Source organism: Paenibacillus dauci, from assembly GCF_000971985.1.
Lineage (GTDB): Bacteria > Bacillota > Bacilli > Paenibacillales > Paenibacillaceae > Saccharibacillus > Saccharibacillus dauci.
This window is the reverse complement of the sequence record NZ_LAQQ01000008.1, coordinates 57,672-248,530: the sequence shown is the minus strand read 5'-3', so window position 1 is coordinate 248,530 and position 190,859 is coordinate 57,672. Positions and strand designations below refer to the sequence as shown.

165 protein-coding genes (1 of these 165 only partly in view) are annotated in these 190,859 nt (G+C 47.0%); 118 read left to right on the top strand and 47 right to left on the bottom strand.

What is annotated here, in order from left to right; translation table 11 throughout:
• Positions 1 to 198: 198 nt before the first annotated feature.
• Positions 199 to 852 carry an RDD family protein gene (locus WH46_RS21490; protein WP_052714331.1) on the bottom strand — a complete coding sequence of 218 codons (654 nt, stop codon included), beginning with the start codon at positions 850 to 852 and terminating at the stop codon, positions 199 to 201.
• A gap of 533 nt (positions 853 to 1,385) precedes the next feature.
• Here WH46_RS21490 and WH46_RS21485 point away from each other — a divergent pair.
• Both WH46_RS21485 and WH46_RS21480 read left to right on the top strand, forming a co-directional pair.
• Complete coding sequence (locus tag WH46_RS21485; protein WP_046228293.1) at positions 1,386 to 1,607, top strand: hypothetical protein; 222 nt, start codon at positions 1,386 to 1,388, stop codon at positions 1,605 to 1,607.
• Between the two features lie 514 nt (positions 1,608 to 2,121).
• Positions 2,122 to 3,315 carry an amidase domain-containing protein gene (locus WH46_RS21480; protein WP_052714330.1) on the top strand — a complete coding sequence of 398 codons (1,194 nt, stop codon included), beginning with the start codon at positions 2,122 to 2,124 and terminating at the stop codon, positions 3,313 to 3,315.
• A 180-nt stretch (positions 3,316 to 3,495) separates the two neighbouring features.
• Here the strand turns inward: WH46_RS21480 and WH46_RS21475 are convergent, their stop codons facing one another.
• The 4 genes from WH46_RS21475 to WH46_RS21460 form a co-directional block, all read right to left on the bottom strand.
• Positions 3,496 to 4,695: an MFS transporter gene (locus tag WH46_RS21475; protein ID WP_156172329.1), complete on the bottom strand. Its 1,200-nt coding sequence runs from the start codon at positions 4,693 to 4,695 to the stop codon at positions 3,496 to 3,498.
• Between the two features lie 74 nt (positions 4,696 to 4,769).
• On the bottom strand, positions 4,770 to 5,801 hold the full coding sequence (locus WH46_RS21470; protein ID WP_082208485.1) for an ROK family protein: 1,032 nt from the start codon (positions 5,799 to 5,801) through the stop codon (positions 4,770 to 4,772).
• Positions 5,802 to 6,162: 361 nt separating this feature from the next.
• The gene (locus WH46_RS21465; protein ID WP_046228291.1) at positions 6,163 to 7,104 is read right to left on the bottom strand and encodes an aldo/keto reductase; all 942 of its coding nucleotides are present in this window, start codon (positions 7,102 to 7,104) and stop codon (positions 6,163 to 6,165) included.
• 226 nt (positions 7,105 to 7,330) lie between these two features.
• Entirely contained in the window at positions 7,331 to 7,711 is a 381-nt protein-coding gene (locus WH46_RS21460) for a MerR family transcriptional regulator (RefSeq protein WP_046228290.1), read from the bottom strand.
• Positions 7,712 to 7,924: 213 nt separating this feature from the next.
• Here WH46_RS21460 and WH46_RS21455 point away from each other — a divergent pair, with 213 nt between their 5' ends.
• The 9 genes from WH46_RS21455 to WH46_RS21415 all read left to right on the top strand — a co-directional run bounded on the left by WH46_RS21455 (position 7,925) and on the right by WH46_RS21415 (position 15,840).
• Positions 7,925 to 8,626 (top strand): hypothetical protein, encoded by a 702-nt coding sequence (locus WH46_RS21455; protein WP_046228289.1) that lies wholly within the window; start codon positions 7,925 to 7,927, stop codon positions 8,624 to 8,626.
• A gap of 195 nt (positions 8,627 to 8,821) precedes the next feature.
• Complete coding sequence (locus WH46_RS21450) at positions 8,822 to 9,241, top strand: hypothetical protein (protein WP_017815668.1); 420 nt, start codon at positions 8,822 to 8,824, stop codon at positions 9,239 to 9,241.
• 14 nt (positions 9,242 to 9,255) lie between these two features.
• The gene (locus WH46_RS21445; RefSeq protein WP_017815667.1) at positions 9,256 to 9,606 is read left to right on the top strand and encodes a hypothetical protein; all 351 of its coding nucleotides are present in this window, start codon (positions 9,256 to 9,258) and stop codon (positions 9,604 to 9,606) included.
• 581 nt (positions 9,607 to 10,187) lie between these two features.
• Positions 10,188 to 10,382, top strand: coding sequence for a PspC domain-containing protein (locus WH46_RS21440; protein ID WP_017815666.1), 195 nt, complete (start codon positions 10,188 to 10,190; stop codon positions 10,380 to 10,382).
• Positions 10,383 to 10,969: 587 nt separating this feature from the next.
• On the top strand, positions 10,970 to 12,481 hold the full coding sequence (gene nikA, locus WH46_RS21435) for a nickel ABC transporter substrate-binding protein (protein WP_046228288.1): 1,512 nt from the start codon (positions 10,970 to 10,972) through the stop codon (positions 12,479 to 12,481).
• Positions 12,481 to 13,425, top strand: a complete 945-nt coding sequence (gene nikB, locus WH46_RS21430; RefSeq protein ID WP_017815663.1) for a nickel ABC transporter permease — start codon at positions 12,481 to 12,483, stop codon at positions 13,423 to 13,425. Before nikA ends, nikB begins: the two co-directional genes overlap by 1 nt.
• Positions 13,425 to 14,276, top strand: coding sequence for a nickel transporter permease (gene nikC, locus WH46_RS21425; protein WP_046228287.1), 852 nt, complete (start codon positions 13,425 to 13,427; stop codon positions 14,274 to 14,276). The genes nikB and nikC overlap by 1 nt, the downstream gene beginning before the upstream one ends.
• Positions 14,273 to 15,082 carry an ABC transporter ATP-binding protein gene (locus WH46_RS21420; RefSeq protein WP_046228286.1) on the top strand — a complete coding sequence of 270 codons (810 nt, stop codon included), beginning with the start codon at positions 14,273 to 14,275 and terminating at the stop codon, positions 15,080 to 15,082. The genes nikC and WH46_RS21420 overlap by 4 nt, the downstream gene beginning before the upstream one ends.
• Positions 15,079 to 15,840 (top strand): ABC transporter ATP-binding protein, encoded by a 762-nt coding sequence (locus tag WH46_RS21415; RefSeq protein WP_017815660.1) that lies wholly within the window; start codon positions 15,079 to 15,081, stop codon positions 15,838 to 15,840. The genes WH46_RS21420 and WH46_RS21415 overlap by 4 nt, the downstream gene beginning before the upstream one ends.
• A gap of 106 nt (positions 15,841 to 15,946) precedes the next feature.
• Here the strand turns inward: WH46_RS21415 and WH46_RS21410 are convergent, their stop codons facing one another.
• Positions 15,947 to 16,783 (bottom strand): ATP-grasp domain-containing protein, encoded by an 837-nt coding sequence (locus WH46_RS21410; RefSeq protein WP_046228285.1) that lies wholly within the window; start codon positions 16,781 to 16,783, stop codon positions 15,947 to 15,949.
• A 32-nt stretch (positions 16,784 to 16,815) separates the two neighbouring features.
• Positions 16,816 to 17,376, bottom strand: a complete 561-nt coding sequence (locus WH46_RS21405; protein ID WP_046228284.1) for a helix-turn-helix domain-containing protein — start codon at positions 17,374 to 17,376, stop codon at positions 16,816 to 16,818.
• Between the two features lie 297 nt (positions 17,377 to 17,673).
• On the opposite strand from WH46_RS21405, the gene WH46_RS21400 reads away from it, so the two are divergent.
• The 9 genes from WH46_RS21400 to WH46_RS21360 all read left to right on the top strand — a co-directional run bounded on the left by WH46_RS21400 (position 17,674) and on the right by WH46_RS21360 (position 30,661).
• A complete protein-coding gene (locus WH46_RS21400) occupies positions 17,674 to 18,327 on the top strand; it encodes an AzlC family ABC transporter permease (protein WP_082208487.1) in 654 nt (217 codons plus the stop codon).
• A complete protein-coding gene (locus tag WH46_RS21395; protein ID WP_046228283.1) occupies positions 18,324 to 18,662 on the top strand; it encodes an AzlD domain-containing protein in 339 nt (112 codons plus the stop codon). The genes WH46_RS21400 and WH46_RS21395 overlap by 4 nt, the downstream gene beginning before the upstream one ends.
• Before the next feature lie 233 nt (positions 18,663 to 18,895).
• The gene (locus WH46_RS21390) at positions 18,896 to 20,440 is read left to right on the top strand and encodes a response regulator (RefSeq protein ID WP_046228282.1); all 1,545 of its coding nucleotides are present in this window, start codon (positions 18,896 to 18,898) and stop codon (positions 20,438 to 20,440) included.
• The gene (locus tag WH46_RS21385) at positions 20,437 to 22,191 is read left to right on the top strand and encodes a sensor histidine kinase (protein WP_046228281.1); all 1,755 of its coding nucleotides are present in this window, start codon (positions 20,437 to 20,439) and stop codon (positions 22,189 to 22,191) included. The genes WH46_RS21390 and WH46_RS21385 overlap by 4 nt, the downstream gene beginning before the upstream one ends.
• A gap of 132 nt (positions 22,192 to 22,323) precedes the next feature.
• Positions 22,324 to 23,637: an ABC transporter substrate-binding protein gene (locus WH46_RS21380; RefSeq protein WP_046228280.1), complete on the top strand. Its 1,314-nt coding sequence runs from the start codon at positions 22,324 to 22,326 to the stop codon at positions 23,635 to 23,637.
• 104 nt (positions 23,638 to 23,741) lie between these two features.
• On the top strand, positions 23,742 to 24,566 hold the full coding sequence (locus tag WH46_RS21375; RefSeq protein WP_046228316.1) for a carbohydrate ABC transporter permease: 825 nt from the start codon (positions 23,742 to 23,744) through the stop codon (positions 24,564 to 24,566).
• 68 nt (positions 24,567 to 24,634) lie between these two features.
• A complete protein-coding gene (locus tag WH46_RS21370) occupies positions 24,635 to 25,453 on the top strand; it encodes a carbohydrate ABC transporter permease (RefSeq protein ID WP_046228315.1) in 819 nt (272 codons plus the stop codon).
• Between the two features lie 120 nt (positions 25,454 to 25,573).
• Positions 25,574 to 28,474, top strand: coding sequence for an alpha-L-rhamnosidase (locus tag WH46_RS21365; RefSeq protein WP_046228279.1), 2,901 nt, complete (start codon positions 25,574 to 25,576; stop codon positions 28,472 to 28,474).
• Between the two features lie 363 nt (positions 28,475 to 28,837).
• Complete coding sequence (locus tag WH46_RS21360) at positions 28,838 to 30,661, top strand: sensor domain-containing diguanylate cyclase (RefSeq protein ID WP_046228278.1); 1,824 nt, start codon at positions 28,838 to 28,840, stop codon at positions 30,659 to 30,661.
• 94 nt (positions 30,662 to 30,755) lie between these two features.
• On the opposite strand, the gene WH46_RS21355 is transcribed toward WH46_RS21360, so the two are convergent.
• From WH46_RS21355 to WH46_RS21335, 5 genes are all read right to left on the bottom strand, one after another.
• Positions 30,756 to 31,436, bottom strand: a complete 681-nt coding sequence (locus WH46_RS21355) for a Na-translocating system protein MpsC family protein (protein WP_046228277.1) — start codon at positions 31,434 to 31,436, stop codon at positions 30,756 to 30,758.
• Positions 31,437 to 31,700: 264 nt separating this feature from the next.
• Positions 31,701 to 33,194, bottom strand: a complete 1,494-nt coding sequence (locus WH46_RS21350; RefSeq protein ID WP_046228276.1) for a pectate lyase family protein — start codon at positions 33,192 to 33,194, stop codon at positions 31,701 to 31,703.
• 413 nt (positions 33,195 to 33,607) lie between these two features.
• On the bottom strand, positions 33,608 to 34,048 hold the full coding sequence (locus WH46_RS21345) for a YtxH domain-containing protein (protein WP_046228275.1): 441 nt from the start codon (positions 34,046 to 34,048) through the stop codon (positions 33,608 to 33,610).
• A 151-nt stretch (positions 34,049 to 34,199) separates the two neighbouring features.
• On the bottom strand, positions 34,200 to 34,544 hold the full coding sequence (locus WH46_RS21340; RefSeq protein WP_046228274.1) for a hypothetical protein: 345 nt from the start codon (positions 34,542 to 34,544) through the stop codon (positions 34,200 to 34,202).
• A gap of 133 nt (positions 34,545 to 34,677) precedes the next feature.
• On the bottom strand, positions 34,678 to 35,877 hold the full coding sequence (locus tag WH46_RS21335) for a M20 metallopeptidase family protein (protein WP_017815644.1): 1,200 nt from the start codon (positions 35,875 to 35,877) through the stop codon (positions 34,678 to 34,680).
• Between the two features lie 164 nt (positions 35,878 to 36,041).
• Between WH46_RS21335 and WH46_RS21330 the strand changes: the two genes are divergently transcribed.
• The 4 genes from WH46_RS21330 to WH46_RS21315 all read left to right on the top strand — a co-directional run bounded on the left by WH46_RS21330 (position 36,042) and on the right by WH46_RS21315 (position 41,643).
• The gene (locus WH46_RS21330; RefSeq protein WP_046228273.1) at positions 36,042 to 36,434 is read left to right on the top strand and encodes a hypothetical protein; all 393 of its coding nucleotides are present in this window, start codon (positions 36,042 to 36,044) and stop codon (positions 36,432 to 36,434) included.
• Positions 36,435 to 36,583: 149 nt separating this feature from the next.
• The gene (locus tag WH46_RS21325; RefSeq protein ID WP_046228272.1) at positions 36,584 to 37,456 is read left to right on the top strand and encodes a class I SAM-dependent methyltransferase; all 873 of its coding nucleotides are present in this window, start codon (positions 36,584 to 36,586) and stop codon (positions 37,454 to 37,456) included.
• Between the two features lie 192 nt (positions 37,457 to 37,648).
• On the top strand, positions 37,649 to 39,595 hold the full coding sequence (locus WH46_RS21320) for a fibronectin type III domain-containing protein (RefSeq protein ID WP_046228271.1): 1,947 nt from the start codon (positions 37,649 to 37,651) through the stop codon (positions 39,593 to 39,595).
• A gap of 68 nt (positions 39,596 to 39,663) precedes the next feature.
• Positions 39,664 to 41,643 carry a fibronectin type III domain-containing protein gene (locus WH46_RS21315; RefSeq protein ID WP_046228270.1) on the top strand — a complete coding sequence of 660 codons (1,980 nt, stop codon included), beginning with the start codon at positions 39,664 to 39,666 and terminating at the stop codon, positions 41,641 to 41,643.
• Positions 41,644 to 41,849: 206 nt separating this feature from the next.
• Here WH46_RS21315 and WH46_RS21310 read toward each other — a convergent pair whose 3' ends face one another.
• Together WH46_RS21310 and WH46_RS21305 are read right to left on the bottom strand one after the other, a co-directional pair.
• Positions 41,850 to 42,383 (bottom strand): DoxX family protein, encoded by a 534-nt coding sequence (locus tag WH46_RS21310; protein WP_046228269.1) that lies wholly within the window; start codon positions 42,381 to 42,383, stop codon positions 41,850 to 41,852.
• Between the two features lie 713 nt (positions 42,384 to 43,096).
• Complete coding sequence (locus WH46_RS21305) at positions 43,097 to 43,327, bottom strand: hypothetical protein (protein ID WP_046228268.1); 231 nt, start codon at positions 43,325 to 43,327, stop codon at positions 43,097 to 43,099.
• 290 nt (positions 43,328 to 43,617) lie between these two features.
• On the opposite strand from WH46_RS21305, the gene WH46_RS21300 reads away from it, so the two are divergent.
• From WH46_RS21300 to WH46_RS21265, 8 genes are all read left to right on the top strand, one after another.
• On the top strand, positions 43,618 to 44,598 hold the full coding sequence (locus WH46_RS21300) for a LacI family DNA-binding transcriptional regulator (protein WP_046228267.1): 981 nt from the start codon (positions 43,618 to 43,620) through the stop codon (positions 44,596 to 44,598).
• Between the two features lie 106 nt (positions 44,599 to 44,704).
• Positions 44,705 to 45,628: a ribokinase gene (gene rbsK, locus WH46_RS21295; protein ID WP_046228266.1), complete on the top strand. Its 924-nt coding sequence runs from the start codon at positions 44,705 to 44,707 to the stop codon at positions 45,626 to 45,628.
• Positions 45,628 to 46,041, top strand: coding sequence for a D-ribose pyranase (gene rbsD / locus WH46_RS21290; protein WP_017811761.1), 414 nt, complete (start codon positions 45,628 to 45,630; stop codon positions 46,039 to 46,041). Before rbsK ends, rbsD begins: the two co-directional genes overlap by 1 nt.
• A 59-nt stretch (positions 46,042 to 46,100) precedes the next feature.
• On the top strand, positions 46,101 to 47,582 hold the full coding sequence (locus WH46_RS21285) for a sugar ABC transporter ATP-binding protein (RefSeq protein ID WP_017811760.1): 1,482 nt from the start codon (positions 46,101 to 46,103) through the stop codon (positions 47,580 to 47,582).
• A gap of 1 nt (position 47,583) precedes the next feature.
• Positions 47,584 to 48,552, top strand: a complete 969-nt coding sequence (rbsC, locus tag WH46_RS21280) for a ribose ABC transporter permease RbsC (protein ID WP_017811759.1) — start codon at positions 47,584 to 47,586, stop codon at positions 48,550 to 48,552.
• A gap of 36 nt (positions 48,553 to 48,588) precedes the next feature.
• Positions 48,589 to 49,515, top strand: a complete 927-nt coding sequence (gene rbsB / locus WH46_RS21275) for a ribose ABC transporter substrate-binding protein RbsB (protein ID WP_017811758.1) — start codon at positions 48,589 to 48,591, stop codon at positions 49,513 to 49,515.
• Positions 49,516 to 49,799: 284 nt separating this feature from the next.
• Positions 49,800 to 50,678: an aminoglycoside 6-adenylyltransferase gene (locus WH46_RS21270; RefSeq protein WP_046228265.1), complete on the top strand. Its 879-nt coding sequence runs from the start codon at positions 49,800 to 49,802 to the stop codon at positions 50,676 to 50,678.
• An 84-nt stretch (positions 50,679 to 50,762) separates the two neighbouring features.
• Positions 50,763 to 51,638: an arginase family protein gene (locus WH46_RS21265; protein ID WP_082208482.1), complete on the top strand. Its 876-nt coding sequence runs from the start codon at positions 50,763 to 50,765 to the stop codon at positions 51,636 to 51,638.
• A gap of 52 nt (positions 51,639 to 51,690) precedes the next feature.
• Here the strand turns inward: WH46_RS21265 and WH46_RS21260 are convergent, their stop codons facing one another.
• Positions 51,691 to 52,743: a cysteine peptidase family C39 domain-containing protein gene (locus WH46_RS21260; RefSeq protein WP_046228264.1), complete on the bottom strand. Its 1,053-nt coding sequence runs from the start codon at positions 52,741 to 52,743 to the stop codon at positions 51,691 to 51,693.
• 216 nt (positions 52,744 to 52,959) lie between these two features.
• On the opposite strand from WH46_RS21260, the gene htpG reads away from it, so the two are divergent.
• Positions 52,960 to 54,861, top strand: coding sequence for a molecular chaperone HtpG (gene htpG, locus WH46_RS21255; RefSeq protein WP_017811752.1), 1,902 nt, complete (start codon positions 52,960 to 52,962; stop codon positions 54,859 to 54,861).
• 107 nt (positions 54,862 to 54,968) lie between these two features.
• On the opposite strand, the gene WH46_RS21250 is transcribed toward htpG, so the two are convergent.
• Positions 54,969 to 56,024, bottom strand: a complete 1,056-nt coding sequence (locus tag WH46_RS21250; protein WP_046228263.1) for a sugar ABC transporter substrate-binding protein — start codon at positions 56,022 to 56,024, stop codon at positions 54,969 to 54,971.
• A gap of 27 nt (positions 56,025 to 56,051) precedes the next feature.
• Positions 56,052 to 57,758 (bottom strand): methyl-accepting chemotaxis protein, encoded by a 1,707-nt coding sequence (locus tag WH46_RS21245; RefSeq protein WP_231584397.1) that lies wholly within the window; start codon positions 57,756 to 57,758, stop codon positions 56,052 to 56,054.
• Positions 57,759 to 58,031: 273 nt separating this feature from the next.
• Between WH46_RS21245 and WH46_RS21240 the strand changes: the two genes are divergently transcribed.
• The 7 genes from WH46_RS21240 (at position 58,032) to WH46_RS21210 (ending at position 65,947) form a co-directional block, all read left to right on the top strand.
• Positions 58,032 to 58,613 (top strand): bifunctional transcriptional activator/DNA repair enzyme AdaA, encoded by a 582-nt coding sequence (locus tag WH46_RS21240; protein ID WP_046228313.1) that lies wholly within the window; start codon positions 58,032 to 58,034, stop codon positions 58,611 to 58,613.
• A 392-nt stretch (positions 58,614 to 59,005) separates the two neighbouring features.
• Positions 59,006 to 60,187 carry an ABC transporter substrate-binding protein gene (locus WH46_RS21235; protein ID WP_046228261.1) on the top strand — a complete coding sequence of 394 codons (1,182 nt, stop codon included), beginning with the start codon at positions 59,006 to 59,008 and terminating at the stop codon, positions 60,185 to 60,187.
• Between the two features lie 108 nt (positions 60,188 to 60,295).
• A complete protein-coding gene (locus tag WH46_RS21230; RefSeq protein ID WP_046228260.1) occupies positions 60,296 to 62,134 on the top strand; it encodes an ABC transporter permease in 1,839 nt (612 codons plus the stop codon).
• Between the two features lies 1 nt (position 62,135).
• On the top strand, positions 62,136 to 63,278 hold the full coding sequence (locus WH46_RS21225; RefSeq protein WP_046228259.1) for an ABC transporter ATP-binding protein: 1,143 nt from the start codon (positions 62,136 to 62,138) through the stop codon (positions 63,276 to 63,278).
• A 112-nt stretch (positions 63,279 to 63,390) separates the two neighbouring features.
• Positions 63,391 to 64,161, top strand: coding sequence for a PHP-associated domain-containing protein (locus WH46_RS21220; protein ID WP_046228258.1), 771 nt, complete (start codon positions 63,391 to 63,393; stop codon positions 64,159 to 64,161).
• Positions 64,162 to 64,352: 191 nt separating this feature from the next.
• Positions 64,353 to 65,189: a MurR/RpiR family transcriptional regulator gene (locus WH46_RS21215; RefSeq protein ID WP_046228257.1), complete on the top strand. Its 837-nt coding sequence runs from the start codon at positions 64,353 to 64,355 to the stop codon at positions 65,187 to 65,189.
• Positions 65,190 to 65,332: 143 nt separating this feature from the next.
• The gene (locus WH46_RS21210) at positions 65,333 to 65,947 is read left to right on the top strand and encodes a DUF6707 family protein (RefSeq protein ID WP_046228256.1); all 615 of its coding nucleotides are present in this window, start codon (positions 65,333 to 65,335) and stop codon (positions 65,945 to 65,947) included.
• Here WH46_RS21210 and WH46_RS21205 read toward each other — a convergent pair.
• The gene (locus tag WH46_RS21205; RefSeq protein ID WP_046228255.1) at positions 65,940 to 66,473 is read right to left on the bottom strand and encodes a hypothetical protein; all 534 of its coding nucleotides are present in this window, start codon (positions 66,471 to 66,473) and stop codon (positions 65,940 to 65,942) included. The genes WH46_RS21210 and WH46_RS21205 overlap by 8 nt on opposite strands.
• A gap of 49 nt (positions 66,474 to 66,522) precedes the next feature.
• Positions 66,523 to 68,826 carry an Mpv17/PMP22 family protein gene (locus tag WH46_RS21200; RefSeq protein WP_046228254.1) on the bottom strand — a complete coding sequence of 768 codons (2,304 nt, stop codon included), beginning with the start codon at positions 68,824 to 68,826 and terminating at the stop codon, positions 66,523 to 66,525.
• Positions 68,827 to 69,079: 253 nt separating this feature from the next.
• Between WH46_RS21200 and WH46_RS21195 the strand changes: the two genes are divergently transcribed.
• The 7 genes from WH46_RS21195 (at position 69,080) to WH46_RS21165 (ending at position 75,914) form a co-directional block, all read left to right on the top strand.
• Positions 69,080 to 69,577, top strand: a complete 498-nt coding sequence (locus WH46_RS21195) for a HEAT repeat domain-containing protein (protein ID WP_017811739.1) — start codon at positions 69,080 to 69,082, stop codon at positions 69,575 to 69,577.
• A gap of 80 nt (positions 69,578 to 69,657) precedes the next feature.
• Positions 69,658 to 69,921, top strand: coding sequence for a NifU N-terminal domain-containing protein (locus tag WH46_RS21190; RefSeq protein ID WP_046228253.1), 264 nt, complete (start codon positions 69,658 to 69,660; stop codon positions 69,919 to 69,921).
• 271 nt (positions 69,922 to 70,192) lie between these two features.
• Positions 70,193 to 71,152: an MraY family glycosyltransferase gene (locus tag WH46_RS21185; protein ID WP_046228252.1), complete on the top strand. Its 960-nt coding sequence runs from the start codon at positions 70,193 to 70,195 to the stop codon at positions 71,150 to 71,152.
• A 303-nt stretch (positions 71,153 to 71,455) separates the two neighbouring features.
• Positions 71,456 to 71,980 (top strand): hypothetical protein, encoded by a 525-nt coding sequence (locus WH46_RS21180; protein WP_046228251.1) that lies wholly within the window; start codon positions 71,456 to 71,458, stop codon positions 71,978 to 71,980.
• Positions 71,981 to 72,248: 268 nt separating this feature from the next.
• Complete coding sequence (locus WH46_RS21175) at positions 72,249 to 73,112, top strand: DUF4261 domain-containing protein (protein WP_052714329.1); 864 nt, start codon at positions 72,249 to 72,251, stop codon at positions 73,110 to 73,112.
• Positions 73,113 to 73,282: 170 nt separating this feature from the next.
• Complete coding sequence (locus tag WH46_RS21170; RefSeq protein ID WP_231584396.1) at positions 73,283 to 74,554, top strand: PQQ-binding-like beta-propeller repeat protein; 1,272 nt, start codon at positions 73,283 to 73,285, stop codon at positions 74,552 to 74,554.
• A 148-nt stretch (positions 74,555 to 74,702) separates the two neighbouring features.
• Entirely contained in the window at positions 74,703 to 75,914 is a 1,212-nt protein-coding gene (locus tag WH46_RS21165; RefSeq protein ID WP_046228249.1) for a hypothetical protein, read from the top strand.
• Between the two features lie 173 nt (positions 75,915 to 76,087).
• On the opposite strand, the gene WH46_RS21160 is transcribed toward WH46_RS21165, so the two are convergent.
• A complete protein-coding gene (locus WH46_RS21160) occupies positions 76,088 to 77,590 on the bottom strand; it encodes an MFS transporter (protein WP_046228248.1) in 1,503 nt (500 codons plus the stop codon).
• 358 nt (positions 77,591 to 77,948) lie between these two features.
• Here WH46_RS21160 and WH46_RS21155 point away from each other — a divergent pair, with 358 nt between their 5' ends.
• From WH46_RS21155 to WH46_RS21090, 14 genes are all read left to right on the top strand, one after another.
• Positions 77,949 to 78,371: a MarR family winged helix-turn-helix transcriptional regulator gene (locus WH46_RS21155; RefSeq protein ID WP_046228247.1), complete on the top strand. Its 423-nt coding sequence runs from the start codon at positions 77,949 to 77,951 to the stop codon at positions 78,369 to 78,371.
• Positions 78,372 to 78,979: 608 nt separating this feature from the next.
• Positions 78,980 to 80,989, top strand: a complete 2,010-nt coding sequence (gene treP, locus WH46_RS21150) for a PTS system trehalose-specific EIIBC component (protein ID WP_046228246.1) — start codon at positions 78,980 to 78,982, stop codon at positions 80,987 to 80,989.
• 288 nt (positions 80,990 to 81,277) lie between these two features.
• On the top strand, positions 81,278 to 81,484 hold the full coding sequence (locus tag WH46_RS21145) for a helix-turn-helix transcriptional regulator (RefSeq protein ID WP_017811728.1): 207 nt from the start codon (positions 81,278 to 81,280) through the stop codon (positions 81,482 to 81,484).
• 55 nt (positions 81,485 to 81,539) lie between these two features.
• The gene (locus WH46_RS21140) at positions 81,540 to 82,649 is read left to right on the top strand and encodes an SAF domain-containing protein (RefSeq protein ID WP_052714328.1); all 1,110 of its coding nucleotides are present in this window, start codon (positions 81,540 to 81,542) and stop codon (positions 82,647 to 82,649) included.
• Between the two features lie 12 nt (positions 82,650 to 82,661).
• Positions 82,662 to 83,381 carry a hypothetical protein gene (locus WH46_RS21135; protein ID WP_046228245.1) on the top strand — a complete coding sequence of 240 codons (720 nt, stop codon included), beginning with the start codon at positions 82,662 to 82,664 and terminating at the stop codon, positions 83,379 to 83,381.
• Positions 83,369 to 84,196 carry a CpaE/TadZ family protein gene (locus WH46_RS21130; protein WP_046228244.1) on the top strand — a complete coding sequence of 276 codons (828 nt, stop codon included), beginning with the start codon at positions 83,369 to 83,371 and terminating at the stop codon, positions 84,194 to 84,196. The genes WH46_RS21135 and WH46_RS21130 overlap by 13 nt, the downstream gene beginning before the upstream one ends.
• Before the next feature lie 6 nt (positions 84,197 to 84,202).
• Entirely contained in the window at positions 84,203 to 86,110 is a 1,908-nt protein-coding gene (locus WH46_RS21125; protein WP_046228243.1) for an ATPase, T2SS/T4P/T4SS family, read from the top strand.
• The gene (locus tag WH46_RS21120) at positions 86,097 to 88,184 is read left to right on the top strand and encodes a hypothetical protein (RefSeq protein WP_046228242.1); all 2,088 of its coding nucleotides are present in this window, start codon (positions 86,097 to 86,099) and stop codon (positions 88,182 to 88,184) included. The genes WH46_RS21125 and WH46_RS21120 overlap by 14 nt, the downstream gene beginning before the upstream one ends.
• A 74-nt stretch (positions 88,185 to 88,258) precedes the next feature.
• On the top strand, positions 88,259 to 88,741 hold the full coding sequence (locus WH46_RS21115) for a hypothetical protein (RefSeq protein WP_017811722.1): 483 nt from the start codon (positions 88,259 to 88,261) through the stop codon (positions 88,739 to 88,741).
• A gap of 89 nt (positions 88,742 to 88,830) precedes the next feature.
• Complete coding sequence (locus WH46_RS21110) at positions 88,831 to 89,217, top strand: hypothetical protein (protein WP_046228241.1); 387 nt, start codon at positions 88,831 to 88,833, stop codon at positions 89,215 to 89,217.
• Between the two features lie 12 nt (positions 89,218 to 89,229).
• Positions 89,230 to 89,775 (top strand): hypothetical protein, encoded by a 546-nt coding sequence (locus tag WH46_RS21105; protein ID WP_046228240.1) that lies wholly within the window; start codon positions 89,230 to 89,232, stop codon positions 89,773 to 89,775.
• On the top strand, positions 89,762 to 90,745 hold the full coding sequence (locus tag WH46_RS21100; protein WP_046228239.1) for a hypothetical protein: 984 nt from the start codon (positions 89,762 to 89,764) through the stop codon (positions 90,743 to 90,745). Before WH46_RS21105 ends, WH46_RS21100 begins: the two co-directional genes overlap by 14 nt.
• 122 nt (positions 90,746 to 90,867) lie before the next feature.
• On the top strand, positions 90,868 to 91,833 hold the full coding sequence (locus WH46_RS21095) for a copper amine oxidase N-terminal domain-containing protein (RefSeq protein WP_046228238.1): 966 nt from the start codon (positions 90,868 to 90,870) through the stop codon (positions 91,831 to 91,833).
• Position 91,834: 1 nt separating this feature from the next.
• Entirely contained in the window at positions 91,835 to 95,251 is a 3,417-nt protein-coding gene (locus WH46_RS21090; protein WP_046228237.1) for a DUF5704 domain-containing protein, read from the top strand.
• An 87-nt stretch (positions 95,252 to 95,338) separates the two neighbouring features.
• Here WH46_RS21090 and WH46_RS23595 read toward each other — a convergent pair whose 3' ends face one another.
• From WH46_RS23595 to WH46_RS21075, 3 genes are all read right to left on the bottom strand, one after another.
• Complete coding sequence (locus WH46_RS23595; protein ID WP_052714326.1) at positions 95,339 to 96,775, bottom strand: anti-sigma factor; 1,437 nt, start codon at positions 96,773 to 96,775, stop codon at positions 95,339 to 95,341.
• Positions 96,768 to 97,274, bottom strand: coding sequence for a sigma-70 family RNA polymerase sigma factor (locus WH46_RS21080; RefSeq protein WP_046228236.1), 507 nt, complete (start codon positions 97,272 to 97,274; stop codon positions 96,768 to 96,770). The genes WH46_RS23595 and WH46_RS21080 overlap by 8 nt, the downstream gene beginning before the upstream one ends.
• A gap of 338 nt (positions 97,275 to 97,612) precedes the next feature.
• Positions 97,613 to 98,860 carry a stalk domain-containing protein gene (locus WH46_RS21075; protein ID WP_046228235.1) on the bottom strand — a complete coding sequence of 416 codons (1,248 nt, stop codon included), beginning with the start codon at positions 98,858 to 98,860 and terminating at the stop codon, positions 97,613 to 97,615.
• Positions 98,861 to 99,149: 289 nt separating this feature from the next.
• Between WH46_RS21075 and WH46_RS21070 the strand changes: the two genes are divergently transcribed.
• Positions 99,150 to 99,518 (top strand): DUF4181 domain-containing protein, encoded by a 369-nt coding sequence (locus WH46_RS21070; RefSeq protein ID WP_046228234.1) that lies wholly within the window; start codon positions 99,150 to 99,152, stop codon positions 99,516 to 99,518.
• Positions 99,519 to 99,627: 109 nt separating this feature from the next.
• On the opposite strand, the gene WH46_RS21065 is transcribed toward WH46_RS21070, so the two are convergent.
• On the bottom strand, positions 99,628 to 100,695 hold the full coding sequence (locus tag WH46_RS21065) for a permease (RefSeq protein WP_046228233.1): 1,068 nt from the start codon (positions 100,693 to 100,695) through the stop codon (positions 99,628 to 99,630).
• A 239-nt stretch (positions 100,696 to 100,934) separates the two neighbouring features.
• Here WH46_RS21065 and selD point away from each other — a divergent pair, with 239 nt between their 5' ends.
• Together selD and mnmH are read left to right on the top strand one after the other, a co-directional pair.
• Entirely contained in the window at positions 100,935 to 101,987 is a 1,053-nt protein-coding gene (gene selD / locus WH46_RS21060) for a selenide, water dikinase SelD (RefSeq protein WP_046228232.1), read from the top strand.
• 92 nt (positions 101,988 to 102,079) lie between these two features.
• Entirely contained in the window at positions 102,080 to 103,129 is a 1,050-nt protein-coding gene (gene mnmH, locus WH46_RS21055; RefSeq protein WP_046228231.1) for a tRNA 2-selenouridine(34) synthase MnmH, read from the top strand.
• A gap of 127 nt (positions 103,130 to 103,256) precedes the next feature.
• Here the strand turns inward: mnmH and WH46_RS21050 are convergent, their stop codons facing one another.
• Positions 103,257 to 103,604, bottom strand: a complete 348-nt coding sequence (locus WH46_RS21050; RefSeq protein ID WP_046228230.1) for a DUF805 domain-containing protein — start codon at positions 103,602 to 103,604, stop codon at positions 103,257 to 103,259.
• Positions 103,605 to 104,307: 703 nt separating this feature from the next.
• Between WH46_RS21050 and WH46_RS21045 the strand changes: the two genes are divergently transcribed.
• The 9 genes from WH46_RS21045 to WH46_RS21005 all read left to right on the top strand — a co-directional run bounded on the left by WH46_RS21045 (position 104,308) and on the right by WH46_RS21005 (position 111,777).
• Positions 104,308 to 104,676 carry a response regulator gene (locus WH46_RS21045; protein ID WP_156172327.1) on the top strand — a complete coding sequence of 123 codons (369 nt, stop codon included), beginning with the start codon at positions 104,308 to 104,310 and terminating at the stop codon, positions 104,674 to 104,676.
• A 70-nt stretch (positions 104,677 to 104,746) separates the two neighbouring features.
• Positions 104,747 to 105,397: a Na-translocating system protein MpsC family protein gene (locus WH46_RS21040; RefSeq protein WP_046228228.1), complete on the top strand. Its 651-nt coding sequence runs from the start codon at positions 104,747 to 104,749 to the stop codon at positions 105,395 to 105,397.
• Positions 105,398 to 105,542: 145 nt separating this feature from the next.
• Positions 105,543 to 106,226, top strand: coding sequence for a Na-translocating system protein MpsC family protein (locus tag WH46_RS21035; RefSeq protein ID WP_231584395.1), 684 nt, complete (start codon positions 105,543 to 105,545; stop codon positions 106,224 to 106,226).
• A gap of 151 nt (positions 106,227 to 106,377) precedes the next feature.
• Positions 106,378 to 106,770, top strand: a complete 393-nt coding sequence (locus tag WH46_RS21030) for a response regulator (protein WP_052714324.1) — start codon at positions 106,378 to 106,380, stop codon at positions 106,768 to 106,770.
• Positions 106,771 to 107,023: 253 nt separating this feature from the next.
• Positions 107,024 to 107,665: a deoxynucleoside kinase gene (locus tag WH46_RS21025; protein ID WP_046228226.1), complete on the top strand. Its 642-nt coding sequence runs from the start codon at positions 107,024 to 107,026 to the stop codon at positions 107,663 to 107,665.
• A complete protein-coding gene (locus WH46_RS21020) occupies positions 107,643 to 108,314 on the top strand; it encodes a deoxynucleoside kinase (protein WP_046228225.1) in 672 nt (223 codons plus the stop codon). Before WH46_RS21025 ends, WH46_RS21020 begins: the two co-directional genes overlap by 23 nt.
• 330 nt (positions 108,315 to 108,644) lie before the next feature.
• Positions 108,645 to 109,157 carry a type IV pilus modification PilV family protein gene (locus WH46_RS23590; RefSeq protein WP_052714323.1) on the top strand — a complete coding sequence of 171 codons (513 nt, stop codon included), beginning with the start codon at positions 108,645 to 108,647 and terminating at the stop codon, positions 109,155 to 109,157.
• Positions 109,141 to 109,830: a prepilin-type N-terminal cleavage/methylation domain-containing protein gene (locus WH46_RS23585; protein ID WP_052714322.1), complete on the top strand. Its 690-nt coding sequence runs from the start codon at positions 109,141 to 109,143 to the stop codon at positions 109,828 to 109,830. Before WH46_RS23590 ends, WH46_RS23585 begins: the two co-directional genes overlap by 17 nt.
• Positions 109,831 to 109,845: 15 nt before the next feature.
• The gene (locus WH46_RS21005) at positions 109,846 to 111,777 is read left to right on the top strand and encodes a hypothetical protein (RefSeq protein ID WP_046228224.1); all 1,932 of its coding nucleotides are present in this window, start codon (positions 109,846 to 109,848) and stop codon (positions 111,775 to 111,777) included.
• A gap of 231 nt (positions 111,778 to 112,008) precedes the next feature.
• Here the strand turns inward: WH46_RS21005 and WH46_RS23580 are convergent, their stop codons facing one another.
• The gene (locus WH46_RS23580; RefSeq protein WP_052714321.1) at positions 112,009 to 116,526 is read right to left on the bottom strand and encodes a DUF5057 domain-containing protein; all 4,518 of its coding nucleotides are present in this window, start codon (positions 116,524 to 116,526) and stop codon (positions 112,009 to 112,011) included.
• Between the two features lie 250 nt (positions 116,527 to 116,776).
• Here WH46_RS23580 and WH46_RS20995 point away from each other — a divergent pair, with 250 nt between their 5' ends.
• From WH46_RS20995 to WH46_RS20955, 9 genes are all read left to right on the top strand, one after another.
• Entirely contained in the window at positions 116,777 to 118,441 is a 1,665-nt protein-coding gene (locus WH46_RS20995; RefSeq protein WP_046228223.1) for a GspE/PulE family protein, read from the top strand.
• Positions 118,442 to 118,479: 38 nt separating this feature from the next.
• A complete protein-coding gene (locus WH46_RS20990; RefSeq protein ID WP_017811696.1) occupies positions 118,480 to 119,529 on the top strand; it encodes a type IV pilus twitching motility protein PilT in 1,050 nt (349 codons plus the stop codon).
• Positions 119,529 to 120,737 carry a type II secretion system F family protein gene (locus WH46_RS20985; protein WP_046228222.1) on the top strand — a complete coding sequence of 403 codons (1,209 nt, stop codon included), beginning with the start codon at positions 119,529 to 119,531 and terminating at the stop codon, positions 120,735 to 120,737. The genes WH46_RS20990 and WH46_RS20985 overlap by 1 nt, the downstream gene beginning before the upstream one ends.
• 71 nt (positions 120,738 to 120,808) lie before the next feature.
• Positions 120,809 to 121,255 (top strand): prepilin-type N-terminal cleavage/methylation domain-containing protein, encoded by a 447-nt coding sequence (locus tag WH46_RS20980; RefSeq protein WP_046228221.1) that lies wholly within the window; start codon positions 120,809 to 120,811, stop codon positions 121,253 to 121,255.
• A gap of 306 nt (positions 121,256 to 121,561) precedes the next feature.
• Positions 121,562 to 122,317 carry a prepilin peptidase gene (locus WH46_RS20975; protein ID WP_046228220.1) on the top strand — a complete coding sequence of 252 codons (756 nt, stop codon included), beginning with the start codon at positions 121,562 to 121,564 and terminating at the stop codon, positions 122,315 to 122,317.
• A gap of 10 nt (positions 122,318 to 122,327) precedes the next feature.
• Positions 122,328 to 123,890 carry a pilus assembly protein PilM gene (pilM, locus tag WH46_RS20970; RefSeq protein WP_046228219.1) on the top strand — a complete coding sequence of 521 codons (1,563 nt, stop codon included), beginning with the start codon at positions 122,328 to 122,330 and terminating at the stop codon, positions 123,888 to 123,890.
• The gene (pilO, locus tag WH46_RS20965; RefSeq protein WP_017811691.1) at positions 123,874 to 124,422 is read left to right on the top strand and encodes a type 4a pilus biogenesis protein PilO; all 549 of its coding nucleotides are present in this window, start codon (positions 123,874 to 123,876) and stop codon (positions 124,420 to 124,422) included. Before pilM ends, pilO begins: the two co-directional genes overlap by 17 nt.
• A 274-nt stretch (positions 124,423 to 124,696) precedes the next feature.
• Complete coding sequence (locus tag WH46_RS20960; RefSeq protein WP_017811690.1) at positions 124,697 to 125,578, top strand: aminoglycoside phosphotransferase family protein; 882 nt, start codon at positions 124,697 to 124,699, stop codon at positions 125,576 to 125,578.
• A 23-nt stretch (positions 125,579 to 125,601) separates the two neighbouring features.
• On the top strand, positions 125,602 to 127,215 hold the full coding sequence (locus tag WH46_RS20955) for a gamma-glutamyltransferase family protein (RefSeq protein WP_017811689.1): 1,614 nt from the start codon (positions 125,602 to 125,604) through the stop codon (positions 127,213 to 127,215).
• 174 nt (positions 127,216 to 127,389) lie between these two features.
• Here the strand turns inward: WH46_RS20955 and WH46_RS20950 are convergent, their stop codons facing one another.
• Positions 127,390 to 127,797, bottom strand: a complete 408-nt coding sequence (locus tag WH46_RS20950; protein ID WP_046228218.1) for an Lrp/AsnC family transcriptional regulator — start codon at positions 127,795 to 127,797, stop codon at positions 127,390 to 127,392.
• A 138-nt stretch (positions 127,798 to 127,935) separates the two neighbouring features.
• On the opposite strand from WH46_RS20950, the gene WH46_RS20945 reads away from it, so the two are divergent.
• Positions 127,936 to 128,694: an MBL fold metallo-hydrolase gene (locus WH46_RS20945; RefSeq protein ID WP_046228217.1), complete on the top strand. Its 759-nt coding sequence runs from the start codon at positions 127,936 to 127,938 to the stop codon at positions 128,692 to 128,694.
• 212 nt (positions 128,695 to 128,906) lie between these two features.
• Here the strand turns inward: WH46_RS20945 and WH46_RS20940 are convergent, their stop codons facing one another.
• Both WH46_RS20940 and WH46_RS20935 read right to left on the bottom strand, forming a co-directional pair.
• Positions 128,907 to 129,572 (bottom strand): TVP38/TMEM64 family protein, encoded by a 666-nt coding sequence (locus tag WH46_RS20940; RefSeq protein ID WP_046228216.1) that lies wholly within the window; start codon positions 129,570 to 129,572, stop codon positions 128,907 to 128,909.
• A gap of 96 nt (positions 129,573 to 129,668) precedes the next feature.
• Positions 129,669 to 130,277 (bottom strand): TVP38/TMEM64 family protein, encoded by a 609-nt coding sequence (locus WH46_RS20935; protein ID WP_046228215.1) that lies wholly within the window; start codon positions 130,275 to 130,277, stop codon positions 129,669 to 129,671.
• Between the two features lie 109 nt (positions 130,278 to 130,386).
• Between WH46_RS20935 and WH46_RS20930 the strand changes: the two genes are divergently transcribed.
• From WH46_RS20930 to nirD, 16 genes are all read left to right on the top strand, one after another.
• The gene (locus WH46_RS20930) at positions 130,387 to 131,397 is read left to right on the top strand and encodes a potassium channel family protein (RefSeq protein WP_046228214.1); all 1,011 of its coding nucleotides are present in this window, start codon (positions 130,387 to 130,389) and stop codon (positions 131,395 to 131,397) included.
• A gap of 270 nt (positions 131,398 to 131,667) precedes the next feature.
• The gene (gene aroD / locus WH46_RS20925; protein WP_046228213.1) at positions 131,668 to 132,438 is read left to right on the top strand and encodes a type I 3-dehydroquinate dehydratase; all 771 of its coding nucleotides are present in this window, start codon (positions 131,668 to 131,670) and stop codon (positions 132,436 to 132,438) included.
• Positions 132,439 to 132,653: 215 nt separating this feature from the next.
• On the top strand, positions 132,654 to 133,439 hold the full coding sequence (locus WH46_RS20920; protein ID WP_046228212.1) for an SMI1/KNR4 family protein: 786 nt from the start codon (positions 132,654 to 132,656) through the stop codon (positions 133,437 to 133,439).
• 123 nt (positions 133,440 to 133,562) lie between these two features.
• Complete coding sequence (locus WH46_RS20915; protein WP_046228211.1) at positions 133,563 to 135,017, top strand: SWIM zinc finger family protein; 1,455 nt, start codon at positions 133,563 to 133,565, stop codon at positions 135,015 to 135,017.
• 19 nt (positions 135,018 to 135,036) lie between these two features.
• A complete protein-coding gene (locus WH46_RS20910; protein ID WP_082208477.1) occupies positions 135,037 to 136,905 on the top strand; it encodes a HEAT repeat domain-containing protein in 1,869 nt (622 codons plus the stop codon).
• Positions 136,902 to 138,002, top strand: a complete 1,101-nt coding sequence (locus WH46_RS20905) for an AAA family ATPase (RefSeq protein WP_046228210.1) — start codon at positions 136,902 to 136,904, stop codon at positions 138,000 to 138,002. Before WH46_RS20910 ends, WH46_RS20905 begins: the two co-directional genes overlap by 4 nt.
• Before the next feature lie 62 nt (positions 138,003 to 138,064).
• Positions 138,065 to 140,380, top strand: coding sequence for a DUF5682 family protein (locus WH46_RS20900; protein ID WP_046228304.1), 2,316 nt, complete (start codon positions 138,065 to 138,067; stop codon positions 140,378 to 140,380).
• A gap of 107 nt (positions 140,381 to 140,487) precedes the next feature.
• A complete protein-coding gene (locus WH46_RS20895) occupies positions 140,488 to 141,714 on the top strand; it encodes a VWA domain-containing protein (RefSeq protein WP_046228209.1) in 1,227 nt (408 codons plus the stop codon).
• Positions 141,715 to 141,950: 236 nt separating this feature from the next.
• Positions 141,951 to 142,736, top strand: a complete 786-nt coding sequence (locus WH46_RS20890) for a glucose 1-dehydrogenase (protein ID WP_046228208.1) — start codon at positions 141,951 to 141,953, stop codon at positions 142,734 to 142,736.
• Between the two features lie 37 nt (positions 142,737 to 142,773).
• Positions 142,774 to 143,529, top strand: coding sequence for a hypothetical protein (locus WH46_RS20885; protein WP_046228207.1), 756 nt, complete (start codon positions 142,774 to 142,776; stop codon positions 143,527 to 143,529).
• Positions 143,530 to 143,698: 169 nt separating this feature from the next.
• Positions 143,699 to 143,911: a hypothetical protein gene (locus WH46_RS20880; protein ID WP_017811674.1), complete on the top strand. Its 213-nt coding sequence runs from the start codon at positions 143,699 to 143,701 to the stop codon at positions 143,909 to 143,911.
• Positions 143,912 to 144,036: 125 nt separating this feature from the next.
• On the top strand, positions 144,037 to 144,639 hold the full coding sequence (locus WH46_RS20875) for an SLOG family protein (protein WP_046228206.1): 603 nt from the start codon (positions 144,037 to 144,039) through the stop codon (positions 144,637 to 144,639).
• 99 nt (positions 144,640 to 144,738) lie between these two features.
• Complete coding sequence (locus WH46_RS20870; protein WP_046228205.1) at positions 144,739 to 145,221, top strand: 2-thiouracil desulfurase family protein; 483 nt, start codon at positions 144,739 to 144,741, stop codon at positions 145,219 to 145,221.
• A gap of 524 nt (positions 145,222 to 145,745) precedes the next feature.
• Positions 145,746 to 147,428 carry an alpha-keto acid decarboxylase family protein gene (locus tag WH46_RS20860; protein ID WP_046228203.1) on the top strand — a complete coding sequence of 561 codons (1,683 nt, stop codon included), beginning with the start codon at positions 145,746 to 145,748 and terminating at the stop codon, positions 147,426 to 147,428.
• A gap of 494 nt (positions 147,429 to 147,922) precedes the next feature.
• Entirely contained in the window at positions 147,923 to 150,346 is a 2,424-nt protein-coding gene (gene nirB / locus WH46_RS20855; protein ID WP_046228202.1) for a nitrite reductase large subunit NirB, read from the top strand.
• A 92-nt stretch (positions 150,347 to 150,438) separates the two neighbouring features.
• On the top strand, positions 150,439 to 150,759 hold the full coding sequence (nirD, locus tag WH46_RS20850; RefSeq protein ID WP_046228201.1) for a nitrite reductase small subunit NirD: 321 nt from the start codon (positions 150,439 to 150,441) through the stop codon (positions 150,757 to 150,759).
• A 264-nt stretch (positions 150,760 to 151,023) separates the two neighbouring features.
• Here nirD and WH46_RS20845 read toward each other — a convergent pair whose 3' ends face one another.
• Complete coding sequence (locus WH46_RS20845) at positions 151,024 to 151,623, bottom strand: hypothetical protein (RefSeq protein ID WP_046228200.1); 600 nt, start codon at positions 151,621 to 151,623, stop codon at positions 151,024 to 151,026.
• Between the two features lie 215 nt (positions 151,624 to 151,838).
• Between WH46_RS20845 and WH46_RS20840 the strand changes: the two genes are divergently transcribed.
• The 3 genes from WH46_RS20840 (at position 151,839) to WH46_RS20830 (ending at position 154,317) form a co-directional block, all read left to right on the top strand.
• The gene (locus WH46_RS20840) at positions 151,839 to 152,648 is read left to right on the top strand and encodes a methionine ABC transporter ATP-binding protein (RefSeq protein ID WP_052714320.1); all 810 of its coding nucleotides are present in this window, start codon (positions 151,839 to 151,841) and stop codon (positions 152,646 to 152,648) included.
• Positions 152,641 to 153,321, top strand: coding sequence for a methionine ABC transporter permease (locus WH46_RS20835; protein ID WP_017811666.1), 681 nt, complete (start codon positions 152,641 to 152,643; stop codon positions 153,319 to 153,321). Before WH46_RS20840 ends, WH46_RS20835 begins: the two co-directional genes overlap by 8 nt.
• A gap of 135 nt (positions 153,322 to 153,456) precedes the next feature.
• Entirely contained in the window at positions 153,457 to 154,317 is an 861-nt protein-coding gene (locus WH46_RS20830) for a MetQ/NlpA family ABC transporter substrate-binding protein (RefSeq protein ID WP_046228199.1), read from the top strand.
• A 252-nt stretch (positions 154,318 to 154,569) separates the two neighbouring features.
• Here WH46_RS20830 and WH46_RS20825 read toward each other — a convergent pair whose 3' ends face one another.
• A complete protein-coding gene (locus WH46_RS20825) occupies positions 154,570 to 155,106 on the bottom strand; it encodes a hypothetical protein (RefSeq protein ID WP_017811664.1) in 537 nt (178 codons plus the stop codon).
• Positions 155,107 to 155,444: 338 nt separating this feature from the next.
• Here WH46_RS20825 and WH46_RS20820 point away from each other — a divergent pair, with 338 nt between their 5' ends.
• Entirely contained in the window at positions 155,445 to 156,851 is a 1,407-nt protein-coding gene (locus WH46_RS20820) for an NAD-dependent malic enzyme (protein WP_046228198.1), read from the top strand.
• Between the two features lie 325 nt (positions 156,852 to 157,176).
• On the opposite strand, the gene WH46_RS20815 is transcribed toward WH46_RS20820, so the two are convergent.
• Both WH46_RS20815 and WH46_RS20810 read right to left on the bottom strand, forming a co-directional pair.
• Positions 157,177 to 158,358 (bottom strand): stalk domain-containing protein, encoded by a 1,182-nt coding sequence (locus tag WH46_RS20815; RefSeq protein WP_046228197.1) that lies wholly within the window; start codon positions 158,356 to 158,358, stop codon positions 157,177 to 157,179.
• A gap of 129 nt (positions 158,359 to 158,487) precedes the next feature.
• Positions 158,488 to 159,657, bottom strand: a complete 1,170-nt coding sequence (locus tag WH46_RS20810) for a copper amine oxidase N-terminal domain-containing protein (protein WP_046228196.1) — start codon at positions 159,655 to 159,657, stop codon at positions 158,488 to 158,490.
• 236 nt (positions 159,658 to 159,893) lie between these two features.
• Between WH46_RS20810 and WH46_RS20800 the strand changes: the two genes are divergently transcribed.
• The 5 genes from WH46_RS20800 (at position 159,894) to WH46_RS20780 (ending at position 166,263) form a co-directional block, all read left to right on the top strand.
• The gene (locus WH46_RS20800; RefSeq protein WP_231584394.1) at positions 159,894 to 161,081 is read left to right on the top strand and encodes a helix-turn-helix transcriptional regulator; all 1,188 of its coding nucleotides are present in this window, start codon (positions 159,894 to 159,896) and stop codon (positions 161,079 to 161,081) included.
• A 172-nt stretch (positions 161,082 to 161,253) separates the two neighbouring features.
• Positions 161,254 to 162,759 (top strand): alpha-glucosidase/alpha-galactosidase, encoded by a 1,506-nt coding sequence (gene melA, locus WH46_RS20795; RefSeq protein WP_046228195.1) that lies wholly within the window; start codon positions 161,254 to 161,256, stop codon positions 162,757 to 162,759.
• Positions 162,760 to 162,948: 189 nt separating this feature from the next.
• On the top strand, positions 162,949 to 163,467 hold the full coding sequence (locus WH46_RS20790) for a hypothetical protein (RefSeq protein WP_046228194.1): 519 nt from the start codon (positions 162,949 to 162,951) through the stop codon (positions 163,465 to 163,467).
• Positions 163,468 to 164,179: 712 nt separating this feature from the next.
• Positions 164,180 to 165,178, top strand: coding sequence for a Gfo/Idh/MocA family protein (locus WH46_RS20785; protein WP_017811656.1), 999 nt, complete (start codon positions 164,180 to 164,182; stop codon positions 165,176 to 165,178).
• A 344-nt stretch (positions 165,179 to 165,522) separates the two neighbouring features.
• Positions 165,523 to 166,263: a hypothetical protein gene (locus tag WH46_RS20780; RefSeq protein WP_156172326.1), complete on the top strand. Its 741-nt coding sequence runs from the start codon at positions 165,523 to 165,525 to the stop codon at positions 166,261 to 166,263.
• A gap of 108 nt (positions 166,264 to 166,371) precedes the next feature.
• Here the strand turns inward: WH46_RS20780 and WH46_RS20775 are convergent, their stop codons facing one another.
• Positions 166,372 to 167,451, bottom strand: coding sequence for a hypothetical protein (locus WH46_RS20775; protein WP_046228192.1), 1,080 nt, complete (start codon positions 167,449 to 167,451; stop codon positions 166,372 to 166,374).
• Positions 167,448 to 168,041 carry a sigma-70 family RNA polymerase sigma factor gene (locus tag WH46_RS20770; protein ID WP_046228191.1) on the bottom strand — a complete coding sequence of 198 codons (594 nt, stop codon included), beginning with the start codon at positions 168,039 to 168,041 and terminating at the stop codon, positions 167,448 to 167,450. The genes WH46_RS20775 and WH46_RS20770 overlap by 4 nt, the downstream gene beginning before the upstream one ends.
• Positions 168,042 to 168,398: 357 nt before the next feature.
• Between WH46_RS20770 and WH46_RS20765 the strand changes: the two genes are divergently transcribed.
• Complete coding sequence (locus WH46_RS20765; protein ID WP_046228190.1) at positions 168,399 to 168,632, top strand: hypothetical protein; 234 nt, start codon at positions 168,399 to 168,401, stop codon at positions 168,630 to 168,632.
• A gap of 228 nt (positions 168,633 to 168,860) precedes the next feature.
• Here WH46_RS20765 and WH46_RS20760 read toward each other — a convergent pair whose 3' ends face one another.
• Positions 168,861 to 169,793 carry a dipeptidase gene (locus tag WH46_RS20760; RefSeq protein WP_046228189.1) on the bottom strand — a complete coding sequence of 311 codons (933 nt, stop codon included), beginning with the start codon at positions 169,791 to 169,793 and terminating at the stop codon, positions 168,861 to 168,863.
• Positions 169,794 to 170,021: 228 nt separating this feature from the next.
• Here WH46_RS20760 and WH46_RS20755 point away from each other — a divergent pair, with 228 nt between their 5' ends.
• Positions 170,022 to 170,684: a C40 family peptidase gene (locus tag WH46_RS20755; protein ID WP_046228188.1), complete on the top strand. Its 663-nt coding sequence runs from the start codon at positions 170,022 to 170,024 to the stop codon at positions 170,682 to 170,684.
• A 60-nt stretch (positions 170,685 to 170,744) separates the two neighbouring features.
• Here the strand turns inward: WH46_RS20755 and WH46_RS20750 are convergent, their stop codons facing one another.
• The 3 genes from WH46_RS20750 to WH46_RS20740 form a co-directional block, all read right to left on the bottom strand.
• Positions 170,745 to 171,749, bottom strand: a complete 1,005-nt coding sequence (locus tag WH46_RS20750) for a cation diffusion facilitator family transporter (protein ID WP_046228187.1) — start codon at positions 171,747 to 171,749, stop codon at positions 170,745 to 170,747.
• Positions 171,750 to 172,231: 482 nt separating this feature from the next.
• The gene (locus WH46_RS20745) at positions 172,232 to 174,775 is read right to left on the bottom strand and encodes a sensor domain-containing diguanylate cyclase (protein ID WP_046228186.1); all 2,544 of its coding nucleotides are present in this window, start codon (positions 174,773 to 174,775) and stop codon (positions 172,232 to 172,234) included.
• A 35-nt stretch (positions 174,776 to 174,810) separates the two neighbouring features.
• The gene (locus WH46_RS20740) at positions 174,811 to 175,398 is read right to left on the bottom strand and encodes a biliverdin-producing heme oxygenase (RefSeq protein WP_046228185.1); all 588 of its coding nucleotides are present in this window, start codon (positions 175,396 to 175,398) and stop codon (positions 174,811 to 174,813) included.
• A 747-nt stretch (positions 175,399 to 176,145) separates the two neighbouring features.
• On the opposite strand from WH46_RS20740, the gene WH46_RS20735 reads away from it, so the two are divergent.
• Positions 176,146 to 176,712 (top strand): hypothetical protein, encoded by a 567-nt coding sequence (locus tag WH46_RS20735; RefSeq protein ID WP_046228184.1) that lies wholly within the window; start codon positions 176,146 to 176,148, stop codon positions 176,710 to 176,712.
• A gap of 118 nt (positions 176,713 to 176,830) precedes the next feature.
• Here WH46_RS20735 and WH46_RS20730 read toward each other — a convergent pair whose 3' ends face one another.
• The 5 genes from WH46_RS20730 to WH46_RS20710 all read right to left on the bottom strand — a co-directional run bounded on the left by WH46_RS20730 (position 176,831) and on the right by WH46_RS20710 (position 180,709).
• Positions 176,831 to 177,220: a hypothetical protein gene (locus tag WH46_RS20730; RefSeq protein ID WP_017811645.1), complete on the bottom strand. Its 390-nt coding sequence runs from the start codon at positions 177,218 to 177,220 to the stop codon at positions 176,831 to 176,833.
• A 30-nt stretch (positions 177,221 to 177,250) separates the two neighbouring features.
• Positions 177,251 to 177,943, bottom strand: a complete 693-nt coding sequence (locus WH46_RS20725) for an ABC transporter permease (protein WP_046228183.1) — start codon at positions 177,941 to 177,943, stop codon at positions 177,251 to 177,253.
• Positions 177,936 to 178,856: an ABC transporter ATP-binding protein gene (locus WH46_RS20720; RefSeq protein ID WP_046228182.1), complete on the bottom strand. Its 921-nt coding sequence runs from the start codon at positions 178,854 to 178,856 to the stop codon at positions 177,936 to 177,938. The genes WH46_RS20725 and WH46_RS20720 overlap by 8 nt, the downstream gene beginning before the upstream one ends.
• A gap of 183 nt (positions 178,857 to 179,039) precedes the next feature.
• On the bottom strand, positions 179,040 to 179,972 hold the full coding sequence (locus tag WH46_RS20715; RefSeq protein ID WP_046228301.1) for a sensor histidine kinase: 933 nt from the start codon (positions 179,970 to 179,972) through the stop codon (positions 179,040 to 179,042).
• Positions 179,972 to 180,709 (bottom strand): response regulator transcription factor, encoded by a 738-nt coding sequence (locus WH46_RS20710; RefSeq protein WP_046228181.1) that lies wholly within the window; start codon positions 180,707 to 180,709, stop codon positions 179,972 to 179,974. The genes WH46_RS20715 and WH46_RS20710 overlap by 1 nt, the downstream gene beginning before the upstream one ends.
• Before the next feature lie 686 nt (positions 180,710 to 181,395).
• Here WH46_RS20710 and WH46_RS24315 point away from each other — a divergent pair.
• The 3 genes from WH46_RS24315 to WH46_RS20705 all read left to right on the top strand — a co-directional run bounded on the left by WH46_RS24315 (position 181,396) and on the right by WH46_RS20705 (position 183,440).
• Positions 181,396 to 181,572 carry a hypothetical protein gene (locus WH46_RS24315; RefSeq protein WP_197088303.1) on the top strand — a complete coding sequence of 59 codons (177 nt, stop codon included), beginning with the start codon at positions 181,396 to 181,398 and terminating at the stop codon, positions 181,570 to 181,572.
• 237 nt (positions 181,573 to 181,809) lie between these two features.
• Complete coding sequence (locus tag WH46_RS24310) at positions 181,810 to 181,956, top strand: hypothetical protein (protein WP_197088302.1); 147 nt, start codon at positions 181,810 to 181,812, stop codon at positions 181,954 to 181,956.
• A 176-nt stretch (positions 181,957 to 182,132) separates the two neighbouring features.
• Positions 182,133 to 183,440, top strand: coding sequence for a helix-turn-helix domain-containing protein (locus WH46_RS20705; RefSeq protein WP_052714319.1), 1,308 nt, complete (start codon positions 182,133 to 182,135; stop codon positions 183,438 to 183,440).
• Positions 183,441 to 183,662: 222 nt separating this feature from the next.
• Here WH46_RS20705 and WH46_RS20700 read toward each other — a convergent pair whose 3' ends face one another.
• Positions 183,663 to 185,033: an MFS transporter gene (locus WH46_RS20700; protein ID WP_231584393.1), complete on the bottom strand. Its 1,371-nt coding sequence runs from the start codon at positions 185,031 to 185,033 to the stop codon at positions 183,663 to 183,665.
• A 207-nt stretch (positions 185,034 to 185,240) separates the two neighbouring features.
• Here WH46_RS20700 and WH46_RS20695 point away from each other — a divergent pair, with 207 nt between their 5' ends.
• Positions 185,241 to 185,801, top strand: a complete 561-nt coding sequence (locus tag WH46_RS20695) for a stalk domain-containing protein (protein ID WP_046228179.1) — start codon at positions 185,241 to 185,243, stop codon at positions 185,799 to 185,801.
• Between the two features lie 167 nt (positions 185,802 to 185,968).
• On the opposite strand, the gene WH46_RS20690 is transcribed toward WH46_RS20695, so the two are convergent.
• Complete coding sequence (locus WH46_RS20690; protein WP_046228178.1) at positions 185,969 to 186,436, bottom strand: DUF6843 domain-containing protein; 468 nt, start codon at positions 186,434 to 186,436, stop codon at positions 185,969 to 185,971.
• A 271-nt stretch (positions 186,437 to 186,707) separates the two neighbouring features.
• Here WH46_RS20690 and WH46_RS20685 point away from each other — a divergent pair, with 271 nt between their 5' ends.
• On the top strand, positions 186,708 to 187,310 hold the full coding sequence (locus WH46_RS20685; protein ID WP_046228177.1) for a DUF3238 domain-containing protein: 603 nt from the start codon (positions 186,708 to 186,710) through the stop codon (positions 187,308 to 187,310).
• Between the two features lie 253 nt (positions 187,311 to 187,563).
• Here WH46_RS20685 and WH46_RS20680 read toward each other — a convergent pair whose 3' ends face one another.
• Positions 187,564 to 188,733 carry a hypothetical protein gene (locus WH46_RS20680; protein ID WP_046228176.1) on the bottom strand — a complete coding sequence of 390 codons (1,170 nt, stop codon included), beginning with the start codon at positions 188,731 to 188,733 and terminating at the stop codon, positions 187,564 to 187,566.
• Positions 188,734 to 188,945: 212 nt separating this feature from the next.
• Between WH46_RS20680 and dndB the strand changes: the two genes are divergently transcribed.
• Positions 188,946 to 190,040 carry a DNA sulfur modification protein DndB gene (gene dndB, locus WH46_RS20675; protein WP_331458241.1) on the top strand — a complete coding sequence of 365 codons (1,095 nt, stop codon included), beginning with the start codon at positions 188,946 to 188,948 and terminating at the stop codon, positions 190,038 to 190,040.
• A protein-coding gene (gene dndC / locus WH46_RS20670) for a DNA phosphorothioation system sulfurtransferase DndC (RefSeq protein ID WP_046228174.1) crosses the window boundary here: on the top strand, positions 190,030 to 190,859 show its 5' portion. Its footprint extends 658 nt past the window's final position; 830 of the gene's 1,488 nt are visible here — the first part of the coding sequence; its start codon is at positions 190,030 to 190,032; its stop codon lies off the right edge, out of view. The genes dndB and dndC overlap by 11 nt, the downstream gene beginning before the upstream one ends.

Genomic DNA, 190,859 nt, shown 5'->3' with positions numbered 1-190,859 from the left:
TTTTTCTTTATTGTACACAAAAAGACCCTACAAGATGACTTTTTTTCAAAGTGTCCATCTTGTAGGGTACAGTTTAGATAGGGCTACCTCTTTTTTTATATGCTGTCCGTTATGTATGGCGGAGAGCCTTTATGGATAATCTGGTTAGAATAAAGGATTCAGTTGTTGTGCTGATACAATATTTATACGATTGAATATTTAAAGCAAGGTATGTTTTACAGCCTGATGGGCATTGAATTCTTTGAGTTGCTGTTCATATTTCAGCTTCTGTTGTTGAAGCTGGGGAAGAGCACGTTTGTTCACCACATAGGTACTCGCGATTATATCGTGTAGTCCCTGTTTACGACCAGTCCAGCCTGCCATCATATAACCGATACAGAGAGTGAGTCCACTTAGCCATTTTGACCAATAGCGTCCGGTAGCTTTACCAAAACGCAGTGGACGATATTGCTGGTCTACTACTACAATACCAACAGCCATTTTGCCTATGGTTGCCTGATATTTGGATTTTTCAAACAAGCTGAAATACAACCATGGAAAGATCATTCGCATAAAAAAGGTAATAAGTGAAGAAGCAATAACAAATATAACTTGCCCAGTCGAAGGTGGGCTGTACGATTCGGCATACGAATAGCTAGTATCCATATAACCAGTCAAATTACCGATTAGACTGATCACACGTACAATAATAAAAAAGATGATAAAATAAATAATTCCATCAATGCATGTTGCGAGAAACCTTTTCCAGAAGCCTGCGTGAATTTCTTTTTGTTCTTGCGCATTGTTATTACCACGCACTGTCTGTTCATAAATCTGATTTGCTGCACTAGTAGCAGGGTGTTCATTCATCATAGCTGATGTTCCTCCACAATCTTTTCGTTATAGTTCATCTTCTTTAGCTGGTTTGCATAGATATGCAAAGCCGATTGTTCGAAACATCGTAGTGAAGCTTCCTAAATATTGGTCTGTATTCATCGTTAGCTATATGTATAAGACATTCATATTCTAAAACAACCGGCTGTACGAAAGACTAAAATAGATGCTTCGTTAGTTTAATGCCATCTGTGTCAAAATCGTACGGTATTTCCTCCTTTCTCCAAAATAGTATTGTATATCATTTGGAAAAAACTGAATATTCAACTATTGACTTATATTATTGTAAAGTAACTTATATAATGTGGGTCAAGAGTACTGAATTTATGATAATTAATTACATTTAGGAGCAAAATAAAGTGAAAACTGATTGTATAGTCGGAGATAGAAGGGAGTTTTTGACAAATACAGAGTTATCTTCATATCGAAAACATACCAATTGACTATTCCACCATATGGGAATAATGCATTATGCTAGTTAAGCAGTTAAATAATTATTCAAGGGTGATTGTATGTATGATGTGAAGATTGTATTTACGGGGAATACCGAGCTGTATATTCAGGGGGTTAATGACAAGCAGGTTGCCCAGTTAAAAGAAGCTGTAGAACGGGGCGATAATTTCTACTACCAGAATTACCATCTGAAGTGCGCAAATATCGCTTATTATCACTTGACTGAAGCTCCGCAGCGCAAGCCAAGCACCAATCCCAATGAATACTTTTATTTCAATTAATCGATAGAGTAATGTCACTTTCACTGCAAAAATATAGTTGGACGTACATAGACAGAGGATAACGGCATAAATAATCTAGAGTACAGACTAACGAGGAATAGGCCATCAACCTGATCAGGAATGGTCTATTTTTATATTCGTAATTTAAGAATACGTACAGTTCAAAACAATCGAAGGCAATGGAATCTATATAATAGGATTAGAATGATCCTAGATACTAAATATAGAGCTTTAATTTTAGAATGAATAATCTAGGATATAGTTTTAATAAAAGGCTCTAATCATTATTATAAAAATCTTCTTGTAAAATTAAATGTGAAAAATAGTCTGATCGAACGTTTTATGGATTAATAGTATACGTCTTATTAATCAATAATCTATTCAATACTATTTTCTAGAAGGATTTCGACTTAAAAATACAAAAAAAGCAATTCTGCTCTAGTAAATTTGTCTTGTTTACAATATTTGAGTATATGTTATCTTTTTTAGTATTAAATAAAAGGAGGAACATTATTTGGATATTAAAAAACAAGTTGTTCAATTTGTAGCTCTTGGAATGTCATTTTTTCTTTTTTCTAGTATTTCAAATGCTACAGCTGACCTGAATCCTGTTGAAATTGATGTACCTACAGCCCAGGCCAATTATCTTGATTATTTAAATGACATAAAGGATGGGAAAATTAAATTACCAATTAAAAAACTAGAAGAGATAGATATTAGTAGAGAAGAAGTTTTAAAAAAATACGACCACGCAATCAAAATGGTCAATAATTATATGAAAGATAATCAAATACTTATCAAAAATGATATTGATAATGCTGATTACCAAATGTTTGTTATTAGTCTAGGAGTTACTTTGGATCAGTTTCCTTCTTCAGATCAAGACTCTATACTAAAATATGTTAAATTTATGGATCGATATGAAAATGAAAGAAAAAATAAGATGATTGAAAGTTATGAGAAAAAATTATCATCAAATGAAATTTCTACAAATGAAATTGTTGATTTAATTGAATTGATGCCAGTAGCTGATCCTGAAAAAGCTACTATGCCATCTACGGCAAACGAGGTTATAGAAAATCAAAAAAATCTGCTTGATCATGAGAATTCAGTAGAACAGTCTGTTTACAAAGATTCCACAGCACAATTAATATCTCCATCAGCTTATTCTAATGGTTATAGTTCAATCAAAGCTCGCGATTATGCGTATAAGTGGTGGGATGGAAGAAACCCATCATATTCTTATTATGCAAAATCAAACAAATGTTCTATTGGCTCTAAAGAATGTTGGAAAAAGTGGAATGATTGCACTAACTTTGTTTCTCAAGCGCTATTAGCCGGAGGTATGGAAGAGTGGACTGGTTTAGTAAATCGAAGTACATCATGGTATTATGCTGATAGTCTGATTAATGCACCTTCTCATAGCTGGGGTGGAGCAAATAGTTTTTATAAATTTTGGTCGATAAGATCAAAAACTGCTCCAACTGCTTCAAAAGCTGCTATGGGCGATCCTATAAATGCCGATTTTGACGGTGATGGGGATATAAATCATACTGCTTTGATCACATTGCTTAAAGATGGTCATTTTTATGTAACACAACATACAGGAGATAAGAAAAATGCACCTCTTAGTAGTTGGTACTCTTCAGGATATAAAGTTTATATTTGGAAAATGGATCAAGCAATTCAAAGCCAAATACCGAGCTAAAAAGAAGGGAAAAGCCTTAATAGGTTTTTCCCTTCTTTTTTGACTTATTTACTTATTATAAAGTATGGATATATTCTTTATGCGTAAGATCATATTTAGAAATTATCACTTGTTGTCAAAAATGAAATTGAATTTCTTAATATAAACGAGAGAAGTGCCAGCATGATAATTATCTAAAGATTAAATCAGTTCCTGTCTTCTTTTCAAATATCCGAATAATATAATCCCGGATATTGCACAGATTGCAGCGCAAAGTCCGATGAATCCATAGCCTGCCTGCAGTCCGCGCAGTAGTCCAATCGAGGTGCCAGCGCCGTAGGCATTTTTGACTCCATCAATAACCCAGCCGATCACATAGTTCCCGATCACGCTGCCAACGCCCATCCAGGTTACGACAAACGTAATCGCTGTATCGCTGCCATTGGGATAACGGCGTGCGATAAATGCCATAACCGTCGGATAGATCATCGCAATACCGGCTCCCGACAGGGCAAACAGAAAAGCGACACGTTCTCCGCCGGCAATCGCGACAAATGTACACACCGCCGAGAAGGCAGAGAATACAATCAGGGACAGTACGAATCCGATACGGTCGGTCAGTGGACCCAGCAGCAGCCGTCCCAGAGAGAACATAAGGAAGAAACCGGACAACAGTCCGGAGGCTTTTACCGTGTCCCAGGCATATGCTTTTTCCAGAAAATTGACGAGCCAGCCGCCGACTGCCAGCTCCGATACTACGCCAAAGGACAGGATCAGAACCATTAGCCACAGCGCAGGATCACGGGTCAGTGTTTTCATGGAAATGCGGTCTTCATGCGGTAAATCATCACCGGGAAAATGACTGCGCAGCGCAAACACGATCGGCAGCAGACACAGGGACAGCATCACCAGATACATGCCGCGCCAGTCCAGCTCGTGACCGAATACCGACAGGGACATAACGCCGGTTGCCAGCAGCGGGGCCACCGTAGAGCTGAGCCCATAGAAGAAATGGGACAGATTCATCATGGTTCCGGTGTTTTTGACGAAGATTCGTGCGCCGAGAATCGCCAGTGCAATCTCCAGCATCCCGTTGCCAATATACATAAAGAAATACGATGAAGCGAACAGCGGATAGGTATGGGACAGATAGATAAATACGCCGGACAAGACCATGGAGCCAAAGGCGATAATACTGGCAGCCTTGATGCCCCATAGACGTACCAGAATAGCGGTAAACGAACAGGCAATCAGATAACCGAGCGCATTGAGTGACAGCAATGTACCCAGCTGCTGTTCATCCAGATTGAAATCGAACTGGATACGGGGAATCGCCGGGCCTTTGATATTTTCCGAGATACCGAACACGATAAAGCCGATAAAAATAGTCGCCAGCTGCATCGCATAGATTCGGTTAAATTTGCGTTCAGGTGCATTCACAATAATAGTCCTCCAGAATGGGTAAAATAGGGCAATTAATTTCGCTCAATCAGCTGAATGTGGTAGGTCAGGCTTTCCAGTGTCATGGTGATCAGTCCGGTCAGATATTCACGCCGGGTATCCTGCTGGACCAGCAGCTGCGGCATATGTTCGGGCGGAATCTGCTTCCGGCAGTCCTGTTCGATCTGCTCCAGCATAGAGGGTGCGATGGCGCTACCGGTAATGACAAGGGCAGCCGGGTTGATAATCGTAATAATCGAGACGATGGTATGAACGACCAGTGCATGAACGCCTTCGGACGTATGCAGCTGCCTCAGCTGTTCTTCCCGGCTGATGCCGAATGGCAGATAGGATACCTCGCCGCTGAAAAAGCTGTTACCGCTAAGCAAACGTCCACCAATAATAAAACCTGCCCCGGCATAGTGATTCTCTGGGAATGTCAACACGGCAAAATTACTGTCTTCTTGATAGTTTTGCTCATGATACAGTCCGTATACCGTCAGATTCATATCATTCTGGATAATGACCTGCAGACCCTCGTAACGCTGCTGCAAAATCTGTACCAGCGGCTGTCCCGCCAGTTCGGCAACATCACAAATACCGATCTGTCCATTATGGGCAACACCAGGGATCCCGATACCGACTGCCTGTACATTATGATACCGGGCGAGCAGATCATCCAGCAGCTGCTCAATAACAGGTATATTGATTACTTCATATTCTCTGGTATACTGCTCCAGAATCTCTCCGTTCAGATTGGCACGGGCATGGGTGATCGAGTGGATGCCGCTCTCTGTGCGGATAATAAGGCCAATCAGACTGGCATAGTCGGCATTGAACTGATATCGACTGGCAGGGCGTCCACCGCTCGACTCGTCAGGTCCAAGATCGAGAATTTCGCCGGTCTGCACCAGTTCATTAAGAATAGTGCCACAGGTAGCCACACTCAGCCGGGTCAGACTGGCGATAGACGCTTTGGTTCCTGTGCCGGTCGTACGAAGTGTATTTTTAACCAGCTCAATATTGATTTTCTTAACCTGCTGGGTACTATGGGATAACGGTCGCATGAGGGAACAGGCTCCTTTTCTATACTTTTTAAAATAGATTTAATAAGTTGGTCGATAGTAGTCTAACGGTATGTATCTGGAAAAGCAACCCCTACAAGAAATGAACCTTTCTGTTATACAAGTGCTGGATCATGAGTATGGAAGAAGATCGGAAAATAATAGAGAAAGAAGAGAAAAGAAAAGGAATAAACATTTGTTTGTTAAAATAGTGGGGGTGTGCCAGCGAAAGATCTTGTGAAAATGAAAAAGCGAGGGTACTGGAGGAACCAGCCTTCGCTTGGGCTATACGTATTATTGCATTCTCATTTGTAACATAAACTCAAAACACCCATCGCGATCGAATGAGCAGATATACTGCTACTTACCGACTCAGCATATCCAGCTGATCCATATCACTAACGGACAATACAACATCAAGCGTTCTCATATTACTAGCCAGTTGATCCGGACGGGTAGCACCCGGAATAATCAGATCTACACCAGGACGGTTAAGCAGCCAGGCGAGGGCCAGCTGTGGGAGAGATATTTGCTTGTCGGAAGCCAGCGATTTCAGCGCATCTACCCGCTCCAGATTAGCAAGATAGGCTTCTCTCTGGAACATCGGATTATTCATCCGGGACACATCATGAAAAGTCTGTTCTCTCGTATAATGTCCGGCGAGCAGCCCCGAAGCCAGCGGATAAATAGGAATAACCGAGATGGTATGCTCTAGACAGTAGGGAATCAGCTGCTGCTCGGCCTGTCGGTTCAGCAGGGAATATTCGGTCTGGAATACATCCATATATCCATCCGCATTAAAATCTTGTAACTCTGCCATATTTAGATTGGATGCGCCAATCGCACGAATTTTACCTTCCTGTCGGAGTCGGTCAAGCTCGCCTGCCGACTCATGCAGCGGTGTATCAGAATTGGGGAAATGGACAAAAAATAGATCCAGGTGATCGGTCTGCAGCCGTCTCAGACTGTCTTCTACCGATTGTCTTAGTGCTGTCGGACGATTATCTACCTGAATTCCAGTCGCGGTCATCTGGATATTGGCAGATGCCTTGGTAGAGAGTATCAGCTGCTCGCGCTTACCAAAAGCACGAATGGCCTCACCGATCAGCTCTTCCGAACGTCCCATACCATAGAGAAAAGCAGTGTCGATCAGCTGAATATCTTGCTGTAATACCGCGTCTATTAATGTACGTCCCATCTCTTCGGTGACATGCGGATACATCATAGTGTTACCGACTACACCTGCCCCGAATCCCATCCGGTTAATCTCAATTCCTGTCTTGCCAATCTCTGCTTTTGTATTCATCATATGGCTCCTCTGCTATTGAAAATGATAGCGGCGAACAGCTGCGTGTGTACCCTTGTAGATAGCTGTGTGCTGCCGATTATCATCCTACAACCTTGTCCACACACGAGGTCAACCCCTGGCCCAGTCCATATATAAAATGCTATAGTCGCTGCCAGTATAACATGATCAAACCTACAGACTCATACATACCAATTTGCTCATAGCGAACAGTAAGATCAATTGCTCAGTTCGAAGCAGGCTTAAAGGCGAGATTTTCGCCACTATTCAACTTGTGTTCGATCATATCCCATATCTGCTGCAGATGTTCCTGCTGCTGCTTGATTCGCTCCTGGTAGCTGCGCAGCAATTGTTCTGTCTTTGGCTGCATGGCTTCTTCACGACTCTGGTGAAGAGCGACAAAAGGACGCATTTCCTCCAGGGACATATTGGCTTTTTTTAGGCATTGGATCAGCAGTAATCTCTCTTTATCGGCGGGGCTGTAAATACGGTGACCATTAGCTTTGCGCTGAATGGCTGATAGTAGACCGATTTTCTCGTAGTAGCGCAATGCATCTTCCGTGGTTTCACATTGTTCCATTATTTCTTTCATCGTGTATAGACTCATGGCTGGACCCCTTATTTTCAACTGGATATGCAATCCGGCATAAGCATAGCAATAGACAACTAGAGGGAAAGGGTTCGTTCGTTAACGTCAAAGTAATCGGTTGCTCAGTATGTATGCTTATTAGCATTTCTTTATTTGGTAAAAGGTGGATAATGGAGCGGGCATATGTCATGATGGTTAGATACATAATTGAAAGCTAAGGAGAACAACGCAATGAAAATCTATACGATCACGATAGTCATAGTACTGCTGCTGTGTGTATGTGCAGCCGATGCGAATGCAGTTCGATTGAACCGGGATACGGCTTCAGATCCCCTTTCCGGTTCTACAGGTTATGGGGAGCGTCTGCCTGTACCCGGCGAAAAGTCACTGGAAGCCCTGATTGCAAAGAAAATCTGGAAATTATACAAAATAGACATACCAGACCGTGATATCCATGTGGTAGAGCGTCAGGATACTGGCCAAGCGACAGCAGCCAGTTACAGCCTAACGTATCAAAAGGTTCCTTATGCCGGCCTGATCATCGGTTATCGAAGCAATTATAAATGGTATGAACTTAGTATGGATATAATGAAAGTATACCGGGATATGAGGGTACAGATCGCTGACTCGGGAGGTGCTGCTTCACTGCCCAATCAGTATCAGGAAGGTCTTGCATTTCGCAGTGTGTATGGATATGTCCATGATCCCAATATCCGTCAGATTCGGATTGAATACCGGGGTGGCCTGGTGTCTACACTGCAATTGGCGCAGGGGCAGACCATCTACATGGACAGCAGAATCGAACCGGAACAACGGGATAAGCAAGACGAACAAGACCAGCAGCACCAGCAGGCTGAGCAATTGTCACGGATTACGATGTACAGTGCCAATGGAAGCGTACTGTACGAACGGGATTACTCGCCTGTTAGTTAAGCCGCAATACACGTAGAAAATAATTTTTTTTTTTAATATAAAACCTTTTTGAAGGTTTGCCGTAATATAGAAAGTCAGGAAAATCAAATTAGTCAAAAAGACGCTAGATTTTCCTTCTTTTTGATTGAATGGGTAATGTTTGTACTTTATAATCAAAGTGATTCAATACTATGTAAACCAATGGGGGATATGCCAATGCTTGTAGGTAAAGGCGCAGTACGCGAGATGTCCAATGACATCGATAAAGTAATTAGAGAAATCGACCAAATCACACAATCCAAAATTGACCGTGTAGCCGATAAAATCGACTCCGAGTTGAATTCTTGCGGACGTGAACTGACTAACGCCGCTGCTACACTGTCTCAAATCAAACCGCTGATGGATCGTCTGGTTGCGCAGGTTGGACAAAATGCACCTGACCATGTACAGATTCTGGTTACATCTATCGCACAGGAAGTAATGTCCAAAGTTATTGCTGCTGGAGGCAATGTCGATGAAGTACAGAAAAATATCAAAGACGTCGACAAACTGACTGACGAGATCGATAACCTGACGGATGAGATTGATAAGCTGACCAACAAGATTGATGAGATCACTGACAAATACCAGAAATAAGGAGGCTTATCTCCATGAATGACTATACACCACCGGTAGGTGGACAGCCCAACTACATATCCGGGTGGGGCAATCAGAAAGCCAAGGAAACGGCTCTCAAAATTGACCATATTGCGGATAAAGCCAAATTTGGTATCGAGATCTTGGGCTCCGGTTTGATCGGTATTGATGCGATTGAGAAAGAACTAATTGAACTCTCGCATGCTCCGAACCCGCCATCCCAGGAACAGATTCGTTCGATTGCCCACCGTCTGGATTCACACCAGAAGCAGATTCAGCAAGCATTGGATCGCATCCGTGACATGATGACAGATATTGACAAAGCAACAGACGCCATTCAGAATTCACCACGTACCAGCTGGTAAATCGCAGCAACCGGCTTTAGCCTGGCCAGCAACCTACACTGAAAAAGACGCATATCCCATATGCGTCTTTTTTGTGCTCTATTGGTGATTTACTAGTGTTCTACTTTGGCTGATAAATCCGGTTATTTTCGTTTGCGTGTGAAGACTCCCGCAGCCATCAGGAGCAGTACGAATACAACGATCCATAGTAGTGTCATATGATATTCACCTCTAGTGTCTATTACCCCGATCATTCTAGATTTTCACCAATCGACTGACCGACTTATCTCTACAAATCGCTTCTGCATCTGCTGATTATTTCTTTTGTTGCTACTGTCATATTGCAGCTATATGGACGAGCTCATCCCTATTATATTTGGAGAAATTCAGCGTTCATTTCGTACAAGATCACTACAGGTCCAGCTGCATCCCCGACCAAAGTCCAAGCTGCAAAACAGCCGCAGGACGGTTTGAAAGGCTCCTGTATTCCTATATCCTAAAAGTATCACATATATCAACGAGACAGCGTACAGGTATAACTACAGAAGAGTACGCTCTACTGTAGACATAATTATTATATTTTATAGAGGAGAGTATGGAAAATGAACAAATTATATCGTTCCAACAATGACAGGATGATGACAGGGCTGCTGGGTGGATTCGGGGAAATTCTGGGGATGAGCTCCACGTTTCTGAGATTGCTGTTTGTAATTAGCGTATTTCTGACCGGAGGTACATCCATAATATTTTACTTTATCGCAGCGCTGCTGATTCCGCGGGAAAGACATATGTACTAAGAAAAAACACATCGGGCACGAGGGCAATAGCATCATGGTGCCGCCCCTTTATCCATAGGATCGGACGGCGAGCAAGCAAGATGAGACGTATGTATAATAGTCATGCAGGCAACAATTGGATATAGGGTTATCAAACATAAAACGATGGATCATTCGTATTGTATATACAGAATGATCCATCGTTTTGCGTTTGTATCTGAATTAAAAGGGAAGGGTCATTTATTCAAAAGTAGGGACACGCTATCCATCTCATACAGATTTATATAAAAATAAATTCACAAATTATATAAAAAGATATGAATATAAATTCATTTTATTCGATAAATTCACTTTTTTTGGTTGATAAATAGTAATCATTACGATAAGATGAAAAGCAATGTGAAATCGTAATGATTACTAAATAGAGACATATAGCGGGGGGAACAATTGTGAATAAGACAGGTACAACCAACAGGGGGAACCAACCTATACAGACTTCAGGACAGCAAAATAATAAATATACTTCTACATATGCGACAGGTTGTTCCAAACCAGACCACTCATCATATGAATGGAGAAATGGTAAAGGGAAGAGAAGCAAATACCTAATGGGATTGGCGGTACTACTGCTTGCCGTTATGATGCTGGGAGCCTGCTCTTCTCCTTCTTCAAGCGCCAAGGAACAAGGCAAGCATGTGAGCTTCCTCTATAACTTCTCTACCAACTCGCTTGATCCGCATGTTGATTCCAGCTATGTACCAATTCGTGCAGGAATTACGGAGACACTGGTGCGTCTGGACGAAGATAATCTGACTGTGGCACCATGGCTCGCGGAGAGCTGGGAAGGTACGGATGGACAGAACTGGAAGATCCATTTGCGGGATGATGTAACTTTTCATAATGGCAAGCCTCTGACAGGAGACTCGGTTAAAGCTTCATTGGAGCGCGCTATGACAGAGAGTGTCGCTGTCAAAAATGCACTCAAAATTAAAAGCATTCAGGCAGATGGGAATACCCTTCAGATTGTCACGAACCAGCCTTTTCCGGAATTTATCTCGGAACTGGTCAATCCCAATACTTCGATTATCGATGTGACCGAGACGGATATAGTGAACAATCCTGTCGGTACAGGGCCTTTCCAGCTCGCTTCGTTCACACCCGGCAGCAAGCTGGAAGTCAAACGGTATGACAGTTATTGGGATGGAGCATCTCCTCTGGATGGAGTGACCTTTGCCTTTAACGAGGATGCCAATGCCCGTTCGCTGGCACTACGCTCCGGACAGGTCGATATCGTGTACCGTCCTGAAGTGGAGAGTCTGGATACACTGGATGCCGAGCCGGGTATCAAGGTTGAATCGACATCGACTTTCCGGGTGCATCAGTTGACGATGAATATGGAGCGTCCGGCTCTGCAGGATGTTAATGTACGCCGGGCAATGGATGCATTGATTGATCGGCAGAAGATTGTAGATACGATTCTGCTGGGACATGGAGAAGCAGCAACCGGACCTTTTCTGCCGTCACTGCCATTTGCACCTACCTATGAACCGTCTTCCATGGGAGCAGACGCAGCAGTAGACTATCTTCAACAGGCAGGCTATTCGCTGGTCAACGGTCAGATGCAAAAGGATGGCAAGCCGCTGCAGCTAACCCTGCTGACTTATCCGGCACGAGCCGATCTGCCGCTGATTGCCCAGGTATTCCAGTCGGATGCCAAGAAAATCGGCGTTGAAGTGGAGATTCGCCAGATCGATACACCGGAAGATTATATGGCTGCCAATCGGGATTGGGATCTGGCAACCTACAGTAATCTGACTGCACCGCGTGGGGATGCAGGCTACTATCTGAATGCAACCTATCATCCGGATGGCGCACTGAATTTTAGTGGAGCAGAAGACCCTAAGCTGACGGCTATTATCGACCAATTGAACCGGACGGTGCAGCCGGAGAAACGGGCTGTGCTGGCTGAAAAGGCTGCTGATTATGTACACGAGAATGTGATTAATTCCTTTGTTCTGCATCCGTCGACCATCGTAGCGTATAACGAAGAAAAAGTGAAAAACTGGGTCACGACGCGCAGTGAATACTATATGATTACCAACAAGCTGGATGTGATGTAATGGGCCGGATTCTGATCCGCAAATTTTTGGAGACTTTTGGATTTGTATTATTTATTACCTTTATCAGCTTTCTGTTTATCCGTATGGCACCGGGCGATCCGGTGCTGACGATTCTGAATGTGGATGAATTGTCCGTCAGTCAGGAGCAGGTGGAGGCATTAAGAGAAGAGATGGGATTCAATCAGCCATTGCTCGTTCAATACGGGCAGTGGCTGCTGGATTTCGTACGGCTGGATTTTGGACAGTCTTATGTGACCGGTCAGCCGGTAATGAAGATGATTATGGGCGGACTGCCAGCGACATTGGAACTGACAGGCGGCGCACTGGTCATCATGCTGCTGATTGCTCTGCCGCTCGGCTCGCTGTCCGCACTATATCGGAACAGCTGGATCGATCAGGTGAGCCGGCTGCTATCGATTATAGGAGCGGCGATACCGAGTTTCTGGCTCGGGTTGATCCTGATTGATCTGTTCGGCGTACGGTTGGGCTGGCTGCCGACCATGGGACGGGATGGATGGATCTCGCTGCTGTTGCCTTCGTTGACATTGGGACTGGCTATTTCCAGCGTGTATGTACGACTACTGCGTTCGAGTCTGCTGGATTCGCTGGGCCAGGAATTTGTACGGGCTGCACGCGCAAGAGGATACAGTGAAGCACGTATTTTCTGGGTACATGCTCTGCGTCATAGTCTGCCGCCTGTTATTACGGTATTTGGTGTCAGTCTGGGCAGTCTGATCGGTGGAGTCGTAGTCGTGGAAGTACTGTTTGCCTATCCGGGTATCGGCAAACTGGTCGTGGATTCAATCCGGCAGCGGGATTATCCGCTGATTCAGGGGTATATCCTGGTCATGGCCGCACTGGTATTTGTCGTGAACACACTGGTGGATCTGTCCTATCGCTACCTTAACCCCGAGATGAAGCTCAAAGAAAGGAAGGCCGGCTGATGAGAGAATTATCTACTCCTGCGATACCCAAGCGCAGCAAACACAGCTGGCAGGGAATTATCGCATTTCTGTTTGTTTTAATTACGGTTATGGCTTCGATCTATGCCTTTGGGTGGCTGAAATATGATCCCAATACGACCGATCTTGGAGATCGTCTGCAGGAGATCAGTATGCTGCATCCGCTGGGTACGGATCATTTGGGCCGCGATGTGCTGACACGACTGCTGCTCGGGGGACAGCAGACGCTCGGTTACAGTCTGCTCGCACTCGGAGCGGCGCTGTTGATCGGGATTCCATTTGGACTCATTTCGGGATATAGCCGCGGCTGGATCGACCGGATCTTTATGCGGATTGCGGATGGATTTTTGTCTTTTCCCGATACGATTGTAGCGATCGTACTGAGCGGATTACTCGGTGCAGGAATCGGCAATCTGGTACTGGCGATCGTCATCGTCAAATGGGTAAACTACGCCCGGCTGGTACGCAGTACTGTGCTGTCCGAAGCCCAAAAGGATTACGTACAGATTGCACGTACCAACGGATTATCTCCAGCACGAATTATGCGCAGGCATTTGCTGCCGCATGTGATCGGTCATGTGCTCGTACTGGCGAGTCTCGATCTGGGTAAAATTATTTTGCTGATTTCGGCATTCTCCTATATTGGACTGGGTGCACAGCCACCGACACCGGAATGGGGAGCGATGCTCAATGATTCTCGACCTTATTTCCAGTCGCGACCGGAGCTGATGATTTATCCGGGTCTGGCGATTGTATCGGTAGTGCTGTTGGCGAATATGCTGGGCGATTATTTACGGGATCGTTTTGACGTGAAAAGGGAGGTGCAGTCATGATTCTGTCGATGGAACAGGTGACTATCCGCAGCAGGGAGAAGACGATCGTCGATGGCGTCTCCCTGACCGTACATGAAGGAGAATGGTTCGCGCTGGTCGGTCAGAGTGGCAGCGGCAAAAGTCTGCTCTCCCAGGCAGCTGGACGGATGCTGCCTCCGAATCTGCAGATGGAAGGACGAATCAAGCTGCATGGACAGGATCTGCTGAGTCTGTCCGCCCGGCAGATGCGTGATATCCGGGGACGCAAACTGGCCTATGTGTTTCAGGATTATCAGGGTTCATTTACACCATTTCGTACGATTGGACAGCATCTGGATGAGTACCAGAAGGTACACGGTATTACTCCGGCTGCTATACGCAAACAGCAGGGCATGGAGGCACTGGAGTCGGTCGGATTGGACCCGGAGCTGTACCGAAGGTATCCTTTTCAATTAAGCGGTGGCCAGCTGCAGCGGGTATCGATTGCGATGGCGTTAATGCTCTCTCCGGATGTGCTGATTGCCGACGAAGTGACCACTGCACTGGACAGTGTCTCCGGGCACCGGATTCTGGAACTGCTGGCACAGAAGCAGCGTGAGACCGGATGTGCGATTCTGTTTATCACTCACGATTGGCGTCATGTTCGCCAGTATGCGAGTCGCCTGGCGGTTATGCAGGAAGGGCGGATCGTCGAGACCGGCGGCAAGCACCGGATTCTGGATCATCCTCAGCATCCATATACCCGTCAGCTGATTCAGGCGGCACCGACACTGCGGAAGCCGGGTAATCTGCTGCCATCGGGATTACAGGAGGTGACGGGACAATGAGTCTGCTGCAGGTTAATCGATTGAACAAATCCTATGCACCGGATAAGCGTGTGCTTCATGAAGTTTCTTTTGCTATTGAACCGGGAGAATGTGTGGGGCTGGTTGGAGAGAGCGGATGCGGCAAAAGCACGCTCGCCCGCTGTCTGCTGCGGATGGAATCGACAGATAGTGGCTCCATTATATTGGACGGACAATCTATCGAACAGATGAATGACCGTCAGTTGTATCCTCATCGGAAAAAGATCCAGATCGTTTTCCAGAATCCGTCGGCAGCGCTGAATCCCAAGCTCAGGATTCGTGACTCCCTGCTTGATCCTTACCGGCAGTATCGCAAGGAACTGAGCTTGCAGCATTTTCAGCCTTCATCCGAACAGCATCTGACCCGTCAGCTGCTGGAAGCGGTAGAGCTGACAGATACACTTGCTGATCGGTATCCGCATGAACTGAGCGGCGGACAGCGTCAACGAGTAACGATTGCCCGTGCGATCAGTATCGAGCCGCAGCTGGTCGTACTGGATGAGCCGACGGCCAGTCTGGATGTGATCTCCCAGGGAGCGGTGCTGCAGCTGCTGACCAGGCTGCGTACCGAGCTGAACCTGTCCTATCTGTTTATTTCCCATGATCTGGCGGCTGTTCATCAGATGAGCCAGCGAATCATGGTGATGAAGGATGGTCAGCTGGTGGATCAGTTCCCGCAGGCAGCCTTGTTTGCGGAAGAGCGGCATGCGTATACGAGAGAATTGATCTCCATTTTCTGAATAAAGCTATAGAAGAAGATACATGTAAATAGACTCAGCTGATCCTATATCGCAATGATCAGCTGAGTCTATTTATATAGGAGTATTGCCGATGGAGTTGGTTTGGTTATGCTCTGATCGCCTGCTCAAGAGATTGTACCATCCGGCTGATAAAGCGGCGGGAATAATTTACCGGGATATCCAGCAGGGACAGATACGGATTCAGATCTTCCAGTTCCACGAGCAGCAGCTCTCCGCTGGCTGTCCGGCAGGCGTCGACTCGCTGGATACCACACATGATATGATTCCACCGGATAAACTGCTCGGCAAAAGCAAAATCGGCCGGCTGTGGATCATATAGCTCCAGCTTCCAGCGCTGCTGCGGATCGGGAGCATGCAGGGCATACTGGAATTCATGATCAATATAATAAAAGGAAACCTCATATTCAAACGGAATATACGGCTGGATAAGCATCCGCTGGCTGCAAGCAGCGAGTGTCTGGTGCAGCCGATCGGCAGGTACCCGCTGCACCCCATGCGAATCGGCACCATTGAATGGCTTAATGATATATTCGGTACTATCCGGAAGCCGATGCAGCTGATCAATATGATCAATAGTAGGAATCACCGGGTAGTCTGCAGCAGTCAGTTCCAGCAGATAGGCTTTACCATTCATATCGGCACGACCATCCAGACTGTTATACGTTCTCAACTGCAGCTTTCGAATCCGATCTCGAAATGTCTCGTATTGATCCTGATAGGGTGCGACCGGTCCGGCATTACGAAATACGATCAGATCGACGGCACCTTCAAAAGGTTCGGTATCTTCGGGATGACAGAGGATAATCCGAAAATACTGCCGCAGATGCGAAGTTAGAAAAAGATCTTCCTCGTAATAATTGCGGCCCTTGGCTTCATAATACAAATCGGTAACCCATAACAGGGTATACGGACGCCATTCCATAACTACCACCTACTTTCGACAAAGTAAAACCGCTATTGCAGTGTATCATCCGGATAATGCATCATCATAAAAAAGCTGGCTTTTTCTGCCGTAGGATTGGAGTAGCCATGCAGATGCGTACCGGAGAATTGCAGTGCATCCCCTTCGGTCAGTTCATACTGCTCTCCCTTGAGATCGACGGTCATGGATCCCTGTTTGACGATCAGATACTCTTCACCGGGATGTGTTTTGGGTTCGTGTACACAGCCGGGCAGTAGCTCCACGATATACAGTTCAAACCTTTTTTCCGGATGATAAGGGAAAAAGGGATATACCCGATACTTGTCGTCACTGTCCATAATCATATTCACTTCATTCATATTGACGCGGCGTACAAGCACCTCCTCTTCCTTGAGAAAAGTAGTAAAAGATACCTGGAGACCGTTGGCGATTTTCCATAGGGTACTGATCGTTGGATTGGATTTCTCATTCTCGATCTGTGCCAGCATCGCCTTGCTCACACCGGTCAATTCCGATGTCTGATCCAGCGTCAGATTTTTGCTTTTGCGGATGCGTGCCAGATTTTTGGCAATTACACTTTGGATAGGTTCCATCATTTTCTCCTCAGCTATTGTTTAATATAACAGAATAATGTATGTTATATTAGAAAATTGTATACTATAATAAACTTTAGTTCATTTTAGCATACAAGAATAACAATGAGCCAGCGAGGAGTGGATAGCTTGTCCAATGTTCAGACGGTGCATCAACATTCAGGATGCAATAATGAAAATCACGGGAAAGTACAGATCGAACAGTCTGGATATTCCCTTCAGCCTCCGGAAGAACCCAGCTGTGATGAAGCAGAGGAGCACAAAGAGGCGACCTTTGCAGACGGAGTCAAAGACGGCATTCCTACACTGCTTGGATATATCAGTATTGGTCTGGCTGCAGGCATCGTAGGTGTGGCTTCGCATCTGAGTGTACTGGAGATGGGGATCATGTCGTTACTCGTGTATGCAGGAGCAGCGCAATTTATTATTTGCGGAATGCTGGCTGTACATGCACCTGCATCTGCTATTATCCTGACTACGTTCATTGTGAATTTGCGTAATTTTCTGCTCAGTGCAACGCTGGCTCCGCATTTTACCCGTTATTCGCTGCTTCGGAATATAGGGATTGGACTGCTGGTTACCGATGAATCATTCGGCGTAGCTGCGAGCCGGATCGCCCAGGGCAAGCCACTGAATGATCACTGGATGAACGGGCTGAATCTGATTGCTTATTTCAGCTGGGTCGTCTCCTGTGTAGTAGGCGCATTGTTTGGCAGCTGGATCGCCGATCCGGAGCAATTTGGCATGGATTATGCACTGACAGCAATGTTCGTCGCACTGCTCGTCCTGCAGCTGGGCCATTTGGTCCCTGCCAAGCTGAAACATTATTTACGATTGATGGTCTATATGGTGATCGCTATGCTGCTGCTGTCATTGATCGTATCGTCACAGCTGGCGGTGATTATTGCTACTGTCATCGTAGCGACAATTGGGGTGGTGACCGAGAAATGAGTATGCAATGGACGACATTAATGATCATTATTGGCTGTGCGCTGGTGACGATGACACCTCGGGTGATTCCTTTCCTGGTAGTACGGAATCTGAATCTGCCTGCACCGGTACTCAAGTGGCTATCCTATATTCCAGTCTGTATTTTGACAGCTCTGGTCGTAGATAATTTCCTGATCCAGGAGGGACATTCCCTGCACATCGACTGGAAGGTCATTATTGTACTTATTCCTACCTTTTTGATTGCGATCAAGACCCGTAGCCTGTCTATTACCGTAATCGCAGGAGTCGTGATGATGGCCGCTGTACGTTACTTTTTCTCGGTATTCTTCTCATAAGCAAACAAGAATAGATCGCTCTGTAACGATTAACCTTCAGCCTGATGGACATCCATCAGGTTTTTCTGTGCCAACTCTTCGGCTATTGCCAAATGAATCTGCCCGGCCCTACAATGGCTAACATATACTAGCTTGATGCATCCTCTACGAATACAACTACAAAATGTATAATCCGATCATCAGATATTCACTATTTTGTAAGCGTTAACAAATGAAGAGGAGGAGAAAAATTTATGCTGCGAGCCGCTATTTTTGACGATGAATATATTGTACTGCAAGGGTTAAAACGAATGATCGACTGGTCACGTTATGGTGTGGAGCTGGCTGGAACTGCGGATAATGGACATACTGCACTGGAAGTAGTTCGAAGCCATCAGCCGGATATCATCCTGACAGATATTCGTATGCCCGGGATGGATGGACTACAGCTGATCGAAGCGGTCATGCAAGAAAAGCCGGATACAGTATGCATTGTGTTCAGCGGCTTCAATGAATTCGAATATGTACGCCGGGCAATCGGACTGGGCGTAATCGATTATCTGGAAAAGCCGATTACCATCGATAAAATCGAAGCCACGATGAAAAAAACAATGGAACGAATCGAAAAGGAGCAGCAGTTCGGCGTCATGAAGCAGCGCTATGAAGCAAGCCGTAGAGATCTGCTGGAAAAGGCAGTACTCGACCTGTTGTTCGTCGGAGTTGCTGCGGAAAACAAGCTGTACCAACAGCTGGGATTGCAGGCACAAGAGATTGCTGGTGTAACCGTGATTGTCCTGTATGGCAAAAGTACTCCTGCTATAGACCATCCGTGCTGCCGAGTCGTGCAGGTATCCACTGCGGAGGAGCAGCTTCTGGTCTTGTTTCATCTTGGGATTCTTGGCGAAAATGCTGATGTGGACCTGCATCAAACCGAGCCCATATGGGAGTACCTGCTTACGCTGGAAGAGACAGAGCAATCGGTCTACGCCTCCGGCCGAACCTATTCATCGCTGGCGGATGCTGCGCGAAGCTGGCGAGAAGCGCGCAAAGCGCTCCGTTATGCCTGTTTTTTCGCGGAGACCGGGTGGGTGCGGTTTGAGGATGTAGGCGAGGAGAAGGAAGATCACCCGGAGCTGTCCGAGTGGGAGGAGGCGCTTGTCTTTTCCCTGCGCGCCTGTGATCAGGAGGGACTGCGGCATTCGCTGGATGCGTTCGAGCAGTGGACCGGTACAGCGCGTCTGACGCCTGAGCGGGTAGAGCAGGAGATGCTCAAGCTGCTCTTTCTCGGGGCAGATGTGCTGAGAGAGACCGGAGAAGATGCCAGCCAGGCGCTGCCGTCGATGCGGATACTCTATCAGGAACTGAATACCCTGGATACGCTGGAAAGTATGTTCGGCTGGTGCCGCAGCCGGATGGAAAAGCTGCTGCATGTGATGGAAGCTGTTCGCGGACCGAGCAAGCATAATGCAGTTCGGCAGGCGACGGTCTATATGGAGCAGCACTATGGACAAAGCCTTTCCCTGCCGGAAGTGGCAGAACATGTAGGGATGAATGCCAACTATTTCAGTCTGCTGTTCAAGGAAGAAATGGGGATTTCCTATATCAAATATTTGACCAGAATCCGCATGGAACACGCGAAGCGGCTGTTGATCGAAGGAATGCGTGTCCACGAAGCCAGCGAGAAGACCGGGTATTACAATCATCGTCATTTTGGTGAAGTGTTCAAGCGGACATTCGGCATGACTCCCGGACAATACCGTGAATCCCACGGGCGTGGTCAGACAAGAGGAGAACCATGAAGAATCTGCTTGAGCGACTGCTGCCGCTGTTTCGTTTTCGCCGTATCCGTACCCGTTTTCTGGTAGCAATGATTGTGCTGGCTGTACCTTCGCTTATGCTGCTCGGATTCATTTCCTCGAATATTACCAAGAATATGATCACTGATATTAATAGCCGCAATAATCTGGGTCATCTCCAGACCTCCAGTGAAGTGGCGGACCTGCTATTTCGCAACATACAGAATCTGCATCTATCGATTGTAACGAACGATGCGGTCAGTGCGAATCTGCGCCGCAGTAATGCTCGGCCCCTGATTCCGCCGACATCCTCGGGTGAGCTTGGAGATGAGGCAACCAGCAATCTGCAGCAGATTCTGGGGGACCGGATTGTGGATACGAGGTATATTCGCTCTATCTGCCTGTTCGATCTGAAGTTCCGTGTATCCTGTATCGGACGTTCGGATGATACCGGACAATATGAGACTACCGGACGCTCCACGATTGCCTACACGGCCTGGTACAAGCGGGCGTATGAAGCTCAGGGGAAAGTGCTGTATTTTCCGGCAGATGTGTTTGGGGAGACCAACCGTTCCTTTTCTACGGTCAAGCTGGTACGGGATGAATCGGTCGTGACCGGCAAGCCGATTGGTCTGCTCGTGATCAATATCGACAAGCAGCTGTTCGGTAATGTATTTCAGAGCAGCGGACCGTATGAGCGCTTCCTCGCGCTGGATGCCCAAAAGGATGGCGTTGCGACCGTCTACAACAGTAGCAATGATCCGGTGACTACGTCCTATACAAGCAATCTGTCCGATCGGATCGCCGGGTATGAACAAGATGGGTATCTGATCAGCCGTTACACAAATATGACAACCGGCTGGACTTTCCTGCATCTCGTACAGCGTCATGCTTTGCTGGAGCAGTCCAATCAGATTGCCTATGCGACGATTGGTATTGCAGCGATGATGGGATTGATCGCCATACTGCTATCGTATTTTATTTCCGGTAGTATTACCCGTCCACTGCTGCAGCTCAAAAAGCTGATGCTGGATTGGACACAGGGTACCCTGCAGCTGCCTGATCGGTTCGCCCGTGATGAGGTGGGCACCATCGGCGAGACATTCAAACGGATCGTTATCGAAAATGAAGAGCTGAACCGCCGGTTGATCCAGACCGAGATCAAGGAAAAAGAAGCCGAGCTGCGTGCGCTTCAAGCGCAGATCAAGCCGCACTTTCTGTACAATACGCTGGACTCGATCTACTGGATGGCGACACTGGAAAATAATCACGAAGTCGCCCGGATGGCGGTCAGTCTGTCGGAGACATTCAAGCTGAGCCTGAACAAAGGCAAGGAGTCGATCACTGTCTATCAGGAGCTCAAGCATATCGAGCATTATCTGAATATACAGAATATTCGCTTCAATAATCGATTTATCTATGTCGAACAGGTCGAAGAGACGGTCAAAGGTATGGAAGTGATGAAGCTGCTGCTCCAACCATTAGTGGAGAATGCGATCTATCACGGTCTGGAACCCAAGGTAGGACCAGGTACGATTACCCTGACCGGAACGTATCATGACCAGCAGCTGGTTTTTACTGTCGCAGATGATGGTGTAGGTATGGAAGATATCAGCTGTATCACCCATGGATATGGATTATGCAATGTACTGGAACGGATGAAACTGGCCTATGGACCAGAGAGTGTACTGGAGGTGCGGAGTGAAGTAAACCGGGGCACGATGATTACGCTGCGTTTTCGTCCAGGGTACTAAAACATGAAAAAAACAGACATGAATCCAATAAATGAAGCGCTTACATATTATCTTGTCCCCTTTTACAATAATCATATCAGGGAGTACATACTCCATGAGTACATCACATTACAGGAATCAGGGGGTTATGAGATGAGTAAGCGTGGAATCAGGTATATGGCCGGCTTGATCAGCCTATTGATGATGACCGGAATGCTGGCTGCCTGCGGCAATGGCGGGAGCGGGGACACCGGTGGCGCATCAGGCACCAATCTGACACTGTTAACCGATAATTCGCAGGATGCTGTCAATGTAGCCGATGCACTCAAAGCTGCCTATGAAAAGAAAAATCCGGGCGTTACCGTTGAAGTCGAGACGCGGCCAGGTGGCAGCGAAGGTGATAATCTGGTCAAAACAAGGCTCGCGACAGGCGATATGACCGACGTGTTCTTTTACAATTCGGGTTCCCTGATGACAGTACTATCGCCGGAAGCGAATATGGAAGATCTGACCGGAGAGGCTTTTCAAGCCAATATATCCGATGATTTCAAAAGTACGGTATCCATGAATGGCAAAGTATACGGTGCACCGGTAGGCGCTACGATGAGCGGCGGCTGGTTCTATAACAAGAAAATCTACAAAGACCTTGGATTATCGGTTCCCAAAACATGGGATGAGCTGATGGCCAACAATGAGAAAATCAAAGCTGCAGGCATTACACCAGTGATCGGAACGATGAAAGACAGCTGGACTGCACAGGTTATTTTGCTGGCGGATCAGTACAATGTAGCCCAGGCAGCGCCGAATTTTGCCAAGGACTTCACGGCACATCAAGCGACGTTTGCCGGCACGCCTGCAGCGCTGCGGAGTTTTGAGAAACTTCAGCAAGTATTCGACAAAGGTTACTGGAACAAAGACTTTCTCGCTGCCACTTATGATAATGGCATCAAGATGCTGGCAGAAGGTAAAGGTGCCCAGTACCCGATGCTGTCTTTTGCACTGCCGGTGATCCAGCAGAACTTCCCGGATCAGGTCGATAATATCGGATTCTTCGCCCAGCCTGGTGATAGTGCAGACAAAAACGGACTGACCGTATGGATGCCGGGTGCCGCCTATGTATACAAAAACGGCAGCAATGTGGAAGCAGCCAAGAAATTTGTCGCTTTTATCGCTTCCAAAGAGGGAGCCGCTGCTATCGCTACTGTCTCTACACCGACCGGACCGTATCCGGTCAAGGATGCACAGATGCCGGACAATATACCGTCGGCTGTTAAGGATATGCTGCCGTATTTTGATCAGAACAAGACTTCGCTTGCGCTGGAGTTTGTCTCTCCGATCAAAGGACCGGGTCTGCCGCAGATTGCTGTTGAAGTAGGTGCCGGGATCAAGAAAGCACCGGAAGGAGCAGCCTCCTACGATCAGGATGTCGAGAAGCAGGCCAAGCAGATGGGACTGGAAGGCTGGTAAGCTGCTGCCCATTTACTAAGCGCTAATCGTCATTACGACCAGCAGGAACAGGAGGGATTCTGGTGAACCGGGTATTCAGACGTACGTATTCATACTGGTTTCTTATGCCGGCAGCAGTGATTTACTTTGTTATCTTTTTGCTGCCGACAGTGATGTCGTTTTTCTTCAGCTTCACCCGCTGGACCCTGGCAGATTGGGAATTTATCGGACTGGATAACTTTGTGATGTTTTTCCAGGAGCAGTCACTGCGGATTGGATTTCAGAATACGCTGATCTACGCGGTTGTCACCTGTGGTCTCAAAGTCATCCTGGGGCTGCTGCTGGGGGTACTGCTCACGTCCCGGCTGCGTACACGCAATTATCTGCGTTCGGTTATATTCTTCCCGACCCTGATCAGTACGATTGCAGTCGGTATTGCGTTCAGCATGATGATGCATCCTACGCAGGGAATTATTAATACTGCGCTTGGCTGGGCAGGGCTGCCCGGACTGGACTGGCTCGGAGATACACGGGTTGCTCTGCTGTCGATCGCACTGGTGGATGTCTGGAAAGGGGTGGGGTTTGCTACAGTGATCTATATTTCTGGCATCCTGTCGATCCCGCCCGACTACTATGAAGCACTGCAAATTGACGGCGGCGGTGCATGGCACAAGTTCTGGAATATTATCGTTCCGCTGAGTCGTCCGGCGACCAACTCGGTTATTATTCTGTCCTTTATTGGCGGTCTGCGCTCTTTTGATCTGGTATGGGCGATGACCCAGGGTGGACCCGGATTCACAACGGATGTCATTGCCTCGATTATCTACAAACAGTATCAGGGTGGATTCTATGGACTTGCTACAGCGGGCAATGTCATTCTGTTCGTTATCGTGACGGTGCTAGCTTTTCCATTATACCGGTATCTGAACAAGAGAGAGGTGGATCTATGAGTACGATCAAGTCATCGGAGCATATCGCCGGTCACGCACAATCCGGTTCTACTCCGCTTGGGCGCAGGATGGGCCGATTGGGACTGGAGCTGCTGGGCATACTGTTCACGATTATCGTCTTCTGGATTCCCTTTTATTTCATTATCGTCAATGCTCTAAAGAGCACGCAGGAATCAGCTGATCTAAGCCTTGCGCTGCCATCGACCTATCATCTGTGGGAGAACATCATGACCGTTGTGCAGGCAAGGAATTATATGCTGCTGCGGGCATTCTGGAACAGCAGTGTACTGACGATTGTCTCGGTACTGGCTCTTGTAATATTGTGCGGCATGGCTGGTTATGTGATGCAGCGGCGTAGGGATCGACTCACTCCGACGCTGGATCTGTTGATTCTGGTCGGGCTGATTATTCCGCCTGCTATTGTACCGACGATCTGGGTGCTGGATGGCATGGGTTTGTTCAAGACAATGCCCGGTCTGATTCTCGTCGAAGTGGCGCTGAATTTCCCATTCTGTGTGCTGCTGTACAAGGGATTCATGGCAGCGATTCCGCGTGAGATTGATGAAGCAGCGGTGATTGATGGCTGCGGTGGCTTCCGGCTCTTTTTTAATATTATTCTGCCGCTGCTGCAGCCGGTATCCGCGACCGTGATCGTACTGTGTGCAGTGACCATTTTTAATGATTTTGCCAATCCGCTATATTTTCTGCCGGGATCGGCCAATGTCACCGTACAGACGACGCTCTACAATTTCAAAAGCCAGTACGTCACCCAGTGGAATCTGTTGTTCACCAATATTCTGCTGATTACGATCCCGCCGCTGCTGCTGTTTTTATTTTTTAATAAGCGAATTGTAGCAGGGATGACTGCCGGTTCTGTCAAAGGGTAAGGCAGGCAGAAATTCCGCCAGTATAGACACTATTATCATAAAATCATGACGCTACCGGAACACCAGGCTTGACCAGAATCAGCTTCAATCAACGAAGTCTGCCAAAGGAGAGATTGGGTTATGGAAACGATAAAAATCATCGAAGTACAGTGCGAATATCGGAATCATCTGCTCGGTACGGATCTGCTGCATCCCCGATTCAGCTGGAAAATGGAATCGACAGAGCGTAATACCCGGCAGTCAGCATATCAGCTGCAAGTAACAAAGCGCGAGGATCAGTCATTCGAGTCTCCTCTATGGGATACCGGTCGTATGGAGACAGACCAGTCAATTCAGCTGCCATATGCAGGATCAGAACTAACACCATGTACGTCTTATCTGTTCCGTGTCAGAGTCTGGGATCAAAGCGGCAATGAATCGGACTGGAGTGCTGCAGGACAGCTGGAGACAGGATTGCAGCGTCCGGATGCATGGCAGGCCCACTGGATAACACCAGACACACAGCAGATCGACAGGGAGTCAGATCCTATATTCCAGCTGCGCCGCAGCTTTGAAATAAAGGGTGAGATTGCTTCTGCACGCATCTATGCGACAGCGGCAGGTGTATATGAGCTGTATCTGAATGGACAGCCGGTATCCGAAGATGTACTGGCGCCAGGTTGGACAAGCTATCATCACCGGATGCAGTATCAGACCTATGATGTGACTTCGCTCATACAGCCCGGAGCCAATGCGGTTGGAGCATGGCTAGGAGATGGATGGTACCGGGGCAAGTTGGGCTTTGACGACAAGCAATATACGTATGGAGAACACCGTGCTCTGCTGATGCAGATGCTCATACGCTATACCGATGGTACCGAGGAATGGATATTGACCGATTCCAGCTGGAGAGCATCGATAGGTCCGATTCCATACAGCAATATTTATCATGGAGAGACCTATGATGCCCGATTGGAGCAAAGCGGCTGGAGCAGCCCGGACTTTGACGATCATAGCTGGCATGGCGTAGAGACCGTGCAGCTCTCTTGTGAGCCGCTCATCTCCCAAGAGAACTGGCCAACCCGGGTAACAGAGACTATTCAGCCTGTACAGTACATCGTAACTCCAGCTGGGGAACATGTGCTGGATATGGGGCAGAATATGGTCGGTCGTATCCGCATGACTCTAGGCGGAGCCGCTGCCGGGACGACGATTACGATCCGTCATGCTGAAGTGCTGGACAAGGACGGCAATATTTATTATGGCAATCTGCGCCCGGCTCGTCAGACCGTTACTTATATCGCCGGCGGCGCTGAGCAAGAGGAATATGCTCCCCATTTCAGCTTTATGGGCTTCCGGTATATTCAGGTGAGCGGTTATCCCGGGCAGGAGACAGAGGGACTGCCTCTGGATGCATTTGTCGGAGAAGTACTGCATTCGGATATGCCTTCTACTGGTGAATTTGAATGCTCGGATGAGCGGGTAAACCAGCTGCAGCGCAATATTAGCTGGGGACAGCGCGGTAACTTCCTCGATGTGCCAACAGACTGCCCACAGCGGGATGAACGACTGGGCTGGACAGGCGATGCACAGGTATTTATCTCGACTGCACTGTTCAATTACCAGGGAGCTCCATTTTTCACCAAGTGGCTGCATGATGTACAGGCAGAGCAACATGAAGATGGTGGTATTCCGTTTGTCGTCCCTGATATTGTCGGCGGCGCCAATTCGGCAGCATGGGGAGATGCGGCAGTAATCTGCCCATGGACGTTCTACCAGTACTATGGAGATCGTCAGCTGCTGGCAGAGCAGTATGACAGTATGAAAAAGTGGGTGGATTACATCCATTCCCAGGGAGAAGAGGAATTTCTCTGGAATACCGGTTTTCATTTTGGAGACTGGCTGGCACTGGATGCCAGCGAAGGAAGTTATATTGGAGCGACACCTACCGCACTGATCGCTACAGCGTATTATGCTTACTCTTCGCGGCTGGTTGCTGAAGCGGCTCAGATTCTGGGCAAACAGCAGGAAGCGGAGCAATATCGTCGTCTGCATGAGGATGTAGTCCAAATGTTCCGCGCCGAGTTTGTCACTACGCGTGGACGAATCGCTGCACCGACACAGACTGCGCATGTACTGGCATTGATGTTCGATCTGGTCGAGCCGGAGATGAAGCTACGCGTTGCCGCCGATCTGAATGATCTGATCGTCAGCAATGACTATCATCTGACTACCGGATTCGTCGGTACCCCGTATCTGTGTTTTGCCCTGTCGGATAACGGTTATCATCAGACAGCAGTCCGGTTGCTGCTGCAGGAATCATATCCCGGCTGGCTCTATTCGGTCTCGCAGGGAGCAACGACAATCTGGGAGCACTGGGACAGTCTCAAGCCGGACGGCTCCTTCTGGAGCGATGATATGAATTCCTTTAACCATTATTCTTACGGTGCAGTAGGAGACTGGATGTATCGCCGTATTGCCGGTCTGGACAAGCAGCCGGAGCAACCAGCCTACCAGCGCATACGAATCGAGCCGCTGTTTGGCACCCGTCAGCTGACGCATGCCCGTGCTGCTCATGAATCCATGTATGGTCGCATCGAATCCGGCTGGAAGATGGAAGAAGGGCGTATGATGGTGCAGGTTACGGTGCCGGTCAATACGACTGCCGATATTCTGCTGCATGGCGCACAGATGGAGCAGCTGTCGGAAAGTGGTCGTTCCGTGCATGAAATGGATGGTGTGATCACGGTAGATACGGAGGACGATGCAGTCCATATCACTGTCGGCTCGGGACAATATACGTTCAGCTATCCGGCTGATCAGCTGTTCCAGACGTCGTATACCCCGAATACCCGGCTCTCCGAGCTGCTGATGGACGAGCAGGCTGTGGATGTACTGAATCGTCATGCTCCCCAGCTGGTACAAGGTTCCCTGTCCAGTATGGTCAGTACATCCTCGCTTCAGCAGATTGCGGATAATCAGATGACCCGGATTCCACAGGAGAAAATGCAGCAGATTGTCGCCGAACTGCAGCTCCTCTAGCTCCCATTTCCATACCTTAATAGTTAGCCTTTATCCACTCTGCAAAAAAAGCCGAACCTGTACAGGTTTGGCTTTTTTTTGCTGGGTCTATTTTGCAGATTCCATCTGTCTTAAACTTCCTGATAGCATGGTATTTACGTCTTCCTCATGTCAGAATTTGGCGGATTAGTGCTCAAGTATGGTTTTTGTGAATATACCCGATCAATTTCGGATATTTCTATAAAGTAATGGCACTCTATAGCAGATAATAAAATAGAATATTTAACCAATTACACCAAAATCGGACTGCATAGAGTTCACCAATGAAACTGAGCGGAGCCTGCGAATGCGGCAAAGAGCTGCAATCAGGTGAGGAGACGACAAATGAGAAAATCCTTCATCAAAATTTTACGGGAAGAAAACTTTGTAGGCGCGGGCGTTGTCAAAACGAACCTCTGGTCTATCATGGTTTTTTTACTGGTTGTGGTGGTTGGATTATTTTATATGAATGAGTCTGTTCGTAGTGATTATGGGCAGGTCAAGCAAGCAGCCGATTTACAGATCAGGCTGCTCTCTCTGGAAAATTCACTAATTGATCAGGAGACCGGTCAGCGCGGCTATTTGCTTACCCGGGATACCTCCTTTTTGGAACCTTTTGATCGCGGTAATATGGAATATCAGGCGATTGCTAATGATTTAATGGAGCGTCTGGAGAGTTATCCGGAGTATCAGGGTAAGATGCAGCAATTAACGGATGCCGGTATCAAATGGAAGATTAATTACGGAGACAAACAGGTGCACGAAACAATGTCCGGCCACCAGGTTACCAGCGAAGAGTTAAGAGCCGGGAAACAGCAGTTTGATTCCTTTCGTGACCAGAAGGCAGTACTGAGCAAGGAGTTCGAACAGCTGCGTAATCAGCTGCGTGCTACAATGCTCCGGAATATTGTTATTACTCTAATCGGTATAGGTTCGGTATTCATGATATTTCAAGGGATTATGCTGTACTTTATCCAGCGGGGACTGCACCGGATCACTATTCCGATCGTGCAGCTGGACAAAGCGATGTCTTCTTATGCCAACGGCAGTATTTCTGCGGAAATGCCTGCTTATTCTTCGGCAAATGAAATTGGACGACTAATCCATACGTTCAAAGAAATGCGCCAGGAGATGCAAAAAGACCAGCGTCTGCTCGGTTATACGTATCAGATGATCAATACCCTGAATCAGGCCAAATCCGTGCAGCATGTCTATCAGGAGACGTTGATGGGCATCTGGAATGTAATCGAGTGTGAACGGATCTCGATCATTACCCAGAACGCCGATCGCAGCTTCACAATCAAGTCATCGATCTATAATGGCATTATTGATCATAAGGAAGTCGCTCTAGGTGGAGAGCAAAAAGATGTACATGAGCTGCTGGAAGGCGGCTTTTCCATGATTCATGAAGACTGGAATGTGTACCGGCCAACAGGTACTATAACGGATTATCTGCATGCACAGGGTATTCGATCCTCCATGCATATTATTCTGCGCAAAGAAGCGCGGGTAGTCGGCGTGCTCAATCTGATGTCATCGGAGCAGGATCACTTCTCCATCCAGCAGAAGAACCGCGTCGAAAAGCTGGCACCGATGATCGTAACCGCGATTGAAAATGCAAGAGAAACGGATAAAATCCAGCGTCTGGCTATGCGTGATGGATTGACCGGACTCTGGAATCGCAGACACTTTGACGAGTCGATGCAGCAGCTGATGGGTCGCGTTATTACTGCGGATGCAGAGCGTCATCTGCTGTCCCTAATCTTGCTTGATGTAGATCATTTCAAAAGCTTCAATGATAACTGGGGACATCAGGAGGGAGATCTGGTGCTCAAGCATCTGGGTCGTGTACTGAATGATTATTGTCGACCGGGTGATCTGACTGTACGTTACGGTGGCGAAGAATTTGCCGTATTGCTGCCCGATACTTCACTAAATGAAGCGCGTAGTGTAGCCGAACGCCTGCGGAAGCTAATCGAACTGGAATCGCCATCCCGTAAATATGCGGTTACAGCCAGCTTCGGCGTTGCCGAATGGGATGGTTATCAATCTGCGGAGCAGCTCATTCAAGCTGCAGATGAAGCATTATACCGGGCCAAGGATGAAGGACGCAACCGGGTATGCTGCTACAATGCAGAGTCTGCTGATCGGGCAACCGAAGCGGGCTGAGTGATCGCTACATGCATAAATAAAAATGTTCAAATAGCCAAATATCCCTGCCGACAATGGAGTCAGCAGGGATATTTGGCTATGGATTAGGATTCTATTTTTCGAGAATAAGCAGCAGCATACTAAAGTCCTGTTCAAAATCCCAATCCAGATAAGCAGTACGGAGAGGGCGGCCGAGCAGATCCAATATAGGTAGCTCTTCGAGAAAATGGCCCAGCTCCAATTCACGTTTGGATACACGAAGGGCGCTGTTGAATCCTTTTTGAATAATCTGCTTCTCCAGATTGATTAACAAGCCTTTGCGCAGTACAACCAGAATGTCGTTGGACAGCCAAAAGGAATTGACAGCCTCCGGAGCTTTTTGCACCGATTCGGTGATCTGGCTGACTTTGATATGCAGATCGGCTTTGCCTGTGTAGATATCTTCGTCAAATGTCTCGGTTAATGTCTCAAAAGTTACAGCGATTGCAGCAGTATTATATTCAAGCTTCCAATCGATGAATACATGAGATACATGATGACCAAACGTATATTCAATCTTTTTCTGCAGAGCGGGGAATACAAATTGACTGAGCAGAATATGGATATGGGTATAACGTTCATCTGGATCATCAGGCAGCCGTTCATCACCGGAATCGGTTAGTTCCTGAAGTAGAATCACTGCACTTTGCTGGTTGAAATGGATATGGATTCTCTCTGGCTGCTTGCCGAACTGACTCTGGCACAGCAGGTTAGCCTGTCTGAGAATCGGGTCCAGATGAAGTTGCTGTGACACAGTTAAATCCCCTTTGCATATATAGTTACAGTGTATTACCCATAAATAGCAAATTGTTAAGCAATTGGATATATCTCTATTTTCCAAACGCTGTTTTCAGGGGAATAACCGAAGCTAACCGTCACAACTACATGAAGATTCTGATTGCGAGGAGATACTGGAATTGTAATAAAGCCCCTGGCAGCGTATGCCGGGGCTTTATATGGATGGAAAGGTATGCGTTATTTATAGAATAAATTAATTTAATAGGGGAAGATTTCCGGATTAATATTTGGTTAACTGCCAGTTTTCTTTGGCCCAATGCAGCTTCCCGGAGCCTGCACCATCTGCGGCGAGCAGGCGGGTGATAAGTGTAGAGGGGTCATCCATTTGATACGTATAAGGCAGCGAACTGAATCCATTCCATGAGAAAGCTTTGGCTGGAGCAGGATAGGGAGCGAGCGGACTATCAGCACTATCGCTGTCTCCGCGGAATGTTTTGCCGCCATTTTCATAAATAGTATCTAGCGCACGAATTTTGCCGGTATAGCTCGCATCCGCCGGATCGGCCTGATTGTTGCGGATCGGAGAGGCGACGTCGATAATACGGGATTTTTCAAGCAGCAATGCGCCATCTTCCGTAGAAATCGCCCCATTACTAGTCACGGTAAAATGATAGCCTTTGGAAGTAATCGCTTTTTCCATCGCTGGCGTAATGCGTTTCTTGGCTGCGGCCAGACCGGCAGCATCCATCACAATGTTGTAGGCGTGAGCATTACCGCCGCGCAGACGAGGCATACGGTCCTGGATGTCCAGGTAATAATTATGATGAAGCGTTACTTCCAGATCGGCATTATCCGAGGCGAATTCGGTAGCTCCGACGAGATGGGTCTTTTTCTGGCCCGAAGAGATAGCGATAATATCAGCGGGTGACATACCAACCGCACTGCTGCGCAGATAATTGTACATCGGATAAGCGGATTTGTTCGCCTCCATGGCCTGAATCTGCTGAGTTACCCAGCTACCAGCACTGCCATCATCTCCGCGGAAATACGACCAGGAGATGGTCACACCGGAGCTGCCCTTTTTGACATCGACAATTCCGTCGTAAGCTTTGTTGAATGTACAGTGGTCGATCCACACTTTGGAGCTGGCTCCTTCGATCGTGAGATAGTCCCAGTCATTTTTGTCATAGTCTCCTTTGGAGGCTTCATCCCATTCCCATAGTTCATCGAACTCCAGATTACGGATAATCAGATTGGAGCTACGCTTGACACTAATGCCGGCATGTTTGATTTTGGAGCCGTTGGCAGAGAAAATAGTCAGTCCATCGAATCCATCTATGCTGAGTTTGCTAACCCCTGTTTTTTTCAGCACCGGATGTGTGAGTGGAGCATTATGAGCAGCAAAAGGAGAGGTCTGTGCCGCTGCTGGAAGCTCATTCCATCCAAGGTCCAGATCGTTCATGACCTCAATGGCTTTGACACCTGAATTTTTACGCAGCGCCTGTGCCAGATCGGTAGCGTTGTAGACTTTTTTGTAACGGCTGTCGGTCTCGGGAATGATGCCTCCGCCTACATTACCGGTAGAAAAGCCAGTCAGATTATAAGTGTTATAAGGTGCAGCTATTTCCATCGATGATAGGATAGCGCTTTCATAAGTGTTATTGGAAACGGATTCGGCAGCATAGGTCTGAGAAACAGATAATGGCAGAACGGTCAAAGCAAGCGCGCTGCTGAGAAGTACAGTCAATCCTTTATACAGTCTTCTTTTTGTCATTTCATCCTTCTCCTCTTTGGATACATATAGTGTTGGAGTACCAGACAGAATCGCTATGTAGAATGAGAAGCTCTATTTATTCCGGTACGCCATATGTACAAAATAACACTCGACAAAAGAAAGGAAAAAGAGGAAGTAAGAACTAATTCATAGACGTTAAATGACATATCATGCGTTTTGAAATCCTTTTTGGCATGAATGCTGTTGAATATCGTCAGATGGCATATATGTTTAACGAACGCATCGATATCAAATAATAGAAGGCGGAAAAAGACGCAGATCAATAGCTATAAATGATTATAAATCGCTTCAAGGAAATAGATATGGGCTTGACTGCCGGACAGCAAAAAAGGAAACACTCTCTGGTATGAGAATGTTCCCGATTGAGAATAACTTATTGAATATACCTACAATCAGAAGCCTACCGATGAAGGCGTTCTACCTTCTGGCAAAGCCTGTGAAGATGAAGACTGGGAAGATGTTGAAGATTGTGCAGAATGTGAAGAATCGTCAGAAGAACTTTCACTGGATTTGAATCCCTGTACTTCGGTCTTCAATTCGCCAGCGGATGTTTGCAGTACTTCTTTCCATTCCTTAACGACGCTGATCGCTTCCTGCACGACCGGTGTAATCTCGCGGATCATCTGGATAATTTCCTGACCACGGGTGGTAGCGAGCTGTGTTTTTTCTTTGGCTGTTACCGCAAAGTCGGAAGCGGAGGAAGCTGCACTCGCTGTGCCACTTTTGAGACTGTAACGCATATCTTCACCGGACTTCGGTGCCAGCAGCAACGCTGTTCCTGCACCTACCAATGCTCCTGTAATAATTCCAAATACCAGATTTTTCGTTTCCATATTAATCTCTCCGTTCGTTATAGTAATGTATGCTGAAAATAGTTCCTGTCTGGCTATCTACAGCATACTTACCCAATGAAACGGCATTCGCTTACATATCGGACTGTAGAATTCATAATTATTTATTGGTACAGCAGTTGAGTATGTATATCTATTCGTATTCGTAGAACGGTTTAATCTCCTGACCATTCAGCCAAAGCCAGGCTTGCTGACCAACTGAAGGGTAGATATCCTGGGGATGCCACCATGCTGTCAGAATCAATGTAGCGATTACCGTTAGCGACCAGAGGATAATCCCAGGGGTTTTGGGCATTAGACGCGTCAGTCCCAAACAGAAGAAAATAATAAAAAAGTTGGCTACAAGGGTCATCGGTATAGTGAATATTCTTTGCAGGCCTGTCATTGGAAAGAAATAAAGAAGAAGCATCAGCATAATGATTGTCGGTACAAAACCAGCGATAAACCAATACGCACTGCTTAAGGGAGTTTTATTCATTATAATCTCCTTTCTTTTCGAAATCAGTTGGAATAAAATCAAGCAGAAATAGAGTGACAGCCAAAATGTATCAAATTTTGGCTGTCACTCGTTTGAAATCAGGACATATCATACAGTCAGGCTTATTACCCGCTTAGCTGCTAACGGCCACACGCTTGGACAGCAGCTTCTCGGCGATAATACCGAGGAACACATAACCCGTGTTCAGCAATGCAGTCTCATCAATATCAAAACGTGGATGATGATGCGGGAATCCGGTATGTTCACTTTCATTTTGCGATCCTACATAGAAGAAGTTGCCCGGCTTGTGCTCCAGATAATAGGCAAAGTCCTCTGCGCCCATCGATGGCTCCGGAATATCGAACAGTGCTTCTTCACCAAGCGTGCGAATCACAATATCACGTACCTGATCCGCTTGTTCCGGTGGATTCACGACAGCAGGATAGCCGTGAATATAATCAATCGTATACGTAGCTCGTTCGGCGAGTGTGATACCGTGTACCATTGTGCGAATATCGTCTTCAATCTGCTTGCGCACTTCCGGATCAAAGGTACGTACGGTGCCTTCGATTTTGGCTTTGTCGGCAATAACATTAAATGCCGATCCTGCCTGGAATACTCCTACCGTAACAACCGCCGATTTGAGCGGATTTACATGGCGGGAGACAATATGCTGCAGCGAACTGACCACCTGGCTGCCGATAACGATAGAGTCGATGGTCTGATCGGGCTTGGCACCATGACCACCCTTACCCTGAATAACGATAGAGAATCCGTCAGCAGCTGCCATCGATGGTCCGGCAATAACGCCGATACGTCCCAGCGGCAGGTAGCTCGCGAGATGGGCTCCATATACCTCATCTACACCATCCAGCGCACCATCTTCAATCATTGCTTTGGCGCCGCCGGGAATCTGCTCCTCGGCATGCTGGAAAATAAACCGCACATTGCCTTCCAGCTGATCCTGATGCTGACTGATTACTTTGGCAACTCCAAGCAGGGCAGCGGTATGACCATCATGACCGCAGGCATGCATCACGCCGTCATTTTGCGAACGGTAGGGCACATCATTCTCTTCATGAATCGGCAGCGCATCAAAGTCCGCGCGAAACGCAATTGTCGGCCCCGGCTGTCCGCCCTGCAGATCGGCGAGAATACCCCCTTCACCGACACCAGTGCGCACCTGATAACCAAATCCTGTCAGTGTATCGGCGATAAACTGGGCGGTCTTTACTTCTTGAAAAGAAAGCTCTGGGTACTGGTGCATATGTCTGCGCCAGCTAACAATCTGTTCCTGCTCTGCCTGTAATTCCTGAATCCATTGTTTTTTCATGATGATTCCTCCTATTCTGTATATAGTCCATCCATTTAATGATAAAATAAATTCCATAATTTACAATAAAACATTCACTATAAATTATCACCCCTCATCTTATATGTCAAATTTGACAAAGGATAAGATAGAAGATCACTAACCTAGAAAAGGAGGGATGCTTTTTGGCAGAATGGATACCCTATGAGCGGAAGTTGGGACACCCGGCAGACTTTCGGGTGTGTTATCGATTTTATACTCAGGAGGAAGGGGGACGTCGTACGCTGCCCTATCAGGGATATCGTGCAGATTTTGCATATGCCGATGATGAGGGTGAACCGTTGACATTATATATGATTCATCCCGAATTCGAGGATGAACAAAGACAGGTTATTTGCAAAAACGGACCTGTCCCCGCCTGTGGCACGGCATTAATGTGGATTATTATTCCGGAACGGCGTCATGATATTCACAGGCACCGGATACATAAGGGCACCCGAGGATACATGATGGAAGGTCCTCATCGTACAGCCGAACTGGAAGTGATTGAGATTCTGGGATTGTTCACTAATCCGTAATATCAATTACATATCTGTATGAATCCAATGAGGTCACTTTACGGAATAAATATTGTATTCTCCTGACCTGTTAATAGGTTCCCCATGCTTTTGACTGGCTCGATCTTGTTGAATATTATCATAAAGCGATATAGGGAGAGGTGTATATAATGAACGCGCAAGAACAAGAACATATTTTGGACGAAATTATCAGCTGTATGGCTATTGCCCAGGAGAATCCGGAGTTGCAGCGTATCCAGACCCGACACCGGCTGCATCTGGTTGATTTCTGGGATATCCCTCCAGGCAGCAAAGTGCTGGAAATTGGCTGTGGACAGGGAGATACGACGGCGGTGCTCGCTCATCGTGTCGGGCGAGACGGGCTTGTCTACGGTATTGATATTGCGCCGCTTGATTATGGTAGTCCTGTCACCGTCGGCGACTCTGCCAAATTTCTGCTCCAATCCAAGCTTGGCTTTCAGACGCGGATGGAATACGGTGTGAACCTGCTGGCACCGGAGACTGATTTCCCTGCGGGCAGCTTCAGTCATGTGGTGCTCTCCCATGCTTCATGGTATCTGAATTCCAACGAAGAGCTGCTCCAGATTTTTACCAAAATACACAAATGGGGCGCCAAACTCTGTTTTGCCGAGTGGGATACACAGATCCGCAATATGCACCAGTTTCCCCATCTGCTCTCTGTATTGATCCAGGCCAAATACGAATGCTTTAAAGAAAGCAGTTCTGCCAATGTACGCACCCTGTTTACTCCCCAGGATATTCGCGATGCAGCAGCTGCCGCAGGCTGGATTATCCGCAGCGAGCAGACCATTGCCGCCAATGATCTGCAGGATGGACAGTGGGAGACCGAGACGGTGCTGCGGGATTATGGCAGAGAGCTCGATGAACTGGAACATCTGCCGGATAAGTTGAAGATGCTGATTCGTTCGGAAGTGCATCTGTTGGAGCAGTCTATACGTGGTCTCGATCATCTCGAATCCATGTCCGCTTACGCGATGACAGCTGAGGGTGTACAGGTCTGAATAACAATGAATGAACACAACAAAGCCTCTCTCCCGTTATGGAGAAAGGCTTTTTTTACTGCCATCTGGAAGGGGATTTTCGCCTATTTCCTATTTCTAATATTAATTATACATTTATGGAAAATAATTCTTTTCAATGCTGTGTTAACTGATTATGCTTAAGGCAGATTCACAATAGAAAGGAGGCTATTTATGAAGATCATGTCCAAAGGATTCAAATGGTACATTTGCTGTTGTATGTTGCTGGTGTTAATGCTCCCGGCAGCAGGTCGCTCACATGCGGATACGATGGAAGATATGCAGGGTACTACGCTGCCTGGAGGAACGGTGTATACAGCCAGCGGATTCAGCGGGCCTACGTTTGAACCGGAGAACATCGGTGATGGGGACTGGTACAGTCTCTGGAGATTGAATGCCCGGTATGCCTGGCTGGAGGCCAAATTTCCGGAAGCCGTTCAGATGAAGGCTGTGCAGCTATCGACCGGAAGTATCGGTAAGCGCTATGAGACGTATACCGTGGAGGGGTTGCAGAACGGGCAGTGGAGTCGTCTGGGCAAAAAAACATACAAGCTCGATCCTGAAGGTAATGTCGCGCTCGCTCCTATTCCTGTTCCGGAAGGTTGGTACGATGGGATTCGGGTCAAAATCCAGTCGACCAGAGATTGGCTGCTCGTCACCGAGCTGCAGTACATTTCGGATCTAGATTCCCCATCGGAATTGAAAACCACGTATGGAGATCAGCAGCTGGGTCTGACCTGGAAGCCTGTATCCGGTGCTTCCGGGTATCGGATTAGATATGGACCGGAGTCCGGGGGCTATACACAGACACTGGACGTAAGCGCTGACACCTACAGTGGCCTGACAATTCCCAACCTGAATAATGGCCAGGTGTACTATTTGACAGTAGCAGCCCTGACGGGCAATTCGCGCAGCAATTATTCCAATGAAATATTGAATGTGCCTGTTACCGGTTTTGATTTGCCGAAGGCGATGACTGGCGGGTCCAATGGCGAATGGTATCGTAATCCTGCGACCAACACGAGAGACCATAATATGTCTACAACGTGGAGGTATAATGGGAGCGATCCGCAGGGAGAGCTGTATTATGAATTTTTCTATCCACTGTATATCAGTGAACTTCAGCTTACCGTCTCGGCAGCAGAAGACAGCGACCTGACCTATACCGTCTATAAAGGAAGAGGATCGTCCGAGCAAGTACTGGCCCAGCGTCAGGTTCATCTGAATGGTTCGAGAAATCCGGTGGTACTGGACCCATTCCCGGTGACACCAGGTTGGTATAAAGATATTAATGTACGAATTCAATCTTCGACTGCGCCGATCTTGGTCAATGAAGTGCGCTACAATACCGATCACACTCCTGTCCAAAATGTAAAGGTGACGAGCGGCAATGCACAGCTTACCCTCACCTGGGATCCAATTGTCGAAGCCGATCAATATCGGATTAAATACGGAATGGATTATGGTAACAATGCCAATACCCAGACGCTGACTGTGGACAAGGATGCCTATACGGGCTATAAACTGACTGGGCTAGTTAATAATGGCAGTCCTTATTACATTGAGGTACAGGCGATTGTCAATGGGGAGGCATATGGCTATTCGGAGATAGCATCCGGCACGCCGCGAAGCTACAGCACAGGTGATTTCCTGCCGCTGGGTACAATGGTTACCGCTTCCGGTTCATTTAATGATAATTACCCGTCTCATGCGGCGGATCGTGATTTTAGCAGTTCATGGGTGCCGGAGACAGGACAAAGCAGAAGCGGAACCATTAATTTTGCTTTTGCCCGGCCGATTGATATTCATGCTATACAGCCGGTGATGACCATGTATCCGCCAGGTGCCCAGCATTATGTGATTTATGGTCTGAAGGGTCGGGAGTGGATTCTATTGTATGACGGACAGGTGCAGGTACCCTATAATGCGTCAGGCGGCGTGCTTGAACCGATTCCGGTAACGCCAGGCAAGTATGAGGGACTAATGCTCACAATCGATGCATCTCCCAATTGGCTGGTTCTGCAGGAACTGCTCGTATTTTATAATCAGCCGGTGGGAACAGTATCGTCAGATACTTATGGGCAGCAGCTTCCAACGGTAAGTGATGATACGTATCAGTAATACATGTGGATATACGGATGATATGTGTATGCAGGATGAACAGCTTATACAGCCCAAGGAGGACAATTATGAATATCAGGTTCAAAAGATTCAAGCTGTATATATGCTGTTGTGTACTATTGGTATCCTTTTTCCCGGCAGCAGGTCAAGTACAGGCTTATCATTATCCGGTCGAAGATATGCAGGGCAGCAGGCTGCCAGCCGGAACGACCTATACGGCGAGTGAGCCCTCCAGATGGGGATATGATCCGTACAAGGTAGCCGATGATGACCGAAGAACGTTTTGGGGATTGTTTGGCACCTTTGGATATTTGCAATTGAACTTTCCAAACAAGGTTCATATGAATGCCATACAGCTGGCGACCAATTCATTTACACATGGCTATCATACGTACAAAATCGAAGGGCTACAAAATGGCCAGTGGAGTGAAATCGGCAGAAAAACGCAGAAAGTGAAAGAGGAAGAATACGTTGTGCTGGCCCCAATCCCTGTCACAGAAGGCTGGTATGACAGTATTCGGATTACTATACAGTCCACCTCGTACTGGATGCGTATTAACGAGATTCATTACATCTCGGATCTGAATTCGCCGACAGGTCTGCAAGCCCGCTCGGAAAATCGGCAGATCCGTCTAAACTGGGTTCCTGTTCCTGGAGCAGATGGCTATCAGATCCGCTACGGAACCAAGTCTGGCAGTTATACGGAGGCAGTAAATGTAAGTGCTGATACGTATGGAGGTTTCACTCTGCCGGATTTGCAGGAGAATAAACCGTATTACTTTGTGGTCGCAGCGCAGACAGGAGAACAATTGAGCAATTATTCCAATGAAATGTTTGGGATGCCGCTGTCAGGCTTTGATTTTCCAGATGATGTGCAGGCCAGTGTGAATCCGGACAATGTACATTATTTTGATGGTGCAAGCAATATAATCGACCGGGATCTGTCTACAGGATGGAGATTCCAAGGCTCGGGGATCGATGCCGAGTTATATCTGAAGTCGGACTATCCAGTCTATATGGATGAACTGCAATTGGTTATGACCTCGGAAGCGACCGATAATTATTTTATAGGTTATGTCTATACGGGAGGTAATGAGGAGGAGCCAATCGTTGCGCACGAGGTCGAGATGGAGAAAGCGGGCGAACCCGGTATATGGACAATACCGATCAAGCCCGGCTGGTACAAAGATCTGAAATTACAGATTGTCGTAAGCCGTTCACCGCTGATTATTCACGAAATCCGGTACAACACGGAGCATACACCGGTACAGAATCTGCAGGCTACCAGCGATAATCAGGGAGTGGCTCTTACCTGGGAACCTGTTGCCGGAGCGGACGGCTATCGGATCGTCTATGGTCAGTCCTTATCGGATATCGATCAGGGTCAAGCGGTAACTGTAAGCAAAGACGCCTATGCAGGTTATACAGTTACAGGGCTGGCGAGCAGGGGGGCTCCTTACCAATTCCTTGTTCAAGCGCTCCATGGAGACGAATCGTACGGGTATTCCAATATGGTATCATCGACACTGCAGACGTATCGTACAGGAGATTTCCTGCCACCAGGTACCCGTGTAACCGCCACCGGTTCATATCAGAATGATCTGCCCCAGCATGCAGCAGACGGCAATTTGCGCAGTTACTGGCACTCGGATATAGGCAACTGGTATGAGCTGGATCAGGGGAATACCAATGGTACAATCAATTTTACGTTTCCCCAGCCTATTTCTATTCAAGCGGTGCAGCCGGTAACCGGCATGTATCCGTCCGGCAGCCAGTCTTATACAATCTATGGGCTGCAAAACAGGCAATGGATATTGCTGTACAAAGGAAAAGTCGAAGTTCCTTATCATCCAAATGGAGGCATATTAAAGCCTATTCCGATCAAATCTGGTGAGTATAGCGGATTGATGATTAATATAGATGCCGGTTCCCAGGCGGTTACGCTGCAGGAACTACTCGTATTCTATAATCATCCGGCAGGAACGGTGATGGGCGATACGTATGGAACCATACCCCTGCCCACTGTGAGCGCGGATACCTACCAATAATTAGAATGCTGATCGTTAGCAAAGTGATAGGTACTCATCGATTGTTTGTATAGCCGACGATAATACGTTATCAATAGCTAAAACCCAATACTCCCCTTGTACGCTTTGGAGGAAGCGCACAAGAGGAGTATTAAGCATTGCACAGTATGGTTATGGAAGGAGAGAGCCGATTCAATATCTATGTGTATAGCCGGCTCTTTTCCGGATTAAGCAGCTCGGTGATCAGGTGCAGGTGCTGTAGGTGTACCGCCATGTTTGGTATGTTTTTTGAAAAGGGTTGCTTTCAGATAAGGCAGTACCCAGCGATCCAGACCGACTTTACCGGCATTGGCACCAGCGACGACGATGAAGATCTCGGCCAGCAGCAGGTATGGGTTAGTGCTCACAGTACCCGAGAAGAGGAAGGCAAAGTTCATGACCATACCCATCAGGGCAGCGACGGTAGTGAAGGTACCGAGAATGAGTCCCAGACCGACGAGGAATTCACCGATCGGTACGAGGATGTTGAACAATTCTACATTCGGCAGTGCAAAGTGCTGCAGGAAGGCGCCCCAGCCAGCTTGTACGCTTGGATGCTCGCCGCCGGTGTTGGCGATAGCGCCGGTCAGGAATCCGGTAGCATCGAATCCGCCGGTCAATTTGCCCCAGCCGCCTTCAATCCACTGGAAGCCGATATATACGCGAAGTACAGTCAGTAACCACATTGCCACTTTGTTTTCTCTAAGCCATCTGTTCATGATGGATCACTCCTTGGTTTGTTTTGGGGTGCCGCTGTAACGGCCCGGTTGGTGAATGTATAATCTGGAAGTTGGTTGACTTCTTGATGGAAGATGATCATCTCTTTCATGTCTTTATATTAAATTAAAACTAAAATTTAATATGTGATTTAAATCACAATGTATTATAAAATTTAAAATAAATTTAGTGGGGATGATGATGACTGAGTATAGTGAGCGGCTTAGTAGAGTGTAAATGAAAGGGGAGGTGGAGCAGCTATCCTGCTCCAGAAAGCGGCCAGGATACTGCCTTCGTTTAAGACTGGAGATCCTGAATGAGATACAGAGAAAGGGGATTTCCAATCGTATAGAAGAGGTAGAGGTGAGGTACTTTACTGCGTGAAAATCACTGTTTATTGAACTTTGCATTACAGTGGATCTTTGAATAGATAGGTGATTGTATACTTTAGAAACTTTCTATTGTTCTCGTTTTTTGTAGGAGTATTCAAGCTAACGATTTGAATTTAACGCAGCTTTTTCATAATAAAGTGGAATAGCCAGACCAGAGCGAACAGGGCGATCAGGAGCAAGATAACACCCGAGGGATTTATGCCGCTAAACATAATCATGCCTCCTTTGCTGAATCATTATTTCTTTTATCATATCGAATCAGTAGTATCATGTAAAAATTTTACTTTGATGAGGTTAATGTTATTAAGCGCTATCCTAACACATACTTACCGGCTTTTGCTCTCTTCCCGCCATTTCTCAAGGCTCTCCAGTATCTGATAAACCCATACGGCTACAGCAATATAGCAGGCCAGACTGATCAGATATTTTAATCCATTCTCCAGTGTGAACCAGCCGGCAGCTATATCGTATTGTAAAAAGGAGATTCGGCGAAAACTGAAGTTCCCGATCACATTAGCCAGCAGAAAAGCCAGGATAAATTTGCGCAGTGTTTTCATAAAGGCCTCCTTAGGAGATGAGGATCGCAGGAAGACAAGGGTTTGATGTGGACAGCTGCTCGATCATGAGGGTTAAAAGATCCTACGTACTGCAAATGACGGATTATCTCTATTCCTGATTATACTGTTGCTTATTACCCTTCATGGGCAAGGCTGATTACTATACCGATATAGAGAAGCAGATAAAATTATCAATCTTGACGGAACAGGATTTCAAAATAACAATTGTCAAAAACAAAACAGTATGATATTTTATATCTGTAACCGGTTACAGAACGGGAGAGCAGAATATGACAACCATAAAAGATGTAGCACGTTACGCAGGCGTATCCGTAGCCACCGTCTCACGGGTGATCAACGATGCAGGCTATGTTCACGAAGATACGCGGCGCAAAGTTGAAAACGCTATCCAAGAACTGAATTATACGCCCAATGAAGTGGCACGTTCTCTATATAAACGCAAATCCAGATTGATCGGTCTGCTGCTGCCTGATATTACGAACCCCTATTTTCCACAGCTTGCTCGTGGGGTAGAGGACCGTATGCAGGAGAGTGGGTTCCGTTTGATCTTTGGTAATAGTGACGAGAGTCAGAGCAAGGAACAGGATTACATACAGACTTTTGTCCAGAATAATGTGGTAGGTGTTATTTCATCGACCAACGATCCAGGTTCCGCTTCATATCGTTCGCTCAAGATCCCGGTCGTTTTTCTGGATCGTATATCGAGCGATCGTCCGGCAGTCTACGCGGATGGCCGGGAAGGCGGACGGATCGCTGCACAGCAGATGGTTCAGCGTGGGAGTCAGCGGGTTACAGTAATGCAGGGACCGGCACATATCCGTCCTGCACAGGATCGATTCCAGGGAGCAATTGAAGCGCTGCAGGATATGGGTGTGAGCTACCGGATCACGCAGACAACGTCCTTTTCATTTACCGAAGCGGATCGTTGGGCGAGAGAGTTGTTTGAGCAGTATCCCGATACCGACGGTGTGATTGCGAGTAATGATATTACAGCTACCGCAGTAATTCAGGAAGCCCATCGTCTCGGCAAAAAGATTCCGGAAGATATTCAGATTGTCGGATTCGATGATACGCCGCTGAGCAGTCTGCTATCGCCGGCATTATCCACGATCCGCCAGCCCGCCTATGATATGGGTAGGGCAGCTGCCGACTTATTGATTCAGCTGATTGAAGGCACAGCCGGAGAGCAGCGTACAATTCAGATGCCGGTAGAATTTATAGAACGCGAGACAACCCGCCCGCTCTCTTAAAAAGGGCGGCATGTTATGCAGAGTCTTATTCTCAAAATAGATCGATTCGTATTGCCAATATTTTATAACTTTTAATATAACGATAAGCGAAAGGTGGAATTTCATTATGTCTCATACTCAACCTACTGCATCAACTTCTTCTGGCACAGCCAAAGCCAAAATCTGTGTGATCGGCAGCTGTTCAATGGATCTGGTCGTTACCTCTTCCCGGCGCCCGGGTGCAGGTGAGACCGTACTTGGAGATAGCTTCAAGACTGTACCTGGCGGTAAAGGAGCCAATCAGGCTGTAGCCGCAGCACGTCTCGGAGCCGATGTAACTATGATCGGCCGGGTCGGTGATGATCATCTGGGTACAGCCATTTTACAAAACTTCAAAGACAATCATGTAAATACTAACTATGTGGAACCGGTTACAGATATGGAGAGTGGTACCGCCCATATTATTCTTGCTGAAGGTGACAATAGCATCATCGTCGTCAAAGCAGCCAATGACCATGTCACTCCGGAGTATGTATCCAAAGCTATCGAGGTTATTCAGAACTCTAATATGGTGATGATCCAGCAGGAAATTCCGGAAGAGACGGTAGCCTATGTAAGCGAGATCTGTGCAAAAGCCAATGTTCCTCTGCTGCTAAACCCTGCACCGGCAAGACATGTCAGTGAAGCGGTTATCAAGAATATTTCCTATATTACGCCGAATGAACATGAAGCTTCGATCGTATTTGAAGGAATGACACTGGAACAGGCACTGCGCCAGTATCCGAATATTCTGTTCGTGACCGAAGGCAGTAATGGAGTTCGTTATTATGATGGACAACAGGAAGTCGTCGTTCCTACGTACAAAGTCGAAGCGATCGATACGACCGGAGCAGGCGATACGTTCAATGCTGCTTTTGGTGTAGCTCTGGCAGAAGGACAGTCGCTGCAGGATGCGCTGCGATTCGGTAATCGAGCGGCATCTCTCTCCGTTACCAAATTTGGTGCACAGGGCGGAATGCCTACACGCCAGGAAGTGGAGGAACAGCTGTAATGAAAAAACATGGAATCGTAAACAGCCATATTGCCAAAGTACTCGCTGATCTTGGGCATACCGATTATATCGTTATTGCGGATATCGGCTTGCCAGTGCCGGAAGGAGTGCCAAAGATTGATCTGGCACTCACCTATGGCGTTCCCAGCTTCCGTGAGGTAGTGCAGGTCATTGCCGACGATATGGAAATCGAGCAGATTACAATCGCCGAGGAAATGATGGGACAGAACAAGGAAACGTTCACGTATATGCAGCAGGAATTCGGACATATTCCGTTATCGACATGCAGCCATGAGGAGTTCAAGCGTCGCAGCCAGCATGCCAAAGTCATTATTCGCACCGGCGAATCCAAACCTTATGCCAACTGTATTTTACATGCAGGAGTTTATTTCGGAGCCAATACGCAGCAGTAACAGCAATAGGTAACCGGTTACACAATAAGAGTACAGCAGAGTTGAAGGAGGCATTGTATATGCAGATTCAAATGAATGGTATTTACAAATCCTTCGGTACAAACCAAGTTTTGAGCGGGGTTGATTTTGATCTCCGCCCGGGCGAAGTTCATGCACTGATGGGTGAAAATGGAGCAGGCAAATCTACACTGATGAACATTCTGATTGGTCTGCATGAGCGTGATCAGGGCACGATTGTGATCGATGGCCAGGAGACGTATTTTGACAATCCCAAAGTGGCAGAGCAAAAAGGGATCGCTTTTATCCACCAGGAGCTGAATATCTGGCGCGATATGACCGTGCTCGAGAATTTATTTATAGGTAAAGAGATGACATCCAAATGGGGTCTGCTTAATACCAGACAAATGAAAACGCTAGCAAAAGAGCAGTTCCGCAAGCTGTCGGTAGATCTGCCTTTACAGGGGGAAGCCGGAGAATGCTCGGTCGGACAACAGCAGATGATCGAGATCGCCAAAGCACTCATGACCGATGCCAAAGTAATCGTTATGGATGAACCGACTGCTGCCCTGACTGAACGCGAAATCCAGAAATTGTTCGAAGTGATCGCTTCACTCAAAAAAGAAGGCGTATCCATCGTGTACATCTCGCACCGGATGGAAGAGATCTTCGCGATCTGTGACCGGATCACTATTATGCGTGATGGCAAAACAGTCGATACCAAGGAAATTCCGCATACTGACTTTGATGAAGTGGTCAAAAAAATGGTCGGACGCGAATTGACCGAGCGTTATCCGGCAAGGACTCCACAGCCGGGTGAAGTGATTCTCGAAGTGAAGAATGCCAGCAAAAAAGGCCAGTTTCGGGATGTAAGCTTCACTGTACACGCAGGAGAAATCGTCGGCTTCTCCGGTCTGATGGGTTCGGGACGTACCGAGATTATGCGTACCCTGTTCGGTCTGGATACGCTGGATAGCGGAGAAGTCTGGATACGCGGCAAAAAGGTCACTATTCGCAGACCCGATGATGCGGTGAAGCATGGGATCGGCTTTATAACCGAAGACCGCAAAGACGAAGGGCTGGTGCTGGATTTCTCGATTCGCGAGAATATGGCGCTGCCGAATCTGTTCAGCTTCTCTTCCAAAGGATTCATTTCCAGCAAAAAAGAAGCGCAGTTCGTCGATACGCTGATCAAGCGGTTGCAGGTCAAAACCCAATCAGCCGAGACACCTGCACGCAGCCTGTCCGGCGGGAACCAGCAGAAGGTCGTTATTGCCAAATGGATCGGTATCGGGCCAAGCCTGCTGATCCTCGATGAACCGACGCGCGGAGTCGATGTCGGCGCCAAGCGGGAGATCTATCAGCTGATGAACGAACTCACCGATCGCGGGGTAGCCATTATTATGGTGTCATCGGAACTGCCGGAGGTACTCGGTATGAGCGACCGGATTGTGGTTGTACATGAAGGCCGGATCAGTGGAGAACTGTCCAGTCAGGAAGCGACACAGGAAAATATTATGACGTTAGCTACAGGAGGACAGTAATATGACAACGATAACCAAAGAAAAGCCGGAGAAAAACTTCAAACTATCCAATGTCACCCAGAAACTCGGTCCATTACTCGGATTTATTATTCTGGTGATTATCGTCTCGGTATTGAATCCGGGATTTCTGGAACCGCTTAACATTTTGAACCTGCTGCGTCAGGTAGCGATCAACGCATTGATTGCGTTTGGTATGACCTTTGTTATTTTGACTGGCGGTATTGATTTGTCGGTCGGCTCGATTCTGGCATTATCCAGTGCATTTGTAGCCAACCTGATGCTGGCTGGTGTAGATCCGATTCTGGCGATTATTATTGGTTGTGCTGCCGGCGGTGTGATGGGGATGGTCAATGGTCTGATGATCACCAAAGGCCGCATGGCTCCATTTATCGCGACACTCGCTACAATGACCATATTCCGTGGATTGACGCTGGTCTACACCAATGGTAATCCGATCACCGGACTGGGTGACAGCATGGCTTTCCAACTGTTCGGACGGGGTTATTTCCTCGGTATTCCGGTACCGGCGATTACGATGGCAATTGCCTTTATCATCCTGTGGGTGATCCTGCATAAAACACCATTTGGACGCAAAACGTATGCGATCGGCGGTAACGAAAAAGCAGCGATCGTATCTGGTATCAAAGTACCACGCGTTAAAATCATGATCTATTCCCTGGCAGGTGCACTCTCCGCACTCGCAGGCGCAATCCTGACTTCCCGTCTTAACTCGGCGCAGCCTACTGCAGGTACATCCTACGAGCTGGATGCAATCGCAGCGGTAGTACTCGGCGGCACCAGCCTGTCCGGTGGACGCGGCCGCATCGTCGGTACACTGATTGGTGCGCTGATTATCGGTACACTGAATAACGGTCTGAACCTGCTCGGTGTCTCTTCATTCTATCAAATGGTCGTCAAAGGGATCGTAATCGTAATCGCTGTATTGATCGACCGCAAAAAGTCTGCCTAATCCGTTGATTTTATACAAGGAAAAGAGGAATCAAGCATGAGAAAATTAATATCGTTACTGGCGATTGCCATGACTGTTGTGCTGCTGGCTGGCTGCTCCCTGCAGCCGCCGGAATGGGCCAAATCCAAAAAAGCGGCCAATGCCGGTGAGATCAAAATCGGTCTGTCGATCTCGACACTGAATAATCCCTTTTTCGTATCGCTCAAAGATGGCGTTGTGAACGAAGCGAAAAAGCTCAATATTGATGTAATTGTAGTCGATGCACAGAATGACTCGGCCAAACAAAGCAATGACGTAGATGATCTGATCCAGCAGGGTGTAGATGCACTGCTGATCAATCCTACCGATTCCGCGGCGATCTCGGCAGCGGTACAATCAGCCAATGGACTGGATATTCCGGTGGTTACGCTGGACCGCTCTGCCGACAAAGGCGATGTTAAAGCGCTGGTTGCTTCGGACAATGCCAAAGGCGGCAAAATGGCAGCCGAATATATCGTCAAACAGCTTGGCAAAGATGCTAAAGTGATTGAGCTGCAGGGTGTACCGGGTGCCTCGGCTACCCGTGAACGTGGCAAAGGATTCCATGATGTAGCCGATAAAGAGCTGGATGTTGTCGCCAGCCAGGCAGCAGACTTTGACCGTACCAAAGGGCTGACTGTTATGGAGAATCTGCTGCAGGGAAATCCGGATGTACAGGCCGTATTCGCTCATAATGATGAGATGGCGCTCGGCGCGATCGAAGCGATTCAGAGCTCCGGCAAGGATATTCCGGTCATCGGATTCGATGGTAACGAGGATGCATTGAATTCGATCAAGGAGGGCAAGCTGACTGCGACCGTAGCCCAGCAGCCTGAACTGATCGGTCAAATGGCTGTTGATGCCGCTCGTGATGTACTGCAGGGCAAAACGGTTGAGAAATCGATCCCTGCTCCATTGAAACTGGTAACCAAGGAAGATAAGTAAGCCATATCTGCCATTCAACTGTATTAAGGAGTATTAGAGAATAGAGAAGGCCGATAGAATATCGGCCTTCTTTTCTATATAAATAAAGAGATCGCCCAAGCACATAACATGTTTCTTGTTCACTATCCATTTTTGTCCATATGGATTATAATTTTACAATGGTTATTTGAAGGGTATGAATAGTGCTTTATCGCCATAAGGATAGAAATACTACATATTCATCGGTCTATAAACTATGAGCTGAGCAACAAACTATACAGATTAGCGGAAAGGAATTCTTAGCCATGCGCAATAACCAGCAAATGATGGATCTGATCCTGAACTATGCCCGTCAAGACGAGCGTGTCCGCGCGGTAGCCATGAATGGATCACGAGTGAATGCCAATGCACCGATCGATCCTTTTCAGGATTACGATATCGTCTATCTGGTACAAGATGTCGTTTCATTTACACAAGATCACAGCTGGGTAGACTATTTTGGCGAGCGGTTGATTATGCAGATGCCGGATGCCAATACTTACGAGCCGCCCAATGCGCTTGGGAGCTTTGCTTATCTAATGCTGTTCACCGACGGCAACCGGATTGATCTGACACTGATACCGCTAGAGCAGTACTCCGCTTACTTATTGGAAGACAAGCTGACTGTGATATGGATGGATAAGGACGGAAGTCTACCGACGTTACCCGAGCCGACAGACGAGGATTACCGGGTCACTCCGCCGACAGCTGAACAGTTTGCCCATTGCTGCAATGAATTCTGGTGGGTATCCACCTATATAGCCAAAGGGCTGTGGCGGCGCGAGATACTGTATGCGCTCGAATCGCTGAATCTATACGTGCGGCCGATGCTGATCCGCATGCTGTCCTGGCAGGCAGGGATCGAGCATGATTTCTGCATCAGTATCGGCAAAGGCGCCAAGTATCTGGAAAGGTATCTGTCCGCAGATGACTGGCAAGCGCTGCTGGCTACCTATCCACGAGCGGAATCGAGGGAGATCTGGCGGTCTATTTGGACAATGACCGAATTATTCAGCCAAATCGCGTTACAGGTGGCTTCCCGGCTGGGACTGGAATATAATAGGGAAGAAGAGCAAAATGTAACAGCCTATCTGCGTCACGTGGCAGAACTGCCTGATGATGCTGCAGATATTTACCCGGATTAGATACATACACGGGCGAGGCTCCTGAACGGACCGGATGTCACTTGTTACGTTAAAGAGTTGCCCTATAGAGAGAGGAATACCACAATGAGAATGCGAGCGATAGATATTTTTGAATTTCCCACCAATCTGGGATTAACACAGCAGGCGGAGAATCGTGAGCCTGGCGTCAGCCGGATGCCGGAATGGCTACATCAGCATGGACTGCATGAACGGCTGCAGGCCGAGCAGGTATTTCGGCTTGAACCTCCTGCCTATACGATGGAATCGGATGAAGGAACCGGTCTGCTGAACGTGGAGGCAGTCGGTGATTACGCAGTTCGACAGGCACAACTGATGAGTCGGCAATTGGAAAAAGACAGCTTCAAGCTGGTGCTTGGCGGTGATTGCAGTGTGCTGATCGGCAGCGCACTGGCTCTTAAGCAAAAGGGCAAATACGGGCTATTCTTCCTGGACGGACATACGGATTATATTACGCCTGAGCTGTCCCAGACTGGGGGCGCAGCCGGACTCGGCGATGAACGATTGACCGACTTGGAACAGTGCAGACCCTATATAGAGCCGCAGCATATATTCTGTGTCGGCAATCGTCAATATGATGAATCCTATGTAGAGCCGGTTCAGGAATCTGCGGTACACGTCTATGATCTGGCAGCAATCCGCAGCCAGGGCATTACGGCGATAATTGAGTCCTTTTGGGCAATGATTAATGAGCAGGAGCTGGATGGATTTTGGATTCATCTGGATGTGGATGTACTGAATGATACGCTGATGCCTGCTGTAGACAGTCGGCAGGAGGATGGACTGAGCTACGAGGAACTGGCAGAGATTCTGACGCCGCTCGTATCCCACCGTCTGGCTGCAGGTATGGAAGTCACGATTCTGGACCCTTCGCTGGACGGAAATGGACAGTATACCGTACCGCTTGTTAAGCATCTGGTAGAAGTACTGGATCATATGTAAAGCAAAAGACGACAGCAGCAGACTGTTGTCTTTTCTTTTGATTTCCGATAGATTAACTCATCTGCTGGATCATGGCCCAGCGCTGTTCATACTGCTCATGAATACGGCGAATCTGCTGATCATGCAAAATGGTCTGGGCGATATTACGCTCCAACATGGCGACAACACGAATCTGTTCGGCTATATTCTGCAGCCGTACCAGTCGTTCGTCGGCAGACCGCGAGAGCTGTAAATACGACTCACGGATCGCACTCCAGCTGCGTACACTCTGTTGAAAAGCATTCAAAATCAGCTTGAGTGGTTTTTCGGCCGAGTCGGCAAGATGCTCCAGCAGCAGCAGAAACTGAATCCGTGCCTGCATGAGCAGCAGCATCTCCAGCTGCACATTCTGTCCGGTCTCCAATAGAGCAGCATTATGCTGTTGTTCCAGTTGATCCAGTTCTACTAATCGGTCAGCGAGTACATCCATGGAATCGAAGACGGATATAGTTCCTTCGTCATGTCCCAGATTACGTCGGGCACACTCGACCAGCAGCGTGTAAGGATCGGCAGGAGGATGGTCAGAGATCTGTTGTGCCGACGGGGCAAATGTAATCAGATCACCGGTAAATCCGGCTTCGAAATCGGGGAATGACTGCGCATAGTTTTGCGTCAGATAAGCGACATCGGTACAAAGCAGTTGATTGGACAATACATCATAATGAGTCACAATATAGAAATGTGTATTATGTAAGGTCTGATAATCTTTCTTGAGCCAGGAGCAATAAAAAGTATCGCTTTTGACGAGTACGGGGCGCCGCTGCCGGCTTTCCTGCTGAATCAGCTCCAGCGCTTCGGCAGCCGACTGATTGCGGTGAATTCGGTGCTGCAGCTGACTGGCGCCAAGAATCTGTTCATATGTAGTATGATAAGCTCTTGCTTCCTGTCCGAGTGCCTGGTATTCCAGCGGTACATGCGCCTGATATTCGGGGAACGTCCAGGCATGGGCAAATGCCTGCAAATAACCGCGGTTAAAATAAGAGGCAATCGTCGCCATGTTCCCGATCAGATTTGCACGTTCAAAGCCGGGCAGAGGCTTCAGCAAAAAGCTGTAATCGTTCGACATCAGTAGAGTCCTCCTTTGTATCATTCCTTATCATTATATAATAGTTCAGTTAATTAATGAATGATGCCAGCGGCTCACTTAACGTTGACAGCCAAAATAAGGGTGTGATATATAAAAGATAGGGTTTAGCACTCTGATTAACCGAGTGCTAAACAGACTAATTTCAGACGTGTGCATCATCACTTACATATATTCGTGAAGGGAGCAATAATCATTATGACAAAAAAACAATTTCAGGCAGAATCCAAGCGTCTGCTGGAGATGATGATCAACTCCATTTATACGCACCGTGAGATTTTCCTGCGGGAGCTGATCTCCAATGCGAGTGACGCCATCGACAAAATTTATTACAAAACGCTGAGCGATGATCAGCTGACATTTAACAAAGAGGATTACTTTATTAAAATTACACCGGACAAAGCAGCACGAACCCTGACGATTTCCGATACAGGGATCGGGATGACCGAGGAAGAGCTGGAGAACAATCTGGGAATTATCGCCAAGAGCGGCTCGCTGGCTTTTAAAAAGGAAAACGAAGCGCAGGATGGACACAATATTATCGGTCAATTCGGAGTTGGTTTCTATGCAGCCTTTATGGTGGCAGATGAAGTGACTGTAATTACACGCGCGCTCGGCAGTGATCAGGCATACCGCTGGTATTCCGATGGAGCAGACGGCTACACGATCGAACCGGCCGACAAAGATACAGTCGGTACCGATATTATCCTGACGATCAAGGACAATACCGAAGATGATCAGTACGACGAATATCTGGAAGAATATCGTCTGCGCGCGATTATTAAGAAATATTCCGACTTTATCCGTTATCCGATCAAGATGGATATCACCAGCAGCCGCCCTGCCGACAAGCAGGAAGGCGATGCCGAAGACAAAGAACCGGAATACGTGGATTATACCGAAGAACAGACCATCAACAGCATGATCCCGATCTGGCGCAAAAACAAAAGCGAACTGACCGACGAAGACTACAACAACTTCTATCAGGAGAAACGCTATGGCTTCGACAAGCCGCTCAAGCATGTGCATATCAGTGCAGACGGAGCTGTCGTGTATAACGCGATCCTGTTTATCCCGGAAAATACACCGTTTGACTACTATACCAAAGAGTACGAAAAAGGCCTGGAGCTCTATTCCAACGGCGTGCTGATCATGGACAAGTGCGGCGATCTGCTGCCGGATTACTTCAGCTTTGTCAAAGGGATGGTGGATTCCGAAGATCTGTCGCTTAATATCTCCCGTGAGCTGCTGCAGCATGACCGCCAGCTGAAGCTGATCGCCAAAAATATCAAGAACAAGATCAAGTCACAGCTGCAAAGTCTGATTCGTGACGAGCGCGAGAATTACGAGAAGTTCTATGCTTCCTTTGGTCGTCAGCTCAAATTCGGTGTGTACAATGACTATGGCATGCACAAGGACGATCTGCAGGATCTGCTGATGTTCCATTCGTCCAAAGAGAAGAAGCTGGTGACACTGGATGAGTACGTATCCCGTATGCCGGAAGATCAGAAGTATATCTACTATGCAGCTGGCGATTCTATCGAGCGTATTGAGAAGCTGCCGCAGACCGAGATGGTATCGGACAAAGGCTACGAGATTCTCTACCTGACCGACGATATCGACGAGTTTGCACTTAAAGTGATTGCTGCATACAAAGAAAAAGAATTCAAATCCGTCTCCAGCGGCGACCTTGGTATCGAGCCGGACGAGAAAGACGAAGCGGCGCAAGCGGAAGAGAATGACAACAAAGAGTTGTTCGACGCAATGAAAGAGACACTGGGCGGCAAAGTCAAAAACGTCAAAGCATCCAAACGCCTCAAATCCCATCCGGTCTGCCTGTCTACCGATGGCGATCTGTCGATCGAGATGGAGAAGATCCTGCAAATGATGCCAAACGGCCAGGATGTCAAAGCCGAGAAAGTACTGGAAATCAACGTAAATCACGAAGTCTTCCAGTCCCTGAAAAAAGCCTATGAAGGTGACAAAGAGAAACTGGGCCTATATACCAACCTGCTGTACAACCAGGCTCTGCTGATCGAAGGCCTGCCGATTCAGGACCCAGTTGAGTTCACGAACGATATTTGTAAAGTGATGGTGTAAGGATAGTCCAATCATTCTTCTGCAGATTCAAAGTAAAAGCACTACGAGCTGGTTTGTCAGCTTGTAGTGCTTTTTTGTATTTCGTTTCAATCAGATAAATGAAGTTATTATTTCGTTCCGTAAATATCGGCTTCTTTGAGGTAGTCATCCTTAACAACCGTATCGCGGATATTGTCCTTGGTCACAGCAGTAGGCTCCAGCAGGGTGGAAGGCACATCAATCTTGCCGTTATTCACCTTGTTGTTGGTCTGGATTGCCGTACCGTTAGCGATCTGCAGTGCCATATCGGCGGCTTGCTTGGCGATAGCTGTGATGGGTTTGTAAATGGTCATAGCCTGCGTGCCTTTGGCAACGCGCTGCACACCGGCAAGTTCAGCATCCTGTCCGGATACAGGAACTCCGCTTACTCCGGCAGCCTGAAGAGCGTTGATGACACCACCTGCTGTTCCATCATTGGCAGCAACGACTGCATTAATCTTGTTGCCGTTTTGCTGAAGCGCAGAAGCCATATTTTTCTCGGCAGTTGCCGGGTCCCAGCCTTCGGTATATTTATCGTAGACGAGATGAATAGTCCCTTTGTCGATCAGTGGTTTCAGTACACTCATCGCTCCCTGACGGAACAGTACGGCATTATTATCAGTCTCGGCACCGCCAATATAGGCATAATTACCGGTTGGCTGACGTTTGACGATTTCCTGTGCTTGCATCATGCCGACTTTTTCATTATCAAAAGACACATAATAATCCACATCGGCGTTTTTGATCAGACGATCATAAGAAAGCACTTTGACACCGGCAGCATGTGCCTTCTCGACAATAGCAGCGGATTTCTCGGCATCATGAGGCACAACGACGAGTACATCGACGCCTTCCTGAATCAGCAGTTCCGCCTGCTTGACCTGTACATCGTCCAGTCCATTGGCTGCGAGCGTTTTGACACGGCCGCCCTGATCCTGGATTGCTTTCTCGAACAGGGCTTTGTCTTTGTACCAGCGTTCTTCTTTGAGTGTATCCAGTACGAAGCCTACATAAGGTTTGTCATCCGGTGTTAGTTTGACTTTGGTTGCATCCGCGGTAGTAGCAGCGGGTGCCGGGCCACAGGCTGTAGCGAGTACAGTGGTCGCCAGCAGCATGGTGCCGAGCAGTATTCTGGTGTTCTTCATTTGGTATCCTCCCGGTATCGGCTTCGTCTACAGATGGAAGCGTCCGATCATGGTATTCATTCGTTCGACCATTTCTTTGAGCTGATAGACGCTGCTGGAAATATGGTCGATAGAAGCTCTCTGCTCGTGTACGGAAGCCGAGATTTGCTGGGCACCGGCAGCGGATTCTTCGGAAATGGCTGCACTGTTGTTGACCGCTTCATTGATCTGATTGCTCGCGCCCTGTGCATGCTGTACCGTGTCGGAGATCGCCGTAACACGTCCAGTCATATCTTCAATATACTGCTTGATCTCTGCAAAATATTGTCCGGTGATTTCGATCTTCTCTGTACCGGCGGTCACTTCTGCATATCCTTGCTTCAGCTCTTCGGACATCACGGTAGACTGCTGCTGGATATCGCTGATCACGCCGGTAATATCTTCAACCGAGCGGGATACTTCTTCGGACAGTTTGCGGATTTCTCCGGCAACGACAGCAAATCCTTTGCCGGCTTCGCCTGCACGTGCTGCTTCAATCGAAGCATTCAGTGCCAGCAGATTGGTCTGCTTGGCGATCGATTTGATCACATCGGTAATCTCGGTGATCGAGTGTGTCTTGGCTTCCAGACTGGCGACCTTGTCCACCGAGCGGTTCATGACGTGGTTGATGACATTCATCTGTTCCAGGGAAGCTTTCATCTGATGATCGCCTTTGACAGACGCATTCAGTGCTTCACCGGAGAAGGTAACCAGTTCTTCGCTGTGTGCACGTGCACGATCCAGCCGTCCGCTAAACTGCTGGGTACTCTCGGCGATATCGGCTGTTTCGGTAGCCTGGCTGCTGGCACCGGAAGCGAGTTCCTCGATAGTAATCGCGATCTGCTCGCTGTTTTCTTTCACTCTGCCGGATACATTGGACAAGGACGTTCCATGCGTATCCATTTCGCCTGCCAGTATCTGTACTTCGCGGATCATGTTCTGCAGAGAAGCACCCATGCGATTGATGGAATCGGACAGCATCCCGATCTCGTCATTGCCTGTATAGACGAGGGGTTCATTGTTCAGCTGACCTTCTGCGATTCGGTCGCTGGCCTGAACGACTTTGTTCAAATCTTTGTTTACTTTGCGACTGATCAGGTACATAAGGATAAAGCCGATCAGAATAGAGGCAATGCCGGATACGATCAGCAGCGTCACGGTGCTGGTCATGCCAGCTTTGGTCTGTTCGATCGATAGACCGCTCTCACGGCTGGCGACTTCTTTTAGCTGATTACCAGCTTCCATCGTTTGTGACTTTAATTTTTCGGCATCAGCCTGCAGCTTGCCGAAGCTCTGGGTATTAATATTTTGTACATTGGGAACAATCGTGCTGAAGAAATACTGATCCAGCTTGTCGTTGTTCTCCAGAATCTGATTAAACGTCTGTATTTGCTCCAGACTCAGCAGCGTCTTGGTTTGTTTGGCAATCTCTGTGAATTTCATGCTGTCATCCAGATAATTCGTTAAAATACGATCATCGGATAACAAAATGTATTCCGGAATATGATTATATTTCTGGTTGTACAACGACAGCAGCTCAGAGATACTCATGGCGCCCCAGCTCTTCATGCTGGATGTCTCCATCGTATTCCTGGCTGTCTGCAGTACGGTATAGGTAGCTGCTACAGATGATAAAAAGATGACCGATACGAGAGCGAAAACAAGCATGTACTTCATGCCGATCTTCAAATTGCTCCATTTCCAATGTGTACTCAAACGGACTCCCCCTGCTCTGACGAGACTTGACATAGAATGTTACTACTTGCACTATATCGGTCAAAAGAATCAGAAACTAAATACCTAAGTAAACTATAAAAGAGTAAGTAGATTAAATAAAAGGTAACGTTTGCACAAAAAGAAGAAAAAAGTCGCTAGAAGCCTGCTTTTCCCTGTGGACACCTATTGTTCATAAATAGGTTGCGTGTATTTCTAAGTAGTATAAATCGCGTATTATAGAAGTATAAAAGGAGAAAGAGGAGGTGCTGTATGCTGAATGATCATGGTCTTGAATTGACGGAAGACTACTGGCAGGCAATTATCCAAAATAATGCTGCTTATGATGGTGTGTTCTTTTATGCTGTTCGGACTACCGGTATTTTCTGTCGACCATCTTGCAGATCGCGCAGACCCAATCGCGAGAATGTCAGAGTCTTCCGACAGGGTACGGAAGCAATATCAGCCGGCTTTCATGCCTGCAAGCGATGCCAGCCGGATCAACTGCAGCCGCCGCGTCAGGAATGGGTGCAAGGCATCGCTGCACTGATCGAACAGAGGTATGCAGAGAAACTGAATCTCGAAGAACTGTCGCAGGCGTCGAATCTGAGTCCGTTTCATTTGCAGCGTTCGTTCAAGGAAATCCGTGGCTGTTCACCAACCGGCTATCTTCAATCTATACGTCTGCGCAAAGCGGCAGAGTTGCTTCGGGAAACAGACAAAACAATCTCCCGTATCGGGATAGAAGTAGGAATGCCGAATCCAGCCTATCTGGCTACTTTGTTCAAAAAGAAATACGGACTTACTCCCAGGGCTTACCGACAGCAAATACATTCCTCCAAGAAGTCCGTCACATAAAGGGAAGCTGCTTTCAACGAAGTGATTGAATCAAATGGTTGGCATAGCCTTGAGGATATCAACCGCAATCTGATGGCATGATAATACTCACTAAAAACAAAATTGTATAGACGACCGTATACCATCCTACGAAGTTAGCGATAAGACGATCGAGAATGACTCGTTATAGATGCCTGCACGTTTCTCTTCAAAAGAAGCGTATAGGCATTTTTTTGTTTTTGATAGAAAAATATCATAAATACATAAAAAGATAATTTTTTACCAAAATAGTCATCTTCGTTAATCATCTTCTTACACTTCCTGCCTAATATGAATAAGGAAAGCGGCGCACGCGGCAGCTGCAGAACAGCGATGCCGGAGGATGCCATTTATCATTATTCCAGGAGGAATTTATGAACAACGGATCGATGAACCCCAAATGGATCAAACCTGCAGGCCTGCTGTCTCTGCTGCTCGTGCCTGCTCTGCTGTTATCGGCTTGCGGCAATGCAGGAACCGAAGCAGCAGCGAGTGGACAGAAAGTTCAGGCAGTAACGACGAATGAAACAGTAGATCAGCTCTACACCCAGGCCAAGCAGGAAGGCAAAGTAGTCGTATACTCCACCTCCGGCCGTGCCAATGATGCTGCCGAGACTTTTATGAAAAAATACCCGGGCGTCAAAGTAGAAGTGAGCAAGGTGAAATCCGACGAGATGATGGACAAGGTCACCAATGAACAGGATGCCGGACAATTCAATCCCGATGTGATCATTACCAAGGAAGTGAGCGGTGCTGTCGGCAAGGAAATGGTCGAGCAGGGACGCTATCTCAAATATCTGCCGGATGATATCGCACCCAAGGTAGACGAGCCTTATCGTACCAAGGCACCCGGTTATGCCAACTATGCCGAGTTCCGGACGATTTTCTACAATACGGATTATTACAAACAGACTCCAGTCACCAACTGGTGGGATCTGACGACACCGGAATTCAAAAACAAAGTCTATGTTGCGGATCCGCTCAGTTCTCCGGCATTTATGGATTTGTTCACCACGATGGTCATACATAGTGATGATATGGCAGCTGCGTACAAGCAGAAATTTGGCAAGGATATTCAATTGAATGGTACAGAAAATGCCGGCTACGAGTTTATCCGTCAGCTATTCGCTAACGGGCTGACTGTACTCAAAGGCAGTGATGATGTACTCGATGCGATCGGCAAAACAGCCAGTGGTGCTGTCGGGATTGCTGTCTCTGGGGATGTATCCAAAGTCGAAGAGAATGGCTGGGATGTGAAGCCGATCTATGATATTCAGCCGAAAACTTCGGTAGCTGATTCGGGCTATCTGTATATTGCGAACAAAGCACCCCATCAGGCAGCAGGCAAGCTGTTTATCCGCTGGATGATGGGCGAGCAGGATGGCAAGGGCGAAGGCCTGGCAGCCTTTAACGAAGTCGGATCATGGGTACCGCGTTCGGATGTGAAGACCAAGAATCCGGTTGGTTTTGAACAGCTGAATCTGTGGGATTATGACGCGGATACGCTGTACATGACTTCGCCCAAGGTGCGTGATTTCTGGATTCAGCAAAAATAATCGCAGCCTGTTGAAGCTGCACCACGGAGAAATGTAATTCTGACTCTGGGGCAGCTTCGATGCTTCAACTATATCTACATCAAATAACTCAAAAAGGAGGGGAGCCGGATGTCCAGCAAATCATTACAGCCCATCTCCCTAAAACGAAACCGTAGCCGTCTGTGGAATCAGGTGACGGGCTGGCTGCGCAATCCGGTGAACCTGATCGGAACGATCGGACTGCTGTTCCTTGCTTATACGATTATCTGGCCAGTCATCGAGATTCTGATCGCGACCTTTGTCTGGAAGCAGCAGGATATGCGGATTACTGCAGCAGCCAATCCGGGGCACTTTACGTTTTATCACTGGCAGCGGGTGCTGGCGAGCGAGATTAGTCCGTCCCTGTTTTACAAGCCGATTCTGCACGCTTCGGCGGTGGCTGTCACCGTATCGTTTATATCGATGGTGCTTGGCTGTGGACTCGCCTGGCTCGTTACCCGTACAGATCTTCCTTTCAAAAAAGGCATTACCTTTCTCGCGGTAATTCCGTATCTGCTGCCATCCTGGGTTATCGCGCAAGCCTGGCTGACTTTTTTCAAAAACGAAAAAATTGGCGGGACGCCGGGTATTCTGCAGTCGCTCACTCATATGAGTACGCCAGACTGGCTGGCTTATGGATTCGTACCGATTGTGGCTTCGCTGTCGATCCATGACAGTGTGTACTTTTTCCTGCTGGTTGGTGCTGCGCTTAGCTCGATGAACAGCCAGTTGGAGGAAGCTGCCAGTATGAGCGGAGCAGGCCGTGCGCGCATTTTGCGCCGGATCGTCTTTCCGCTAATGTTGCCGGCGATTCTGTCGGGATTCATTCTGACGTTTACCCGGGCGATCAGTTCGTACGGCGTACCGGCGATACTGGGTACACCGGTTGATTTCTATATGATCTCGACGATGCTCTATTCCAGTATGCGGGCCAGACTGACGACCGAAGCGCATGTGCTCAGTCTGATGCTGATGCTGATCTCGATGCTGATGATCTATATGAACCACCGGATTGTCGGCCGTCAGCGAAGCTTCGTCACGGTCACTGGCAAGGACAGCCACAAGACATTGATGCCACTGGGCCGGCTGCGTCGACCGATGGCAGTAGTCACTGTCGTGTTGATGACACTGGTATCGGTAGTGCCGCTGCTGATTCTGCTGGTGCAGACATTCATGCTGCGTGAGGGCGTCTACACAGTCGACAACTGGACCTTGCATTACTGGCTTGGCGGTTCGATAAGTGGCATTAATTCCGGTGAAAAGGGTGTGCTGCAGAATCCCATTTTCCTGCTGGCACTGCGCAACTCGCTCTGGATTGCTGCGATCTCTTCGGTTATTGCTGCCGTGGTCGGTCTGATCCTCGGCTATGTAGCTGCCAGAGGCAAACAGACATGGATCGGGCGTATGGTGGATCAAGTATCCTTTTTCCCGTATCTCATTCCGGGGATTTCACTGTCGGCCATTTATATTACGATGTTCGCCAAGCCGCATTTTATCGTGCCGGCGCTGTACGGTACCGTCTGGCTGATTATTCTGATTACGGTCGTCAAAGAGCTACCTTTTACCGTCAAGGCAGGCAGCGCATCGGTCATGCAGATTGGCGGTGAACTGGAAGAATCCGCCCAGATCAGTGGAGCTTCCTGGTGGACGCGGTTCCGCCGGATTCTGCTGCCGCTGAACCGTAAAAGTCTGCTATCCGCCTTTTTGCTTGTGTTTATCGGAGCCATGAAGGAGACCGAACTGATCATCATGCTGGTCACGCCGCGGACCGAGACACTGACAACATTAACATTTGAATATGTGGAAAAGGGTTATACCCAATTGACCAACGTAGTGCTAATGATCATGATCGCGATAGTAATTCTGGTATATTATCTGGCGACTAAATACGGCAAGGCGGATCTGACCACAGGGATAGGAGGGCAATAAGATGAATGCAATTGAACTGCAGGGAATCCAGGTGAATATGGGTCGCAAACGTATATTGAAAGGCATCGACCTGACGATCGAGCAGGGAGACTTTATGACTTTTCTCGGTCCATCTGGTTGTGGCAAGACGACACTGCTGCGTACGATTGCCGGTCTGCAAAAAGCAGATGGCGGCACGATTGTGCTGAACGGCAGGGAAGTAGCCAATGGAGAGACTGCTTATCATATGGACCCTGCCAAGCGAGGACTCAGTCTGGTGTTCCAGAGCTATGCCCTGTGGCCGCATATGTCGGTCTATGAGAATGTAGCATTCGGTCTGCAGGTAAGGCGCCAGTCCAAAACCGAGATTCGTGAGAAAGTCATGGCGGCCTTGACTAAGGTACGTATCGCCGATCTGTCAGAGCGTTATCCGGGCGAATTGTCCGGTGGACAGCAGCAGCGGGTAGCGATTGCCCGAGCGATTGTTACCGAGCCGCAGGTGCTGCTGTTGGATGAGCCGCTATCCAATCTGGATGCCCGGCTGCGTGTCGAGATGAGAGCCGAACTCAAGCGGCTACACCGTGAACTGGGAGCGACAATTATTTATGTAACCCATGATCAGCAGGAAGCATTGACCCTGTCGACCCGGATTGCCGTGTTTTTTGAAGGTGAGATTGTGCAGCTGGATCGTCCGCAGACACTATATCAGCGTCCGGCTACACTACAGGTTGCTGATTTCTTCGGCAATGGTGGAATGGATACGAATCATTTGTCTGCCGAGCTGATTGCAACAGATGGCGGACGGAGTTACCTGAGTTCGCCGGTATGCTCCTTTCCGCTGGAGGGAATAACGCTGACAGAGACAATGCCGGTTATCCTGACGATCAAGCCGGAGCATATTCAGCTGCATCGCAGCTATGTGCCGCAATCGGTTCCCAGCGTGGTCGAAGCCGTCTTCCCGGCAGGAGCCGAGACACTGGTCAAGCTGATGACAGAGGGCAGCGAGCTGAGTGCTCGCGTGCTTGGGGACGCAGAATATAGCTGTGGAGAGACCGTATATATCACACTGAATCCGGAACATATGAATCTATATAACCAAGGCAGCGGTGTACGGCTGCCAGGAGTTCGTCCAATTACACCCACCAGAGAGATGATTCGGGCCTGATGGATCATCGCAATACTATTCATCCGGCTACCGGGTAATAGTTATCCATCTATGTAAATTAACAAGCTGTAATAATCTACTTATTGCATGTAACGTTATGGAGGAATTTATAATGAAAATTGATTTTCATATTCATGCCAAACTGTCCAAAAAAACAGACTTCTCAATGGAGCATTTCTATACCATTCTGGATGAAGCCAAAATGCACGGCCTGGATGCGATTATTCTGACCGAGCATTTCAACACCCGTCGCTTTGACGAGGTATATGGCACATTGGATCAGCATCTACCGTGTAATGGACATTATTATGACCGTGATGGCTTCCGCATCTTCACGGGAATGGAAGTGGATGTCGCAGAAGGTGGGCATATTCTGGTGAGCGGACCCAAGGAGGCGCTGCTGAATGTGCGCCAGGCACTGGAAAGCTATACCTCGCCGGAGCACTTTATTCCGCTCGAAGGATTGTTCGATCTGTGTCATCCAGCCGGTCTGATGGTGATCGGAGGACATCCATTCCGTGAATCCAATCATCTATATCATGTAGCACCGGAGCTGCTGCGCCGGTTCGATGCTTTTGACCTGAACGGCAAGGATCTGCATGAGATCGGTATTCAGGAAAATATCGCCAAAGTACTCACACTCGGAGAGCAGCATCAAGTACCTGTGGTTGCGGGCAGTGATGCCCACCAGATGTTCCAGGTAGGCTGCGTATTCAACGAGCTGCCGGGTACGTACGAGACCGTGGCGGATATTCGCCAGGCGATTCAGGATGGGCTCTGCCGACGTACCATTTCCCCTTCGCTACATCTGCAGGTACGCGCTGCCAATGCAGTGAAAAAGCTGCTCAAGAAAAAAGTCGAAGTAACCGACTCACCGAACTAAGCAAAAGATGCTATACAGGCTGTGCCTTATTTCAGGCAGCAGCCTGTATAGCATTCTGCATCATCAACAGGTATTTCTGCGTATCACTAATCTCCTCGTATTGTACAGATGGTGGATATGGCAGCAATACAGGCAGATGATAGATAGCGAGATGACAGAATGATTATGGACAGAAAGCAGAGGGTCGCACCATGGAACTTACATTTGCCAGCAATAGGCTGTCCCGCAGTCATCAGCGGGTAGCCGATTATATTATCAAAAATATCGAAGGCATTCCTTTTATGGTGGAGGAGGATATTGCAGCTGCCTGCAAAGTCAGCGTCTCTACTGTCTCCCGTTTCTGGGCGGAGATTGAATGCCGCAATCTCAAGGAATTCAAGTATCGGGTCAAGGAAGAAGGGCTGGTATCTCCCTCCCGCAAGCTGCAATCCGCATTTGACCGTATGGAAGAGCAGGGCAGTGCTTCCGCGCAGATGATGGATACAACCGCCTATCTGCAGCAGACCGCAGATCGGCTGGAGCAGGATGTTTTCGACCGGGCGGTGCAATTTCTAGTCGAAGCGGGTACTGTGCATATCTATGGTCCGGGCTCAGCTCGTGCACTGGCGTCACTATTGGAATTCCGGTTAACCCGGTTTGGTAATCAGGTGCGTACGATAGACTATGGCGGTCATGAACTGCTGGAGTCTTTTATCCATATGCAGGCAGGAGATACGGTAGTGCTGTTCGGATTCGTCTCCGAATCGCCGGAACTGGCTTCCCTGCTGGATTATGCCAGGGAAGCTGGCTGCCGCACGATTCTGGTAACCGATCTGGCTGTCAGTGATATGAGGCGTAAGGCAGATGTAGCATTGTATACTGCCCGAGGTGAAGTGTGGGAATTTCATTCCATGGCAGCGCCGCTCGTGCTGTTGGAGACATTGATTGTGGCAGTAGGTAAATCTCAGGAACAGCAGGCGATGCAGCGCAGTGAAGAACTTCATCGGCTGCGTCAGCAGTATGGCAAATGGCTGCCCAAGCAGATCTGAACAAGTAGACAGTGCAGGAGCTGGGATCATGATCAGGCAGCAAAAGCATTCCCTTGATGTCTAGGACAAGAAACTGCCGAACAGGACAGGCTATTGTATAATGAACAGCAGTATCGTTATATAGCCAAGGAGGAATACTATTCATGAAGCTCAAAGATGCTCTAGCCATTATCTGTGACAATGCCGAGGCTGCTGATTATCTGGCCAAGATTCCTGCCCGTTCCAGACGAACAGCCAAAGGAGAACTGGAAGCGTATGTCCGATTGGGTTGGCTGCTATATGCACTCGATAAGACGGATATCGCTCGCCCGATTGTAGAGCCGCTAACCAGCGTTCCTTTTGAGAATAATTATGATTACTGGACCTGGATCGAATATGCCTTGATTCTGCAGGCGGAGTTGTCCACCGGACAGGAACAGGGAAAAGCGATCCGCGAGCAGGCTGTAGCTGCTGTAGAACAAGCTGTGCAGACAGGAGAAGCCGCAGTCGTACAGGTAAAACAAAAAGTGCAGAGCCGCTTCCTGAAAGGAGAGACTCTGCACACAGATTATATCGAAAAAGCGGTTCAGCATCAGGATGAAGTCGCTGAAGCGAACGCAAGATTGCTGCATCTAATGGATCTGAGCAAGTTGTCCCTACTGGGCGGTTCTGCCGAATATCCGGCAGAACAGGCGGCGCGTGAAGCAGCAGCGCAGCAATCGCGTATACGCGAAATTGCCGATCGGCACGGATGGATAGAGCTCGATCCGTTCAAATAGGGATACCATTCATCCACTTCAGCCAGTGCTTCAGATCAACAAATTGCTGCTCCTGCTGACTGGAATATCGCCATACCTGCGGTTCGGCAGTCTCTTCCGGCCAGACCAGCAGAGTATAATCCCCATTCTCTTCATTCATCACGGACAGGACAGATAGCTGCTCATCCGGGTAAAGGGCAGGGGCACTGCCTTCCCGGTGCTCCCGCATCATGGTAATCCATTCACGAAAATGAGGTTGGTGCAGCAGTTCGCTCATCTGTACAGGGTCCAGCAGATGCTCGCCCAGATCCTGCCAACTGCCGGCATAGCTGAATCGCTCCCGAAGCTGGGAGCTGACCGGCTGCTGCACTTCCCTGTTCAGTGTCGGAATATGATCCACTATGATGCCGGGCGCGATTTTCAGCCGAATATGGCTTCGTGCTTCCATTTCGATCATGCCTGTAGCTACCAGTTCCTGTACCTTCTCTTCCATGCGTGCAGGGAATCGGATTTTGTACTGATCCAGCAATTGCGATATGGACTGCATAAGGCGTTTCCTCCTGTCGTGTGCCGAGATGGTCATATTTCACTTTCTGCTATTCCACCGAGGCATATTTTACAATGACGGCTTCGCGTTTTTGCTCATTATAGGCAATCCACAGCTCGTCACCTTCCATTACCCCGTAGAGCGGCTCAATCGACTGCTCGATCCGGTATTCCACACCTTTGCGCTCTACAATGATTGTAGCAAGCGGCCGCTCGCCGGTCGTCCCACGGAACTGTACGGAGCGTACAATTGCACTGCCCTGACGACCGCGCAGCAGTTCCGCTTCCCGTTCGTATTCCGCGAGCTTGACGCTGACCGGAATCTGAATACCCGGTTGTAATCCTTCAATCATATGCTGGGGAACAAATTGACTGTTCAGGCGGGACACACTGCCATGCGCACTTTCCGTAACCAGCTCCAGCAGCATGAGCTGACGGCCATCGATATGAACCGGATACTTTTGCAAATGGATCAATCGCCCTTGCAGCGCGGTATGATCTTGTTTGCGATACACAGTCGATTCACCATAGCTGAACATACGGGTAGTCCCGCCAATATGGAGTAGGGTAGCGATATCGCCTATCCGGTAAAGGAACCCCGGAGATTGAACAACAGGTACATGGTAGGACTGTCCTGCAGCTTCGAAATGAAGCAGTAATGCTTCTCCACGGTTGACCGGTCCGTAGCTGTCGATTTTCCGCAACATGGCGGATGGAATCGTCTCCGGTTCATCGGAGGGCAGATTATTGTTTGGCCTGTCATTTTCGGTCACGAACAGAGCCTTGCCAGTCACCGGATTGTAGCTGATCATGACCGGATCGCCGCTTTTTGGCATATGCAGATAAGAGACAACCTGGCGAATCTCGATCTGTTCGCTGCGTCCTTCATGAGTAAACCCTACCAGGAACCGGATCAGCGGCTGATCATTGATACGGGTGCCGGTTTCTTCCATGGACAATATTTTGGCCTGCAACAGTATGCCCTGCTCTAGTTGTTTGCGTCTTCGCAGGGTCAGGATCTTGATCAGCACAGGCACGATCAGGAACATGATGACCGTAATGAACAGCCAGACCAGCCAGTTGATAATCAGGGCATTCCATTCCTTCACGTAACTGATAAAGCCCTGTACAGAAGGACGCTGATCAGCGGCTATCAGTGCAGTATTTTGCTGCCAGCTGGTTACTTCATCTGTAGTTAGCAGGTTGACGCTTCCTTTACTGGTATCGATCATGCCACCAGAGTGATCGATATAGGAATAATACAGGAGCGATTGACCAGACGGCTTGTAGAAATGCAGATCATGGCTGGTCAGATCATCGACCCCTAGCGAGCCGAGCAGTTTGGTGACATTGGTGAATTGACGGGACTGCTCATTATAGATGTAGCCGGTGCGGGTTCCTTTGACCGGGTCTTTGGTTGTTGATCCGGCGATCAGCACTTCCTCATCGTTCAATAGGAACATGCGGGCAGCATAGACCGGTTTGGGTGTGGATAGTAGCCGGATTTTGTCATCGTTGTTGTTGTATGCATATACTTGCTCCGGATAATCGGTCTCTACAGCCAGATGGGTAGATGTAGAACCTCCGAAGTGCTTGCGGAACTGTGCCTGGGCATGGTCTTCGGCATCAAACGGCTCATCCCGTTCAGGGTGGTAATATACATCCAATTGGTTGTTATCGTCCAGTATGCCGCTGATATAGGCTTTCGTCTTATCGGCGAGAGTAATTTCGAACATGGGAATCATGCCCGGTTCATCCCACACACTGGAGGTGTCCGTAATTGTAGTTGGACGCTGCCCCTGGAAATAAGAGCCGTCATTCAGATCAATATAATGCAGCTGTCCATTATGAATCTGCGCATAAAATGCCTTCGGAGTCGGGTCAGCCGAAGCATCAAAGAAGATCAGACGTCCACGCCATTCGCGGGTACTCCATTCTAGATAGTTGTCAATTTTGCTGGAACGATTGTAGATTTGTTGCGGTTGTTCCTTACTGTTGATACGATACGCCAGCAGATTCTCGTTGGCATCTTTGACGGCGAGGATCAGATCGTCCTGTTGGTAACTGGCCGCCGTTTGTTTGAACATATCGGAAGGCAACTGGAGGATGCCTTCGTAGCGATGACTATCTGCATCATATGTATAAGCGACGATATGATCATTTCCCGGCCTATCCGTAATTCCGATAACCGTATGACCCTGATCAGCGAAAAAAACATCCTTTACCTGATCAATCCTCGGACTAGCAGGGGCCTCATTGAGTTGTCCTGTGTAATCTCTCCATACCATCACACTGAGTAAAATGACTGGAAACAGAAAAATAAGACTGGTTGCAGCGGAAAATACTTTTTTCATTTACATTCTCCTCGGATAAAGTGAAATATCGGGTAATACGTTATGTACTTATTCGTTATAAACGTCCCTATAAATGTAACATACCTGCCAGTCATCTTGCTAAAGCGTCCTCAAGAAGTATGGATAACAAGGAATTTGACCGAATCGGGACATAGATTGTATATTCCGAGAGCGGTCCGGTTATATATATGTTAGTATAGAAGCTGGATAAGAACATGTCCGTACAAAGAAGTACAGAGGAGACCTGAATATTTTGACAACTGAAGACCATTCCAATACACAATATGAACTGCCCGAGAACTATAATGAACTGAAAAAAGCAGCCCACCGTACAGCAGATTGGCAGCAACGCCTGCATGCTGCACAGGAGCTTGGACAATATGATCTGCCGCCTGTTATTGATCTGCTGCAGCATCTGATGAACCATGATCCGGTAACGGCTGTACGTGTAGAAGCCCATAAGCAGCTGCGAGGTCTCGGCCAGGATGTACAATTGCCGGAGCGTCACAATACCGAGCTGTTCAACCATATGACCAAGACACTGATCCGTATCAAAAAAAGCCTCCCGCGTGAGCATACGTACGAGGATTTCAAAGACAAGCTGAACAAAATGCGTGCCGATATCTACAATGCCTATGAAGGCGAAAAAGGGGAAGAGTTCGATAGCTGGCTGCGCGGCAGATGGGAATCCCTGGATCTTACTCGCAATCCGAAAAAAACACCCAAGACTAATACACGTACGGAAAAGTAATAACCACTGAATACACATTGCCGAAAGCAGGCAGCACTGCTGCTTTGTATATACTATTCCCTTTGTAAAGGAGCTTAACTATGGCTATTCAAATTAATGTTCAGACAACGCCTAACCCGAATTCCGTCAAAATCAATGCAGATCGTGCCATTTTCGAAGGAACAGGCAGTACTTCCGTCAAAGCCGGTGACAGCATAGATCATGCTATTGCACAGGCACTCGTTAATATCGATGGTGTCGATAACATCTTTGGTATGCGCGACTTTGTAACAGTCAGCAAACTGCCTGATGCGAGCTGGGATAATATCATGCCGCAGGTAGAACAAATTTTCGAACAAGCGTAATTTGGATCGGGATCTTTGCCATTAATATGGTTGTGTTATGACCTATAGTCCAATCCGAAAACCGGCCTCCTGTGGGAGCGCTGGTTTTTTGTGCTTGAACCCGGAGCGGTGTAGGAAAATAGTGAAATCCAACAAACCCTGTGTTTGCATGCCATGGCAGCTACCAATTATGACAAAAATATCAGTTTTGTCGCTATTGTAATGATAGGCGTTTAGGCGTATATGTTATCTTAACTGGTATCCAATCTCATTTCGATCACAAGGAGGAACCATGCCATACATTGCTGCTTTTATTGTGTCGTTTGTGTTTGTGCTGATCACGATTCCCCTGCTGCGCAAATGGGCGATCCGGCTTGATTTTGTAGATAAACCAAGACCGGATAGCGAACGCAAGCTGCACCGGGAGCCTATACCGCTAATGGCGGGCATTGCTTTGTTTGGCGGCTTCGCAATCTCGTACATATTATTTATGGATGCGGGTCTGTGGAAAATGACAGCTGTTATGGTAGGGTCACTGCTCGTACTGGGTATCGGCTTGATAGATGACTGGTACAAAGTGAGCCGCCGCGAATTTCCGGCGCTTCCGAAAATGATCGTACAGCTGGGAGCTGCGCTAATTATTTATATGGCAGGGATTCGCTTCTCCGGGTTCTCAAACCCTTTTAATGATCAATATATTCTGCTGCCGGACTGGCTGCAACTCGTGCTGACACTGCTCTGGATTTTTGGTGTGACTACTGTCATCAACTTTAGTGACGGGATGGATGGACTGGCAGGCAGTCTGGCAACGATCTCGGCGGTAACACTGTTCATCGTCGCAATGACGCAGGGACAGGGTGGATCGGCAGTAATGGCGATCAGTCTGGTGGGAGTAGGACTGGCTTACTTACGTTACAATAAGCCACCTGCCAAAGTATATATGGGTGATTCGGGGGCGACCTTCCTCGGATTTGTTCTGGCGATTATTGCACTGGATGGCGCATTCAAGCAGGCGACACTGCTGTCGCTGTTTGTTCCGATCCTGGCGCTGGGCGTGCCTATTTTTGATAATATCTTCGTAGTCATCAAGCGCATGATGAATGGCAAACCAATCTATGAAGCCGATGCGACTCAGATTCATTATCGCCTGCTGTCGAGTGGGCTGAATCAGCAGCAGGTACTGCTCGTATTGTGCCTGATCAGCGTTTGTCTGAGTCTGTCTTCGATTATTCTCGTACTGCTGCCTGTGTAATAGAATAGACAGATTATGCAGGCTAAAAGCTTCTTCCTGAGGGAAGGAGCTTTTTTGTAGTTAACATTTTATTATTTATAATTATCCACAAATTACATTATATACATAATTTAGTAGATGAGGTATTGTGAAAGAAGGATATATCGAAAGGAGGACGATTATAGAGGAGTCTGTTATTTTGTTATCCAGCAAGCTGTGAGGGTATTGTGAGCGATGCAGCATCCTGCCTGAAGTCAGCATGATCATACCTATATATGCTGCGAGTATTATCGTTATCTGCATTACACATTCAGGAGGGAATTTATGAGAAAAGCAATGTTGTATTTGCTGTCCGTAATGATGCTGTTGCTGCTGATTACGCCTTCATCTACAAGAGCTGCTGCGGAAGATAATGTATCTTCTAATGTCTATTCGGCGGCTGATTTGCCAACCATTTCATCACAATCTGCTCCGACAGTAAATTCGGAAGGTGCATCCCCTTCGGAATGGCGGCGCTATTATTATTACACCATGCTGCTCAATGTGGAAGATGGATTCGGATTCGGAGATGATCCGAACCTGACTCATGGTCAGACGCTGGCTAATACGCTGCCTGCCATGATCAAGGCAGAGACTGGCCGTGATGTCGTATTTTACGATTTTGATGCCTTTTGGGACAAAGACGGACGACGTTTATTCCTCATCTATATGATGGTATACGATGAGAAAATTCCGGATGTGGTCAAATTGCGTACTCGTCTGAATACAATGAAATGGTATTCTGATATGTTTCCGGTATACGAAGGTAAGCCTCTGGTAGAGCGATTCTCGTATGCTCCACGTTGGTAGCAGCAAATATACCAGCAGAATGATTGTATTTAAAAGTAGGAATCGTTCTTTTGGATAAAGGACAGGGACTGATAAAGTACATGTCATTACGATCTATACTCAATAATACAGCCAGCAAAAGCCTTTCTTCGGAAAGGCTTTTTGGCATGGTAGGAAAATGCTTCCTTTACTGTTAAACTGGTAAAGAAGAACATGGCTGGAAGAAGTACAGCTGGACGTGAACAGCAGCAGGATACATATATTATTTCAAAATAAGGAGTGCTGAATAATGGGAATTTTCGATATGTTTCGTAAAAAAAAGAAAGATCCTGTGCAGCAGGAGAGTAACCATCGTGCCGATGTAGAAGTGCAGGCTGCCAATACTCCACGAGCTGCTGTCGATCCGGGAAGTGACACTCCCGAGCCGGCAAGTATGCTGCTTGGATTTGCGCTACTAAACAGCACCGAGTATGATGCCGAGCAATTGGTACGGACGATGCAGACCGATTGGGGCATTCAGGTGGATGGGCTGGAAGCCGGTGAGAATATGGTATTTGAACTGGGGGATATGAATATTGCGGTCGCCTATATGCCGGGACCCATTCCGAATCAGGAAGTCGAATCCAACTGCAAATACAATGTATTGTGGCCGGAGGCGGAGCAGGTTGTAGCTACTCACCAGACACACGTCATCATTACCGTTATGGGTATCACCGATCCGCTGATTGGTCATGCATTATTTACACAGATTACGAGCAGTGTGCTGAAGCTTGATAATGCGATTGCCTATTATGCTCCGCCTATGGTCATGTCGGCGGAATCCTATATAGAGAGTGCTCGGATGCTCCAGGATCAGGAGCTGCCTGTTCAGCTATGGGTATTCCTTGGTCTGTACCGGAGCGAGGATGGTGGCAGCTCTTCATATACGGTAGGGTTGAAGCATTTTGGCAAGGATGAGATCGAGATTGTAGATTCCAGTGAAGAGATGGCGGATGTATTTGAATTTACGCTGAATATTGTGAGCTATGTGGTAGGAAGCGACGTGACATTCCGCGATGGCGAGACGATTGGATTTACAGCCGATCACAAGCTGCAGCTGACCCGTTCTCCCGCAGTTGCGATGGATGGCTACAGTATGAAGATTGGGTATTGATGCAATTGTCGTAACGTAAAGTACAATCTCTGTCATTGTAGAGTCTGCTGTGTATAAAGGGCCGCTTTATCCCGCGAGGGATAGTGCGGTCTTTTTAACATAAAATGTCTGCTCTTATCGGTTTATGCAACCGATATACATACAAGTGTGTTTAATACAATTGAAGGAGCATGACAATGGTTAAATGGATAGGGCGGTTCATAGGTACAGCAATCATTTTGAGTCTGTTAGCGACAATGGATTCCACAATTATGTATGCGGATGATAATACAGCAGCTTCGGAGTCAGCATCACCGCAGTCCCTGCTTGAGCAATCGATCAAGTCAGTGAAGCTGGCAGATCCAACCGGAAAGCTGAATCCGGCGAGTTACCAGATGCAGTTTGTAAAAGATTCAAAAGAGTTTCCCGCTATCGATTCGATATTTCCCGACCGATCAGGGGAACATATTATCATTGTGTACGATCTTCATGATTATGTGTACAAAAATGGTGAGTTTACAAATAATACAATTAAAGTAGCATCCATTCAGGCGAAAGACGGCAAAAAAGTATGGGATACCGTTATCGGTAAAAAACAGTTTAGTCAGAGTATTTACAGTGTACAGTCCAATGGAGAAATCTTTTTGACTACAGAGGATAAAAGCCATTTTTACCTACATACCATTGATGAGAAAACAGGCAAGATTACAAGAACGATTTCACAGCCGCATCCATCCAAGCCCACGTTTCTGGCATGGGATTACTGGTTGGTCGATAATAACCAGCTACTTGTGTCCTACGAAGTAAACAATCAATCGACTCTTCGTTATTTTGACGCTGCTGGTAAATTACTCCGCACGCGTACCGTCCCCGGTATTGTTCGTAGTGCGCAGGCAGATCGTATTCTTGTGACGAACGGAGATGTTTTTCGCTATACACTAAGTGTGCAGGATGCCAAGGGAAATACAATATTCAAAAAATCAATTGCAGATCAAGGATTTTTCTGGAATGCGTATTTGCTGCCTGATCAATCGGTAGCTGTTGAAAGTCAGATTGATGGGAAAGCCAAACAGAAAGATCGGTTTCAATTAATTAAATATAATGCCAGAGGAGAAAAACAGTGGCAGCATACCATATGGGATGAATATTCCCCCTATTTGCCAAATGGAAATCAAATGATGGCTTTTCTTCGAGTGCAAAAAAAAGTGATTTTTCTGAATGATCAGGGAAAAGCAATTCATCCGATGTTCGGAAGTGAAGATGGATGGATGGATTTAAGGAATAAAGAGGTTTATTTTACTGGAAATATTACACGTATTGCTGATGCGAAAACGATGAAATGGCTAACAGAATTGGAGTATGAAGGGGATAAACCGCAAGTAGCCTGGCTGGGCAAGCAGCAATTAGCGATTTACGATGGCAAAAACGATGTGATTGCTGTTATCCGTATTAAAGGTAAGTAGGCAGATAGAGTCAACGAACTAATGGAATAATAATTGTGTTCATCTATTCCTTCAGCCGATATACTTGAAATTATACGACTGAAAATGAAGGAGCAAGATAATGGCTACATGGTTAAGGCGTTTGGTATACGCAGGATTGGTTTTGAGTATGTTAGGAACTATGGAATCAACGACTCTGCATGCAGATCAGAGCAGTGCGGTGGCTTCGGAGTCTTCACCTTCTCAAGCCACAATTGAGAAATCGATCCAATCGGTAAGGCTTGCCGACCAAAAGGGGAAACTGAACGCGGCGAGTTACCAAGTTCAATTTGCAAAAGATTCCAAAGATTTTTTCTCTATTCATACGATGTCGCCTGATCGCTCGGGAGAACATCTTATTATTATGTACCAAACCGAAGATGAATTTTTTGCGTCTGTTAAAGATAAGCGTCAGGGATTCAGAATAGCATCCATTCAGATCAAAGACGGCAAAAAAGTGTGGGAAACGATTATCGATAATGAGCGTCCCCATGATGGTGTATATGGTGTCGAATCCAATGGAGAGATGTTTGTAGCTGGAGAAGATAAGGATACATTTTATCTACATACCATTAATGAAAAAACAGGCAAGATCACCAGAACAGTCAAACAGCCTCATTCATCTGACTCCACCTTTGAGTTATGGAATTACTGGCTGATGGATAACAATCAGTTGGTCGTCTCCTATTCGACCAACAATAAATCTACGCTTCGGTATTTTGATCCAGCCGGGAAATTGCTCAAAACACGCACAATTTCCGGAACAGTCTGGGATGCAGAGAAGGATCGTATTGTAGTCACAGACGGTAATTTCTTGCGCTATACACTGAGTGTGCAGGATCATCAAGGGAAGTATACTTTTAAAAAATCGATTGTTAACAAAGATTATTCATTATTCGTCTATTTGCTGCCGGATTTATCGGTAGCGATTGAGAGTGGTATGCCGGTTAAAGGTGGATATGCATGCCGATTAACCAAGTACGATGCCAAAGGCAAGAAGCAGTGGCAGCATGCAATGACAAGTTCGAACTTCCCTTATAAGGAAAAGGGAAATCGGATCCTAACGATTCATGAAAGCTCCAACAAAGTATTTTTCCTGAATGATCAAGGAAAAGAAATCAATCCGTTGGTGGGAAGCGGAACGATCAATTTGTCTGCAAAGGAAATTTACTTTGAGGGTAAGACTACACGTATTGCCGATGCCCAAACGATGAAGTGGTTAGCTGAATTGCAGTACAAGGGCGAAGAAGAACCACGAGTAGCCTGGCTGGGCAAGCAGCAATTAGCGATTTACGATGGCAAAAACGATGTCATTGCGGTTATCCGTATTAAGAATAAATAATCAAGCTGTATAGATATACAGGATAAATTTGAGTATCAGCAAAATACTGAAAAAGAGCAATGCGCCAGATTAACTCACGGCGATTGCTCTTTTTGTTTGATGTGAATAAAATCAACTTTCGTCCCATGCCTCAAGCTGAGAAAGAACGTGGCAGGTATATCTATCGAAAAGAATTATTTCCCGTCAGCTCCGCTTGTAGTCATCCGCGGCTTGGACTCATCCGAATGATCCCCTGTAATCCGGCGCGAGTGCAGCATACGCCAGCCGGTTAATAGCGCGGCGATCAGGCAAATGCTCGCCGAGACTACAAACACAATATGCATACCTGTAAGGAAAATATCCGGACGACCCGGGATCAGCCCGGTGACCCGGTAGCCTGCCTCCTTGCTCATCACACCAAACAAGGTACTGGTAGCCACGGTAATACCGACGACCATCCCGATATTACGTATCAGGGAGTTTACACTGCCGGCAATGCCCAGCTGTGTTTTGGCAATGCGGGACATGATCAGCGAATTGTTCGGTGACTGGAACATGCCGGTTCCAATTCCCAACATGGCTACCCACGTACCGACAATCGGGATTGGGCTACCTTCATGCAGCCGTGCCAATCCGAACTGGGCAATAACCATCACAATCAGTCCGGCAAAAGTAAGTATTTCCGAGCCGATCCGGTCTGACAGCGCGCCGCTCATTGGAGCAATAATAACCATCATAATCGGAAACAGCATCAGCAAAAATCCGGCATGAAACGGCGACAGATTCAAAATACTCTGTGTATAAAATGGCGCGATAATATTAAAGCAAAAGTTCGATACAAATACGAGAAAGCCGCACAGAATACCCAGCGAAAATAGCGGATTACGAAACAATTCCAGCTTCAGTAGCGGCTCCGACTTGCGCGTCTCCACCCACAAAAATACACCAAGCAGTACGGCAGCGAAGACAAGTGAGCTTACAATACGCATATCTGCATAACCCAGCTGTTGTCCCAGCAGAAGTCCGGCGAACAGGAACAGGATAAAGCCAGTAAATAGCCCAGTGCCTGCTTTATCAATCCGTGCGCCGGTTTTTACAATATCCGCCGGGAGCATTTTCCATCCAAATGCAATAGCGATAATCCCTATTGGCACATTGACCCAGAAAATGGATTGCCAGCCAAGTGTAGATAATATCACTCCACCCAGACTGGGACCGGCAATACTGCCCAACGATACAAAGGTACCGACGAGTCCCAGCGCTTTGCCGCGTTCGGTGGGCGGGAAAATATCTGTCACAATCCCCTGGCTGTTCGCCATTGTCATCGATGCGCCAATTGCCTGAATGACGCGCGAGACCAAGAGAAAGGTCAAACTGGTGCTGAATCCGCATAGCAGTGATCCGATCAGGAAAATAAGCATTCCCAGTTTGAAAATTTTGATTTTACCGATACTATCCCCGAGTTTGCCAAAAAATAAAATAGCAGCACAGATCGCCATCAGGTAAATAGTTGTTACCCATTCAGTCTGCGCTACCGGAAGTCCCAGCGAATGGGATATGGTCGGCAGCGCGATATTTACAATACTCCCATCCAGAGTGGACATAAAGGTAAATAAATTCATCACAATCAGGATAACCCAGCGTCTGCGCTGAATCTCGGGGTCATCCTGATACGTTTTACGTGAAGGAGAATCCATCAATAGTGAACACCTCGTCTGTTATATAATAAGTACCAGAGGAATACCAATGTACGATCCGATATCTATATCATCACGATCGCTGCAACCAGTAGAACAAGTCGAGTATATAACCACATAGTTGCATCTGCAACTAATTTATTTTTTTCGGAATCTGTTCCTTATCGTTTGTATACACATCATCATGAAATTCCGTTAAAATTAATATATCCATCTTCCGGCGAACTAATCGATTTGATAGCGATTACAGTCGGATTAATAACATTGCAGATTGTATATAGACAGGTGCAGCTCATACAGGGCTGCAATCAGGAATATATTATCCGGATCTTTATCCGGTTGAAGTAGGTGCACAGGCATGAAAAGAGATTCGATTGGCAAGCTGATCTCCTATATTAACCGTCTTAACCAGAAAAATCTGGCTCGCAGCTTCAAAGAGTATGATATTGGCAGCGGAGGACACCACAGCTATCTCAAAGCCATTTTACAAAGACCGGGCGTTAATCAGGATCAGCTGACTACCGACCTCAAATTTGACAAAGCGACGACAGCCCGTTCGGTGCGGCAGCTGGAGGAAGCTGGTTATATTGAACGGCGCACCGATCCAAATGATCGGCGTGCCTATCTGCTGTATCCGACTGAAAGGGCCAAGGCATTTGAGCCAATGCTGCATGAGATTCTGCAGGATGCCAATGCACAGCTTACCCGCAGCCTGTCGACAGAGGAAAAGGAACAACTCTGGCAGTTGCTGAACAAAATATATCATAATAATAATGAGTGAACCTCAACCTATATGCATATTCAGGCAGCCTCTGATTTCTGGCTGCAATGGTATTATAGCTCTGTATATTATTCCTGTACGCATAATATGAATCCGTTAACGATTAGGCAGCCTTTTGAGGCTGTCTTTTTGCTATGTCGGTATGAGGGGGAGAAGCGAAAGAACAGTACGATTAATTAAGGTGTTAAGCAGAAAAGGATAAACAGATGTCAGATGAAGTCTCTGTTTATTGCACGAATTAATTTTGAAAATAAAGCAGAATACCATCATGAAATACGCCTATATCCACAGTGAATAAGAGCATACCACAGCAGCAAACGCACGGGTTTTATTCATAAGCACGGATATAAATTCAAAGGAATTGAGTCGGCAGCAGCAGGAATGTGGTAAGTATCTAATAATGGCCACTACATAAGAGGAGGGAAGTGACGCTCGGGCAAGACTGAACAGTACGGCTATAATCAGCAAGATCAGGATAAGAACAAGGATAAGGATTCACCGCTGCACATTGAATGGACAGCATACATGAGGAGCACAATGTCATAACTACACATAAGAGACACCACAGAATACACAGATGATATGCAGTTTACAGAGGAGTGAAATAAATGGCAGTCGACAGAAAACAGGTAGAAGATATTATCGCTGCGATTGGCGGCAAAGATAATATCGATACGGCATCACACTGTGTAACCCGTCTTCGTTTTGCCTTGCATGATGAAGATCTGGTCGATAAGGATGCACTCGATCAGAATGATCTGGTCAAAGGCCAGTTCTCGACCGGCGGACAATATCAGATTGTTATCGGCCCGGGTGTAGTCAATACTGTATACGATGAGTTGATAACGATTACAGGAGCAAGCCGCGCTTCCAAGGACGATGTGAAGCGTGCCGCCAGCAAAAAGCAAAACCCGCTTCAGCGCGCGATCAAGACGCTGTCGGATATCTTTATCCCTCTGCTGCCCGCGATCGTAACGGCAGGTTTGCTGCTCGGGATTAACAATATCCTGACCGGTCCGGGGATTTTCTTTACCGGTAAATCACTGGTAGAAGTGTATCCACAGTGGACCGACTTTGCTTCGATTATCAATACGATTGCCAGTACTGCATTTACTTTCCTGCCGGCATTGATCGGTTGGTCGGCGGTCACAAGGTTTGGCGGGAATCCGCTGCTGGGTGTTGTACTCGGGCTGATTCTCGTTCATCCGGACCTGCTAAATGCCAATAACTATGCCAAAGCAGTGACCGAAGGAACCGTACCAGTCTGGAATTTATTTGGCTGGGAAGTCAACAAGATCGGTTACCAGGGACAAGTACTGCCTGTACTCGTATCCGCTTATGTACTGGCCAAGATCGAGAAATTCCTGAATCAGAAAATACCGGATGCCTTCAAGTTGCTGCTGGTGGCGCCGATTACGCTGCTGGTGACAGGCTTCCTGGCCTTTACGGTAATCGGACCTGTGACCTTTGCAATCGGTAATGCGATCACAACAGGACTAATTTATGTCTTCAATCTGGCACCGGCTCTGGGCGGATTGATCTATGGTGGATTATATGCGCCGCTCGTCATTACCGGGATGCATCATACTTTCCTGGCAATCGATGTACAGCTGATCGGTGCACAGGGCGGAACTTTCCTCTGGCCGATGCTGGCACTGTCCAATATCGCCCAGGGTGCAGGTGCACTGGCAATGCTGCTGGTACTCAAGGACAAAAAAGTCAAAGGTCTGGCTGTCACCTCATCGGTGTCCGCTTTTCTCGGGGTTACCGAGCCTGCGATCTTTGGTGTTAATATTCGTTATAAATACCCGTTCGTATTCGGGATGATCAGTTCGGCAATTGCGGGTGTGCTCGTATCGATCAATGGTGTTATGGCATCTTCGGTCGGCGTCGGCGGGATTCCCGGCTTCCTCTCCATTTTCCCGGAAAATTGGGGTGTATTCTTTATCGGGATGGCTATTGTGCTGGTCGTGCCTTTCACATTGACCGTACTGTATGGACGCTTTATGAACAAGCGTCAGCAAAATGCAGCCAACGACAGTGATAATAACAGCACCATTCCGGCTGCGGGAACTACAGCCAAAAGTCCAACAGGTGGAGCGGCATCACAGTCTGCTGCATCAACCGGACAGGTTGCAACTTCGGATCTGACGGTGCTGGAAGTTATGGCGCCCGTTCAGGGAAAAGTTGTACCACTCGAATCCGTACCCGATCCTGCTTTTGCGGAGCGACAGATGGGACAGGGGATTGCAGTCGAACCGTCTGAAGGCAAGATCTATGCACCGTTCAGCGGCAAAGTAATTCATATTATGATGAACAGCAAGCATGCGCTGATTATGGAACATGCTTCCGGTGTACAGATTCTGATCCATGTCGGCGTAGACACCGTCTCGCTCAAAGGGGAAGGATTTACACTGCGGGTAGAACAGGGTCATGACGTGGAGCAGGGTCAGCTGCTGATGGAGTTTGACCGCGATCTGATCCGTAAAGCTGGTTATGCGGTGATTACGCCAGTGATCGTAATGGATGGTCAGGATATGGTGCAATCGGTAGAAGAGTTACCAGGCGAAGCATCGGATCTGAACTATACGGCAATGAAGATTCATTTGAACGGATAAGTAAGGATCGGCTGTGTAACCAAGCAAGAATGATCTGTTATAGTCTAAAAGGCGCGCTTTCAAAGGCGTCTTTTTCTTTTTAGAGAGTATTATTGAATCTTTAGACTTATCCTATATAATTCAAAAGTCACAAAAAGATATCGGAATTCATTGACAAGCTGTATAGCCTTCATATAAGATGGCTGTATAAATAAACAGTTCTTGTCAAAGCGAAGCACGCTTAATGTCCTTAGGGGCATTTTGCGTGCTTTTTTTGTTGTTCATTTACCGGGAAGGGAGCAAGCGCATTTGAGCATATCTCTAAATGATGCCGAGCAGCTGGCCGTAGCACGGAGACGGAAGAAGCTGTCTCAGGGGCAGCTGGCTGAGCTGATTGGATCATATCAGACACGAATTAGTCGCCTGGAGAATTCACGCAATAAGCCTACTGCCGAAGAACAGATATTAATCGAAAAAGTGCTGGAGACCAGCATCTGGTCGACTGCCGGATCATGAAGCTGTCCGTCCGCAGTCTACCGCCCAGAGCCAACTATTAAGGAGTGTTACAGACGTGTCCATCATTCGTTTTCGTATGAAAAGCAAGATCTATGCCGGACTGATCGGCGGATTAATCGTCGCTATTCTGGCTTCGGCAGGATACATATTTCTGATCAATTATCAGGCGAATCAGCTCAAAGAAGTCAAACAGCAGTACGAAGTCCAGTTGAGTCAATCCCAGCAGCAGTTAGCCCGGCAGCAGGCTGTATCCAGCAAAATTGTCGTGATGACCGCCGACCTGAAAGCAGGCGACAGGATACAGAAACAGAATATCGCTGTCGCCTTTGTATCCAAACAGGGAGCACCTGCCAATGCCGTCACCGATCCCAGTCAATTAATTGGCAAAATTGTAAAAATCAATATTGGCAAATCAACCCCGCTCACTTCATCAATGGTCTATGCCGAGGAAGCGACGCCGCGCGATTTGCGCAGCAAGGAATACAGTGTGGTGCAGCTGCCCACCAAATTGCAGCAGGGAGATTTTGTTGATGTACGTATCGGGTTCCCGAACGGTAACGATTATATAGTCTTATCCAAGAAAAAAGTTGAGGATCTGGCCGGTACCACCGTCTGGTATAACATCAATGAATCCGAGATTCTGGCGATGAGCAGCGCAATTGTGGATGCCTATTTGCAGGGTGCACGGCTGTATGCTATCTCTTACGCCGACCCTTATATGCAGGACAAAGCGATTCCGAATTATCCGGCGAATCGTGATGTTATCAACCTGATCCAGTCCGATCCGAATGTGCTGGAGAAAGCCACATTGCTGCTGAGCAGAGCAGCACGGGAGACGCTCGATAACAGCCTGAGTCGCATGAGTGAAGCGGACAAAGCCAAGCTGGGCAGCAGCCGTTCTGCTTCTGCACCTGCCAATGAACCACAATCAGCAGCACCAATGACCGAAACAGCTGATCAGCTGAATGCGCAGACTCCGGCGCAAAATGCACCTGCAGCAGCAGGCAACCCGGAGCCGGTCACTGATCCGGCAGCAGTACCTGCCGCTGATGTAACGCCGGATACACCGATTGTCTCACCGGTTGAACCTGCCGCCAGTCATTCATCACCTGCTACGACAGAGCAGAAGACAGCGGATGTTTTTGAACAGCCGCTTGTTAAATAAAGGAGGATCACCATGAACTACACGCTATTTCTGGGATCGACAGATATTAGTGATCTGCTGATCTACCTGAGCAAGTTTTTGCAGACCGCCAGTAAACGGGTGCTGTTGGCAGATGCCAGCGCCGAAGGATTTATCCGCTATAATACGCCGATTCTTCACACCGGTACGGGTGTGTCGGAATATGACCAGTTTGATATCGGCTATCAGTTTACCGATTTCCAGAGCATGAAGGAGCAGCTGGAAATCACGCAGGCATATGATCATACGATCGTATTTTGTTCTACGCCTGATTTTATTGGAGAGAAGGACTGGGAAGAATTTGATCAGCGCTTTATTGCCATTTCTTCCGAGAGACGCTCCCTCGAGAAGACTGCTGAATTGCTGGAAGATATGTTGGGGCAGCGAGAGGAACATTTGCCACGAATCGGGTTTACACGGCTATTTGTCCAGCAGGTAGATAACGGACTGGCAGAAGATTATCTGGAGCAGCTATTATGCAATCTGCCGCTCCGGTTCGAGGAACAGTCGTTCACTGTGCCTTTTGATGAGATGGATTATATGCAGAAGATTATGAATCAGAACAGCAGCAGTATTAGCATCAAGCGCATTTCCAGGGAGTTCCGTACCGTTATCCAGGAAATTGCAGGCAGTGTCTCCCAGCTGAACCACAGTGAACTCAAAGTCTATGCCAAAAAACTATCGCGGAGGAGCCAGCCGGTATGGGGAATGTAATTGCTTTTTGGAGTCCATGTCACGGACAGACGGGTAGCTCTTCGAATATGGTAGCCACCGCGGCTGTGATGGCGATGGATTATGTCAGTCATACACTGGCTGCGCACACACACTACGGGATATCCATGGTCGAAAATGCCTTTTTGCGCAGTTGGCGAGGAGGCAGTGGGTCTGCCAGCTATTCTGCTCAGGGAATCGATTCGCTGGAGACGCTGGCCCGCTCCAAGCAACTGAGTTCATCAATGATCAAGGATTATGCAGTACCTGTATTCAGCGGTTCGCTTGATGTACTGGCTGGTACGCAAAAGCCGGAGGAAGATTTGTTTCTGAAGATGCACGAGGTGACCGACTCGATCTGCCAGTCCGCCCGAAGTGCCTATGACCTGACCATGATCGATGTGACCAGCGGCACCCGCAATGTACTGACTAATGCCGTACTGGAATCGGCAGATATGGTTGTCGTTTCCCTGAACCAGAATATGGCACTGCTACGGGAGTTTTTTGATCATCCGCCTGCTGTTCTGGAGGGGAAGACATTCATTATAGTGCTGGGACAGTATGATGCGGGTTCCCGGCTGACACTTACCAATATCAGACGTCTGTTCAAAACTCGAATTCCCATGTTCGCGGTTCCGCATAACAGCGGCTATATGGATGCTTGCAATGAACAGAAGGTCGTTGAATTTTTCCTGAAACGCAAGCATATCCAGGCCGCCCAGCCGGACTATGCATTTATGCAGGAGATCCGCAGGCTGACCCGGGGAATCTATCAGAGTCTTGCGATTGATCCCAATATGTATGAAAAGGAGGCGTAGGGCGCGGTGGATATCAGTCTCATTATTAACAGGGCCTGCATCGGTCTGATTGCGCTTATCCTGATTGTACTGGCTTATTTCAAATTTACGTACAAAGGCGATAGCTCGGATAAAAAGAACAATCAAAACAACAAATATACACTCCCGGAGATTATCGAATACGTCAAAATAGCGCTGAATGAGATGACTTCTGCTTCGCTCGATGATCTGGGACTGTCCGAGGAAGAATATAATCGGCGTCTCAATCAGCGAGCGACATTGATCAAGTCGCTCAAAGACTGTACACATGGCGATCTGAATGCCAAAAAGTTTGTCAAAGGCGTTATTTTTGACCTGCTGCTCAAAACCTATGAGTTTACGGAAGAGAATATGAACAAGACAATTCCTTTCCATAACAGCATGGCTCTGAGCAGCCAGGAGAAATTCGATATTATGCTGTACCAGTACAAGGAAATGTATGGACTGAATGGGCTTGCCCGTCTGATCGATGATCATCAGCTGGCGGAGCTCAAGCTTCATCCGGACTCACAAGGCTCCGGTTCTTACCGGATTACAGCCGCTGAGATTGACGAAGTGTTCGAAGGATTCCGCAGCATTCTGTATTTTGAGGATAAACTCCATATTATTGTGCAGCGGGTCTATCAGACATTCAAGGGATTCAGCGTAGTGGATGAGGTACGCGATATGAAAATCGATGGAGTCAGCGGCGGTGTATCCGGTGTACCGGTCAGCCAGGTAGAGTACGATGATGATTTCTACGATTTCACTTCCCGGATCAATGAGCAGCATATACCTATGAGCCACGACAGTGTCTGGATTTTCTACCGCGGGAAATCGGTTCATCTGGAGTTTCTGTCGTTCGGTAGCGAGGCCGAGCTGAAGCGGGTCTGTCAGAATATCTACCGGTACAATAATCCAGGTCAACTATCGGAAGCGAACGGCTTCAAGGTCAATGAGATGAAAGATGGATCACGGGTCGTCGTTGTCCGGCCGAGTTTCTCGGAATCATGGGCGTTTTTTGTCCGCAAATTCGATCCGGCTTCGGCAACACTGGATCAGCTGATCACCGACCGGATCGGCAATCATGATATCGTCAAATCGCTACTGATCTATCTGATGAAAGGTGGACGAATCGTAGCGGTAACCGGCTCCCAGGGTTCGGGTAAAACGACGCTGCTGATGGCGCTGGTCGCTTATATTAACGAGACATTCACGCTGCGGATTCAGGAAATGTCATTCGAGCTGCATCTGCGCAAAATCTACAATAAGCGCAATATACTGACGTTCAAAGAGACCGAGACCGTTAGCGGCCAGTCGGGACTGGATGTACAGAAGAAAACAGACGGAACCGTCAATATCCTCGGGGAAGTAGCGACCGATGAAGTTGCCGCCTGGATGATCCAGATGGCGCAGGTGGCCAGTCTGTTCACCATTTTCACCCATCATGCCAAGACGTTCGGAGATCTGGTCTACTCCCTGCGTAATTCGCTGCTCAAACAGGGCATTTTCAGTAACGAGAAGACAGCCGAAGAGCAGGTGGTACGGGTTCTGAACTTTGATGTACATCTGCGGCGTGATCCTGATGGTTCCCGTTATGTGGAGCGAATCACCGAATGTATTCTGGTCGATCAGGAGCAGGATTATCCGGAGAGCTTCAAGACGGCTAGCCGGATGGATCAGCGATTCGTGGCGATGATGGAGAGCATGACCGAATACTTCCAGCGTTCCACCAATCGCAAAGTTGGAGAAGGACGCAATATTATCGAATACCGTAACGGGGAGTATGTAGCGGTTCATCCGATCTCGGACCGCAATCAGCAGGAGATGCTGGAAATGATGGAACCTGCCGACCAGCTGCGCTTCCGGCAATTCATGACAGAGAACTGGGGTGCAGCAGCCGTTGAATCTTACTAGTATTCTTATCTACATTCTGATTCTGTCCGGATTCCTTTTTGTAGTCCTGCTGGCAGTTCTCAAATATATCCAGCGACGCAACCAGCAGAATGGCAATGCGGAAGTATACAAAGCGTATGCCGACTATATTGGCTCCGGCAAGTCCAAGCGGATCAAGCAGTACAATCAGTTTCTCCAGGAATCGTATCATGCCTATATGCGTGTTCCGCTGCTCAAACAGTATATTTTGCGGATACGCAAACAGCTGCAATCGATCCACTCCTATGACGAATTCTCGATGCGCCGGGAGACGATGAAGATCGTATTTTCCACGATTGGCATTGTAGCAGCTTTTATACTGGCCCTGCTGCTGATGAACAAGGATATGACCTTTATGTTCATGATTGCTTTGACTGCGCTGGTGATGAACGGCATGCTGATCGATACCTTTGTGAACCGGGTAGAGAATCGGCTGCTGCATCAGCTCAAGTCAGTCATGGATGATGTGCGGCATAGCTATCAGCAGCATGGAATGATCGAGGAAGCCCTGCATGATGCATCAGAGGCTTCCGGTCATGAAGCTACCCTGCATGCCAGAAAAGTATACGATATTCTCGTCTCACCCGAACCGGAGAAGCTGCTGCAAAATTATTATCAGGCAGCTCCCAATCGATTTCTCAAAGCATTTGCGGGAATCTCGTATCTGGTCAAGGAATTTGGAGACAAAGTAGTTGAAGAGGGATCGCTGTATCTCGGTAATATGAACAAACTCACCAATGAAATCAATCTGGAACTGCTCAAGCGTACCCGGCTCGGTTATATGCTCAAAGGGCTCACCATTATCTCGATCGCACCGATTCTGTTCACCAAGCCGATTGAGCTATGGGCCAAAAACAACTTTCCGATCATGGAGCAGTTTTATGACAGCAAGTTCGGATTTTTCTTCAAAATACTGATCTTTGCCGTTATTCTGCTCTCCTATGTACTGCTCAAAAAGCTGCAGGATCAGCAGGAAGGCACATACCAGGCCAAGGTGCGCAAAATCCTGTGGGAACAGAAGCTGCTGGAGTTCCGGATTACCGAATGGATCGTGAATCGATTTATGCCGCCGCCGCGGACAACCGCACGTTTTTGTATTCATACACTGATCAAGGATGCCAATGCAGGTATACCGCTGGAATGGCACTATCTGCACCGGATTCTGCTGGCGGTCGCTTTATTTGGCACGATGATGTTTTCCTTTATCACCATGCATTCCATCACGATCCATAATATTCTTCAGGCACCGACCCAGAGCGCGACCATGTTCGGTGAACTATCTGCCGAAGATTTGCAAAAAGCCCGAGAGACCACTGCGCTGGATACACGTATTTTGCAGCAGCTGGAAGGTATTCGCCCCGAGATGATGCAGGACCGCATTATGGAACTGGTGAACGAGGATGAAGATATTGCAGCCAACAGCTCCTTGTTCCTGACGACTGTAGGACGGATCGAAGCCAAAATGAACACGCTGCAGTCCGAATATTTCAAATGGTATGAGTTAGTGATTGCGATAATAGCAGGCTATATCGGTTATCTGATTCCCTGGTGGATTCTGCTGTTCCAGAAAAGGGTCCGGTATATCGATATGCAAAATGAAGTCGATCAGTTCCATACGATTATCGCTATGCTGTCCGAGATCGATCGTATCTCCGTCGATATTATTCTGGAATGGATGGAGCGTTTCTCCACGATTTTCCGTGAGCCTCTACATAAGGCTGTACTTGATTTTGAGAGCGGCGCCGAACGTGCACTGGAGCAGCTCAAGCAGGACGCGCCGTTCATACCTTTGTCGAGGACGATTGACAAGCTGATTCTGTCGGTGGAACGTATCCCGATCCGCGAAGCATTCGACGATCTGGAGAATGAGCGTAATTACAATTTTGAGAAAAGAAAGCAGGACTACGAGCGCATGATCGAGACCAAATCGGAATGGGGCCGGATGATCGGCTTTGCTCCAATGACGGTGCTCACTTTTATTTATCTGGTACTGCCATTTATCTATATGAGCTTTGAGCAAATGAGCGCTTATTATGAGCAATTGAACAAGCTATGAGGATGTAGTAGATAAGCACATAACCAAACGTTAAGCCAACCATAAAATGTATATATAAACAAAGGAGATTAACCATGAATAACGCATCAGCCGCACTAAAAGTAGCCGCAGGACTGTTCCTGACTATCGCTCTAATTACGATTGTGGTCGTCCTGTTCATCAGTGCCCAGGAAGCGACCAAGACAGCACAAAATAACTTTTCCGGTATCCAAAAGGAACTGGATCAGACGCAGTATGCCGTCTATGACAACACCAATATTTCAGGCAGCCAGGTGGTATCTTCGCTGCGCAAATTCAAGGATCAGGGTTCATTTGGTATTCAGGTCGTTACAGGCAAGAACCCATCCGGCATCTGGTATTTCCATCAGGTGAATAATACCGCTTCGGTGGACAGTACAGATTACGGTTCGGTTAGCAAGGATGCAGCGTCAGGATCCTTCTCCGATGCACTGGAGCAGTCGTCCAACAACTATATCAACCCAACCGGAACATTCAAAAGCGAAGTGATCCGGGACAAGAGCAATGTCGTACGTGCGCTGGTATTCCGTCAGAATTAATAGATGTACTAGATTATAGCAAGGTGATTACAAGGGGAGGCAGGAAGACATCATTTATCCTGCCTTTACCACAAAGGATATGATCATGAATGAATATAGGGGAACATGCCCGTTCAGCCCTGTGGCTGGGGATAAGCTTTCTGATCTTTATCGCTTCGCTCAGCGGAGCCTATGCTCTTTTTCAGACATCCGCGAGAATCAATGAACAGACCTATCGTTTGACTGCATCAACAGATCCAAATATTCATTCCACCCTGAAAATCGACAATCCATACACCTGCACCGGAGCAGAGGTCCGCCAGACGATTCACCAGATAGACAGTCTGCAGGTGGACATCATGGTGAGTGGTACCCTGTACCCCAAAGACCTTGATCCAGATGAAGCAGATGTATCCTCTATAGATTTGGATCAAAAATATACCCCGGCATATATCCGTAATACGGAGGGCCAGCTGGTCATGCTGAGGTTTACCTAAGGGAGCATTACAATGAGCAATCCATTGATCAAAATATTCGCGGCCTTTATCGCAATTCTGTTAATGGGAATATGGCCGATCTATACAGCATTTAGCAGCCAGGACAGCAATTCGCAGATTATTGTGCTAAATACAGTAACCCGGTTCGTAGATAGCGTAAGGGACAAAGGCTATATCACACCGCGAATGTTTCAGGAATTTGAAGATCAGCTCTATCTGACAGGGAATACGTACGATATCCAGATGGAGCATCTGCACAAACGGTATGATCCGGTATACAATGACGATGGCAGCTTTCAGAACGATTTCAAAGTCAATTACGAAGGCTATTACAATACCCAGATCAATGCCTGTTTGTTCCCGCATGGTAATGATAATCCCGACGATCCCGGCCGGATATACAAACTGAATAGCGGAGATTTCTTCAATGTGCAGGTCAAAAATACCAATCGTACCATGGCTACGCTAATGAGTGATTTTCTGTTCAATGCAGTACAGGCTCCCAACGAGAAGATTATTATTCCGTACGGGGGGATGGTGCTGAATGAAGATTACTAGCTTTGCCGTTGTGCTAGTACTGATTCTGCTGTTTATTTTCGTACGGAACCATATCGATCTGGAAGATAACCGAACGAATATGCTGCTGCAGACAAGGTACAACCGGGCGATCGATACCGCCACGCAGGATGCTGCCCAGGCCCTGATCACCAATGTCAGCCAGCCGCTGGAATCCCAGTATCAGTCAGCCAAAAATGTAAGGATCAACAAGGAACAGGCAGCCGATACCTTTTTCCAAACCATGTATATGAATTTCAATGTAACCCATGACCCGACAGGTCAATATGTGCTGAATAGCTATATTCCAGCGCTCGTTTTAATTGGGTATGACGGCTATTATATGTATCAATTTGAAGAATATCGGAATGCGCGAGGAGAGACAGAATTCCGCCATGTATGGAGTCCAAAGAAGCCGTATGTCTACAAGGATCAGTACGATAATACCTACAGCTTCACACTGGACGATTATGTAACGATCCAGCGCAAGGCGGATGAACAGTGGGTGAAGGGATTCCGCGGAGAAATAGCGGAGCAATCAGGTGTTCCTTTATTGGAAGATGCCTCTGCTTTTGATGCAGCGCGTCGAACAACTATCGTCAATGCGATCCAGAATGATCTGGAGCGGAGTATTAATCAGTATAATGTCACTTCCAAAAGATACGGAACCTCTTATACGTTTACCGTGCCCTATATCTCGCAGGAAGACTGGAATAATACGATCAATGATGCAGGTGTACTAGCATTTGTTCAGGGGATTCCGCTTGGTAGTCAGTATTATAATAACTATGCATTGGGGGGAGCGCGGATTATAAAAAAAGAAACGTTCCAGGGAATCGATGTAGATGGTCAGAAATACTATTTTTCTACCAAAACGTGCAAGTCCGAATACAGTGCTGAAGAAGTTTTTACTACAGCAAAGGAAGCAGCTCAAAAAGGCTATATTCCTATTCGTTGTGGTATTGGTAATTAACTAACTGCTGCCGATAAAAAGAATATGGGAAAATTCGCGCAATTTTCCAATTGAACCTATGATATGTTCGTAGAATACATATCTGTTAGTACATGTAGAAACTAAATTTAGGAGGATTAACAATGCAAACCAATCTTATCAAGAAAACAGTTCTGGCAGTTCTGGCTTCATCTTTTATTTTGAGTACGATTCCACAGATTCCTGCAAAAGCTGCTACAAGCTCCAAACAGGTAGAGGTACTTTTAAATGCACGTAAAATGGCGTTTCCGGATGCAAAACCTTTCCAGGATGAGAATAGTGCAGTTATGGTACCTATTCGTTTTGTATCTGAAAAGTTAGGTGCAAAGGTAGGGTATGAGCGAGTCGGTGGCAAGCAAAATATCACACTGAAAACAGATAAACACAGCGTAACAATGACCGTAGGTTCTTCGACAGCCGTCATTGATGATCAAAGCAAAACCTATGATAGTAAAATTATTGTAAAACAGCAGCGTACATATGTGCCATTGCGCTTGGTTAGTGAAGGGCTTGGACAAGAGGTAAGTTGGGATCAGATTAGCAAGTGGGTGTGGATTGGAAGTAAGAAACCGCCGACAGTAGAAGAATTAGGTTTGCCTAAAACTTCTATTGATCCGTACAAATCATTTTTTTCTAAAAGACCAGAGTTAATGACAAATGAATTTAATGAACCGTATAAATATGCTTTTAAAATTAAACCATCAAATTTCCCCTTATTAATGTCAGGTTATATTTATGGTGTAGATCTTTATACATTCCATGATAGTAGTGCATATAATGGATTAAGTTATATTCGTGTGAGAACAACCGATATATCACCAAATCTCTATTTACTAACCGAGAAAGGAGATGTGCGATATAGATATAAACGAAATGAATTAACACAAAAGAATAGTGATGGTACTGTTTATTATTATTATGGTATCTATAATAATACTGATGAATTTGCTCATAATATTAAGGATTCAAAGCAGTTATCGGTTCAAGATATTAAGTACATCGGTTTTCATACATCTTCTACAAAAGATAATCTTTCACTTATATTGATGGACAATCCATGGAGAAAATAACATGAGATGTCGGAGCTGGAATAGAAAAAAAAAATATTGGTCGTATTGTATTCTTATAGTCTTTATATTTGATTTTTTATTTTCGACAGCCATAGATTCTTCAAGAGCTATGGCTGAAGGTGTAGCTACTCCACTACATTATTACAAAGATATATCTGAAAATACGACAGAGGCTAATTACCGCTATTTTGTTGGAATGATGTATTATGATATGTGGTATGGTTCAAGTTGGCCAGATAAAGCTCCAAATCGAGGTGACGAAGGATTAGCAAAACAGGATTATCAGTTTTCCTTTCCTAACCGTACAATAAAAAGTATAGAAGTCAGTCTATATAAACGAACTGCAAAGAATGCTGTTTTCTTTGAGGAATCTAGAACTGAAAAGCCACCTGAAGGTTCAAATCTATGGGGCAACTATGAATATGCAATGTCAATTGGAACAGATGACAGTGAACTTCATTATAGTAAAAGTGGGATTGGCACAGATACTGCTAAAATTCCTGTCACTGTAAACATTATGTTGACAGCAAAAGAACCAGAAGATATTACTGACACATGTACTACTAAATGTAGCCCAACAACAAAAGGACTTCGCATTTATATTCCAGTTCTATTCAAAATAGAACTGGATTCCAAACTAAGCGTCTACTACAAAACAAAAGATGGTAAATCCCTCAATTCCATTTTCCCTCCTCGTGAGGAAGAAATGAAACCGGGAACCGAATACGAGTTTACACCACCAACTAATGAAAAGTACAAATACATCGGCTACAAAAAAACAACAGATGGTACAGATCCATCAAAGCAGCCTGACATAAAAGAAGGAGAACCTCCAAAATTTAAATACACCGGCTCATTTGAAGAATACAGAGCCTACCAATACTACGATGTAGTAGAAGGTTGTAAGCCCGGTCAAACCAGCGCGGATAACCCTGACTGTGATGATCCTGATCTTCCTTCCGAAGGAAAGGGGGATTGCACGTTCACTATATTACCACCCACACAATCCCAGGAACTCTCCAAGGCAATGATGAACCCGGAAGCCTCAGGACATATTCTTGGCGACGATGCAGCGAATGGACGTCACTTCGATGCTACGAAAGGTATCCCTACCAGTGAAAATCTGTATGCCAATGCTTGGGGATATAATTACCTGTTCAGTCACAAGTTTGGAGAGATGAAGGGGAAAGTCGATTACCAATGTAAAGTGAAAGTGAAATACAGCCTCAAATGGAAACAAAAGAATAATAAAGGAGATTGGAAAACCAAAACGGCCAGTGCTACCAAAACATATAATTTTGGCTTTACTCGCGATTACTCCTATTGGCAGATTAATCAGTTAGCTGCCTATGGAATTCAGCAAGCCAAAATGAATAACTATGCACTCCCTAATGGAAGTGTAACGATCGCAGCAGCTGGCTATACACCACCTTCAATCGAAAAAGAAGATAGTACTGATGTAAATGATCATGTGCGTCCAGATGAAACTGGCGCTATCAATTATCACCCTGGCGTTATTGATGGTGGGAAATCAGGTAAACCATCTGTACCAAATGATGAAGGTAAACTCAAAGGCATGGCCGAAAGCAAAACCGATGATCCAGAAGTTCGCAATGATGAAGCCAAGTTTACTTTTAAAAGCAAAGAAACCGAAGTCATGAATGGAGATTGGACCAGAAAGACGACTGTTAAGCCCAAAGAGATCCCGGCGCCTACTAAGATTCGCTCGTATAAGGATTCTACCGAACGGATCTTGTTGAAAGGTTCTCAGTTGATTAGTCTCAAACTGACCAATAAAGCAAATACTCCAGCAACCGGTACTATTTTCTATACGATGATTGATGAAAATGTGAAGGGCGGGGGAGATCAGAGCTTTCCGATTACAGGCATTAACAATGTGACTGTCTATACACCTGTGGTAAACTATTCATCCATATCAGATGATAAGATACATAATCAAAAAACAGTTCCAGATGCCAAAAGAATGGCTTTGATTTTGGATCGTCCATTTACCGTCCGCATCCCTACAACTGGACAGCATCAAAATGAATCTTCTTATCCCGGATATGGAAAAAGGGATTTCGCCAAGTATTTCAAAATCAAGCAGGTTCTTTTCCCGTTCGATGTGTATGCTGCAGACGGTAAAACATTTTACCCCAAAAATACCTGGATTGATGTTCCAGTGAATCAGCTGGATACAGTATTTACGCTGCCCGTCTGGGTAGACGAAGGTAATTATACGGTATTGTTCAGGAATATTGCGGAGAACGCTCCTGCCAGCTTTACTGCAGAACAAGATGCCAACCTGGATCTGAGCAACCATGTTGCCAAAGATTCTGTTGATGTTGAAGTCATAGGACGTATCTATGATTTCCATGTTACCGATATAGCAGATTTCAATTGGGAAAACGTGTTCCGTACTGCCAAAGGAAGTAGTTCTCCCACAGGCAAATCGTTCTGGGTAGGACCAAATGGAATAGATGGAGAAGCGCGTGGAAACAGTTCGCCATATGTGTTGCCCATCATGCGGGGGAGCCATCCACTCACAGGTTTCAAAAACGTATCCGTGAAGACGGGATACCATTTCAAATTTGATTTGAAAACGAAAGGTAATATGTTTGGAAACAAGGATGCAATCCGGATTACTCCAACGTTCTATTATCAGGATAAAGATGCGGCGACTCAGCCGGAGCGAGTGCCGGTAGACTTGTACTATCACTCGGATAACCAAAGATTCGTCAAAATAGGTTCTGCTTCGGATACCGAAAAACGCAATGTAACCTTGAACCAGCGTCTTCGAAATGTATCAGCGGTCACGATCAAAAATACAGCCGCATCGATCTATGACTTGTCGACTGGCTGGATGATTAACAAGGAACAATACATTGCTAACTTTATAAAACGTTCCAATCAGCCAACGTACACGGGGGGCTACGATATTCAGATCCTGACTTCGCCATTACGTACCTTTATTAATACGTTTGAGCGACCAACCAATGCCTCGGCATCGGCTGCCAGAGTCAATGCCAGCATACAGCAGTGGTATGGTGAATACAGTCTTCCGGCAAATGTATATGCTGTACCCAAAGGAACAAATCTGGCCGAATATGGACGTTCACATACGCTGGATGAGAAAGCGCCCATTTTCCTGAAGAATGGTTTTATCGTAGTGAATTTCGATCTGGAATCGGTAGTTCATGGAGATACGGCTCATCCTCATTTGCAATATATTCATACCCAGTCAGGTTATAACAACCAATGGTGGGATATGGAGGGATACGATCATACGGATGATAGCCGCGATCATATTGTTAAAGATCCGTATAATGTCAGCTATAGGGTCAAAGATGGCGATGTTATCTTTTACGATACGGACCTGTCCTCTTATAATGACTTTGCTGCTTCCGGAACGCACTAAAGAAGCCGAATAAAATGAACTTGATAACCATAACAAAGAAGCACCGTCAAACATTGGTTTGCGGTGCTTCTTTATTTACGATCCATACTATTCTTCCCAGTTCCACAACCGAACTTCTCCGATCTGAATCCGGCTGGCAAACGGTTCTTTTTTTAGCTTTAGTACTTCTTTGGTCGGCCCGGTTACTGTAATGCCGTAGATCTGTACGCCATTTTGCTCAATATAATGGATAATCCCATCAAAATCATAAAAAGGAGCAGGCGCGCGGAGTATTCCTTTATAAGGCTGGATCAAACGCAGCGTATTGAGAAAATTCTTGTTACGTATATCACCACTTCCATAGGCCTGCACATTCGGATAGCTGTAGCTGGAACTGCTTGTGCTGCTGAACCAGCCGATCTTTTCTTCACTTTGATGAAGCAGGGTCCGATCCGAATCATGCCATATTGGATCATACGGGAATCCAATCATGTAACTCCATCTGGAACCAGGCTCATTCATATCAGCCTCGCTTCCGGGACGTACAGCCAGCCAGAGTGGCTTCATTTTTTTATCCTTGAATAACTGCAGTGCCTGGTCCGTACTGTAATACTGATCAAAGCTAATATAAGCTTCGACTACCGTACCCTCTGGCAGATGTTCGAGTCGTTTCCAGGCAGCTGCACTGTCATTGGATACATCTGCTCCTGGAGGTTGAAAAGGCAACGGCGGTGGCGTGACTTCTACGAGCCAGTCGGTATTATACGTACGTGCAAAATTAAACGAGATATCCACCGTATAATCCGCAATTTTGACCCGGCTGCTGCCGATCTGTTTTTCCATTGCTCCTTTGATATGTAGACCGGTTGTATCGACATTGGCACCCGCACTCTCCAGCGATACATTGGGCTGGGTCACCGCAATCGCGGAACGGATCACATCACGGTAAGTATCGATACGACCACCCTCTTGAATCCCATAGAAAAAAATATTGAAGATGGTACATACGAAAATAAAAGCAAAAAAAGCTCCAATGACAATCCCTGCTGTACCGGAGCGTGAACGCCACTTGCTGCGCCTCATAATCCGTCGTATCTTTTTCTGGTCGATCCGGTCATCCATATAGAGCTGCCCATATCGACGCATAAAGGCAGGTTTTATCGCTTTATTTTCGGGAGACGGCTGTGCTGAAGTATCTGTAGTAGGCGAGTGCTGCGTTTGCGGATTCGGTTGTGCCTCTATATTTCTGTACTTCTCTTCATTCAGCAGTTCCTCTGTATCCTCGTGCTGTTCGAAATGAGCTTGATTCAACGGTTCATCCGTATCCGTATGCTGCGAATGTTCATTTGGCTGCTGATCATTCGTATAGTGCTTCGTCTGATTCAAATGGTCATTGGTATGTGGTTGATCCCGATCCAATTGTTCGTCAATATACTGCTGATACTGCTCCAGTTTGTCCAGTTCCTGTTCTACTTCCGTACGCTGCTCTTCGGATAGTTTGCCGTCATAATAATCCTGAAGCTTTTGTCTAAATGAGTCATTCATCGTATGCACCGCCCTGATTGAAATCGCGTATTCGCTGCCTTCCGCGGAATAGTAGTACCTTGAAATAGGCTAAAGAGATATCCATAATCTCTGAAGATTCCTGATAAGAGAACTGGTGAAAGTCATACAGCAGCACGGCCTGCTTTTGCATTATAGGCAGCTGATCGAGTTGAGTTATGACCAGATGAATTTGCTCTTGCTCAATCAGTTGATTGTCAGGAGAAGTCTGCGAATCGGTGATCTGGTCGAAAAAGGCTGGCTCCTGCACCTGCTGCCGTTTACGCTTGCGCTGGTCATCGATAAAAGCATGATAGGCTGCCCGGAATAGCCATGGTTTTACCTTTTCGCCGTTATACACTTCCAGATACAGATAAGCCCGGTAAAAAGTCTCCTGCATCAGATCTTCCGCTGTATGATGATTGCGACTGAGCGAGTACAGATATCGATAGATGTCATGGGTATACTGTCTGTATAATTGATCCAGATATTTGGACACCATAACCTCCTTTCACTGTAACCACGTGTGAAATTGGAAAATGTTACATATTTAACAGGGAGATTTATATTTATTTTAGAATCGTAATCGCATACAGATATGTATAGAGAGATAGGAGCGAGCATACAGCTATGCAGGAACAGGACGGTGAATTCTCACCGCCCTGATCTACATCTATCTAGTAGTCATTATTGTTTTCCAACAAGAATTTATTTTTCGTGTTACGCGGACGTTATACCATATCATTCTTATTCAATCTATTGAACTTATACAGCCTGTTATTCTAGCTGCCCCATCCAATTCGTCCAACGTAATCTAGTCATACTTGTCTTATTTCTATCTTACTTATTAAATTCCACTGATTCGTGCATCGCATCCATCGCTTTTTGTCCGATAATGCCAAGACGCCAGATAGCGACACCTTTAAGGTCATAGCGTTTGGCGAGACCGATTTTGGTATTGACCGATTTCTCGTCTTCGCTGCTTAGGGAGATGCCGAGGATGAGCTTGCTGCGATCGACCTGCTTCAGAGCCAGTTGGATGGCATTATCGACTTTGTCGGTTGGCTCCGGGGTCTTTTTATCTGTATAATCATAAGCCATGATGATCAGATCATCGGCCAGTGTGCCGAGCGTCTTGTAATCATAACCGGTATAGGAGCTGTTCAGCGGGTGCAGGGCCAGCGTCAGTTTGAGTCCTTGCTGATGTGCTTTGGCAGCTATATTTTTGACAAAGGCGTTATAATCCGACTGCGCTTTGGCTTTGTCACCACTCCAGCCAAGTCCTTCAAAGTCCAGTACGATTCCTTTGAATCCTTTGCTGGTAGCTGTATCGATAATGGACTGGATTGTCTGGTTTTGCAGGGTTGGGTTTTCCAGATTCTTGGTCAGTTCCCCATGTCCGTCTACCGAATAGACCATCAGATATGGAGAAGTACCCTGTGCAGCCGTATTCTGGATCATGGATTCGGGAGTATCGCTGCCAGCTGACTGTGGCCATTTGAATTCCGTATTGGAAGTAGAGAATTTGCCTTCTGTCGTAATTCGGCTCCAGCCATAAGCTACGCTGTCAAAGTCAGGTATCATCGCGCGCTCATCATAGGAGGAAATTGCGTAAAATCCCAGTGTATACAAATCCTCTACTGGAGAGGTGATCGATACGGTATGGGTGGAGGCATCCCATTTCACATCTGCACCAAACTGCTGGCTGAAAAAGCTCAGCGGAATCATCGTATTGTTATTAATCGTCTGCGGAGCAACGAAGAGCGTAACCTTTTGACCATCTACTGTCGCGTTCGTGCTATTCATGGTAAGTATGACCTTTTTGTTGCCGGAACCGCTGGCGGTAATAGTCTTGCTGGCCTGATTCCAGGATACCGGAATACCCAGCGCTTCAGCGATTGCACGAAACGGCACCATTGTGGTTCCTTTGACCATCGTTGGAGCGACCGGAAAAGGCAGATTATATCCGTCCAGTGTAATGCTTACCTGAGGCGCAGCTGCATGAGTGACCTTACTTAGCGAAGAGCTGCTCGTAACGCCGGTACACAGCAGGCTGCTGCATAGTGCTAATTTAAGTATATTGTTCATGTGAAATTGCTCCTGTCTATTCTATATTGGTATACTGCTAGGGCCAGGCATGTACAAATGTGGGGAAGAGAACAATAAAAGTAATCGTACAAATTCAAAAGTCTTACTGTACATACCGGTAATATATATGGAATGTATCTGTAAAAGAAGCATCACTATACTATTGTACTAAAATATGGATGAATTGTTTCTCACAGCAGAATGATAATTTTGTCATAAAGTAAAAGAAAGCAGACACAAAAAGGTGGCATGAATACAGTTGTAAATACATAGAAAACAGGAGGATGTCATGATACCTGCGATCACTATTTTGATTATAGTTCTGATTAACTATGTAATCCCGCGTCTTGCCCAAAAATACCTGCATATCGAGAAACAGAATATTATGCAATCGGCTGGCCGAAAAGCCATGATAGTCGGCAATGTCATATATGCAGCTGTTATTATCGTTCTCTTGATGATTCCAGGAATGCCGCCGCTGTACGAGAATTTCAAATTTTATCTGATAATTGTTGTAGGATTGATTGTTTTGCTAAGTGCTTATCAGGTCGGATTGGAAAAGAAATATTTTCCGCATTCCAGACAATATATCGTTACATTAATCGTGTCGGTCATCGGAATTTTGTATGTATGCGGGCTTTTGGTTTTTATAGATTAGATAATTACATCAACATACGCCACTGCCTGGCGTTTCAATAAAAAACAGCCTGCTTCAGATTTATACTGAAGCAGGCTGTTGGCATAGCGGAATACAATTATAGAACGAGTTATAAAACGAACATACCGACCAGTCCGCAAACGATACCAAGTACAACGACGGAACCAGCGACGAACAGCATGACTTTGAGCGGGAAAGCACGCCCGATCATCAGCATGGACGGCAGGCTAATGGCCGGCAAGGTCAGCATCAGTGCAGCAGCTGGTCCTGCGCCAAGACCCAGACTCATAAAAGATTGCACAATCGGAATCTCTGCTGCTGTCGGAATAACGAACAGCATACCGGCCAGTGCGAATCCGGCGATAGCGAGCAGACTGTTGCCGCTAGCGATATCCATTGAAGGGAAGAGCCACACCCGAGCTGCACCGAGCAGCAATACGAAGATGATATAAGCAGGTACGATGCTGATCAGCATATTCAGAATACTCTTGCCCCAGCGTACCATAAGCGGTTGTTCCGGTGCTGCAGGAGGCGCTGCATTGGGATCGTCCATCTTCATCTCATCCGGCAGCTTCTCGGCAGGAACGAACCGGTTTGCCAGATAGCTAACGCCGAAAACAAGAATCAATCCAAACACGAGACGCAGCAGCGTGAATTTCCACGACAACACAAACGTCATAAAGACCAGTGTCGCCGGATTGAGAGTCGGGTTACCGATCCAGAACGCCAGGCTGGCGCCGACAGAAGCCTGCTTTTTGCGCATGCCGACAGCAATCGGGGCTGCGCAGCAGCTGCACATCATACCTGGCAGTGAAGCGACACCCGCCAGTGCGGTACTACGAAAGTCCGCTTTACCGAGTACACGCAGCAGCCATTGAGCCGGCAGCATAACCTGCAGCAACGAACCGAGCAGGATACCGAGAATCGCGGCTTTCCAGACGGCTTTGAAATAGACTACCGCATATCCCCATGCCGCTTCCCACGATGGAGCGCCTCCGGTAGAGTCTCCCAGAATCGAAGCTCCGATAGAATGATCGGCAGCAGCTTTGAACGCTTTATGGTAATAGGGCCACCATTTCACATACATCAGCCCTGCAATGACAATAACCAAAAAGCCGACGACCAGCCAGATCACTTTTTTGTTCGGCTGGCGTAAGCCTGAATCCGTTGTGTGCATATTGTTCCTCCTGATTAAAATATCAATAAATGAGCTGCACAAGCAGATCACAGGTGTAAATTATAGCATAAAAATATAAGCCGAAACGCAAGCTGCATCGAATTATTTGCCGGGCTAGTGGTATAATTAATAAAGTGCTGTTCTAAAGCAATATTCCAAGGACAACAGGAGATCACAGACGCTTCTGCTGTCTTCTATAGATACTGTACAAACCCTATACCCGAAAGGAACGATAATATATGTCATCTACCGATGCAATCAAATTAACTTCACTTTCTTCCAAAGGTGGTTGCGGCTGCAAAATCGGACCTGCCGATCTGGCTCAGGTACTGCGTAATCTGCCACAGGCCATTCCCAATCCGAATCTGCTCGTAGGCCTGGATACAAGTGATGATGCAGGTGTATACCGGCTTACCGATGATCTGGCTATTGTGCAGACATTGGACTTTTTCACCCCGATCGTTGATGATCCGTATTCCTTTGGACAGGTCGCTGCAGCGAATGCGATTAGTGATATTTATGCCATGGGCGGCAAGCCGCTGACAGCGCTGAATATTGTAGCTTTCCCTATTCATACGCTGGATAAGCAGATTCTGACCGATATTCTGCGCGGAGCTGGGGACAAGATGGCCGAAGCAGGCGTAACACTCGTTGGCGGTCATTCGATCGATGACAAGGAGCCTAAATTCGGCCTGGCCGTGACCGGTACAGTCCATCCGGATCGTGTGCGTACCAACGCAGGAGCCAAGCCGGGTGACCAGTTGATTCTAACCAAGCCGATTGGCGTCGGTATCCTGACAACTTCCGTCAAAAAAGATCAGCTTAGCGAAGAGGAAATTGCCCGCGTTACTCAGGTCATGAGTACGCTGAACAAAACCGCAGCCGAGACGATGGATGCGTATGAAGTGCATGCCTGTACCGATGTGACCGGATTCGGTCTACTCGGTCATGCTTCTGAAATGGCTAAAGGCAGCAGCAATGGTATTGTGATTCGTCAAAGTCAGGTGCCTGTGCTGCCGCGTGTACGCGAACTGGCAGAAAACGGCTTTGTACCAGGCGGTACCAAAAACAATTATGCACATCTCGAAGGCGATGTGACTTTCCCGGCAGATATGGATCAGATCGATCAATGGATTCTGTGTGATGCGGTTACATCCGGTGGTCTGCTGATTGCAGTTGCCGAACAGGATGCTGCCCAGCTGCTGAGCGATCTGCTCGCTGCAGGTGTAGAAGCGGCGCATATCGGCGAAGTGACCGACCAGCACCCTGGTCATATTCAGGTACAGATCTAATTTATTTTTGAAAAGTAAAAGCGGAATTAAAAATAAAAGTAATAAAGAAATGACTTTCCCCACGTAATTCGACAACTAAGGAGCGGATGGTTTTGTTTCAGGATATCACCATAGAAGAATTGCTGAAGAAACGGGCCAGAGGAGAAATCACTACGATTGATGTGCGCTCGCCATCGGAATACCGGAATGCGACCATTCCCGGCAGTATGAATATACCGTTATTCAACGATGAAGAACGTGCTGAAGTCGGTACCCTTTACAAGCAGGTCGGTACCGAACAGGCCAAAACGCGCGGTCTCGAGATTGCCTCAGCCAAATTGCCTGATTTTATCGCTAAATTCCAGCAGATTGAAGGACCAAAGGCGGTCTTCTGCTGGCGGGGAGGAATGCGCAGCAAGACAACAGCGACTGTACTGTCCTTGATGGGGGTACAGACGTACCGCTTGTCCGGTGGTGTACGTGCCTATCGGCAGTGGATCGTAGAAGAACTCGGTCAGCTGCAGCTGAATACACCGGCATTTGTATTGAACGGACATACCGGTAACGGCAAGACACTGATGCTGGAAAAGCTGCAGCGAGAAGGGTACCCGGTTATTGACCTGGAAGGAATGGCTGGTCACCGTGGATCTGTATTTGGCGGAATCGGTCTGCAGGTGAATAACCAGAAAGCTTTTGATTCCCTGCTGATTGAGCGGCTGAATGAAATCGGTCAGGCTCCGTATATTCTGTTTGAAGCCGAAAGCCGGCGTATCGGCAAGGTCGAAGTGCCTGCCTTTTTGCTGGATAAAAAAGAACAGGGTGTGCATCTGTGGGTAGAGCTGCCGATGGCTGAACGTGTACGGCATATTATGGAAGATTATCGTCCGGCTGAGCACAAGGAAGAATGTCTGTCTGCTTTTGAGCGGATCAAGGCACATATTCATCAGCCTATCGGTGTGCAGATCGAAGAAGCGCTGCATGGAGATCAGTATGAGCAGGCTATTGCTCTACTGCTGGAATATTATTATGATCCCAAATATCAGTATTCCGCGGACAAAATGAAAGATACCCAGCGTGTTATCATTCAGGCCGGTAATGTGAATGAAGCTGTCGGGAAGATCAAAGAATATCTGGCAAGCGTACCGAATACAGTACAAAGCTGAGCCCGATAGTAGTTATCTTTATGAAATAAACATGGTAAAAAGCCGCTTTTTGGCAGCATGACAGGATACTCTTTGGAGAATCGCTATTGTCTTTGCTGCCGTACAGGCGGCTTTTTGGATTGGATGGTTAGCTATATTTGGGATTGGTGCCATATACGTTCTCATCATATTGACCATCCTGGCTGCAAAATATGAGCAGTACAATGATACCGACAATAGGAATAAGTACAAGCAGATACCACCATGCACTGCGTCCGGTATCATGTAGTCGGCGGATCAAAACAGCAAGAGTAGGCAAGGTTACAGCCAGATGATAAAGGGAAGCAATAAATCGTTCAGTTCCCAGAATACCATCAATAATTAACAAGGCTATAGTAATTATCGTACTGATCAGACCAAAGATCCAGAATTCGGATCGGCTGGCCCTCCCCCGAAAGCCAACATAATTTTTCAAAACAGAAATGTACCAGCTCACTTAAGTATCCCCTTATGTATAATGAATTAAGCTACTAATTAGTAACATAAATAAAAGGAAATTGGAATAGCTGGAAGAAGCAGAATTTAATCATACGCGAATTGAATAATATGCTAATTTGTTTTACTCTTATAATAGAGTGTGTCAATTCATGTATGTATCGGAAGCATGCATAACGGGTCTTTACAGAACCGTGAGGAGAAATGAACTTATAAATTATACCTTACGAATCAAATAATTTTTGTAGTAACATTTAAATCTTGGCTTGAATGAGTTATATTATGAATAGGGAAGGTTAATGCAGAAGTGCGCTTCTTCTATCGACTCATCAGGGGTCCATACCGTCACCATGGTCATCTTTCGAAAGGGTATAACCGTACTGCTGGAAAAAGAACCGTAGCATCGGGGTAGAACAATAGCCACATTCAACCAGGCGTAAGGCTGAATGAAATTCTGCATAAGCAGTATTGTCAGGAGAGACGCTTCACAGAAGGCGTCAGATACTTGAGTCTACTGGAGCTCTAATTATCATATATTTATAGGTATTTACAATAAAACGATTAAGAAATAAAAAAATAGCTGTTCGGTAATAATTCAGACATGGTGCATGCGCTGAAATTAGGCCGGGGAATGGGTGGAATGCACAAACCCTTTCTTCGGCCTATTTTTTTTGAAAGGATGATTATAATTGGAGCAGGACAAGATGCACGTCCTCTACATCGGCAGCGAACGTATAAATCTGGCACTGATGCGATCATTATTTCGAAAAAAGCTGCCTGATTTGACGCTGCTGGAAGTGGAGGATACTGCCAGAGGTATGCAAATGGCTCGCGCTCACAAGCCTGTACTGATTATGATCGATATTGAATTTCCGGTAGAACATCAGTATGATATTCTTCCTGTTCTGCAATCTTGTCCCGATACCTGCAGTATCCCTGTTTGGGCAATCAGCGCGTGTGCTTTTAATGACGAGATTGCCAAGGGAATACAGGCTGGATTCAACCGTTATATTACCAAACCGATTGACCTCGAACAATTCATACAACGGATACGGATGGATATAGCAATCTAAGTGATGCAGATATATCCCAACTGAATAACGGTTGTATCCTACCAATTTAGCTGGGAGTGTGTAATAAGCATTGAACCACAAAAATATAATCACCCAAGCCACCAGTTACACCACTAAATTATTAAGGAACCGATTCGGCAAGGGGCCGGAATCGGTCTCTATTTATCTGTGCGACCGGTGTATCGTCCTGCATTTGAAGAACTTTCTGAGTCCGGTAGAGAAGTTTTTGCTGAGCCAGGAAGAAGAGCAGGCTTTTCGACATACCCGTGAGCTGATTATGAAGTCGCTGCTGCCCGAGCTGCGCACTTTTCTCCATGAGAAGCTGCAGCTGGAAGTCAAGGATATGCATTATGACTGGGGACTCTACAATGCTTCCGGGGTTGTGGTCGGCCTGCTGCGCACCGATCGGGAAATGACTTCGGACTATGAAGGCAAAGAACAGCTGCATCAGCAGATTATCCGGGTGACCAGCGAACTGCAAAAGCCTCCGGCCTGGATCGATTCCTGGTGGATCAATCCGAGAACGCTTTTTATTTTCCGCCAGGGTCTGACAATTCTGCTGGAAAAGGAATTTATCGGTCTGGGCTTTGAGAACATGCTGCGGATGACCAAAGGCAAGCTGGAGAAAACGCTGCTGGAGGAATATGTACAGGTTGAACAGATTTTTCATAAAAAGGTATCGGATCTGTATGTGGACTGGAGCTTTGATCATGACCACTAGGCTTTCTGGGTGCTTTTAGTGAAAAAAATCGCTTATTCGTATCAGGTAGAGTATACTGGAGATTGATTACTCGGATTCCGAAGTTAAGCAGCACTGTATCTAACCCCGACGGATCATGAGTCTTCCCTTTCTATATCCTATGGGGGTGTACGTATTGAAGTATAGGCAGTTTATCAGCCAAGCCACCAGCTTTACGACCAAGCTGTTACGTAATCGGTTTGGTAAAGGTCCACAATCGGTAAACATTGCCCTCAACGATCAGTGCATTATTTTTCATCTGCGCGAGTTTATCAGTCCGGTGGAGAATTTTCTGCTGAGTCAGGAAGAGGAAGAGGCATTCCGATATACACGAGAGCTGGTTATGAAATCCATGCTGCCCGAACTCAGAGCTTTTTTGCAGGAACATCTGGAGACGGAAGTTACCGATATGTATTATGATTGGGGAACCCATAATGCTTCCGGGATTATTGTTGGTCTGCTGGATGCCGGCTGGAAGGATACTCTTGAATATGAAGGCAGAGACGCTATACATGCCCAGATCAGCGAAGTGACCCGGCATGTGCAAAAAGCGCCGGAAATGATTACCTCGTGGTGGGTCAATCCCAAAACATTAGTCGTCTTTCGACAGGGTATACTCATACTGATTGAGAAAGAACTAATTCATCTGGGACAGGGCAATCTGCTGAAAACAGCCAAACGCAGGCTGGAAAAGCGAATGCTCATGCAGGCTGTCGAGCTCGAAAATACGCTGGGACAACGCGTTGCAGATATGTATGTCGATTGGAGCTTTGATCAGGATCATAGTGTTATCGTATATATTTTTGAATAGGTAGAGTGCACGATGAGTATGAAGTATTGAGAACTGAATACGTCGGTAATACCTTTCAGACATTATATGCGCTGAGATAGGCCGAAGAGAAAAAGAACCTTGCGTTCTTTCTCTTCGGTCTTTTTATTTTGCCGAAAGGAGGGGGAATAAAGTGAATTCAGCTTCAAAAGAAATCTTGTATATTGAGGATGATCAGCTGAGTACGTTAACGATGCGTCTCATTTTCAAAAAAAAGTTTCCGGAATTAACTTTGTTGGAGGCGGCTACAGCCAAGCAGGGAATTGAACTGGCACTCAAGCATCGTCCATTTCTGATTATGGTGGATATTTTGCTGCCGGATATGAATGGATACGAGAGCCTGCAATACCTTCAGAATCATGAATACACCTCCGGGATTCCGGTCTGGGCTGTTACTGCCTGTGCTCTTAGCAGCGATATTCGCAAAGGAAAAGAAGCTGGATTCGAACGCTATATTACCAAACCGATTGATATGAAAAATCTGATCAACTGGATGAATATGCATGTGACAGATGCCGAAGTATAAATGTTGGGATTGCAATCTGTGACAGCGCTGCGTCTGTACACAGAAATTGCAACATTTGGATAGATGAGATGGCAAATATCTGATCTACTTTACTTGTTGCGACATTTATCAAGTTACTTTGCAGGGGGCCTGAATGAATATCAGACTTCCTGTATTTATTTTTGGATAAATTCATATTGTCCCCAATTCATTTCGTGATACAATACATAAAGTCTATTAACGAACATGTAATACAGGAAGGACATTCATACCCATGACACAACCCCCGTTTATCGCCGTAGAAGGTCCAATCGGTGCTGGCAAAACAACCCTGTCTTCCATGCTGGCGGAAGAGCTGAATCTCCCTATTATCAAGGAAATCGTCGAAGAGAATCCTTTTCTCGGCAAATTTTATGACAATATCGATGAATGGAGTTTCCAGTTGGAAATGTTTTTCCTCTGTAATCGGTACAAGCAGCTGGAAGATACCGGCGTACAGTACATTTCCCAAAATCAGCCGGTGATCTCGGACTATCATATCTACAAAAATATGATCTTTGCCGAGCGTACGCTCAAAGGGGTCAAGCGGGACAAATACCGTCAGATCTATCATGTACTAACCGATGATCTGCCCAAGCCGGATATTATCATCTATATCCGCGCGAGCCTGGATACACTGCTGGCCCGAATCGAGAAACGTGGACGGGTCTTCGAAGAAGCTATGGATACAGCATATCTGGAACAGCTGATGGCTGATTACGATGAAGCGATGGCTTCGATTGCCCTGCGTGAGCCAGAGACGAGAATTATTACGATTGACGGCGATGCTGTTGATTTTGTGGAAAACCGGGAGCAGTTCCATACGATTGCCTCTCAATTAAAGGAGCTTATACATGAACGAATACAACATACCTGAAAATGCGCTGATCACGATTGCCGGAACGGTAGGAGTCGGCAAGTCTACACTGACTGCGAAACTGGCAGAGCGCCTGAACTTCAAGACATCCCTCGAAAAAGTCGATCATAATCCGTATCTGGAGAAGTTCTATCATGACTTTGAACGCTGGAGCTTCCATCTGCAGATTTACTTCCTCGCCGAACGGTTCAAGGAACAAAAGCATATTTTTGAAGCAGGCGGCGGTTATGTACAGGATCGCTCGATCTATGAAGATACCGGCATTTTTGCCAAAATGCATGCTGATAAAGGGACCATGTCTGCTACCGATTATGAGACATATACCAGCCTGTTCCAGGCAATGGTGATGACTCCCTATTTTCCTCATCCGGATGTACTGATCTATCTGGAAGGCAGCCTGCCATCGATCCTGAATCGTATTCAGCTGCGCGGACGCCAGATGGAGATCGAGACAGATGTGTCTTACTGGGAACAGATGCATGAACGGTATGTATCCTGGATCGGAGAATTCAATGCCTGTCCGGTTCTGCGCCTAAATATTGATGAGTATGACGTGAACGATCCATCTTCCATGGATAGCATATTGACTGAAGTTAGCCGCATTATTGCTGCATCCCGTCAGACCCGCTTGAACGGTACACTGGCATAACTGCAATGCACAGCCGCTATCTACAGACATGTACTGTTCGGGATGAGTGAACCTGTATTTTCAAATCTACCGTCTATTTATTTGATTACAATATTCGAAGCCTGTTCCGCTATGGAATAGGCTTTTTTGCTGTATTGATCCCATGGAGAGGATGGATATACGTCATTCTGTAACTTTTGCGACTATAGACCTAAATATTATGGTCATAAACGCCGAATAATTAAATAGCTAAGTCTCTTTTAAAAACGGTGAAATCGATTCGTTTTAATATATACAAACAGCAAAATTATATCATCTATGATCTTCAGGATCGAATCAAAGGAGCCTATCATGCGCAGAGCTTTCCGGGAAGAACAAGGATTTACGCTGATTGAAGTCATGGCAGCGATCGTGATTCTTGCGATTGTTTCGCTTGGACTCATGGCTTATTTTGGAGACTCGCTTTCTTTTTCCAAAAGTAATGAGAACAAAACCGTCATGGTCAATCTGGCCCGCAGCGCGCTGGTCTATGCGGAAAAGCAGGATTTTGAAAAGTGGAAAAAGTATCTGGAAGAGAACAAAACGGTACAAGCCGGGCTATGTAAAACGGCAGATAGCTGCGGTGCTTATACGCTGCTGGTCAATGATACCAGTACGCTCTCCTATATATTAAATCCGGTAATCAATGGGATTACCTATCAAGTATCTATTCAATCCCAGCTGCAGAGCGGCGGTAAAGGAATGTCGGAGGAAGAAGCGGTCTATTTGATGCCTGTTCAGGTCAAGGTTCAAGCACCTGAAATGAACAGTCGGCAGGAAGACACCGTCGTGGAGGGATATATTACGAATGAGAAAATTCGTTAACCGACTGCGCGATCAGCGCGGATTCACCCTGATTGAGATGCTGCCTACCCTACTGCTGCTGACTATGGTCATGACGGCTGTATATGCAGTCGCTACCTTTGGCATGCGCAGCTATCAGCAGATCAATACCGAGAACCTGCTGCGCGAGGAAGGGGATATTATGATGTCCTCGATTATTACGCAGCTGTATACATTTGCCCCGGATCGTGTTCGGCAGCTGACCGATGCCGATGGTCACCCTGCCGGTATCCGTCTGGAAAAAGAAGATGAAAAATTGGAAAGCAAGGATGTCTACATCTGCGGAGGTAAACTCTACCTGGGCGCAACTCATGAAGGAAGTTCGCTTCAGCTCAAAGTACCTTCTTGTACAGCTGCTGCAACCAGCAGTGGAGCATCGAATGGAGCGGAGCCAACAGCAGGACTCCCGACTGCATCGGATACAGCAGCACAGACGAATACTGCGCAGTCTGCCGTGACTACATCCGGATCGGGTGATGCACAGCTGGTCGCAGCACAGTCTGTACTGGAAGCAGGATCGATCATCGAGATAGATGGAAGAGAAGCACAAGCCTTTTATGAGAGCGGTATAATCCAGATCCATCTGAAGCTGTCCCATCCCATAATGGGCGGAGAGACCGCACAGACTTCGCTGGAAAGCAAATTCGGATTCTAGAAAGAAGGAAACAGAATGTCCCGCAAGCCACAGAAGCCGGATTCAGGCAAAACAGTCTTCTGGAAGCAGGAGCAGGGATCGGCACTCGTCATGGTTATGTTTGTTGTGCTGCTGCTGACGGTGCTGGGAGTAGCTGTGCTGAGCGCTACGCTCGGCGGTGCCCAGCGTACCGAACTGCGTGAGAACGATGTGCAGAGTCTGCATCTGGCCCAGAAAGCATTGGACGAAAGTATAGCCTATATCAGTCAGGAGCTCGACCGTCATCAGGATATTGATCCTCTACAGTTGGACAATATACTGACAGGGATCACAAGTACTCTTGAGACACAGAAAAGTCCTGTCTATACCGAGCTGAATCAAAACGGCTCGGCAGAAGCACGGTTAACGGGGATTCAATACAGTAATAATGCTGTAAACGGTCTTGCCGGATATCCAACGCTATATCATATTACTTTAACCGCTGAAGCACGGGTCAATGGAGTGACCCGCACTTTGCAGCAGGTTGTCACCATAGATACATTTCCGGAATTTCTCAGTTATGCGCTGGGTTCGGAGCGTAATCTGACGCTTAACGGAGCTCCATCCATTACGGGCAATATTTATTCCGGCCAGCTACTACGTCTAAGTCGGAATGCAGAGTACCGGTATAATAGCAGCAGCGATCTCAAGCAGGAGACTCTTTATCCAGCCTTATCCCGTGACGGACAAGCTTATGTGCAATCCATGGATTCCATTTCCAGAGAAGGCATACCGGTGAATGCAGATATGAAGAGTACAGCTGATAATCTGGAAGAATCACTCGGCATTCCGCTGGAGAACATTGTAATCAAAAACAATAAGAAGTTCGTACAGATCAATCTGGAAGAGACTATGATTGATAAAGTCACGGAAGCACTGAATCATACATCCCGCAATGAAGTGCAGCAATGGTATCAAGCACAGAATAAGAGTGTATCGAGTCTAATTGCACAGATTGCTGAACAGGCGAAAAAGGATGCGGCAGCAGATGATGGTGGACAATCGCCACTCATACATGTGGCTACCAAACCGGTACCACCTGCAAATCCTACCAGTAATGCGACAGAAGCGGAACTGCAGGAATTTGAAAATAGAAGTCAGCTGTACGAGAAGCAGATGAACGAGCTGGATAGCACATTCAAAAATATGCAGGATTCCATGCTGTTCGAGGGCGATCTGGAGCTGAATGGAATAACATTCTCACAAATTAACTATCCCGATAAGAATCCGAAAGATCAGTCCGGAGGAAGTGACTTCAAGAAGTGGCTAATTGTACACGGTAATCTTATTATTAATAATCCTTCAGATACACCTGTACAGATCAAAGCCAACATAATTGTCACTGGCAAAATGATTGTTCAAGGCAAAGCCGACATGGATGCCACGATTTATGTGATGAGTCCTGCGTCTACTACGCCAGCTTCGAATACTTCAACCGATCTCACTGGTCAGTCAGCTGCACCGGTAGTCTATACGACTATCCTGCAGGATGCTGTTATCCGGGATTTGGATAGCAGGGAACTGGTGCTGATGTCCAAAGGAGGCATTTTGCTGAACCGTTTTGATGCATTTAACAATAAAGCAGTTGGGAACAATGAAAAAATAATCAGGGGCTTCTTTTATACCGAATCATCCGCCTGGTTGTATGGGGTGGGATCGATCTTTTCACTGGAAGGTGGCTTCTTCGCACGTGGCGATTTGACGGTAAATGCAGTAGCAGGAACAGCTTCGGCAGGTGGATCATCGATTCAGTTTAATCTGTCGAGCGATCATCGGGATAGCCGTTTTCAGGTTAAATACGATGAGAAGATATTCACTGCACAGCAGCCTTCGGGATTGCCAAGGGTCAAGCAGGTCAATATCAAAGTAGGCAAGCTGGAACTGGTCAAAAACGTATCCTCCAATCAGGAAAAAGTCAGCGGCCCGTAACGGGATTGCATACTGCAACTTAGATGCAAACATAGTTGACACGAATCACGAATCACGAATCACGAATCACGAATCACGAATCACGAATCACGAATATAAAAAGCAGGAAGTCTTGACCGGATCATCGGATCAGACTTCCTGCTTTTTTCTGTTATTATACCTGCTGATCCTGTAATCATATCTGTACAGTAGCTTACGTTCATCAATCTAGGATGAACTCAAAAGAGCCGATTAGTACCGGTCTCCATTGATATTCGTATCATCTGTATTGTTGTTTCCCCCGCCGGGAGGTGTATCGTATAAAACGTTAACATCAATTGTAGCTGGTACTACGCTCGGTTTGCCTGTGTAGGATAGCGTAACTACCGTGTGGCCCGGACGAAGTGCGATGATTGTACTTCCACCATTCTGTACGTTTTTCGCTGGATCGATGTCACCAGGATTCTCGAATGCGATACTTCCTTTAGTAGCAGGCATGCTCCAGATGAGGTGATCCAACACTGTCAGTCTATCAACAGTAGATGGGATGTAACCAAATTTTGATACATCAGGCAATAGTAAATTCACCTTCTCGCCTACATGCATGGTGACAGGACCTTTAAGCGTGATTTGCTTCAAGACAGGATGAATGATTACATCCATACTAGCTGTAACTTTTTCGGTAGATACAGTCACTTTTACCGTTCCTTCTTGTTTGGCGGTCAGCGTGATAGTAGAACCTGTTTTTGAACTTAGATCAGCATAAGGATTTGGAGACTCTACGCTACCTGTATTGCCTGTACTCCCGGATGAGCCTGTATTCCCCGCACTTCCTGAGTTCGGTGTACCAAGAGACCAGGTAAATGTCGGAGCCGGTGTAACATCAACTGGGTCGGTGATAGCGGTCAGATTGATTTGTTCACCGATATTCAGCTCTGTCGGTCCATCGATACGAATATTAAAAATCCATAGAGTCTGCTCTGCCGTATAGATACGTCTATTGCCCGTGGTGACTGTGGCGATTACTGTATATTTGCCGGGCTGATTGCTGGTGATAGAGGTCTCCCATGAATCTCTCCGGCTAAACGTCAGAGCATTGGCAGGCGTTGCACTACCATTGCTGTTTTTGTAGGACCATTGGATAGTAGCTCTATCATCCGATGGATCGAGTACAGCTTTGAGAACCGCTGGTTGTTCAATACTGACAACTGTAGGCCCTTTTATCGTGAGTCCTGGCTGGATGACGGTTACTTTAGCTCTATACGAAATATTGCTGCCGTCTGTAGAGCGTATTTCGATAAACGTCTTGCCAGGAGCCAGGGCTTTGACAACTCCATTTTCACCACTGGCTTCCGCCGTGACGATACGCGGATCACCAGAAGTCCAGCTGAGTACTTTATTGTTGGCATCTGCAGGAGATACTTTTGGAATCACTGCTTTTTGATCGCCTACAAGCATCGAGATATCTTCCAGACCCAGTGTTCTTACTTTCACTACGGAATTGAAAATGATATCCGGGAAGACAATCGTCACCATTTCTTCTTTGGTTGGTGCAGGAGCAGGGGCCTCTACATCCACATCGTAAAATGGGATAGAAGAGGAACCGTATCCGCTGCCGGTCATGGAAGCACCGACCAGAGAGCCTTTGATACTTCCGCCAAAGTTCAGCGCCGCATTGGGTGCCAGCACCGAACCAATCACTCCGATATTACTGAGCTTCAGACTGGAAGCCTGATTGAAGTTATACAGAATATGCTGGGCCACAGGTCCGTTGACCGTTAGACCGCCGCTTACTTGAACCTGAGAGCCGCTAACATTGACCAGTACATGGGAGCTGGCCGGAGCATTGATTACGATCGAGTTGGTGCCATCCCCAAGCTGGGAATCAGCTACCTGGAATATATTCAAATCCGGGTCCTGACCGGTAAGCGTCAGGGTAGAATAGGATTTGGACACTGTGCCATTGGATTGCAGGGCGGCCAGATCACTGGACATGCTGCGCAGACGTGTACCCATGGCGACAAAGTCAATCGGTGTTCCCTGAACAGCGGTATAACTCGTATACTCCGGCTTGCTGAGTGTATCACCATAGACGGCTTTGCCTTTATAGACGGAACCGCCTGTCACCGTCAGATTTTGGCCGGCGATCAGTACAGGTGTACCTTTGGCGTTGTCTCCAAGTTCCGTACCGATACTGAATCCGCCCGGCAGATTCACATTGCCTGCTCCGGCTAATCGGCCGGCTGTGGAGAATCCTGAACTGTCCATCGTAATATCGCCGAGGATCATAACACTGTAATCTTTTAGATTGCCGAGTGCTGCAATATTGCGTGTAGCATTACGAATATCTGCATAGTTCAATTTTGCATCTACCAGATTGTAGGCGCCTTTGGCAAGTGGCGTCACTGTTAACTGGAATGTCACTGCGGTTTTGTCTGCCGGCATGACGGGAACATAAGACTGTATGCCATTTTGGGTAGTGAGTTTGTATTGAATATCAGGGATAGGCATAGTCAGCACATAGCCATCTGCAGCTGTTCCTTCCCGGATCATACCTTCTGGCAAAGGATCTGTAATCTGCAGCTGGGGAGGCAGCTGTTCCCTATATTGAATATTGGAAATGACCATCTTGCTGGATGGCTGTTCATCCGGGTTAGCCGACTTGTAGCTGACCGGCTTCGGTGTAATCGAATATTCGAGCGTCAGCGGATGATTTAGCTCAATTTCTCCATTGGTCACGCCGGAAATAACCTGTCGATTGGTCATTAGGTTGGCTTCGGCTTTTTCGATAGTGAAATTAACTGTTTTGGTTGCCATGGCGCCCTGTTTGTCCTTGACCGTAATCTCGATCTGCAGCGTACCGCCTTCTGGAAGTAGATTCTCGAATGTCTCATTGATCGCCTGACCGGACAATACGGTTTTTTCGGGAATCGTTAAATTGGTCAGGACTTTGCCGCCTTGCTTGAATTTGACGCTTGCGGTCAGATTACGGTCTTTGAGATCCCAGTCATTGGCGGTATAACTGAGTGCAAAGTTCTTCAGATAGGATGGTTTGGTGCTGCCATCCGCTGGTGCGGACACGGTAATCTCCGGTGCATGATTGGATCCGATAAACGCGCGATACATTGTATTCACGAACAACTTTTGTTCCCACTCGGGAAAACCGGTATTTGTGTGACCGGTACCGGAATAGGTGACATTGCCTTTGGAATACGTATAGTAATGATTCCAGCTATCCTGAATATCCCTGCTGCTGCCGGTGATATTGTACCAGGAGACCACTTCGGGATCTTCCAGATTCAAGGTGAAATACTGGTCATGCGTCCGGTTGATCTGTCCCACATAGCCTTTGGCATTGGAAGGGGACTGGCTAAGATCAAATGGATATTCTGTCAACAAACCGGTGTTCACTACAGCGGTTGAAGTGGATTTATTCACGGCATTGAGTCCAATATTGGTTTTCGGCGCGATCTGGCCAGAGTCACTCTGGAAATACTTCAGCCAGATTTGTGAAGCGGCATTTTTGTCAAACACCGTATCATGGGTAAACATGACACCTTGGCCGGAAGCGATAAATTTGCGAATCGCAGCAGCCGAGTTATCGGTCAAAGGAGCAAACTGATTATATTGATCCCGAAAACCGAGCACGATCATGTCGTAGGTTCCATTCAGGTTCTGGGAAGCAGTAGAGTTAAACTCTTCAAAGGTCTTGACTGTAATATCCAGTCGGTAATCAGTTCCCGTAAGATATTCAGGCTTCATATTGACGCTGTTTAGCAGGCTGCTGTTAGTAGTGGCAGTTCCATCCGATGGCAGTACCTGCAGTACACGAACGACAGTTTTCTCATCCTGATACCGAATTACACCGGTGGTGTAATTGGTGAGAGTTGTACCAGCCTGGAGGTTTACAATTTCCAGTTTCCAGTACAGCAACCCCGAATATGCCTTGGGCAGCTTGTAGCTCAGAGTTCCGTGTGTGCTGTCCAGCTTCTCGGTAGCAACCAGCTGATCACTTCCCATCTTGAGTACCTTGTCGATTCCGAGATATAGATTAGCTTCTACATTGCCATCATTTAATCCCGATACATTATCCACATTAAAGTCAAAGCGAAGTTCATTACCCTGTCTGTAAACAACCGACTGTCCCGCAGGTGTCTCGTAATCTGCAGGCTTGTTGCTGATACTGAGCTGTGGGCGCTGGGTCATCATTCGGTACATACGGTCATTGGTATCGTTCATCCGCAGAACCAGCGGCGCCAATTGCTCATCGGTAATAAAAAACACGTTAGCCGGTCGTGTAGAAGCACTCTGATAAGGCGAGAAGTAATCATAGAGCAGATGGGCATTACTGCTCGTAGTCGGCTGTTTCAGCAGCGCCTGATTCAGAATGACCGGTAGTCCTTTTTGAATATAGTTGGTGATAATATCTTTGGCTTTGAGGGCGGTGATGTCATTCATTACATTGGTTGTATTATGATCCTGTCCTTGTACACCCGTTGTATTATATGAACCACTACCGATATAGATGGCGTCATATTTGCCATCCAGTTCTTCACGCATGGCGACGAATTGCTTCATACGCATGGTAGTGACAGTGAAGTTGGAGCTGCCCTGAAGTTTCTCCTGCAGTGCAAATGTACCATTATCGTTGATCTCGAGAATACGAATCTGATAAGGAGTAGATGCGCCTGCAATCATCTGTACAAGCGGTATGGTAAGTAATCCTAGCAGGATGATAGAAAGGAATATTATTGCACTTTTAGGCTTCAAATACATAAACCTCCAATATTTTTAAATTCTTGCTAAACTATTGAGTCGAAAGTCCGATAAAAATGAGGTAGGTAATTTACTTAATATATCGGTTGCTAAATATTATTTATAATATTAGAATAAGTAGGACTTAAATAATAGGACTATTTTATCATTAAGATGCCGAAAAGTAGTTCTTAAGATATTCGAAAACAATAAACGATATATCAGATAAAGCCTCCTAATATGCCTGATGGAGTTGAACCCGTAGATGAAGATAATGAAGAAAAAGCTGGGCGACCTTCTTTTTGAAAATGGACTTATTACCGAAGAACAGCTTAATCAGGCGTTGGAGGAGCAGCGCAAATCCAAGCGCAAGCTTGGGGATGTGCTGCTGGCGCAGGGATATATTACGGAACAGCAGCTGATCGAAGTGCTGGAATTCCAGTTGGGCATTCCACATGTCAATCTGTTCAAATATCAGATCGATGCGGCCGTAACCCAGATTATTCCCGAGAGTATGGCCAAGCGCTATCAGGTGCTTCCTTTTATGAAGGATGGCAGCAAACTGATGGTGGCGATGGCTGATCCACTGGATTATTTTGCAATAGAAGATTTGCGTATGAGTACCGGATTCCGGATTGAGCCGGCGATCTCCAGCCGGGATGAACTGCAGCGAGCAATAGCCCATTACTATGGGTTGCGCGATTCCATGAGCCAGATGATGGGGGAATTGCCTACAGCCGAGGAGATTGAAGAGACCGAGATTACGGATGAATCCTCGCCGGTCGTGAGACTGGTCAATCAGATGATCCAGCAAGCGGTTCACTTAAGAGCTTCGGATATTCATATTGATCCCAGTGAAAATGATGTCGCAATCCGCTACCGGATCGATGGACTGCTGCAGACCGAGCGTCATGTACCCAAGCAGATGCAGGGCTTCATTACCGCCCGTCTCAAAATTATGTCCCGTCTGAATATTGCCGAGCGGCGTCTGCCGCAGGATGGCCGAATCAAAATGCAATTTGATCTGAAAATGGTCGATATTCGCGTATCCACTCTGCCTACCATGCACGGCGAAAAAATTGTTATGCGTCTGCTGGATATTAGTACGGGCGTCAAGCCGCTCGAACAGCTGGGCTTTAATGATTACAATGCCAAATTGTTCAAAGAAATGATCGACAATCCCTATGGCATTCTGCTGATTACCGGTCCAACGGGCAGTGGTAAAACGACCACGCTCTATTCAGCACTGAATGTACTGAATGTGGAAAGTACCAACACGATTACAGTTGAAGATCCGGTGGAGTATCAGTTGGAAGGGATTAATCAGGTACAAGTGAATCCTGCGATAGGCCTTACTTTTGCCTCCGGACTGCGTTCGATTCTGCGTCAGGATCCGAATATCATCATGGTCGGAGAGATCCGTGATAACGAAACAGCCGAGATAGCGGTGCGCGCATCCCTGACCGGTCACCTGGTATTGTCGACACTGCATACGAATGATGCAGTCAGTACCGTAATGCGTCTGCGTGATATGGGCGTAGAACCGTATCTAATCGCATCTTCTCTGATCGGCGTTGTCGCCCAGCGGCTCGTACGGCGTATCTGTCCTGATTGCAAAATCGTCTATACACCATCCGAGCAGGAGAACATCCTGCTGCAAAGTTACGGTATCCATACGGAACAACTGCATAAAGGCCGCGGTTGTGGTAACTGCAATCACAGCGGCTATCGCGGACGGGTAGCTCTTCATGAAGTGCTCAAAGTGGATAAGCGTATCCGCCAGAGTATTACGGATAATGCGTCTGTCGAAGAGATTCGGGAAGCGGCAGACGAGCAGCAGATGATCACACTTGTCAGAGATGGTCTGCAGAAAGTTCGAGAAGGAGTCACTACCATTCAAGAAGTCATGCGAGAGACCGTTTCTTATTAATAGACTTATATTCTTGGCACAGGAGGGAGGATGCACGAATGGCCTCAACCACTCACAATATCCACGAATTACTGAGCAGCATGCAGCAGCTGGGGGCATCTGACCTCCACCTTTCTATCGGCTCGGCGCCCATTATGCGAATTCACGGACATCTGACTGCACAACCTGGTGAGATATTGACCGCAGAAGATACGGAGAAGGCATCAGAAATGTTGTTAAATGCAGAACAGCGGCAGCATTTTCAGGACAAAGGAGAATTCGATTTCTCTTATTCCCTGGGAAATATGGCGCGCTTCCGGATCAATATCTACCGGCAAAAAGGAGCGGTCAGCATAGCCGTCCGGCTTATTACCAGTCAGATTCCTACAGTAGAACAGCTGGGGCTGCCACCTCTGCTCAAAACACTCACTGAAAAGCCACAAGGCCTGGTGCTGGTAACCGGCCCAACCGGAAGCGGTAAATCGTCCACACTGGCAGCGATGATCGGTCATATCAACCGTCACCAATCCCGGCATATTGTAACCCTGGAAGATCCTATCGAGTATGTACACACCCATGGTCAATCGCTGATCAATCAACGGGAAGTGGGCAGTGATACATCGAGCTTTGCCAGCGGGATTCGGGCAGCCCTTCGTCAGGACCCGGATGTACTCTTGGTTGGGGAGATGCGCGATCTGGAGACAATCTCTGCAGCAGTCACTGCGGCGGAGACCGGTCATCTGGTATTCGCGACACTGCATACGACCGATGCACCGCAGACGATTGACCGTATTATCGATGTATTTCCGGCGCATCAGCAGGGCCAAATCCGGATTCAACTGGCAGCTGTACTCAGTGCAGTCATTTCCCAGCGGCTCCTGCCCACGATGTCCGGACGCAGCCGGGTCTGTGCAACCGAGATCCTGATCAATACAACAGCTATTGCCAACCTGATCCGCACAGAGAAGACGCATCAGATTCGCAGCATGATGCAGACCGGACGATCATCCGGTATGCATACGCTGGAGATGAGCATCCGTGATCTGATGCAGCAGGGCCAGATTAATCCGGCTGTTGGCAAATTATATCTGCCCGAGGTGAGTGTCTGATGCCGCAATTTGAATATCAGGTACGCACCATTAACGGCAAGCAGCTCAAAGGAGTATTGACTGCATCGGATAAAACAACTGCCATGGACGAACTGCGTCGGCGTGGATTGACTGTATTCGCACTAAATGAGCAGCGTAAGACGCTCATGACGACGGAGATTTATATCGGTAATCCGGTCAAGACGATCGACTTTATCGTATACTGCCGTCAGTTCGCGACATTGATCCGCGCCGGGGTAACGATTCTGGATGCGACGCGCATACTCGCCGAGCAGACCGAGAGCAAAGTGCTGCGCAAAACGCTGCACGAAGTTCATTCCAAGCTGATGCGAGGGATTGCCCTGTCACAAGCTGTACAGGATTCGCCCAAAATTTTCCCGCGGCTGTTCATCAGCATGATTCGTGCCGGTGAGGAATCCGGGGATCTGGAGGGTACGCTGGAGCGGCTCGCGGTCTACTTCGAGAAACGTCATGTCACCCACGAGAAGATCAAGTCGGCGCTAACCTATCCGATTACCGTAGGTATTATGGCGATCGCTGTTACGATCTATCTGCTGGTAGCGATTATTCCGCAGTTTGTCGATATGTTCGAATCGATGAATGCCAAGCTGCCGACCATTACCGTCATTATTCTGGCATTGAGCAAAAGTATCCAGCATCAATGGTATTACTGGGTACTCGGACTGGTGCTCCTGATTACAGCTTTTATCATAATGAAGCGTTCCGAACGCGGTGCGTACTGGATCGATTATGCCAAGCTGAAGATTCCGGTATTCGGAAAACTTAATCAAAAAGGCTCGATTGCCCAGTTCGCACGTACCCTGTCATCCCTGTATGCCAGCTCGGTACCCGTGCTGCAGGCGCTGTCTATTGTAACCGAAGTAGCAGGAAATAAAGTCATTGAGCGGTATCTCAATCAGGCGAGCGAATCGCTCCGCCGGGGGAATGCCTTGTCCGATCCGCTCAAAAAATCCTGGGTATTCCCACCGATGGTCACCCAGATGATCGCTATCGGGGAAGAGACCGGATCACTTGATCAGATGCTCAGCAAGGTGGCGGATTTCTACGAGATGGATGTAGAGAACACCGTCGACCGCCTGAAGTCTCTGCTGGAGCCGCTGCTGATCGCTTTCCTGGCAGCTGTCGTCGGCGTTATCGTGGCAGCCATCATGCTGCCGATGTTCACACTGTATGATTCAGTAGGCTAGTCGTGGTGAAGTAAGCATCCGCGGATGGATCTACTTTGATATCAATAATTAAGCAAAAGGGGAAAAGAAAAATGTTAAGCAAAGCGATGAAAAAGATGGGCAAAGAAGAAAAAGGATTCACACTGATCGAGCTGTTGGCGGTTATCGTTATCCTGGCGATTATCGCAGTAATTGCAATTCCTTTGATCGGTAATGTTATTAACAAATCCAAAACGAATGGTGATTTGAATACTGCTTCACAAATTTATAATGCAGCACGTATGTATGTTATTGATAATTCCAATGGGGATTTCAAAACGGCAGCTACAATAGATCTCGCGAAATTGGTAGATGGTGGTTACTTGGATCAAGGTATTGCTTTGCCAAGTAGCAAGGAAAAGATCACAAAAGCGGACGTAGTTTTCACATCTGCTGGACAATTGGATAGTATAACCATAACACCTAGACCTGAAGGTTCTGATACTACAGGTAAATATACTGCTGCCCAAGTACTTGCAGTAAGTAAAGAAGCAAAATAATTCTGCTTCTAAACTATTATTCGTAGTATACAAATTGATATGCTTATTGAAATATAGTTTTGTTTGAGAAAGCAAGTTGAGCACAAAGCGAAGGAAAGAGAATTCTGCTAATGACCGACATTTAAGAAGGAAGATACACTGCTGCAAGCGAACATTCCGTATCTTCCTTCTTAACCGGAGGAAATAGCAGAATCTCTTTTCGTAGCGGACCACCTATAATGCACAACTAAACCAGGGAACCGGACAACGACTCCGGTTCCTCTTTACATCCAACACCAAATCCATCAGAAAGTGAACCCACCCACCATGACTGCAATCATTGGAATATACCTGCTGATCCTCGGACTGGCACTCGGCTCTTTTTATAATGTAGTTGCTCTGCGGGTTCCGGCAGGCGAATCTGTTGTGCACCCACCATCCCGCTGTTCACGCTGTGGTACCCGGTTGGGAGCCATGGATATGATCCCTGTTCTCAGCTACTTGTTCAGCCGCGGACGCTGTCGTCACTGCGGAGTATCGGTATCTGCGCTGTATCCGCTCGGTGAAGCGGCAACCGGGTTGCTGTTTGTCTGGGTCTATCTGCAGACTGGCATCACGGGTCAGCTGCCGATCGGATTGGTGCTGGTCAGTCTGTCAGTAATCATCACGATAGCCGATATACATTATATGAAGATCCCCAACAAAGTACTGCTGTTCTTTCTGCCGATTCTGGTCGTGCTGATTATCCTGACGCCTGCAGGTTCACTCTGGATTCATCTGGGTGGAGCGCTTGCTGGTGGTGGTATTCTGCTGCTGATCGTTATCCTCAGCAGAGGCGGTATGGGGATGGGAGATGTCAAATTATTTGCTTTGTTCGGCTGGGTGATCGGGTTCCCCAATGTACTACTGGCGCTGTTCGCCGCCTGTCTGTTGGGTCTGCTGTACGGCATGATCCTGCGGGTAGCGGGGCGCAACGGACGTGGTCAGCCGATTCCATTTGGTCCCTTTCTGGCAGCAGGTACATTGATTGCCTATGGTTATGGTTCACATATTATAAGCGGGTATCTCTCGCTCATCGGATAGGAGGATACAATTGAAGAAGCTTCAGCGTCATTCATCACATGCAGGTCTCTCGATTGAGCAAACCGGGGTCCGCTATGTCTCATTAAAAAAGAAAAAATCATGGGAATTGGATCAGAAGCGTTTTCTTGCACTGCCATCCGGCGTGATCGTGGAGAATCAGATTGAAGATGCAGAAGCGCTTCAGCGGCTTCTCCAGGAATGGGCGGTCCGTGAGAATCTCAAAGGCAAATCGGTGACTCTGTCGATCCCGCCTTCACGCATTCTGATTCGTACTATGAGTGTGTCCAATACCAGCATAAAGCAGCTGGCCCAGCTGGTTGAACTGGAAGTGGAGACAGGCATGCATTTGCCTTTTGAGAATCCGGTCTATGATTATATGATCACCTCGGCAGATGAGGAGCAGACGCAGCTGCTGGTGTTCGCAGCACCGAGCCAGTTGGTCAAAGATTATATGGCCCCGCTGCAGGAAGCCGGTATTCGCATCGCTGCCGTCGAGTTCTCAGCGACATCGCTGGCGAAAGCGGTTGTACAGGCGCAGGGTGCCGAATTTGGCAATGCGATGCTGCTGCAACTGAATGCCGGACTGCTGGACATTTATATGTTCCGCGGTGGTTATCCGGTATTTATGAGAACGATTAATTTTGCAATGAACAGTGAAATCTATGGTGGCGAGGGAAGCAGTGTACAGCTGTCTGCCCAGGAAGTTGCAGATATAACGCCGGAGATTTCGAGAATGCTGAACTTTTATCAGTATAGCCTTCATGATGGATCCGTACGGATTGAAGAGATTGTTGTTACCGGTTCACACCAGGAGAGAGCACTGCTGGTTGCGGAACTGCAGCAGTCCATGGGAGACCTGGAGATTCGGGAAGTGGATTTCCAGCAAGAGGATACGGTTGACTCTGAGCTGAATGATTACCGTATGGCTGTCGGCGCCGCATTGACCAGTGAGGATCGCAAATCGATCAATCTACTGCCGCGCCGGGAAGCCCAGCAGACCGAGAAATTCTCCTGGCTGGTGATTGGCATGACTGCGGTATGGGTGCTATTAATGGCACTTTCGATCTTTGGCTGGGTCAGTTATAAAGGAACCATCGCCGAGCAGGAAGTGCAGATTCAGCAGCTAAGTGACAACAATACGCTGGCTCAGCTGCAACTGAACAAGTTGAACGGAGGCGGAGGAGCCGTAGGCCCTCAAGCTGTTATGGACGCGGTAATGAATTATCGGCTCGATGCAGTCAGTGTGCTGGATCAACTGTCTCTTGCCAAGCCGAATCCTTCTGCGATCGCAAAAATCAACTATACCCGTAGTGATACCATTCAGCTGACGCTCGTGACACCTACGATGGCAGGAGCGTCTGCTTATCTGGTGAAGCTGCAGGAGATGCCATTTACCGATCGGGTTACAGTAGACAAGCTGGTTCGTAATACCGCGTTAACCGCCGGAGTCAAATCGGCCGGCAGTCTGCAATCGTATTCGGCTTCGTATACCATTACGCTCAAAGGAAGTGCAGCGGCAGCTGCCAGTGCTGCAGCCGAGCAGAAGGAGGATAGCAATGGAACAACTGAATAAATATCGCTCTTCGATTATATTGGGTCTGGCCTTGCTGTTCATTATCCTGCTCGCTGTCTATATGCTGGTTGTCCGTCCACTTGGTGAACAGACCGACACGTATACACAGAATATTACGGAACTGCAGCAGGAAGGACAGCTGCTACAGACACGGATCGCCGAGCTGCAAAGCCACCAGACTGACAATGCTGCCGTTACGACAGCTGTGCCGGATCAGGATGCGAGTGAACAGCTGCTAACTGCATTGGAACAGGTGAGCAACAAAAGTCGTACACGTCTGGCCAATATCGAGTTCCAGCAAATCCTGCCGGGAGATGCCGGTAATAGTGTCGGTGTTCCTGTTGGAATTCAGGCCGGACAAGTTCAGATGAATGCCGAGATCGAAGGCGGTTATGCACAGATTCATGAATGGATGAATCAGCTGCAAAAGATGCCGCGTCTCGTCACGATTGACTCTTTCAGCTTTGAACAGCCTTATCAGCCGATTCTAACGGCCAAAGTAACATTTACCGCTTATTATACGGTTCAATAAAATAAAAAACCGCTGCAGACAGGAGTGTCTGACAGCGGTTTTTGTTTTTTACCGGATCAACCTACATATTGATCACTATTTACCTTTTGCCCTGCTAATTCTGCTGCTCCCAGCTGAATCAGGGCAAAAGTGGGATAGTTTGGGTTTGAGTATAATGGGCAGATCTGGTAATCATCATGGGAATTAAAAAGGGTATTCTATGGGATATGCAGAACCGTTATGGATGAAGAAAATTACGTTGCTTGGCTCGTAATCGCTGAACGGAGGTGAAGCTATGCTTTATTTTGGGCAGATTGAATGGAAACGGTATAGCGAGACAATGGATCAGCTATTGCTGGAGCAGGAACAGGGCATACTTCGAACCAGCCCGCTGCATCCGGGATTTGAAGCGCAGGTCGTGTTATTGGGCACATCGACAGGACAGTATGTATTTAAGCATTGGAATCAATCTTCTCGTCCTAATGTGGAACTGCAGTATGATCTACTCGAACAGCTGCACCAGCAGCATACCGGCATTCCTGTACCGGTGCCTGTGGCTTATGGAACCGATCCAGAAGGACATGATATCCTGATCACCAGCTATAATGGGATGCCGGTTAACAAACTGAGTACCCGTGATACAGCACGATTGGCAGCAGCACTCGCCGATTTACATAAACTTGAACCTGCTCGGCTGCATCAGGTCGGCTTGCCTCTGTATGATCCAGTACAGTACTTTTTTCAACAACTTGATCAGCATTCGGATATTAGTGAATGTTTGTCCAGAATACCGATAGACTCTCTAATGCGTCAGGATCGGATTATCCATGCCGATTACCATCTCAATAATATCGTAATGCTGGATCAGCACTATACAATCATTGACTGGACCAATGTACAGCTGGGCGATGCACGAATCGATCTGGCCTGGTCGCTGCTTATTCTGGAGCTCTATGTCTCTGGCAGATATGCGGCTGTTTTCCGCAAAGCCTATCTGAATATCAACCCGTCAGCCGAGGAAGAACTGGAATCATTCACCGCCTTTTGCATCCTTCGCTGGGCACTGCAATATCGTATGAATAATGCTCCCAGACATCCTGGCGTATTAAAAAAAGCATCTACTCTGATAGCAGCCAATCCATGGCTACAACAAAATGAATTTCTCATAGATGTATAATCCCAATCAATTGGAGGTATTCGATGATATCCTATGATCCTTTGTCTCACCCGTACCCATCCCAGCGTCATTCGGTCTATGCACGTAACGGAATGGTTGCTACTTCCCAGCCGCTGGCAGCACAGGCGGGGCTCGATATTCTGCGCAAAGGTGGCAATGCTATCGACGCCGCAATAGCTACTGCTGCCTGTCTTACGGTCGTAGAACCGACTTCCAATGGAATCGGTGGAGATGCTTTTGCCATCGTATGGGCCAAAGACCAGCTGCATGGTCTGAATGCCAATGGTCCGGCGCCTGCATCCATTTCTATAGATGCGGTAAAAGCTGCCGGACATGAGCGGATGCCTACCTATGGCTGGACACCCGTCACAGTTCCAGGTGTTCCGGCAGCATGGAAAGCGCTCTCGGACCGCTTTGGCAAGCTGCCGCTGAGTGAAGTGCTGCAGCCTGCTATTGATTATGCCGAGCAGGGATTCCCTGTTTCCCCAACACTCGGCTATTACTGGCAGCTCGCCTACAAGCGGTTCTCGGATACCCTGACCGGTGAACAATATCGCAGCTGGTTTGATACCTTCGCACCGGATGGACGTGCACCGCGAATCGGAGAAATGTGGCGTTCCCCTGGGCATGCGGCCACACTCCGCAGTATTGCAGAGACCGGTGCGGAATCCTTTTACCGTGGAGAACTGGCTGAGCAGATCGATGTGCATTCGCGGCAATACGGCGGATTTCTGCGCAAAGAAGATTTGGCAGCTTTTGCTCCCGAATGGATCGATCCGATCTCGGTTAACTACCGGGGCTATGAGGTATGGGAGATCCCGCCAGCCGGTCAGGGACTGATTGCCCTGATGGCACTGAATATTCTCAAAGGCTACGAATTCACCGGTCGTGATACAGTCGATACCCATCACAAGCAGTTCGAAGCGATGAAGCTGGCATTCAGTGATGGACTTCAATACATTACACAGGAAGACAAAATGACAACGCGAGCCGAGCATCTGCTATCGGATACGTATGCTGCCGCGCGGCGTGTACTGATTGGAGATGAAGCCCTTGAGCCGAAGCCGGGCCAGCCGCAGGCAGGAGGGACAGTCTACCTTGCGACAGCTGATAGCGAAGGGAATATGGTGTCTTATATTCAGAGCAATTATATGGGCTTTGGCTCAGGAATTGTGATTCCGGGTACAGGTATCGCCATGCAAAACCGCGGTCATTCGTTTGCACTTGATCCTGCTCATGACAATCGTCTGGAACCGGGCAAAAAAACATACCATACGATTATTCCCGGCTTTCTGACCAAGGACGGCAAGCCGATCGGCCCATTTGGCGTGATGGGTGGATTTATGCAGCCCCAGGGACATGTTCAGGTTGTGATGAATATGATCGACTTTGGCCTGAACCCGCAGGCAGCTCTGGATGCACCAAGATGGCAATGGCTGGAAGGCAAAGTCATAGAAGTGGAACACGGCTTCCCAGATCATCTCGCCCAGAGTCTGATGCGTATGGGACACCAGATCCGCCGCGCCAACAGTGCCGGCAGCTTTGGACGCGGTCAGATCATTCTTCGCGATGAACAGACCGGCGTCCTGATCGGTGGCACAGAAATGCGTACAGATGGTGCTATTGCTTCCTGGTGATTCTAAATCTTTTTATCCAGCCCTAAAAATATCAGCAGCACTATATAAATATCAACAAGAATAAAAAGTAAGGATAGACGCCAGCAATCCATGCCTGAGATCTACCCTTGCTTTTTTGGAGACATATTCATTACTGGCAGTCACTATCTCAAATACCACTACTCCAGCAACCAATCATTTGTTGATCACAATCGACAGCTTGTAATTGACATGCCGATTAAGGCCCACTAGAAACTCGTCCAGCACTGCATTGGACGGAAACTGGCATTCCAGCAAATAACAGCTGTCTCCGCTGATTTTATAGTTGTGAATCACAAATGGTTCCTGCGTTTTCAAAAAGGAAAGATAAGGCTGATGATACGTGTTCTGCGTGAAAATACTGATAAAAGCATGTACCGTATAGCCTACCTTTTCCTGATTAACCCTGATCGTATAACCTTCGATAATGCCCTGATCCTCCAGCCGGGCTAACCGGGAAGAAGCTGCTTGTCCGGTGAGGTGTACCTTTTCACCCAACTGCTTCATCGTGATCCGGCTGTTACGGGACAGCTCCTCGATAATCTGTTTGTCGACTTGATCCATATCTATCCCAATCCTTTCAGAAATCAAGTCAAATGCTTCAAAGACTTGATCTTATCCATGTAAACCATAATTTCTCCCAGTATAAAATAGAGGTACAGCCAAATACAAATCTCATTTCCATACAAAGGAGTATTAATTATGAATATACAACTTATCCGCAATGCCACACTGGTGATCCAATATGCAGGCAGAAAATTTCTGGTCGATCCGTTTCTGGCCGAACAAGGTGTTTATCCACCATTTTCCCCTTCACTGCGCGATGATCAGATGAATCCGCTGGTCGGTCTGCCTGTTCCGGTAAAGGACATTATCGACGTGGATGCAGTAATCGTGACGCATCTCCATCTGGATCATTACGATGACGCTGCCAAACAACTGCTGCCCAAAGACATCAAAATGTTCGTACAAAACGAAGAAGACGCCGTGCAGGTGAAGCAGGATGGATTCGTTAATGTAGAAGTACTGCAGGAAAATACACTTTTCGAAGGAATCCAGCTGATCAAAACCAAAGGCGAGCATGGCCGCGGCGAGATCCTTCAAAGAACCGGTCAGGTATGCGGCGTCGTACTCAAGCATCCCGAGGAGAAGAATCTGTATATCGCCGGTGACACCGTCTGGTACAGCGCAGTACAGGAAGTTATCGATACCCACCAGCCGCAGGTTATCGTTGTTAATGGCGGAGATAATCAGTTCCTGGAGGGCGGTTCGCTCGTCATGGGTAAAGAAGATATATATGAAGTGTATCAGGCTGCACCGCAGGCACATATCCTCTCGGTGCATATGGAAGCCGTGAACCACTGGGCATTGTCGAGAGCGGAATTGAAAAGTTATGCTACGGAAAAAGGCATGTCCGATCGGCTGCTGGTACCGGAAGATGGCGAAGCATATACTTTTTGATAAGGATCAAACGATGCTGACGATAAAGATGTAGCAGCCTTTTCAAAAACAGATGACCAGATGAATGTACGTAAAATCTGCTGTTAATAAGGATGAAATGAAGATACAAATACCCAAACAAGCAATAAAAAAGAGATCCTCTACAGGTCTCTTTTTTTATAAATTCGGATTATAATTTCGTTAACGATGATTGGTTATCGCGATTATCTTGCTTACAATCCGGTCTTGCAGCTCTGAGGTTCCTGCTCTAATTCCAATTCGCCGATAACTATCGTCTTCGCATTGTGGCGTCCAAACCAGCTATCCATTTTACGTGCGATCAGGAAGCCGATGGCGATAAACGCAACTACCGGTACCAGTTGCCATGGATTATCGAGATAGCTGTTCAGATCGGAGCCGATATACGATACGGTGAAAATCATAATTCCCCGTCCGAGCGCAGTCGCTGCGAGGAAAGAGCGAAAGCGAATGCCACTTAGCCCTGCAGCAATATGCATCATCGTAAACGGACCAAACGGCAGCAGACTGAGCATGAAAAGGTAAATAAATCCGTTCTTCTCAATCCATTCGAGACTTTTACTGACACTTTTGCGGTGGGCAAATCGCTGAACATATTCATAATGGGACAGCTGACGTACCAGACCGAATACCGTCAGAATACCAGCCATGATGCCGATCCAGGAAAATACAAAGCCTGCCCATAATCCATTGGAAGCTCCATTGAGCCCGATCACTACAATTGTAGGGAGTGGAGGAATAAAGGAAATCAGAAAAGCCAGCAGCATGCTGCCTAGAGGCCCGAACGACTGGTACTGCTCCATAAGCTGTGTAATTCCCTGCTCATTCAGCGCGGAAAGCAGCTGTGTTGTTATTTCCATGCAGTCAAATCCTCTCTCCATCGTTCGCTGGGTAACATTGTTAATAGGTTATTACCCATCTGCACCCCCGGTGACATGGTGTGAAAGAGAATCTTTTTACATATTATCCTGGTCTTTGCGGCTGAAATAAGCTTCGATCCGGCGGCTGATGACCAGACAGATAAAGATAAACAATACTACCCACACCAGATACCAGGGCTGTTCCCAGTACAGTGCAAAGTCTGCTCCAATAAAAGACACTGCAAATACCATTACACCCCGTCCGAATAAAATAGCGATCAGGAACGAGCGGAAACGGATTCCGCTGAGACCGGCAGCAAGATTGAGCAGTGTAAATGGGCCAACCGGGAACAGACTCAGCAGAAATACATAATTGAACCCATTATCCCTGACCCAGCGCCTTGTCCGTTCGACGCGTGGACGCTGTACGATCCGGGTCAGATAACGGTGCTGCGACAGCTTGCGAATCAGTAGAAAAGCCGTGAGAGAGCCTCCGATAATACCGATATAGGAGTACAGGAATCCCAGCCATAGCCCATATACAGCAGCGTTAACCCCGAGTACGACAATAGTAGGCATCGGCGGAATAAAGGATTTGAGAAAAGGAATCAGAATACTGATCAGCGGACCGAGTGACCGATAATCGTTCATCCAGCGTCTCAGATTCTCCTCGTTAATAGCAGATAGTAGTTCCGATATATCCATGGTATGTATATCCTTTCAATTCGTAGGATCATTTCTATTTATTATAACAATATGTGTAGCCGCAGAATGGTCTATCGTGATATTTTATGAAAGTAGAGGAGGAGAAGCTATGCATATTATTATCAGGATATCCCGTAAGCTGCTGCGGATGCGCAAATCCGTGCTGGCCGCGACTACGATCCTGTTTGTACTGCTCAGTTCGACAATCGCTTATGCCCTGGAGCCAGATACCTTTACCCATTGGTTCAATGCGCTCTACTGGGTGCTGACGACGATGGCGACGGTAGGATATGGGGATTATTTCATGGAGTCGATTGTGGGCAAGATTTTTACTATTTTCCTATATATCTTTGGTATTGGCCTGCTCAGTCTGATTATCGGCAAAATTATCGACTCCCTTGGAGAATACAATCGCAGAAAGGAAGCGGGCAAATTGGCGTATACCGGCAAGAATCATGTGATCATTATCAACTGGAGCAAAAAAGCACAGTATGCGATTGACGAGCTATTTTCCAGCAATCCGGAGCTGGATATCATCATTATCGATGAACTGGAAAAGCATCCGCACGACCATCCACAAGTCCATTATGTTCATGGAGATCCGACGCGGGACGAGACGCTGAACCAAGCGAATATCCAGCAGGCGCAGTCGGCTATTATTTTCGCGGATTCCCGGATTGATGATGCTTCACTGGTCGATGGCAAGTCGCTGCTGGTAGCATCCAGTATTGAACGGCTGTCTCCTCAGGTACATACTACAGTAGAAATTATGCTGGAAAACCATATCAAGAATTTTCACCATATTCATATTAATGAATTTGTATTGTCCCATGATGCCATCTCCCGATTGGCGGTACGATCCGCGCTGAATGAAGGCAATAACGATATTATCAACCAGCTGCTCAACCGCCGTTATGGTGAAGATCTGTTCCCGATCGTCCCGCGGCCGGAATGGAAAACATACGGAGATGCTTTTCAGCAGTTGTTATCTCTGGGAGCAACGTTGATTAGTGACCGCAATGATATGACGATTAATCGCAAGCTATCCGAGACGATCCCTACGGAAGCCCGATTGTTCATACTGTGTGATGACGAAACCTATCGCAAAATTGCCGGTTGAACCTATGGGCCAGATGCTGGAAAGCAGGCACAGATGAATAGTAGTTTGCGTGATTGAATAAGAATATGGAGACGGACGAATCTGCAGTTATTTTGCCCTTTCAGGAGTGGTATAAAGGGGTATAGGATCAATAGCAGAACGAATGAAGCACAGGCGGTTATTCGGGCAGTGGCGCATATTCGGTTCGCCAAGGTAATACAATTGTGCTGATTTCAATTTCCGTATATACTTCATTCAACTGGTATAGACTAGACAAAGGAGTAGTTGAAAATGGCTCAGACAATCAAACCTGTAATTGCCAAGCATGTAAGCATCGGAGAAGGCATACCGAAGATCTGTGTATCCCTTATTGGCACAACGATAGAGGAAATTCGTCAGGAAGCGCTGGCGATGCAGGCAGCAGATGTAGATGTAGTCGAATGGCGCGTCGACTTCTATGAAGAGGTAGAAGACACTGGCAAAGTCAAAGAAGCGCTCAACAGCATCCGGGCGATTCTGCCATCCCGTCCGCTGATCTTCACATTCCGCACAAGCCGGGAAGGTGGAGAGCGTGATATTGATGAGGACGCCTATTTCCGTTTGAACGAGGAAGTAATTCTTGCGGGTCAGGCAGATCTGGTGGATATCGAACTGTTTATGAATGAAGATCGTATTCGTTCGATCATTGATATGGCTCATCAGCATGATATGCATGTTATTATCTCCAATCATGATTTCCAGCAGACACCGCCCAAAGAAGAACTGCTGTCCCGTATGCATAAGGCGCTGGAGCTTGGCGGGGATATTCCCAAAATATCCATGATGCCGCAAAAAAACAGCGATGTGCTGACTCTGCTGGATGCTACCTGCACCATGCATGAACAGACCAATCATCCTATCATCACAATCTCCATGTCCGGTAAAGGCATGGTTAGCCGGATAGCCGGCGAATTATTCGGCTCGGCGCTGACATTCGGTTCCCTGCGCAATGAGTCCGCACCGGGACAGGTGCCTGTACAGGATCTGCGCCAGACGCTCAAGCTGTTCCATGCCAATCTGTAGGGAGAGTTTCCTTTTACGATACGAATGTACGGCAGCAGCATGGCTTGTGAGGCGAGCAGTAGCTATATGGATAGTAGGCAAACAACAGGATACACCACAGCGTAGAATCAGCTGCAACTCATGGCATACATATGCGAATATGTATGCCATTTTTGCATTGATACGGGCTGACATGATTAGATAGGAACAGATATCCGAATCAGGAGGGATTACATATGTACTTGGTATCCAATCATTTGCAGACGGTAACCAGACAGCAGCTGCAACTGCTGGAACAGGAATGGAGTATCAGCCTGCCGCCATCTTATATACAGTTTCTGGAGCAGTATGGGCAGGGAACCTATTGCGGCTTATTGAACGTGGAATATCCCGATCATGAGCGTCTGCAGGAGTTTGCGGAATACGAGCTGTGGGAGCATGATGAGCAGAGTCCGATCACACGGGAGCAATTGACTGAATGTATTGTGATCGCCACGACGATCGATGGCGATTTTGTAGCAGTGCATCCGGGAGTGGAATCCCTGATCTGGCTGCCCCGGCATTCAGAGATCATCGAGCGGCGCAGCTGCGGAGAGCAGTCATGGGTAGAATGCATGGAGCAGTGGATAGAGGCTGCTTACGGTCCGCGGGATCTTGCGGAGACAGAGCGCTATTTTGAACCATGGAATAATCGACAGCAGCATCTGTTCCTGATGCTTGGTACACAAAAAGCTATATCTGATGGTCCATCTGGTGGCACGGAAGATGCTGAATCTGGGAGTGCAGTAAATAATCTGGCAGACATCGCCCGTCAATGTGCAGCGGTTATGAAGCCGGATTTGATCATCGATAATGCATATAGCGGACTGCACTTTTTCCGCCAGTTCAATGGATATGTTCGGTTTAATTACGCCTATGGCAGAGAAGTGGCTGTCTTTTATGAAAAAGAAGAACCTCAGGAAGGAAATGGAAGTTTCCTGGTTCGTCTGCTGCAATTTATGCGTGAACACGATATACAATAACAATAGGACAAAATACCCCTTCAAAAATACGAACACTTGTTCTAAAATAAAAATGAAGATTCGTGTAACACGCTCATATTTAGGGATGGGTACAGTTACACGATAGATCAGGGAGGTTTTTTTATGGGATTGGAACTTACGGAAGCCTACATAGACGGAATGGCACCGAATGCAGCCGCAATCAAGAATGCCAGAGGACTTATTCAAAAAAGAAAGCTGGTGCAGCTTAATCGTACAGCAGATGATACATTACTATTTGGCGAATGCGCAGGCAGTGGCAAAAGCAATTATGTCTGCTCGGCCGACTTTATTCAGCCTGACAAACCGGTCACGCGATGCAGCTGTCCAAGCCGTCAGTTTCCCTGCAAGCATGCACTGGCGATTATGTATGCCTATGCAGCAGGTGAATCATTTGCTGTCGCCGAAGTCCCAGAGGACATTGTATCCAAACGCGAAAAGATAGAGAAAAAGGAAGAGAAGCAGACCCAGACGGCTGCCCAGGAACAGGACCCTGTCAAAGCCGCCAAAAAGAAAGCAACCAGCAAAAATGCATTGAAGAAAAAAGTACAGGCCCAGCTGGATGGACTGGATGCTCTCGAAAAACTGCTGTTGACCCTGATTCGGGATGGTCTCGGTACGATCGATGCCAAAACCGTCAAAATGATCAATGAACAGGTCAAGCAGATGGGCAATTATTATCTGACTGGAGCACAGAACGAGCTGCGCAGGTTGGCTCTGTTGCTAGCGGAGAAGAATAATCGTGAACAGCATTATACATATATCATCGCCCAGATGACCCGCCTGCATGCACTTATTCAAAAAGGCCGTCGTCATCTGCAAGCCAAGCTGGATGATCCAGAATTGGCACTGGATGCGGAATCCACCATAGAAGAATGGCTGGGACATGCCTGGCAGCTGAGCGAACTTCAGGAATACGGCAAAATGACCGAACAGGCCGAACTGATCCAGCTATCCTTTATCAGCTATGACGATCCCGGCCGTCAGGAATATATTGATCTGGGATACTGGATGGAGATGGGCACTTCCCATATTTACCGTACCCTGCAGTATCGTCCTTACCGTGCAGCCAAGCATCTGCGGGAAGAGGATAGCTTTATGGAAATAGCTGCTGTACCTTCATTGTATCGATATCCGGGCGATCTCAATCCACGTGTACGCTGGGATGGAATGACGACCAGAGCGATTAAGCCGGAAGATATCCAGAAGGTACGTGAACAGGCTCAGCATTCGTACGCCGATATTGTCAAACAGGTCAAAAACCAGCTCAAAAACCCACTTGCCGATGAACATCCGGCTATGTTGATTCATGCTGCAGAGATTTGCGGCATATCTAGTGGAGGATATGCGATTACGGATGGCAATGGACAGCATCTGGTGCTGGGTAGCGTCGGAGGCATGTACCCGGATACAGTCCAGCTGCTTTCTTTCCTGCCTGCGGATCAGCTGCGTGATGTAGCTGTACTTGGCATTTTTGAACATCGCATGGATACGGGCGAGCTGGTACTACAGCCGCTATCGATTGTGACGAATGATACGATTGTCAGACTTTTATACTGAGAAGGACAGGAGGGAGAAAATGATGAGTACAGCATTATTACAGGAAGTCTATCAGGAAGTGCGTCGTTTATATATTGCAGGCAGTGAGCTGTCCGCAGGGGATTTCCGTCTGCAGAAGCTGCTGCCCCGCGTGGAGCAGCTCGGAGAACGGGCGGCCGTATTTCAAAAGATTGCCGAGGGAATCCGGGAACTGATCAGTCCACAGGGTGCCACCGGAGAAGAATCTGCTTCGGCAGTCAAGCTGCAGCGTCTGGCCCTGCTGCTATCTTCCGTACTGCGTACCCAGGGTAGCACAACAGCAGCAGGTGAATTGCAGCCTGTAGCATCCCGCCCAGCTTCGTTGACCACGACCTATACATATCGCAAAATCGCTCCACTGCAGCAGGCGCTCACTACAACAGGAGGCGGCCGTTATGAAGTGGTAAAAGAAGCATTTGCCGCAGGCATTTTCCAGGATCTGCGCACTCTGCCACTCGCACTTGGGGCATTGAACGATGCTTATGTCGAGATTGCCGAAATGGCTACCGAGCAGATTCTGCCGGCTTATGGTTCATCGATTATTCCGTATATGCTGGATCACTTTGACCCATCAGGTGGACGACTGGAAGCACGCAAGCTCAAAGTGATTTATCGTACGGGCGGCGCTGATTATATGCAGTTGTATGCCGATGCAGCAGAATCTGGTTCGGAGGAAGTGCGAACGACGGCAATAGCGATGCTCAAAGGTCATGAGGCATACACACCATCACTGATCCTCTGGACTCGTGACAAAAAGAAAAATATTCGTGAAGCGGCTTATTCTGCCCTTGCCGGCAGTCGTTCCCAGGATGCTATGGATTGCCTTTATCATGCATTTCACAGCAAGGATATCGAACTGGTTACCAACGGGCTTAGAGAAGGCATGGCTGAGGAATTGACTGAAAAGCTGCTGCTGGATTACTGGAAAGATGTAGAGCAGATACTGGCAGAAAAAGAGGAGAAGCAGCTGGACAAGCTGCAGGTACGGATTGAAGCGTATGTATCGTTATTCTCATCAATGGATCATGCTTTGCTCAACAAATTGTATTATCTGATTCTGAATCATTACAGCCAATTTGCCCAGGATAGATGGTATCTGCTGATGAATCAGGTAGTCTATTATGTTGAACAATATGGAGAGCGTGAGATGCTGCCGCTGATGTTCCAGCTGGAAGACTACCGGGAGGCCTACCTGCCTTATGCGTTTCGGATGGCACATCGCCTGCTGTCGCCTGCCGAACTCTATGAGCATTATGTAGGCAAGGAAGGATTACTTCAGGCAGGTGTAGTTTCCAAGAAACGCAGAGCAAGACTGCCCAAGCTGAGACAATCCATATACAGTCTGCTGATTCGGGACGAGGTCGAGCCGGCGCTTGGCACGGCGTATGGGTCCGAGGAAGAACGTATGGCTTATACACTCCGGCTCATCCCTATGGAAGAAGTAGAACAACAATGGGATGCACGCTGGCTGGACTGGGCTGTGAAAATAGATGATTCGGAGCTGGCAGCAGCACTGGTACGTCCGGGTATGCCTGATATACAAGTGTACTTGATCGACAAATTAAAAAAGAATCCGGAATTCCGCAATCGCTGGGCACCGATTATTTTGCAGGGGCTGGATCGGAGCGGCATTTCCCGAGAAGACAAGCGTGAGCTGCTGTGGTATACGCTGGATGACAAGCGCAATACCAGCATGTATACGCTGGACCCTTATATTGTACGTTCTCTGCTGGAGCTTCCGGTAGAAGATATCGAACGCCTGGAAGCATTGCTGGTTCATGAAGATAGCAAATCAGGCTCCAGGTTCCGCTACGAAGCCGCGACACAGCTGGAGTATGTTATTCACACACTGAAAGGGATGAGAGCATGAGTAACCAGGAATCGCTGCATGAAGTACTGAGACAATCTGCTGAACAGCTGTATGCCCATGAACTGGAGGCGCTGCGTCAGACAGACACCGGAAAAGTTCCGGCTGGATGGCAGATGTCACCGCAGGCTGTACTGACATTTATTACTGGTGGCAAAGCCGGTAAGGTAGATATCACACCCAAATATATTGGTAATCGCAGACTGGTAGAGATGGCAATTGCTACACTGGTAACGGACCGTGCCCTGCTGCTGATCGGTGAGCCGGGTACTGCCAAGTCCTGGCTGTCGGAGAATTTGACAGCTGCCATTTACGGACATTCCGGTCTGGTGGTTCAGGGAACAGCAGGCACAACCGAGGAGCATGTGCGTTACTCCTGGAACTATGCGATGCTGCTGGCGAATGGTCCAACACCGGAAGCACTGGTACAGAGCCCGATTATGCGAGCGATGGAAGCGGGCGGAATCGCTCGATTTGAAGAAATTTCACGCTGTGCTTCCGAAGTGCAGGATGCTCTTATCTCGATTTTGTCGGAGAAGACCATCTCTGTCCCCGAGCTGGGCAAAGAAATGAATGCCCGCAAAGGATTCTCGATTATCGCGACCGCCAATACAAGAGATCGCGGGGTAAACGAAATGTCGGCTGCGCTCAAGCGTCGTTTTAATATTATCGTACTGCCCGCACCGGACAGTATCGAGACCGAGATTGAAATTGTCAGAAAACGTGTCGGCGAGATTGCATCGGCATATGATCTGCAGGCAGCCGTTCCGGCAGAGGAAGCACTGCACAAAGTCGTAACGATTTTCCGGGAGCTGCGCAGCGGCATGACACTGGATAAGAAGAACAAGCTGAAATCACCGGCAGGCGTCATCTCGACAGCAGAAGCGATCTCCCTGTTGACCAATAGTATGGCTCTTGCTGCCAGCTTTGGCAGCGGTGAACTGACGGATGAAGATCTGGCAGCCGGACTTCAGGGGGCTATCGTCAAGGACGATGACAAAGACCGGATCGTCTGGAAGGAATATCTGGATAATGTAATGAAGAAACGCGGTGCAGACTGGCATGGACTGTATCATGCCTGCAAGGAGATCAACCAGTGAGTACCGGTAACGGTAACGGAGTGCATATTTTTGGCGTCCGCCACCTGTCCCCCGGCGGTGCAATGCATCTGCTGAGTGAGCTGGATCGTATCCAGCCGACAGCTGTATTGATTGAAGGTCCCGCAGATGCCACACCCGAAATCCGGCATCTGGTTCATCGCAAAACACGTCCACCGGTAGCCATACTTTCCTTTACGGCAGAACTACCGGTACGAACTGCCCTTTGGCCATTGGCAGAATATTCACCGGAATATCAGGCCATGAAGTGGGCAGCCGATCATAGAGCAGAGGCTTCTTTTATCGATCTGCCTTCTTCGGTCATGATTGCGCTGCAGGAAAAGCGGGATCTGGCGAGAAAGCAGCGCCCTGCACTAGGGGATGTTCCGACTGCCGAAGAGCCGGATGAACAGACAGAGCCGCTGTCACTGGAGGAAAGGGAGGAACTTTTCTCTGATCACCAGCATGGTTCCCTGTATGATCAAATTGCCAAGCTGGCAGGCGAAGATGACTATGAGATGTACTGGGAACGCAGCTATGAGCATAATCTGAATCCGGATGCTTACCGCGAAGCGATTCTGGCCTTTTCCGAACAGATGCGGGCGCTGACCGAAGAGCAGGAGAAGATCCATGCAACGGTAGAGTATGCTTATAATGCTGTTCGTGAAGCTTACATGTGCCGCAAAATACAGGATGCCATACAGCAGGGGCATCAGCCCGATCGTATTCTGGTTATTTGCGGAGCCTATCATGCAGCCGCTCTGCGTACATCGGTTCATATAATGACGGATGAGGAAATGAAGACATTGCCGCAGCGGCCTACCCGTCTGACATTGATGCCTTATTCGTATTACCGTTTGTCCTCGATGTCGGGTTATGGAGCCGGGAACCAGGCTCCTTATTATTACGAACTAATGTGGCAGCAGATGAAGAGTGGTGCGCTGGATGAACTGCCTCATCTTTATTTATCATCGGTTGCACGCCATCTGCGCCAGTCCGGAACCCACCGCTCAACAGCCGAAGTGATTGAAGCGGTACGGATGGCCCGTTCGCTGGCTGCCCTGCATCATGGCAGTGCGCCGGTGCTGCGTGATTTGCGCGATGCTGCCCAGACGTTGCTCGGGCATGGTGATCTGGCCGTTGTAGCCGAATCACTCGCTCATATCAATGTAGGTACCTCAATCGGTCATTTGGCCGAAGGAGTCAGCCAGACACCGATCCAGGATGATCTGAATCGCCTTTTCAAGGAGCTGAAGCTTGGCAAATACAAAACGACGGTAGCCACTGATCTCGTACTTGATCTGCGGGAGAATCGACGTGTTCGTACCGAAGCTTCGGCTTATCTGGATCTCAATCGGTCCTTTTTGCTGCATCGACTGCAATTGCTTGGAATTCGATTTGCCCAGCTGAAAAGCAGTGGACAGGAGCAGGCTTCCTGGGCCGAGCAGTGGGTATTGCAGTGGTCGCCCGAAGCGGAGATTCAGGTTGTCGAATCGACACTGCTGGGAGAGACGGTCGAAGTGGCAGCTGCCTATGTACTCCAGCAAAAATTGGAAGCCTGTACGACGATTGCGGAAGCATCCCGTCTGATTGTTACGGCCTGTGAATGCGGTATGGTTACCCAGCTGGAAAATGCCAGGCAGACCCTGCAGCGTCTCGCAGTAGATAATCAGGATGTGATCCAGATTGCTTCTGCGGCCAAAGGATTGTCGACCATCATACAATATGGCGATATTCGCCGTGTGCAGACAGAACCGCTGGTACCGCTGCTGGAGCAGCTGTTTATGCGTGCCTGCCTGTTCCTGACAGATAACAGCCAGTGCAAAGATGAAGTGGCAGCCGAGATGATGAGTGCGATTCACGAACTGAACACCATATCGCTGGATCATGGTGAAGCAGTGGATGAATCCTTATGGCTGCATGAACTGCAGCAACTGATGAGCAGAGATGATCTGAATGCCAAATTATCCGGGTTTGCCTGTTCCCTCTTGATGGAGCGGAATGTACTTGAGGCCTCACAGGCCTCTGCCGAAGTCTCGCGACGTCTATCACCGGGAGTCCCGGCAGAGCTTGGCGCCGGCTGGTTCGAAGGGTTATCCCAGCGCAATCGTTACATGCTGCTGTCGCGAATCAGTCTCTGGGAACAGCTCAGTGACTATATTGATGCACTGGAACAAGATGACTTTGTTCGTGCTCTTGTATTCCTTCGCCGCGCATTCAGTACATTTGCTCCGCATGAGAAAAATATGATTGCCGAACTGCTTGGAGAGATCTGGGGCGTTCATGCAGAACAGGTGGCCGAAGTGCTTACCGAAGAACTGAAGGCAGAAGAAACCAAAATGATCGATGATCTGAATGATTTTGATTTCGATGATTTTTAAATAGAAAACAGAAACGGCATTAACAGACTGGGAAGTAGAAGTAGAAGTAGAAGTAGAAGTGAAATCAGGATACGCGAATAAAATAAGAAGAGAAAGGAGTGACATGGATGACTGAGCAGTCCCCGGAGATGGGCAAGAATTTGTCGCGCTGGAGGTTAATTCTGGGTGCGGAAGCGGAGCAGCAGCTGGATTCTTTTGACCAGGCAGGTCATGGAGCGCTGACGGCAGAGGAACGAATTATGGATGAAGCACTCGCTGCTATCTATGATGATACTGGTGGTGGTAGTGGTAATAGCGGTCAGAGCGGCGGCGCAGGAGGCAGAGGAGCCGGTAATGGACAATCTGCTCCCCGCTTGTCCAAATGGTTGGGAGATGTACGCAGCTTTTTCCCGGAAGATATTGTCTCCATTATTCAGAATGACGCTATGGAACGTAAAGGCTGGAAACAGCTGTTATTCGAACCGGAAGTGTTATCCCAGGTCAAGCCGGATATCACGATGGTCGGCACATTGATGGCGCTGAAGGGCAAGATCTCCGAGAAGACCAAAGAGACCGCAAGACAGCTAATTCAGGCGGTAGTGGATGATCTGGTGCGGCGGCTGGAGCAGGATATCCGGCGTGCAGTAACAGGTGCGCTGAACCGTCGTCAGCATTCACCGCTGCCCTCGCTATCAGGGATAGACTGGAAAAGAACGATCCAGCGCAATCTCAAGCATTATGACAGTACACGCCGACAGATGATTCCGGAGAAATTTTATTACTTTGACCGGGCACGCCGCAGTCATGAATGGAAAGTTATCGTGGATATTGACCAGAGTGGCTCCATGGCAGAATCTATCATCTGGGCGTCTGTGACTGCCTCGATCTTCGCGAGTATGCCGGCTCTGGATACGCGAGTGGTTGCTTTTGATACTTCGGTTGTTGATCTGACAGAGCAATGCGCCAATGATCCGGTTGATATGCTATTTGGCATACAGCTGGGAGGCGGTACCAATATCGACAAATCGGTCGCCTACTGCGAAGAATTTATCGAAGAGCCCAAGAAGACCCTGTTTATTCTGATCTCCGATCTGTATGAAGGCGGCAGTCAGGCACGGCTGGTACGCAGAATGCGCGAAATGCGCGAATCCGGCGTCAAAACGCTGTGCCTGCTGGCTTTGTCCGATGAAGGCAAGCCATTTTACGACAAGCATCTGGCTCGTCAATTGACACGGGACGGCACGCCGAGCTTTGCCTGTACGCCTGCTCTTCTGCCTGCACTGGTTGAAGGCGCGCTAAAAGGACAGGACCTGAATGAACTGGTCACACGACTGGGTATACAGATGGATCAATAAGTGATTGTCTGCAATTTGCGGTTCTCTATATCAATACCATAATAATAGCTGAATGACAGCTAAATGCCGGCAGGATGTTTATTCGTCCTCATTTAAGTGTAACGATTCTTTGTATACTGCTAACCTGTTCCGCATGGTTATACACCGATATATCGCGAATAGCAGGTAAGGCAACAGACGATAATATGCCAAATAAAGGCTCACAAAGAACAATTACACATAGAGGAGGCAATATCATGTATCCGGATCTGGAAGGCAAAACAGTCATTGTTACCGGCGCAGCAACAGGAATTGGACAGGCGATCGCCCTGCGTTTTGGGCAGGAAAAAGCTAATGTGGTGATTAACTACCACAGCAACCACGATGGTGTGGAAGAGACGATCCAGAAGATCAAGGAAGCGGGCGGACAGGCAATTGATCTGCAGGGCGACATGTCCAAGGAAGAAGATGTAGAAAAGGTAATCCAGACAGCACATGACCATTTTGGCAGTATGGACATTATGATCAATAATGCCGGTATGGAGAACGAGGTACCGTCGCATGAGCTGACTCTGGATGATTGGAACAAAGTCATTAACGTCAATCTGACCGGTGCCTTCCTTGGCAGCCGCGAGGCGATTAAATATATGCTCAAGCACAATATCAAAGGCAGCGTCATCAACATGTCGAGTGTACACGAGATTATTCCTTGGCCACATTTTGTACACTATACGGCAAGTAAAGGTGGCGTGAAAATGATGACCCAGACCCTGGCGATGGAATATGCGCCTAACGGTATCCGGGTCAACTCGATCGGACCGGGAGCGATCAACACACCGATCAACGCTGAGAAATTCTCTGATCCCAAAGAAAAAGAGAAAGTCGAAAAGCTGATTCCTATGGGTTATATCGGCAAACCGGAAGAGATTGCTGCTGTTGCCGCATGGCTGGCTTCGTCGGAAGCGAGTTATGTAACGGGCATTACTCTCTTTGCTGACGGCGGTATGACCAAATATCCTTCATTCCAAGGCGGTAATGGCTGAGTCTACACACCTGTAGCGGATAAGGAGTGGAACAATTATGATTTCCCTGAATCCATCAAGTACCAGTCCTGCAGTGCAGCTGTATCCCGAGCCTGCCCAGGTGCTGGATAATCCGGCGTTATCTTGTTATTTTCTGCCGTTGATGTCATTTACCCATGAGTATCTGGAAGATCAGCAGGCGTATACCATCCATCTGTTCGGCACGGAGGGATTATCTTGCATATCGCCTCGTCCGTATGCAGAGGATGGGATTCACGGATTTGATTATAATGAAGGACGTTATCGGTATCTGGGCGATCCGGCAGCTTTTGGCGAGTATCACAACGTCTCCGAAGTGTATGGCTGGCTGCTGGAGGACTTTAACCGGAACAGCGAATATTATTTGCATGAGCATATCAGTGCTGCCGATTATGGAGCCAATGTGCAGGTTGCGCTGAATAGTATCGCTACGTTTGATTCCCGCCGTTATGCGGAGGGGATTTATAGCTATCTGTATACGCGGACCCATTATCAGCGGACCGGTGAACTACGGCGAATCTCCGAGTTGACCGGTAATCAGGCACCCACCAACGACCATTTGCTGATGGATCGTCTGACTGCACAGGAACTTGGACAGCCACTGATTAACGAACGTTCCCATCAGACCCAACACACTTATCATCTGCGACCAGAGATGATTGTTGGCGGTACGGAACGCAGCCGATTCATGTCACCCTCGGGTCAAGGGGCTATATTGGCAGCATTCGATGCAGATACCAAGCAGGTATATCTGCTGAATCCGTCCTCCTTATAAAGTCACTGAACAAGCAAACAGATAAGCAGCCGCAAAAGCAATCCGTTCCTGCTATCGCAGCTTTTTCCGGGTTGAAGATGGAATGCTTTATTCCCATAACAGCCACTAACCAAAAGTAGCTGTAGAGTTGCTGCGCACGGTGTGTTATCATCTAGCTGAGGTGAGTACAATGACTACAGAACAACCATCCCAGCCATCCGGAGAGCAATCCGTAGAGGCGAAGAAACTGAGCCAGGCAGAAGCAGCCAAAAAACTGCTGGCACAGAAGAAACAAAACAACCAGGGCAAAGGCCCGGGTGGTCAGACTGCAAGCGGCGGCCAGAAGATGAAAAGCCAGATGACCAAAAAGGTAAACAATCAGCGTAAAAAAATGGGAACCTAATTCTCTGCATTAGCAGAACTTCCCTGAGAACCAGTTCAGTATGACTGAGCTGGTTCTTTATTTTGTCTATATCTACCTGTGGTATGATAGTACGGAAGAATGACGGAAGCGGAGGAACACAGCATATGAAGAACTTAATGGTCACTGGCTATCGTGCGCATGAACTGAATATTTTCGGACAAAAGCATGAAGGCATTGTCTATATCCAGCAGGCGATTCGCAGCAAGCTGATTCCGCTGATCGAAGAAGGACTGGAGTGGGTGATTACCCCCGGACAGTACGGTGTCGATCTCTGGGCATGTGAAGTGGCGATCGAGTTGAAGCAGCAGTATCCGCAGCTGCGGGTGTCGATTCTGTCTGCTTTTGCGAATGCGGAAGAGCGGTGGAGTGATGACAAGAAAGAATACTATAATGAGGTACTTAAAGGTATTGATTTCCATGGTATTGTGAGCAACCAGCCATATCAGGGCATCTGGCAGTTCAAGGCGCGAGATGAACTGCTGTTTCGTAAAACAGATGGCATTTTGCTCGTTTACGATGAAGATGCCGGTGAAGGTAGTCCGCGTTTTTTCAAAGAAGAAGCACTGAAAAGACAGCAGGAAGAGGGTTACCTATATATCAGCATCAGCTCGGAAGATATTCAGACCATTGCGGATGAACAGCGTATGGAGGAGCAGTTTGAAGAAAGTTTCGAGGAGAAAGTGACAGATTCGTTTGAGGAGATATGATCGTATACTTAGCGTTATTAGATGAAGAAAATAGATGATAAAAGAGCCGCTTACGGTCTGTATTCATCTGATAATCGTCTTAAAGGGAGGGGAACACCAATGATTGGAATTAGTGCTTGTCTAACTGGAATCGCCTGTCGTTACGATGGTAGAAGCAATCGGATCATTCCACTGGACGAAATGGTAACTTCCGGTCGAGCGGTGGCTTTCTGTCCGGAAGTGCTGGGCGGCATGAGTACGCCAAGAGATCCAGCAGAGATTGTCGGCGGTACAGCAGAGGATGTATGGGCAGGACATGCCCGTGTCATGACAGTATCGGGTGAAGATGTGACAGACGCATTCAAGCAGGGAGCACAACAAGCTCTTGTACAAGCGAGGCAGGCGGGTATTACCGTCGCTGTGCTCAAAGCAAACAGCCCCTCCTGTGGCAGTCAGATGGTGTATGACGGAACATTTACAGGAAACAAAGTCGTGGGTTCCGGATTGACGGCTGCATTGTTCCGGCGCAACGGTATCGAGGTAGTCGACGAACATACTTGTGCCGCTTTGCTGGCAGCAGAACAGAAAGACGGCATGGACTAAATGCTGACTCTGTACAAAAGCAAGTTGAAATACAGATAGTGAGTGCTACCCTTTCAAAGCCAAAGCCAAAGCCAAAGCCAAAGCCAAAGCCAAAGCCAAAGCCAAAGCCAAAGCCAAAGCCAAAGCCAAAGCCCGACGTATAGTTTTAATGTAAAAAGCGGCTCTTCGAGAGTTGCTTTTTTACTTTGTTAATGTACTAATTTGCACTTTATATTTTATGTTTTTATAAAGGAATATACTGAATCCTGCATTATGGCAATGCATCGTTTTTCGATTGTTGACCGGATCAGTTTCCTGTCTACATAGCTTGACTCATCCATCATCCGGCCGTGTCCATCTACCATTATCCAGAGCCTCACCCATAATTCAGACTCCCAACTTTACTCCACTATCAATCTGCGATTTCACTCCAATCTGCCTTTCTTCAATAATTATTCCGCAAACGGGTAATACTATAAAGAATGCATCCGTCGCTACGATCTGTATGACGGACGAGGAATCTGAGAAGACGAGAGGAGATCATAATGAGTACACTGACACAAACGGGCACAACACTGGGTAATTATCTGCTGGACAGCTTGCAGCAGGAGGGGATTACGGAGATATTTGGCGTACCCGGAGATTATAATTTCACGCTGCTCGACACATTGGAGAAATACGAAGGTATCGGCTTTGTTCCGGCACGCAATGAACTGAATGCCGGTTATGCGGCAGACGGTTATGCACGGATCAAAGGAATCTCGGCGATGATTACTACTTTTGGAGTAGGTGAAATGAGTGCCTGTAATGCAATCGCAGGTGCCTACAGTGAGAATGTACCGATCATTCATATCGTTGGTACACCAAAAACACAGGCACAACAGGGCAAAAAGCTGATGCACCACACACTGCTTGATGGAGACTATGACGTGTTCCGGCGGGTATATGAGTCGATCACTGCCTATACCACGGTTCTTACCCCGGAGAATGCGATGTTCGAGATTCCACAGGCGATCCACATTGCCAAAACAACCGGCAAACCAGTCTACCTGATGGTCGCGATCGATCTGGTTACTCAGCAGGTGCTGCAGCATACTGCCGAGCAGCAACCGCTTCAGACCAGCGAATCTTCTCTGCAGGCAGCGATTAATCATGCCCGCCAGCTGCTGGAAGCTTCGGAAAATGCAGTACTGCTATCTGACAGCACCGTACTACGTCAGCGGTGGCAGGAGCCTGCCCGTAAGCTTGCCGAAGCACTCAATATTCCAGCTGCCTCCACGATGATGGGCAAAAGCGGATTCGACGAGAGTCATGCCCGTTATATCGGCATGTATAGCGGTGCCTTTGGTAATCAGGAAGTGACAGAGACGATAGAGAATGCCGATACCGTGATTGCGCTCGGACTGATCTGGTCAGATACGAATACCGCCAATTTTACAGCTCAACTCGATATGAATAAAGTCATTAATATTCAGCCGCAGTCAGTGATGATCGGGGAAGCGGCTTACCAGAATATCCGCGGTGAAGATATGATTAGTGCGCTGATTGAACTAGGCTGGATGAGCATGTCAGCTGTGCCGGAAACGTCATTCCCTTATACCGAGCAGCAGGGTCAGCTGGAGGAACCGCTGAATACAAGCTATTATTATCCACGTTTTCAGCAGTTGATTCAGGAGGATGATATTGTCATCACCGAGACAGGTACGCTATTCTATGGCATGTCCCAGGTGCGCCTGCCGCATAATGCGATGTATATCGGACAGGGCGGCTGGCAAAGTATCGGATACGCTACGCCATCTACATTTGGCGCAAGCATTGCAGCTCCGAATCGCCGGGTGCTGTTATTTACAGGAGAAGGATCAATGCAGCTAACTGTGCAGGAGCTAAGCTCCATGCTGGAATACGGCTGCAAGCCGATTATTTTCGTCCTCAACAATGGAGGATATACGATCGAGAAATACCTGAATGTCAAAGAAGAAGTAGCCAAGCAGACGTATAATGAAATTCCCGGCTGGAATTACACCCAACTGATCAGCACCTTTGGCAGAGATGCCTATACTGCCCGTGTCACAACAAATGGAGAGCTGGATGAAGCAATCCGTCAAGCCGAACAGGAACAGCAGCATCGTCTCTGCCTGATCGAGCTGATTGCAGGCGATCCCATGGATGCGCCGGATTATATGAAGAAAATCCGTGAGTTTATGCAGGAACAAGAAAAACAGCAGTAAACGGCAGATCTTTCAACCGCTGAGAAGCTGGCGGCGGCATAGTATAAAGTTATATCCAGCGAATTATATTATTAAGAAAGGGCGCTTCTCCAATCGGAGGGGTGCTTTTCTTTTGGCTACGGCGATTTGGGCGTAGGGGTGTCACAGTAATTTTGGATTATGTGTGATTGTAATCACTCGTTTATGAAAATGCGTAAGCTATATTGAAAAAGAATCAATATCCAATTATTGGATTTTCCAGAAAATAGTTTTGAGTACAGGTTGAGCTCACGATATATCAACAAATAAATACTAAAAAATTGCATTAAATTTGAATCATTGTGATCTATGTCACATCTGGAACCAGGCATCCTAGGTATACTGAGAACATAAGAAAACATCTAATTTTAAATAATAAAGATTGTGAAATTGGTAACATGATATGGTATAAATATCCATATTCGTCGGATATGCTGATAGATAAAGAGATAATAGAGAACACAGGAGGAATCCATATGAACACAACACGCGAACGCTTGGTATTGATTGGTAACGGGATGGCAGGGGTAGCAACACTGGAGCAGATTATCAAATTGGGCGGTGCCTACGACATTACGGTCATCGGTAGTGAGCCGCATCCCAACTATAACCGGATCATGCTCTCTTATGTACTGGAAGGCAGCCAGACGATTGATGATATCGTACTGAACAGCCATGAATGGTATGAAGAGAATCAGATTACACTGCATACCGGTGTAACAGTGACCGCTATCGATTCGGATACACAAATGGTCGTAACCGATAACGGCATGCAGATCCCTTATGACAAAGTCATTATCGCTACCGGTTCCAAGTCGCTGATCCTGCCTATTCCCGGTCATGAAAAGCAGGGTGTTGTCGGATTCCGTGATATTGCGGACTGTCATCAGATGCTGGAAGCAGCCAAAAACTATCGTACCGCAGCAGTTATCGGTGGTGGCCTGCTCGGTCTGGAAGCAGCGAAAGGTCTGGTCAGTCTGGGCATGGATGTAACGGTCGTCCATCTGATGGATGATCTGATGGAACGCCAGCTCGATTCCGTAGCCGCAGCTATGCTCAAAAAAGAACTCGAAAGCCAGGGAATCAAGTTCCGTATGGGTGCTCAGACAGCTGAACTGCAGGGCGGCGAACGTGTAGAACGTCTGCTGTTCAAGGATGGCTCGACGCTGCAAGCTGATTTTGTGGTCATGGCAGCAGGGATTCGTCCGAATATCGAAGTGGCAAAAAACAGCGGTATCGAAGCGGCGCGTGGTATCCTCGTGGATGACTATCTGCGTACATCGATGGACAATGTCTATGCCGTCGGCGAATGCGTACAGCACCGTGATACCTGTTATGGTCTCGTAGCACCGCTGTTTGAACAAGGGATGGTACTTGCCAAGCATATCTGTGGCAGCGAATGCCAGCCTTATGAAGGTTCGACCGTATCGACCAAGCTGAAAATCTCGGGCGTCGATGTATTCTCGGCAGGCGTCTTTATCGAAAATGAACATCAATCCGTGATCACTGCACGTGATGACTGGAAGAAAACCTATAAAAAGATTATTTTACAAGACAATATCATTGTCGGCGCTGTATTGTTCGGCGATATCAATGACTCGGCTCAACTGCAAAAGCTGATCCGTGAAAGTGCACCAATGACCGACGAACTGTACGCCGAACTGATGGGTACTGGCGGATGCAGCCACAGCAAGAAAAAAGCTTCGGTTGAAACCATGGCGAATGATGAAATCGTCTGCGGATGTAATGGTGTCACCAAGCTGGATATCGTCAGTGCCATTCAGGACAAAGGATTGACCAGCGTCGAAGAAATAAAAGCCTGCACCGGAGCAACCCGTTCGTGTGGTGGTTGTAAACCGGTAGTTGAGCAGATTCTGCAGTATGTACTCGGTGATGGTGCAGCAGTTGCTTCGAGTCAGGGCATGTGCGGATGTACTACCCACAGTCGTGATGAAGTTGTTGCAGCTATCCGTGAAAAAGGGCTAAGAACCGTCAAAGAAGTTATGAACGTGATGGAGTGGCATAATCCAGAAGGATGTTCGAAGTGCCGTCCTGCGATCAACTACTACCTCGGCATGATCTATCCGGTAGAATACCAGGATGAGAAATCGTCCCGCTTTGTAAATGAGCGTATGAACGCTAATATCCAAAAGGATGGAACTTATACCGTGGTACCACGGATGTACGGTGGTGTAACTACACCGGAAGATCTCAAAAAAATCGCTGATGTATCGGTTAAATATAATGTCAAAGCTGTCAAAATGACCGGCGGACAGCGGATTGACCTGATCGGTGTCGAGAAGGAAGATCTGCCAAAAGTATGGGAAGAGCTTGATATGCCATCGGGTTATGCTTACGCCAAATCGCTGCGTACCGTCAAAACCTGTGTCGGCTCGCAGTTCTGCCGCTTTGGTACCCAGGATTCGATGGGCATGGGCGCATCGCTGGAACAACGGTTCGAACGTCTAGACTTCCCTGCCAAATTCAAAATGGCAGTTAATGGCTGCCCGCGTAACTGTGCAGAATCGTGCACCAAAGATATCGGTATCGTCGGTAATGATGGCGGCTGGGAGATCTTCATCGGTGGTAACGGCGGGATCAAGGCTCGTCTGGCTGATTCGTTCTGCAAAGTCAAAACCGATCAGGAGCTGATCGATCTGTGCGGCGCCATTATCCAATACTACCGGGAGACAGGTAAATACCTGGAACGTACTTCGGAATGGGTGGAGCGCATGGGACTGGATACTATCAAAGCAGCTATCCTGGAAGATGAGAACAACCGTCAACAGCTGGTAGAACGTGTCAATCTGGCACTCGCTCAGGTAGAAGATCCTTGGCAAAAAGTACTGAACGACGAAGAAACCCGTACTGCGCTGTTTGGCAAAAAGGTAGAAGTCTAAGTCGGATATCTGGTTCCAACTAACATTCAAGCTTGCACCATACTATAAATGCAGAGGTATCATTACAGAGATATAAAAGGAGAGATACAGCGATGAACAGTGTACAGACATTTTACCCTGTCGGACAGGTAGAAGAATTCATGAGCCGGATCGGCCGGGTACTGGAATTGAAAGGAATCGAACTCGCCGTATTCCGTACGTCGGACAATCAGATATATGCGCTGGAAAACCGCAATCCACATCCCAAAGGCGGTCCGATCGCCGAAGGAATCGTATCGGGACATGTATTGTATGATCCGCTGTATGACTGGCAGATTAATTTGGAAAATGGCCTGGTACAGGCACCGGATGAAGGTCAGGTACGTACCTTTGATGTGAAGCTTGAAGGTGGACAGGTCTGGATCGCTGTCTGATTGGCGGCATCCGCTCCGGAAAGAGATTCTGCCACGACCTCCGGTTAAGAACGGAGATCTTGAATAACCGCGCAGCGGTCGATCTCCATTCTTAAAGGTCGGTCTTTGGCAGAATTCTCTTTCCTCCGCTTGGAGCGGTAAGTTCTATATAGCTGCTGTACAGATAAATTATACTTTAAATAATTAATCACAAAATAAAAGGCACTATGCTGACGGTTACCTTGCGGTAATTGTCAGCATGGTGCCTTTTTGGTTTACTGGTTTTTATTTATTTACGATAAGAACATCGATTAATTTGCCATTATTAGCACCAAAATACATGGTAACTTTGCCATAGGTATACATCATTACTTGATCATACCCTTCCAATATATCGTTGCCCATACTACTCGGCTTACCGAGCGATTTGCGAATATCTGCAAATGTACGGCCCTGGAATCCGGGTGGAACTATCATGATCCCGGACAAGGTGCGATTTGGTCCTTCAAAGAAAAAGACAGCATTGGGCATATTGCTCAGTTTGAAATACTCTCCACCCAAATAATAATCCGACCGCACAGGCGTACCGTAGACTTTTTGTACCTGCTGCATGGTCATGCCGAAGCGGAGTTTGTAACCGGGAATATAACCTTTCTTCAACATGCTGCCTGTTTTGCTGTTCAGTGGCATGACCGGAGACGTGGATGCCAGAGGAGTAAGCATAGGTACGGAAGCAGTAGGTGCTTGTGGGCTGATCTGGAGCTGTGAAGTCAGGGAACCTGCGAGTTCCTTTTTATAGGGTGCCGCTTCCATTTCAGCTGGGCCGGTCAAGTTCACAGCCACCAGGGCAGTCAGCAGGCTGGCAACTGCATATTTTTTGATCATTGTATAAAATTCCCCTTTATTGTTAAAATAGTGAACACTCTTTTTTTCATTATATCGTTTTCTGCTTCTTCTTTCATACTTAATAATAAAATTAGTGACACAGCATATACATTTGCTTATAATGTAGCAGAAGTGCCGGGTATAACAGACATATAATATTAGTAATACAAAGTATTCCTCAACAGGCCGGCTATGAGGCAGGGGAGGTCAAGACAATGATCGCGCTGCAAAGCGTAAGCAAATATTTTGGTGGAACAGATCGCAGACAGGCAGCTGTAGAAGAAGTAACTCTGCATATTGAAGCCGGGGATATACACGGTATTGTGGGCAGCAGTGGTGCAGGTAAATCCACGTTGCTACGCATGATCAATATGCTGGAACGTCCCGATCAGGGCACCGTTAATGTAAATGGTGATCGGCTGACCGATCTGCCGGAGCGCCGCCTTCGTCCGGCACGCCAGCAGATCGGCATGATCTTTCAGCAGTTCAATCTGCTGCATAATCGAACGGTTGGCGGGAATGTGGCGGCTTCGCTGGAACTGGCCGGTGTACCCGGAGCACGCCGCCAGCAACGGGTACGGGAATGTCTGGAACAGGTAGGACTGCTGGACAAGATTAACGAATACCCGGCGCAGCTCAGCGGCGGACAGAAGCAGCGGGTAGCGATTGCGAGAGCGATTGCCAATCATCCGCGTGTACTGCTGTGTGATGAACCAACATCTGCGCTCGATCCTCGTTCGACGTCAGGCATTCTGGAGCTGTTGCAGCAGATCAATGAGCAGCTGGGTGTGACGATGGTTATCGTGACGCATGAGATGGATGTGGTGAAACGACTGTGCAATACCGTATCCGTTATGGAGCATGGGCGGATTACCGAGAGCTATTCACGGGCACAGGATTCATTTGCTCCGGCACCGGATTATACGCTGTCCTATCGAGAACAGCTGCTGGGACGAACAGATACAGATGCTCCAGCTTCGAGCGAAGCAGCAGTTTCACCAAGCGGGGTGAACGAGAATGGATAATACACGTACATTTGGCGAAATGATGGATCGTTATCAATCGGAGATCTGGCAAGCGATCGGAGATACGTTTACCATGGTCGGCATTTCGATTGCAGCTGCTGTACTGATCGGGCTACCGCTTGGTACTCTGCTGTACCTGACCAAAAAAGGACAGTTGTACGAGAATCTGTATCTGGCTGGCATACTTAATAGTCTCGTCAATATTATCCGCTCGTTTCCGTTCCTGCTGCTGGTGGTGTTCCTGATTCCGTTCACCCGCATGGTTGTAGGTACATCCATCGGGACAGAGGCAGCTTCAGTGCCACTATCGATTATCGCTATTGCTTATTATGCACGGCTCGTCGAGCAGGCGCTGCTGGATGTGCCGCGTGGGGTTGTCGAATCGGCACGTTCGATGGGAGCTTCCGGTCTGCAGATCGTGTTCCGTTTTTTGTACGTGGAGGCACGTTCCGGGTTGGTACTCGGATTAACGACGTCAGCCATCAGTTTTATTTCCTACTCGACCGTCGTGGGTATTGTCGGTGGAGGAGGAATCGGGGATTTTGCGATCCGGTACGGGTACCAGCGATTTGAGACAGATGTGATGGTCTATATGATTATCCTGATGATCATTCTCGTGCAGGCAGTACAATTTACAGGGAGTCTGATCTCCAGATTGATCGACAAAAGGTAATCTTCTATTCAATAACAGGCTGCCAGCTATCCAGGCAGACCGACTGTTCGGTAATGGATATATGGGAGCATCACAGGAATGACCAGTAATGGAACACGATCATTATTACAAATTAAACACGGGGGTACTTGATTCATGATGAAGAAAAAGACAGTACTTATTCTACTGTTCGCAATGACACTGCTGCTTGCAGCATGCGGACAAAAAGCTGACAATACAGCAGCTACTACAGGCGCTGATACCAAAGCAGGCACGGAAGCAGGAACAACAGGTGAACAGACACTCAAAGTAGCTACTCTGATTCCGCCAATGACCGATATTCTGGATATCGTGAAGCCACTGCTCCAAAAAGACGGCATCAATCTGGAAGTTGTCGTATTGTCTGACAATGTACAGCCTAATGATGCACTGGCAAACAAAGAAGTAGATGCTAACTTTTTCCAGCATGTTCCTTACATGAAGCAATATAACGAAAGCAAAGGCTCTAATCTGGTCGCGATCCAGCCGATCTACGATGCGATCTATGGCGCATATTCCAAAAAGTACAAGAGCATTGACCAGCTGCCGGAAGGCGCAGTGATCGCTATTGCCAATGATCCATCCAATATCGGACGTTCCCTGCAGATGCTTGCACAGGCAGGTATAATTACGCTCAAAGACGGCGTAGGCATGAATGCGACACAAGCGGATATTACATCCAATCCCAAAAAGTTTGAATTCAAGGAAGTCGATCTGCTGATGCTGGCTCGTATGTACGACGAAGCCGATCTGGTTGCCATGACTCCAGCGTATGCCAAGCCGCTGAACCTGACTCCGGTCAAGGATGCACTGGTAACGGAAAAAGCAGATTCTACATTTGCGATTACACTGGTTGCCCGTGAAGATAACAAAGACTCCGCAGCGATCCAGAAGCTCAAAGAGCATATGGCTGGTCCGGAAGTGAAGAAATTCTTGGAAGACAATTACTCGGATATCGCTGTACCTGCATTCAAGTAACATCAGCAGATACAGATACAGATGCAGCAAATGTTGATTCTGCATACAAACCAGTATCTGTGATAATATCCTCTTTCTAAAATGAAAAAAAGGCTGTTCCGTGACCAGTGATGAACTGGTCGGCAGGAACAGCCTTTTTTTATACATCTCCCTGGATAATACAGCAGTACCTTGTTATCTGAATCTAATGTTCAATCTGCGAATAGTGCTAATTATAAATTGGCTGAATAACTACATACTTCAAATCGTATATCACGCTGTGCTTTTTTGCTTGCGCGGCCATAGGGTGTAGCTAAAGCTGATCACAAAGTCGATAGCCAGCACAATCGCCCATACCCGGATTACCGAGTTTAGTACAACAGTCCGAGAAGCATCGTCTACATACCAGATCATGAATAGCAGCAGTGCATTACCGACAATCCATGAGATTAGATGCATCATCCAGCCCGTACGTTCATGACGGGCATGCTCGCGTCCGTACAATTTTTGCGGTTTCTGTCCATCGGCGAATCGGTAAGCAAACCGTTCATCTGCCCAACGGATCATCCGGTGTCCATAAGCGAGTGACACTCCGATATACACAGCAGCAATACCGTGCGCCATCGTAGCAGTAGCTCCATTGCGCAGATCCATAAAGGCTGCAATCAACAGGACCAGATCAATCAGCGGTGTACAGATCAGCAGAAATGTACTCAGTCGCTTGGCTCCGAGAACATATCGTGCGGCCAGACCGCCAATAACGAATACCCAGAATAACACTTCACACGCTACAATCAGATAAGCAATCATTCCCTATCTTCCTTTCGTTAACAATGAATGAGGTTCTCTTGTCTGCAATAATTGTAACGCAGCCATGCCATGGAACCCCATACACCGACAGGATGATTTTGGAAATAGCAAGGGTAAACCTGTTGATGGAGAGAATACGGTACCTTTCCACGATAAGGAGGAGAGAGGACAATTGGCTCTATATAGAGCATTAAATGACCACTGGATGAAAATCCCATCTGCCCGGTTTCTTTGTTGGCAAACTGTGCTATAATAAGTCCGAACTTTATTGTAAGCGTTCTCTTTTATTTGCATGCTTCCTTAACATAATCTCTGAATATTGAACAGGAGGATTCCCGATGGCTCTCGGAACAAGTATGATCATACGTTTACAGATGGATAAGAAACAGGTGACTTTTGGCGAAGTAGCCGGTGCAATCGGGGAAGCGGGCGGCGACGTGGTCGCGATTGACGTTATTCATGCCAGCCCCGAGAGTACGACCCGTGACTTGACGGTCAATCTGCCGGAAAGTGTGCGTGAGATGATCCTGCAATCCGTCGGCGCACTGTCCGGGGTCAAAGTAGTCAACGTCTCGGACCGTACCTTCTTGGCGCATCTGGGTGGTAAAATCGAGATCCAGCCCAAGACTCCGGTCAAAAACCGTGAAGATCTGTCCCATGTCTACACACCGGGGGTAGCCAAAGTGTGTATGGCTATTCACGAAGATAAGCAAAAAGCCTTTTCCCTGACGGTTAAACGCAATATGGTCGCTGTTGTCTCGGATGGTACCGCCGTACTCGGTCTGGGCGATATCGGTCCTGAAGCCGCTATGCCGGTGATGGAAGGTAAAGCGATGCTGTTCAAGCAGTTTGCCGATGTGGATGCATTTCCGATCTGTCTGAACACTACCGATACGGAAGAAATTATCAATGCGGTGAAATGGATGGCACCTACATTTGGCGGGATCAATCTGGAAGATATCAGCTCGCCGCGCTGCTTTGAGATTGAGCGCAGATTGACAGAAGAGCTGGATATTCCTGTATTCCACGATGATCAGCATGGTACGGCAGTAGTTGTACTGGCAGGTCTGCTTAATGCCCTGCGCATCGTCGGCAAATCGCTGGAGACTGCCAAGATTGTCGTACTCGGTGTAGGCGCTGCAGGTGCAGCCTGTGTGAAAATGCTGCTGTCTGCAGGTGCCCGCAATCTGATCGCCGTCGATCGCTGCGGTGCGCTGGTCGCAGACGAAGAGTATCCGCATGAGATGTGGAACTGGATCGCTGCCAATAGCAATCCCGATAGACTGCGCGGTGATCTGACCGAAGTCATTCAGGGAGCAGATGTATTCGTTGGTGTCTCGCGTCCGGGTCTGCTGAGTATTAATCATATTCAGACGATGGCGGAAGACCGCATCGTATTCGCAATGGCAAATCCCGATCCCGAGATCGATCCGGAAGTCGCTGAGCCTTATGTACGTGTACTGGCTACCGGACGCAGCGATTATCCGAACCAGATCAATAACGTGCTGTGTTTCCCAGGCATTTTCCGTGGTGCTCTGGACTGCCGGGCCAGCGTAATTAATGAAGCGATGAAAGTTGCTGCTGCGAAGGCGATCGCTTCGGTAGTCAAGGAAGACGAGCTGAATGAGCTGTATATTATTCCGGGGGTATTTAACGATCAGGTCGTGAAGCTGGTACGTGATGGTGTAATCCGCGCAGCCATTGAGACGGGTGTAGCCCGCCGTGTACCGCAAGAATATCGTTAAACAGATGGTGAAAAGAACTATATAGGATGATGAACAGAATTATGCATGATGTATATAGGATTATATATAATGCATACAGAGCTATGTATGATTCGTATTCGTAAAAGAAGAAGCCGGAGAACAGGGGAGATGCCTGTTTTTCGGCTTCTTCTTTGTATCAGAGGGTACTTTCAGGTTACAAGTATTTGTTTACTAATTTCCAAAAAAAGATGTAGGTCAACGTCTCTTTATCTACACGCTCTACAAAGTATGCTTTCGTTCATACAATAATGAATCCTGGTAAATCGTTTCAAGAATATAAATCATGCAGCTGACAATTCCATCTTTACAGAGCAGCTAATTTGCTGAGGCTATAGGTTGCGGTTGTTTTGGCTAGTCCTTCAGCGCTAATCGTGAAATAGAGCGTATCACCTTTTTGTTTGATAAAAGTCAGACCATCACCCGCTCCCATGGCTCCAGAGTCGAGTTTGACGAGTTCTTGTTGTTTGGGTGTAAGCAGCTGATCGAACAGGATTACGCTTTTGCCAGTTTTGCGACTGATCAGTTGCAGCTGGCGATCTCCTGTATTACGGATCAGTATCATAGCATCGTCGATAGCTTCGATGCTATACAGCTGGTTTTTTCCTTTACCAGCAAGATCAAGCAGATTGATCGTCTCCAGCACATTGCCGGTGCCATCTTCGATAATACGCAGTTTTTGGCCGTCATTCAGGACTATCTTATTGTTGTAACTGTCCACACGATCAGTACTTCCCCAGTTAAAGTCTACGCTGGTTCTGCGAATGACCTGTCCTTTTTTGAGCAGAACCTGAAACAGCTGGCTGTTGATATGAGGTTCGCCGTAGGAATCATTGACCGTAATCAACAACAGCCCTTTGGGTGTAGAACGAATATTGATATCGCTCAGATCCAGACTGGCGTTCAGAGAGGTTAATTTGATCGGCTTGTTGTTGCCAACAGTGCTAAATATATCACCGTTTGCTTTGGTAACCGTGTAGGTTACACCTTTATACACTTTGCTAATAAAAGAATAATTATGGATATTGGATATTTTGATCATATGAGTGGCAGAATCATATTTATTATATTTACCATCCAGTGCCTGTACGGCAAATTTTAAAGGAACATACACTTCCATCTTTTCGGATTGCGGGTTATTTTTCAGAAAAGCAGCGCCTTCCATGGTAACTTTTTTGCCATCCAGCATGGCGATTTTACTACCATCACGCACTGCAATTTTTTTGATCCAAGCGTTGAACCCGGCACGTTTACCTTTAAAGTCCAAAGTGTAGTTAAGATTTGCCAACCAGGCTACAGAAGTAAACTCGATATAGTTTACACCGTTACGTACAATTGTCTTATCCTTAAAGGAAGCGTTATAGCCCTCGCCTTGGTAGCTCCATTCGTAATTCGTTTCTGTGGTAGCAGCCTGTACCGTTTGGGGAGAAGCAGTGGGAAGCAGAAGAGCAGATGACAGCAATAAAGTAGTCAGTATTTTTTTATTCATCCTAATCATTCCTTTCCTGAGTATAAATCCAGCATTGATATTCGCCATGAACGTATTCATTCGTTCTATCGTTTGATAGGAGCCTGAAGAAATGGAATTTTACACCGAACATTCAGCCAGCTCATCAGATCAATCCAGGTTATCCAGATTGTATGTGGCATTTACGGTTCCTTTATCAAAATCAGCGTAAGTAAAGTATAGGGTACTGCCCACACGCTTGGTGAAGTCGATCCGGTCGCCACCGCTCATTGGTCCTATATCTTCTTCAACGCTCTGCTGTTGTTCGTGAGTTAGGAACTGCTGATACAACAGCACACTATTTCCATTCTTCCGGTTGATTAGCTGAAGTTGGTGATCTCGCGCATTGCGAATCAACAGCATATCCTGATCGATCGCTTCCACACTGTATTTCTGATCTTTGCCTTTACCAGCCAGTTCTACGAGGTTCAGGGTTTGCAATACTTTGCCAGTACCATCTTCGATAATACGAAGATTCGTGCCATCGTTCATGACGAGCTTGTTATCATAGCTATTCACTGTATTGCTGCGTCCCCAACCGTAATCAACACTTGTCTGCCGGACCAGCTTGCCATCTCTGAACAGCAGTTGGAACTGCTGGCTGTTAATATGAGGCTCTCCATACGAATCATTGACCGTGATCAGCAGCAGACCGCCCGGCGTAGAGCGAAATTCCATACCTGTGGAATCTAACCCCGTCTGAATAGAAGCCAGTTTGACCGGATCTTGTTTGCCCCGACTGGCGTACAGGTCGCCGTTCAGCTTGGTCAGGGTATAGGTAGTTCCTTTGTATACATCCGTAATGACCTCATAGGTATGCATATCGTTGATCTGATAAGTATTATGCTGAGCATTGGGACTAACCAGCTTGCCGTCCAGTGCCTGCGCGGCGAACCGCAAAGGAACATAGATGGAAGAAGTATCCGTTTTCTTGTCTTTGCGAATGAGAGCCGGTGCTTGCATAGTTACAATTTTGCCATCCAACATGGCGGCTTTGCTACCATCACGAACCGCGAATTTCTTATTCCAGCCGTTATAAGAAGCGCGCTTGCCGGAAGCATCTATTTTGAGTTCCAGTCCCAGCGAACTGGGGTAATAGCCGATATTCACATAGTTGACCCCGTTACGAACGAGAAGAGTCTCCGAAATTTCACTGGTATAACCACCCCCGGCATAATGAAGAATGAGCTGTGGGGAGCTGGCTGCCTGTACAGAAGCTGGAGATATCGGCAGTAATAGTGCAGAGGAAAGAGCCAGAGTGATCCATATTTTTTTGTTCATGATGACAAATCCTTTCATTATACAAGGTAAATATTATATGTTTTACAATTATATGGACGAAAGAATGCTTATAAAGTTGCAACATGGTCAATTGGGATGGCACATTAGAAATATCTATTTCGTAGAGCAATGCGTAGCGGAGAGAAAGCAGCAAAGATATATGGTATACATATATAGATCAATAACAGCAGGAGAGTGAGACAATCCAATAGCAGATAGAGAAGGGAGGCCATACGATGAATAAGCCGAAAAATGATGGTTCTGATATCGATCACGCAAAGCGGAACAAGCACGACAATCCTGCTCAGAGCATAAAGCAGCACAATCCACGCCTTGCTGCACGGAAGCGTAATGGAAATTCTGCTGTACCCGAAATGCCGGAAATCAGTGGAGGTCATACAGCCTCGAAGTCTCTATTCTGGAAGGATGATAAGGTAGCGAATAACGCTGCTGATCCGGTTCAGCTGTCTGGGCGGATTGGTACGTTATACCGCGGTGACATCGTCAGTAGTAGCTATCGTCCTCATTTTCAGGCGTATTATTACAAGCAGTGGACCAATTACGAGATGGCCTATCATCAGCATCCTTCGACCGAAATCATGTATATGATCTCGGGAAGCTGCCGGATTGAGCTTCAGATTGAACATCCGCCTGTGTATCAACAGAAATCCAAGCCAGCAGAGAAGAGCTGGATACAATCGGAATCGGTGCACCTTCACAAAGGGCAATTCATCGTGATTGATGCCAGTGTCCCGCATCGGCTGATTGTCCCGCCGGATTCCACCTGCCGGATGCTAAATATTGAATTTGGTCTTGTGTCTTCCGACAGTGATTCTTCGCTGCTGAATGACATGATCCATGAAGAAAAGGAGCTGTCTGCGCTGCTCCTGGAACCAAAAGACTATTATGTACTATCTGATCCCGAAGAAGTCTATTACACACTCAAATCACTTGTACTGGAGCTGGATCAGCAGCGGCCATCTCCGATGCTGGGTGATCTGCTGTTTGCCCAGCTACTCGTACGTATCGCCCGTCTATATGCAGAGACGCAGCTGAGCAGTCTGCCGCAGAGCGAATCGTATGTCCGGCGCAGCATTCAGTTTATGCACCAGAATTACGATCGTTCGATCCGGATGGATCAGATCGCTGCTGCAGTGAATGTGCATCCCGGTTATCTGCATCGTATTTTCAAAAAGCATATGCAAATTACCCCGACTGCCTATCTGAACGATCTTCGCATGGACAAGGCGATGATGCTGCTCAGCCAGACCGATATTCCGATCCCGGAAATTGCCGACTACGTAGGCATTGCGAGCCGTCAGTATTTTCACCTATTGTTCAAAAAGCATACCGGCTCTACACCTGCCGATTATCGCAATCAATCCGATCGATTTGTGAGGGATTACGCTAGTTCCGATGACTGATAACCGAACACTCCAACGATGTATCTACAGCTGACCAGGAATAAAGGTTAGGATTTTTGACACCTTTATTCCAAAACGGTCATGATATTGATAACGCTTACTTCCTGATCAAAAGTAGAATATAAACAAGCCAAGTCAGCATGTATTCGAAGATGAAAATGGAGGGTATATCATGTCATTCAAAGTTGCTTTTGTCGGTGCAGGCAGTATCGGTTTTACCCGCGGATTGCTGCGCGATCTGCTCACTGTGTCAGAGTTCAGCGATATTGAGATCGCCTTTACGGATATCAGCCAGCATAATCTGGAGATGGTGACCGAGCTGTGCCAGCGGGATATTCGTGAAAATGGACTATCTATTACAATTCAGTCCACCACGGATCGGCGTGAAGCACTCCAAGATGCCAAATACGTCATCTGTACCATTCGAGTCGGCGGGCTGGAAGCTTTTGCAACCGATGTGGATATTCCGCTCAAATACGGAGTAGATCAGTGTGTAGGGGACACGCTCTCTGCCGGCGGCATTATGTACGGTCAGCGCGGTATCGCCGAGATGCTGAATATCTGCCGGGATATTCGCGAAGTGGCTGCAGAAGATGTACTACTGCTTAACTATTCCAATCCGATGGCGATGCTGACCTGGGCATGCAATGTGTACGGCGGAGTGAACACTGTGGGATTATGTCATGGTGTACAGCATGGTCACCATCAGATTGCCGAAGTGTACGGTCTGGACAAAAAGGACGTGGATATCATCTGCGCGGGTATCAATCACCAGACCTGGTATATCCAGGCGACGCATAAAGGCGAGGATCTGACAGCCGGTCTGCTGGAAGCTTTTGAAAAACATCCGGAATACAGCCGTACCGAGAAAGTACGGATCGATATGCTGCGACGATTCGGCTATTACAGTACCGAATCCAATGGGCATCTAAGTGAATATGTGCCATGGTACCGCAAGCGTCCAGAGGAGATTGGCGACTGGATCGATCTGAATAACTGGATCAATGGCGAGACCGGAGGCTACCTGCGGGTATGTACCGAGGGACGGAACTGGTTTGAGACCGATTTTCCCAATTGGATGAAAGAAGAGCCCAAACGATTTGTTCCAGAAGAGCGCAGTGAAGAGCATGGTTCGTATATTATCGAAGGACTGGAGACCGGACGCGTATACCGTGGACATTTTAATGTGATCAATAATGGTATTATCGCCAATCTGCCGGACGATGCAGTTATCGAAGCGCCGGGTTATGTCGATCGTAATGGCATCTCCATACCACATGTCGGCAAGCTGCCGCTTGGTCCTGCAGCTGTGTGTAATGTCAGTATCTCCGTGCAGCGGCTGGCGGTTGAAGCGGCTGTACAGGGAGATGATCAACTGCTGCGTCAGGCTTTTCTCATGGACCCGCTTGTCGGCGCTGTATGTAACCCGCCGGAGATCTGGCAGATGGTCGACGAGATGCTCGTCGCCGGTGAAGCCTGGCTGCCCCAATATGGTGAAGCTATTGCAGCCGCCAAACAGCGTCAGTCCGCAGGCAATCTAATCCCGACTAGAGAGTACGAAGGTGCTGCTCGTCTCAAAGTAAAAACAGTCGAAGAGATGCAGCAGGATCGCGATGCCGCTACCCGTAATGCCGGTGAAGCCGACAAAGGTAAAGACCGCGAGAAAGTGCAGCAATAACACGAACACCATATTCGGTAGACCGCGAGCAAGAGGCGGTCTGCCGATTTTGTTATATAATGAAGCCTTGCAAGCGTCAAGTATTCCCATGTGCTTTGACATCGCCAATTGATGCCCGTATAATCAGAATTTGACTAAATGGCAATATCTTGTATTTCATTTTAGACGCTGCATAAAGGAGACAGACATGTGAAGAAATTAGTGATTATTGCTTCGACTGCAGCAGCTGCTGTGCTGCTTATTTTACTGCTCTACCCACAGTTCTCATCTCGTAGTCATACCGTCGTATCTATAGACAAGAACGACCCGGTGCACTTGCCACAAACAGTATCTGCAAGCCCGGCAGCTACCGAAATACCATCATTGCATCATGATGTACCAACTCCTTACCAACCAGTGTTAATAGAGGAAAGCAGTCACTTCGGGACAGGAAGCTATACCGGTACATTTACCTGTACTACCCAAAATGGCAACGCGATCGATGTCACAGTGACTAACAAGGGAACATCTCCTGTGCTATTCAAAGTCTCACAAAATGACAATGACTTTGGCTATATCAAGCTGGCCAGCAAAGCGAAATTAACCCGTACCTTTCATTCCACACCTGCTGGAGACATCGGTGGTAATTGGAGAGTCTATGTAACCAATGATACCGGTGCCTATATGAACTTGCAGATCACTGCCGGCCAGTTCAAGGAACGCAGTTAACATTCCGTTCTTTCCGTGGAAAAGTCCAAGAAATGCTCATGTGCTGCATGTTCAAACTTCTATTCCCGTCCAGCCATTACATATACAGCAAGCAAGAGCCATATAAGCAATAACAACAGCAATAAGAGTAAAAGCAAGAGTAATAGCAAAAATAATAACAATCACAACGAAATTAATAAAAAGCCCATTATAAAACAACCATTAACAAATAAGCGCCGACTAAAGTATGCAATTGCACAAACGGAAGAAAGGAAATAAGAGCCAGGACGACCTTTAAGCCTGGAGATCCCCTGTGACTGTTTCCCATTCAGGATCTCCAGGCTTAACCGGAGGACAGGCTCTTATTCCTTTCTGGAGTGGATGAATTCCCAAGCAGATAAATGCTGAAGCGACCGAAGCGACCTACTCTGCTTAACCTACATAAAGCCCCCATTCCCAAGTGCTAACACCCTCCTCCTAGTACTCTAGCCGAATCGTCCATATATACGATGGTATTCACGCATCTCCCTCTCCACATGGGAAAAAGTGACAACCGGATAACAAATATTTAATACAAATTATCAGAATATTGATATACGTATCCATCCAAAAACTTTACGCTTAATGTAGATAGGTATTGGTGAAATACAATCTAGCAGGTAACCAGCCTGCAACGTATACAATCAGATGCTGAAATATAGCGGCATCCGGTTCCAAGGAGGAGAGTATTCATATGTCCCAATCAACCGAAAACAAGATCAAATGGGGTATTATCGGCACAGGCGGTATCTCCAATAAATTCGTGGCTGACCTGCCGCACAGCAGCAATGGCGTCGCTTATGCCGTTAGCTCTCGCAGCCAGGAAAGCGCCGATGCATTTGCCGGCAAATACAATATCCCCAACGCGTACGACAGCTATGATAAAATGCTGCAGGACCCGGAAGTGGATGTTATCTATGTAGGAACGCCACATCCATTACATAAGCAGAACGTGCTGGATGCCTTGAATGCAGGCAAGCATGTACTGTGCGAGAAACCTTTTACCATCAATGCGGGTGAACTGGAAGAAGTCATCGCTCTGGCAAGAGAGAAAAAGCTGTTCCTGATGGAAGGAATGTGGACTCGTTTCCTGCCGCCGATCCGTCGCGCACGCGAGTGGATCCGTGATGGCAAGATCGGTGAAGTACGTCTGGTCAAAGCGGACTTTGGCTTCCGGATTGGCTGGGACCCGGAGAGTCGTCTGCTCAATCCCGAACTCGGTGGCGGGGCGCTGCTGGATGCCGGAATTTATCCGGTTTCATTTGCCTCGATGGTACTGGGCGCCAAGCCTACCGAAGTATTCAGTACGGCACATATTGGTGAGACCGGAGTAGATGAGCAGTTCTCGATCCTGCTTGGTTACGAAGGCGGCCGTGCCGCGACACTAAACGGTGCTGTTCGTCTCGGCTTCCCAAATGAAGCGTACGTGCATGGTACAGAAGGTTATATCTATCTGCCGCAATTCCTGTTCGGCGCGTCAGCGTCGCTGTTTGTAGGTGGAGAAGAAGTGGAGACATTCAACGACGACCGCGATGCCGAAGGTTATGCTTTTGAAGCCGAAGAAGTCGGCAAGCTGATTCGCGAAGGCAAGCTGGAAAGCGATGTAATCCCACTGGAAGAATCCCTGGATATTATGCGCCTATTGGACAAAGTCCGCAGCCAGTGGGGACTGAAGTATCCGGGCGAGCAATAAGCCGGGTAGCCAGCTGACCGAATCATGCTTATAAGGTTAACGGCAAATGTGATAAATGTAATCGTACACTGACCTATAAAGTTGAACACCAAAAACAATCCCTTATTGTCCAACATAAAGGGATTGTTTTTGGCATATCATTGCTTGGCATTCTATTATAGAGAAAAAGGCGTGAATTACATATGCAAGCAAATAAAGTTCAGGAATACCATTCTTATCAATGGGCTAAAGTAAAATCTTTTCTTCATAAAACAGGCACTTTGTACAGGCAAAATATGCTGAAGGATTCATCCCGGAGAAATTATGCAATCTATACCTGTTCAGAGCACCAAATAAATAGCTTATTGATAAGTTGGCATAATTCCATTCATCCCTATGCCGACTATATTACGCTTATCCTTGATCCGGAAGATCGGAATGACCAGGCAGCAGGTCTGCTGCTGGATGAAGCTATAAAGCGATCTGCCAAATCCTATCTGCAAGTGTCGATCCAGCAAGATAGCGATCCAGAGCCTGAATTTTATAAGAGCCGCCAATTCACGGAGGTCAGACGTACTTACACTTCGACTCTTGATATACAGGAGGCAATACAGACTATACCGCCAATAGAATATACCAAGCATTACAAGGCGCTTTCTATCCTGAATCTCCGGGATTGGCAACAACATGACCCGGATTATTCTCGTCTGGCACAGAGGGTATATGATGACTACAGAAGGGTACATACGGTTAATCTACCAGCTCCTCTGGATATCCGAAAGTGGACAGAGCTGCTGCAGGCAGACGATATCATACAAGAAGGAAGTTATATTGCTTATAGTCCGCACAGGGATGAGATAAGGGGTTATGCTTTGATGCATGAATCAGAAGAAGAGAACTGTGTAGAACTGGGATGGTCCGATCAGGGGGATGTTAATGGATTGAGGTTCTCTCTTGTTCAGCAGCAGCTGCATCATGCCTGGCAGCAGGGCTATGTATGCGCCGAGATGGAGGTAGACAATACAGATCCCAAGAGAATGGATCTGCTGACTATGCTTCCTTTTCACTCCTCTCCAGCGCTTATCACCTATCAGTACCGAAAGTAAGAAAGACAACAAAGCATCTGGCGACAGATACATATTCACACTTTTGCATGACAAAAACCAAGTCCACAGTATCCGCAAACTGTGAACTTGGTTTTTCTTTTACATGGATTATTTCAGACCTTCCGCCATTTTGATCAGTTCTTCCTTCGATAGGGACGGGTCATCTGTCGTCAGGTTGAATGTCGTATGCACCTTGCCTTGATCATCCGGCTGGGATGCCCAGTTCAAATATTGGGCAAGTCCCGGTTCCGGGTTGGCAGAGAATTCCAGAGATTGATTCGGCGTTGTACTGTAGAACATTTTGCCTTTGCTGGAATGTACTATGGACAGACTGGAATCTTTGGAGTTCTCAAAAGATATATTATTACTGTCAGAATGAATCATGGAAAAGTAAGAGAGCTGAATGGTTTTACCTGATGGTGAACTATAAATCAACATAGGTGATTGCAAAGAACGATCTGTATCATCTTCCGGAGGTACTGGTGTCCAGGCATAATCTCGCAGTGGATGAGCTGCCTTGTTTTCCAGCAGATTCGTGATCAGATGTACCTGCTTTTTCTTGTCATTCACATAGGCCCCGCTTATATAGTATTTATCCAGACCATAAGCGAACTTGTATCCCTCCGGTACATAGCTCGGGGTAGCAACAGGTCCTGTGATAGGTTGTATGGCTGGGTACCAGCTGTCAATTTCCGAGAATTTATGCGGCTGATTAACGATAACCGTCGACCCCATATAAGCCATAGCGTTAAATTTGCTGCTGTATACATAAGCCGATTGCCCGGGAGCCAGCTGGGAGCGCACTTCACTAACAATCTTTCGAATATCGTTAGTCTGTTCTGGCGTAATGGGTTCCAAGTCATCGATCTTGTAGGAAATAATAGAATTGCCGGTTGTGATGGAATAAGCCATGTTCGCTGCATAGGTGCCACCGCCCAGCACAGTGATGCCAAGGACTAGCAGTACAGCCATCTGCCACTGGTAATACCGCCCGCGTGGTTTGCGAACTTTGGCTGCAGAGGTATATTTGCGGGAGCGGGTCTGCTTTTGCCGCTTGGCGGCGTACTGATCAAACAGCTGCTCAATCCCTGCATCCATTTCTGGTGGAGCAGTTATCGTATGCACATTGCCGGACAGAACCGTCTGCAAATGCTGCTCCAGCCGTGTATTCTGCTGTTCCTTATTCATAGGGATTCCCCTCTTTCCGTATAGTATCGGGTCAACTGTTTCAGTTTGTCAGGATCTTTGCGCAATCTGGCTATAGCTTGATGGTGTCTGGATTTGGCTGTACCGAGCGGGATATCCAGCACATCCGCAACTTCCTGGAAAGAATACTCTTGATAGTAACGCATGATTACAACACTTCTTAGTTTGGATGGCAGCTCTTGAACCAGGCTGAGCAGCTCATGTTCGCTCTCCTGCCGGATCACGGTTGTCTCTGCACCGCTTTGTGTTATAGGTTCATCCTCATGGTAGGCAGTTGTTCGTAAATGGAGCCGGAAGCGGCGCCACAATTTGCGATTCCAGTTGGAGGTCTGGGCGACGATCAGACCATTCAACCATTTCTGAAAAGGTTTGTCTGTATTATAGTTCTGCAGCGACCGGAAAAGGGCCATGTATACTTCACTTACTACGTCAGCAGCATCTTCGCGCCGATTTACCAGCAGCAGCACGGTTCGGTAAATGTAATCTTTGTATGTCGCATAAAATGTACGAAATGCGTCACGGTCTCCCTGTTCCATCTGATGCAGGCAATCCTGCAATTCCAGTTCATTCATCGTCGTGCTCACCTCCTGATATGTATACTCTATATTGGTCCGCTATGCGAAAAAGGTTCGGTTTTGGAGAAAAATAATATTTTAGCCTGTCATAAAACAGATAGATTTACTCCAGCCGGGGCTATTTATATATTTTTTTGCTGAATATGTATATTGTTTGATAGAAACCTGTGATTTTGGTTGAAATACATAATAGAAACATCCTCGTTTTACATTACGCTGATCTCCTTTTACACAATACAGGATTTTATCCACTTATTTGGCAGGTTGCCTGACTACTTTCTGCTTTCGGTGAGACACTCCGGGAACGCAGTGGACCGCCTTGATCCCTAATCCTTTTGACTTGAGGTGTATTCAATGAACACAATGAATGCAAGCGTTAACAAATGGGTAGGTTCGCTGCTTATCTTTGCTGCTCTGGCAGTCTATATTATTTTCCAGACACGGATGGCAGTGATGACAGGTGTTGTACTGCTGGCTGCGGGGATTATCATTAGCCTGCTCACCATTCCACGCGAACAGCGAATTCAGCGGGCTGCTTTTTATGTCGTGGCGATTCCGGTATTTTATTTTATCCGTGCGTTTATGTGACTGCCTGTAAATGACGATAGATTATCAAGAATGAACGAGCTGCCCAGACGGTAGGTGTACCAACATCACAAGTACATTAAAGTAAAGCTTACTGCGAGCCTATACCAAAGAAAGCCTGAACGTCAGAAGTGCTGACCGATCAGGCTTTCTTTGGCATCTTCTGTCTATATCATCGTATCTGTTTTCCCTGTCTATCGGACAGTACGCACCTGCCCAAAGGCATTCCTGCTAGACAGACATGGGCAAATGTCTGATAAAGTTCTCGTGGGCGAACCCTCGCACCTGTTCTTCCGTATAATGTTTGAGCAGCTCATCAATCAAGCGCTGCGTCTGACCTGCATGCTCCAGTCCCTGAATATGTGTGTAGATCCCGTCAAAATCCGAACCCAGACCGATATGCTGTACCCCGCCCAGTGCACAGAAATGATCGATATGTGTAATCAGCTGCGAAATAGTGACAATCTCGGTATCCTGTACAAAGTAGGGACAGTACACAACATGCACCATTGCCTGCCGACCAAACATAGCCAGCGCCTGTTCATCGGTCAGATTGCGTGGATGATCGAGCAGGGCGCGTGCATTGGAGTGACTGGCGATAGGGTGATCGGCGATTTCGATAACATCCCAGAAAGCACGCTCGCACAGATGACTCACATCGGTTAGCATATTATATTTGTTGTACATGGTGACCAGTTCCCTGCCAAAAGTCGTCAGTCCCGCTCCACGTGGTTCCAGTGCGCCATCTGCTGCCAGATTGGCATAATTCCAGGTAAGTCCTACGGAACGCACGCCGAGCCGGTAGAGCAGGTGCATTTTGTGCAGATCATTACCGATCGGATCTACACCTTCGAGTGTTAGTAATGCACCGATCTGACCAGGCTGTAATCTGGCAATCTGGCTCCAGTCGGTGATATGTAGGATTTCTGGATGCTTTTCCAGTACTTCGGCATAGAAATAATGGATCTGATCCAGACAGGACTGGAACTTTAGCGGATCCGGCAGCTCAGGATCTACGAATACAGCATATCCCTGCAGACGTACCTGTCCCTCCAGCAGACGATTACGATTGGTCTCCAATTCTGGCGCATCTGTATAGTGAAGCTTGCCGCCGGATTCCCATATCTTATATAATGCATCACAATGAAGATCGATAACATGCATACTGCCCAGCCTCCCTAACTATTATTTGGAATATATTGTTTCTAATTACAACATATAAAGACGAGATGGTAAAGGGAGCCGCACAGCCGGGTATAAGAAGAGAGAGCCAGCAAAGATTCCACTAAAGTGAATTTAAAAAAAAGAAAAGCAGGGATGACTGCGATAGTTGAAGCCGTACGGTTGGTTTGCCTATCCAGTTATCCTGTATCCATACATTCGAGGTGCAGCATGAGAAAATGGTATCAACCTATACAATCCCTGGGACGACGATTATTTGATAAAGATCATGATAACCGGATCAAGTGGGCAGAGATCTACCTGGCTGTAGGCGGAGTATTGCATCGTACATTGGTAGAGGTGCCGCGCCGCCGCGCTGCTGTTCGGCGTCAGCAGCACGATCTTCCGGTCTCCCGTATCCGAGAGACACCGCTACTGCCAGGCGATATTATTTACACCCCCAGCTCTGAATCGACTTATTACGCCGGACATATGGGCATACTTGGACTGGATGGACGTGTATATCATGTGCATCCGTTTGGCCCGGTATTCTCGGACACGGTAGAATGGTATATCAAGCGCTTTTATGTAGGTGACCGGTTCGTCGTATTCCGCTCCAGGCAGCCAGAGGCAGGAGAGCAGGCGGCTCGCTGGGCGCAGGAGCATTATCGGCAGGTGACAGCTTACCGGCTCCATACCGGTCTGGATAATGTTCAGCGCAATTATTGCTCCAAGTTCATTTATCAGGCGTACCTGTTCACCAGCGGGATCGATATCTGGGCCAAAGGAAGAACAAAGACGCGGCAGGGTTACATTTATCCCTTCCGTATCGTGAAGTCGAAGGAGCTGGATATGATCGCCAGCTACTACCGCGAAGCACCTGCCAACCCGTAAAAATAAGCTGCAGCGTCTCTAATAGACACTGCAGCTTATTTGATTACGAGTATAGTCTGTTTATTGAGTTTCAGTCTCGGTCTTGCCTGCTTTCCAGCTCTGTATACTATCATCTTCAATAATACTGAGTGCTGCATCCGCGATATCCGGATTCACCAGCAGTGACTGCTGTACCCGCAGCTTGATATCATCCGCATCGGCCAGTGTCAGACCTTTGATCAGTTCGATAACGCCATCCACATGATAATAGCGCCCTTCCTGGATAATGCGCAGCGACTGGATATCCGCTACATGGCTGTCTGCGAAGATGGTAGCCGTTACTTTATCTGCTACATCCTGTGGAGCCGCAACTCCGATCAGACCGATCATATTGTCATAACCCACCCGGAAAGCGACTGCGATCATCAGGCAGCCGATCAGCAGGGTTACGACACCATCCAGTAGTGCAAAGTTGGTCAGTGAGATCACAACCACCGAGATCAGTGCCAGCAGAGCACCCAGCACAGCGACAATATCTTCATAGAATACAAGACGTGTCGGCGGTGCAGCACGACCTACATTACGGAATGCACTGCTGACAATGCCGAATCCATGTGCTTCGGGAGCACGTGATTCATGAATAATCTCTTTCATGGCTTTGATCAGAATCATGCCGTCGACGAGAATATTGATGATCAGCACCACAATATTCAGCCACGCACCACTCGATGAAGCAGCTGGATGTTGGAGCAGATGAATGCCTTCATGAATTGTCTCATAAGCCATAATCGTGACCACGATCACCGCGATCATACAGAAGATATTAATTACCCGGCCAAATCCGGTTGGGAACCGCGGAGTCGGTTTCTTCTCCGAAAGAATACTGCCGACAAATACAAACCCCTGGTTTACCGCATCTGCCAGGGAATGCATCGCCGAAGCGAACATGGCACCGCTGCCGCTGAACAGAAAAGCCCCGCCTTTGAACAGGGCGATAATGGCGTTGCCGATCATGGCGATCGCTGACGATTTGTTGCCTTTTTTGATAAGTGAACCGATAGTTTCTTTCTCTGTTACCTGAGCCACAATAGCCCTCCTTGCCTTTAATGAATTATGTATGAGTATAGGACGAATCTAACCGATTATATCCAAAGCTAAACCTTTCTCCAAATGGCTGTTAGGGTGGAAGAACAGGTGCATGTTATACAAATAACATATGGATTGGGTCATAACTGTCATAAAATTAGTAGCTTTGGAGCGGCTTGGTATGCGGATAACAATTTGTTTTGGCGATATACTGGAAGGTTTTGAAAAAATATCGAGGAGTCGACATTTTTGGTGACTGATTTGGTGAGAAAATGCTTCGGAAAGAAATTCTACCACTCCCTCCGGTTAAGAATGGAGATCCCGACAACAGCTACTTGCATAGCAGTAGTATTTCGTCCACAACCATATGCTCAGGCACATACAGTCATCTACCACATGACATAACAAAATACCCTCTATCCACAAACGGATAGAGGGTGAATATGCTGCTGTCAGAACCACTTTCTGGTCAGCTGAATAAATTAAAGAAAGGAAACTTGATTTTTGCCCATATTCTTCGCCTGCATAAGCGCTTCTTCAGCACGCAGGATCAGATCGGTCGGATGCATCAGCGGGTCTGGAGTAAGGATGATTCCGCCGACGCTGACAGTGATGTATTCGCCTGAATTGGACATATCTGCCGGAATTTGCAGAGCAAGTACATTACTGCGGATTTCGTCAGCAAGTTCGAAGACCTGCTCTTCGGCACAACCCTGGATTTTCATCATAAAGGTGCCGCCACTGAAGCGGGCAATATCGGCGCTGTATTTGGAACTGACTACATTCAGTACATCGCCGACCCATTGAACGCAGAGATCGCCACCATTCAATCCATGGATCGCATTGTATTCACGCAGATCGTCGATGTCGATCAGCAGCAGGGATACCTGCTGATTTTGCTGGATAGCGGTATACCAGTCATCCAGCATTTTCTTTTCAAAGGCAATACGGTTGGGCATATCGGTCAGCGGATCGGTAGCCATATAGCTCTGCAGCTGATCACTCATGACGGTGTAGGCTTCGGTAAGTCCGGCTTCTTGCTGGGCTTCGCGTGCGATGATCATGACAGATGGCTTGCTGCCATAGCTGATCGAGGCAAGAGTGAGTTCCAGCTTGATCGATTCACCTTCTACGTTCTGGAAGCAGGAATTATTGGAGATCATATGGATCAGATTCTGCTCCAACTGATCCAGATAGCTGATCATGTCCGATTTGAAATTATCCTGAACAAACTGCAGGAAGTCGCGCCCGACCAGTTCGCTGGATTGCCCAACTCCGAGCAGCTCGGCTGCCTGGTTATTGGAATAAATAATATGCCGATTCGTCAGGGTGAAAAAGGCGACCGGCGACATTTCCATCAGTTGCATATACCGCTGTTCATTGCGGCGCAGCGTACGAGCATCCTGGAGAGCCTGATCTTCGATCTGGCGCAATTGGTTCTCGGTCTGCTGGTGCACAATGGACTTGAGTTCCGGGAGAATATTCAGTTCCTTGTTCTGCCAAGGCAGGGAAGTAGACTGGACGACCTGTCTCCATTTCTCAAACGATTTGCGCGGAGACAGGCGAACGCCATCGTCTTCCTGAATTACCGCTTTGGCCGGATCGCCTGCCCAGTCGACAACTTGTACCACTTCCGGGCGGAACCATATAATGTAGTTTTGCTGACCTGGTGAAATGGCCAGGTACAACGCGCCGGAAGCTTTGTCCTTGTAGGCTTTGGCCGATTCGTATTCAAGACTCAGACGGGAAGTCGCATAAGCGTAATCCCGGGAACGGCTGCCCAGCCAACCGGCCAGTTCACGTATCTGGCCCGGGCTTGGTGTAACACCATACAGCAGCAGCTTATCCTGGTAGCTGACTGCAGCACCCGAAGCGCTCATGAGGCCGAGCAACGTTTCCTCTTCATCCTGCAGCTGTTCAGCGACACGTACGGCATTGGTAGCCCCGGTGAAGATGCTGGAGATACGCAGTGCCTGTTTGCGCAGCTGCAGTTCGCCTTCGTAGCTGTCCAGCTGCTGGCGCTGGTAGAGCTCACTGGAGAAGAACGAACCGAGGAAGTTGCACAGATTGCGCAGACGATGGGAAATATATTTAGGTGAATAGTGGTGACAGGTAATCAGTCCCCACAGCTGATTGTCATGGATCAGGGAAATAGTCAGTGTTGCGCCTACGCCCATATTATGAAGATACTCGATATGCAGCGGAGATACACTGCGCAGCACGGACAAGCTGAGATTCAGCGGTTTCCCGGTCAGCGGCTGTACCGCCGGCAGTACATCTACCGGCTCATAGTTCACATCCACAATTACCCGTAGCCAGTTGCGCAAATACAGCGCCCGTGCCTGCTTGGGAATATCGGATGCCGGATAATTGTGACCGAGAAACGGCTCCAGTCCATCTGCTTTGGATTCTGCGATAACTTTACCATTCCACTGTTGATCGAATTCGTAGATCATCACCCGGTCATAACCGAGCATATCCTGAATCTGTTCGGCCGCCGCCTGACTGGCCTCGGCACGGCTACTGGTCTGCTTAACCAGATTGAAAAAGCTGCGAATCCATTCAAATTCATTAAAGATCCGGTCATCTTCCTTGGAGGAAATCTCCAGCTCCAGAATGATCAGTCCTTCACTCTCATGCAGTACAACAAAGAAATCAACGATCTCTTCACCGACTTCAATAGCGACTTCGGTATATTGCAGATCCGATGTTGCTTCTGCTCTAAGATCGCCTTTGAGCAGTGTGAACAGCTGCTCTTCACCAATAATGGCTTCTAGTGGCTGACCGAGCAGTTCATCGACTGGACGTCCCAGCAGGTCACCGGAGTTGGCACTGCATTGTACAATCTGGTGTTCGCTATCCTTGGTGACAGCGAGCAGTACCCCGTGAGGCTGAATGCGCCCTGGAATATGAATGGGTTCACGATCACAATTCGTCAGATCGATCGGTTCCTGGGTAACATATCCGCCATCCGTTAATAGTGAGCGGTTTAGCGGTTGATTTTCCTTATTTTGAGCATCAGACATAATGGACAGGCCTCCGTTCTTGGGTAGTATTTAAATTATGCGCTCAGCCATTGATCCAGCAGCTCGAAAGTCTCTCTTGCGGAATGAACAATTTCCTGACTGTCCTGCTCCGATGCACCGGCTTCGAGTACCATTTGACGGAATCCCATCCATTGTTCGCGGGTGTCCTGACCATATCCATTAAAATAAGAGATCCCTGCGCCCGGTTCTACCGGCAGGAATTTCATCAGCTGCTTGGTGATAATCTGTCCACCCAGTGTGGAGCCTTCAATGACATAAAAGCAGCCAATCATCCGCGCCGGTGTAGAAATATCCGGCAGCTGCGTACAGAGGGGCAGCTGCTGCAGCTGCTCGCGAGTAAGTCCCAGATGCAGCAGATCCTGTTCCAGCAAAGCGGCTTTGCCACGGATCGTCATATCAAAGCCCAGCTGTTCCGGCAATCCTGACTGTACCGCCTGCTGCTCCAGCGGCTTCAGGAATCCGTAAAACAGTTTTAAATAAGAAACATATTCCGGCAGGGTCATGCTTTTGTCCATCATGGACCGGGCATAGGCATTATTCTCAATCTGCTGATGAGCATCCGCCGTATCCTGTCGTAATTGTTCCAGTACATTTGTAGTCATCTTCATCGCACCTTATCTGAATTAAAATGGTTTACATGCTGTATAACAAAAAAATCCATGTCCTCACCGGTATCTCAGCATAGAAACGAACAGCCGGCTGTCTAAGAACATAGCCGGTAAAGAACGAGGATACAGAGCAGGCTGCATCTTCTCGGTGTATCATCATGCCGGAGAGTGGTAAGGAATCATGGATTTCGAATAGAAACGAGTAAAAACAGACAGGCGCAGGATAAATCATAGTATAAATACTTGCGAGTAACTTAATGTGTTAACCACATGAATTCAAAAGGCAGACCGTAAAAGCGATCTCTACTTCAGCACAATTGCATAAACCGTGCCTGACTATTTTACCATGTTGAACTGGGCAAGAATAGTTACTAATTTAAATATAGTTTGTACAAGTAATTCAGTTAGCTCCGGAAGAACAGCGAATATTACCATGATGTAATCTATCAGATGCCGACCGAACAACCGTAGGCTGCCAGCTGACCAGAAGGCAGAGCAGCATAGACACAATTAACCAGATAGATGACTTGTGAATAACATGCGGCCGGGAGTAGAAGGCGAGGATATGGGGAACTGACGGTTATATAACGGGGCGTTAATAACATGATCTGGCAGCGAAGATGGTATTCAAAAGCTGTCCATTTCGGGTAATATGGTACTATACCGCTTCAAGCCGCCACGTTGGGATTGTGTAGAAATACATCGGCTGTCTTATAGCCGCAACACAAGGAGGACATACATATGAGAGCGTTTAAATTTGTAGTACTGCCTGCCGTACTTACCTTGTTATTGTCGGGATGCTCCGGGGCAGGGGGTAATCATCCTCTGACGAGTGGAACACCGGCAAATCCTGCATCTGTATCTTCCAGCCCGATTACAGACAAGGCGGATACCAATACGGTCAGCATCCAGACAATGGAAGCCGCTCAAGCAGTAGAGGAGAACGCAGGAGTTCATTATGACGAGAATGCCCGAATGGCACTCAAGGAGACAATTAACCTATCCTTTGACCTGATCACTGCCATGAGCAAGAATGATTCCGCTTACATAACTTCTGTTTCTGCACCGGATGTAAAAGTCGACGCAGAGCAAAAAACGATTACGGTAGATGACTACGAGCGTCCTTTTCTCAAAAATATCAGTCTGGACAATCTGGAATACCGCTATTATTTCCCGCGTGACCCGCAGCATATCGAACTGGCTTTTGCTGTCGTCAGTCATAACGGGACTCCGTCGTATGAGTTGGTATTTGATTATGTCAAAGGCGATAATGGGCAGTGGCTGTATCACGGTCATCTCAACCGCTGAACGGTAGAAAAACCATTGATCCGTATTGAAGACTGAAGGCATGCCAAAAGCGCTGACTGTAGGATGACAGTATCAGCGCTTTTTGGCAGGAGTATTATTGGTTGGCATATTCGTTCATTCAAGAGTTGGAGCTGTTTGTTTTCTTTTTGATCGAGCGCATCATATAAAAGTATGCTGACATCAGACCAAAGCAGACAATCATAATCCAGATATACTGCAGCACCACAGACATCTCCATAGCTGCAATCCAGCGTAGACCATAGATAATCAGTACGGTAGCTACCGCCACGATCGCCACGAATCCGAGTACCCCGGCTATCTTTTCCTGACGGGAAGAGAACTGCAGATAGCTGCGAATATCTTTGCGATGATGAAGAGCCGTGAGCAGTACGTACACCAGTATGACCCACATATTCCAGCCCACATTCAGCATGACGAAATTGATCAGCATGAGCAGCACGAGAAAACCAACCAGCTTTTTGTAATGAAGATCCAGCCATTCCAACATTATATTCACCTCATTTTTATTCATATAGATTCAGACAATATCCTTGTTCTCGATATTGCGGATCGCCATATAGGCAAATCCCACACCAATTACAGCAAATCCTACAGATACCATCACAAAATCACTCAACTGAAAAGAACCAAAATCGCTCGATAAAATAATCGTAATAAATACCGAAGAGACAATGGTCGCCGGAACCGACTTGTGACGCATTCCGAAGAATAGAGGAATCAGGCTCATCCCTGCCGACCAAAAAGCGTTAATAACCAGATTCAGCAGATACTGCATGACCATTGCTCCGGTCAGCACTTCCTGAATCCGTCCTGTATAATGGTTGATCCCTAGCACGATGGCACCAGTAACCACATAAGTCATAACAATGGTTATAAAGGTAAACAGGAACACCATGGCGAGTTTGGCTGCCATCAGCTTTTTACGGGAGACAGGATACGTGAACAGCTGATTGATCGTACCATTTTTGTATTCATTAATAACGAGCCGGCACAGCAGAACCGACGAGAAGATCAAAAAGGTCGATTTGGTAAAAATCAGTATCATATCGGAAATGTCCGCATACGTATTAAAGCTTACGCTTTCTTCCAGATCGACAAATACGAGCAGGCAGGCAAATGTGATGATAATGAGCATAGCGAGACCTACACCCTTGAACAGTACATCGACAACCTGGTGCTTACGGAATTCCAGTGCCATTAATTTAAGCAATATGCTCACCTCCGGTCAGCTGCAGGAAGTAGTCTTCAAGGGAGTGCTGCTTTTTGTTCAGGCTGTCGAGTTCGATATCTTCCAGTGCCATCATTTTACCGATCTCCCGGGTAGTGATATCGCCGTCGTAGATACGGATCGTATTCGGTTCGATAATTTTGAAATTACCAAGATTCAGCTTGCTCTCCAGCACATAAGCAGCCCGGGTTGTATCCGCAGTGACCAGTTCGATGAAGGCAGTCTGCTGGTCGCGAATCGCTGCCATGGATACTTCCTCAGCGAGCCGGCCCTGATGAATTACACCGATCGTATCTGCGATCTGTTCCATCTCTCCGAGAATATGACTGGAGATCAGCAAAGTCATGCCATACTCGCGGCTGAGCATCCGGAAGATTTCACGCAGCTCTCTAATTCCGGCAGGGTCCAGTCCGTTAATCGGCTCATCCAGAATCAGCAGCTCCGGCCGGGTCATGATCGCCCGGGCAATACCGAGCCGCTGCTTCATTCCGAGAGATAGCTGCTTGACCGGCTTGTTATCCAGGTTGCCCAGCTTGACCAGTTCCAGCGCTTCCTTGGCAGCATCCGGATCATAGTAGCCCATGTATTCACCGTGCAGCATCAGATTCTCCCGGGCAGATAATTTGTCGTAGAAGACCGGATATTCGATAATGCTGCCCATCCGTTTGAACATTTCGTAAGAATGTCCCGTAATCGCCTGACCGAACAATTCAACCTCGCCGCTGGTAGGTTTGACCAGATTCATGATCATTCGCATCACCGTCGTCTTGCCTGCTCCATTGGGTCCGAGAAATCCGTATATCTCTCCCGGGCGTATATTCATATTTACCTGTCTGACGACTTCATGCCCGTTATAGGCTTTGGTAAGCTGCTGCGTCCGCAAAATATACTCCATTATCCATCATCCTCTCTCTTGCAGCCATGATGGCTACGGCTTGCTGTATATTGATACTCTTTATTGTACGGAGGGGAGTTTGCTTTTTTCTTAATCGATTCTTACTTAATTCTTAAGCTGCAGCTGCGTATGCTCTGTTCGGATATGCTGCACCTTGCATGGACGATTAAAGAATAAGAAAGTTTAATAGGACATTTTGCGAAAAGATACCGTAAAAGTGGTTCGTACATACGGCTTGCTGGTAAGTGCTATCCGGCCGTTCATCTGCTCGGTCAGACGCTTGGTAATCGTCAGCCCCAGGCCACTGCCCTGATAGGTACGATTACGGGAATCTTCCAGCGTATACAGCCGTTCGAATACCTGATCCTGATGACTCTCGGCGATGCCTTTGCCACGATCCCAGACTTCGATATAGGCATACTCGGCATCCGTATAGAGACGAAGTCCCAGTACTGCACCATCCAGTCCATAGCGGATACTGTTGGAGATCAGATTGCTGAGGATGCGATCCAGTGCTTCGGTATTGCCCATAATATGTACCTTCTCTTCGGGCAGCTCAATATGGACTTCAGTTCCCTGATGGTCCAGCAGATCATAGAAGCTGAGCATGTTGCGCCGGCAAAGTTCACCAAGTTCGACCCGCGACATATCCGGCGCTGCATCTCCCGACTCCAGCTTGGCCAGATCGAAAAAAGCATTCACTAGTCCAATCGTCTCCGCTGACTTGCGGTGGATAGACTGAATAATCTGCTGCTGTTCACCTTCCGGCAGATCGCTGCGCTGCAGCATCTCACTGCAGCCGAGTACAACAGTCAGCGGCGTCTTGAGATCATGAGACATATTGGCGAGCATATTGCGCATGGAACTTTCCAGTCGTGCACGCTCCACGATACCCCGGTGATTCACATCCAGCAGCCGGTTCAGATCAATCAATAGCTCGCGAATACGAGGGTCCGAGCTGACCAGCAGCAGCCTTTCCTGTGTCTGCTGGTCGAGAATGGCATTCAGCTTGTCATGCACGTAGCGCATTTCCCGTGAGCGGCTCCGCAGACGATTCTGCTGGGAGAAGAGGACAATGAGCAGCACGAGAATCAACAGCAGCAGGAGGGCTATCATCATAATCCCGGTTCTCCCAGCTTATAGCCGATGCCCCATAGTGTCTTGATATACTGCGGCTTGGAAGGTTCATCTTCGATCTTCTCCCGCAGTCTGCGCATATGTACATTGATCACATTCTCATCGCCGTAATACTCGTCCTGCCATACGCTGGCATACAGTTGGGATTTGGTAAATACCCGATTGGGATGAGTCACGAATAATTTGAGAATCTGGAACTCCTTGGCTGTCAGCTGTATGGGTTCATTATTTTTGGTTACCGTATAGTTATCCGGATCGACGATCAGATTAGCCCAGTGGATAAGCGAACTGGCAGCAGGAAGACCAGCATCAGGAGAATCGGATACCGCTGTCGGATGCTGCTGTGGCGCATAACTAGCTCGACGGATCGCAGCCTTCACCCGTGCCGTTAGCTCAATCATCGAAAAGGGCTTGGCAATATAATCATCTGCCCCAAATCCAAGACCGAGCGCTTTGTCCAGATCACTGTTTTTGGCGGACATGATGAGGACAGGAACGAGACTGGTACTGCGAATCTGCTGCAGCACTTCAAATCCACCGAGTCTCGGCAGCATCAGATCAAGCAGAACCAGATCGTACGGTTTTTGCATAAAGGCTGCCGCTGCATGTTCTCCTTCATAGACGGTATCGATGTCATAACCTTCTCTGACTAAATAGGAACAGACCATATCGCTGATCGCGAGATCGTCTTCGATTAAAAGTAAACGTTGATTCATGAGAACCTCCCGAATAGATGGTATAGAGTAGACGAAGTAAATAGATGCAAAATAACGATAAAATGAAAATATGAATAAAGTATAGAGTATTCCGGCAAGCCGGACATTGACGATGTAATAGCTATAAGCTGTTTTCTCTTCTGGATCTGGCTGAAGTCTGCTGACTTACCGCTACTATATTAGACCAAAATGTCAGGTGAAGGAACAATTGACTACATAAGCACTCTTATATTCAAAGTAGTACCAGGAGAGAAGGACTGCAACTTTGGCTCTTAATCATACCTGGAATATTGTCGAATCCGGTACAAAATGAGCAGGAGAAAAGAGCCGGAAGTTTCAGAGCACTAGCAAGTACTGTAAAAAATGCTATTTATTCAGATGGGCAAATAGAAATAACGTTCGCACCCTGCATGGTTGTGCTGTTGATGGAAGATTAGGCTGCACAGCCTTCTGACTACAATCTTACAGTGGAATAGGCGGACATATGTAACCCCATACAGAGACAGAGGTTGCGATTTCCCCAGATACGTAGCTATTCGCTAACAGATATAGTAGCGTAGTACCTGTATTTTCCAAATCAAACTAACGGGCCTTATCACATATTTATATACTCCAAAGACAGTTTACGCCTAAACAAAGGCGATTCTGATTTCCTGCATGTGATCACGAAAGGAGTGTTGATTATTATGGGACTCACCGTGCTTATGTACAGTCTGGCTTTTCTGGTTGTCGGAGTTATTGCGCTCGCCTTTTATACGACAGTACAGACCTATAAAGTTCGCAATCGTGAACTGGAATTGCAGCAGCTGGAGCTTCAATTGAATCAGCGGCCGAATGAACCGGCAGTCGGTTCGCATTCCTAGTAGACGATCCAAGACCAGCCATGGATTTGCCTTTGCTGTATACGGGGCATGAAGCTAATCCAACAGGAACCTGCCCGGTTATGGGCAGGTTTTTGCTTATGGATCTACTGTTCGATCAGCAGGAAGAGCGAATCGCCTAGCAATAGAATATGGCTGGTAATCAATTGGTAATTCGGTGCGTAATATAGTACGGTAGGAGTAAGAGCGATACATTACTGGCCAAAGGATGTGATGACCGTGAGTATAGATGCTCTCTATTATGTACTGTCCCTGCTGGTCGTTGGAGTCGTGGTGCTGGCCTTTTACAGTACGATTCAGAACTTCCGAACCCGGCATCGTGAACTGGATGTCCGGGAGATGCAACTGCGGCAGCGAATCAAGTAGGCTGGATATAACAGGCTCCTGACATATGGTTAGGAGCCTGTTAGCAGAGGAAAGTTGTAACCAAAATGAGGTTTTATCGGATGGGATAGTCATCATATAATGGAACAATCGACGTTACAGGATACCAGGCTAGACATGGGACCGGGGCGCACTAGAAGCTAGCGGGAGGAATAGACGTGAATTATAGAGAGACCATCCAGCATCATATTCAGCAGTTCCTCGCCGATCGCCAGATTAATCTGGGTGAGCTATCTACTGCGACCGGAATCAACAGAGGCTCTCTGAGCGCCGCCATCAACGGCAATCCTCCCAAGATGCTGTCGGTGCCCATGCTGGATGCGATAACCCATTATATGGAACTGCCGGAAGGGCATTATTATCCGTTATATATAGAAGAATCTTTTCAGGAAGGCGGTCACTGGCGCAGAATCAAGATGCTGCTGATCCGTTGTGCCGAGATTGGACGACTTGAAGATATCCGGTTAATCCTGGAGCATGCTGCAGACGATCTCAAGCAAATCCCGCTTATTTTCGAGACGGCCGAAGAGCTGTACCAGAATGAGCAAAAGGAAGCGGCTGCGCTGCTGTACGGATATGTCGTAGAGAGTGAGCGGTCGAATCAGTCGGAACGGCTGGCGATCAGTTACTATCGGCTGTTCCAGATGCACAGTTCCAACCCACGCAAGAATGTAGAGGCAGCGATGCAGTTTATCCCGCATCGGCACAAGCTGCCGGATCATATTTTGCTGGATGGATTGATTCTGCTTTGTCACTTTTTTGGTGCCAGAGAAGATATGGATTCATTTATTAAATATGTAGATGAGTTGTTTGAAATGGTGCATCGCATTGCTGCAAATAAAAGCTGGCAGCAGGAGTCCTTTGTAACCAATCGACATTTTGTCTACTATTACGGTCAGGCTTATCTGCTGAAATCCCATTATTATGAATACCAGACCATGTATGATGAATTTCGGACGTACACCCATGGGTATGCCGATTTGAGCTGGTTTGGTCGTTTGAGTGAAGCAGGAGAGCGGGAAGTGGAACAATTCAAATTTATTGCCAAAGCCAACTCCCTCTCCGTAGAGATCCGGTTGGGCAACCAGTCCGTCATACCCGAATACGTGGAATTACTGCAAAATAATGAAGACGAAATACTGGACGGATTGATCACGCTGATCATTTCTGCCAATACGCATGAATATCATATCGATGAATATCTCAGAGAGTTTGACGAGTATCTGGAGCCTGCTGCCGATTATTTGTTTCAGGTCGGAACATACAAAGAAGAGTTCAAAGTGCTGCGATACTATACACTCAACAGGGAATACGCCCACTACTGTTTCCGCAAAAAGGAATATAACAAAGGTCTGGATTGCCTCATGCAGTGCTTCCAAAGTGCAGTACATCTGGATAACAAAGACGGGATTCAGGAGTCGATGAAGTTGCTGGAACAATATCGGTCAGAAGCGTTAGGCAAGTGAACTCAAAGATTTTGAAACGGAACAATATTTCACACCCGAAGAGACAAATAAAACATGTGATTAGAAATGCTGCCAGACTTCCAGGATTTCTTCTGTTCGATTATTATGTAGAGCAGTTGTAACAACAAAGTATTATTCCAGAGAAAGCCTGCTTCCTGGTGAATAAAACAAAAGAAGCCTGTCTACTATCGACAGGCTTCTTTTGTTTACTCATGTGGGATATCATCCCACTTCATTTCCCGCCAGCTTTGCCCGTACACTGCGCGTAGCCTTCATCTTATCGAAGCTGCCATACTTCTCCTGTACCAGCAGGAACGCCACCCCTCCGAGCAGACAGGGTACCGCGAAGAACATAAAGGCGTTCTGCGGCGCCATATTCGTCGCCAGCAGCAGCCCGATCAACACAGGTGCCAATATCGCTCCAATTCGTCCGACGCCGACGCTCACCCCAACTCCTGTCGCGCGGATCTCCCTTGGATAGTATTCGGAAATGTATGGATTCACCAGATTCTGCGTACCCACTGTGCAGGCACCGCCGAGTGCAATCAGCACATACAGCAGCGCCGTATTCGACGTCATACTCAGTAGAACAAAGCATACGGCTCCGGTCAGGAACAGCGAGACCAGTACCCTGCGGTGGCCGACACGCTCCACCAGATACCCGCCCAGTAGCGATCCACCGATCTGCCCGATCGCCAGTACCAGACTGAACGACAGGCTGGACGTAATGCCATAACCCGAACCCTGCATAATCTTGGGCAGCCATGTATTAAGACCATAGATCATCAGCAGACAGCTGAACACCGCGAGCCAAAAGGCGAACGTGCTCACCGCGCGACTCTGCAAGAACAGCTTCTTCACCGGCATACCCTGGGCACGCTGCTGTACCGCTGCATATTCAAAGTCATCGCTCGACTGGTAATTACCCTGCGGATTCACCTTGTTCAATATCGCCGCGACCGGCGCGCCCTGCTTGCGCACGATGTAGTAGGAGAGCGATTCCGGGAACTGCTTCCAGAACAGCGGCAGTGCGAACAGTGGAATAATGCCGAGCCAGTACAGGAACCGCCAACCCAGATTCTCCATTAGATACATGCCTACGAGCGCCGCGCCAATGCTGCCGATCGAGTAGCCGCAGTACATAATCGCTACCGTTAGCGCCCGATTCTTCTTGGGCGAATACTCGGTCATCAGGGAAATTACAGCCGGCATCAGCCCGCCCATCCCGATCCCCGCGATAAACCGCATAATCGTAAACACCGTCGCATTTGGCGCCAGACCTGCGAGTAGCGAGAAGATACTGAAGAGCAGCATACAGATCGCCAGCACCTTTTTCCGCCCGATCACGTCAGATAATGCACTCAGTACAAAAGCCCCCAGCATCATGCCGACCAGCGTATAACTGCCAATCGCCCCTGCCTCAACAGGTGTGAGTCCGTAATCCTCCATCATAAACGGTAGCCCGATCCCATATGTAGCAATATCGAATCCATCGAATCCGATCGCAAAGAAACACCATAAAAACACCAACAGATGAAATTTGTTAAACCGGCTATCCGCGATAACCTGGTGTGGCTGTATAGTACGCATCATCCGACCCCTTTTTGTCTCTATTTTGCATGTATCATAGCATGGGGAGGGCGAGAGGGTGTAACTGTTAATAGTGATAATGGGTTATAGGAAAAGGCTATGTCAGCTCGTTCGTTACTTTATATGGGGACTGCCTGCACTTCTTGGAGCTCAATCAACGTTATAGATATAGATAGGATATACCAAAAATGTAATATCAGGGAGGTAATTATGAACAAAGCCGCAAAAGTACTGACCAGCATCCTATTAGCAATGGGTATCCTGTCCGTATACTGGAATCATCCAGCCGCTGCTGCTGCAAGTTCCGATCGATTTGTCCAAAAAGCCAAATCGGTCTACGCAGGTACATTGACCCGTTCCAGTCTTCTCATCACTGGCCCTTCTGCCAAGGAAAAGGTATACAGCACAATCTACATTCCGGTCAAAGACATTTTCAAAGGCCATGCTAACCAGATTACCTGGGATAGCAAGCGCAAGATCGCTATAGTGAAAAAGGATGATTCCGAGATGATCCTGAACTTTTCCGATCACTCCATCTCTTCCAGCGATCATCAGATCGTTCTACCGGAATCCTGGGTAAAGATGCAGAATGGCGCAGCTTCTATCCATGCACTCGTATTGTCGTATGTCTTTGATCGATATGGTGAGAGTTACCACGATCTTCAGAGAGAACAGTGGAAGGAGAAGCTGGGCTTTCTGGGTATTCAGTATGTAGATCCTTTTCCCGGTGGTAAGGATGGTATTATGCATGCGAATTTGACGTATAACTAGTAGAATTAACAAAAGAGCAGCCCTTTAAGCGGGTCTGCTCTTCTAAGCTTACTATCAGGATAGCTGGACATATTCAGAAAGTATAATGGCTTAACCACAGAAAATTCCTGGATATGAATATAACTTCAATCACACCAGTCGTAGAAAAGAGAGCATATCATTCAATATTATAAATGATCTTCCAGCGAAGGAGCCGGAGTCTGCTTATACGCTTCCTCTGTACCTACAAAAAATTCCTCGGCTACAGTTTCAGAGTCTTGTTCAGTACCGTCTGTTCCACTGCTGCGGACGCTCTTGCCGTGTATCAATTTCTGCGTATCGATTGGCGTTCGTTCTCCCTGTGCATTTACCCAGTAATACTGATCTTCTGCGATCCCTTCAGATACCTCTGGTGTTGAAGTCCGAAGGACACCGTCTGATCCGATAGGGAAGGTAGCTTTGGTGAGACTGGTGTCGATCGGTGGATAGCTCTGCTGGTTGTAAATGATCTGTATCCATCCATTGTAGTTCTCCGGAATCAGGTAGACGCTGGCACGACGTGAATTCATCACTATCATTACAATAATTACAATAGCTATAACAGCAACTACAAGTATAGAAAGTAGTCCAATTCTTTGACGAGTACTATCTCTCATTTTTAGTTCACTCCTAGCTAATCAAATATTAAACAAACAGTAAAAGAATGTACTATTTTTCACTATAGTATAACATAACAGTAAATCACAAAAATAGAAAATTGAAATTTAAACAAAAAAATAATTTAAAGTATAGGTTGTGAAAAAGCATTATTTTTTCCCTTTATATATGAGAGCTCGTTTTGATAAGTATTTGTGAAGATTAGAGAATGGTCTTTGCAAATATCATTCTCCAAAACGGATTTATCATATAAATGCTGGAGGAAATATAATGGCTGTTACATTTGCTTTGAAAATTATGACTTTTATTAAAGATGCTTGGGTCCCTTCTCCACTACAAATTCTGGATGGTGTATCGTACAAATCAGAACTTAAAGGAGATAACCGAGGATTCCAAAAAGAAGCTACCAGTTTTAGAACTGCTCAGTACATTACAATGGAATTTAATAATAATGGCGGAACATGGAATTCCACTCCACGAACTGGAGAATCTGTTGAAAGAATTACGACAATTAAAAATGGAAATGTACGCGAACGAAAGGCAACAGCAGGTACAGAAAATATTACTGCAAAAGTAATTGCTTCTAGTTTGACAGGAGGAGCCGGAGACTATTATACACTTTCATTGAAAAATGCAACAAGTATCCCGTTGATTCCAGGCGCTCCCAAAATTAACTACGCATTTAATTTGACAGTACGAAAAAATGGGACAATTACATTAGAAGGGGAACATGATGGGTTCCCTTCTTACGAAGTCTATGCTCGCGTTTCTAATGGTGGATGGCAAACTATCTATCAGTTTAACCAAAAAAATCTAATCGATCTTTTTGGAGATGGAGATACCAAAGTGAATGTTACACGCGATATTTTATAAATTCTTTATAAAAGAAATAAATATAGCAAAGAAAGCAGCCTTCTGGCTGCTTTCTTTGCTATATATCTCACAGTATGATATTTCTCTTTGATATAAGACAGCAACAAATATGATGGGTTTAACAGTATTAGAATTAAGATTATGAAGTGTTTAATCTTCTTGAAAATTTGTTGAAGTGAGAATCGAAATTTAAAAGAGTTACAAAAAGAGAGGCGAATTTAACCTACACTATAATTTATAGTTGGGAGCCATTCTAATCTATAATAAGTTCATCTGCTTTTATAATTTTCAAATTCCAATTTTCATCGGAAATATAATAAACTCCATTTTGTATTGATAAAATCTTCCCTTGTATTAGTGTTTCAGAAGAGTTATTTAGTATTTTTACAGACTGTAAAGATAGGTTTTGAGTAGAAAGAGTCAACCTCATATTTTCCCCACAATTCACTGCTACATAAGAACTGAGAACGCCAAAAATAAGTATACTGAGAGATATAAAGCTATATTTTACTGGTTTAGTTTGAGAAGTGAACTTTTTGAAATAGTAGTATTTGTTTATTTTTTTTAATTCTTCTTCCTGAAAAATAGGTTTGATTTTGATAGGAATAAATGAAGTAGCGATACTTACAACTACGGAACAACATATAATCGTCAAAATTAAAAATCTAGATGACGTGAATGAAGCATTTTGATTTATCCAGTCAAACAAAGAGATTATAAGTGAGATTAAAGTGAAAGCATAAGGGAAATATATAAATGTACGAACTCTTAATTTGTTTAGCCAGGATTGCTTAACAAACGAAAATAGTATACCTCCCATAAAAACTACAAAAGGGGCAAGTAATTTTGTATAAGTATCACTTAGATCAGTATAAGCCAATAATATTCCTGATATAAGTAAAAAATATAAAGAACCAGAAAAACTTGACCACATATTTAGTGGGAAGCGTATGAACCAAAAAATCATTATAGTTAAAAGTGAAGGCAATATCCATACGGGTAAAAAATTTATAATTCTAAATTTCAAATTATCGCCTTCCATGAAGAATAATGATAAACAAATATGAAATAAAATAAAAAGCAAAATTACTAATATAATTGATTTTGTATGTTTTTCTCTAAAGGTGAATACTGCAGAAACCATAAAGGCAATACTTAAGGTGAGTAAAATAGTAATGATTGATACAGTATGATGATTAAATAAAAAAGGCAATGTTATCATATGTAATAGAGAAAAGCCTGTACCTCCTCCCTTTATAAAAAGGCCGTATAAAAAACAATAACCTAAGCTAAATAGATAAGAACCTAGCACAAAGGTAAAGAAGGCTATACTACCAATTATTCTTATTAAATCAAGGAATCTCTGAATTTTTTCATCTTTGTACATTTGTTCGAATTTTTCGATTAATTGTAACCAACTCAAAATAAAATTCCTCCGTATTTATTATTTTAAATAATCCTAAATTCTATCCTAAACTTCTAATCCTATAAGAAATAATAAAAATATTTTCATGATATTTCTTTAAAAACAAAATTTAATTTGAGAAATTCTTAAAAGCATTGAACATTCGTTCGTATTTAGGTAAAATATAAAAGCAAATTACAATATTACGTACGTAATAAAGGAGGATGCTGATGAACTTCAGTTATAGCTTTCCTGCTCTTAGGGGGATTCAAGCAAGTAGAGAGTTCTATACCGTTATGTGTCCTCTACGTTTAATTCCTAAGATTTTTCTGTTTGATGAGGAAGAGATTCCGGCAGAACATCGTGCTCAGCGCCTTATGAATAAAGCAAGGGTTCCAGACATCACGAACTACATTTTAGAGAATCCTAAAGACTACATATTTTCTTCGTTAACCGCTTCGGTTGATGGGGAGATGGTCTTCCAGGAACATTCTAAAGATTTGAAAGACATAGGATATCTTACCATCTCTCTTGATTCTAAGTTTCTTATTAATGACGGTCAACATCGTAGAGCTGCTATTGAAGAAGCTCTAAAAATTTCTCCTGAGCTTGGTGATGAGACAATCTCAGTAGTGTTTTTTCATGATTTAGGTTTAACACGTTCACAACAAATGTTTTCGGATTTAAATAGGCATGCAGTCAATACGACATCATCGATCGGGATTTTATATGATCATCGTGACCAGCTGTCTCTTATCACTAAAAGTTTACTAACCGAAATCCCTTTACTTGAAAGATATGTAGATCGAGAAAAAGTGAATTTATCTAAAAACTCCCCTAAGCTATTTGCTCTAAATCATGTGTTTAATACTACCAGTCGTCTATTAGGTAAAAAAAAGGGAGATATTCTCTCCGATCAAGAAAAAGAGTTTACAAAGCAATTCTGGGAACTCCTTTGTGTATCGATTCCAGAATGGCAAGAAGTCTTAAAAAAGAACGTCTCACCTAGAGAATTACGAGTAAATTCCGTAGTGGCACATGGCATCTTTTTAGAAGCGATCGGTATTATAGGTCATTATTTATATGTCTATCATCCAGATGAATGGCAAACCTACATTAAAAAGCTTAAAATGGTGGATTGGCAAAGAGATAACAAGGCTGACTGGGAAGGTCGTGCTTATGGCCAGACAGGTCGTATTAATAAAAACAACGAAACGATCCAGTTAACAGCCAATCAGATCAAACTAAAAATTGGACTTCCTCTTACAGAACAGGAACAGAAAATTGAAGACAAAATAAAGGAGGATTCCTCTCTTGGAACTTAACATATTTAATACAGGAACGAAATTTACAGAAGCGAAGGAATTAGTGAAAGAAGTTTATCTGATGGACGAGCGTCCTTGGGTAGTAGGATTTAGTGGAGGTAAAGATTCTACTGCTGTCGTTCAGTTAGTATTTCAGGCACTTCAAGAGCTTGAAGCGTCACAACTGCATAAGAAAGTCTATGTGATTTCTTCAGATACTCAAGTAGAGACGCCACTTATTATTGATAAAATTACTCGTACGCTAGGTAGAATTCAGAAAAAAGCTCTAGAGCTTGGACTACCATTCGAAACACAAAAGGTTCGTCCTAAAGTGGATCAAACATTCTGGTCTTCTATTATAGGTAAAGGGTATCCAACACCACGCCAGAAGTTCAGATGGTGTACAGACCGTTTGAAAATCGAGCCAGCTAACCGCTTTATTTTGGATAAAGTAGATCAATTTGGCGAGGTCATCATGCTACTTGGTGTACGTGATTCAGAAAGTGCAACTCGCGCTGCAGTAATGCAGTCTCATACGATCGAAGGCAAAAAGCTTATGCGTCACTCTACGTTAAGAAACGCTTTTGTTTTTGCTCCGATTCGTGTATTTGATGTTGATGATGTATGGGAGTTCCTGCTGCAATACGATTCACCTTGGGGCGATGATAATAATGAACTGCTTGAGCTTTATCAAAGTTCGAATAGTGAATGCCCATTAATTGTTGATAAAGAAGTAAAGGAAAGTGCAGGATCTTGTGGCAATAGTCGTTTTGGTTGCTGGACTTGTACCGTAGTAAGTGAAGATAAAGCATTGAGTGGCTTTATTAACAATGGTATAGA

Bases quoted from the DNA above. Each gene is read 5' to 3' on its own strand.
- WH46_RS21005 (WP_046228224.1), top strand. From the start codon at position 109,846: ATGTCCCGCAAGCCACAGAAGCCGGATTCAGGCAAAACAGTCTTCTGG.
- WH46_RS21230 (WP_046228260.1), top strand. From the start codon at position 60,296: ATGTCCAGCAAATCATTACAGCCCATCTCCCTAAAACGAAACCGTAGC.
- WH46_RS21270 (WP_046228265.1), top strand. From the start codon at position 49,800: ATGCGCAATAACCAGCAAATGATGGATCTGATCCTGAACTATGCCCGT.
- WH46_RS23595 (WP_052714326.1), bottom strand. From the start codon at position 96,775: ATGAATGACTCATTTAGACAAAAGCTTCAGGATTATTATGACGGCAAA.
- WH46_RS21190 (WP_046228253.1), top strand. From the start codon at position 69,658: ATGGCTATTCAAATTAATGTTCAGACAACGCCTAACCCGAATTCCGTC.
- WH46_RS20935 (WP_046228215.1), bottom strand. From the start codon at position 130,277: ATGGATATATCGGAACTACTATCTGCTATTAACGAGGAGAATCTGAGA.
- selD (WP_046228232.1), top strand. From the start codon at position 100,935: ATGTCATCTACCGATGCAATCAAATTAACTTCACTTTCTTCCAAAGGT.
- WH46_RS20915 (WP_046228211.1), top strand. From the start codon at position 133,563: ATGGGATTGGAACTTACGGAAGCCTACATAGACGGAATGGCACCGAAT.
- WH46_RS21360 (WP_046228278.1), top strand. From the start codon at position 28,838: ATGAGAAAATCCTTCATCAAAATTTTACGGGAAGAAAACTTTGTAGGC.
- WH46_RS21070 (WP_046228234.1), top strand. From the start codon at position 99,150: ATGATACCTGCGATCACTATTTTGATTATAGTTCTGATTAACTATGTA.
- WH46_RS20960 (WP_017811690.1), top strand. From the start codon at position 124,697: ATGCTTTATTTTGGGCAGATTGAATGGAAACGGTATAGCGAGACAATG.
- htpG (WP_017811752.1), top strand. From the start codon at position 52,960: ATGACAAAAAAACAATTTCAGGCAGAATCCAAGCGTCTGCTGGAGATG.
- WH46_RS21490 (WP_052714331.1), bottom strand. From the start codon at position 852: ATGATGAATGAACACCCTGCTACTAGTGCAGCAAATCAGATTTATGAA.
- WH46_RS21385 (WP_046228281.1), top strand. From the start codon at position 20,437: ATGAAGAATCTGCTTGAGCGACTGCTGCCGCTGTTTCGTTTTCGCCGT.
- WH46_RS20880 (WP_017811674.1), top strand. From the start codon at position 143,699: ATGACTACAGAACAACCATCCCAGCCATCCGGAGAGCAATCCGTAGAG.
- WH46_RS20990 (WP_017811696.1), top strand. From the start codon at position 118,480: ATGGCCTCAACCACTCACAATATCCACGAATTACTGAGCAGCATGCAG.
- WH46_RS20745 (WP_046228186.1), bottom strand. From the start codon at position 174,775: ATGTCTGATGCTCAAAATAAGGAAAATCAACCGCTAAACCGCTCACTA.
- WH46_RS20760 (WP_046228189.1), bottom strand. From the start codon at position 169,793: ATGCATGTTATCGATCTTCATTGTGATGCATTATATAAGATATGGGAA.
- WH46_RS20895 (WP_046228209.1), top strand. From the start codon at position 140,488: ATGACTGAGCAGTCCCCGGAGATGGGCAAGAATTTGTCGCGCTGGAGG.
- dndB (WP_331458241.1), top strand. From the start codon at position 188,946: ATGAACTTCAGTTATAGCTTTCCTGCTCTTAGGGGGATTCAAGCAAGT.
- WH46_RS21175 (WP_052714329.1), top strand. From the start codon at position 72,249: ATGGGAATTTTCGATATGTTTCGTAAAAAAAAGAAAGATCCTGTGCAG.
- WH46_RS21455 (WP_046228289.1), top strand. From the start codon at position 7,925: ATGAAAATCTATACGATCACGATAGTCATAGTACTGCTGCTGTGTGTA.
- WH46_RS20840 (WP_052714320.1), top strand. From the start codon at position 151,839: ATGATCGCGCTGCAAAGCGTAAGCAAATATTTTGGTGGAACAGATCGC.
- WH46_RS21020 (WP_046228225.1), top strand. From the start codon at position 107,643: ATGAACGAATACAACATACCTGAAAATGCGCTGATCACGATTGCCGGA.
- WH46_RS20845 (WP_046228200.1), bottom strand. From the start codon at position 151,623: ATGATCAAAAAATATGCAGTTGCCAGCCTGCTGACTGCCCTGGTGGCT.
- WH46_RS20690 (WP_046228178.1), bottom strand. From the start codon at position 186,436: ATGAGAGATAGTACTCGTCAAAGAATTGGACTACTTTCTATACTTGTA.
- WH46_RS20735 (WP_046228184.1), top strand. From the start codon at position 176,146: ATGAGAGCGTTTAAATTTGTAGTACTGCCTGCCGTACTTACCTTGTTA.
- WH46_RS21380 (WP_046228280.1), top strand. From the start codon at position 22,324: ATGAGTAAGCGTGGAATCAGGTATATGGCCGGCTTGATCAGCCTATTG.
- WH46_RS20700 (WP_231584393.1), bottom strand. From the start codon at position 185,033: ATGATGCGTACTATACAGCCACACCAGGTTATCGCGGATAGCCGGTTT.
- WH46_RS21420 (WP_046228286.1), top strand. From the start codon at position 14,273: ATGATTCTGTCGATGGAACAGGTGACTATCCGCAGCAGGGAGAAGACG.
- WH46_RS21350 (WP_046228276.1), bottom strand. From the start codon at position 33,194: ATGACAAAAAGAAGACTGTATAAAGGATTGACTGTACTTCTCAGCAGC.
- WH46_RS21410 (WP_046228285.1), bottom strand. From the start codon at position 16,783: ATGGAATGGCGTCCGTATACCCTGTTATGGGTTACCGATTTGTATTAT.
- WH46_RS20910 (WP_082208477.1), top strand. From the start codon at position 135,037: ATGATGAGTACAGCATTATTACAGGAAGTCTATCAGGAAGTGCGTCGT.
- WH46_RS21315 (WP_046228270.1), top strand. From the start codon at position 39,664: ATGAATATCAGGTTCAAAAGATTCAAGCTGTATATATGCTGTTGTGTA.
- WH46_RS21285 (WP_017811760.1), top strand. From the start codon at position 46,101: ATGCAGATTCAAATGAATGGTATTTACAAATCCTTCGGTACAAACCAA.
- WH46_RS20940 (WP_046228216.1), bottom strand. From the start codon at position 129,572: ATGGAAATAACAACACAGCTGCTTTCCGCGCTGAATGAGCAGGGAATT.
- nikC (WP_046228287.1), top strand. From the start codon at position 13,425: ATGAGAGAATTATCTACTCCTGCGATACCCAAGCGCAGCAAACACAGC.
- WH46_RS21485 (WP_046228293.1), top strand. From the start codon at position 1,386: ATGTATGATGTGAAGATTGTATTTACGGGGAATACCGAGCTGTATATT.
- WH46_RS20835 (WP_017811666.1), top strand. From the start codon at position 152,641: ATGGATAATACACGTACATTTGGCGAAATGATGGATCGTTATCAATCG.
- WH46_RS21325 (WP_046228272.1), top strand. From the start codon at position 36,584: ATGAACGCGCAAGAACAAGAACATATTTTGGACGAAATTATCAGCTGT.
- WH46_RS20740 (WP_046228185.1), bottom strand. From the start codon at position 175,398: ATGACTACAAATGTACTGGAACAATTACGACAGGATACGGCGGATGCT.
- WH46_RS20730 (WP_017811645.1), bottom strand. From the start codon at position 177,220: ATGTTGGAATGGCTGGATCTTCATTACAAAAAGCTGGTTGGTTTTCTC.
- WH46_RS24315 (WP_197088303.1), top strand. From the start codon at position 181,396: ATGGGACTCACCGTGCTTATGTACAGTCTGGCTTTTCTGGTTGTCGGA.
- pilO (WP_017811691.1), top strand. From the start codon at position 123,874: ATGGAACAACTGAATAAATATCGCTCTTCGATTATATTGGGTCTGGCC.
- WH46_RS20685 (WP_046228177.1), top strand. From the start codon at position 186,708: ATGGCTGTTACATTTGCTTTGAAAATTATGACTTTTATTAAAGATGCT.
- WH46_RS21370 (WP_046228315.1), top strand. From the start codon at position 24,635: ATGGGCCGATTGGGACTGGAGCTGCTGGGCATACTGTTCACGATTATC.
- nikB (WP_017815663.1), top strand. From the start codon at position 12,481: ATGGGCCGGATTCTGATCCGCAAATTTTTGGAGACTTTTGGATTTGTA.
- WH46_RS21305 (WP_046228268.1), bottom strand. From the start codon at position 43,327: ATGAAAACACTGCGCAAATTTATCCTGGCTTTTCTGCTGGCTAATGTG.
- WH46_RS20820 (WP_046228198.1), top strand. From the start codon at position 155,445: ATGGCTCTCGGAACAAGTATGATCATACGTTTACAGATGGATAAGAAA.
- WH46_RS20815 (WP_046228197.1), bottom strand. From the start codon at position 158,358: ATGAATAAAAAAATACTGACTACTTTATTGCTGTCATCTGCTCTTCTG.
- WH46_RS21235 (WP_046228261.1), top strand. From the start codon at position 59,006: ATGAACAACGGATCGATGAACCCCAAATGGATCAAACCTGCAGGCCTG.
- WH46_RS21445 (WP_017815667.1), top strand. From the start codon at position 9,256: ATGAATGACTATACACCACCGGTAGGTGGACAGCCCAACTACATATCC.
- WH46_RS20905 (WP_046228210.1), top strand. From the start codon at position 136,902: ATGAGTAACCAGGAATCGCTGCATGAAGTACTGAGACAATCTGCTGAA.
- WH46_RS21470 (WP_082208485.1), bottom strand. From the start codon at position 5,801: ATGCGACCGTTATCCCATAGTACCCAGCAGGTTAAGAAAATCAATATT.
- WH46_RS21340 (WP_046228274.1), bottom strand. From the start codon at position 34,544: ATGAATAAAACTCCCTTAAGCAGTGCGTATTGGTTTATCGCTGGTTTT.
- WH46_RS21475 (WP_156172329.1), bottom strand. From the start codon at position 4,695: ATGCAGCTGGCGACTATTTTTATCGGCTTTATCGTGTTCGGTATCTCG.
- aroD (WP_046228213.1), top strand. From the start codon at position 131,668: ATGGCTCAGACAATCAAACCTGTAATTGCCAAGCATGTAAGCATCGGA.
- WH46_RS21390 (WP_046228282.1), top strand. From the start codon at position 18,896: ATGCTGCGAGCCGCTATTTTTGACGATGAATATATTGTACTGCAAGGG.
- WH46_RS21165 (WP_046228249.1), top strand. From the start codon at position 74,703: ATGTTAGGAACTATGGAATCAACGACTCTGCATGCAGATCAGAGCAGT.
- WH46_RS21170 (WP_231584396.1), top strand. From the start codon at position 73,283: ATGACAATGGTTAAATGGATAGGGCGGTTCATAGGTACAGCAATCATT.
- WH46_RS20975 (WP_046228220.1), top strand. From the start codon at position 121,562: ATGACTGCAATCATTGGAATATACCTGCTGATCCTCGGACTGGCACTC.
- WH46_RS20870 (WP_046228205.1), top strand. From the start codon at position 144,739: ATGATTGGAATTAGTGCTTGTCTAACTGGAATCGCCTGTCGTTACGAT.
- WH46_RS20755 (WP_046228188.1), top strand. From the start codon at position 170,022: ATGAGAAAATGGTATCAACCTATACAATCCCTGGGACGACGATTATTT.
- WH46_RS21365 (WP_046228279.1), top strand. From the start codon at position 25,574: ATGGAAACGATAAAAATCATCGAAGTACAGTGCGAATATCGGAATCAT.
- WH46_RS21180 (WP_046228251.1), top strand. From the start codon at position 71,456: ATGAGAAAAGCAATGTTGTATTTGCTGTCCGTAATGATGCTGTTGCTG.
- WH46_RS20920 (WP_046228212.1), top strand. From the start codon at position 132,654: ATGTACTTGGTATCCAATCATTTGCAGACGGTAACCAGACAGCAGCTG.
- WH46_RS20810 (WP_046228196.1), bottom strand. From the start codon at position 159,657: ATGAACAAAAAAATATGGATCACTCTGGCTCTTTCCTCTGCACTATTA.
- WH46_RS21415 (WP_017815660.1), top strand. From the start codon at position 15,079: ATGAGTCTGCTGCAGGTTAATCGATTGAACAAATCCTATGCACCGGAT.
- melA (WP_046228195.1), top strand. From the start codon at position 161,254: ATGTCATTCAAAGTTGCTTTTGTCGGTGCAGGCAGTATCGGTTTTACC.
- WH46_RS21105 (WP_046228240.1), top strand. From the start codon at position 89,230: ATGAGCAATCCATTGATCAAAATATTCGCGGCCTTTATCGCAATTCTG.
- WH46_RS21045 (WP_156172327.1), top strand. From the start codon at position 104,308: ATGCACGTCCTCTACATCGGCAGCGAACGTATAAATCTGGCACTGATG.
- WH46_RS20930 (WP_046228214.1), top strand. From the start codon at position 130,387: ATGCATATTATTATCAGGATATCCCGTAAGCTGCTGCGGATGCGCAAA.
- nirD (WP_046228201.1), top strand. From the start codon at position 150,439: ATGAACAGTGTACAGACATTTTACCCTGTCGGACAGGTAGAAGAATTC.
- WH46_RS20995 (WP_046228223.1), top strand. From the start codon at position 116,777: ATGAAGATAATGAAGAAAAAGCTGGGCGACCTTCTTTTTGAAAATGGA.
- WH46_RS21205 (WP_046228255.1), bottom strand. From the start codon at position 66,473: ATGCAGTCCATATCGCAATTGCTGGATCAGTACAAAATCCGATTCCCT.
- WH46_RS20950 (WP_046228218.1), bottom strand. From the start codon at position 127,797: ATGGATCAAGTCGACAAACAGATTATCGAGGAGCTGTCCCGTAACAGC.
- nikA (WP_046228288.1), top strand. From the start codon at position 10,970: ATGGGATTGGCGGTACTACTGCTTGCCGTTATGATGCTGGGAGCCTGC.
- WH46_RS21405 (WP_046228284.1), bottom strand. From the start codon at position 17,376: ATGGAACCTATCCAAAGTGTAATTGCCAAAAATCTGGCACGCATCCGC.
- WH46_RS20785 (WP_017811656.1), top strand. From the start codon at position 164,180: ATGTCCCAATCAACCGAAAACAAGATCAAATGGGGTATTATCGGCACA.
- WH46_RS21250 (WP_046228263.1), bottom strand. From the start codon at position 56,024: ATGAAGAACACCAGAATACTGCTCGGCACCATGCTGCTGGCGACCACT.
- WH46_RS23590 (WP_052714323.1), top strand. From the start codon at position 108,645: ATGCGCAGAGCTTTCCGGGAAGAACAAGGATTTACGCTGATTGAAGTC.
- rbsD (WP_017811761.1), top strand. From the start codon at position 45,628: ATGAAAAAACATGGAATCGTAAACAGCCATATTGCCAAAGTACTCGCT.
- WH46_RS21215 (WP_046228257.1), top strand. From the start codon at position 64,353: ATGGAACTTACATTTGCCAGCAATAGGCTGTCCCGCAGTCATCAGCGG.
- WH46_RS21160 (WP_046228248.1), bottom strand. From the start codon at position 77,590: ATGGATTCTCCTTCACGTAAAACGTATCAGGATGACCCCGAGATTCAG.
- rbsB (WP_017811758.1), top strand. From the start codon at position 48,589: ATGAGAAAATTAATATCGTTACTGGCGATTGCCATGACTGTTGTGCTG.
- WH46_RS21345 (WP_046228275.1), bottom strand. From the start codon at position 34,048: ATGGAAACGAAAAATCTGGTATTTGGAATTATTACAGGAGCATTGGTA.
- WH46_RS21065 (WP_046228233.1), bottom strand. From the start codon at position 100,695: ATGCACACAACGGATTCAGGCTTACGCCAGCCGAACAAAAAAGTGATC.
- WH46_RS21265 (WP_082208482.1), top strand. From the start codon at position 50,763: ATGAGAATGCGAGCGATAGATATTTTTGAATTTCCCACCAATCTGGGA.
- WH46_RS21025 (WP_046228226.1), top strand. From the start codon at position 107,024: ATGACACAACCCCCGTTTATCGCCGTAGAAGGTCCAATCGGTGCTGGC.
- WH46_RS21335 (WP_017815644.1), bottom strand. From the start codon at position 35,877: ATGAAAAAACAATGGATTCAGGAATTACAGGCAGAGCAGGAACAGATT.
- rbsK (WP_046228266.1), top strand. From the start codon at position 44,705: ATGTCTCATACTCAACCTACTGCATCAACTTCTTCTGGCACAGCCAAA.
- nirB (WP_046228202.1), top strand. From the start codon at position 147,923: ATGAACACAACACGCGAACGCTTGGTATTGATTGGTAACGGGATGGCA.
- WH46_RS21440 (WP_017815666.1), top strand. From the start codon at position 10,188: ATGAACAAATTATATCGTTCCAACAATGACAGGATGATGACAGGGCTG.
- WH46_RS21100 (WP_046228239.1), top strand. From the start codon at position 89,762: ATGAAGATTACTAGCTTTGCCGTTGTGCTAGTACTGATTCTGCTGTTT.
- WH46_RS21075 (WP_046228235.1), bottom strand. From the start codon at position 98,860: ATGAACAATATACTTAAATTAGCACTATGCAGCAGCCTGCTGTGTACC.
- WH46_RS20715 (WP_046228301.1), bottom strand. From the start codon at position 179,972: ATGATAGCCCTCCTGCTGCTGTTGATTCTCGTGCTGCTCATTGTCCTC.
- WH46_RS20825 (WP_017811664.1), bottom strand. From the start codon at position 155,106: ATGATTGCTTATCTGATTGTAGCGTGTGAAGTGTTATTCTGGGTATTC.
- WH46_RS21220 (WP_046228258.1), top strand. From the start codon at position 63,391: ATGAAAATTGATTTTCATATTCATGCCAAACTGTCCAAAAAAACAGAC.
- WH46_RS20695 (WP_046228179.1), top strand. From the start codon at position 185,241: ATGAACAAAGCCGCAAAAGTACTGACCAGCATCCTATTAGCAATGGGT.
- WH46_RS20875 (WP_046228206.1), top strand. From the start codon at position 144,037: ATGAAGAACTTAATGGTCACTGGCTATCGTGCGCATGAACTGAATATT.
- WH46_RS20890 (WP_046228208.1), top strand. From the start codon at position 141,951: ATGTATCCGGATCTGGAAGGCAAAACAGTCATTGTTACCGGCGCAGCA.
- rbsC (WP_017811759.1), top strand. From the start codon at position 47,584: ATGACAACGATAACCAAAGAAAAGCCGGAGAAAAACTTCAAACTATCC.
- WH46_RS20900 (WP_046228304.1), top strand. From the start codon at position 138,065: ATGCATCTGCTGAGTGAGCTGGATCGTATCCAGCCGACAGCTGTATTG.
- WH46_RS20720 (WP_046228182.1), bottom strand. From the start codon at position 178,856: ATGGAGTATATTTTGCGGACGCAGCAGCTTACCAAAGCCTATAACGGG.
- WH46_RS21320 (WP_046228271.1), top strand. From the start codon at position 37,649: ATGAAGATCATGTCCAAAGGATTCAAATGGTACATTTGCTGTTGTATG.
- WH46_RS21225 (WP_046228259.1), top strand. From the start codon at position 62,136: ATGAATGCAATTGAACTGCAGGGAATCCAGGTGAATATGGGTCGCAAA.
- WH46_RS21395 (WP_046228283.1), top strand. From the start codon at position 18,324: ATGAGTATGCAATGGACGACATTAATGATCATTATTGGCTGTGCGCTG.
- WH46_RS20710 (WP_046228181.1), bottom strand. From the start codon at position 180,709: ATGAATCAACGTTTACTTTTAATCGAAGACGATCTCGCGATCAGCGAT.
- WH46_RS21300 (WP_046228267.1), top strand. From the start codon at position 43,618: ATGACAACCATAAAAGATGTAGCACGTTACGCAGGCGTATCCGTAGCC.
- WH46_RS20980 (WP_046228221.1), top strand. From the start codon at position 120,809: ATGTTAAGCAAAGCGATGAAAAAGATGGGCAAAGAAGAAAAAGGATTC.
- WH46_RS20945 (WP_046228217.1), top strand. From the start codon at position 127,936: ATGAATATACAACTTATCCGCAATGCCACACTGGTGATCCAATATGCA.
- WH46_RS23585 (WP_052714322.1), top strand. From the start codon at position 109,141: ATGAGAAAATTCGTTAACCGACTGCGCGATCAGCGCGGATTCACCCTG.
- WH46_RS20860 (WP_046228203.1), top strand. From the start codon at position 145,746: ATGAGTACACTGACACAAACGGGCACAACACTGGGTAATTATCTGCTG.
- WH46_RS21090 (WP_046228237.1), top strand. From the start codon at position 91,835: ATGAGATGTCGGAGCTGGAATAGAAAAAAAAAATATTGGTCGTATTGT.
- WH46_RS20775 (WP_046228192.1), bottom strand. From the start codon at position 167,451: ATGAATAAGGAACAGCAGAATACACGGCTGGAGCAGCATTTGCAGACG.
- WH46_RS21135 (WP_046228245.1), top strand. From the start codon at position 82,662: ATGAACTACACGCTATTTCTGGGATCGACAGATATTAGTGATCTGCTG.
- WH46_RS21155 (WP_046228247.1), top strand. From the start codon at position 77,949: ATGAAAAGAGATTCGATTGGCAAGCTGATCTCCTATATTAACCGTCTT.
- WH46_RS21200 (WP_046228254.1), bottom strand. From the start codon at position 68,826: ATGAAAAAAGTATTTTCCGCTGCAACCAGTCTTATTTTTCTGTTTCCA.
- WH46_RS21450 (WP_017815668.1), top strand. From the start codon at position 8,822: ATGCTTGTAGGTAAAGGCGCAGTACGCGAGATGTCCAATGACATCGAT.
- WH46_RS21185 (WP_046228252.1), top strand. From the start codon at position 70,193: ATGCCATACATTGCTGCTTTTATTGTGTCGTTTGTGTTTGTGCTGATC.
- WH46_RS21460 (WP_046228290.1), bottom strand. From the start codon at position 7,711: ATGAGTCTATACACGATGAAAGAAATAATGGAACAATGTGAAACCACG.
- WH46_RS20955 (WP_017811689.1), top strand. From the start codon at position 125,602: ATGATATCCTATGATCCTTTGTCTCACCCGTACCCATCCCAGCGTCAT.
- WH46_RS21260 (WP_046228264.1), bottom strand. From the start codon at position 52,743: ATGTCGAACGATTACAGCTTTTTGCTGAAGCCTCTGCCCGGCTTTGAA.
- WH46_RS20830 (WP_046228199.1), top strand. From the start codon at position 153,457: ATGATGAAGAAAAAGACAGTACTTATTCTACTGTTCGCAATGACACTG.
- WH46_RS21375 (WP_046228316.1), top strand. From the start codon at position 23,742: ATGCCGGCAGCAGTGATTTACTTTGTTATCTTTTTGCTGCCGACAGTG.
- WH46_RS21130 (WP_046228244.1), top strand. From the start codon at position 83,369: ATGGGGAATGTAATTGCTTTTTGGAGTCCATGTCACGGACAGACGGGT.
- WH46_RS21080 (WP_046228236.1), bottom strand. From the start codon at position 97,274: ATGGTGTCCAAATATCTGGATCAATTATACAGACAGTATACCCATGAC.
- WH46_RS20765 (WP_046228190.1), top strand. From the start codon at position 168,399: ATGAACACAATGAATGCAAGCGTTAACAAATGGGTAGGTTCGCTGCTT.
- WH46_RS20800 (WP_231584394.1), top strand. From the start codon at position 159,894: ATGAATAAGCCGAAAAATGATGGTTCTGATATCGATCACGCAAAGCGG.
- WH46_RS21210 (WP_046228256.1), top strand. From the start codon at position 65,333: ATGAAGCTCAAAGATGCTCTAGCCATTATCTGTGACAATGCCGAGGCT.
- WH46_RS21115 (WP_017811722.1), top strand. From the start codon at position 88,259: ATGAATAACGCATCAGCCGCACTAAAAGTAGCCGCAGGACTGTTCCTG.
- WH46_RS21095 (WP_046228238.1), top strand. From the start codon at position 90,868: ATGCAAACCAATCTTATCAAGAAAACAGTTCTGGCAGTTCTGGCTTCA.
- treP (WP_046228246.1), top strand. From the start codon at position 78,980: ATGGCAGTCGACAGAAAACAGGTAGAAGATATTATCGCTGCGATTGGC.
- WH46_RS20985 (WP_046228222.1), top strand. From the start codon at position 119,529: ATGCCGCAATTTGAATATCAGGTACGCACCATTAACGGCAAGCAGCTC.
- WH46_RS20885 (WP_046228207.1), top strand. From the start codon at position 142,774: ATGATTTCCCTGAATCCATCAAGTACCAGTCCTGCAGTGCAGCTGTAT.
- WH46_RS21465 (WP_046228291.1), bottom strand. From the start codon at position 7,104: ATGAATACAAAAGCAGAGATTGGCAAGACAGGAATTGAGATTAACCGG.
- WH46_RS20770 (WP_046228191.1), bottom strand. From the start codon at position 168,041: ATGAATGAACTGGAATTGCAGGATTGCCTGCATCAGATGGAACAGGGA.
- WH46_RS21110 (WP_046228241.1), top strand. From the start codon at position 88,831: ATGAATATAGGGGAACATGCCCGTTCAGCCCTGTGGCTGGGGATAAGC.